Source organism: Pseudomonas sp. R1-7 (assembly GCF_051132105.1).
GTDB lineage: Bacteria > Pseudomonadota > Gammaproteobacteria > Pseudomonadales > Pseudomonadaceae > Aquipseudomonas.
Window position 1 is genome coordinate 3096630 of sequence record NZ_CP071661.1, and the last position, 230686, is coordinate 3327315.

173 protein-coding genes and 3 tRNA genes (2 of these 176 only partly in view) are annotated in these 230686 nt (G+C 61.4%); 97 read left to right on the plus strand and 79 right to left on the minus strand.

The genetic code is table 11. The features are described 5' to 3' along the window. A protein-coding gene (locus J3P79_RS13885; protein ID WP_434603303.1) for a sigma-54-dependent Fis family transcriptional regulator crosses the window boundary here: on the plus strand, positions 1-414 show its 3' end. The gene continues 1452 nt to the left of window position 1, outside the view; the window shows 414 of its 1866 coding nt (coding positions 1453-1866); its start codon lies off the left edge, out of view; the stop codon is at positions 412-414. 4 nt (positions 415-418) lie between these two features. Here the strand turns inward: J3P79_RS13885 and J3P79_RS13890 are convergent, their stop codons facing one another. The 3 genes from J3P79_RS13890 to J3P79_RS13900 form a co-directional block, all read right to left on the minus strand. Beyond that, positions 419-748, minus strand: coding sequence for a hypothetical protein (locus J3P79_RS13890; protein WP_434603305.1), 330 nt, complete (start codon positions 746-748; stop codon positions 419-421). A gap of 198 nt (positions 749-946) precedes the next feature. Continuing rightward, positions 947-2158 carry a cytochrome c biogenesis protein DipZ gene (locus J3P79_RS13895; RefSeq protein ID WP_434603307.1) on the minus strand — a complete coding sequence of 404 codons (1212 nt, stop codon included), beginning with the start codon at positions 2156-2158 and terminating at the stop codon, positions 947-949. Positions 2159-2190: 32 nt separating this feature from the next. Continuing rightward, on the minus strand, positions 2191-2454 hold the full coding sequence (locus tag J3P79_RS13900; protein WP_434603309.1) for a DUF2790 domain-containing protein: 264 nt from the start codon (positions 2452-2454) through the stop codon (positions 2191-2193). 226 nt (positions 2455-2680) lie between these two features. Between J3P79_RS13900 and J3P79_RS13905 the strand changes: the two genes are divergently transcribed. From J3P79_RS13905 to J3P79_RS13935, 7 genes are all read left to right on the plus strand, one after another. Then, on the plus strand, positions 2681-3421 hold the full coding sequence (locus J3P79_RS13905) for a response regulator (RefSeq protein ID WP_434603311.1): 741 nt from the start codon (positions 2681-2683) through the stop codon (positions 3419-3421). Then, positions 3418-4734, plus strand: coding sequence for an ATP-binding protein (locus J3P79_RS13910; RefSeq protein WP_434603313.1), 1317 nt, complete (start codon positions 3418-3420; stop codon positions 4732-4734). Before J3P79_RS13905 ends, J3P79_RS13910 begins: the two co-directional genes overlap by 4 nt. Before the next feature lie 194 nt (positions 4735-4928). Next, positions 4929-5567 carry a hypothetical protein gene (locus J3P79_RS13915; RefSeq protein WP_434603315.1) on the plus strand — a complete coding sequence of 213 codons (639 nt, stop codon included), beginning with the start codon at positions 4929-4931 and terminating at the stop codon, positions 5565-5567. Positions 5568-5583: 16 nt separating this feature from the next. Further along, positions 5584-6102, plus strand: coding sequence for an HvfX family Cu-binding RiPP maturation protein (locus tag J3P79_RS13920; protein ID WP_434603317.1), 519 nt, complete (start codon positions 5584-5586; stop codon positions 6100-6102). Positions 6103-6203: 101 nt separating this feature from the next. Further along, positions 6204-8003, plus strand: coding sequence for a thiamine pyrophosphate-requiring protein (locus J3P79_RS13925; protein WP_434603319.1), 1800 nt, complete (start codon positions 6204-6206; stop codon positions 8001-8003). 2 nt (positions 8004-8005) lie between these two features. Further along, the gene (locus J3P79_RS13930; RefSeq protein ID WP_434603321.1) at positions 8006-8680 is read left to right on the plus strand and encodes a DUF2238 domain-containing protein; all 675 of its coding nucleotides are present in this window, start codon (positions 8006-8008) and stop codon (positions 8678-8680) included. A 127-nt stretch (positions 8681-8807) separates the two neighbouring features. Continuing rightward, entirely contained in the window at positions 8808-11381 is a 2574-nt protein-coding gene (locus tag J3P79_RS13935; RefSeq protein WP_434603323.1) for a bifunctional diguanylate cyclase/phosphodiesterase, read from the plus strand. 63 nt (positions 11382-11444) lie between these two features. Here the strand turns inward: J3P79_RS13935 and J3P79_RS13940 are convergent, their stop codons facing one another. After that, the gene (locus J3P79_RS13940) at positions 11445-11885 is read right to left on the minus strand and encodes a carboxymuconolactone decarboxylase family protein (RefSeq protein WP_434603325.1); all 441 of its coding nucleotides are present in this window, start codon (positions 11883-11885) and stop codon (positions 11445-11447) included. Between the two features lie 165 nt (positions 11886-12050). Between J3P79_RS13940 and J3P79_RS13945 the strand changes: the two genes are divergently transcribed. From J3P79_RS13945 to J3P79_RS13960, 4 genes are all read left to right on the plus strand, one after another. After that, positions 12051-13484 (plus strand): PLP-dependent aminotransferase family protein, encoded by a 1434-nt coding sequence (locus J3P79_RS13945; RefSeq protein ID WP_434603327.1) that lies wholly within the window; start codon positions 12051-12053, stop codon positions 13482-13484. A 112-nt stretch (positions 13485-13596) separates the two neighbouring features. Beyond that, positions 13597-13890, plus strand: a complete 294-nt coding sequence (locus J3P79_RS13950; RefSeq protein ID WP_434603329.1) for a putative quinol monooxygenase — start codon at positions 13597-13599, stop codon at positions 13888-13890. Positions 13891-14014: 124 nt separating this feature from the next. Next, on the plus strand, positions 14015-14419 hold the full coding sequence (locus tag J3P79_RS13955; protein ID WP_434603331.1) for a cupin domain-containing protein: 405 nt from the start codon (positions 14015-14017) through the stop codon (positions 14417-14419). A gap of 111 nt (positions 14420-14530) precedes the next feature. Beyond that, entirely contained in the window at positions 14531-15550 is a 1020-nt protein-coding gene (locus J3P79_RS13960; protein WP_434603333.1) for a GlxA family transcriptional regulator, read from the plus strand. Between the two features lie 19 nt (positions 15551-15569). On the opposite strand, the gene J3P79_RS13965 is transcribed toward J3P79_RS13960, so the two are convergent. Further along, positions 15570-16511, minus strand: coding sequence for a LysR family transcriptional regulator (locus tag J3P79_RS13965; protein WP_434603335.1), 942 nt, complete (start codon positions 16509-16511; stop codon positions 15570-15572). Between the two features lie 391 nt (positions 16512-16902). Between J3P79_RS13965 and J3P79_RS13970 the strand changes: the two genes are divergently transcribed. The 3 genes from J3P79_RS13970 to J3P79_RS13980 all read left to right on the plus strand — a co-directional run bounded on the left by J3P79_RS13970 (position 16903) and on the right by J3P79_RS13980 (position 19121). Beyond that, positions 16903-18036 carry a sensor histidine kinase gene (locus tag J3P79_RS13970; protein ID WP_434603337.1) on the plus strand — a complete coding sequence of 378 codons (1134 nt, stop codon included), beginning with the start codon at positions 16903-16905 and terminating at the stop codon, positions 18034-18036. After that, entirely contained in the window at positions 17996-18646 is a 651-nt protein-coding gene (locus J3P79_RS13975; RefSeq protein ID WP_434603339.1) for a response regulator transcription factor, read from the plus strand. Before J3P79_RS13970 ends, J3P79_RS13975 begins: the two co-directional genes overlap by 41 nt. 100 nt (positions 18647-18746) lie before the next feature. Then, positions 18747-19121, plus strand: a complete 375-nt coding sequence (locus tag J3P79_RS13980; RefSeq protein ID WP_434603341.1) for a response regulator transcription factor — start codon at positions 18747-18749, stop codon at positions 19119-19121. 112 nt (positions 19122-19233) lie between these two features. Here the strand turns inward: J3P79_RS13980 and J3P79_RS13985 are convergent, their stop codons facing one another. After that, positions 19234-19905 (minus strand): Bax inhibitor-1/YccA family protein, encoded by a 672-nt coding sequence (locus J3P79_RS13985; RefSeq protein ID WP_039588756.1) that lies wholly within the window; start codon positions 19903-19905, stop codon positions 19234-19236. A gap of 124 nt (positions 19906-20029) precedes the next feature. On the opposite strand from J3P79_RS13985, the gene J3P79_RS13990 reads away from it, so the two are divergent. The 3 genes from J3P79_RS13990 (at position 20030) to J3P79_RS14000 (ending at position 23027) form a co-directional block, all read left to right on the plus strand. After that, a tRNA-Ser gene (locus J3P79_RS13990) sits at positions 20030-20117 on the plus strand. A gap of 440 nt (positions 20118-20557) precedes the next feature. Then, on the plus strand, positions 20558-21748 hold the full coding sequence (locus J3P79_RS13995; protein ID WP_434603343.1) for a cation:proton antiporter: 1191 nt from the start codon (positions 20558-20560) through the stop codon (positions 21746-21748). Positions 21749-21950: 202 nt separating this feature from the next. After that, on the plus strand, positions 21951-23027 hold the full coding sequence (locus J3P79_RS14000; protein WP_434603345.1) for an AI-2E family transporter: 1077 nt from the start codon (positions 21951-21953) through the stop codon (positions 23025-23027). A gap of 74 nt (positions 23028-23101) precedes the next feature. Here J3P79_RS14000 and J3P79_RS14005 read toward each other — a convergent pair whose 3' ends face one another. Continuing rightward, positions 23102-23446: a potassium channel family protein gene (locus J3P79_RS14005; RefSeq protein ID WP_434603347.1), complete on the minus strand. Its 345-nt coding sequence runs from the start codon at positions 23444-23446 to the stop codon at positions 23102-23104. A 466-nt stretch (positions 23447-23912) separates the two neighbouring features. On the opposite strand from J3P79_RS14005, the gene J3P79_RS14010 reads away from it, so the two are divergent. From J3P79_RS14010 to J3P79_RS14030, 5 genes are all read left to right on the plus strand, one after another. Next, complete coding sequence (locus J3P79_RS14010; protein ID WP_434611469.1) at positions 23913-24026, plus strand: hypothetical protein; 114 nt, start codon at positions 23913-23915, stop codon at positions 24024-24026. 76 nt (positions 24027-24102) lie between these two features. After that, positions 24103-25431 (plus strand): putrescine-ornithine antiporter, encoded by a 1329-nt coding sequence (gene potE, locus J3P79_RS14015; protein ID WP_434603349.1) that lies wholly within the window; start codon positions 24103-24105, stop codon positions 25429-25431. Between the two features lie 51 nt (positions 25432-25482). Then, entirely contained in the window at positions 25483-26391 is a 909-nt protein-coding gene (locus J3P79_RS14020) for an amino acid ABC transporter substrate-binding protein (RefSeq protein ID WP_434603351.1), read from the plus strand. Positions 26392-26722: 331 nt separating this feature from the next. Continuing rightward, positions 26723-27577: an SPFH domain-containing protein gene (locus J3P79_RS14025; protein WP_039588762.1), complete on the plus strand. Its 855-nt coding sequence runs from the start codon at positions 26723-26725 to the stop codon at positions 27575-27577. A 261-nt stretch (positions 27578-27838) separates the two neighbouring features. Further along, complete coding sequence (locus J3P79_RS14030; protein ID WP_434603354.1) at positions 27839-29632, plus strand: DAHL domain-containing protein; 1794 nt, start codon at positions 27839-27841, stop codon at positions 29630-29632. A gap of 52 nt (positions 29633-29684) precedes the next feature. On the opposite strand, the gene J3P79_RS14035 is transcribed toward J3P79_RS14030, so the two are convergent. Then, positions 29685-29876 carry a DUF2188 domain-containing protein gene (locus J3P79_RS14035; protein ID WP_082112044.1) on the minus strand — a complete coding sequence of 64 codons (192 nt, stop codon included), beginning with the start codon at positions 29874-29876 and terminating at the stop codon, positions 29685-29687. 113 nt (positions 29877-29989) lie between these two features. After that, positions 29990-30889, minus strand: coding sequence for a polysaccharide deacetylase family protein (locus J3P79_RS14040; RefSeq protein ID WP_434603357.1), 900 nt, complete (start codon positions 30887-30889; stop codon positions 29990-29992). 226 nt (positions 30890-31115) lie between these two features. Between J3P79_RS14040 and J3P79_RS14045 the strand changes: the two genes are divergently transcribed. The 3 genes from J3P79_RS14045 (at position 31116) to J3P79_RS14055 (ending at position 32332) form a co-directional block, all read left to right on the plus strand. Beyond that, complete coding sequence (locus tag J3P79_RS14045) at positions 31116-31370, plus strand: DUF6555 family protein (RefSeq protein WP_039588765.1); 255 nt, start codon at positions 31116-31118, stop codon at positions 31368-31370. A gap of 152 nt (positions 31371-31522) precedes the next feature. Beyond that, positions 31523-31753: a hypothetical protein gene (locus tag J3P79_RS14050; RefSeq protein WP_039588766.1), complete on the plus strand. Its 231-nt coding sequence runs from the start codon at positions 31523-31525 to the stop codon at positions 31751-31753. 153 nt (positions 31754-31906) lie between these two features. Next, positions 31907-32332 (plus strand): hypothetical protein, encoded by a 426-nt coding sequence (locus tag J3P79_RS14055; RefSeq protein WP_434603359.1) that lies wholly within the window; start codon positions 31907-31909, stop codon positions 32330-32332. Between the two features lie 24 nt (positions 32333-32356). Here J3P79_RS14055 and J3P79_RS14060 read toward each other — a convergent pair whose 3' ends face one another. Then, a complete protein-coding gene (locus tag J3P79_RS14060) occupies positions 32357-32584 on the minus strand; it encodes a PLD nuclease N-terminal domain-containing protein (RefSeq protein WP_434603361.1) in 228 nt (75 codons plus the stop codon). A gap of 94 nt (positions 32585-32678) precedes the next feature. Next, positions 32679-32867, minus strand: a complete 189-nt coding sequence (locus tag J3P79_RS14065; protein WP_434603364.1) for a hypothetical protein — start codon at positions 32865-32867, stop codon at positions 32679-32681. A gap of 261 nt (positions 32868-33128) precedes the next feature. Between J3P79_RS14065 and J3P79_RS14070 the strand changes: the two genes are divergently transcribed. Together J3P79_RS14070 and J3P79_RS14075 are read left to right on the plus strand one after the other, a co-directional pair. Beyond that, positions 33129-33491, plus strand: coding sequence for an NUDIX hydrolase (locus J3P79_RS14070; RefSeq protein ID WP_434603367.1), 363 nt, complete (start codon positions 33129-33131; stop codon positions 33489-33491). Positions 33492-33616: 125 nt separating this feature from the next. Beyond that, complete coding sequence (locus tag J3P79_RS14075; protein WP_434603369.1) at positions 33617-34072, plus strand: hypothetical protein; 456 nt, start codon at positions 33617-33619, stop codon at positions 34070-34072. 50 nt (positions 34073-34122) lie between these two features. On the opposite strand, the gene J3P79_RS14080 is transcribed toward J3P79_RS14075, so the two are convergent. Both J3P79_RS14080 and J3P79_RS14085 read right to left on the minus strand, forming a co-directional pair. Beyond that, positions 34123-34209: transfer RNA gene (locus J3P79_RS14080), tRNA-Leu, on the minus strand. Positions 34210-34403: 194 nt separating this feature from the next. Next, positions 34404-34477, minus strand: a tRNA-Cys gene (locus J3P79_RS14085). 339 nt (positions 34478-34816) lie between these two features. On the opposite strand from J3P79_RS14085, the gene J3P79_RS14090 reads away from it, so the two are divergent. From J3P79_RS14090 to J3P79_RS14135, 10 genes are all read left to right on the plus strand, one after another. After that, entirely contained in the window at positions 34817-35656 is an 840-nt protein-coding gene (locus J3P79_RS14090) for an SRPBCC family protein (RefSeq protein WP_434603371.1), read from the plus strand. After that, entirely contained in the window at positions 35656-36828 is a 1173-nt protein-coding gene (locus tag J3P79_RS14095) for a zinc-dependent alcohol dehydrogenase (protein ID WP_434603374.1), read from the plus strand. Before J3P79_RS14090 ends, J3P79_RS14095 begins: the two co-directional genes overlap by 1 nt. A gap of 138 nt (positions 36829-36966) precedes the next feature. Continuing rightward, positions 36967-38196, plus strand: a complete 1230-nt coding sequence (locus J3P79_RS14100) for an MFS transporter (protein ID WP_434603376.1) — start codon at positions 36967-36969, stop codon at positions 38194-38196. Between the two features lie 105 nt (positions 38197-38301). Next, the gene (locus tag J3P79_RS14105) at positions 38302-38817 is read left to right on the plus strand and encodes a sigma-70 family RNA polymerase sigma factor (protein ID WP_434603378.1); all 516 of its coding nucleotides are present in this window, start codon (positions 38302-38304) and stop codon (positions 38815-38817) included. Next, positions 38818-39783: a FecR domain-containing protein gene (locus tag J3P79_RS14110; protein ID WP_434603380.1), complete on the plus strand. Its 966-nt coding sequence runs from the start codon at positions 38818-38820 to the stop codon at positions 39781-39783. Positions 39784-39898: 115 nt separating this feature from the next. Beyond that, positions 39899-42334, plus strand: coding sequence for a TonB-dependent siderophore receptor (locus tag J3P79_RS14115; RefSeq protein ID WP_434603382.1), 2436 nt, complete (start codon positions 39899-39901; stop codon positions 42332-42334). Positions 42335-42396: 62 nt separating this feature from the next. Next, complete coding sequence (locus tag J3P79_RS14120) at positions 42397-43569, plus strand: ABC transporter substrate-binding protein (RefSeq protein ID WP_434603384.1); 1173 nt, start codon at positions 42397-42399, stop codon at positions 43567-43569. Next, on the plus strand, positions 43566-44624 hold the full coding sequence (locus J3P79_RS14125) for a FecCD family ABC transporter permease (protein WP_434603386.1): 1059 nt from the start codon (positions 43566-43568) through the stop codon (positions 44622-44624). The genes J3P79_RS14120 and J3P79_RS14125 overlap by 4 nt, the downstream gene beginning before the upstream one ends. Then, a complete protein-coding gene (locus tag J3P79_RS14130; protein ID WP_434603388.1) occupies positions 44618-45373 on the plus strand; it encodes an ABC transporter ATP-binding protein in 756 nt (251 codons plus the stop codon). Before J3P79_RS14125 ends, J3P79_RS14130 begins: the two co-directional genes overlap by 7 nt. A gap of 126 nt (positions 45374-45499) precedes the next feature. After that, positions 45500-46279, plus strand: coding sequence for a TSUP family transporter (locus J3P79_RS14135; RefSeq protein WP_434603391.1), 780 nt, complete (start codon positions 45500-45502; stop codon positions 46277-46279). Here J3P79_RS14135 and nudC read toward each other — a convergent pair. The 8 genes from nudC to J3P79_RS14175 all read right to left on the minus strand — a co-directional run bounded on the left by nudC (position 46247) and on the right by J3P79_RS14175 (position 58750). Next, positions 46247-47077, minus strand: coding sequence for an NAD(+) diphosphatase (nudC, locus tag J3P79_RS14140; protein ID WP_434603393.1), 831 nt, complete (start codon positions 47075-47077; stop codon positions 46247-46249). The genes J3P79_RS14135 and nudC overlap by 33 nt on opposite strands. A 6-nt stretch (positions 47078-47083) precedes the next feature. Continuing rightward, positions 47084-47896 carry a crotonase/enoyl-CoA hydratase family protein gene (locus tag J3P79_RS14145; RefSeq protein ID WP_434603395.1) on the minus strand — a complete coding sequence of 271 codons (813 nt, stop codon included), beginning with the start codon at positions 47894-47896 and terminating at the stop codon, positions 47084-47086. Positions 47897-48109: 213 nt separating this feature from the next. Beyond that, positions 48110-49600: an efflux transporter outer membrane subunit gene (locus J3P79_RS14150; protein ID WP_434603397.1), complete on the minus strand. Its 1491-nt coding sequence runs from the start codon at positions 49598-49600 to the stop codon at positions 48110-48112. Continuing rightward, on the minus strand, positions 49597-52701 hold the full coding sequence (locus J3P79_RS14155) for an efflux RND transporter permease subunit (RefSeq protein ID WP_434603399.1): 3105 nt from the start codon (positions 52699-52701) through the stop codon (positions 49597-49599). Before J3P79_RS14155 ends, J3P79_RS14150 begins: the two co-directional genes overlap by 4 nt. A gap of 169 nt (positions 52702-52870) precedes the next feature. Then, entirely contained in the window at positions 52871-55966 is a 3096-nt protein-coding gene (locus J3P79_RS14160) for an MdtB/MuxB family multidrug efflux RND transporter permease subunit (RefSeq protein ID WP_434603401.1), read from the minus strand. Then, positions 55963-57279: an MdtA/MuxA family multidrug efflux RND transporter periplasmic adaptor subunit gene (locus J3P79_RS14165; protein WP_434603403.1), complete on the minus strand. Its 1317-nt coding sequence runs from the start codon at positions 57277-57279 to the stop codon at positions 55963-55965. The genes J3P79_RS14160 and J3P79_RS14165 overlap by 4 nt, the downstream gene beginning before the upstream one ends. Before the next feature lie 190 nt (positions 57280-57469). Further along, on the minus strand, positions 57470-57970 hold the full coding sequence (gene tpx, locus J3P79_RS14170; protein WP_434603405.1) for a thiol peroxidase: 501 nt from the start codon (positions 57968-57970) through the stop codon (positions 57470-57472). 108 nt (positions 57971-58078) lie between these two features. Continuing rightward, positions 58079-58750: a DUF3313 domain-containing protein gene (locus J3P79_RS14175; RefSeq protein WP_434603407.1), complete on the minus strand. Its 672-nt coding sequence runs from the start codon at positions 58748-58750 to the stop codon at positions 58079-58081. A 338-nt stretch (positions 58751-59088) separates the two neighbouring features. Here J3P79_RS14175 and J3P79_RS14180 point away from each other — a divergent pair, with 338 nt between their 5' ends. From J3P79_RS14180 to J3P79_RS14200, 5 genes are all read left to right on the plus strand, one after another. Beyond that, a complete protein-coding gene (locus J3P79_RS14180; protein ID WP_434603409.1) occupies positions 59089-59544 on the plus strand; it encodes a DUF2599 domain-containing protein in 456 nt (151 codons plus the stop codon). Positions 59545-59621: 77 nt separating this feature from the next. Then, the gene (locus tag J3P79_RS14185) at positions 59622-60647 is read left to right on the plus strand and encodes a halovibrin HvnC (protein WP_434603411.1); all 1026 of its coding nucleotides are present in this window, start codon (positions 59622-59624) and stop codon (positions 60645-60647) included. 96 nt (positions 60648-60743) lie between these two features. Further along, complete coding sequence (locus tag J3P79_RS14190) at positions 60744-61670, plus strand: halovibrin HvnC (protein ID WP_434603413.1); 927 nt, start codon at positions 60744-60746, stop codon at positions 61668-61670. A 180-nt stretch (positions 61671-61850) separates the two neighbouring features. Then, positions 61851-63236: a hypothetical protein gene (locus J3P79_RS14195; RefSeq protein ID WP_434603415.1), complete on the plus strand. Its 1386-nt coding sequence runs from the start codon at positions 61851-61853 to the stop codon at positions 63234-63236. 51 nt (positions 63237-63287) lie between these two features. Beyond that, positions 63288-64211 (plus strand): halovibrin HvnC, encoded by a 924-nt coding sequence (locus J3P79_RS14200; RefSeq protein WP_434603416.1) that lies wholly within the window; start codon positions 63288-63290, stop codon positions 64209-64211. A 150-nt stretch (positions 64212-64361) separates the two neighbouring features. Here J3P79_RS14200 and J3P79_RS14205 read toward each other — a convergent pair whose 3' ends face one another. The 6 genes from J3P79_RS14205 to J3P79_RS14230 form a co-directional block, all read right to left on the minus strand. After that, positions 64362-65159, minus strand: coding sequence for a transglutaminase family protein (locus J3P79_RS14205; protein WP_434603418.1), 798 nt, complete (start codon positions 65157-65159; stop codon positions 64362-64364). Beyond that, positions 65156-66106, minus strand: a complete 951-nt coding sequence (locus tag J3P79_RS14210; RefSeq protein ID WP_434603420.1) for an alpha-E domain-containing protein — start codon at positions 66104-66106, stop codon at positions 65156-65158. Before J3P79_RS14210 ends, J3P79_RS14205 begins: the two co-directional genes overlap by 4 nt. A gap of 3 nt (positions 66107-66109) precedes the next feature. After that, on the minus strand, positions 66110-67519 hold the full coding sequence (locus tag J3P79_RS14215) for a circularly permuted type 2 ATP-grasp protein (protein ID WP_434603422.1): 1410 nt from the start codon (positions 67517-67519) through the stop codon (positions 66110-66112). 564 nt (positions 67520-68083) lie between these two features. Then, a complete protein-coding gene (locus J3P79_RS14220) occupies positions 68084-70132 on the minus strand; it encodes a TonB-dependent siderophore receptor (RefSeq protein ID WP_434603424.1) in 2049 nt (682 codons plus the stop codon). A 232-nt stretch (positions 70133-70364) separates the two neighbouring features. Next, positions 70365-72134 (minus strand): sodium:solute symporter family protein, encoded by a 1770-nt coding sequence (locus J3P79_RS14225; protein ID WP_434603426.1) that lies wholly within the window; start codon positions 72132-72134, stop codon positions 70365-70367. 11 nt (positions 72135-72145) lie between these two features. Next, positions 72146-72412, minus strand: coding sequence for a DUF4212 domain-containing protein (locus J3P79_RS14230; RefSeq protein WP_434603428.1), 267 nt, complete (start codon positions 72410-72412; stop codon positions 72146-72148). 243 nt (positions 72413-72655) lie between these two features. Here J3P79_RS14230 and J3P79_RS14235 point away from each other — a divergent pair, with 243 nt between their 5' ends. Next, positions 72656-74452: a methyl-accepting chemotaxis protein gene (locus J3P79_RS14235; protein ID WP_434603430.1), complete on the plus strand. Its 1797-nt coding sequence runs from the start codon at positions 72656-72658 to the stop codon at positions 74450-74452. 100 nt (positions 74453-74552) lie between these two features. Here the strand turns inward: J3P79_RS14235 and J3P79_RS14240 are convergent, their stop codons facing one another. Together J3P79_RS14240 and J3P79_RS14245 are read right to left on the minus strand one after the other, a co-directional pair. After that, positions 74553-74750: a YbdD/YjiX family protein gene (locus tag J3P79_RS14240; RefSeq protein WP_003201656.1), complete on the minus strand. Its 198-nt coding sequence runs from the start codon at positions 74748-74750 to the stop codon at positions 74553-74555. 15 nt (positions 74751-74765) lie between these two features. Then, positions 74766-76826 carry a carbon starvation CstA family protein gene (locus J3P79_RS14245; RefSeq protein ID WP_434603432.1) on the minus strand — a complete coding sequence of 687 codons (2061 nt, stop codon included), beginning with the start codon at positions 76824-76826 and terminating at the stop codon, positions 74766-74768. Positions 76827-77042: 216 nt separating this feature from the next. On the opposite strand from J3P79_RS14245, the gene J3P79_RS14250 reads away from it, so the two are divergent. After that, positions 77043-78404, plus strand: coding sequence for a cache domain-containing protein (locus J3P79_RS14250; RefSeq protein WP_039590027.1), 1362 nt, complete (start codon positions 77043-77045; stop codon positions 78402-78404). A 31-nt stretch (positions 78405-78435) separates the two neighbouring features. Beyond that, positions 78436-79068 (plus strand): response regulator, encoded by a 633-nt coding sequence (locus tag J3P79_RS14255; protein WP_434603434.1) that lies wholly within the window; start codon positions 78436-78438, stop codon positions 79066-79068. Here J3P79_RS14255 and J3P79_RS14260 read toward each other — a convergent pair. After that, on the minus strand, positions 79055-79927 hold the full coding sequence (locus J3P79_RS14260; RefSeq protein WP_434603436.1) for an SDR family oxidoreductase: 873 nt from the start codon (positions 79925-79927) through the stop codon (positions 79055-79057). The two genes, J3P79_RS14255 and J3P79_RS14260, sit on opposite strands and share 14 nt — an antisense overlap. A 46-nt stretch (positions 79928-79973) precedes the next feature. After that, entirely contained in the window at positions 79974-81203 is a 1230-nt protein-coding gene (locus J3P79_RS14265) for an arabinose transporter (protein WP_434603438.1), read from the minus strand. Between the two features lie 143 nt (positions 81204-81346). Between J3P79_RS14265 and J3P79_RS14270 the strand changes: the two genes are divergently transcribed. The 4 genes from J3P79_RS14270 to J3P79_RS14285 all read left to right on the plus strand — a co-directional run bounded on the left by J3P79_RS14270 (position 81347) and on the right by J3P79_RS14285 (position 85566). Then, a complete protein-coding gene (locus J3P79_RS14270) occupies positions 81347-81994 on the plus strand; it encodes a TetR family transcriptional regulator (RefSeq protein ID WP_434603440.1) in 648 nt (215 codons plus the stop codon). A 91-nt stretch (positions 81995-82085) separates the two neighbouring features. Next, on the plus strand, positions 82086-82877 hold the full coding sequence (locus tag J3P79_RS14275) for a transporter substrate-binding domain-containing protein (RefSeq protein ID WP_434603442.1): 792 nt from the start codon (positions 82086-82088) through the stop codon (positions 82875-82877). A gap of 95 nt (positions 82878-82972) precedes the next feature. Then, the gene (locus J3P79_RS14280) at positions 82973-84850 is read left to right on the plus strand and encodes a DUF294 nucleotidyltransferase-like domain-containing protein (protein ID WP_434603444.1); all 1878 of its coding nucleotides are present in this window, start codon (positions 82973-82975) and stop codon (positions 84848-84850) included. Further along, on the plus strand, positions 84847-85566 hold the full coding sequence (locus J3P79_RS14285; protein ID WP_434603446.1) for a 3'-5' exonuclease: 720 nt from the start codon (positions 84847-84849) through the stop codon (positions 85564-85566). The genes J3P79_RS14280 and J3P79_RS14285 overlap by 4 nt, the downstream gene beginning before the upstream one ends. 39 nt (positions 85567-85605) lie before the next feature. Here J3P79_RS14285 and J3P79_RS14290 read toward each other — a convergent pair whose 3' ends face one another. The 4 genes from J3P79_RS14290 to J3P79_RS14305 form a co-directional block, all read right to left on the minus strand. Continuing rightward, positions 85606-87276 carry a BCCT family transporter gene (locus J3P79_RS14290; RefSeq protein WP_434603448.1) on the minus strand — a complete coding sequence of 557 codons (1671 nt, stop codon included), beginning with the start codon at positions 87274-87276 and terminating at the stop codon, positions 85606-85608. 242 nt (positions 87277-87518) lie between these two features. Beyond that, positions 87519-88535, minus strand: coding sequence for a TRAP transporter substrate-binding protein (locus J3P79_RS14295; RefSeq protein WP_434603450.1), 1017 nt, complete (start codon positions 88533-88535; stop codon positions 87519-87521). Between the two features lie 52 nt (positions 88536-88587). Continuing rightward, positions 88588-89868, minus strand: coding sequence for a TRAP transporter large permease subunit (locus tag J3P79_RS14300; protein WP_434603452.1), 1281 nt, complete (start codon positions 89866-89868; stop codon positions 88588-88590). After that, on the minus strand, positions 89865-90410 hold the full coding sequence (locus J3P79_RS14305; RefSeq protein WP_434603454.1) for a TRAP transporter small permease: 546 nt from the start codon (positions 90408-90410) through the stop codon (positions 89865-89867). Before J3P79_RS14305 ends, J3P79_RS14300 begins: the two co-directional genes overlap by 4 nt. A gap of 499 nt (positions 90411-90909) precedes the next feature. On the opposite strand from J3P79_RS14305, the gene J3P79_RS14310 reads away from it, so the two are divergent. After that, positions 90910-91323, plus strand: a complete 414-nt coding sequence (locus J3P79_RS14310) for a hypothetical protein (protein ID WP_434603456.1) — start codon at positions 90910-90912, stop codon at positions 91321-91323. Positions 91324-91451: 128 nt separating this feature from the next. On the opposite strand, the gene J3P79_RS14315 is transcribed toward J3P79_RS14310, so the two are convergent. Further along, entirely contained in the window at positions 91452-96320 is a 4869-nt protein-coding gene (locus tag J3P79_RS14315; protein ID WP_434603458.1) for an NAD-glutamate dehydrogenase, read from the minus strand. A gap of 430 nt (positions 96321-96750) precedes the next feature. On the opposite strand from J3P79_RS14315, the gene J3P79_RS14320 reads away from it, so the two are divergent. Next, complete coding sequence (locus tag J3P79_RS14320; RefSeq protein WP_434603460.1) at positions 96751-97104, plus strand: hypothetical protein; 354 nt, start codon at positions 96751-96753, stop codon at positions 97102-97104. Positions 97105-97183: 79 nt separating this feature from the next. On the opposite strand, the gene J3P79_RS14325 is transcribed toward J3P79_RS14320, so the two are convergent. Beyond that, entirely contained in the window at positions 97184-99328 is a 2145-nt protein-coding gene (locus tag J3P79_RS14325) for a WG repeat-containing protein (protein ID WP_434603462.1), read from the minus strand. Between the two features lie 242 nt (positions 99329-99570). Here J3P79_RS14325 and J3P79_RS14330 point away from each other — a divergent pair, with 242 nt between their 5' ends. The 17 genes from J3P79_RS14330 to J3P79_RS14410 all read left to right on the plus strand — a co-directional run bounded on the left by J3P79_RS14330 (position 99571) and on the right by J3P79_RS14410 (position 119574). Continuing rightward, complete coding sequence (locus tag J3P79_RS14330) at positions 99571-100596, plus strand: LacI family DNA-binding transcriptional regulator (protein WP_434603464.1); 1026 nt, start codon at positions 99571-99573, stop codon at positions 100594-100596. Between the two features lie 85 nt (positions 100597-100681). Beyond that, the gene (locus J3P79_RS14335; protein ID WP_434603466.1) at positions 100682-101464 is read left to right on the plus strand and encodes a sugar phosphate isomerase/epimerase family protein; all 783 of its coding nucleotides are present in this window, start codon (positions 100682-100684) and stop codon (positions 101462-101464) included. After that, positions 101457-102422, plus strand: coding sequence for a sugar kinase (locus J3P79_RS14340; RefSeq protein ID WP_434603468.1), 966 nt, complete (start codon positions 101457-101459; stop codon positions 102420-102422). The genes J3P79_RS14335 and J3P79_RS14340 overlap by 8 nt, the downstream gene beginning before the upstream one ends. Before the next feature lie 52 nt (positions 102423-102474). Continuing rightward, entirely contained in the window at positions 102475-103770 is a 1296-nt protein-coding gene (locus J3P79_RS14345; RefSeq protein WP_434603470.1) for an MFS transporter, read from the plus strand. Positions 103771-103787: 17 nt separating this feature from the next. Then, entirely contained in the window at positions 103788-104765 is a 978-nt protein-coding gene (locus tag J3P79_RS14350) for a 2-hydroxyacid dehydrogenase (RefSeq protein ID WP_434603472.1), read from the plus strand. A 406-nt stretch (positions 104766-105171) separates the two neighbouring features. Next, positions 105172-105642: a hypothetical protein gene (locus J3P79_RS14355; protein WP_434603474.1), complete on the plus strand. Its 471-nt coding sequence runs from the start codon at positions 105172-105174 to the stop codon at positions 105640-105642. 23 nt (positions 105643-105665) lie between these two features. Next, positions 105666-106064, plus strand: coding sequence for a hypothetical protein (locus J3P79_RS14360; protein ID WP_434611471.1), 399 nt, complete (start codon positions 105666-105668; stop codon positions 106062-106064). Next, positions 106061-106885, plus strand: coding sequence for an ATP-binding cassette domain-containing protein (locus J3P79_RS14365; protein WP_434603476.1), 825 nt, complete (start codon positions 106061-106063; stop codon positions 106883-106885). Before J3P79_RS14360 ends, J3P79_RS14365 begins: the two co-directional genes overlap by 4 nt. Positions 106886-107110: 225 nt before the next feature. Further along, a complete protein-coding gene (locus tag J3P79_RS14370; RefSeq protein WP_039589986.1) occupies positions 107111-108070 on the plus strand; it encodes an AAA family ATPase in 960 nt (319 codons plus the stop codon). An 11-nt stretch (positions 108071-108081) separates the two neighbouring features. After that, on the plus strand, positions 108082-109026 hold the full coding sequence (locus J3P79_RS14375) for a DUF58 domain-containing protein (RefSeq protein ID WP_434603478.1): 945 nt from the start codon (positions 108082-108084) through the stop codon (positions 109024-109026). Continuing rightward, positions 109023-109517 carry a DUF4381 domain-containing protein gene (locus J3P79_RS14380; protein WP_434603480.1) on the plus strand — a complete coding sequence of 165 codons (495 nt, stop codon included), beginning with the start codon at positions 109023-109025 and terminating at the stop codon, positions 109515-109517. Before J3P79_RS14375 ends, J3P79_RS14380 begins: the two co-directional genes overlap by 4 nt. After that, positions 109510-110589 (plus strand): vWA domain-containing protein, encoded by a 1080-nt coding sequence (locus J3P79_RS14385; RefSeq protein ID WP_434603482.1) that lies wholly within the window; start codon positions 109510-109512, stop codon positions 110587-110589. Before J3P79_RS14380 ends, J3P79_RS14385 begins: the two co-directional genes overlap by 8 nt. Next, the gene (locus tag J3P79_RS14390; RefSeq protein WP_434603484.1) at positions 110586-112319 is read left to right on the plus strand and encodes a tetratricopeptide repeat protein; all 1734 of its coding nucleotides are present in this window, start codon (positions 110586-110588) and stop codon (positions 112317-112319) included. The genes J3P79_RS14385 and J3P79_RS14390 overlap by 4 nt, the downstream gene beginning before the upstream one ends. Next, positions 112316-113953: a BatD family protein gene (locus J3P79_RS14395; RefSeq protein WP_434603486.1), complete on the plus strand. Its 1638-nt coding sequence runs from the start codon at positions 112316-112318 to the stop codon at positions 113951-113953. Before J3P79_RS14390 ends, J3P79_RS14395 begins: the two co-directional genes overlap by 4 nt. A 139-nt stretch (positions 113954-114092) precedes the next feature. Then, a complete protein-coding gene (locus tag J3P79_RS14400) occupies positions 114093-115337 on the plus strand; it encodes an exonuclease SbcCD subunit D C-terminal domain-containing protein (RefSeq protein WP_434603488.1) in 1245 nt (414 codons plus the stop codon). Beyond that, positions 115334-118975 (plus strand): AAA family ATPase, encoded by a 3642-nt coding sequence (locus tag J3P79_RS14405; RefSeq protein ID WP_434603490.1) that lies wholly within the window; start codon positions 115334-115336, stop codon positions 118973-118975. The genes J3P79_RS14400 and J3P79_RS14405 overlap by 4 nt, the downstream gene beginning before the upstream one ends. Then, positions 118972-119574 (plus strand): glutathione S-transferase, encoded by a 603-nt coding sequence (locus tag J3P79_RS14410; protein WP_434603492.1) that lies wholly within the window; start codon positions 118972-118974, stop codon positions 119572-119574. The genes J3P79_RS14405 and J3P79_RS14410 overlap by 4 nt, the downstream gene beginning before the upstream one ends. Before the next feature lie 60 nt (positions 119575-119634). On the opposite strand, the gene J3P79_RS14415 is transcribed toward J3P79_RS14410, so the two are convergent. From J3P79_RS14415 to J3P79_RS14445, 7 genes are all read right to left on the minus strand, one after another. Continuing rightward, positions 119635-119760: a hypothetical protein gene (locus J3P79_RS14415; RefSeq protein ID WP_434603494.1), complete on the minus strand. Its 126-nt coding sequence runs from the start codon at positions 119758-119760 to the stop codon at positions 119635-119637. A 171-nt stretch (positions 119761-119931) separates the two neighbouring features. Beyond that, positions 119932-120111 (minus strand): hypothetical protein, encoded by a 180-nt coding sequence (locus J3P79_RS14420; RefSeq protein ID WP_018611529.1) that lies wholly within the window; start codon positions 120109-120111, stop codon positions 119932-119934. A 156-nt stretch (positions 120112-120267) separates the two neighbouring features. After that, positions 120268-121443 (minus strand): lactonase family protein, encoded by a 1176-nt coding sequence (locus tag J3P79_RS14425; RefSeq protein ID WP_434603496.1) that lies wholly within the window; start codon positions 121441-121443, stop codon positions 120268-120270. After that, positions 121430-121726, minus strand: coding sequence for a DUF5629 family protein (locus tag J3P79_RS14430; RefSeq protein WP_198726304.1), 297 nt, complete (start codon positions 121724-121726; stop codon positions 121430-121432). The genes J3P79_RS14425 and J3P79_RS14430 overlap by 14 nt, the downstream gene beginning before the upstream one ends. 231 nt (positions 121727-121957) lie before the next feature. Further along, positions 121958-123538 carry an aldehyde dehydrogenase (NADP(+)) gene (locus J3P79_RS14435; RefSeq protein WP_434603499.1) on the minus strand — a complete coding sequence of 527 codons (1581 nt, stop codon included), beginning with the start codon at positions 123536-123538 and terminating at the stop codon, positions 121958-121960. Between the two features lie 13 nt (positions 123539-123551). After that, positions 123552-124544: an AraD1 family protein gene (gene araD1 / locus J3P79_RS14440; RefSeq protein WP_434603501.1), complete on the minus strand. Its 993-nt coding sequence runs from the start codon at positions 124542-124544 to the stop codon at positions 123552-123554. Positions 124545-124750: 206 nt separating this feature from the next. Continuing rightward, positions 124751-126073, minus strand: coding sequence for an MFS transporter (locus J3P79_RS14445; RefSeq protein WP_434603503.1), 1323 nt, complete (start codon positions 126071-126073; stop codon positions 124751-124753). Positions 126074-126266: 193 nt separating this feature from the next. Here J3P79_RS14445 and J3P79_RS14450 point away from each other — a divergent pair, with 193 nt between their 5' ends. The 4 genes from J3P79_RS14450 to J3P79_RS14465 all read left to right on the plus strand — a co-directional run bounded on the left by J3P79_RS14450 (position 126267) and on the right by J3P79_RS14465 (position 138622). Further along, positions 126267-128003, plus strand: coding sequence for an IlvD/Edd family dehydratase (locus tag J3P79_RS14450; protein WP_434603505.1), 1737 nt, complete (start codon positions 126267-126269; stop codon positions 128001-128003). Between the two features lie 205 nt (positions 128004-128208). After that, positions 128209-128934, plus strand: a complete 726-nt coding sequence (locus tag J3P79_RS14455) for a FadR/GntR family transcriptional regulator (RefSeq protein WP_434611473.1) — start codon at positions 128209-128211, stop codon at positions 128932-128934. Positions 128935-129047: 113 nt separating this feature from the next. Continuing rightward, on the plus strand, positions 129048-133733 hold the full coding sequence (locus J3P79_RS14460; protein WP_434603507.1) for a dermonecrotic toxin domain-containing protein: 4686 nt from the start codon (positions 129048-129050) through the stop codon (positions 133731-133733). 167 nt (positions 133734-133900) lie between these two features. Then, on the plus strand, positions 133901-138622 hold the full coding sequence (locus J3P79_RS14465) for a dermonecrotic toxin domain-containing protein (protein WP_434603509.1): 4722 nt from the start codon (positions 133901-133903) through the stop codon (positions 138620-138622). A 61-nt stretch (positions 138623-138683) separates the two neighbouring features. On the opposite strand, the gene J3P79_RS14470 is transcribed toward J3P79_RS14465, so the two are convergent. Beyond that, positions 138684-141059: an efflux RND transporter permease subunit gene (locus J3P79_RS14470; protein WP_434603511.1), complete on the minus strand. Its 2376-nt coding sequence runs from the start codon at positions 141057-141059 to the stop codon at positions 138684-138686. A gap of 43 nt (positions 141060-141102) precedes the next feature. After that, the gene (locus J3P79_RS14475) at positions 141103-142155 is read right to left on the minus strand and encodes a WD40/YVTN/BNR-like repeat-containing protein (protein WP_434603513.1); all 1053 of its coding nucleotides are present in this window, start codon (positions 142153-142155) and stop codon (positions 141103-141105) included. Between the two features lie 420 nt (positions 142156-142575). Between J3P79_RS14475 and J3P79_RS14480 the strand changes: the two genes are divergently transcribed. Then, positions 142576-143052, plus strand: a complete 477-nt coding sequence (locus J3P79_RS14480) for a hypothetical protein (protein WP_434603515.1) — start codon at positions 142576-142578, stop codon at positions 143050-143052. A 183-nt stretch (positions 143053-143235) separates the two neighbouring features. Here J3P79_RS14480 and pepN read toward each other — a convergent pair whose 3' ends face one another. From pepN to J3P79_RS14510, 6 genes are read right to left on the minus strand one after another with little or no spacing between them, the layout of a single operon-like run. After that, a complete protein-coding gene (gene pepN / locus J3P79_RS14485; protein ID WP_434603517.1) occupies positions 143236-145893 on the minus strand; it encodes an aminopeptidase N in 2658 nt (885 codons plus the stop codon). Between the two features lie 13 nt (positions 145894-145906). After that, positions 145907-146737, minus strand: coding sequence for a DUF2797 domain-containing protein (locus tag J3P79_RS14490; protein ID WP_434603519.1), 831 nt, complete (start codon positions 146735-146737; stop codon positions 145907-145909). Further along, entirely contained in the window at positions 146734-146994 is a 261-nt protein-coding gene (locus J3P79_RS14495) for a YeaC family protein (RefSeq protein WP_030142618.1), read from the minus strand. The genes J3P79_RS14490 and J3P79_RS14495 overlap by 4 nt, the downstream gene beginning before the upstream one ends. A 45-nt stretch (positions 146995-147039) precedes the next feature. Then, positions 147040-147912: a rhomboid family intramembrane serine protease gene (locus tag J3P79_RS14500; RefSeq protein WP_434603521.1), complete on the minus strand. Its 873-nt coding sequence runs from the start codon at positions 147910-147912 to the stop codon at positions 147040-147042. Then, positions 147909-148883, minus strand: a complete 975-nt coding sequence (locus J3P79_RS14505; protein ID WP_434611475.1) for a metallophosphoesterase — start codon at positions 148881-148883, stop codon at positions 147909-147911. Before J3P79_RS14505 ends, J3P79_RS14500 begins: the two co-directional genes overlap by 4 nt. Continuing rightward, entirely contained in the window at positions 148880-149770 is an 891-nt protein-coding gene (locus tag J3P79_RS14510) for an NAD(+) kinase (RefSeq protein WP_030142621.1), read from the minus strand. Before J3P79_RS14510 ends, J3P79_RS14505 begins: the two co-directional genes overlap by 4 nt. Positions 149771-149875: 105 nt before the next feature. Here J3P79_RS14510 and J3P79_RS14515 point away from each other — a divergent pair, with 105 nt between their 5' ends. Beyond that, entirely contained in the window at positions 149876-150826 is a 951-nt protein-coding gene (locus J3P79_RS14515; RefSeq protein ID WP_434603524.1) for a DUF1853 family protein, read from the plus strand. A 71-nt stretch (positions 150827-150897) separates the two neighbouring features. Here J3P79_RS14515 and J3P79_RS14520 read toward each other — a convergent pair whose 3' ends face one another. Further along, on the minus strand, positions 150898-152181 hold the full coding sequence (locus J3P79_RS14520) for an arsenic transporter (RefSeq protein WP_434603526.1): 1284 nt from the start codon (positions 152179-152181) through the stop codon (positions 150898-150900). Between the two features lie 187 nt (positions 152182-152368). After that, on the minus strand, positions 152369-152926 hold the full coding sequence (locus J3P79_RS14525; RefSeq protein WP_434603528.1) for an NADPH-dependent FMN reductase: 558 nt from the start codon (positions 152924-152926) through the stop codon (positions 152369-152371). 186 nt (positions 152927-153112) lie between these two features. On the opposite strand from J3P79_RS14525, the gene J3P79_RS14530 reads away from it, so the two are divergent. Both J3P79_RS14530 and J3P79_RS14535 read left to right on the plus strand, forming a co-directional pair. Next, positions 153113-153343 carry a hypothetical protein gene (locus J3P79_RS14530; protein ID WP_434603530.1) on the plus strand — a complete coding sequence of 77 codons (231 nt, stop codon included), beginning with the start codon at positions 153113-153115 and terminating at the stop codon, positions 153341-153343. Positions 153344-153429: 86 nt separating this feature from the next. Beyond that, positions 153430-154323 carry a LysR substrate-binding domain-containing protein gene (locus J3P79_RS14535; protein ID WP_434603532.1) on the plus strand — a complete coding sequence of 298 codons (894 nt, stop codon included), beginning with the start codon at positions 153430-153432 and terminating at the stop codon, positions 154321-154323. Here J3P79_RS14535 and J3P79_RS14540 read toward each other — a convergent pair. The 4 genes from J3P79_RS14540 to J3P79_RS14555 form a co-directional block, all read right to left on the minus strand. Then, positions 154289-154903 (minus strand): GNAT family N-acetyltransferase, encoded by a 615-nt coding sequence (locus tag J3P79_RS14540; RefSeq protein WP_434603534.1) that lies wholly within the window; start codon positions 154901-154903, stop codon positions 154289-154291. The two genes, J3P79_RS14535 and J3P79_RS14540, sit on opposite strands and share 35 nt — an antisense overlap. Before the next feature lie 167 nt (positions 154904-155070). After that, positions 155071-155832 (minus strand): DNA polymerase III subunit epsilon, encoded by a 762-nt coding sequence (dnaQ, locus tag J3P79_RS14545; protein WP_434603536.1) that lies wholly within the window; start codon positions 155830-155832, stop codon positions 155071-155073. A 79-nt stretch (positions 155833-155911) separates the two neighbouring features. Next, positions 155912-156364, minus strand: coding sequence for a ribonuclease HI (gene rnhA / locus J3P79_RS14550; protein ID WP_030142629.1), 453 nt, complete (start codon positions 156362-156364; stop codon positions 155912-155914). An 88-nt stretch (positions 156365-156452) separates the two neighbouring features. After that, entirely contained in the window at positions 156453-157211 is a 759-nt protein-coding gene (locus tag J3P79_RS14555) for a class I SAM-dependent methyltransferase (RefSeq protein WP_434603538.1), read from the minus strand. A 65-nt stretch (positions 157212-157276) separates the two neighbouring features. Between J3P79_RS14555 and gloB the strand changes: the two genes are divergently transcribed. From gloB to fabI, 8 genes are all read left to right on the plus strand, one after another. Beyond that, positions 157277-158044: a hydroxyacylglutathione hydrolase gene (gloB, locus tag J3P79_RS14560; protein ID WP_434603540.1), complete on the plus strand. Its 768-nt coding sequence runs from the start codon at positions 157277-157279 to the stop codon at positions 158042-158044. Between the two features lie 99 nt (positions 158045-158143). Further along, a complete protein-coding gene (locus J3P79_RS14565) occupies positions 158144-159592 on the plus strand; it encodes a transglycosylase SLT domain-containing protein (protein ID WP_434603542.1) in 1449 nt (482 codons plus the stop codon). 165 nt (positions 159593-159757) lie between these two features. Then, the gene (locus tag J3P79_RS14570) at positions 159758-161587 is read left to right on the plus strand and encodes an extracellular solute-binding protein (protein ID WP_434611477.1); all 1830 of its coding nucleotides are present in this window, start codon (positions 159758-159760) and stop codon (positions 161585-161587) included. Further along, on the plus strand, positions 161584-163437 hold the full coding sequence (locus J3P79_RS14575; protein ID WP_434603544.1) for an extracellular solute-binding protein: 1854 nt from the start codon (positions 161584-161586) through the stop codon (positions 163435-163437). The genes J3P79_RS14570 and J3P79_RS14575 overlap by 4 nt, the downstream gene beginning before the upstream one ends. Before the next feature lie 4 nt (positions 163438-163441). After that, positions 163442-164515, plus strand: a complete 1074-nt coding sequence (locus J3P79_RS14580) for a microcin C ABC transporter permease YejB (protein WP_434603546.1) — start codon at positions 163442-163444, stop codon at positions 164513-164515. A gap of 1 nt (position 164516) precedes the next feature. After that, positions 164517-165536 (plus strand): ABC transporter permease, encoded by a 1020-nt coding sequence (locus J3P79_RS14585; RefSeq protein WP_434603548.1) that lies wholly within the window; start codon positions 164517-164519, stop codon positions 165534-165536. Position 165537: 1 nt separating this feature from the next. Beyond that, entirely contained in the window at positions 165538-167148 is a 1611-nt protein-coding gene (locus tag J3P79_RS14590) for an ABC transporter ATP-binding protein (RefSeq protein WP_434603550.1), read from the plus strand. Between the two features lie 19 nt (positions 167149-167167). Continuing rightward, positions 167168-167962, plus strand: coding sequence for an enoyl-ACP reductase FabI (gene fabI / locus J3P79_RS14595; protein ID WP_003202751.1), 795 nt, complete (start codon positions 167168-167170; stop codon positions 167960-167962). Positions 167963-168016: 54 nt separating this feature from the next. Here the strand turns inward: fabI and J3P79_RS14600 are convergent, their stop codons facing one another. Beyond that, on the minus strand, positions 168017-168949 hold the full coding sequence (locus tag J3P79_RS14600) for a LysR substrate-binding domain-containing protein (RefSeq protein WP_434603552.1): 933 nt from the start codon (positions 168947-168949) through the stop codon (positions 168017-168019). Between the two features lie 61 nt (positions 168950-169010). Beyond that, the gene (gene treA, locus J3P79_RS14605; protein ID WP_434603554.1) at positions 169011-170615 is read right to left on the minus strand and encodes an alpha,alpha-trehalase TreA; all 1605 of its coding nucleotides are present in this window, start codon (positions 170613-170615) and stop codon (positions 169011-169013) included. Positions 170616-170762: 147 nt separating this feature from the next. Between treA and J3P79_RS14610 the strand changes: the two genes are divergently transcribed. Beyond that, entirely contained in the window at positions 170763-172064 is a 1302-nt protein-coding gene (locus tag J3P79_RS14610) for an SDR family oxidoreductase (protein ID WP_434603556.1), read from the plus strand. Positions 172065-172081: 17 nt separating this feature from the next. On the opposite strand, the gene J3P79_RS14615 is transcribed toward J3P79_RS14610, so the two are convergent. Further along, positions 172082-174082 carry a sigma-54-dependent Fis family transcriptional regulator gene (locus tag J3P79_RS14615; RefSeq protein ID WP_434603558.1) on the minus strand — a complete coding sequence of 667 codons (2001 nt, stop codon included), beginning with the start codon at positions 174080-174082 and terminating at the stop codon, positions 172082-172084. Between the two features lie 180 nt (positions 174083-174262). Between J3P79_RS14615 and J3P79_RS14620 the strand changes: the two genes are divergently transcribed. From J3P79_RS14620 to J3P79_RS14630, 3 genes are read left to right on the plus strand one after another with little or no spacing between them, the layout of a single operon-like run. After that, positions 174263-175285, plus strand: coding sequence for a Gfo/Idh/MocA family oxidoreductase (locus tag J3P79_RS14620; protein WP_434603560.1), 1023 nt, complete (start codon positions 174263-174265; stop codon positions 175283-175285). Beyond that, positions 175282-176073 (plus strand): TIM barrel protein, encoded by a 792-nt coding sequence (locus J3P79_RS14625; protein WP_434603562.1) that lies wholly within the window; start codon positions 175282-175284, stop codon positions 176071-176073. Before J3P79_RS14620 ends, J3P79_RS14625 begins: the two co-directional genes overlap by 4 nt. A gap of 58 nt (positions 176074-176131) precedes the next feature. Then, positions 176132-177058: a sugar ABC transporter substrate-binding protein gene (locus J3P79_RS14630; RefSeq protein WP_434603564.1), complete on the plus strand. Its 927-nt coding sequence runs from the start codon at positions 176132-176134 to the stop codon at positions 177056-177058. A gap of 44 nt (positions 177059-177102) precedes the next feature. Here the strand turns inward: J3P79_RS14630 and J3P79_RS14635 are convergent, their stop codons facing one another. Further along, positions 177103-178533, minus strand: coding sequence for a diaminobutyrate--2-oxoglutarate transaminase (locus J3P79_RS14635; protein WP_434603566.1), 1431 nt, complete (start codon positions 178531-178533; stop codon positions 177103-177105). Between the two features lie 36 nt (positions 178534-178569). After that, on the minus strand, positions 178570-178785 hold the full coding sequence (locus tag J3P79_RS14640) for an MbtH family protein (protein WP_249874525.1): 216 nt from the start codon (positions 178783-178785) through the stop codon (positions 178570-178572). Between the two features lie 198 nt (positions 178786-178983). On the opposite strand from J3P79_RS14640, the gene fhuF reads away from it, so the two are divergent. Further along, positions 178984-179721, plus strand: a complete 738-nt coding sequence (gene fhuF, locus J3P79_RS14645; RefSeq protein WP_434603568.1) for a siderophore-iron reductase FhuF — start codon at positions 178984-178986, stop codon at positions 179719-179721. A gap of 9 nt (positions 179722-179730) precedes the next feature. Here fhuF and J3P79_RS14650 read toward each other — a convergent pair whose 3' ends face one another. The 10 genes from J3P79_RS14650 to J3P79_RS14695 all read right to left on the minus strand — a co-directional run bounded on the left by J3P79_RS14650 (position 179731) and on the right by J3P79_RS14695 (position 213506). Then, positions 179731-181374: a cyclic peptide export ABC transporter gene (locus tag J3P79_RS14650; RefSeq protein WP_434603570.1), complete on the minus strand. Its 1644-nt coding sequence runs from the start codon at positions 181372-181374 to the stop codon at positions 179731-179733. Next, the gene (locus J3P79_RS14655; protein ID WP_434603572.1) at positions 181371-185153 is read right to left on the minus strand and encodes a non-ribosomal peptide synthetase; all 3783 of its coding nucleotides are present in this window, start codon (positions 185151-185153) and stop codon (positions 181371-181373) included. Before J3P79_RS14655 ends, J3P79_RS14650 begins: the two co-directional genes overlap by 4 nt. Further along, positions 185150-194167 carry an amino acid adenylation domain-containing protein gene (locus tag J3P79_RS14660; protein WP_434603574.1) on the minus strand — a complete coding sequence of 3006 codons (9018 nt, stop codon included), beginning with the start codon at positions 194165-194167 and terminating at the stop codon, positions 185150-185152. The genes J3P79_RS14655 and J3P79_RS14660 overlap by 4 nt, the downstream gene beginning before the upstream one ends. Positions 194168-194178: 11 nt before the next feature. Continuing rightward, positions 194179-203643, minus strand: coding sequence for an amino acid adenylation domain-containing protein (locus J3P79_RS14665; protein WP_434603576.1), 9465 nt, complete (start codon positions 203641-203643; stop codon positions 194179-194181). A 41-nt stretch (positions 203644-203684) separates the two neighbouring features. Then, positions 203685-208499, minus strand: coding sequence for a condensation domain-containing protein (locus J3P79_RS14670; protein WP_434603578.1), 4815 nt, complete (start codon positions 208497-208499; stop codon positions 203685-203687). 72 nt (positions 208500-208571) lie between these two features. Continuing rightward, positions 208572-209525 (minus strand): TauD/TfdA family dioxygenase, encoded by a 954-nt coding sequence (locus tag J3P79_RS14675; RefSeq protein ID WP_434611480.1) that lies wholly within the window; start codon positions 209523-209525, stop codon positions 208572-208574. Between the two features lie 157 nt (positions 209526-209682). Next, positions 209683-210621, minus strand: coding sequence for an iron-siderophore ABC transporter substrate-binding protein (locus J3P79_RS14680; protein WP_434603580.1), 939 nt, complete (start codon positions 210619-210621; stop codon positions 209683-209685). A gap of 55 nt (positions 210622-210676) precedes the next feature. Continuing rightward, complete coding sequence (locus tag J3P79_RS14685) at positions 210677-211726, minus strand: FecCD family ABC transporter permease (RefSeq protein WP_434603582.1); 1050 nt, start codon at positions 211724-211726, stop codon at positions 210677-210679. Beyond that, complete coding sequence (locus J3P79_RS14690; RefSeq protein WP_434603584.1) at positions 211723-212706, minus strand: FecCD family ABC transporter permease; 984 nt, start codon at positions 212704-212706, stop codon at positions 211723-211725. Before J3P79_RS14690 ends, J3P79_RS14685 begins: the two co-directional genes overlap by 4 nt. Continuing rightward, a complete protein-coding gene (locus tag J3P79_RS14695) occupies positions 212703-213506 on the minus strand; it encodes an ABC transporter ATP-binding protein (RefSeq protein WP_434603586.1) in 804 nt (267 codons plus the stop codon). The genes J3P79_RS14690 and J3P79_RS14695 overlap by 4 nt, the downstream gene beginning before the upstream one ends. A 292-nt stretch (positions 213507-213798) precedes the next feature. On the opposite strand from J3P79_RS14695, the gene J3P79_RS14700 reads away from it, so the two are divergent. Both J3P79_RS14700 and J3P79_RS14705 read left to right on the plus strand, forming a co-directional pair. Then, entirely contained in the window at positions 213799-216012 is a 2214-nt protein-coding gene (locus tag J3P79_RS14700) for a TonB-dependent siderophore receptor (protein ID WP_434603588.1), read from the plus strand. 193 nt (positions 216013-216205) lie between these two features. Beyond that, positions 216206-217420, plus strand: coding sequence for a multidrug effflux MFS transporter (locus J3P79_RS14705; protein WP_434603590.1), 1215 nt, complete (start codon positions 216206-216208; stop codon positions 217418-217420). Between the two features lie 7 nt (positions 217421-217427). Here J3P79_RS14705 and fabF read toward each other — a convergent pair whose 3' ends face one another. Genes fabF through J3P79_RS14720 form a run of 3 tightly spaced genes read right to left on the minus strand, consistent with a single transcriptional unit; the run spans position 217428 to position 222879 of the window. After that, positions 217428-218714, minus strand: a complete 1287-nt coding sequence (gene fabF, locus J3P79_RS14710; RefSeq protein WP_434603593.1) for a beta-ketoacyl-ACP synthase II — start codon at positions 218712-218714, stop codon at positions 217428-217430. Beyond that, positions 218711-221773 (minus strand): efflux RND transporter permease subunit, encoded by a 3063-nt coding sequence (locus tag J3P79_RS14715; RefSeq protein WP_434603595.1) that lies wholly within the window; start codon positions 221771-221773, stop codon positions 218711-218713. Before J3P79_RS14715 ends, fabF begins: the two co-directional genes overlap by 4 nt. Then, positions 221770-222879 (minus strand): efflux RND transporter periplasmic adaptor subunit, encoded by a 1110-nt coding sequence (locus J3P79_RS14720; protein WP_434611483.1) that lies wholly within the window; start codon positions 222877-222879, stop codon positions 221770-221772. The genes J3P79_RS14715 and J3P79_RS14720 overlap by 4 nt, the downstream gene beginning before the upstream one ends. A 212-nt stretch (positions 222880-223091) precedes the next feature. Between J3P79_RS14720 and J3P79_RS14725 the strand changes: the two genes are divergently transcribed. Continuing rightward, positions 223092-224552 (plus strand): efflux transporter outer membrane subunit, encoded by a 1461-nt coding sequence (locus J3P79_RS14725; RefSeq protein ID WP_434603597.1) that lies wholly within the window; start codon positions 223092-223094, stop codon positions 224550-224552. 53 nt (positions 224553-224605) lie between these two features. Here J3P79_RS14725 and J3P79_RS14730 read toward each other — a convergent pair whose 3' ends face one another. Beyond that, positions 224606-225226 carry a TetR/AcrR family transcriptional regulator gene (locus J3P79_RS14730; protein ID WP_434603599.1) on the minus strand — a complete coding sequence of 207 codons (621 nt, stop codon included), beginning with the start codon at positions 225224-225226 and terminating at the stop codon, positions 224606-224608. 90 nt (positions 225227-225316) lie between these two features. After that, a complete protein-coding gene (locus tag J3P79_RS14735) occupies positions 225317-226273 on the minus strand; it encodes a threonine dehydratase (RefSeq protein ID WP_434603601.1) in 957 nt (318 codons plus the stop codon). Between the two features lie 103 nt (positions 226274-226376). Here J3P79_RS14735 and J3P79_RS14740 point away from each other — a divergent pair, with 103 nt between their 5' ends. The 3 genes from J3P79_RS14740 to J3P79_RS14750 all read left to right on the plus strand — a co-directional run bounded on the left by J3P79_RS14740 (position 226377) and on the right by J3P79_RS14750 (position 229280). After that, a complete protein-coding gene (locus J3P79_RS14740) occupies positions 226377-227171 on the plus strand; it encodes a helix-turn-helix transcriptional regulator (protein ID WP_434603603.1) in 795 nt (264 codons plus the stop codon). A 144-nt stretch (positions 227172-227315) separates the two neighbouring features. Then, positions 227316-228320 (plus strand): response regulator, encoded by a 1005-nt coding sequence (locus J3P79_RS14745; protein WP_434603605.1) that lies wholly within the window; start codon positions 227316-227318, stop codon positions 228318-228320. A gap of 3 nt (positions 228321-228323) precedes the next feature. Beyond that, positions 228324-229280 (plus strand): diguanylate cyclase, encoded by a 957-nt coding sequence (locus J3P79_RS14750; protein WP_434603607.1) that lies wholly within the window; start codon positions 228324-228326, stop codon positions 229278-229280. Between the two features lie 159 nt (positions 229281-229439). Here J3P79_RS14750 and J3P79_RS14755 read toward each other — a convergent pair whose 3' ends face one another. Then, the gene (locus J3P79_RS14755) at positions 229440-229865 is read right to left on the minus strand and encodes a VOC family protein (protein ID WP_030141599.1); all 426 of its coding nucleotides are present in this window, start codon (positions 229863-229865) and stop codon (positions 229440-229442) included. A 123-nt stretch (positions 229866-229988) separates the two neighbouring features. Here J3P79_RS14755 and J3P79_RS14760 point away from each other — a divergent pair, with 123 nt between their 5' ends. After that, positions 229989-230686, plus strand: partial view of a LysR substrate-binding domain-containing protein gene (locus tag J3P79_RS14760; protein WP_434603610.1) — the 5' portion only. It continues 196 nt past the right edge of the window; 698 of the gene's 894 nt are visible here — the first part of the coding sequence; the start codon lies at positions 229989-229991; the stop codon falls past the right edge of the window.

Sequence of the window (230686 nt, forward strand, 5' to 3'; positions counted from 1 at the left end):
CCGCTGCGTGAACGTACCGACCGGTTGGCGCTGATCAATCGCATCCTGGAAGAAGAGTCGGTGCTGTGCGGGGGGGCGGTGCAACTGAGCGGCGCGGCGCTTGAATGCCTGCTGGGATATCACTGGCCGGGCAACGTCCGGCAACTGCGGCACGTGCTGCGCTATGCCTGCGCGGTCTGCGAAGCGAGCGTGATCCAGCTCGACCATTTGCCGGAATCACTGCACGGCGAACAAACCACCGCGGGCGCCGGCGAACCCAGCGCCAGCCCGGAACGCCAGGCGCTGCTGGATGCCTTGGTGCGGCATCGCTGGAAACCCACCCCCACGGCCCAAGCGCTGGGTATTTCCCGGGCTACGCTGTACCGACGAGTGCATCAGCATGGAATCGAAATGCCCGGCAGGCGCCCTGGCTGAGCGCTTATCGTCGCGCCAGCTCATGCCGCACGCATTGTTCGTAGTAGGTCTGCTTGACGGCGGCGGGCTTGAGCCGCGACGCGCTGTTGTAGGTCTGTTCGGTGATGCCCAGGGCAGTCATGCGCATCCAGGGGCGAGGAAACTTGCGCACCTGCAGCTTCTTGCGTGCGCCATACAGGCTGACCCCGGACAGCTTCGACGCCTGGGCGCCCGCCGCGATGTCCGAACCCCAGCGACACACCGACTGCTGGTTTGCCGTCACGGCCCTGGCCTGGGCTTCAAGCGAAACGGCGGCCATGAGCATGGCCGCCGCGATCCAGATAGAAACACGCATAGGTTTGTCGTCCAACTTTCTGAAATGAAAGAAGTTTGACTTCAACTGGAGGAGCAAGGGGCCAGCATTCTCATGTCCTTTATCAAGGTACATGCTTAGGTAGAAATGCTTGCAGGTATAACGCTCAACTGATTGATACATAACGATTTAAATTAGTCGAAGAACCCCCGGCGAGGGAGCTTGCTCCCTCGCCACGGATCACTGGCTGGCCTTCGACTCCTGCAGCAGTTGCTGGATCACCTGCTCCTGCTCGCCATACCGCCCTTCGCCAAAGTGGCTGTAGCGCACCTGCCCCTTGGCATCGATGAAGTAATGGGCAGGCCAGTACTGGTTGTTGAAGGCGCGCCAGATTGCATATTGATTGTCGATGGCCACCGGATACTGGATGTCCAGTTTGCGCACCTGCTCGCGCACGTTATTGATGATCTTCTCGTAACCGTACTCCGGTGTGTGCACGCCAATGACCACCAGCCCGTCCTTTTCGTACTTCTTCGCCCAATCGTTCACATACGGCAGCGTGCGCTGGCAGTTGATGCAGTCGTAGGTCCAGAAATCCACCAGCACCACCTTGCCCCGCAAGGATTCGCTGCTCAGCGGCGGCGAGTTGAGCCATTGCACTGCACCGTCCAGCGCAGGCATGGCGCCTTGGGCATCGAGGGTCGGCAGGGTGCTCGCGCCCGCCTTGCTCACCACGTAGTCGATGGCCTTGGGAACATTCTCCAGCAGGCTTTTCTCCAGGCTGGCCGACTGTTGCGATGATGTTGCCGCCAATAACCGGTCATCCGCCCCAGTGCCGATCGCCACGGCCGCCAGCAGGACCAGCGTACCGGTGGCCCGACGCAGCCAGGCCGTGATTGGCAGCGAGGGTTTCAGCCGACCGATCAAGCCGCGGCCGGCAAGGATCAACGTCCCCAGCGACAAGGCACTGCCCAGACCGTAGGCGAGCAACAACAGGCTGGTCTGCGCACTGGCACCCTGCAGCATTGCCCCGGTCAGGATGACGCCGAGTATCGGCCCGGCGCACGGTGCCCAGAGCAGCCCGGTGGCGACACCGATCAGCACCGACGCCACAGGCCCGCCCATCCGCCCGGCACCGGCATCGAGACGATTGCCCAGGCTGACCAGCGGCCGGGCGAGCCAGGTACCGACTCGGCTGAACATCAGCGACAAGGCGAACAGCACCATCACCACCAAGGCGACTTGCCGACCGACGCTGCTGGCCCGTATGACCCATTCGCTGCTGGCGACCGCCAGGCTCGACACCAAGGCAAAGGTCAAGACCATGCCTCCCAGCGTCAACAACACCGAGCTGCGCGATTGATTGGCCCGGGCGAACAGGAATGGCACCACGGGAAGAATGCAAGGGCTGAGGATCGTCAGGACCCCGCCGAGAAATGCGATCAGAAGCATGGCAACACCTCAAAATAATGGCTTGGCGAAGGTCAGTTTTGGTTGCTGCAGTTATCGGAAAGCTTGCGGTAGTCCAGTGCTTGCTCATGACCCGCCGAATCCAGGTAGGTCATATGCGCATTCACCACGCCGCAGGCCGGCTGCGGGTCTTCGCTCAGGGACAGTACTTTGCGCACATCCAGGTGGGTGCCATAGGTATAGGTTTGCGCCTGGACGGTGCTTTCGGCCCGGGCCGACAGGGTGCAGATGTTCAGTGCGGCGAACAGGCAGGCGGCATAGACGGCTTTGGTGTTCATGGTGCGGTCCTCGATTCAATGGGTGTTTATCGCTGAGGCCGGTTGGGTTGCCTCGATGGAAGCCATTGAATGCCAGCCAGGTATCGCGCCTGTATCGGACCGGGGGGCTTTTTGCATCGCTGTGTATCCGCCGAGCGCCAGATACACTGCAATACAAACCGTCGCGAGCCAGGCCGGCCGCTGGCTGTAGACTGACCCACATCAAAACGCCAAGGGGCAGAACACCATGGATCATGTCGATCATGTGTTGATCGTGGATGACGATCGCGAGATCAGGGAACTGGTAGGCAACTACCTGAAAAAGAACGGCCTGCGCACCACCGTGGTCGCGGATGGCCGGCAAATGCGCGCTTTTCTGGAAACCACCCCGGTCGACCTGATCGTGCTGGACATCATGATGCCCGGCGATGATGGCCTGGTGTTGTGCCGGGAACTGCGCGCCGGCAAGCACAAGGCCACGCCGGTCTTGATGCTCACCGCTCGCAACGACGAGACCGACCGCATCATCGGCCTGGAAATGGGCGCCGATGATTACCTGGTCAAGCCTTTCGCCGCCCGGGAGCTGCTGGCGCGGATCAACGAGGTGCTGCGGCGCACGCGCATGTTGCCACCCAACCTGGTGGTCACCGAGAGCGGGCGCCTCTTGGCATTCGGCCGCTGGCGGCTGGACACCACGGCTCGGCACCTGCTGGACAGCGACGGCACCATGGTGGCCTTGAGCGGCGCCGAATACCGCCTCCTACGGGTGTTCCTCGACCATCCGCAGCGGGTGCTCAACCGCGACCAACTGCTGAACCTGACCCAGGGCCGTGACGCCGACCTGTTCGACCGTTCCATCGACCTGCTGGTCAGTCGCCTGCGCCAGCGCCTGTTGGACGACGCCCGCGAACCCGCGTACATCAAGACCGTGCGCAGCGAAGGCTATGTGTTCTCGCTGCCGGTGGAAATCCTCGAGGCCCCGGTATGAGACTGCCGCTACGCTGGCCACGCACCCTCGCCTCGCGCTTGTCGCTGATCTTCCTGATCGGCCTGGTCCTGGCCCAGGGTTTGTCGTTCGGCGTCCAGTATTACGAACGCTACGAGAGCGCCAAGAACACCATGCTCGGCAATCTGGAGACCGACGTCTCGACGTCGGTCGCCATTCTCGACCGCCTGCCGGCTGCTGAACGAGAAGCCTGGCTGCCAAAGCTTGCGCGGCGCAACTACGGCTACGTGCTCGACGAAGGCCAGCCAGGCATGCCGATGCTACCGGACAACGCGCCGATATCGGTCAGCTCGATCCAGCAAGCCCTCGGCGAAACCTACGCCCTGACCTACAACCAGATCCCGGGCCCGAAAATGCACTACCAGGCGCACCTGCGCCTCAAGGACGGCAACCCGCTGACCATCGATGTACGCCCGGCCATGGCGCCGCTTTCGCCTTGGCTGCCGATGGTCTTGCTCGGGCAACTTGCGCTGTTGATCGGCTGCACCTGGCTGGCCGTGCGCATCGCCGTCAGCCCCCTCACCCGGCTGGCCCAAGCGGTGGAAACCCTGGACCCCAATGCCCACGGTGTACGCCTGGACGAAAAAGGTCCGACCGAGGTGGTCCACGCGGCCAAGGCCTTCAACGCCATGCAGGACCGCATCGCTGTCTATCTAAAGGAGCGCATGCACCTGTTGGCTGCGATCTCCCATGATTTGCAGACACCCATCACCCGCATGAAGCTGCGGGCCGAATTCATGGACGATGGCATCGAAAAGGACAAACTTTACAGCGACCTGGGCGAAATGGAGCACCTGGTGCGCGAAGGCGTGGCCTACGCCCGCAGCATCCATGGCGCCACCGAAGCCAGTTGCCGGATCAGCCTGGATGCGTTTCTCGACAGCCTGGTGTTCGACTACCAGGACACCGGGCAGGATGTGCAACTGTCCGGCAAGAACGCCGCGATCATCGATACCCGCCCGCACGCGCTGCGTCGGGTGCTGGTCAACCTGGTGGACAACGCATTGAAGTTCGGGGGCTCGGCGCAGATCCAGGTCCAGCCCGCCGCCAACGGACAATTGGCGATCCAGGTATTGGACCAAGGGCCCGGTATCAGCGAGCAGGAACTGGCCGAAGTGCTCAAGCCGTTCTACCGGGTGGAAAGCTCGCGCAACCGGGAAACCGGCGGCACGGGCCTGGGCCTGGCGATCGCCCAGCAACTGGCGAGTGCCATGGGTGGGTCGCTGACCTTGAGCAATCGCGAAGGGGGCGGCTTGTGCGCTGAATTGCGGTTGGGGTGTGATACTTCGGCCTGAAGGCCACCGAATTTCCTGTGGGAGCAAGCTCCCACAGCGGTCAGGTTTGTATATCAGTGTGTCAACCGCAACAGCGCATACACAAACTTGCACATTACCCCCATTCCAGACACACCCCGCTTACACCCACTTGAAAGACTCCTCATGTCCCCGGCCACCACGCTGCCGGGCCCCGATTCCCAAGGAGCTTTCCCATGCCTACCGCCACCGCAACGCTGCCTGCTTTCCGCTACCAGGGTTGGTCGCTGTTCAATTTGCTTGCCGCCCTGGTGCTGCTGATGACCGCGCTTATCCTGATCATCAACCCGGACCTGACCGAAGGCGTGCGCAGCGCCATTCGCGCCACCGCTCGCTCATCCTTCGTCCTCTTCCTGCTCGCCTTCACGGCCTCGGCGTTTGCCGTGCTGGTGCCCTCGCCCCTGAGCAAATCCCTGGTGCGCGAACGGCGCTTCATCGGGTTGGCCTTCGCCTTTTCCCATTTGGTCCACGCCTTGTTGATCTACTGGTACGGCCAGCTCAACACCGAGTTCTGGCCTGGCCGGACCACGCTTGGCAACGTGCCCGGCACCGTGGGCTACGTGTTCATCCTGCTACTGGCCCTGACCTCATTCAAAAGCACCACGCGGCTGATTGGCATCACCGCCTGGAAGCGCCTGCACGCGACCGGCATGTGGGTACTGGCGGCGATATTTGCCTACTCCAACTTCAAGCGCATTCCCATGAGCGACTGGTACGTGTTGCCGTTCGGCCTGATCTGCGCCGCCACGGCGATCCGCCTGGTAGGCAAGCTGGCCCAGGCCAACAAGCGCCAATCCTTGGCACGTGCGGCCTGAGCGAAGGAGAACGATCATGTACGCAACTGTCTCGAAAACGTTGAATGGCCTGCACGACAACCTTAATCACGCCGGATCGTGGCTCGCACCGCTGGGGCTGCGCCTGTTCCTCGCCTGGGAATTCTTCGAATCCGGCCTGGAGAAATGGAACGGCCAGAACTGGTTCGCCGAGATCCAGTCGGCCTTCCCCTTCCCGTTCAACCATGTGCCGGCCAGTTGGAACTGGGAATTGTCGATGTGGGCGGAGCTGATCTGCGCCCTCGCCTTGTTGATCGGCTGGGGCACACGGGCGTCGGCGCTGGTGTTGATGGTCGTTACCGTGGTTGCCACCGCTGCCGTGCATTGGCCCGCCGACTGGTCGAGCCTGAGTGAGCTGGCCCAGGGGTACGCGATTACCAACAAGGGCTACGGGAACTTCAAGCTGCCGTTGATCTACCTGATTGCGCTGCTGCCGTTGCTGTTGCAGGGAGCCGGCAAGTTGAGCGTGGATGCGCTGCTCAAGTCGATGCCTTGGACAAAAAAATCGAAACCTTGAAGGGCTTGCGTCGGTCCAGTCCTGTATGAGCCATGGCGCTGCGTACCGCTGCCACAGCGGGCGCAGCCCCTCAAGACAGCCCATCAGGACGAGGAACAGACATGAGCATGACCGTCGGCGATTTTCTGGTTGAACGCCTTTACGAATGGGGCGTTCGTCGCATCTACGGCTATCCGGGCGATGGCATCAACGGCGTGTTTGGGGCCTTGAACCGGGCCAAGGGAAAAATTCGTTTTATCCAGGCCCGGCACGAAGAAATGGCCGCGTTCATGGCCTGCGCCCATGCCAAGTTCACCGGCGAGCTGGGGGTGTGTGTCGCAACGTCTGGCCCAGGGGCGTCGCACCTGATTACCGGTCTGTATGACGCACGCATGGACCACATGCCCGTGCTGGCGATCAGCGGCCAACAGGCGCGCAACGCGCTTGGCGGTCACTACCAGCAGGAACTTGACCTAGTCAGCCTGTTCAAGGATGTCGCCGGCGCGTTCGTCCAGCAAGCCAGTGCCCCGGCCCAGGTCCGTCACCTGGTCGACCGCGCGGTACGCACGGCGGTGGGTGAACGTCGAGTCACGGCGCTGATCCTGCCCAACGACCTGCAGGATCTGGAATACACGCCACCGCCCCACAAGCACGGCACGCTGCATTCCGGCGTCGGCTACCGCAAACCCAAGGTCGTGCCCTATGAAGAAGACCTGCGCCGGGCCGCCGACGTGCTCAATGCCGGCAAGAAAGTCGCCATCCTCGTGGGCGCGGGGGCGCTGCACGCCACGGACGAAGTCATTGCCATCGCCGACAAACTCGGCGCCGGCGTCGCCAAGGCCCTGCTCGGCAAGGCGGCGGTGCCCGACGAGTTGCCATGGGTCACCGGCTCCATCGGGCTGCTGGGCACCGAGCCCAGCGACAATCTCATGGCCGGTTGCGACACCTTGCTGATGATCGGATCCGGCTTTCCCTACGCCGAATTCCTGCCAGCCGAGGGCCAGGCGCGTGGCGTGCAGATCGATCTTAAGCCAGACATGCTCAGCCTGCGCTATCCCATGGAAGTCAACCTGCAAGGCGACAGTGCCGACACCCTGCGGGCCTTGTTGCCGTTGATCGAAGAAAAAACCGATCGGGCCTGGCGCGAAAAAATCGAACAATGGCGCGCGGACTGGGACAAGACCCTGGAAAAACGCGCCCTGGTCTCGGCCAAGCCGATCAACCCGCAGCGCGTCACGTTCGAACTGTCGCCACGGCTGCCGGACCGCGCCATCATCACTTGCGACTCCGGCTCCTGCGCCAACTGGTACGCACGGGACGTCCAGATCCGTCGCGGTATGATGTGCTCGCTCTCCGGCGGCCTCGCCTCCATGGGCGCCGCCGTGCCCTACGCCATCGCCGCGAAATTCTGCCACCCGGATCGCCCGGTCATCGCGCTGGTGGGCGACGGCGCGATGCAGATGAACAACATGGCCGAGTTGATCACCGTCGCCAAATACTGGCGAACCTGGACCAATACAACCTGGATCTGCGCGGTGTTCAATAACCAGGACCTGAACCAGGTGACCTGGGAGCAACGGGTCATGGAAGGCGACCCGAAATTCGAGGCGTCCCAGAACATACCCGATGTGCCCTACCATCTGTTTGCCGAGTCCATCGGCCTCAAGGGCATCCTCGTGGATCAGGAAAGCGACGTCGCCAGCGCCTGGGAACAGGCATTCGCCGCCGAACGCCCGGTGCTGATCGAGTTCCGCACCGACCCCGACGTTCCACCGCTGCCGCCGCATATCAAGCTCGAGCAGGCGAAGAAGTTCGCATCCACCCTGCTCCAGGGCGACCCGAACGAGCGCGGCATCGTGGTCGAGACGGCCAAGCAGGTGCTCGGCGCGTTGCTGCCGGGTCATCGAAAGGACAAAGATTAAACATGCAGACCCGAGCGAGCCGTTATGAGCTGACCCTGCTGGGAAGCTTCGTCGCCCTATGGACATGGCTAGCCATCGCCCCGGTGAAGCGCAGCGACTGGCTGGCTGAGAACCTGCTGGTCGTTGCCTTGCTGGTGGCTCTGGTGGCGGTCCACCGGCGGTTCAGCCTTTCGCGCCTGTCCGCCACGCTGGTATTCGTGTTTCTCTGTATTCACGAGGTAGGCGCTCACTACACCTATGCGAAAGTCCCCTATAACCAGTGGTGGCAAGCCCTGACCGGTGGGCAGCCGCTCGACGAACTCCTGGGTTTCCAGCGCAACCAGTTCGATCGCCTCGTGCACTTCAGCTATGGATTGCTGCTGGCCTATCCGGTGCGCGAGGCGCTGTTGCGGGTCATCCCGGCCCGGGGTTTCACAGGTTATTTCCTTGCGTGGAACCTGATCCTGTCTTCATCGGCCATCTACGAGTTGATTGAATGGGTCGGCGGCGCGTACATGGGCGGCGACACGGCCAAGGCGTTTGTCGGTGCGCAACAGGACCCATGGGACTCACAAAAAGACATGGCCCTGGCGGCACTGGCCGCGTGGTTGACGCTGATGGTGGCGGCCACCGTCAATTATTTCCAACAGCGGGACTTCGCCCTGGAATGGGCGCTGCGCGGCAAAACCAGCAGCTGAAACCGATCGCCTGGCGAAAATGGAACAACTGGTCAACAATCGCCTACTTTTATTAAGTTAATCAGGCGGTCAGCCGATACAACGCTAGTGCGGGGTATCTCGCGTTCAGCTGATGGCTTTGTTTTTTATGATTGAAGATGCTGGCAATGGCTCCACGGTGATTTCCGTCGAGCGGCCCACCCGAAGTTTCACCCGCCGCACCTTTCCAGCCATCATGCTGTTGCTCTTCGTCATGTCTGCACTGGCGATCGCGGTGCTGCTCAACATCACCCGGACCCAGGACGAACAGGCACGCGAGCAGAGCCTGTTCTTTGCCCAGCGAGCCATCGACGGTATTCGTACAGGCATCGGCCGCGACCTCAGCGACTATTCCAAATGGAGCGATGCCTACCGCCACCTGCACGTAGTGGTCGACAAAGACTGGGCCTATGACCAGGAAAACGTCGGCAGCAGCGTGTTTTCGCTGTATGGCTACCAGGCGGTGTTCGTCATCTCCCCGACCGGCAAGACGGTGTATTCGGTCATCGATGGCCAGATGAGCGAAGTGGCCGCCGACACCTGGCTGACCGGCGACCTGCGGGCGCTCGTCAGGAAGGCCAGCGCTGCGGAGAATCGCGATGAGGTGATCGTCGAAATGCTCCACCATGAAGACGCGCCCGCCTTTGTTGCCGTCTCCGCGATCACCACCGGTACCGACAACAGCGTTGAAGAGATTTCTGGCCCGCCCAGCCTGCTGTTATTCGTCAAAGTCCTCGACAGCGCTGCGTTGCAGGGCCTGTCACGGGACTTTGCCCTGCCCAATGCACATATCGCCCATACGCCAGGCCCGAAAGACACCGCGCAACTGCTGCTCGACGACCGGACCCGCGAAGCCCTGGCCTGGCGTCCCGCAACACCCGGCAAGGACCTGCGCAGGGTACTGCTGCCGCTATTGGCGCTGGCATTGTTGTTCCTGGCGATCATGGCCATGGCGGTGTTGCGTCATGCCTTGATCATGCTTCGGGCCCAGGAACGCCAGTACGCCAGTCTCCTGACTCATCGCAAGGCGTTGGAACGCAGCGAGGAACGCTTTCGCGACATCGCCGAAGTCTCGTCCGACTGGCTGTGGGAAGTCGACTCGGCCGGAACGTTGACCTATCTGTCGGAGCGCTTTGAGCAGGTGACGGGCTTCAGCCCCACGGAATGGGTCGGCAAACCGTTGCACCGCTTGCTTCATCCCCACAGCGGGTCGATCTCCATCGCCCATTGGCTGCTCGGCGGCGCCAACAGCGCTTCGTCTACCCCGTTGTTGTGCGAATACACCGCGCGCAACCAACGCATTCGCACCTGCAAGCTTTCGGTGCGAGCCATCGACGCCGGCAGCCAGGGCTTTCGCGGCACCGCCACCGACATCACTGACGAGTTGCGGGCGCTGGCGCAGATCAAGCATCTTTCCTTGCACGACCCACTCACCGGGCTGGCCAACCGCAACCGCCTGTTCGATTGCCTCAGCGAGCACCTGGACCAGGCGCAAAGCACGCCATTGGCGCTATTGAACCTGGACATGGACCGGTTCAAACCGGTCAACGACTCCCTGGGCCATGCCGTAGGCGACAAGGTCCTCAAGGAAGTGGCCCACATCCTCCAGCAAAACGTGCGCGACACCGACCTGGTGGCACGACTGGGGGGCGACGAATTCGTCATCGTCATGCCCAACCCCGGCAACGCCAACGACCTCGATCAGCTCTGCGAACGCTTGATCGATTGCATGCAACGCCCCATGCACCTGGACGGCAATACGCTGTATTTGGGCGTGAGCATCGGCGTGGCCTGGTCGCAACCCCTCGACCCGCGAGCCGAAGAGTTGTTGCGCCAGGCCGATATCGCCCTGTACGCGGCCAAGGCCGCCGGGCGCAATACCTGGCGCATCTATGAAGAGGCCATGGGCAATATCGCCCGCGACAAACGCCGCTACGAACAGCAACTGCGCGATGCGATGCAACAGGGCCAGCTTGAACTGCGTTACCTGCCCCGATTCGACGTCAGTGCCGAGCAGTTGCATGGGTTCGAAGCCCAGGCGTTCTGGCACCATCCGGAGCGCGGCGAACTGGCTGGGAGCGACTTCATCCCGGTTGCCGAAGCGTCTGGCCAACTGGAGGAACTGGGCACCTGGATGTTGATCAATGCCTGCGAAGAAGCGACGGCCTGGCCCAACGAGCTCAACGTTTCCCTGGCTGTTTCGCCTCGGTGGTTCAGCAGCAGTTTCCTGTTCAACCAGGTGCACAAGGCGCTGGAAACCAGCGGGCTGTCAGCCCAGCGCCTGACGCTTGAAGTGGCCGAAGGGGTACTGCTGACGGATCACAAGACGCTCGCCAAGACCTTGCATGCCCTCAAAGCCTTGGGCGTGCGGATCAATATCGATAAGTTCGGTACCAATATTGCGTCTCTGCGGGAGGTCCTTGACCAGCCGTTCGACGGCATTCGCTTTGATCGCAATATTCTTGCGCAGTTGGGTCTGGAGCAGGATGAGGAAGGTGTGCTGGCGATGATTCGGTTGAGCCGAAGTGTCGGGCTGATGGTCACCGCCGAGGGCATCGAGACTGCCCGGCAGTTCAGTCAGTTGCGCAGTGTGGCGTGTGATCATGTGCAAGGGCCGTACTTTGGCGCGGCGTTGGCTCGGTCGGAGATGGCTTCGTTCTTTACTACGCCGCGGTGGCTCTAATCTCTAGCGCTGACAGGCAGCCTTGTTGTTGACTGGGTACATATCCAAGGCCGTCAGCCCCGCCTACCCCCCCGGACTCTGCCGAAAACTCACGGCCAACCGATTCCAGCTATTGATGGTGCTGATCGCCATAGTCAAATCCACCAGTTCCTCTTCACTGAAACTGCCGCAGGCCAGCGTATAGACGTCATCCGGCACCTGGCTCTCAGCCAACAGCGTGACCGCTTCAGTCCAGGCCAGGGCAGCCCGCTCGCGATCGCTGAAAAAACCACTGTCGCGCCACACCGCCACCGCAAAAAGACGCCGCTCGGTCTCGCCCTGGCGCCGCGCATCCACCGAGTGCATATCGGTGCAGAAGGCGCAGCCGTTGAGTTGCGAAGCGCGGATCCTGATCAACTGCAGCAATGCCGGCTCGATGCTCAGCCGGCTGGTCAGCGCTTCCAGGCCGATCATCGCCCGCATCGCCCCGGGGGATGCACTGTAGTAATCAAGACGCGGGCTCATGGTGGGCTCCGTAGTGGTTGATCGATCCACGGTAGGACGCCGAGACCCTCCGCGACAGATCCAATCCGTCGATAAACGTCCACACAACTTCTCCGGTGCGGCGCATTGCGGGTAATCTTGCGTCACTGGCGCTTGCCGAAAACGATCCCCCAGGAGCCCGCGGGTATGGAACTTCATGTCGTCATCAACGGCCGCAAGGACCTCACGGGCCAGTTGTATCGACAATTGCGCAGCGCCATCGAAAGCGGTCGTCTGGCCGCCGGCACACAACTGCCGCCCAGCCGGCTGCTGGCGGAGCAACTGGGCGTTTCGCGCAAGACCGTTTCCGACACCTACGCCCAACTGACCTATGAAAATCTGCTCACCGGCATCGTCGGCAAGGGCACCTATGTCAATGCGCGCCCGGCCAGCATCGTGCGCAAACAGAGTCACCGTGAGCTTGCCGGGGCGGACGTGGTCGAGACCTGGCGCAACATGCCGGACTTGATGCGCCATCCGCTGCCCGAAAGCGCGCTGCGTTATGACTTCATTGGAGGCGCCACCGGCAAGGGTCAGTTTCCCCTGGATGACTGGCGTCGCTGCACCGCCCACGCCCTGCGCCAGATCGCCAATGCCAAGGGTTTCTACAGCCAGCCCGAAGGCTTGCCGGCGCTGCGCAACGCCATCGCCCAGCACATCGCGTTTTCCCGTGGGGTTAATTGCCAGGACGAGGACGTTGTAGTGTGCAACGGCGCGCAACAGGCCCTGGACTTGATTTCCCGGGTGCTGACCCGTCCCGCAAGCCTGGTCGCCATGGAAGACCCCGGTTATCCGCCGGCACGCCTGCTGTTCGGTTCCCATGGCGCGACGGTGGCCGGGGTGCCGGTGGACGAGCAAGGCATGCGCGTCGACCTGATTCCCGACGGTACGCGGCTGATTTACGTGACGCCGTCCCACCAGTTCCCACTGGGCATGCCCATGAGCCAGCCCCGGCGCGAGGCCCTGCTGGCTCGGGCTTATGAACTCGGCGCGATCATCATCGAGGACGACTATGACAGTGAATTCCGCTACGAAGGCCGCCCCACCGACTCGTTGCAGAGCATGGACGAGCGCGGGATCGTCGCGTACGTCGGGACATTTTCCAAGACCTTGTTGCCGGAGCTGCGGCTCGGCTATACCATCCTGCCACCCGCGATTCTCGAGGCGGTGATTCTTGCAAAGCGCCTGACCGACCAGCACACCTCCACCCTGCCCCAATGGGCGCTCGCCAAGTTCATCGCCGAGGGCTGCCTGCTAAAGCACATCCGCCGTTGTCACGCACTGTATGCCGGCCGGCGCGAGCGAATCCTGGCGCGCATGGCTGATGACCTGTCACCCTGGTTCGAGGCCGTGCCCACTACAGCGGGGTTCCATATGGCGGTGCTGTGCAAGGCGCCGATGGACCTTCCGTTGGTGATCGATCTGGCGAAAAAAGCCGAGGTCGGGCTCTACAGCCTCGACGGTTTCTTTAGCAAGGCGCCGGTGCGCCCTGGCTTGATACTGGGCTTCGGCGCCATAGACCTGCTGGACATCGACATCGCCCTCGACCGCCTGCGAGACATCCTGCAGCAGGTTGCCTGATCGATTGGACTGGGGATTTATCCGCCCATTGGCTGTTTTAGCCTTGTCCTGCCGAGCCTATCCTTTCTGGGTGTCGTCAGATTCCGTTCGACTTGATTCAGGAGCCAGGACAATGTCTCGCCAAGTGATGAACACCGTTCAGGTGCAGGCCGCTGCCGGGCGCTCGGAAGATCTGGGCCGCCAGCTGCAGCAAATCGTCGAAACCCTGCGAGCCTTGCCAGGCTGCGACGCCTACATGGTCGACCGCTGCCCGCAAGACAACGAGCGCTGGAACGTCAGCGCTCACTGGCAATCGGAAGCGGCCATGCAGGCACATTTCAACTGTCCCGAAGTCCAGGGCTTCATCAGCCTGATCGAAAGCCGCCTGGCTCGAAGCGTGGATTTCAACAGTTTCCCGGTGGTCTGACCCTACGCTTACGACCCTTGACATGGGTGGTCTACGCATCTTTCAAAAAATTGGACGTTTTTCCCCGGTACCTTGGGGCTTAGGGTGAACGGGAACTCACTCGACACCCCAGAGGTACCGCCCGATGAAATCGCTCTACTTGATCGCCGCCCTGAGCCTGATTCCCATTGCCACGCTTTACGCCCACGAAACCGCGCCGTCGGAAAACGTCCAGGTGCTCCAGGAAAAACTGTTGAAGAACCTGCCAGGGAAGAAAGCCATGATGCTGACCGTCGACTATGGACCGGGCCAGTCGTCCATCGCCCACAAACATGAAGGCACCGCCATGGCCTATGTGCTCGAAGGCGCGATAACCTCGCAAGTGAAGGGCGAACCGGCCATCACCTACAAGGCTGGCGAGTTCTGGTACGAAGCTGCCGGCTCCGAGCATCTGGTGTCGAAGAACGCCAGCGCCACCCAACCGGCCAAACTCCTGGTGTTCATGGTGATGGGCGAGGACGAAGCCGTGCTGATTCCGCTCAAGAACTGAGCGTGTCGAGGCCGGACAGGCCCGTCAGCTGCCTGCGCCCCCGTGGGCAGTCTCGATCTGCGATGATAATAACCTCCCCCTTCACGACGCTAGAACCGAGCCGACGCGACCATGAACGAGATGACCCATGACATCCGCATCACCACCGAGTCGATGTCCCAGTCGCGCGCATTGGTGTTCCTCGCTTATCCGCAAATGGGCCTGCTCGACCTGACCGGCGCCCAGACCGTGTTCTGGGCAGCGACCAAAGCCATGGCCGAGCGCGGCCGGCCGGGTTATCAGATGCACACCGCGAGCCTGGCCGGCGGACTGATGCAGACCGCCGAAGGGCTGGTTGTGGAAACGGCGTCCCTGCGCCAGTTCGACGGCGTCATCATCGACACGCTGATCGTGCCCGGCGCTCCGGACATCCGTCAGGCAATGATTGATTGTGTCGAACTGGTGGACTGGCTGCGCACGGCCTCCGCCAGGGCCCGGCGCACGGCGTCGGTGTGCAGCGGGACCTTCCTGATGGCCCAGGCCGGCTTGCTCGATGGGCGCCGAGCCGCCACGCATTGGGCCATGTGCGAAATGCTCAAGAGCGGCTTCCCATTGGTCGAAGTGGACCTCGACGCCATCTTCGTCCAACAGGACAAGGTCTGGACCTCGGCGGGTGTAAGCGCCGGCATCGACATGGCCCTGGCGCTGGTGGAGGCAGACTGCGGTCGGGACGTCGCGTTGCAAGTGGCCCGGGAATTGGTGGTATTTCTCAAGCGCCCCGGCGGCCAAGCCCAATTCAGCCAATTGTTGCTGTCGCAGACCCAGGACAGCGCCGGGTTCGATCAATTGCATGCCTGGCTGGCCGAGCACCTGGACGAGGCTGACCTGACCATCGAGCGAATGGCCCGGCAGGCACGGATGAGCCCGCGCAATTTCGCCCGGGTCTACAAGCTTCAGACCGGGCGAACCCCGGCCAAGGCTGTCGAAATGTTCCGCCTCGAAGCCGCGCGCAGATTGCTGGAGGATTCCGAGCGCAACATCGACCAGATTGCCCGGACATGCGGCTTTGGCGATGAAGAGCGGATGCGCAACACCTTCCAGCGCCACCTCTCGATTTCACCTCGTGAGTATCGCAGCCGTTTCTCCCGTTGAAGCGAACGGTGCTATTGCTTCAAGCCACGCGGCGAGCTGGGGCCCGGGAATCGGAGAGCTCGGCAAGGAACGCGCAGCACCGGGAACGCAACCAGCGCTCCCCAGGATCATTATGGGACGCCCCCCGCCAGACCATCGTCAGTTCATGCTCTGGCAGCGGAATCGGCGCCGCCTCAGCACGCAAGTCCGTCGCCATCGCCATGGCCTGCGCCACATAGTCGGGCACGATAGCGATCATGTCGCTGCCGGCCAGCAACCTCGGCAACGCGCTGAACTGCGGCACCGTCAGCACCACCCGCCGATGCCGGCCCGCCTGGCTCAATGCCCGGTCCGAGTCATCGATTACATGTCCCATGGACGAAACCACGGCGTGGGGCCGGCGGCAGAACTCATCCAAGGATAATTCGCCGGGACGCGAATCCGCCCGCAACAGCATGGGCCGGATCGGTCGCAATGTCTTGCGCCGGGCATTGGCGGGCAACTCCAGGGTGTGACTGATCCCCACGGTAATCTCGCCGCACGACAGCAACTGGCACATTTGCCATTGATCGGCGCGGCGTACCACCAGCGTCGTGCCGGGCGCCTCGATGCGCAGGCGGTGCAACAAGTCTGGGAGCAAGGCGTATTCGACATCATCGGACAGGCCGACATGAAATGTGGCGTCGCTGGTGGCGGGGTCGAACGCCTGGCAGCGACTCAAGGCGGCGGCGATTCCGTCCAGCGCGGGAGTCAGGTTGGAAAAGATTTCCTCTGCGCGCGAGGTCGGCTCCATGACCCGCCCCCCGCGGATGAACAAAGGGTCGTCGAACATCAGGCGCAAACGCGCCAGGGCGGCACTGATAGTCGGTTGACCGAGTGACAACTTCTCGCTCACGCGGGTGACGTTTCGCTCATGCATCATGGTTTCGAAGACAACCAGCAGATTGATGTCAGCACGACGCAGGTCATTTCTGTTCATCATGGTAGTCATTCCAGGCACAGGGCCGTTGAATCAAGGAAAGTCGCACCCGGAACGTCTTGCAGGGCCGACGCGATGGAATGTTTGAAGGTTAAGCCAAGGACCGGTGGGAGTCTCTTGTACCGGAGGACGCTCGGCCCACCCTTTGGGTCGAGTCATCGAAACCAGGGTATGGAGGATGACTGCCAGCGTTGGCAGGATTTCAGGGTTTTATGTCCTACCCCGGGCCGAGGGCAACTTTTAAGATCCGGTACCGATGCCCCCCGATTCTTCCTTCACCGGGGGTGGACCAGAAAAACAGAAGGATTGCAGCGTGCCCACACCCGCCAAGATGCTAAGGAACGTCTACCAAAGCCTGCGGCATAACCCTTGCCCAAAGGCGTCGGGGCCTTCAATGGGAGTCAGCACCCACCCGCTGGTCAATGCGTTGGGCTGGGCCGTCGGCCTGGTGGTGGCCTGCGGGATCGTCATTATCAACTCCGAAACCCATTCCGACCTGGCGCCGACGCTGCTCTACATCACGTTGCTGCTGATGGCGGCGAATCTGTTTTCCATCAACCTCGTGATCACCGTTGCCCTGATGTGCATGTTCCTGCTGACGACGACGTTCTTGTACAACGGCGGCTATCACCGATGGGAATCGATCACGGGCTTCTTCCGCTGCCTGACTGCCCTGTCTGCCATCGCGTTCCTGGCGCTGCGCAGCAAGCAGGCCTCGGACAGCCTGCGGCACAACCAGGCGTACCTGATCGAGGCCCAGGCTCATCTGGCCCACGCCACCCGGTTGACCTCCCTGGGGGAAATGGCCGCGTCCATAGCCCATGAAGTCAACCAACCACTGACGGCCATCACTAGCAGCGGCGAGGCATGTCGTCGCTGGCTGGATCGTCCGGTCCCAGACCTCAAGGAAGCCCTCGACTCGCTGGAGCGGATCGCCGCCAACGCGTGTCGCGCCAGTGAAGTGATCAATCGTACCCGAGCGATGGCGCGCAAATGCGATCCGCTGCGCCGGCCTGAAAACCTGGACGAGATCGTCAACGAATCCCTCGACCTGGTGCGCCAGCAATTGGTCCTTCACAGAGTCAGTGTGAAGACGGACCTCGCAGCGACGGCAAGCCGGATCAACGCCGACCGCGTGCAGCTGCAGCAAGTGATCATCAACCTGATCATCAATGCGTGCCACGCCATGGAGGCGATAAAGGTGCGGGACCGAATCCTGCGCATACGCACCTGGACACAAGCGCATGAGGTGCTGCTGGAGATCGCGGACCAGGGGGTCGGCATCGATGAAGAGGTCCTGCCCTCGTTGTTCGTCCCGTTTTTCACCACCAAGGAAAACGGCCTGGGCATCGGGCTTTCCATCTGTCGCTCCATCATGGACTTCCATGAGGGCAGGATCTGGGCCGCCAGCACGGTGGGCCAAGGCACCTCCTTCACGTTTTCGTTACCGCTACTTCCTTCTGCATGCCCCGCCAAGGACGCTGTCGATGAACCCAAGCCACGCCATGAACCCTGCTCTCATCACTGAACCCATCGTCTATGTGGTCGATGACGATCCATCGCTGCGCGAAGCACTTCGCAGCTTGCTACGCTCCATCGGCCTGCGGGTCGAACTGTTCGACTCGGTTGCGGATTTCATGGGCCATCCGCGCGCCGACACACCCAGCTGCCTGTTGCTGGACGTGCGCCTTCGCGGCATCAGCGGCCTGGATTTCCAGCAACAACTGGCGAGTGCCAACGTTCATCTGCCGATCGTATTCATGACCGGACATGGCGACATCGCCATGACGGTGCGCGCCATGAAGGCCGGCGCCGTGGACTTCCTGACCAAGCCCTTTCGCGAACAGGACCTGATCGATGCGGTGTCCACCGCCCACCAGCGCGACCGACTGCGCCGAGAGTCCGAACGCAGCCGGCAGGCGCTCCACGACCGCTACGCCAGTCTTACCGCCCGGGAACGCCAGGTGATGGCATTGGCCGCGTCAGGTCTGATGAACAAGCAGATTGCCGGGCAAATCGGCTTGAGCGAGATCACCGTCAAGATCCATCGTGGCCAGGCCATGCGCAAGATGGGTGCGCGCTCGTTTGCCGAGCTGGTGCGCATGGCCCAGGCACTGGACCTGGATCGCGGTCATTGACGGTTCATACCCACGTATACTAGGCGCGGCTTTTGGACCGCGTATCTTGCAGTGATAGGGGCGCCTTTATGGCGACCTGACATTACTGCCAGGTTTCGAAATGTCCGACACCGCAATTATTTCAGTTATCGATGACGATGAATCGGTTCGAGTTGCATTGGATGGGTTGCTGCGCTCCCACGGTTATCGCGTCAGGACGTACGCCAGCGCCATCGATTTTTTATCTTCAGCTGGATTTGAGAACTCCGCGTGCTTGCTGTCGGACATCCAGATGCCGGGGATGACTGGCACCCAACTGAGCGATGAGCTTTGTCTTCGCGGCATCGAGATTCCGCTTATTTTCATCACCGGTCTTCCCGCTGTACCGCCACGAGCGAGGCCCGGAGGAATGGGGCCGGTAGCGGTTTTTCCCAAGCCGTTCAATTGCGCCGAACTGATTGCTTGTATTGAATCGGTGCTTGGTCGTCTGCCTTGACGTGGTGCTGTGTATACCGTTGGTGCTGACGAAAAAAACGGCGCCCTTCCTGTCCGGAAAAGGCGCCGTCTTCAACTCGACAGCTCACGCCATCAACAGATATCCAGGGATATCAGTCATCGCGTCCCATCAAGCCGAACAGCTGCAACAAGCTGACGAACAGGTTGTAGATCGATACATACAGGCTGATGGTCGCCATGATGTAGTTACGCTCGCCACCATGGATGATCGCGCTGGTCTGATAAAGGATGCAGACCGACGAGAACAGCACGAAGCCGGCGCTGATCGCCAGTTGCAGGCCGCTGATCTGGAAGAAGAAGCTCGCCACTACCGCGCCCAGCAACACGAAGAAACCGGCGGTGATGAAACCGCTCAGGAAGCTCATGTCCTTGCGGGAGATCAGCACGTAGGCCGACAGGCCGCCAAACACCAGGGCGGTCATGGCGAAAGCCGAGCTGACCACTTCTGCGCCGCCCTGCATCCCCAGGTAACGGTTCAGGATAGGGCCGAGCAGGAAGCCCATGAAACCGGTCAGGGCGAAGGCGGAAACCAGGCCCCAGGCCGAATCGCGGAGCTTGTTGGTGAGGAAGAAAAGGCCGTAGAAACCGATCAGCACGACAAAGATGTTCGGATAACCGACACGCATCTGTTGTGCGACGAAGGCCATCACGCCGCTGAAAGCGAGCGTGAGAGCCAGCAGGCCATAAGTGTTGCGCAGGACGCGGCTAACCTCTAGCTGCTCAGCCTGCACGCTGTTGTTCACTGCGTAATCCTGTTCGCGCATGGCGACACTCCTCCGGTTCTGAAACATTCAGTGGCACCGATCATAACAGACGCTCTGTAACAAGCTACGTAGAGAGTTTGACAGTGTGTTTCATTCGGGTATTATGGCGCCCGCAACGCAATACGGAGGTGTGGCCGAGTGGTTTAAGGCAACGGTCTTGAAAACCGTCGACTGTAACAGGTCCATGAGTTCGAATCCCATCGCCTCCGCCATCTTTATACGACAAAGCCCTGATTATTCAGGGCTTTGTCGTTTCCGGGCACAGGGAATTCCCTACAGTCCTCTTGCGTAATCCTTTCCCTTTGGGTCCGCCGGATCGGCTGGATGTTGCGCCTGACTCGCACTTGCTCGTAGCTACCCGTCTTAAGATGACAACGTCCATGCGGGTCAGGATGCATTGAGTGATCCAAGGCAGGGAGATAAAAGAAAATCTTCTAGCTCACGGATTCAATCCTACAATTTCGGTAGCAACGTCACGTCGATTGCGATAAGTACGGCATACCGAGGATTTACACCGCGATCCAGGTATGAAATCGCGGGCTCAAGCAGCCCCGGGCATATCGAATGGTCTCGTTTCAGAATTTCGAGCTGCGCACACCAATGGCCACAGTGCCATTGCCCTAGCGACATCCACTGGACGAGCAGGTCAGCGATGTATCAGAACCTAGCCCTGCTTGCCGCGTTCCTACTGACCTACAGCATATTTGCAGGACGTTTCGAGTCACGCCTGCTCAATGGTCCGCTGATGTTCATGCTTGCCGGTCTGATTCTCGGCCCGGCGTTTCTAGGTATTCTGCAACCTCGAATTGACAAGGACGGCCTACGGATCCTGGCCGAGCTGACATTGGCGATTGTTCTTTTCAGCGACGCCGCCAACGCCAACCTCAAGACTCTAAAAGCATACGAAGGTTTACCGTTACGCTTGTTGCTGCTGGGGTTACCACTGACCATGCTAAGTGGCTGGCTGGTGGGCATTTGGTTGTTTCCACAGGTACCGTCATTGGAGCTGGCAATACTGGCGACCCTCCTGGCGCCCACCGACGCGGCGCTGGGCAAGGCCGTAGTGAGCAATCCCAAGGTTCCCGCGTCCGTACGTGAAGGGTTGAATGTAGAGAGCGGGTTGAATGATGGCATCTGTGTTCCGGTGTTGCTGATGTTCCTGGCGCTGCTGATCGAAGAGCAGACACGTTCTCCCCTCTCGGTGGCCGGGCTGCTGTTTATCGAGGAGCTTGGCATCGGCGCGGTGACCGGTGTCGTCCTGACGCTTATCGCCTGGCAATTGCAGCGTTACTCTGGACAACATCAATGGCAGACGCCCGTGTGGTCACAACTGATGCTGCCCGGCTTAGCCGTTCTTTGCTTTGCCGCAGCGCAAGCAATAGGCGGTAGCGGGTTTATCGCCGCATTTGTCGGCGGGTTGTTCGCCAGCTATCTGTTTACCGAGGAAAAGCATCACCTGCTAAAGGCCAGCGAAGAATTCGCCAGCCTGTTATCGGTCGTTACCTGGGTCGTATTTGGCGCGCTGGTAATTCCTCGGGCCTGGAGCAGCCTTACCTTGGAGGTCTGGCTATACGCGCTGCTCAGCCTGACCGTGATTCGCGTGCTGCCGGTATTGATCAGCCTTGCAGGAAGCCGCTTCGATCTCGAAACCCGGCTGTTCATCGGCTGGTTCGGCCCGCGAGGCCTGGCAAGCATCGTCTTCGCCGTCATGATATTGGAGTACCCCCTTGAAGCCAGCCGTACCTTGGTAGCTGTTGCCGTCTGTACCGTTTTCCTGAGCGTGATACTCCATGGCTTGACGGCCAACCCATGGGTTGCTCGGCTGGCTCGCCGCGATCATTGATTTTTGTCAGGAATCACCCCGCTCGCGAATGCTAGCGTTGTGATCAAAGAACTCTACGCGTTCGTTCAAGCAACCTTTGCGGGGTTGAATCTCAGTTGCACCGCCCGGCCCAAGCACAGGTTGCCCTCCGTCCTCGGTTGCGCATCCATGCGAGGACTAATCAAGTTCGTTCCTTTGCAGCCATCTACCAGGAGGCAATCAATTGGAGCCCACACCGATCGCCGAGAGATCGTTCTCTCACAGTCTGCTGAATGTACTGATTCGCGCCGGGCTGATTGCGGTTCTGGTAATTGTCTGCTTCCAGATCTTCAGTCCGTTCAAGGAACTGTTGCTTTGGTCATTGATCCTGGCGATTACACTTTATCCGTTGCAGCGTCGGCTGAAGGACATGCTGGGGCAAAAGGACGGGTACATTTCAACGCTGATCGTGCTGATCACCATTGGTATCCTCACCGTGCCTATCTATCTGTTAGGCACTTCCATCGCCGACTCAGTGAACAGTGTCATAAGTCTGCTCAAGAGCGGCAATCTGCATGTTCCATCGCCGCCCGATTCAATTGCTGCTTGGCCACTCGTGGGCAAACCACTGCATGACCTCTGGCAACAGGCAGCGTCCGACCTGCCGGACCTGGTGTACAAGTTCGTACCGCAGATCAAAGGGATCAGCCTGGCGCTGTTGAGCAAGCTCGCCGGGGTCAGCATGGGCTTGATCAGCTTCATCTTCGCCCTGGTCATCGCCGGCATAATCATGGCCCATGGAGAAAACGGCAGTCGTAGCGCGGTACAGATCGCTACGCGCTTAAGCGGTCCGATCAGAGGACCGAAGATCGCTGGACTGTGTACTGCCACGATCCGTGCGGTGGCGCTTGGGGTGGTCGGAATCGCCTTCATCCAAATGCTGCTGATTGGTGTCGGTTTCGTGATCATGGGTATCCCTGGCGCGGGTCTACTGGCCCTCGCGGTTCTGCTGATCGGCATCATTCAGCTACCGGCGACACTGATTACCCTCCCGGTGATCGTCTTCGTTTTCGCCACCGAAGGCGCCAGCACGGCGACCATTGTGTTCGCCATCTATATCTTCGTCGCCGGCCTGGTAGACAACGTACTCAAGCCACTATTGTTGGGACGCGGTGTCGATGTACCGATGCCGGTGGTGTTAATCGGGGCCTTGGGGGGCATGGTCACCAGCGGCGTCATCGGGTTGTTCATCGGCCCGGTGGTGCTGGCTGTCGGTTACCAGCTCTTTTGGCAGTGGGTGCGTAGCGCGCCCGACGACTAGCCGAAAACCTGGTTGGGGCCCTGCTTCGCCCCGTCGCAATCTGCGGCCCGCTCGCAAGAGAAGGAACCGGTACGTCAGTGCTTGTCCCGCTCTGCGGCCCGTACTGCAATCTCGATCGCCCGAATACTGATCGACGCAAATATCGCCGTCAGCAGGATGCCATTGAAACCGAGCAGGATCGCAAGCACACGAGTGATGGCCAGCTTTGGTGCGAAATCCCCGTAACCGATGGTCAAGCCCGTCACGAAGGCAAAATAGATGCCCTCAAAAGGACTCCAGGCTTCCAGATAGCTGATGATCAGGCCGATCAGCACGATACTAATGATGATGAGAGACAGAATCGGCCAGACCACATGCAAGTAGAACCACACTGCTTTGTAGAACTCACGACGGATGTGCTTTGCATGGGCGAAGTTCATGTCACGGCTTCCTGAAGTTTACCTTGCCGGCAATTGGTTGCGGCAGCCTTGATTATCATCCTTGAGCTTGGCACACATTTTCGAAACCGACGCCAACGCCAACTAAACCATCGGTTCGATGTGCCTGTAGAGCAGCCATCGAACAAAAATATCAATTGTCAGATGTCGATAATTAAACGATGGATAAAAAGGCAACGATTGTTGATTTTTATCAATAGTCTTTTGTTCAACCGAGGACACGCTGACGGTGACGCAACGCAGTGGACTGCTCAGGGTCGGCACCTGCAAGGTGTCACAGCTTTAATGAAGCAGTATTTTTTACGCTGGGTTTGTGCGAACGAATAAGCGCGCTACTGTATTTGATAGTGAATACGAATAGCCGTTTAAACACGTATATTCTCCAAATTAATTGCAAACGCTCAAAGCCGGCACTGACAACAAGGCCATCATTGACTATTTGTTGGCGATGGAGCGATTCGATGGCCATTTCCCTGGCTTCGAACATGACAATCATGGCGTGGAAATCGAACGCGATAGCCAAGGCCAGCTCATCTACAAGGTGTATGTAATCAAACACTAGGGTTGTAACCCCCTGTCCGACGACCTTTCAAGCGCCGGAACGAGGTCAATGCGTTGAGCAGATCAAGGAGTTCCCGATGGCCGACTCGAGCAAAAAAATGAGCCTTATGGGGCTCACCACACTGGTGACCGTGAACATGATGGGCTCAGGCATCATCATGCTGCCGACGAGCATGGCTCAACTTGGTGCCGTTTCACTCTTGTCATGGATCGTCACCGCCGTCGGCTCCATGGCCATCGCCTACTGCTTTTCCCAGTGCGGCATCTATTGTCCGCGCTCAGGCGGCTTATCTGCCTATACCGAAGAGGCACACGCCAAATCCGGGTTTTTCCTCTGCTCCTATCTGTACTTCCTTTCGCTGGCCATCGCCAACGTCGCGGTCGCCATCTCCGCGGTGGGGTACATGACCTCATTCGTGCCCTGGTTGGGCAGTGGCGCCATTCCGCTTTTCACCGGAACGGTCGGCTTGCTCTGGTTGACTACCGTGGCCAACTTCGGCGGCCCTGGTATCACCGGCAAGATCGGTGCGATTACCGTGTGGGGTGTGATCATCCCGGTCGCAGGCTTGAGCATCATCGGCTGGTTCTGGTTCAAACCCGATTTGCTGGTTGCCGCGTGGAACCCTAACGACCTGCCAATTTCCGAAGCGATCAGCAAGGCAATTCCCCTGACCTTATGGGCTTTCCTCGGCATGGAATCAGCCGCACAGGCCTCCGATGCCGTGGAAGACCCCAAGCGCACGGTACCCTTGGCTTGCCTGTTCGGCACGTTGGGTGCGGCAGTGGTTTACGTTCTGTCGACTACCGTTATTCAGGGCATCATACCCAACGCAGAGCTTGCCAACTCATCGGCGCCTTTTGCGCTGGTCTACGCCCACATGTTCAACCCCACGGTCGGCAACATCATCATGGCGTTGGCGGTAATGGCGTGTGTGGGGTCGCTGCTGGGCTGGCAGTTTACCCTGGCGCAAACAGCCAAGATGACGGCTGACCAGGGAATGTTCCTCAAGCTGTTCGCCAAGGTCAACGCACGAAATGCCCCGATAGTCGGAATGCTGGTCTGTGGCGTGTTGCAGACCTTGTTGGCGCTATCGACCATTTCGCCCAATGCCAGCGCTCAATTCGGAAAACTCGTCAGCCTTGCGGCAGTGACCAATCTGATCCCCTACGTGACGGCCGCGACCGGCCTGCTGGTAATGATGCACAAAGCCAAGGTTGGTGTCGGCATACACGCCCGCAACACAACGCTGTTGCTGGTCGCGGTGGCCTATTCCTTATACGCCCTGTACGCGTGCGGCAGAGATGCCGTGTTCGGCGGCACTCTCGTCCTGGTTTTCGGCTACCTGCTCTACGGTTTCCTGGCCAAACGCTTCGTCGAGGCCGCTCCAACCGCTGGCCAGCCTTGACCGTTGTCTTCAGGACTGCACTCAACACATCTGAATTCAGGGAACCAGAATATGAACGTCAAACCGACCAAGACCCAGAATCTGCTGCTCGTTTGTCTGCTGGCGCTGGTACCGGTACTCGCCGATGCCAATACGCTTGAACGGGTGCGAGCGAGCAATACCTTCACCCTCGGCTATGTGCCGGATTTCGCGCCTTTTAGCGTTCAGGCCGCCGATAAAGCCAGCGGTTATGCCATGGATCTCTGCCTGAAAATCGCCGACAAGGTCAAGTCCGAGCTGGGTTTGCCCGAGCTGGAAATTCGCTACCAGCCCGTCTCGGGCGTCGAACAGGTCAGTGCCGTGAGTTCAGGTAAGGTGGACATCCTCTGTACACCTACCGCCCCCACGCTTGAGCGGCGCAAGACGGTCAGCTACTCAGTTCCGATCTACACAGCCGGCCTCTCGGCAGTGGTGCGCCAAGATGCACCACCGGCGTTGCTCAACGTGCTCAATGGCAAGGTTGCCCATACCGGGCCAACGTGGCGAGCGACTATCAATCGTGGTCTGTCGAACCAAACCTATGCCGCCATCGCAGGCGGAATTACCGACACATGGATTCGTCAACAGCTGCGATTATTAGGCGTGGTAGCCAATCTGGTCACCGTCGAGAATACAGACGCAGGCCTTAAACTGGTTGCCGACGGAAAAGCCGATGCCTTCTTCGCCGAGCGCCTGATGCTCAACAATCTCCTCGCTACGCATTATCCAGACGCCAACCTGGTTTTGCTGGAACGTATTTTTGAGTATGCCCCCACCGTAATGACAGTAGACCGAGACGACGAGGACTTCCGTTTGCTGGTCGACACGACGCTCAGTGAAATGTATCGCTCCGGCGAGGTCGAGCAGGCGTTCGACAAACACCTGGGCGGAGCCAGCGACACGGCCAAAAAATTGTTCAAGGTTTATGCGATACCGGATTGAAACACTCATCATGTTCGGCATGGCTAGCACACGGCGGAACTACGGAGATAACTGATGCGGATGTCCAAAGTCCAAACGCCGACAGACTGATAAACAGGTCGTAGATTGGGCTACGTAGGAGGTTTGACAGTGTGTTTCACTCGGGTATCATGACCGCCGCAACGCAGTACGAAGGGGGCCGAGTGGTTGTAGATCCATCGCATCCGCCTTCTTATTAAGTTAAAGCCCTGACTTGTCAGGGCTTTTTCGTGTCTGGCGTTTGAAAAAACAGTGACGGTCTTCACAAAGGAAACAGTGCATGCCATCTCCTAAACCGCTCAAGGAAAGTAAAGTGACCAGTAAAACCATCGGTTCGATCGGCGCAGCCATTATCGGCGTGGCCCTGTTGTTTGTTTTCTTCGGCAGTTGGTACACGGTTGATGAAACCGAACGCGGCGTGCTTCTGCGCAACGGCGCGCTGGTCGGAGTGGTTGAACCGGGGCTGTCGTTCAAGACGCCATTCATTGAATCGGTGCGCCTGATCAGCACGCAGAGCCAAGTGACTTCCTACGATGACTTGCAGGCCTACAGCAAGGACCAGCAATCGGCCGAGCTGAAGGTGTCCGTGTCCTGGCACATCGCGCCTTCCGACGTGGCGAAAGTCTATACCCAGTTCAAGGACCTGGAAGGCATTCGCGATCGCATGATCAGCCGGCAGGTGCCGACACAGGTGGAGAATGTGTTCGGCAAGTTCAACGCTGTCGCCGCCGTGCAGAATCGCGTCCAACTGGTCAACGATATTTCCGCGGCGATCAAATCGACGATTACCGGGCCGGTGATCATCGACAGCGTCCAGGTTGAGAACATTGATTTCAGTGACGCCTATGAAAAAGCCATCGAAGCACGCATGGCTGCGGAAGTGCAGGTCAAGACTCGCGAGCAGCAGCTCGCAACCGAGCAGGTCCAGGCGCAGATTCGCGTCACCCAGGCCCAGGCGGAAGCCGATTCGCAAGTGGCCCAGGCCAAGGCGGACGCCCTCGCCACTGAACTGCGTGGCAAGGCGGAGGCAGAGGCGATCAAGGCCCGCGCCCAGGCATTGTCCAGCAACCAGAACCTCGTGGAGCTGACCAAGGCCGAGCGCTGGAACGGTCAGTTGCCCACCACCATGCTGCCCAACAGTGCGCTGCCATTCATTGATCTGAAGTAACTTTCCTGGCGCGGTCGATCCTGGCCGCGCCCTTTATTTACCCTGCACCGCGCTGCCGAGCAGTAACGTCGCCCCTCCCGGTTGACGCTACACTTGGGTCACTGACGACCCGATGTTCACCGTTAGCAGGGAGCTCAACGTGTATCCAGGCAAAATACCCGCGCAATTGTTCCGCTATCTTCCTTTCCCCGCCCCTCGTCCCGATAACCGTTTTTCATCGCCAAACCCTGCTTCGGCATTCGTCCTGGACAGGAGAAACATGTGACGATCCTTATGAAGAAGTACAAATGGCCCGCGCTGTTGGCCGCGGCCCTGGTTGTTTTCTCTGCTTTGATCTTCTTTTTAGTCAAATCCTACACGTACGATTCCGCGACCTATTTCGAATCACGGGATTTCATTCGCCAACTCAAACAAGCCGACGCCAACTGGAACGTCAAGATCCTCAGGAAGAAAATCGGCGTCAACAACAATCTGTCGCTCACCCCGCCGCCTGAAGCACAGGCTCGCTGGGAGCAATTGGAGCGCCTGAACAATTCCGGCCCGCTGGCGACCCTCTGGGCGTCGAGACGCCAAGGTTATGTGGACGCAGTCCAGAACAAGGGCTTGCTGGTCGAGCAATTCGAGCAACACAACGCCAAGCTGCGGGCATCCCTGGACGAAATGCCAACGGTAGAGGACGAAATTCAGGCCCTGTTGCAAGAGATGAAGGCGAACGACGAGATTGCGCGCCTGACCGCTGCCTCCAATATCCTCGACCTGGCCTTGACCACCCTGGAGTACGCGCTTTACGTCACGTCCGACAAAGCACAGGAAGTGCAGGACCAATTAAGCGAACTCGAACATCAGATCGAGCAACTGCCCTCCTCTTACCGGCCCACGTTTGTCTCACTGACACAGCACGTCAAGACCATCATTGAGGAGCAACCGCGGGTCAACGATCTGCTGGATCGCATCAGTGTCATCCCGGTCGCCCAGGCGCTGGACAGCATCAACGAGTTGCTGAACGAAACGCAACGCAGGACGGCCGCCACAGACCGCAAATACCATATGTACCTGGCGGTGTGCGCAGGTCTGATGGCGCTCTTGATGATTTATCTTGCCGTTCGGCTAGTGCGCAGTTATTCGGTCATCAACCAGATCAACCGTGAGCTGCAGATCGCCAATGACAACCTGGAAGAACGCGTCCAGGAGCGCACCCGCGAGTTGAAAGCCGCCGAACGCGAACTGGTGGATGCCGCTCGCATGGCAGGTATGGCCGAAATCGCCACGAACGTGTTGCACAACGTCGGCAACGTGCTCAACAGCGTGAATATTTCAGCGGACCTGGTGACCCGCAAGTTGAAAAACAGCAAGACGCAAGGGCTGGGAAAAGCGGTGAAGATGATGAACGAACATGCAATGGACCTGGGCCAGTTCATCACCGAGGACGAAAAAGGCAAGTTGCTGCCCCGCTACTTCAATGAACTGGTGGACTCTGTCGCCGCCGAACAGGCCCTGCTCATCGAGGAACTCGCGCAACTGACCAAAAGCATCGACCACATCAAGGAAATCGTCACCACTCAACAAACCTACGCCGGGGCGGCGAGGCTGATCGAGCCGCTGAACGTCGCCGACCTGTTCGAAGATGCGCTGCGTATGAATTCGGGATCGCTGAGCCGGCACCACGTCACCGTGATCAAGAATTACCAGGACACCCCTGTGATCCTGGGCGACAAGCACCGGTTGCTGCTGATCCTGATCAACCTGATCAGCAACGCCAAATTCGCCATGTCCAATGTCGAGCATCCACGAGAAATGATTCTGGGGATCCGCATCGTCGACCAGACGACATTGAGCATCAGCGTCCAGGACCGTGGAGAAGGCATATCCAGGGAAAACCAGGCCAGGATCTTCAATCATGGATTTACCACCCGCAAGGACGGTCATGGGTTTGGCCTGCACAGCTGCGCCCTGGCGGCGGTCGAGATGAACGGTCACCTCCAGGCTCACAGTGACGGCCCGGGGCAAGGCGCCCTGTTCACCCTGGAAATTCCCCTGGAACTCGCTGGCGCATGAGCCAGGCTGACCACGCGGTGGACATCCGTGTCCACCTAAAGGAACCGCCAGGCTACTTGATGTTCCCGGATGGAGCGCTACGGCGTCTCCTGGCGGGCAGCGCAGCGGCATAGGCCAACGCTTCCTCCCGTGAAGTGAAGGAGCCGAGTCGATCAGCCTGGGTACAGACTCGCCAAGGGCCGCTGTTTACGCTGAGTACGTCATAGCCATTGATGTGCAGTTTCGTCAGCATCGCAGTACTCATGGTTATCACCTCCTGCAAAGTACCGGGTTACGCTGCCTACCTTACTCCCGGTTCGGCGGTCGGTGCGTACCGAGCGTCGAGACATCCGCTGGCACCCTGATCACTCGTGAGGCTCAATGGGAGTCCGAATCCCATAGCCAATCCCACAAACCCGGCAGGCGCACGGGTTGAGAGGTGTCACGAACCGAGCGAGCCAAGGCCGCTCGCTCCAGGGCCCGGCGGTCGTCGTAGAAAGGCTTCGCATCGGTCCTGAGGCCGGTTTCCCTCGCGCTGTCGAGCAGGATCTGCAGATATTCACGGGCATGACGGGCGGTATAACGGTTGAGATCGTGAAACGTCACGACGACGGGTATTACACCGTCCACGGTGGGCAGTTGTCCTCCCGCGATGCGCTCGCGTACTTCGGAAAGCTGGCGGATCAGGTTCATCCGCCGCCTCGGGCTCATCGTAATACCCCAGACCTTGCCATCATTGGCGCTCAAGTCCGTCAGCAATACGTGCATACCGTGTCGCTGATAAGCGGCAAACGTGCGCCTGTCGAAATTCCAGAAAGGTGGTCGTACCAGGCGTGGCGGCGCGCCTGTGATCGCAGCGATATCGTTGGCGCCGTTGCCCAGGGACTGCTCCAGTTCTTCCGGATCCAGGAAGCGATGATTGGTGTGCCAATGGGTCGCGGTATGGAAGCCCAGCACATGGCCCTCCGAATGCTCGCGATACATGATCGAGCGGCCGATTTCGCTGCCGCCGGCTCGCGGCGCTCGCGTCTGGAGGAAAAATACCGCTTTTATACCGGGCTGCACCGGGTTCCGGGCCAAGGCGTCCAGCACGTCCACGCTGGGATTCCAGAATGACGATGCGCTGGGGCCGTCATCGAATGTCAGCAGGAACCGAATGGGGGCCTGGACGCGCAAATGCCGCTCGGTTTGCGGAGTCAATTCGATGGGCGGGCCAATGCAACCCGACAACGGTACGGCGAGCAGCGCCATGACCAGCGCCCTGGCGAAGTTGTTCATGTCTTGCCTTTATTCAGTGCCACGTTACGTCGCCTTTGATCCCTGGCACCGGTGCTTTCAAGCTCACCTTGGAGGAGGTTACCCGGGTTTGGTTCCACACTGTCAGCACGGTTGTTTCGCCACGACAGCGCCCCTCTCTGGGCCCTGATCTTGACCGTCTGGAAATCCGATGGAATTTTCCGAACGCCTCCGTATCCATCCGTATAGGATCAATTAGGGAGGATTTATGGGCGGTCCATCGCTTTACATCATCGACTACATGCTCCATGGCGAGCCCAAGTCTTTCATCATTCGCGCTGAAGTGATGAATAACTCCGAAGCTTGGCATTGGGCCAGTTGCGACGCGGGTGTTGGGCGCATACCCAAATTCGGCAGGGAGAAAGTCAAGCGGGTTTCCAAACCCATGGCAGAAAAATATGGCATTACCGATGTGCGCTGGCGAGCCTCCGTCGCGCCATCATGGGTCAAGGAGTCCGGCTGAACACGATATGACACGTTCCGGTGCACCGACTGTCCAGTCGTGCGCCGGATTTCAACAGAGTCGAAATAATCCAACTACGCTTAATGCAGCATTACCCGTCCTTGTCGACGGGTTTCGTGCTGCCTCATCCGACTATGAAATGGAGGTGTGACATGTCCGAAAAAGAGTCCATCACCACGTTGCTCACCTTACTGGAGTCACGCCAGGCGCGTTTGACAGCAGCCTGCAAGGAAATCGCCGACTGGGTCGACCACCAGGGCGGACACCCCGCCGCAGTCCGCATCCGCGATCGACTCAACGACATCGAGAAGGATGCCCCATCGATCCAGAGCGCTCTGTCGTCACTGAAACCGGTAGACCGTCCGTTGCCCAAGTTTCGTTGATGAAAAGCTCCGTTAATGAAGCGTTTCGTTAACGACCCGCCTCACCGGTTGCCCTGAACTCCACCGGCCGTAAAACCGATGGAACGACGGCGTACTTTTGCACCTCGATATTGATAGGTATCGATGCAAGAGCCGTCATAAGGGAGAACCAACATGAATGCCAGAGTCCTGCTGCTGATCGCCTGCGCCTGCCCCGCCACCGTGATGGCGCAAGGCTGTGAAGTCATAACCCGATCCCAAAGCCAGGCAGTAGCGGAAATCGAAACCCGCAGCTGCTATGAATACAAAGGCGTCCCTTCCGAAGCCATCGGCTGGTCATGCAGCAACGAAAGCAAAGGAACCTTGAGCACCGAAAAGAAACCGGTCGAACGATGTGCGGAGGGCTACGTGGCCACGTGCCAGGCGAGGTTGACCCAGGAAGCGCTGGCCAATCCCCACTCCACCAGCAAGGACCGAAGCGGCGGCTCGGCGAATATCCCGGACGATGCGCAAGTGACTTGGTACTACTACAGTGCCCAACAGGTCCAGCAGGCACAAAAAGACTGCGAAACCACCGGCGGCCAATGGAAAAACCGCTGACCGGGTGGTTCGCATTTCAGGGCGTCAACCCTTGCTGTGCTCTGGGGACGAAGGCGGATTCTTGATGCCCCGCGGCCCGGCCACTCCCCAGATAATCAAGCCCAGCACAGGCAAGATGACCAGCAGCAGCGCCCAGCCGGCCTTGGTACCGGCCGACTTGTCGCTACGAAAGACGCTGACGATCGCCCAAAGGTCCACGAGCAATATCAACACCGCAACGGCAATCCAGAAATAGCTGGCTAGTTCAGACATGGCCTCAATCCTCTTGTCAGTCTATGGATTAGGCATGACCGCGCCAGGTCCGTTCAAAGAATCTACCTTGCCGTTTGTGTTGATGATCACGCAGCTACAAGCGCTCGTTGAGGTAGGCGACCCATTGTTCATAGGCCTCGTGTTGACGCCGAACGGCCTCGTCCCAGGCCGTCCCGGACATTTGATGGACACAGATCAGCGCCATCATTTCTGATGTCGCTGTATCGAGCTCAACCAAGAGCTCGTGGGATTTGACTTTGAAATCTTCAACGGTCGTCATCATTCCTCGCTTCCCCCTTATCGGGGCCGGCTCGTCCACCCAACATTGATGCGTTTTTTCGACGCTGATTCATTTTTGGCGATGATCGGTCGAAGGCGCAGCCCTGCGTCGCAGTTTTTAACCGTTCGCGAAATAAACGAAGCCTTTTCCCTCGGGCGCGATCCGATGGGTATGAGCTAACCATTGGATTTTGAACACTCCAAAGGAGCAAGGCTCAAATATTGCAGTTATATTGCACTTTAATGACAGTCGAGGTTGGTAGGTATGAAGATTCGAGCGACCGTCATCTGCGAAGAAGACCGCCACATTTTGTTGGTACGTAAACCCAAAAGCCGTTGGGCGTTGCCGGGCGGCACCGTTGAGCGCGGCGAGACCCACGCCGACGCAGCCCTTAGGGAACTGGCGGAAGAAACCGGATTGAGCGCCGAGAACCTGCTTTACCTGATGCGCGTCAGCGAAGGCAGCACCGAACATCACGTGTTCGAGGCCGCGGTCAATGATTCAACAGCCGCCCGGCCACTGAATGAAATCAGCGACTGTGTGTGGCACCCGCTGGATGCCATTGCCCAGTTGCAGATGAAGAAAGGGATGCGAGAAATCCTTGAGGCGTTTCGGCGCAGGTTGTGAGCGCTGTTGAGCTTGGAGTAAGCATGGCTGTAGCGTCGGCCTGACAAAAAATGAGAAAGTTTGCAGCCGAAACCGTTGAACTCCCCCGGCCTGATTCGATAGTCGTTTTACAGCAAGGAAAGCTGATGAGATTGCGCCCACTCCGTCTAGAGCTGCGTGACCTTAGCCTGGCCCTCTATGCGTTCAGCCTGATGCTGCCCGCCATCAACAATAGAGACGAAGTATGGGAACGTGAAAGCATCACCTACGGCTATGACATTTTGCTTTTCGGGTTTCTAGCGCTATTCGATGGTAGCGCCGCGTGGCTGGCCAACGTCTTTTTCGTCATCGCATTCTTTTCACAGGAGAGCGCACGGCGCAGTCTCTTGTACTCCTTGTGCGCCATACTTCTGGGCCTCTCGTCGTTCATGTATACGAGCATCTGGAATGATGGTGCCGGAAGAATAACCGTCACTGGCTACAGCTATGGATTCTATGTCTGGATGTCGGCGTTTGTATGGCTGACGTTCTTGACGGGCCGAAAATGCATAAAAGACAGTCGGGTACCTGACAGTACACTCCCCCCAGCAGCCTCCGCCTGAAACGAAAAAGGGTTTGCATCAGCTTTCGCTCGCAAACCCTTGATCTTGGATGGTGCCCGAAGCCGGAATCGAACCGGCACGCCCTTACGAGCGGGGGATTTTAAGTCCCATGCGTCTACCAGTTTCGCCATTCGGGCGGTAGCGCGGTCAAGCCGTGCGACACTGGCAGATAGGCATCTGACAGGATCGTGGCTGGTGCAACAGAGGGGGAAATATATACATCCCTCCCGGGTGAAGCAAGGCGGCCATTGCCCTTTTCAAGACAAAACCTTTCATTGCTCCGTAAATAAAAAAGCTCTGTAGATCATGAATCTACAGAGCTTTTTAAAAGTGGAGGCCGAAGTCGGAATCGAACCGGCGTAGGTGGATTTGCAATCCACTGCATAACCATTTTGCTATTCGGCCTCAATACGCCTGATGCAATACAACCACACCCTGCGAATAAAAACTTATCCGGATAGAGCCGCCAATAGCGAGCTATCTCCTTGAAAACATTGAAGTTTTTTACGCCTCGATGCATTCGATGGGCGCAATTATGTACTCATTTGCCTAGGCTGACAACCCCTTGATTTCAAAAAAAATTTGCCCGGCGCTCAGCCCGAGGGCTGCCTTTGCCTGCGCACCGCAACGAGCCGAAACCTATATTCCTCCGGCTTATCGGGAAACCGGTAATGCCGAGGGAACAACCGCCTTCGCCCTCGGTTCATTCGTTATGTCGTCACTGGATCAGTAAGGAGAACCATCATGACTGAACGCCCACAACTGGTGGCGAGCCGGGCTCCGGCACCCACCGCTTCACACCCCAATCTTGGCACGCCAGAGCGACTGGTCTCGTTGGCGGCCGGCACGTTATTGCTTGCCAACGGCCTGCGCCAGGGAGGGCTCAGGGGTTGGTCGCAAGTGATGCTTGGCGCATGCGCAGCCTGGCGTGCCTATTCCGGCACATGCAGGGTCAAGCAGGCGCTGACCCATAGCCCCTTCGAGCAGACGTTCGAACAGGATCGCGATTGGGATGGTAGCAAGGTGATTTCCCGCAGCATCACGGTGGGCAAGCCGAGGGATGAGGTCTATGGGTTTTGCAGCAACCCGGCCAACCTGGGTGCGCTCATGCCCTGGGTGGATGCCATCGAGCAGATTGGCGAACGAACTTATCGCTGGGTCGCCAATGGGCCGATGGACAAGACGCTGCACTGCGACGTCGAACAGTGCGAACCCAAGGAAGGCCGCAAGCTGCACTGGATAGCCGGCCCTGACAGGCGCTTCAAGCACGACATCCAAATGCATTTCAGCGATGCGCCGGCCGGTCGCGGTACGCAGATCAAAGTCATCGTGGCATGCGAAACGCCCCTCGGCGCAGCCGGCTATGCACTCGCCGCCGCCATCTCGCGGTTCTCCGACAAAGCCCTGCTGAACGTGCTGCGCAGCATCAAGCAGCAGTTGGAAACGGGTGAAATCAGCACCAACAAGATGCGCGATCCGCAGACCAAGGATTTTCTGTTCGTGCACCCGGCGTCCAGCGCGACGCGAGCGTCGGCCAATGACTCATCCCCTGACAAACCCGAACTCAATGGAGGTACCGTCTGATGCGTGCATTGACTTGGCAAGGCCCCAACAAACTGCAAGTCGAGACGGTCGACGATCCTTCCATCCTCAACCCCCGCGATGCCATCGTCCGGGTGATCCTGTCCTCGGTGTGCGGCTCGGATTTGCACCTGCTGGGCGGCTACGTGCCGACGATGCAAGCCGGCGACATCATTGGGCATGAGTTCATGGGCGAAGTCGTGGAAACCGGCTCGGCTGTCACGCAAATCAAAAAAGGCGACCGAGTCGTCACAGTGTCGATCGTCGGCTGCGGCGAATGCGAGCATTGCCGGCGCTCGGACTTTTCCTGCTGCGACAATTCCAATCCGAACCCCACCGCCACCGACATCGCCTACGGACAACCCGCCTGCGGCATCATCGGCTACAGCCATGCATTCGGCGGTTACGCTGGCAGCCATGCCACCTATATCCGGGTGCCTTTCGCCGACGTCAACCTGTTCACCATTCCCGAAGGCGTCAGGGACGAGCAGGCGGTGTTCGTCTCCGATGCGGTGCCCACCGGTTTCTTCGCCGCCGACAACGCCGATATCCAGCGCGGCGATACGGTGGCGGTGTGGGGGTGCGGCGGGGTCGGCCTGATGGCGATGTCCAGTGCCTATTTGCTCGGCGCCGAGCGGGTGATCGCCATTGACCGCTTTACCGATCGCCTGCGCCTGGCCGAGGAAAAGGCCGGTGCCATCGCCCTCAACTACGAAACCACCGATGTGCACGCCGCCCTGCTGGAATTGACTGGCGGCCGCGGACCGGATCGCTGCATCGATTGCGTCGGCATGGAAGCCCACGGCACCGAAGTGGACTATTTCTATGACAAGACCAAGCAGATGCTGCGCTTGCACACCGAGCGCGGGACCGTGCTGCGCCAGTCGATTCGCGCCTGTCGCAAAGGCGGGACCGTCTCGGTGGTCGGGGTGTACGGCGGCTTGCTGGACAAGTTCCCGATGGGGGCGATTGTCAACAAGGCACTGACCCTGCGTTCCGGCCAGCAACCGGGACAGCGCTACGTAAAGCGGCTGTTCGAACACATCCAGAAAGGTGAACTGGACCCCTCCTATCTCCTGACTCATCCCATGGGCCTGGAGCAATCGGTGGAGGGCTATGCGATGTTCAAGGAGAAACGCCAGGATTGCCTGCGGGCGGTGTTTCGGCCGGAGTGAGGATCAGATCCCATGGCGAGGGAACTTGCTCCCTCGCCACGGGGTTAGCCTATACGCATCGGTTGACGCATTTTTTCCTTGCCCGGATCGACGGACTGTCGGATAAGACACAGCCTCAATTGCCTTGCGAGCCTGTCCATGTCCCGTGCCGGTATCCCCCAGGGTTCCAGCGTCCGTTTACTGGTCTACCTGCTGTTTACAATTCAACTGGTTTCCATGGGCGCGATGGAAATGAGCGGGCCCTTCTGGCCGGTTCATCTGCGTCAATTGACCAGCAACGATGCGTTGTTCAGCTTTGCGAGCACGGCGGTGTACGTCGGGCCGATGCTGGGCATCATCCTGACCAGCGCGTTGTGGGGCCGCATTGGCGATCGCCATGGGCACAAGCTGATGATGATCCGGGCGCTGGTCGGGCTGTCGCTGACCCAGCTAGGCTTGGCGCTGAGTGACGATATCTGGGTCATCCTGATCCTGCGTTTCCTGCAAGGCGCCTTCGCCGGCTATATCGCCCCGGCCCAAGCCTACGGGGTCAGCATCGAAGCGCCTTCGCGGCGGGCCAGGCTGTTTGCCATCCTGCAGATATCCACCAACGTTGGCTCGCTGCTGGGTGCGGTGGTGGGCGGATTGATCCTGGACCATGCCACGTTTTTCTGGATCAACCTCGTGGCCTCGGTGCTGTGCGCCGTCTGTGCCATCGTCGCCACGCTGGCTTTGCCCCACGTGCCGCCCACGAAGTCACCGGCCACCGCGCGTAATCAACCCACCCCTCGACGCCCCGGTGTCTTCAACCCGGCGATCGCATCGTTGCTGGGGATCATGGGGCTCCTGCTGCTGGCGCGCATGCTGCCACAGACGTCCTTTTCTCTGTACGTGGTGTCGACTTTCAACGTCAGCAACGCCATGACCGGGCTTTGCTACGGGCTGCTCGCGCTGGGATTCATCCTTTGCGCAACGACTTGGTCGCGCTATTTCGAGCAGCGCAATCCGGTGCAAACGCTGCATGCCATCACCGGCGTAGTGGTCTCCTGCATCATTGTCACTGCCGTGGCCGGCCTGACCCGCCAGCCGCTGATCTTCGCCCTCGCCTATTTCATCTGGGGCCTGCTGTTGGGCGCCACCACGCCCGTGCTGACCGCGCTCATATCCAGAACCGCTGATAACAGCCGGCAAGGCCACGTGCTGGGCCTGGCACAGAGCGTTTCGCAGACCGCGTCCATTATCGGCATCTCTCTCGGCGCATTGCTCAGTCAGGTTTATGGGCTGGAGTACACGTACCTCTACGTCTGCCTCGCCTATGCCATAGCGCTGGTACCCTTGGTCCTGTTGCGCTACAGACCGGCGAAGATGCTCGACGAAGCCTGCGACTAACGATGTTGAACCAAAATGCCATCGCGCCCAAATCGACCTTGCGCGGTGATAAGCGTCTCCACTACTATTGGGAATAATTCTCACTATCATAAAATTCAGACAGCCATGAGCGATCCAGCGTCAGCGGTCAACGATTGTCATCTGCGCACCGTCGCAGACCTCTACAGCGGACACCATGGCTGGTTGTACGCCCGGCTCTATCGAAAACTGGGCAACGCGCTGGACGCCGCCGACCTGGCCCATGATACCTTCATTCGCATCCTCGCCTCGAAAGTGGCGGTGATCGAGGAGCCACGGGCCTACCTGAGCTGCGTTGCCGGAGGCATCCTCGTCAACTGGTTCCAGCGCAAGGCATTGGAACGTGCCTATCTCCAGGCATTGGCGTCATTGCCCGAGCCTGAGGTGCCCTCTCCTGAACGGCGCCTGCTGGTGCTTGAGACACTGCATGAGATCGACGCCATGCTCGATACGCTGCCGACCCAGGTGAAGCGCGCGTTCCTGCTGTCGCAGATCAACGGCCTGAAATACGCCGATATCGCCACGCACCTCGACGTTTCACTGATTACCATCAAGCGCTACATGAAGCAGGCTTTCCTGCATTGCCTGATGTTGGTGGACTGAATGCCTTCATTCGAACGCCATGGCCTCGACCCATCCATCCTCAACGAAGCCGCCGATTGGCTGATGCGCCTGAGCGAAGGCAGCGTCAACGACGCCGAGCGCCAGGAGTGGGAGCGTTGGCGAACCAGCAGCCCGGCACACCGCCAGGCCTGGGCCCGCGCAGAACTGCTGCTGAGCAAGCTGCAGGGCTTGCCCCCAGCCCTGGCAATGCCGTCACTGGATCGCCCGAGCAATCCGGCACGCCGTGCCGCCATGGGCAAACTCACCGCCCTGCTTGCGCTGGCACCGTTGGCCTGGGGAAGTTGGAAGCTCAACGATTGGCAGCAATGGACCGCCGATTATCGCGCGCCTGTGGGCGAACGGCGCGAGCTGACACTGGCCGATGGTACCGGCGTCACGTTGAACACCGATACCGCGATCGACGTGTACTTTGACGAACGCCAACGCCTGCTGCTGTTGCGTCGCGGTGAGATCCTGGTCCGGACGGCGACGGATCCCTCGCCTGCGGCCCGACCGTTCCTGGTGCAGACCCATGAAGGAAGGATACAAGCGCTCGGCACGCGCTTCAGCGTCCGCGAAGAACCTGGGCACACCCGCGTTGCCGTGCTGGAAGGCGCGGTGCGCATCCAGATCAAGGGCATCGGCGAACAAGTGGTCCAGGCCGGGCAACGCAGTGGGTTTACCGCAGTGGGTTTCGACGCACTCAAACCCGTCGACCGTTCGATGATGGCCTGGACCCAGGGCATGTTGATGGCCGACAACATGCGCCTGGTGGATTTCGTCAACGAGCTGAGCCGCTATCGCAACGGCGTCCTGCGTTGCGACCCGGCCATTGCCGAGCTGCGCATATCCGGTGCCTTTCCTATCAATGACACCCGACGAACCCTGAACATGCTCGCCCAGACCTATCCCGTCAGCGTGATCTCTCGCCTGGGCGATTATTGGGTCATGCTGGCGCCGGCCTGAGCGTTACAAGAAGGCCTCTGAAAAAAGCTTCCGAAAAAAATAATCGCGAGAGGGTGATACTTTTTTCAATCCTGGCTGGCTAGAGAACAAACCCTCTGAACAGGATCACCCCGCCATGCCCGTTGCCCGCCCCCTGCGTTCGGATCGCAAGCTGACCCTGGCGATTCGCAGTGCCATGCTCAGCGTCGCACTTTGTACCCTGAGCCCCGTGGTCTGGGCGGCACCGGGCGCGCCGCTGGACAGCGTCGCCAGCCAGTCCTATAACATCCAGCCCGGCCCCTTGGGCGCCACGTTGTCGGCGTTCGCCGTACAGGCCGGTATCGCCTTGTCGTTCGAGCCGTCCCTCACGCAAGGGCTGACCAGCCCCGGCCTGTCCGGCCAGTTCACCGCCCGCGAAGCGTTCAACCGGCTGCTGGCCGGCAGCGGCCTCGGCCTGGTCCCACGGGATGATGGCAGCTATACATTGCAAAAAAGCGCCGGCGACGGCGAGCTGACTCTGGCGCCGACCACCATCAATGCCGCCGAGGTACGCCCCGGAGATTTGCCAGCCGCCTATAGCGGTGGCCAGGTTGCCCGTGGCGGCCGGGTTGGCCTGCTGGGCAACAAGGATGTGATGGACACGCCCTTCAGCGTCAGCAACTACACCGCGGCGCTGATGAAGGACCAGCAAGCCGTCACCGCCGCCGACGTCCTGGAGCGCGACTCCTCGGTGCGCTCCACCGGCCAGACCGGCGGCATCGTCGATTCGTTCTTCATCCGTGGATTCCCGGTGGGCGAAGGCAACCTGGGTGAGCTGGCGTTCGACGGCGTGTATGGCGTGGCACCGAATTATCGCGTGTTCACCGAATACGCCGAGCGCATCGAAGTGATCAAGGGCCCGGCCGCCCTGCTGTACGGCATGTCGCCGAACAGCGGCGTCGGCGGCGTGATCAACATCGTGCCCAAGCGTTCCCTGGAGCAGGACCTGACCCGCGTGACGGCCAGCTACGCGATGGACACCCAGGCAGGCGGGCATGTCGATGTCAGCCGACGCTTCGGCGCGGAACGGCGCTTCGGCGTGCGCGTCAACGGCAGCCTGCAAGGAGGCGACACGGCAATCGACAAGCAGTCCCGGGATGTCGGTACCGGAGCAATCTCGCTGGACTATCAAGGCGACCGGTTCAGGACCAGCCTGGACCTGATCAGCCAGGAGGAACGCTGGGACGCCCCTTCCCGGCCATTCACCATTGCCAGCGGTGTCGAGGTGCCTTCGGCGGCCAACGGGCGCAGCAATGTCACCCAGGAATGGGCCTGGTCCGAGACCCGCGACAAATCGGCCTTGCTCAGTGGTGAATATGACCTGAACGACAGCCTGACGGTGTTTGGCCACGCAGGGGGTGGCAAGTCCGACGTGGCACGGCTGTCGGACCAGACGCCGTCAATATTGAACAGCGCCGGTGACACCCGCTCGACCCCGGGTTACTACAAGTTCGAAGTAGAGCGCTACACCGTCGATGCAGGGGCGCGGGCCCGCTTCGAAACCGGGCTGGTCAGCCACAGCGCGACTTTGCAGGCCAGTCGTTATCGCGATGAACTGCGTCGCGGAATCAACTCGGGCGCCCCGGTCCTTTCCAATATTTACCACCCGGTGGAGCGCGACAAACCGTCCATCGCCTCGCCGGACGTAGCGAAGGTCTCCGACACTGAACTGTCCGGCGTGGCCCTGGCCGATACCTTGTCGATCCTGGATGAACGGGTCCAGGTGACGCTTGGCTTGCGCAAGCAGAGCATCGAATCGAACAACTACAACACCCTCGGAAACGTCACCAGCGCCTATGACGAAAGCGAAACCACGCCCTTGTTCGGCGCGGTCATCAAGCCCTGGGAACATGTATCGTTCTACTACAACTACATCGAGGGCCTGAGCAAGGGCGACACCGCGCCGGCCACTGCAAGCAACTCAGGGGAAATCTTCAAGCCGTACATTTCTCGCCAGCAGGAGGTCGGGGTCAAGGTCGACTACGGCACGTTCACCTCCACCCTGGCGCTGTTCCAGATCAAGAAGCCCGCAGGCGAATTGACCAACGGCGCGGCCGGTGGCGTGTATTCAGTCCAGGGCGAGCAGCGCAACCGCGGCATCGAACTGAACATGTTCGGCGAACTGCGCGAGGGTGTGCGCCTGTTGGGCGGCGTCACCTTGCTCGATGGCGAGCTCACCAAAAGCGGGACCGCCGCCAATCGGGGCAACAAACCGGTGGGCGTGCCCGAAGTCCAGGCCAACCTTTGGGCTGAATGGGACACGCCATGGGTCCAGGGCATGACGCTGACCAGCGGCGCGATCTACACCGGCAGCCAGTACGTCAATCAGGCCAACACCCAAGAGCTCGACCCGTGGACTCGCTTTGATGCGGGGGCGCGCTACAGCACCGTACTCGACGGCCGGCCAACCACTTTCCGCGCCACGGTACAAAACGTGTTCGACCGCGAGTACTGGTCCGGCGTGGCGTCCTACGGCGCGTTCTCCCAAGGCGCGCCACGCACGCTGTTGCTGTCGGCGACCGTCGACTTCTGATCGAGCCCCGCCCCGCCAGCGCGTGCACCGCTGGCGGGGCGATCCCTGACAAGGTTCAAACCATGCTGATTCCACCCTTGACGCGTTCAACGCTCACCGCCTGGCTGCTCGGCGCCGCGACCTTGCTGCTGAGCGGCCTTTGTTTTTCGGACACTTCGCCCGCCACCAAGACCACCGTCACCGACTTGCTCGGCCGCCAAGTCCAGGTACGTATTCCCGTGCGCCGGGTCATCCTCGGCGAAGGCCGCCAGTTGTATTTGGTGGCGGCGCTGGACACCGATAATCCGATCCGCCGCATCGTTGGCTGGCGCAAGGATCTCATCCAGTCCGACCCGGACACCTACGGCGCTTACCTGCGGCGCTATCCGGCCATTGCCAAGGTCCCGACGTTCGGTGGCTTCGAAGACGGCACTTTTGACATCGAACAAGCCATCAGCCAGCAACCGGACGTGATCGTCCTGAACATCGAGGCCCGACACGCCACAGACGACGCGCGCTACATCGAGAAGCTCGATGCCCTTGGCATACCCGTGGTCTATGTGGATTTTCGCAACAACCCGATGCAGAACACTGAACCGACCATGCGTCTGTTCGGGCGATTGTTTGGCGAAGAGGCGCGCGCCGAAGCCTTTATTGCCTTTCGCAACCAGCAGATCCGGCGCGTCACCGACGTCATCCAGGCCAAGCAACCGCCACGCCCCAAAGTGTTCATCGAACGCATCGGCGGCTACACCGACGATTGCTGCCTGAGCTTCGGCAACGAAAACTTCGGCCGCTTCGTCGAGATGGCCGGCGGTCGCAACATCGCCAGTCCGATCATTCCCAACACCTTTGGCCAGTTGAACGCAGAACAGGTGGTCGTTGCCAACCCGGAACACGTGGTGGTCACCAGTGCCAACTGGGAGGCCTTCGCCCCAGGCGGACACTGGGTCGGCGTCGGGCCCGGCGCTGACCTGGTCGAGGCGCGGCGCAAATTGCAGTGGTACACCCAGCGCCCTGCCTATGCCGGGATCAAGGCCCAGCAAACCCAGGGATTCCATGCCATCTGGCACCAGTTCTATAACAGTCCGTACCAGTTCATCGCCATCCAGCAACTGGCCAAGTGGTTCCACCCGGATCTGTTCAGCGAACTCGACCCCGACGCCACATTCCGGGAGTTTCACCAGCGCTTCCTGCCCGTGCCCTACGAGCCCGGCTACTTCGTCAGCCTCAAGCCAGCGCAGGCCCAACCATGAATGGCCATATCGAAGACATCGCCCTGGGTACGATTTACCGCGAGCAGGTCTGGCGTAAACGCCTGATCCTGGTCGGCCTGGCGGTGTTGCTGCTGTTCAGCGTGTTGTTGGACCTGGCCCTCGGCCCTGCCAGCTACGGCCTGGATGAGGTGTTGGGGGCGCTGTTCTCCCCTGATGCGGCGGCGCCCCAGGTGCGGGTGGTGATGTGGGACATCCGGTTGCCGGTGGCACTGATGGCCGTGGCCGTCGGCGCCGCGTTGTCCCTGGCCGGCGCGCAGATGCAGACCATCCTCAACAATCCGCTGGCGAGCCCCTTCACCTTGGGCATCTCGGCGGCGGCCAGTTTCGGCGCGGCGTTGGGACTGGCATTCGGCGTGGCCCTGGTGCCGGTGATCGCCCAGTACATGGTGCCGCTCAATGCTTTTGTCATGGCGATGCTTTCGGCGTTGCTGATCCACGTGCTGAGCTTGCGTCGCGGCATGACCAGCGAAACCATCGTGCTGCTGGGCATCGCGCTGGTGTTCACGTTCAATGCCCTGCTGGCATTGGTGCAGTTCTTCGCCACCGAGCAAGCCGTGGCCGCGGTGGTGTTCTGGACGATGGGCAGCCTGACCAAGGCCACGTGGCCAAAACTCGGGGTGATCTGCCTGGTAATCCTGGTCACCCTGCCGATTTTCGCCCGCCGCGCCTGGGCCATGACCGCCCTGCGGCTGGGGGACGAGAAAGCCGCGAGCTTCGGCGTGAACGTGCGCAAGTTGCGCTTGCAGACGCTGGTCATGGTCAGCCTGCTGGCGGCATTTCCCGTGGCGTTTGTTGGCACTATCGGCTTCATCGGCCTGGTGGGCCCGCACATCGCGCGAATGCTCATCGGCGAAGACCAACGCTTCTTCCTCCCCGCCTCGCTGCTGACCGGCGCGCTGATCCTGTCGGCGAGTTCGGTGGTGAGCAAGACCTTGATTCCGGGGGCAATTTTCCCCATCGGCGTGGTCACCTCACTGATCGGCGTGCCGTTTTTCATCTCACTGATTCTGGGCAGCAGGAAACAGTCATGGTAACGATCGAACTGGCAGGGGTCGGTGCGCGGTATGGTCAACGGTCGATACTCGAAGGGATCAGTACGCCGGTGCTCAGCGGCGGTGAAGTGGTAGCGGTGGTTGGCCCGAACGCGGCTGGGAAATCCACCTTGTTCAAACGCATCGCCGGCTTGATCGACGGCCCCGGCCAGGTCCGCCTGGAAGGCTCGCGCCGTGGGCCGGGCGGCATCTGCTACATGCCGCAGAATCTCAACGCCAGTGCGCGGCTGACCGTCTACGAATCAGTGCTGCTGGCGCGCAAGCAGCAAGCACCCGGCTGGGCCGTGCAGGCCGACGAGTTGGAAGTGGTGGACCGCATCCTCGAATCCCTGGGCATCGGCGAACTGTCCTTTCGCAACCTCGGCGAATTGAGCGGTGGGCAACAGCAACTGGTGTCCATCGCCCAGACGCTGGTGCGCGAACCCGAAGTGCTGTTGATGGACGAACCCACCAGCGCCCTGGACATGCATCGCCAGGTCCAGGTCTTGAGTTTCATGCGCACCCTCGCCCGCCAGCACTCGGTCATTGTGTTCATCGCCATTCACGACCTGAACCAGGCGTTGCGCTTTGCCGACCAGGTGCTGGTCATCGCCCACGGAACGTCGCAAGGCTGCGGCCGGACTGAGGAGGTAATCACCGAGCAAATGCTGCGGGACGTGTACCGGGTCCAGGCGCGGATCGAGCGCTGCTCTCGGGCGCAGCGGCACATTATTGTCGATGATGTGGTTTGAAAGGACTGAGCGTCAGTGTTGAGGAGACTTGCAGGGACTTAAGGACAGTCGCGGTGCGCCGTCATAATCGGTAACATACCGGCCTTTCCCGCAGCCCTTCTGCGCCCTGCCAAATAAGCCCATTCCATGCCTTTTGAACTCAGCGTTGACCTCTCCACCCTCGCTATCCTGGCCGTTGTGGCGTTCATCGCCGGCTTCATCGACGCCATCGCCGGCGGTGGCGGCCTGCTCACCACGCCGGCCCTGTTGACCGCCGGCCTGCCGCCGCATTTGGTGTTGGGCACCAACAAGCTCAGTTCGACCTTTGGCTCGGCCACGGCCAGCTTTACCTTCTACAAGCGCAAGCTGTTTCACCCGCGACAGTGGACCCACGCACTCGTCGGCACGCTGATCGGCGCCTTGGCCGGCGCCGTCGTCGCCCATTACCTGCCCGCCGAGTGGCTGAACAAAATGCTGCCGGTCATCGTTTTTGCCTGCGGCCTGTACCTGCTGTTCGGCGGCACGCCCAAGGCACCGCTGGACAGCAATGCGCCGATCAAGAAGACCTGGCAGTCGCCGCAGGGCTTTACCCTTGGCTTCTATGACGGCGTCGCCGGTCCGGGCACGGGCGCGTTCTGGACCGTCAGCAGCCTGCTGCTCTACCCCATCGACCTGGTCAAGGCCAGCGGCGTGGCCCGCAGCATGAACTTTGTCAGCAACATCGCGGCGCTGTCGGTGTTCATCTTCTCGGGCCAGGTGGATTGGATCATCGGGCTGAGCATGGGCCTGTCGGTGATGGTCGGCGCGTTCTTCGGCGCGCGCACCGCCATCAGCGGCGGTGCGAAGTTCATCCGCCCGGTATTCATCACCGTGGTGCTGGCCCTGACCGTGCGCCTAGCCTGGCAACACTGGTTCAGCATGGCCTAAGCGACGGGCCACGTAGAGGTCGATCAAATACCGGGCGATCGAGCGTGAGGCAGGAAGCGGTGGCAGGTCGTGGACGTTGAACCATTGTGCGTCTTCGATCTCGTCTTCCTGGGGCACGATGTCGCCGCTGGCGTATTCGGCGTGGAAGCCCAGCATCATCGAGTGCGGAAACGGCCAACACTGGCTACCCACATATTGGATGTTCTTCACTTCGATGCTGACTTCCTCGCGGACCTCGCGAACAAGGCAGTCCTCGGCCGACTCGCCCGGCTCGGCAAAGCCCGCCAAGGTGCTGTAGACGCCCGTGACGAAACGGGGCGACCGCGCCAACAGGACTTCATCGCCACGAGTGATCAACACGATCATGCTGGGTGAGATCCGCGGATAATGCCGTAGCTCGCAGGCATCGCAATACATCGCCCGCTCCCGCGGGACCTGGCCCATGCGCTGGCCGCAACTGCCGCAAAAACGATGTTCGCGAGCCCAGGTGCCGATCTGCGCCGCGTAGCCCAACACCTTGAACAGCGCGTGGTCGTCTTCGAGCATGAACGCCCGCAAGCCTTTCCAATTACAGCCGGGAATGTCCAGGGCGCTGTGCAGTTCCAGCAGGTAGACCGGCTCGCCATCGAGATGGCCGATTCCATGCTCGGCAAGGATCGACAGGTCCTGGCGCTTGAGCCAGTCGCGTGGAAACAGCGCGCCGTTGTCGTCGTACAAAAAACCTTCCGGGCTTCGGGCCACGGCCCAGCCGCCGGGAAGGTCGGTGTCGAGTACTGCGGTGGTCCAGCGTGAAATCATGATCGATCAATCCAGAAATTCAGGTTTCTGTTTGCTCATATGGGCGGCCATGGCCACGCGCAGGTCATTGGATTGCAGCATGGCGGCGTTCCACGTGGCGACGTATTCCAGCCCGTCGTCGATGCGGTGGTCGCGCATGTAGCTGATCATTTCCTTGGTGCCGGTAACGGCGATCGGCGACTTGGCGGCGATGTCCCGGGCAATGCCCATCACACCGTCGAGCAAGTTGGCGGTATCGCGGTAGACACGATTGACCAGGCCAATGCTGCGCGCTTCGTCGGCACCGAAGGTGCGCCCCGTATAAGCGAGTTCACGCAGCATGCCGTCCCCGATGATCCGGGGCAAGCGTTGCAATGTGCCAACATCGGCCGCCATGCCGATGTCGATTTCCTTGATCGAGAACTGCGCGTCCTCGGCGGCGTAGCGCATGTCGCAGGCGGAAATAAGGTCGATGGCGCCACCCAGGCAATAGCCCTGGACCGCCGCGAGTACCGGTTTGCGACAGTTGTCCACGGCATTGAACGAGGCTTGCAGCTGTAGGATCTTGCGCCGCAGTACCCGGGCGTTACGGCCCACATCCTTGCCCAATTCGTTGGCCACGCCGGCCAGCATCATCAGGTCGATGCCTGAAGAGAAATGCTTGCCGGCACCGCTCAAGACCACCACCCGTACTTCATCGGTATCGTCGACCCATTGAAAAATGTCGACGATTTCGCTCCAGAACGCCGCGTTCATGGCGTTGATCTTGTCCGGTCGATTGATTTGCACATGGGCGATGTTGTCTGCAAGTTCGACGTTGAACGCTTGGTATTGCGACATGGCAGTGTCCTTTGACCGGTTGGAAGAGGCCTGAACTATAACAAGCGATCACGATTGGACGTAGGCAGTGCATCGGCCAAAAGCGGGACTGACCCCACCGCAACCCCTGTGGGAGCGAGCTTGCTCGCGATGGCGGTGGTTCAGTTAGTGGAAATGTTGCCTGGGCTGGCGTCATCGCGAGCAAGCTCGCTCCCACAGGAACTGCGGTGCATATCAGTCCGCTGCCGCCTGATCGTTCGCCTCCAACTGGCCATCCCAACCACCGCCCAACGCGGCAATCAACTGCACACTGGCAATCAACCGGCTCTGTTGCAGGCTCAGCACGCTGCGTTCGTTGCTCAGGGCAGTAGCCTGGACGGTGACCACGTCGAGGTAGCCGATCAGGCCTGCCCTGTATTGGTTCTGCGTCAGGCGCAAAGACTCGCGGGCCGCGTCCAGCGCCTCCTGGCGGACGCGGGCTTCGTCCTCGAGCACCTTGAGCTGGATCAGGTAGTTTTCGACTTCGCGGAAGCCGTCGAGCACGGTCTGGCGATAGGTGGCGACGGTCTGGTCATAGGCCGCGACGCTGCGGTCGACCTCCGCCGAGCGCTGGCCGCCGTCGAACAAGGTCATCGCCAGTTGCGGGCCGACCGACCAGAAACGGTTCGGCACGCTCACCCAATTATCGTAGGTGCTGCTGCTGTAGCCACCGCTCAGGCTCAGGGTCAGGTCCGGGTAATAAGCGGCCTTCGCCACGCCGATGTTGGCATTGGCCGCCATGACCGAGCGCTCCGCCGACGCGATGTCCGGACGCCGTTCGAGCAATTGCGACGGTAGTGCCACCGGGACCTGCGGCAGCGCCGGGATGTCCTGGGTCTCGGCCAGGCTGAATTCGGCAGGCGGCAGGCCGATCAGCACGGCGATGGCGTTTTCGAACTGCGCACGCTGCCAGATAAGGTCGATCAGGTCGCCCTGGGTGGTCTTGAGCTGGTTCTGCGCCTGGGCCACCGCGTCCTTGCCGGATACGCCGGCACGGTACTGGTTTTCGGTCATTTTCAGCGAGCGTTGATAGTTGTCGACAGTGGTCTGCAACAAGCGCTTCTGCTGGTCGATCACCCGCAACTGCAGGTAGTTCTGCACCAGCTCCGATTGCTGGCTCAGGCGCATCGCCGCCAGGTCGGCAAAACTGGCCTGCGCGCTGGCTTCGTCGGCTTCAAGGGTGCGGCGCAACTTGCCCCACACGTCCGCTTCCCAGCTCACGCCGGCCTGGGCGCTGTAGGTGTCGCGGATGCCGCTGGAAGAACTGCTCAGGCTCGAACTGCTGCTGCCGGTGCCTTGGCTGGAACGGGTCTTGCCAACCGTGAGATCGACCGTCGGAAAGAATGCCCCGCGAGCACTTCGCGCCAAGGCCTGTGCCTGACGGTACTGGGCTTCGGCCTGGGCCACTGTCTGGTTGGAGGTGTTGAGTTTTTCCACCAGTTCGTTGAGACGGGTGTCAGCGTAGAGCTCCCACCAGGCGCCACGGGACAGGGCATCGCTGGGGTTGGCCTGGCGCCAACCTTGGGCTTCCTTGTATTGCACGGGTGCGGCGGCCGACGGGCGCTGGTAATCCGGACCGATCGCGCAGGCACTGAGCAGTGCCACGCACAGCGCCAGGCTCAGGACACGCGAGCCACGGGCGGTCGCCAGCGGTGCGACGAGGTTGAAAAGCGAACGATCGGTCATAGCGGAGTTTCCAGGGCAGCATCAGTGCGCACCCCGCGCCAGCGGTTGAAGCGATGGCGCAGGTTATCGAGATAGAGGTAGACCACCGGCGTGGTGTAGAGCGTCAGGACCTGGCTGAACACCAGCCCGCCGATGATGGTCAGGCCCAGCGGCTGGCGCATTTCCGAGCCTTCGGCGGCGCCGAGCAACAGCGGCAAGGCACCGAGGATCGCCGCCAGGGTGGTCATGAGGATCGGCCGCAGCCGTAGCAGGCAAGCGCTGCGAATCGACTCCAGGGGCGTTTGGCCGGCGCGCTCCAGTTGCAGCGCAAGGTCGATCATCAGGATGGCGTTTTTCTTCACCACGCCGATAAGCAGGAACAACCCGAGCAAAGAGATCAGGCTGAACTCGCTACCTAGCACGTAGATCGACAGCAACGCGCCCACCCCCGCCGAGGGCAAGGTGGAAAGGATGGTCAGCGGATGTATGTAGCTCTCGTAGAGCACACCCAGCACCAGGTACACCGCCAGCAACGCCCCGAGGATCATGAACGGCTGGCTTTTCTGGGTCGCGGCGAATGCATCGGCGGTGCCGGCCATCTTCGCGATGACGTCCTCGGGCATCCCGAGCTTGGCAATCGCCCGCTCGATCGCCGCGGTGCCCTGCTCCACCGTGACGCCTTCGGCCATGTCGAACGAAATGCCTTCGGAGGCGAACTGGCCTTCATGGCTGACCCGGTCGTCTTCCAGGCTGTTTTCATAATGGGCAATCGTCGACAGCGGCACTCGTGCGCCGTCGGCGGTGATCACCTGGACCTGCTCGAGCGTATTGGGGTCCTGGGCATATTTGGGATTGACCTCCATGACCACCTGATACTGGTTGAGGCTGTCGTAGATGGTCGAGATCTGTCGCTGGCTGTAGGCGTTGTTCAGCACCGAAGTGACCATGTTCATGTCGATGCCCAAGCGCTTGGCCTGGTCGCGGTCCACGATCAGCGTCACCTGCTGCGCCCCGCCACCGTCGCGGGCGTCGATGGCGGTCAGCTCCGGCAAGGCGCGAAAAGCGGCGACGACCTTGGGGTACCAGGTGCGCAGCGACGCCAGGTCCGCGCTTTGCAGGATGTAGGAATACTGCGACGTGGTCTGCTCACGACCGCCACCGAATTGCAGGTCCTGGTCGGCCATCAGCATCAATTGGGCGCCAGGCACCTTGGGCATTTCCTTGCGCAAGCGCTCGATGACCTTTTGCGCGGAAATCCTGCGTTCCTTGATAGGCTTGAGGCGCACCAGCATGAAGGCGTTGTTGGTGCCGTTGTTGCCACCGATGAACCCCGCCACGCTCTGCACCGCTTCGTCCTTGAGCACCGCGCGACGGAAGATTTCCATCTTCGGCTGCATCACGTTGAACGACAGCCCGTCGTCGCCGCGCACAAAGCCGATCAACTGGCCGGTGTCCTGCTGCGGCATGAAGGTTTTCGGCACCACCACGTACAGCGCGATGTTCACACCGATGGTCACCAACAGGCTGAGCAAGGTCAGGCGTCTATGACGCAGCACCCAGTCCAGGCTGCGGGCGTAACCCCGGACCATGCGCTCGTTGAGGCCGTGGCTCCAGCGCTGCAGGCGGTTTTCCTGCCCTGGCACATGAGGCTTGAGCCATCGCGCACAGAGCATCGGCGTAAGCGTCAGGGACACCACCAGCGAGACCACGATGGCAGCCGCCAGGGTGATGGAAAATTCACGAAACAGACTCTCGACGATGCCGCCCATGAACAGGATCGACAGGAACACTGCCACCAGCGAGGCGTTCATCGACAACAAGGTGAAGCCCACTTCCTCGGCGCCGAGGTAGGCCGCTTTCATCGGCGGCACGCCTTCATCGATGTGCCGTGAAATGTTTTCCAGCACCACGATGGCATCGTCCACCACCAGCCCCGTGGCGAGGATCAACGCCATCAGCGACAGGTTGTTCAGCGAGAATCCATAGACATACATCACCGCGAACGTGCCCACCAGCGACACCGGCACCGCCAGCGTCGGGATCAGCGAAGCGCGGAAACTGCCGAGGAACAGGAACACCACCAGCACCACCAGGGCCACGGCAATCAGCAGGGTCATTTCCGCTTCGTGCAGAGTGGCCTTGATTACCGGGGAGCGGTCCATGGCCAGGTTCAGCTTGACGCTGGCGGGCAGTACCGCTTGCAGGGCCGGCAGTTGGTTCTTGATCTCGTTGACGGTCTCGATGATGTTGGCGCCGGCCTGGCGATTGATCACCAACAGCACGGCGGCGTCATCGTTGAAGAACCCGCTGTTATAGCGGTCCTCGACGCCATCGCTGACCTTTGCCACGTCCTTGAGCCGCAATACCGAGCCGTCCTGATAGCGGATGACCAGCGTTTCGTAGTCCTTGGCCTTCTCCAACTGGTCGTTCGCCTGGACTTGCCACATGCGCTCGTCGTCTTCGACCGATCCCTTGGGCCGGCGCACATTGCTATTGGCGATCGCGGTGCGTACGTCGTCCAGCGCCACGCCGTACTGGTTGAGCAGTTGCGGCTCCAACTCGATGCGCACCGCCGGCAGGGAACTGCCGCCAATCTGCACTTCGCCGACACCGGCCACCTGGGACAGGCTCTGGGACAGGATCGTCGAGGCAAGATCATAGAGCTGGCCTTTCTCCAACACATCGGAGGTCAGCGAAAGCACCATGACGGGCGCCTGGGACGGGTTGACCTTCTTGTAGGTGGGCATGCTGCGCATGCCGCTGGGCAGCAAGTTCCGCGAGGCGTTGATGGCCGCTTGCACTTCCCGGGCCGCGCCGTTGATGTCGCGGTCCAGGTCGAATTGCAGGATCACCCGGGTCGAGCCCTGGCTCGAGCGGCTGCTCATGGTGTTGACCCCGGCGATGGCGCCAAACGAGCGTTCCAGCGGCGTCGCCACCGTGGAAGCCATCACCTCGGGGCTCGCCCCCGGCAGGTTGGCCTGGACCACGATCACCGGAAAATCCATTTGCGGCAGCGGCGAAACCGGCAGCAAGCCAAAGCACACGCCGCCGAGCAGCATGATGGCGAAGCTCAGCAGCATCGTCGCCACAGGACGACGGATGAAGGGGCCGGAGAGGTTCATTCGCAGCGGCTCCAGACGTCAGGCGACTGGCCGCGAGAAATGGCTGGTTCTTCGTGGCGAGGGGATTTATCCCCGCTTGAGTGCTCAGCGCTCACAAAAAGGGCCGCTGCGCAGCCCAGCGGGGATAAATCCCCTCGCCACAAAAGCTCCTTGTGGTTCAGGGATTGCGTCATATCTGCACCTCTTTCTCCTCAGGCCTGGCAAACCGGCGCCCCAGGCGATCGAAGTAAAGGTAGATCACCGGCGTGGTAAACAGCGTCAACACCTGGCTCACCAGCAACCCGCCCACCATCACCAGGCCCAACGGCTGGCGCAACTCGGCACCGGAGCCGGTGGCGAGCATCAATGGCACAGCGCCAAACAGCGCCGCCAGGGTGGTCATCAGGATCGGCCGGAAGCGCAACAGCGCGGCCTGATAGATCGCGGTATGCGGGTCCATGCCCTGATTGCGCTCGGCGTCGAGGGCAAAGTCGATCATCATGATCGCGTTCTTCTTGACGATGCCGATCAGCAGGATGATGCCGATGATCGCGATCATGCCCAGGTCATTACCGGTCAGCATCAACGCCAGCAATGCGCCGATGGCCGCAGAGGGCAAGGTGGAAAGAATCGTGATTGGATGAATGTAGCTCTCGTAGAGCACGCCCAGCACGATGTACATGGTCACCACCGCCGCCAGGATCAGCAGCAGGGTGCTCGACAGCGACGCCTGGAACGCCTGGGCCGCGCCCTGGAACTCGGTCTGCACGCCGACCGGCATACCGATGTCCTTCTGCACCTTCTCGATGACATCCACGGCGTGCCCGAGGGCTACACCCGGCGCCAGGTTGAACGACATCATCACCGCCGGGAACTGGCCGATATGGGCAATTGCCAGCTGCGCCTGGCGCTCTTCGACGCGGGCCAGGCTCGACAGGCGAACTTGCCCGCCGTCAGTGGTCTTGACGTGGATCTGGTCCAGCGCCTGCGGGCCGATCTTTTCCCCGGCCTGGGCTTGAAGCACCACGCGGTACTGACTGGCCTGGGTGTAGATGGTGGAAATCTGCCGCTGGCCGAAGGCGTCGTAGAGCGCATCTGTGATATTCGATACGGACACGCCCAGTCTCGATGCCGCGTCGCGGTCGATCACCAAGTAGACCTGCAAGCCCTTGTCCTGCAAATCACTGGCGACGTCGGTGAGTTCCGGTTGTTGGACCAGGGCTTCGACGAGCCGCCCGCTCCAGAGGCTGAGCAACTCGGCATCCGGCGACGACAGGCTGAACTGGTACTGGGTGCGGCTGACCCGATCTTCGATGGTCAGGTCCTGCACCGGTTGCATGAACAGCCGGATGCCCACCAGCCGGTCCAGCTGCGGTTGCAGGCGGGCGATGATCTCGCTGGCGCTGTCGTCCCGTTCGCTGTGGGGCTTGAGGTTGATCAGCAGCCGTCCGCTGTTGAGCGTTGCGTTGTCGCCGTCCACGCCGATGTAGGAAGACAGGCTCTGCACCGCAGGATCGGCGAGGATGACCTTGGCCAATTGCTGCTGGCGCTCGCCCATCGCGGCAAAGGAAATCGATTGCGGCGCCTCGGAAATGCCTTGGATCACGCCCGTATCCTGCACAGGGAAAAATCCCTTGGGCACGGCCAGGTACAACACTACCGTCAATACAAGACTGCCCACCGCCACCAACAGCGTCAGCGGCTGGTGCTTGAGCACCCATTGCAACTTGCGCCCGTAGGCGGCGATCAACCAATCGATCCAGGCGCCGCTCGCGCGGTAGAAACGGCCCTGCTCCTCTTCCTTAGGCTCACGCTTGAGTAGTCGGGCGCACATCATCGGCGTCAGGGTCAGGGACACCACCAGCGAAATCAGGATCGCGACCGCCAGGGTAATGGCAAATTCGCGGAACAGGCGACCGACCACGTCCGCCATGAACAACAGCGGGATCAGCACCGCAATCAACGACAGTGTCAGGGAAATCAGGGTGAAGCCGATCTGCCTCGCGCCCTTGAGCGCGGCCTGCATCGGGCTGTCGCCCTTCTCGATGTAGCGGGCGATGTTCTCCAGCATGACGATGGCATCGTCCACCACGAAACCGGTGGCGATGGTCAGGGCCATCAGTGTCAGGTTGTTGATGGAGAAACCGGCTAGGTACATGACGCCGAACGTACCGACCAGCGACAACGGCACGGCCACCGATGGAATGATCGTGGCGCTGACCCTGCGCAGGAACAGGAACGTGACCATGACCACCAGGGCGATGGCGATGAGCAATTCATGCTGAACGTCGGTAACCGAGGCACGGATGGTCTGGGTGCGGTCGGTCAGCACGGTAACGTCCAGGCCGGCCGGCAGGTTGTCGGTGATGCTCGGCAACATGGCCTTGATCCGGTCCACCACTTCGATGACGTTGGCTCCGGGCTGGCGCTGGATATTCAGGAGCACGGCCTGGTTTTCATTGGCCCAGGCGGCGAGACGCTCGTTCTCTGCGCCATCGATGATCTCGGCGACGTCCTTGAGTCGCAACGGCGCGCCGTTGGCGTAGGCCAGGATCAGTTCGGCGTAGTCCTTGGGCGAGGTCAGCTGGTCGTTGGCATCGAGCATCGAGACCCGGGTCGGACCATCGAAATTGCCCTTGGGCTGGTTGACGTTGGAGGCGCCGATCAAGGTGCGCACATCCGCCAGGTTCAAGCCCGCGGATGCCAGCGCTTCGGGGTTGACCTTGATCCGCACGGCCTGGCGCTGGCCGCCGGCGATGGTCACCATGCCGACGCCGCTGATCTGGGCGATTTTCTGCGCCATGCGCGTGTCCACAAGGTCGTTGAGCTTGGGCAACAGCATGGTCTTGGAAGTGATTGCCAGGGTCAGGACCGGAGTGTCGGCGGGGTTGACCTTGTTGTACACCGGGGGCGCCGGCAAATCGTCGGGCAGCAGATTGCTCGCCGCGTTGATCGCGGCCTGCACCTGCTGCTCGGCAACGTCCATGTTGATGTCCAGGTTGAAGCGCAGGGTAATCACCGAGGCGCCGCCGGAGCTGGTGGACGCCATCTGTGTCAGGCCGGGCATTTGTCCGAACTGGCGCTCCAACGGCGCGGTCACGGCGCTGGTCATCACGTCAGGGCTCGCGCCCGGGTACAGCGTCATGACGCGGATGGTCGGGTAGTCGACCTGGGGCAACGCCGACACCGGCAGCAACCGATAGGCAATCAGGCCGGCCAGGACAATGGCCAGCATGCTCAGCGTGGTGGCGACCGGGCGAAGGATGAACAGCCGCGAGAGATTCATGCGCCGCCCTTTTTCGCCTTGTCGGCCACGGCCGGCTCAGTCGGGGCCGCAGCGGTCTTGCCTTGCAGGTGCTCGGTCGGCGTGGTGGGCACTTCCTGGCTGTCGTTGACCACTTCCACCTCGCTGCCCTCCTTCAAGCGGTCAGTGCCTTCGAGCACCACCCGGTCGCCGGCGGCGAGGCCCTCGATGACCACGGTCTTGTCGCCATCGCTGGCGCCGATCTTGAGCTTTTTGATGGTGACTTTCCTGTCGCCGTCCAATGCATAGACGAACGTGCCGTTGGTGCCGAACTGAATCGCAGCGGTCGGCGCCAGGACCACACCTTTCAACGTGTCCGCGAGCAGGCGCACGTTGACAAACTGGTTAGGGAACAGCGACTGGTCGCGGTTCTCATAGCGTGCCTTGAATTTCAAGGTGCCGGTGGTGACATCAATCTGGTTGTCCAGGCTTTGCAACACGCCGCTGGCCTGGAGCTTGACATCGCCACGGTCCCAGGCCTCGACGGGCAGTTTCGCCCCGCTGCGATAGCGGGCGAGTACGGTTTCAAGGTTGCTTTCCGGCAGCGTGAAAGCAACGCTGATGGGTTGGGTCTGGGTAATGACGGCCAAGGCCGTGGTGTCGTTGGCCGCCACCAGGTTGCCAACATCCAGTTGACGCAAACCTACGCGGCCGCCGATCGGCGCGCGGATCTTGGTGAATTCCAGGTTGAGCTTGGCGTCGTTGACCGCCGCCTGGTTGGTCTTGACCGTGCCCTGGTATTGGCCCACCAGCGCAGCGGCGGTGTCGAGGGTCTGCTTGGCGATGCTGTCTTCAGCGTACAGGCCGCGATAACGCTCGAGGTCGACCTGGGCGTTCTTCAACTGGGCCTGGTTTTGCAACAAGGTGCCTTCGGCCTGGAGCAAAGCGTTCTGGTACGGACGAGGATCGATCTCTGCCAGCAAATCCCCGGCCTTGACCATCTGCCCTTCTTCGAACGCGATCTTCACCAACTCGCCGCCCACGCGGCTGCGTACGTTGATGGTATTGAGCGCCGTGACCGTGCCCAGCGCCTTGTAATACAGCGGGAAATCCCCGGTGACCGCCGGTGCCACCCGAACCGGAATCGGTCCCGTCGCACCGCCGAAGCCCGGTCGCATGCCGCCCGAGCGCCCCATCTGTCCGGCCGCGCCCTTCTGCCCTGCTTCATTTTTCGAGTCGATGCCGGCAGGCCAGAACTTCCAAGCCAGCAAGGCAACGGCCAGCAGGATGAGCAGGCCGAACAGCCAGCGACGTGATTTGCGGGAAACGGAGGATTGCATTGAATGGTCAACCATTGGGCGCGTGGGGTTCTTCTACAGGAGGCTGAACGATAAGCACTGGCGGATATTTAGCAAAGCGCCTTTACCGGCAATTTACCTTGCGCTTACCTTTCGCCTACTCGGCTAAGGCTTTGAAACACAAATGAAAACGGCCTGGGCAGGCCAGGCCGTTAACAATTGTAATAAATACTTTGTTTCGGAACAGTTATTTCAGGATTGCGAGCGCCGCATCGTAGTTCGGCTCTTCAGCGATTTCCTTGACCAGCTCGCTGTGCAGTACGGTGTCGTTTTCGTCCAGAACCACCACGGCGCGGGCAGTCAGGCCTTTGAGCGGGCCGTCGGCAATGGCAACACCGTAGTTCTCGATGAACTCGGCACCGCGCAGGGTGGACAGGTTCTGTACGTTCTCAAGGCCTTCTGCACCACAGAAACGGGCCTGGGCAAACGGCAGGTCGGCGGAAATGCACAGCACCACGGTGTTATCCAGGTCGTTGGCCTGGGCGTTGAACTTGCGTACGGAAGTGGCGCAGGTCGGCGTGTCGACGCTCGGGAAAATATTCAGCACCTTGCGCTTGCCGGCGAAGTCCTTCAGGGAAACGTCCGACAGATTGCCGGCGACCAGGGAAAAGGCTGGCGCCTTGGAACCGGCTTGTGGCAGTTGGCCGTTGACTTGGACAGGGTTGCCTTTGAGGGTGACTTGAGCCATGAACGGATTCCTTCTGACAGGTTTGAAAATAGTGAGGCCGGAGTTAACCATGAAATGGTGCTCCGACCTATGGCCGCACACAAAAAGTCACGGATCCGGTTCGACGCGTTATCTGGCCTTGAGCTGCGTAAACGCTTTATTCAAATCCGATGCCCAGCCATCGATGACGCCTTTGACGTCATCTGGCTTCATGACTTGAGAATCGTTTGACAAGGGTTTCCCCGTGCCCTTGCGCACGACCTGGGCGACGACGGCATGGCTCTCGCCATCAATAAACACCGCCTCGGTACCCAGCGTGGTTTCCTGGTCCCGGATGCCGCTCGCGGTACTGACAGCAGCGGCCACCAACGCGATCGGAATCACCTCATAGGGCTTCAAGCCCTCGGTCTTGCTGCTGACAGCGGTGATCGCGGCCCGCATCACCAAAGTCCCCGGCCCGGGACTGGTCGCCAGGGGCAAGGTCTTGCTCGCTTCGCGCTTGAGTGCCTGGTCGTAATAGCTGGTGATACCGGACAACGTGCCCGCGGGGATCTTCACTGTCGGTTGCGGCTTGGGGTACAGCTGCGTCGGCTCGATATACACGCTGGTGTATTTGCTCAGATCGATTTTTGGATCGACCCAACGCATCACCGCAGCACCGGATGGTGACTTTTCTTCCTTGAGCCGGCTGTAGTCTCCCAGGAATCCAGAGTACTCGTCCGGTTGGGTGACTTTGCTGGAGCAACCCATCAACGCGAGCGAAGCGATGCAAACAGTGCCGATCATGGAGGCGAATTTCATGCTGTTACTCCTGTGGGCCACACCCCGACGGGGGCGGCACTACAGGTATAGCCAACGATGTGAAAAAGATAAAACCAGGCTCCAGATAACCGTCTCGCCAAGGATTACGACGAACGGAATGGAAATCCCCCTTTTTCAGCAAACCACCTGTCAGAACTGACAGTAGTCAAAGCCCGACACCAGCGGTTAGATGGAAGCAATTGCAAGGTGGAGAAACGATGCGCGTGGCAGCGGTTACTTAAGAAACATCGCCCCCCCATAGTCGCCCGCCCTGACGTTTACTTACCAGCGCCAGCGGTGCCACCTCAAGTGACGTCCAACAGCCCCAGTGGTGTCCCATGAACACTTCATTGCATTACGCTATTCATTCGACGATGCGCGCGTGCCTCACCGCGCTGCTGAGTATCGCCCTGATACTCCATATCGGATCGGCCTCCTCCGCACCCGCCGACAGTTTTATGCAAACCGTGGAGCGTTGCACCAAGTACATCGAAAGCGCGCAATGGATGTATCGAAACTATGAGTGGTCGCTTTCCATCACGCCCACAGCCTGCGCAAGACGAACGCCGCCGGAAGGAACCGCCTACTTATGGGACGAACTCAGTCGCGATTATTCCAACCATCGCCTCTGGAGCAACACTCACGGACTTCGGCATCAGCTGATCTGCCATATCGTCATCGCTAAGGACAAGCCAGAGTGGAACCTTGAGCCATGGAGACCCGACGTGGGTTACAGACTAACCGAGGCCGCAGGCTGTAACCACAGCGCACCCTTGCCTGAAATTGCCCCTTGATTCCTAGTTAGAAAAACGACCATGCACGCATCTTAAAATGCTCGTTCTGCCGGGATATCTTCAAGCTTTCCGTCGATATGAATACAGTTTCCAGCGGGACTTTCAAGCTGCTCGACGCGCTTTTCCGCGAGGAATCCGTCATGTACAAATCAAATATTTTTACCGCCTGCTTTATTATTACACTCATGCTTGACTGCGCGCATATCATGGCGCAACCACCTCGCCTGAGCTTCAACAATGGCGTGCAAACAGTCAATGGGCCTGACACCGCCGCTTATCTGACAACGCTCTACAATCGCAAATTTGACAACTGCAACAAACTCGATTCCAGACCCGCATTCCTTTGCTCAGGCGTGACGCTCAGGCTCACGATAAAAGCCCCCAACAATGATTATAAAGCCTGGGAACCGAGCCCCACCGCAACAGCCAAGGATGGAGTGTCCTTTTCCTACCTTAGAGCAGACACCAACTTCAGTCATTTTGGAGGCATCTATCAAAACGGCTTTTTCATCTATCCTGTTCTCGAGACTCCGGCGGACAAGCGCCAATTGCTTTATATGTGTTCGTACCCCATGGACGGCTGGACGCAAAGTCGAACTAAACTTTGCGGCCCCCACCAGGACTGGCCTGACCATAGCAACTTATGCCATACCTACGCACCGGACTATGATGCGCGGGCGTGGGTGTACGTATGGACATACCCTTTCGGCGGCGATAATAAAGAAGCCATCCGGCAATGTGGGTTCGACGTCACCGACGAGCGCGACGCACTGAGCGGGCCTGCGTTCAGAGAATCCCTACGGGCAAGGGAGTTGCTAGCGGCAAAGTCTCCCGGCTATGCCGACAAGGTATTTCACGATCACAATGAACTCATTATCAAGGCTTGGCCTAAGGGACAACCCAATGCCTTGCCCATTCTGGCTTTTTTCTATGTCAACGGGTTTAGCGATGGGCTGGCCGATGCTCGTTACAACCAACGCGATTACTGCAATTCGACCAACCCAAAAATCCTGATTCCGATTATCCGCCTGACGCCCGCCCTCGATCTCAACGGCAACACGTACTTCACTTATTACGCAGCGGACCAGGTTGGCTGCGGTTAACTCGGAAAGAACCAAGAAACCGTCGGCGAACTATATTCATGGCGCGGTGCAACGTCAATCCTGTGCCATTTATTTCCCCACTTGGGAGCATGGATCATGGACAAGATATTCACCGCGCTATTATTCATCTTTATGTTCAGCAGCACCCAGGCCGAGCCCATCATCAAAGACCTCGGCCATACTCAAGTCATCATGGGCTCAAGCACCGCCGAGTTTTTGAATACGCTATACAACCGACGGTTTCCAAATTGCCACAATTCCGAATCCATGCCCGCATTTCTCTGCTCTGGAGTCGTACTCAGGGTGACGACAAAAGATCCTGACAACACATATAAAGTCTGGGATCCAAGTCCAACATCACAAGCAACGGGGGGCGTTTCGTTTTCTTATCTACGAGCGGATTCCAATTTCGGAATACTGGCTTGGGGGAACACTAATGGTTATATTCTTTACCCTGCGTTCAGCGCTCCGGCTGGAAAAATCAAGCTGGAATATTTATGTTCCTACCCGATGGACGCGCATGGTTGGCGTCGAAGCCTGAAAGAGGTGTGTGGACCTCATCCGGAATACCCAACCCAAAGCGTGTCGTGCCAAGTCGCTGGAGTCTCGACTGCGCAGCAATGGCTGGCCGTCTGGAAAAGCCCAGGAGTAAATCCAAACATCCGTCAATGCGGATTCGACGTCCGTGATGAGCGAAATCAACTGGCCGGCCCTGCGTTTTACAGCTCATTGCAGGCCAAAACCTTGCTCGGCGCGGAGGGCTTCAATCAATGGAATGAAGTCATCATTAAACGCTGGGGGCCAGGCCAACCCAACACTTATCCCATCATGGCTTTCTTCTATATTCCTGGAAACTCCAGTGTGGCGCTGGCCGATGCTCAATACAACCAGCTCGATTTCTATAATTCGACCCAACCTAAAATTTCGGCCCCTATCATCCGCCTGAGGCCCGGGGTCAGTCCGACGGACATGGCTAAGTTCTACTTTGACCCCGCCGATCAGGCTGTGCAATTGCCAGATTGAATACGCGCACGGGGTGGTATCGAAGGCTGGCGGTGCTTCATTTGCTGATGAAACTTTTTGCCCTGGCGTTCCTGGCCCCTGTCAGAGTTGACAGTAGCCAAAGCTATTTGCAGGAGATTTGATAGGACAACCCGCCAAGACGATAAACCTGATCATGCTTGGCAAATAGGAGCAGGCGAAATGACTAGCCGGAACGAAGACAACGATATCTTGGACATTGACCGCGTCATCATCACGGGGATGGTGTCAGTTGTGCACCCAGAGAGCCCACACGGAGGCGTTCCGCTTCGTTTGCTGCCAAATGGGACGCTACCATTGCTGGTCCAGCCCTGGCTCGGGCAGGCCCCTTATGATGACGCCCGTCTATTGCTGGGCAATTCCGACACCCCAGTCCTGAACAAGACCCTTCAGGTGGGGGAAGAAAATCGGGACTTCACGCTGCAACTGCCGGGTGCCCTGCTGAGCAATGGTATCAACCATATCCGCTTGAGCGTACTCCGTGCAGGCAATACGGAGCCTGAAACATCACTGCCTTTGACCGTCCTGTTCCACCGTCCACAGCCGGGCGGAGAGGTCTCTACGCCCGGCGACAACCCTAACTTGTCCCTGAACCTGCCACCCGATGTCATCGCCAATGGCGTGAACGCGGCTATGGCCGCCCAAGGAGTGATCGTTACCCTCAGCTACCCCTACATGAGGGATAGAGACGTCATCACATTGGATCGCGACAGCCAGGAAATGTCTTACCCTGTCAGTGCCAACGAGGCGGCGGCCGGCAAAGTCGACATCATCCTGCGGACCGCCGACTTCTGGCAAGACAACCCCAGGTTCGCCTTGCGCTTCAGGATCACGGACCAGTTGGGCAACACCAGCGGCCCGCAAGCGATCTGGTCGAGAACCACTTACATCGATGTGCATATTCGGCAACCGGCACTCGACCTCACAAAACCGAGGGTATTGGAGGCCAAGGAGCTCAACGGCGAGCGCCTGAACTTCGAAAGGGACTTTTACGATGTGCAATTCGCCACTGTCGAAGTGAAATACATCGGGTCGGCTCCCGGGCAGACGGTAAAGGTGAGTTGGCGAGGGCGTAACGCGACCTACGGCAGCGAGATCCAGACCGTATCGTTTGCCGGGCAGACCCTGAACTTCCAAGTGCCCCGCAACGAAGTGGTCGACTGCATCGGTACCGGTGCAGAGATCAGCTATACCGTCAGGCTGCCCGGCACGACGACGGATATCCCTTCGAAAAACCTGGACATTACGGTCACCGCACAAATGCACCTGCTACGGGAACCAACGTTGAACGACAGTAAGACCAACCTCAGGGCATATCATCCGACGCTGGGCATGCCCCATACCGCACGAGCGGCCCTGTTCGGCGTGACGACCCACTACGGCGAAGAAATTCGTATCACACCCGGTACCAGTCAAACCGACCTGGCCATCCCCCCATCCTGGATAGCCGAAAACCGGGGGCGCCTCATCATGGTCAACTGGACGCTCAGAGAAACCGGCACCAACACGCCGATTATTTTTTCGTGGTTTCTAAGACTGACTGCCTGACGCGATCATTTCACCTGGCAAACGCTGATGTCTCTGGACTTGAGGTGGACCGTGCGTAAATTCATGACTGTGCTGGTCATTGGACTAATGGTCGGCTGCGGGCAGGTCGCGACACGGCCGCCTGAAGCAATCGACATCAACGGCGTCCATGTTCTTGACGGCCCGGGGGTCGCCACTTTCCTCACCACGCTTTATGCGCGCACGTTTCCCAATTGCAACAACTCCAACTCCCAACCCTCGTTTCTTTGTTCAGGGGTGACAATCAGAGTGACGGTAAAAGACCCGGCCTACAAAGTCTGGGACCCAAGCCCGATCTCAGTCAAAAGTGGCGGGGTATCGTTTTCATACTTACGCAAAGACAGCAATTTCGGCCGATTGGCATGGGGGGCTGGTAATGGCTACATCCTGTACCCGATTTTCGAGGCACCTCAAGACAAGATTGATCTGGATTACCTGTGCTCTTATCCAATGGATGCGTGGAGCTGGCACCGGAGCCTGACCGAGGTATGCGGCCCTCACAACGATTATCCCGTTGAAAGCAAATTGTGCCAGGACGCTGGCGTAACCACCGCCCAGCAGTGGTCGGCCGTCTGGAACAGACCCGGAGGTAATCCTAATTTGCGCCAATGCGGTTTTGATATAAGTGATGACCGAAATCATCTCGCCGGGCCTGCGTTCTACCAGTCATTATTGGCCAAAGGTTTGATAGGTGCGACCGGATTCAATGGGCACAACGAAGTGGTCCTCAAGACATGGGTATCAGGGCGGCCGAACACTTTTCCCCTCATGGCGTTCTTCTTTATTGCGGGAGGCGCCAACGCAGGGTTGGCCGATGCTCAATACAACCAACGTGACTTCTACAACTCCACCAACCCGAAAATTATCGTGCCGATCATTCGTGTCACGCCGGCGAACAGTGCCACCGAAAGCGCAACATTCACCTACGTTGCCGCAGATCAGGTAGTCACTCAATGAAGGAGCGCTATTTCAGGAATGGGGCGATGGCAATATTCAAGATGGACAGTCGAACGTGACGTCCTCGTCGTGCAAGCTCGCTCCTACATGGTCCACTGTCGGAGCGAGCTTGCTCGCGATGAAGACCTTCAAGGCTTCGACGAATTTTAGCTATTGATGCTGCACCTGCACCATCGAACTCACCTGAACTCTCGCCTGCATCTGCTCCGCCCCGCCTCCCCGGCGCATGCCGCGTACCGGGCAGGCGTCTAGATAGTCCAGGCCAACCGCCAGTTTCAAGTGACGGTCGGGACGGGTCAGGCGGTTGGTCACGTCGAAGCTGTACCAGCCGTCATCCAGCCAAGCCTCGGCCCAGGCGTGGCTTGCCAGATGGTTCTCGTCCTCGGTACACAGATAGCCGGACACATAACGCGTCGGCACGCCGAGGCTGCGGGCGCAGGCCACGAACGCATGGGCGTGGTCTTGGCAGACACCGGCCCCACCGGCGAACGCTTCTGCCGCCGTGCTGCTGACGGCCGTGGTTCCGGGGCTGTAGGGCATTCGATCGGCGAGGCCGTTCATCAAATCGGTCAAGGCAGCACGATCACGTCGCGTTCCGCATTGCGCCGCGGCGAACGCGCTGAGGCCGTCGTCGGCCAGGGTAAGGCGACTGGTGCGCAGAAACGGCAGCGGTGACTGGTCATCGGGCTCCATTTCGACCGTCTGGTTGATCTGCACCTCGCCATATGCCGTCAATATCAGCGCGCCGTGGGGCTCATCCATGGTCATGACGTGCAGAATGTTGCCGTACGGGTCGAGCTGGCTGCGCACCAGGCGCGGTAATTCCAGGTGCCATTGCAGGATGCGCTGGCGCGGGGTGTCCTTGGGCGTCAGGCGCAGGAACTGGATACTGGTGCAGACCTCGTCGGCATAGCTATAGGTCGTGTCGTGGCGTATGGACAGTTTCATACCACCTCCAGATAGGACTCGTGGACGGTCTGGCCCAGATGCCGGATCTGGCCAATCAGCTCGGTCAGCCACTGGTGCAGGCCCGAGGCAAGGATCTCGTCAATCCCGGAATACCGCAGCCGCGCATTCAATTCCGCAGCCAGGCGCTGGGCAGGTCGGCCGTTGTTGCCCGGCAGGCTGGCGAGGATAAGGTCCAGTTCTTCAATGCAGGCGTGCAGCGAGCGCGGTACGTCGGCCCGCAGCAGCAACATTTCCGACACCTGCTCGGCGTTGGGTGCGTTGCGGTAGATCTCGTTGAAGGCCTCGAACGAAGACAACGCACGCAGCAATGCGCTCCATTGATAATAGCCGCGCGCCGAGTTGTCGCTGACCTCCTCCGATTCCTCGCCGAACATTTCGTAGCGCGCGTCCAGCAACCGCAAGGTGTTGTCGGCCCGCTCGATGAACGTCCCCAGGCGAATGAAACAGTAGGCATCGTTGCGCATGATCGTGCCCGACGTCGCGCCACGGAACAGGTGGGAGCGCTCCTTCACCCACTCGCAGAAATGGCTGATGCCGTAGCGCCCCAGGCCGTTGCTGGCGATGTTGCGCATTTCCAGCCAGGTGGCGTTGATGTTCTCCCACATGTCCGCGGTGATGCGTCCGCGCACCGCATGGGCATTGGTCCGCGCCGCCCGAAGGCAGCTGTAGATGCTGCCCGGATTGGTTTCATCCAAGGCGAAAAAATGCAGCATGCGCTCGGTGTTGAGCGCGTCATAACGGGCGTTGTAATCGTCCAGCGTACCGGCCGCCAGCAGCGACATCGCCAGCTCGGCCTGGCCGTCGCCGCGTCCGGCCTGGGGCATCAGCGACAGCGAATAGCTGACTTCGAGCATGCGCGCCAGGTTTTCGGCGCGCTCCAGGTAGCGGGACATCCAATAGAGGTCCGAAGCGGTTCTTGAAAGCATGTCTTAGTCCTCCACTACCCAAGTGTCTTTGGTGCCGCCGCCCTGGGACGAGTTCACCACCAGCGAGCCTTCGCGCAGCGCCACGCGGGTCAGTCCACCGGGCACCAGGCGGGTTTCCTTGCCGGACAACACGAAAGGTCGCAAGTCGATGTGACGAGGGGCGATACCGCTTTCGACAAAGGTCGGACAGGTGGAAAGACTCAAGGTCGGCTGGGCGATATAGGCCTCCGGACGTGCCTTGAGGCGGGCGCGGAAATCTTCGATCTCCGCTGCGGTGGCCGCCGGCCCGACCAGCATGCCGTAGCCGCCGGAGCCCTGTGTTTCCTTGACCACCAGGTCCGGCAGGTTCGCCAGCACGTGGGACAGATCCTGGGGCTTGCGGCACTGCCAGGTCGGCACGTTCTTCAGGATCGGCTCCTCGGTCAGGTAGAAACGAATCATGTCGTCGACGTAAGGGTAGATCGACTTGTCATCCGCCACGCCCGTGCCGACGGCGTTTGCCAACACTACATTGCCTGCACGGTAAACCGAGATCAGCCCCGGAACGCCGAGCATGGAATCTGGATTGAAGGACAGTGGATCGAGGTAGGCATCGTCCAGGCGGCGATAGATCACATCGACCTGCTTCGGTCCGGCGGTGGTGCGCATATAGACGTGGTCGTCACGCACGAACAGATCCGCGCCCTCCACCAGTTCCACGCCCATTTCACGAGCCAGGAAGGCATGTTCGAAATAGGCGCTGTTGAACCGTCCGGGAGTCAGGACCACGGCAGTCGGGTTGTCCAACGGGCTCGAGCTCTTGAGGGTGTCGAGCAACAGGTTAGGATAATGATCGATGGGCGCCACGCGCTGGGCGGCGAAGAGTTCAGGGAAGAGCCGCATCATCATCTTGCGGTCTTCGAGCATGTAGCTCACGCCACTGGGCGTGCGCAGGTTGTCTTCCAGCACGTAGTAGCTGCCATCGCCATCACGAACCAGGTCTACGCCCGCAATGTGGGCGTAGATGCCCCGGTGCAGGTCCAGGCCCTGCATCGCAATCTGATAGCCCTCGTTGGCGAGCACTTGCTCGGCCGGGATGATGCCTTCCTTGAGAATGCGCTGGCCGTGGTAAATGTCGGCCAGGAACATGTTCAGGGCCCGGACCCGCTGGATGCAGCCACGCTCGACCATTTGCCATTCGCTGGCCTTGATGCTGCGGGGGATGATATCGAATGGGATCAAACGCTCGGTGCCCTGCTCGTCCCCATAAAGCGTGAAGGTAATGCCCGCCCGGTGAAACAGCAGGTCGGCTTCACGGCGGCGTTGTTCCAGCAGCTCCAGCGGCGTGTCCGCCAACCAGCGCGAGAAGGCTTGGTAATGCGGGCGGCAGTCACCCTTCGCGTCGTACATTTCATTGAAAAAAGCGTGGGGCATAGCCTACTCCCAGCCGTGTCGTACACGGCATTTCTTATTACGTCGTCATTCCACCAATGCGGCCTTGCCTTGTTTATGAGCCCTGGTTCTTCGAGTACCTCGTCAGGCATGGGTCTCTGATCAGGCCTTTGCGTCTGGATGACGTGCGCCTCCCTTTTGTGTCTACGTATCGAAATTCCTGTCTGCTGGGTTGTCGTGGAGTCGTAGCAAGGGCTGTGCCTAATTACGGCGGATCGGGACATTGCTGGAAAAACCGGCTCGAAACGCTGAAAAAGCGAAATTTCTTTTCGATTTTGCGACGCAGACAGGTTTGCAGGCTGAAACGTTTACCCCAGTTTCGGGCGCCAGCCCCACAAACGGGTCGAATCGGTGCAGGCAGGCGGAAAGTCGAGGCCGAACGCCCCGAAAAGGGGAAATTAATACTCACCGCTGAAACGCTTCGCTTGGTTCAACCATAGCTCACGCGCGCAGACTTCACAGGAAGAACGGCACGGTAGGACGAAAGTGCAGCCGAAAAAAATGCCCGGACTTTGCTGCCCGGGCATTTTTATTGGAGCACCGTGATTAGAACGTCACGCTGGCACTCAACCTGGCGGTACGCGGCTCGCCCACGTTGACTTGCAACTGGCTGCCGGTGGAGGACGGGTAGTACTGCTTGTCGAAAAGGTTGTCCACGTTCAACTGCAGCGAGGTCTTTTGCCCGAACATCGGCGATTCCCAGCGCAGGAACGCGTCGGCGACGGTGTAGCTGCTGAGCCAGAAATCGTTGGCGGCGTTGGCGGCGCGCTCACCGACATAACGCGCACCGGCCCCGGCGTGCCAGGCACCGAATTCGGCCGGGACGTTCAAGTGGTGCGTCAGGTACAGGCTGGCGGTGTGTTTGGGAGCGTCGGGCAGGCGGTGGCCTTCGTTTCGCGGGTCGTCGAGAATTTCGGTGTGGGTGTAGGCGTAGGTGCCGATCAGGTCCCAACGTTCGGCGAGGCGACCGGTAATGTCCAGCTCCAGGCCTTGGGAGCCAACCTTGCCCGCGGCTTCTGCCAGCGTGACGCCGTTGACCGTCGAAGACGTCACGACATTTTTCTTCTCGATATCGAACAGCGCGAGATTGATGTTCAAGCCTGGCAGCGGATCGTATTTGGCGCCGATTTCGTAGCTGCGGCCCTCTTCCGGCTTGAAGGTGCTGAGGTTGTCATCAACGGTATCGTTGGGTTTGAACGAACGACTGTAGTTGCCGTACAGCGACAATTCTTCGGTGGCTTTGTAGACCAGGCCCAGGAACGGGACGAAGGCATCGCCGTTGTCGTCGCGAACAGGCACGCTGGTGACCAACCCTTGCTTGGCGAACTGATCGTAATGCTGGTAGCGGCCACCAAGGACCAGGATCCAGCGGTCATCCAGGTGCCAGTTGTCTTTCAGGTACACCGAACTGGACGTCAACTGGTTGCTCAGGTTGCTTTGGGTCGGGCTGATGACGCTGGGTTCTCCCAGGCCGCCGTACACCGGCGCAGTGATATCGAAGCCCCCTCTTACAGGCCCACGGTAAGTCTTGCCACGGTATTGGTCCGACACCTGGTTATCGACGCCGACCAACACGTCATGGCGTTGGCCGAACAGCTCCTGCCTGCCGATGAAATCCCAACTGGCGTAACGGGTTTCATCATCGTAATGGGCGCCATTGGCGGCTCGACGCAGGTTGTTGCCCACCAGCGAGTTGGGCTGCGCAATCGAAAGACTGTACCGGTCATTGTTCCAGCCATACGTCACCCGCGTCTTCCACGCATCGCTCAGCTCATATTCGAACCGAGCGGTGGCCGTCTCGCGAATCCCTACGCTCTTGGCCCAAGGCTCATCCAGGCGCTTGTCATAGTCGATATCGGCCGGATGCCCGTTTTTGAACACGGTGCCCCGGTCAAACGGATTGGAATATTCGTTGTACTCATAGCTCAAATTCAACGAAGCCCGCTCGCCGGTCCAGGCCAGCGACGGCGCCACCAGTGTGCTCTCGTTGATCCCATAGTTGCGCCAGTAATCCTCGTGGCCGCGTTCGGCGATCAGGCGATAGGCCAGGCCGGTGTCGCCCAAAGGCCCAGTGGTGTCCAGGGCCATGGTGCCGCCGCCCTCGCTGTAGGCGGAGCCGCTCAACGTGGTGCTCTGGGTGTATTCGGGTTTCTTGCTGATGACGTTGACCAACCCGCCGGGCTCCAGCGCGCCGTACAGCATCGAGGCCGGGCCCTTGAGCACTTCGACCCGGTCGGTGGTGGCGCTGAAGTTATGGCCCAGGTTCGAGCGTACGCCGTCGCGCAGGATCGAGCCGTCGTCGTTGGTGCCGAAACCGCGCTTGACCAGCGAGTCCCGCGAGCCACCCAGGGTGTTGCCCTGGCTGACGCCGCTGACGAATTTCATCGCGTCCGCCAGCGAGCGCACCTGATAGTCCGCCAGGGTCTGCTGGGTCACCACGTTGATCGATTGCGCTTCTTCCTTGATCGGTACATCGCTCTTGCTCGCCGTGCTGGCTTGCGTCGCCGTGTAGCCTTCGTCCTGAATGATCCGACTGCCTTGCACGTCCGTAGTGGGCAGTTCGAGAGTGTCCTGTGCCTTCACGGGGCTTGCCATGAAGCAGCAGGACAGCGCGGGTAAAACACATTTGACGAGGGCATTGCGGTAGGCGAAAGGGGTGGAACGATTCAAGACGCGCACTCACAGAGGGTTGGAAATGAGAGCGAATATACTTTGAGAATGATTCCCAGTAAATCTTTCTGACATTTCCACTCTTGACTCTGAATGCGATCAAGGGCGCCGGATGATGAGTCCGGCGCCCTTGAGGATTGCCCTTCCCGTCTGAAGATCAGTGATCGATGGCGGCGCCGGCCCCCCTCGGTACGCGGATGTCCTCGACCAGGTGCTGGATGTGCTCCGGCGGCGGCGCGGTGAAGCGCGACACGACCAAGGCTGCCAGGAAGTTGAAGACCATGCCCAATGTACCGATCCCTTCGGGAGACACACCGAGCCACCAGTGTTCCGCCGTGTTCATCGTCGGGTTGACGAATTTGAAGTAGACGATGTAGGTGAACGTGAAGGTCAGCCCGACGATCATCCCGGCAATCGCGCCTTCGCGGTTCATGCGCTTGGAGAAGATCCCCATGACGATGACCGGGAAGAAGGACGACGCCGCCAGCCCGAAGGCGAACGCCACCACCTGGGCGACGAACGCGGGTGGATAGATGCCGAACAAGCCGGCAATCAGCACCGCCACGCCGGCCGCGATCCGTGCCGCGAGCAACTCCTGCTTCTCGTTGATCCTTGGCATGATGTTGCTTTTGAGCAGGTCATGGGAGATCGACGTAGAGATCACCAGCAATAGCCCCGCAGCCGTGGAAAGCGCGGCCGCCAAGCCACCCGCGGCGATCAAGGCGATTACCCATCCTGGCAGGCCGGCGATCTCGGGGTTGGCCAACACCATGATGTCGTTGTCGACATAAAGCTCGTTGGGCACCGGCGAGAGCTGGTTCTTGAGCAACCGCTGCTCATGCGCCCCGCGCTCGCCGGTAAAGCTCGGCGCGCCCACCAGCGCTGCGCCCGGGCTGTACTGGATGATGCCGTCGTTGTTCTTGTCCGCCCAGGCAATGAGCCCGGAATTTTCCCAGGCCTTGAACCAGGCCGGCGCGGTTGAATAACTGACGTTGGGAATGGAGGTCAGCAGGTTGGTCCGGGCAAAGGCCGCCACAGCCGGTGCGGTGGTATAGAGAATCGCGATGAACAGCAATGCGTAGCCGGCTGACTTGCGTGCATCCCGCACAGTGGGTGTGGTGAAGAACCGCACGATCACGTGGGGCAAGCCCGCAGTGCCGACCATCAGCGCCATGGTGATGAAAAACACATCCATGGTCGATTTGGTGCCATTGGTATAAGCGGTAAAGCCCAGCTCGGCGCCCAGTCCGTTGAGTCGCTCGATCACGCTCTGCCCCGAGCCTGCAGCTTCGCTGATAAAGCCCAACTGCGGGATCGGATTGCCCGTGATCATCATCGAGATGAAGATCGCCGGCACCATGTAGGCGAAAATCATCACGCAATACTGCGCTACCTGGGTGTAGGTGATGCCCTTCATGCCGCCCAGCACAGAATAGAAGAACACGATGGCCATGCCGATCATGACGCCGGTATTGATGTCCACTTCCAGGTAACGGGAAAAGACGATCCCGACACCGCGCATCTGCCCCGCCACATAGGTAAAGGAGATGAAAATCACGCAAATCACCGCCACCACCCGCGCCGTCTGCGAGTAATAACGCGCCCCGACGAACTCGGGCACGGTGAACTTGCCGAACTTGCGCAGGTACGGCGCCAGGCACATCGCCAGGAGCACGTAGCCGCCGGTCCAGCCCATCAGGTAGACCGAGCCGTCGTACCCGGCGAAAGCGATGATTCCGGCCATGGAAATGAACGACGCCGCCGACATCCAGTCGGCACCGGTGGCCATGCCGTTGAGTACGGGGTGTACGCCTTTACTGGCAATATAGTATTCGCTGGTGGAACCGGCCCGCGTCCATATGGCAATGCCAATGTACAGGGCAAACGAGGCGCCGACGAACAGGTAGATCAGGGTTTGGGTATCCATGCTCGTCGGCCTCAGTCTTCGTGGACGTCATATTTGCGATCGAGCTGATTCATCTTCCAGACATAGAAGAAGATCTCGAGCACAAAGACGTAGATGGACCCTTGCTGGGCAAACCAGAACCCCAGGGGCGCGCCGAAGAAACTGATGGTGTTGAGTGAGTCGACCAGCAAGATGCCGAACCCGAACGACACCAGGAACCAGATGGCCAGTAAGACCAGCATCCAGCGTAGGTTTTCCGTCCAGTAGGCACGCGCAGCCTGTTGCTTTTCAGTGGACATGAAGCCGCCCTCTTGTTTGTTGTTATTGTTTTGCACTTGAAACCGTAGCAGTCGCCGGGCAAGGCGCTAGTACGACTTTCGTCTAATTCGTAACAGCAGGTATTGACATCCCTTTCGCAGCGAAAAGACCGGGCCAGCCCGCACTGGCGTTTCAGGGTGATATCAAATCGCCCAAACTGCCTAAAGCTTTGCCGTTATCGGTCGAATGTATGCCATCGAATCTTTTTTTTCCCTGGAGCTGTGATGCAGACGTTAAAGGCCTTGTACGAGTCTATCGAGATGCAATTTTTCGATACCCTCACAAAAAAGCTTTCAAGCCTTTTCCTGTTGGTTGCGGTCAGCGCCTTGCTTTATTGGGTTGCCCTCAGCGCCCGCGCCGACATCGTCCTGCAGTTGCGCACTGCCCAGCTTGACGCCGCGCTGCTGGGACAGATCGAAGCGCGCCTCGACAGCCTCACCCATGCCCTGTTCTTCGGCGCGCTGCTGACGCTGGGCATGGTCAGTTTCATGGTCTGGTACTTCCGCCACCTGATCGTGCGTCCCGTCACCGTCATGACCAAGGCCCTGGAAGAGATCGCCAACGGCGAAGGCGACTTGTCCAAGGACCTGCCGCTGGTCACCCACGACGAGATCCGCACGCTGGCCGCGACCTGCAACCGTTTCCTGGCCAAGCAGCGCGAGATCATCAGCAACGTTCAGGCATTGACGGTGCACATCGCCGTCGAATCGGCCCGCTCGCTGAAGAACATCAGCGATTCCAGCGACAGCGCGACCCACCAGGCGCGCTTCGCCAAGGAAGTGATGGAGCAAAGCAATACTGCCGTTGGCCGTATCGAAGAGGTGTCGCGCCAGACCCAGGGCATTTCCGGCACCACCGCGCAGAACCTGAGCATGGCCCGTGACTCCTACGCCGAACTGCTGGAAGTGACCGGTAACATCAGCGAAATCTCGAGCAGCCTCGGCGAGTTCGCCGGGCTGGTGGATGCCCTGAACCAGCGTTCTTCGAGCATCAAGTCGATCGTCGGCCTGATCCAGCAGATTTCCGCCCAGACCAACCTGCTGGCCCTCAACGCCGCCATCGAAGCAGCGCGTGCCGGGGAAAGTGGCCGTGGCTTTGCGGTGGTGGCCGATGAAGTGCGCACCCTGGCGCAGAACGTCAGCCGGGCCACCGACGACATCTCGCGCAACATCGACGCCATGCTCCAGGAGGTCAGTTCGACCCACGAACAGACCACCCAGATCAGCCACAGCGCCCGGGAAACCCAGAAAGTGGTGGAGCGCGCATCCGGCCATTTCGAAAGCATGATCGTCGACTTCGAATCCACCAACGGCAAGCTCGCCGACATCGCCGACCATATCCAGCAGTTCGCCGACACCAACACCGGCATCAATGAACGCGTCACCCAGATCCACGCCGACAGTCAGTCGATCGACCAGCGCATGCAGCAATCGGCGACCGCCACCCGCGACCTGTCCGGCGTGGCTGAGAAGGTCCAGACACTGTTGGGCCGCTTCGTGCTCGGCCACGGCAAGCTGGACGCCGCCATCACCCGCGCCAGCGAATGCCGCGACACGCTGCAGGTTCATCTGCAGGCTTTGCAGGACGAAGGCGTCAACTTGTTCGACCAGAATTACCAGTTGATTCCCGGCACCGATCCCAAGCAGTACATGACCAGCTATACCGAACGTTTTGCCCGGGTCTGCCAGGAGGAATGCGACAAGCTCACCCGCAGCACGCCGGGCGGCAAGGTCTCGTTCATTGTCGATACGAAGGGTTATTGCCCGGTCAACAACAGCTGGGTCTCCAAGCAACCCACCGGCGACCGCGCGGTCGACCTGCCGGTGTGCCGCAACAAGCGGATCTTCAACGACCCGATCGGCCTGCGCGCTGCTGGCAACGTCCAGCGCTTCCTGCTCCAGACCTACCTGCGCGACACCGGGGAAATCATGACCGAGATCGACGTGCCGTTCTTCTTCGGCGGCCGTCACTGGGGCAACTTGCGGGTAGGCTTCGACGCAGCGGTGTTGCTGGCGGACTGATCAAAGGATCAAGCCAGACAATTGTGGCTCATGCAAATCCTGAAACCACCCCAAAAACAACTGTGGGAGCGAATTCGCTCCCACAGGAATTGACCTCAGTTCAACAACACTTCGGCCCACCCTTGCCGCCGTAACGGGCCTCCTGGCGCTCTCGGAAGAACGCCTCGTAGTCCATCAGCGGCTTGTCCGGGTGTTTGGTTTGCATGTGCTCGACGTAGTTGTCGTAGTCGGGCATGCCGACCATCAGGCGGGCGGCCTGACCGAGGTATTTACCGAGGCGACTCAAGTCATTGAACATCGTTGCAATCCTCTCTCAAGCGTCCGGCAGGGCCTGGAATGGCGCTTCTTTGTCCGTGCGCTCTTTCGTGCCCCAGGCGGCGATGCCGACCTTGAGCGCGTAGAACAGGATGCTGAAGACCACGAACAGGAACAACACCGTCAGCGTTGCGTTGGTGTAGGCGTTGAACACCACATGCTGCATCTGCTCGACGCTCTTGGCCGGGGCCAGGATCTGGCCGGCGGCCAGGGCATCGTTGTATTTGCGCGCCAGGGCCAGGAAGCCGATCGCCGGGTTGGCGTCGAACAGCTTGATCAGGCCCGCGGTGGTGGTGCAGATCAGCAGCCAGCTCGCCGGCAGCAGCGTGACCCAGACGTAGCGCTGGCGCTTCATCTTGATCAGCACCACGGTGGCGAGCATCAGGGCGATACCGGCCAGCATCTGGTTGGAAATGCCGAACAGCGGCCACAAGGTGTTGATGCCGCCCAGCGGATCGATCACGCCCTGGTACAGCAAGTAGCCCCACAGCGCGACGCAGCCGGCGGTGGCGATCAGGTTGGCGGTCCAGGATTCGGTGCGCTTGAGGGCCGGCACGAACGAGCCGAGCAGGTCCTGCAGCATGAACCGCCCGGCACGGGTGCCGGCATCCACCGCGGTGAGGATGAACAGCGCTTCGAACAGGATCGCGAAGTGGTACCAGAACGCCATCGTGTTCTCACCCGGCAGCACCGAGTGCAGGATCTGCGCGATACCGACCGCCAGGGTCGGCGCACCGCCGGCACGGGCCAGGATGGTGGTCTCGCCGATGTCCTTGGCCACCGCTTGCAGCGCCTCGGGGGTGATTGCAAAGCCCCAACTGCTGACGGTCTGGGCCACGGCCACCACGTCGGTGCCGACGATGGCGCCCGGGCTGTTCATGGCGAAGTACACGCCCGGCTCGATCACCGAGGCCGCGACCATCGCCATGATCGCCACGAAGGATTCCATCAGCATGCCGCCGTAACCGATGTAGCGGGCGTTGGTTTCGTTATCCAGCAGCTTGGGCGTGGTACCCGAGGAAATCAGTGCGTGGAAACCCGAGACCGCGCCGCAGGCGATGGTGATGAACAGGAACGGGAACAGTCCGCCCTTCCACACCGGCCCGGTGCCGTCGGTGAACTGGGTCAGCGCCGGCATTTTCAGCTCGGGCATGGTGACCAGGATGCCGATCGCCAGGGCGACGATGGTGCCGATCTTGAGGAAGGTGGACAGGTAGTCCCGTGGCGCGAGGATCAGCCACACCGGCAACACCGCCGCGACAAAACCGTAGCCGATCAGCATCCAGGTGATCTGGATCCCGGTGAAGGTGAAGGCCTTGGCCCACACCGGATCGGCGGCGATCTGCCCGCCCAGCCAGATCGAGCCCAGCAGCAACAGCACGCCGATGATCGAGATCTCGCCGATGCGGCCCGGACGGATGTAGCGCATGTAGATGCCCATGAACATCGCGATCGGGATGGTCGCCATCACCGTGAAGATGCCCCACGGGCTCTCGGCCAGGGCCTTGACCACGATCAGCGCCAGCACCGCGAGGATGATGATCATGATCAGGAAGCAGCCGAACAGCGCGATGGTGCCGGGAATGCGGCCCATTTCCTCGCGCACCATGTCGCCCAGGGAGCGACCGTTGCGGCGGGTGGAGAGGAACAGGACCATGAAGTCCTGCACCGCACCGGCCAGCACCACGCCGGCGATCAGCCAGAGCGTGCCGGGCAAATAGCCCATCTGCGCCGCCAGCACCGGCCCGACCAACGGCCCCGCGCCGGCAATGGCCGCGAAGTGGTGGCCGAAAAGGATGTGTTTGTTGGTCGGGACGTAGTCCAGGCCATCGTTGTTGAGCACGGCAGGCGTGGCCCGGCGCGCATCGAGTTGCATCACGTTGTTGGCGATGAAGAGGCTGTAGTAGCGGTAGGCGACCAGGTAAATGGCCACGGCTGCGACGACGATCCAGAGGGCGTTGATCGGCTCTCCGCGGCGCAAGGCCACGACGCTTAGCGCACATGCTCCCAGAACAGCCACGGCAAACCAGGCGAGGTGTTTAACCAGACGGGTTGTCATTGCGTGTCTCCTGCCGATATCCAGTGGATTGCGGCGATTGTTTTTATAGTGTGCCCCGGCTATTCGGAGCCGGCCCAATATCCCTGCTAGTGGTCAATAAATAAATCCGTAGTACTACGTAGACGCACCCGCCCCCACAGGTCTTATGTTTCATCCATTGGTTTGACATATGATGCCCGCCATCCACCTCCCCGCCGAATCCGGACTGGAGTCACGATGCTGCTCAAACACAAGATTGTCGCTCTCGGGATCCTGCCGCTGGTCCTGGCGATTGCCGTCATCGGCGCCTTGGTGATCTCACTCAACCGCCAGTTGGGCGACCAACAGGCGCAACTGATCGAAGACAGCATCCTGGCGAGCAAGCGAGCCGAGTTGAAAAACTATGTCGAGATGGCGCAGAGCCTGATCGCCCCGCTGTACGACGACGGCAAAGGCGACGCGCGGGCGCAACAACAAGTGCTGGAAGAGCTGCGCAAGCTGAGTTTCGGCATCAACGGGTACTTCTTTGTGTACGACCGCCAGGGTCGCAGCCTGATGCACGCCCGCCAGTCGGAACTGGTAGGGCAATACCTCTGGGACATGAAGGATCCGCAAGGCTTGCCGGTCATCCAGGCATTGCTCAAGAGCGCCGAATCGGGTGAAGGCTTCCAGCGTTATGCCTGGAACAAGCCGTCCTCCGGCCAGGTGACCGACAAGCTGGCCTATGTCGTGATGCTCGATCGCTGGGGCTGGATGCTCGGCACCGGAATCTATCTGGAAGACGTCGAGCGCGCCACCCAACAGGCCCGCGACGAAGTGGCCCAAGGCATCCACACCACGATGCAGGCGATCGCGGCCATCGCACTGATCGCGGTGCTGCTGGTGTTTGCAGGCGGCATCACCCTCAATGTCAGCGAGCATCGCCTGGCCGACAAGAAGCTGCAGCGCCTGAACCAGCGCATTGTCAGCCTGCAAGAAGAAGAGCGCTCCCGGGTATCGCGCGAACTGCATGACGGCATCAGCCAACTGTTGGTGTCGATCAAGTTTCAGTTCGAACTGGCTAGCCACGTCATCGAGAACGGCCAGGAAAACGGCCTGGGCATCCTGAAGAACGCCACGGACCGGCTGGGCGAAGCCATCGGTGAAATCCGCAGCATCTCCCACGACCTGCGCTCCTCTTTGCTCGACACCCTGGGCCTGCCGGCGGCCATCGGCCAGCTTGCGGCCGAGTTCGAGCAACGCAGCGGACTGGAAGTGTCCTACCGAAGCAACGAGTTCGACTGTCGCCTGGAAAACGGCGCGCCGGTCTCGCTATTCCGCATTGCCCAGGAGGCGCTGACCAACATCGAGCGTCATGCCGGGGCGAAACGTGTCGCCATCACCCTGTTCGGCTCCGGCCAGTCCTTGCGCCTGACTGTGGTAGATGACGGGATGGGCTTCAACGTCCCGCAGGTCGAACGTGGCCATACTGGCATTGGCCTGCGTAATATCCGCGAACGTGTCGAGCATTTCGGCGGGCGGCTGGACATGACATCGGTGCCGGGACGAAGCGAACTGGATATCCTGCTACCCATGACCATGCCAGCCACGGAAAGCTGATCCGCGCCCCTTTCAATAAGAGCACCTGCCGATGAACCGCCCCACCACCATACGCGTCGCGTTGGTCGATGATCACGCCTTGGTCCGCGACGGCATCCGCGCCCTGCTGTCCGTCATGCCCCGGCTCGAGGTGGTCGGCGAGGCGGAGAGCGGTGTCCAAGCGATTGAGATGGTCGGGCGCTGCCAACCGGACTTGCTGCTGATGGACATCGGTCTCAAGGACATGAACGGCCTCGAGCTGACCCGGCAGTTGGGCAAGCAATACCCCGGGCTCAAGATCCTGATCCTGAGCATGTACGACAATCATGAGTACGTCAGCGAATCCGTACGCGCCGGTGCCAGCGGCTATGTGCTGAAGAATTCACCGTCCAAGGAAATCATCGCCGCCATCGAGGCCATTATCCGCGGCGGCACCTTCTACAGCGCCGAAATTGCCCAGCGCCTGGCCACCGACTCGACCACCGACAGCGAGCTGACACCACGCGAGAGCCAGGTGCTGGCCAAGATGGTCCAGGGACTCAACAACAAGGAAATGGCCCGCGAACTGGACATCAGCGTACGCACCGTCGAAACCCACCGCTTGAGCATCCGCCGCAAGCTCAACATCGACAAACCCGCGGCCCTGGCGAAATACGCGATCGACCACGGGATCATTCCCCGCTGATGTAGTAATCAGGGTGTTCAAGATTTTCCAACAACCCCAGCCCGCTCGGCACCCAACCCAACAAGCTACGGGTGTACTCGCTGGAGACCGCCATGCTCGCGCCCGCCATATGAGCGAACCAGCCAAAATGCTCGCGCTCGCGAGATTCGACCGGGACCCCCAGGCCACGCCCGATCGCCTGGGCAATCTCCTTGAAGGGCACGGCTTCGTCGGCAACGGCGTGGTAGACGGACTGGGTCACGCCCTGCTCCAGCGCCAATCGATAAACCCGCGCAGCATCCAGCCGATGCACGCCGGACCAGCAATGGCTGCCATCGCCCAGGTAAGCCGACACACCTCTCTCCCGCGCCAAACGAATCAGGATCGGCACGAACCCATGGTCGCCGACACCATGAACCGAGGGCGCCAGCCGCACCGTCGCCACACGCACGCCGCGCTCGGCCAGTTCCCTGGCGGCGGCTTCGGACTTGCGTGGCGAAGCCGGACTTGGAACCTCCAATTCGCTTGCGCCCCGCGTCAATCCGAACAAGCCCGACGTCACCAGTAAAGGCCGATCAGATCCCTGCAAGGTCCCTCCCAATGCCTCGATGGCCCGGCGGTCCTGCTCGGCATTCTCGGCGAACCGCGAAAAGTCATGGTTGAATGCCGTGTGAATCACCGCGTCCGCCTTCGAGGCCGCGTTGCGCAGGACCTCGAGATCGTCCAACGTTCCATGGATAACTTGCGCGCCGATGGCGGCCAGCGCGGCGCCCTTTTCCTGGCAACGGGCCAGGCCGGTGACCTGATGCCCGGCGCCGAGCAGATCCTGCACCACGGCCGACCCAACCCAGCCCGTGGCTCCGGTAATGAATACTTGCATGTGCAACACTCCTGCCTGAAAAAGCCTTCTATAACCTGAATAAGGCTCAGGATTTGTACTGAACTTGTATTTCCCGGCCCCTGAGCAGCATCAAGGCCACCCCGAACGACAACGCAACGGCGATGGCGCCGGCCAGGTAAACCGCCTCGATACCCCAACCACTGGCCAACACACCGGCCAGCGGGCTGGTGATGCCCAGGGAAATATCCAGGAACGCAACATAGGCGCCCATGGCGAGGCCGCGAGCCTGTGGCGGCGCACGGCGCACTGCTTCGACGCCAAAACCGGGGAATGCCAAGGAATACCCAAAGCCGGTTAACGCCGCACCGAGATAGGCAATGATTGCCGTATCGGCGCTCCAGATGAGCAGCAGCCCAACGGCCTCGATCACCACGCAAACCAATGCGACGCGTGCGCCACCGATCTTGTCCGGAAGGTGCCCGAACAACAGCCTCGCGCCGATGAAGGCCAAGCCGAACGCCGTGAACGCCAGCGAAGCGTTACCCCAATCCCTGGCCGCGAATAACAAGGCAATGAACGCTGTGACGACGCCAAAGCCGACGCTGCAAAACGCCAGACCCATGCCGGGAACCCATACGGCGCCGAACATCTTGTAGAACGGTGTACGTCGGGTCGCCGTAGGGGCTGCGCCGCGGACACCGGCGACAACCGCCAAGGCCAACAGCGGAATGAACGCCGACGCCACAACGATGCCCATGAACCCCCAGCCCGAATTGAGCGCCACGCCAAGCGGAGCGCCCAAGGCGTATGCGCCGTACATGGCAATGCCATTCCAGGCCATGACCTTGCCAGCATGCTGCGGCCCAACCCGGCCAATGCCCCACCCCAACGCGCCGGTGACGACGAGGCTTTCGCCAACCGCCAGCAACACGCGGCCCACCAACAACAGCCAGACCGACAACACCGGCGTGGACACGAACGCCAGGGACAGCAGATAAACCAACGCGCCGAACGCCGCCGTCACCAGCCCGACCGTGACCGCGCGCTTGCCCCCGCGCATGTCAGCGAAGTTGCCGGCCCAGGCCCGCGATAGCAGCGCCGCGGCAAACTGGGCGCCGACCACCAGGCCAATCACCAGCGTGCCCATCCCCAGCGTGTCATGCAGGTGAAGCGGCAAGACCGGCAGTTGCAGGCCGATGGTGAGGAACCCGATAAACACGGTCAACGTGAGCGGCAACAACTTGAGCGCCGGATTGGCCTCGAGGGTTGCACGGGGCGCCACAGAGGCGCCCAGATGAATATTTTCTTGAGTCATGACCCTACCCATGGAAAGCGACGCGAAGTGAGGTTGAACGCTGTTTGTGGAGACGACTAGAATGCGATCAATTCGTCGCATTCAAGATACGAATAATCCGTCGCATTTCCTATTCGCATTCCTTTTCCGAGGTCTATGGCTTTATGTCCGAACGCCCAAGCCCGCAGATTTCCTCGCGCAAACAGCCAAAACAGGCCCGCTCCACCGAACTCGTGGCAGCGGTCCTGGAAGCGGCTGTTCAGGTTTTGGCGAGCCACGGTGCTCAACGCTTTACCGTTGCCCGCGTAGCCGAGCGTGCGGGTGTGAGCGTCGGGTCGGTGTATCAATACTTTCCAAACAAGGCTGCGATCCTGTTCCGGCTGCAGAGTGATGAGTGGCGGCAGACCAGCGATATGTTGCGAGACATTCTGGAGGACTCCGCCAAGCCGCCCCTCGCCCGGTTACGAACCCTTGTGCAGGCGTTCATCCAGTCCGAGTGCGACGAAGCGCAGATTCGCATCGCGCTCAACGATGCCGCGCCGCTCTATCGGGACGCTCCCGAGCACCAGGCGGCACGCATGTCGGTGCAGGCATCAGTGGACGCGTTCATGCAGCAAGTGCTGCCGGATGCCGACGTGCACACCCGCGCCCTTGCCGGTGAGCTGATCATCGCCACCCTCAGTTCCGTGGGTAAACGGTTTTCGGCAACGCCTCGTACTCGGCAGGAGGTCCAGACGTATGCCGATGCCATGGCCGATATGTTCTGCGCCTACCTGGAAAACCTGCGGGCGGTCGATCGCACTTCGGGCTGATCGATCGTCTCGACGTCCAAGTGACAGCCCGTTGGCAGTTTTACTACACTCCCCCGTCTGGTCCCCTTCCCTTGCGAGACGTCCCATCCTTATGAAAACCATAACAAGCACGATGACGTTCTGTGGCCTGCTGGCGTTCTGCGGCAATGCATTGGCCGAGCCAGCGCCTTCGCACCTGGACAAAGTGATCCAGCAAGGTGAACTGCGGGTGTGCACCACCGGCGACTACAAGCCCTACACCTACAAGGCCGAATCGGGGGAATATGAAGGCATCGACATCGACATGGCGCGCTCACTCGCCACCAGCCTGGGCGTCAAGGTGCAATGGGTCCAGACGACTTGGAAAACGTTGATGCCAGACATGCAGGCCGGCAAATGCGACATCGGGATGGGCGGGATTTCGGTCACCCTGGAACGGCAGAAGAAAGCCTATTTCAGCAGCACCCTGGACGTCGACGGCAAGATCCCGCTGGTGCGCTGCGAAGACCAGTCGCGCTATCAGACCATCGAGCAGATGAACCAGCCTTCGGTGCGCCTCGTCGAGCCGGCCGGCGGCACCAACGAAGCGTTCGTGCGGGCGTTCCTGCCCAAGGGACAGCTGGCCTTCCACGACAACGTGACGATTTTCCAGGAGCTGCTGGACAAACGCGCCGACGTGATGATCACCGATGCCTCGGAAGCGCTCTACCAGCAGAAACTCAAGCCGGGCCTGTGCGCCGTCAACCCGACCCGCTACCTGCAATATGGCGAGAAAGCCTACTTGCTGCCCCGTGACGACAACACCTGGAAGATGTACGTCGACCAGTGGCTGCACCTGAGTAAGGCCAATGGCAGCTATCAGAAGGTGATTGGGCAATGGCTGGCGGTGCCTGAAGCCCAATAACGAACCGGTGGCCGTACACGCTCGCGTTCCGGGGTTTGTGTGCGGCGCCATGGTCTGGCATGTTGGGCCTTCCAACAGAACTGTCACGAGGCCCCATGCAGATCGAATTACTGGAAATCAGTGAGCACCTTCATCGTTTTCCGCCATTCGATGCGCTTCCCCAGGAGACCTTGGAGGATATTGCCCGGCGCGTCGAGGTCGCCTATTTCAAGGCCGGAAGTCCGATCCTCGAAGCGGGGGCGGACATCCATGAGCTGCACTATGTACGCAGCGGCGCCGTCGAGATTTATCGGCGAAGCGGCGAACTGTATAACCGGCTGGTCGAGGGCGATATCTTCGGTCAGGCGGGCTTGCTGCGCAGCAACCGGGTACGCTTCCCGGCCAAGGCCCTGGAAGACAGCCTGATCTATTTCATTCCGGCGGATGTATTCGCCCGGTTATGCGAGCGGCACGACAGTTTTGCCGATTTTGTCGAGGCCGAAGGACATTCCAGACTCAAGTCAGCTGTCGAGGCCCAGGGGCGTGCGAGCGAGCTGATCCAGCTCAAATCCCGCGCATTGATTTCTCGAGATCTGGTCTGGGTAACGCCGCAAACCAGCGTCCGCGAGGCCGCACAGTTGATGACCGAACGAAGCGTCTCCTGTGTCGTGGTCCTTGAGCCTGCCGGGAAAAACCCCGAGCAGATGCTCGGCATCGTGACCGACCGGGACCTGCGGACTCGCGTCGTGGCCACCAACCGCAGCGGCGACACCACGATTGGCGAAGTCATGTCGATCGATCCGGTAGCCATCCAGGCAGATGACTCGTTGTTCGAGGCGATGCTGTGCATGCTCAGGAGCAACATCCACCACCTTCCGGTAATGGACAAGGGCCGTACACTCGGCTTGATCAATCTGTCGGATATCATCCGGCACGAGTCCCAGAGCAGCCTGTACCTGGTAAACAGCATCTCCAACCAGACCAGCGTCGAAGGTCTTCGCTCACTGCTGCGCGATTTACGCGGTACCTACATTCGCATGGTCCGCGACGGCGCGACCGCACACATGATCGGCAGCGCCATCTCGGGCATCGGTCGTGCCTTCACACAGCGGCTGCTTGAACTGGCCGAACGCGAATTGGGACCACCACCGGTTCCGTATTGCTTCATGGTGCTGGGCTCGATGGCCCGTGACGAACAACTGCTCGTGACGGACCAGGACAACGCCCTGGTGCTGGATGATCGTTTCGACCCAGCCCTGCATGACGATTACTTCCGCAAGTTGGCCGCGTTCGTCAGCGACGGGCTCGCCCAATGCGGCTACAGCTACTGCAAGGGCGGGATCATGGCGACCAACGTCCAGTGGCGTCAGCCACTGCGGGTGTGGCGTGGCTATTTCAGCCAGTGGATCGAGAAACCTAACGCCGCCACCCTGCTCAACAGCTGCATCTTTTTTGACCTGGACGGGGTTTATGGTGCGCTGGACATGGTCGAATCGCTCAAGACGCTGTGTGCGCAGAAGTCCAGGGATACTCCGGCTTTCCTGGCAGCGATGGCGCGCAACGCATTGAATCGCACGCCGCCGCTGGGTTTCTTTCGCACATTTGTCATGGAAACGGACGGGGAACAAAAACAGATTATCAACCTCAAGGGCCGTGGCACGGCGCCCCTCACCGACCTGATCCGCATCCACGCGCTGGCGTGTGGCACTACGGCGCAGAACTCCTTCGATCGGCTGGATGCCATCGGCCATACGCGGTGGGTGCAGCCCGAGGCCATCGAGCACCTGCGCTACGCATTGGAGTTCCTGTCGATGGTGCGCATTCGGCACCAGGCCGATGCCATCGAACACGGGCGCAAACCGAACAATTACATCGAGCCCGAGCGTTTCTCCACCACTGAGCGGCACAACCTCAAGGAAGCGTTCCAAGTGTTGAGCAATGCCCAGAAATTCCTGCGTTTCCGCTATCCCGGTCACGCCCGGCCATCCCGATGAACGCCCCACGAGTGCCCACTGAACGGACGATGCCGGACTGGACGACGCGCTTCGAGCAACTGGCGCGACAAGCACAGCATCCCCTGCTGCGGCGTTTCTACGCGGCCGGGGTGATCAGCGGCCAGACTGCGCTGGACCAGGTCGAATTGCTGGCAATGGACCTTGAAACCACCGGTTTGAATGCCCGCAGCGACAGCATCGTCAGCATCGGCCTGGTGCCTTTCACCCTGAAGCGAATACGGTGCGGAGAAGCCCTGTACTGGGTCATCAAACCCTCCACGCTGACCCATGAGTCGGTGGCATTTCACCGCATCACCCACGCAGACATCCGTCATGCCCCCCGCCTGCCAGACATCATGGACAACCTGCTGCAAGCTATGGAGGGACGAATCATGGTGGTGCACTACCGGGCCATCGAACGCAACTTTCTGGACGAAGCGTTTCGGCGTCACCTTGGAGAGGGGTTACAGTTTCCGGTCATCGACACGATGCAGCTGGAGGCATGGCGAGTCAGGGGGCGTCGCCGCTGGTTGGACAGATTGTTGCGCCGGCCGCCGGCCTCCATCCGGTTGGCCGATACTCGCCAACGTTATCGACTGCCGACCTATCACGCCCACCATGCATTGACCGACGCACTGGCCACGGCCGAGCTGCTCCAAGCGCAGGTGGCCACTCATTACAGCCCGTGCGTCGCGGTCGGGCAGCTCTGGGATTGAACGCTGGGGCGTGCCTCGCCCCAGACAACTTTCAGGCGATCAGGATCGCGGTTCCGACATCAATCCCTTCACCAGGGAAATGCAGCCCAGCAGCAGCACGATGGCAAAGGGCAGTCCGGTAGAAACCGCCATGGCCTGCAAGGCGATCAGCCCACCGCCCAACAGCAGCGCGATGGCAATCACACCCTCGATGACTGCCCAGAAAACCCGTTGAGGAACGGGCGCATCGACCTTGCCGCCGGCGGTGATGGTGTCGATCACCAGCGAGCCGGAGTCCGACGAAGTGATGAAGAAGACGATCACCAGCACGATGCCCAGCAGCGATGAGATTTCCTTGAGGGGCAGCGCTTCCAGCATCGCGAACAGTTTGAGTTCCAGCACCGCATCCTTGACCCCGCTCAATCCCTGCAAGGTGGCCTGATCGATGGCGGTCCCGCCAAAGGTGGTCATCCAGAGCACCGACACCAGCGAGGGCACCAGCAAGACAGAAATCAGAAACTCGCGGACAGTCCGGCCACGGCTGACCCGCGCAATGAACATGCCTACAAATGGCGACCAGCTGATCCACCAGGCCCAGTAGAACGCTGTCCAGCCCTGGGTGAACTCGGCGTCGGTACGACCGAAAGGATTGGACAATGCCGGCAGATACTCGGCGTAGGTCACCACGTTCTTGAAGAAGCCGGTAAGAATGGCCAAGGTGGGACCGACGACAATGATGAAGAGCAGCAACAGGAGCGCCAGGCCCATGTTGATTTCGGAGAGCAGCTTGACGCCCTTCTCCAGCCCGGCCAGTACCGACCACAGTGCGATCAGCGTGATGCCGATGATCAGTACCACCTTGCTGACGTTGGTGGATGGGATGCCGAACAGGTGTTCAATCCCCGCCGCGGCCTGCTCGGCACCGATACCCAGCGACGTCGCAAGCCCGAACAGCGTAGCGAACACCGCCAGGATGTCGATGATGTGCCCTGGCCACCCCCAGACACGCTCCCCCAGCAATGGATAGAAAATCGAGCGAATCGACAGCGGCAAGCCTTTGTTGAACGAGAACAGCGCCAAGGATAACGCCACGATCGCGTAGATAGCCCAGGGATGCAGTCCCCAGTGAAAAATCGTCGCAGCCATCGCCAGATCCGCAGCGCCCTGCATGTCGCCCGCTGCACCATCGAGGGGGGCCCAGTCCGTGCGTACCCCGCTAGGATCGAGCGTCACGCCCCCCAACGCGGCGGCGTAATGCGACATGGGCTCCGCCACGCCGTAGAACATCAGCCCGATACCCATCCCGGCGGCGAACAACATGGAGAACCAACCCAAATAGGTATGATCCGGCGTGGCGTCGCGGCCGCCCAATCGCACCTTTCCCAGTGGCGAAACGATCAACGCCAGGCACAACAATACGAAAATATTCCCTGCGCTCATGAAGAACCAGGCCAGGTTTCGGGTCAACCAACCGCGCATGGCGCTGAAAAGCGGCTCGACTTCATTTTGCAGAGCCAGCGTCACGATGACGAACAACAGAACGGTGGCAGCGGAGATCAGAAAGACCTTGCCATGGATATCCAGGGAGAAAGAAAACTCGCCGCGGAAATTGTCCTGTCCGATGACATAGTCTGTTTCGATGAGATTTGCCTCGCCGCTGGGGGCAGGTATCCCCTCCGTACCGGGCGCCTGGGATTTTCCTGATAGATCGTCTACAGGATCTTTACCCACGTGAACCTCCTTTGATTTTGCAGCACGCACACACGCGTGATGGTCTGAAAAGCCCCGCTGTTCAAAGTGAAAACGAGATGTAAGTGCCATAGCCTAACAAGTCTGGAGGCATGCCTGTGACATCGACCGGCCATGACTGTTCCACAAACGACTTCAGGTTGGCATATAGCGAGGCAAAACGAAGGGCGCCGGGACAGTGTCCGGGCGCCCTTCATATGGACCGTTCGCGGGTTTGCTTCAACTCACTGTGCACGCACCTTGCTGATTTCGTCGTACATCATCTTCACCAGTTCCCCATCCAACGATTTGGCGAACTTATCGATCACCGGCTGCACGCGCTCGCGGAAGCGGTCTTTCTCGGCCGGGGTGATTTCGTTGACAGTCATAGAACCGGCCAGCGTGGCCTTGGCCTTGTCCATGCTTGTCGCGGTGACTTCGCGCTGGAAGGTCTGCGCCTCGGCTGCGGCGGCGCGGATCATCGCCTTTTCATCATCGTTGAGACGGTTCCAGGTTTTCTGGCTGATGATCAACGACTGCGGATTGAAGATGTGGCCGGTGACGGAAAGATACTTCTGTACCTCGTAGAACTTGTTGCCTTCAATCACTGTGAAAGGATTTTCCTGGCCATCGATGGTGTGCTGCTCCAGACCCGTGTAAACCTCGGGGAACGCCATCGGCACCGGGTTGGCGCCCAGGGCCGTGAAGGTCTCCAGGTAGATCGGCGACTGGATGACGCGCAGTTTCAAGCCCTGCAGGTCTTCGAGCTTGTTCACCGGGTGCTTGCTGTTGGTCAGGTTACGGAACCCCAGGTCCCAATAGCCCAACCCCACCAGCCCTTTGCTGTCCAGTTGCGCCGCCAGTTTCTGCCCGACCGGGCCATCGATGACCGCGTGCGCTTCCTCGACGTTGTTGAACAGGAATGGGAAATCGAGCATGGCGTAATCCGGAGCCTGGGCGGCCAGGATGCCGGAGTTGAGCACGGTGATGTCCAAGGTCCCGCCCTGCAATGCCGACACCGTTTGCACGTCGCCGCCCAGGGTTCCGCCAGGGAACAGGCGGACCTTGATCTTGCCGCCGCTCTTTTCGCTGAGCAGGTCGGCGAACTTCTGCGCGCCCTGGCCCTGGGGATGTTCCTTGACGTTCTGGAACGCGAATCGCAACGTCCGCTCGCGGATCTCATCCGCATGGCTGGCTACGCTGGTCAGCAGCAAGCCCGTCGCGCACGCTCCGGCCAGCAAGGTTTTCATAAGTTTTCCCATGTCACTCTCCGATCGTTATTGTTTTTAAAGGTCGAGCCAGCGAGCACCGGTGTCATCCGGTGAAGAATTTCAACGGCCCCATGACCAGTTGCGGAAACAGGACCAAGAGCACCAGAACCACAAACTGCGCAATCATGAACGGCCAGACCCCGCGGACGATTTCCTCGAAGTCCAGCTTTGCCACTCCGCACACCACGTTGAGCACCGTGCCCACCGGGGGCGTGATCAGGCCGATGGCCGTGTTGATCAGGAACAACACGCCGAAGTACACGGGATCGATACCGGCCTGGATGACGGCCGGCATCAGCACCGGGGTGAGGATGAGAATGGTCGGGGTCATGTCCATGACCGTGCCCACCAGAATGATCAGCGCCATCATCACCAACAGCAGCAGGGTCTGGTTGTCCATGAATGGCGCGAGCAGCTCCGCCAATTGGCCCGGCAGATCGGCGATCGTCACCAGCCACGATGAGACCATGGCCGCCGCCACCAGCAGCATCACCACCGACGTGGTCCTCGCCGAGGACAGGATCACTTCGTACAACTGGCTGATCTTCATCTCCCGGTAGATCACCAGGGACACGAACAGTGAATAGACCGCCGCGACCACCGCCGCTTCCGTCGGGGTGAAGATGCCGAACTTGAGCCCCAGGATGATGATCAAGGGCAGGCCCATCGCCCAACTGCCGTCGAGCAGTGTGCGCATCACTTCGGCACGGGAACGCTTGGGCGCCGTCTCGACGTTCTCGCGCCGGGAGATCAGCCACCAGGCAATGGCCAGTCCGACACCCAGCATCACCCCAGGCACGATACCGGCCAGGAACAACTTGGAAATCGACACACCAGAGGCCACGCCGAAGACGATGAAGCCGATGCTCGGCGGAATCACTGGCGCAATGGTGCTGCCGGCGGCGATCAGCCCGGCCGAGCGCCCGCGGTTGTGTCCGGCCAGTACCATCATCGGCACCAGCAACGCCGCCAGAGCCGCCGCATCGGCCACGGCCGAACCGGACAACGAAGCCAGCAGGCACGAGGCGATGATCGCCACGTAACCCAGGCCGCCGCGCTTGTGTCCCACCAGCGCCATGGCAATGTTGACGATGCGCTTGGACAGGCCGCCGACGTTCATGACCTCGCCGGCCAGCATGAAGAACGGCACGGCCATCAGCGGGAAACTGTCGGCGCCATTGAGCAGGTTTTGCGCGATGATCTGTGCGTCGAACAGGTCCAGGTAGACCATCAACGCCACGCTGACCACCAGCAAGGCAAAGGCAATCGGGATGCCCAGCGCCATGCTGCCCATCAGCGAGCCGAGGAAAATAGCCAGCGTCATGGGCGGGTACTCTTGAAGGTGTCAGGGTTGAAGCTGGCGGCGTCGCTTTCCTCGACTAACAAAGGGTCGTCATCGCGCAGCTTGCCGAACAACGCCAGGTACAGTTCGTACAGCAGGATGGCCGTTGCGCTGACACCGAATACCAGCCCGGCGGCGTAGAACAACGCCATCGACAGGCCGGACGCCGGCGCGACCACATTCAGGTTGATCACTGCCTGCTGCCAACTGCCGCTGACGATCAACCCGCAAATGTAGAGCATCAGCAAATGCCCGATGACCAGGCAGGCACGCTTGCCTGCTGGTGGCAAGCGCTTGACCAGGCTGTTCATGCCCAGGTGAGCGCGGTCCTTGAGTGCCACCAGGGCACCGAGAAAGATCATCCAGACAAAGAACCAGCGCGACAGCTCCTCGGACACGCTGATGCCCGAGTTGAAGGCATAGCGCAGCACCACATTGCCGAACACCAGGACGATCATTGCGATCATGCACAGCACGATCAGCAACTTGAGCAGCTTGAAATACAGATCGACGACTTTTGTCATCTTGAACACCTCACAGATTGATCCAGACGCAGGCCCGCTGCCGACGCGACAGGGCGGGCGCTATCGGATCGCTGGAATATCCCGGAGGGACCCGGATCTGAAGGTAATTAATGAGGGCAAGTTCTGTTGACGGGCACGCATGAGGGGATCCTCTGTTTTTATTATGGCCTCGCCTGGACATGGCAAGGCTGGGTGACCGCTAAAATGTACTACCCAGTTAATTCGGTCAATAACCTTGCGCGACGGGATGCCCCGAACCGATCGAACTTGCGTGCGATTATCGGCCACCGCTTAGCGGCACCTGCGGACTGCCGGCCCGATGTGAAATTATTTGAAGGCGTTTTGTATCGCTGTGTATATGAGCAGCCCATTGATACGAATCCGCTGATTTCGCGCCTTTGCGGCACACACCCTCGATACACCTGCGCGTTTAACTGCACACACCGGACAGCAGCACACCGCTGCACTGGCCCACTCAATCAAGCGCAGGAGAAACACCATGTTCAATTTCTCGAAACTCTCGTCCCTGGCAATCGCCCTGACCTTGGTTGGCGGCGCCACGCTGTCGAACATCGCCGCGGCCCAAAGCGCATCGTCGTCTTATGACCAGGCTGCACATCAACTGGTTGAAGGTGGTTCCGATCGTTTGATCCAGAATCGCGTGGCTGAAGGCGGCTCTGACCGCCTGATCCAGAATCGTGTGGCTGAAGGCGGCTCTGATCGCCTGATCCAGAATCGTGTGGCTGAAGGCGGCTCTGATCGCCTGATCCAGAATCGCGTAGCCGAAGGCGGCTCTGATCGCCTGATCCAGAATCGCGTAGCCGAAGGCGGCTCTGATCGCCTGATCCAGAATCGCGTGGCTGAAGGCGGAGCTGATCGGTTGCAGGAGCTGCGCGAACGCAGCCCTGTCTGATAGCGGTTTTCTGTGGCGAGGGGATTTATCCCCTCGCCACAAGAGCTTTCTGGCCTTCATGGGCTGAAACATTACCTATAAAAAAACCCCGCATCTCTCAATGCGGGGCTTTTTTATTCAACGGCGGATCAGTTGGCCGTAACGACCGCCTGCCCACTCAACGCCAAGTCCAGCAGTTCGCGGTTGGCGACTGCGTACATGGCATAGTCAGTGCCGCTGGCGGCACGGATGTCCACCAGCATGGCGCGCCAGCGCTCGACCATTTCATGATGCTGCTCGAGCCACAACGCCAGGCGGGTTTCCACGTCCTGGGTACCATCGCCTTCCTGCAGGACCGAGATGGTGATCGCCCGTTGCTGCCAGTCGATATCATCGCGGAACGCTTCACGGGCCAAGGCCTGCCAGTTGTTTTCCACCGGCAGTGCGCTGATCTGTTGCAGGTACCAGGTAATGTCCAGGGCGCTGCCCACGGCGAAGTAAGCCTTGGCCACATCAGCGGCGTTCTGACCAGTAACGTCGGAAGCCTCGATGATTGGCAACAAGGTGTACAGGTGCGTGGTGCCGGCAACCATGCGCGCCAGCAGCTCCGGCACGCCAGCGGCCACGTAGGCCTGGTAGCGGGTCTGCCAGCCTTCGCGCGTCGGGCCTTCCAGCAATTCGTCGAGCTTGAGGCCCAACGCCGCCAGGTGCGGACCGAAGTGAGCGACGTCACGGGCAGCGTTCTGCTCGTTGCGGCGGCTACGCAGGAACCAGCGCGTGGCGCGACGGCCCAGGCGCATCAGCTCGTCCATCAGTTCCAGTTGCACGTCGGCCGAAACCTGGTGGTCCAAGGCTTCTATTTGGCGGAACCAGTGCGGAAGGTGAAAGATATCTCTTACGATCACATAAGCACCGGCCACGTTCGCCGGGCTCATGCCCGTCGACTCTTTCAACCGTTGGACGAAGGTAATGCCCATGTGGTTGACCAGGTCGTTGGCGATCTGGGTGCTGACGATCTCGCGTTTCAGGCGATGGCGACGCATGGCTTCGGAGAACTTGCTCACCAGGGTTGGCGGGAAAGCCGTCTCCATGTCGCGGGTCAGGTAATCGTCGTCCGGCACCAGGGAGTTGAGCAGCGCTTCCTTGAGGTCGATCTTGCTGTAGGAGATCAGCACCGACAGTTCGGCACGGGTCAGGCCATGGCCCGCCGCGACACGTTCGGCCAGCTGTTCTTCGGTCGGCAGGAACTCGATGGCGCGGTCCAGCTTGCCACGGGCTTCCAGGTCATTCATCAGGCGCTTGTATTCGGCGATCCGCACGAAGGCGCGACGGGCCGCCAGGGACAAGGCCTGGGTCTGCTTGTAGTTGTTGCCCAACACCAGGCCACCGACTTCGTCGGTCATGCTCGCCAGCAACTGGTTGCGCTGCTTGTCGGTCATGTCGCCGGCCTGCACCACTTCGTTGAGCAGGATCTTGATGTTCACTTCGTGGTCGGAGCAGTCCACACCGCCAGCGTTATCGATGAAGTCGGTGTTGGAGCCGCCGCCATGGAGGCCGAACTCGACGCGACCCAATTGGGTCATGCCCAGGTTGCCGCCCTCGCCCACGACTTTGCAGCGCAGTTCGTTGCCGTTTACGCGCAGCGCGTCGTTGGCCTTGTCGCCGACATCGGCATGGCTTTCGGTGCTCGCCTTGACGTAAGTACCGATACCGCCGTTCCACAACAGGTCCACCGGTGCCTTGAGCAAGGCGTTCAGCAGTTCGGTCGGGGTCAGCTTGTCAGCCTTGATGTCGAAGCGCTCTTTCATCTGCGGCGAAATCGCGATGCTCTTCGCGCTGCGCGAGAAGATACCACCGCCTTCGGACATGATGCTGGTGTCGTAGTCCGTCCAGGCTGAACGCGGCAGGTCGAACAGGCGCTTGCGCTCGGCGAAGCTGCTGGCCGGCTCCGGGTTCGGGTCGATGAAGATGTGCAAGTGGTTGAAGGCCGCGACCAGTTGCAGCTTGTCGGACATCAACAAGCCGTTGCCGAACACGTCGCCGGCCATGTCGCCGACGCCCACCACGGTGATGCTGTCTTCCTGGACGTCGATGCCACGTTCGCGGAAGTGACGCTGAACGCCAACCCACGCACCCTTGGCGGTGATGCCCATCTTCTTGTGATCGTAACCGGCAGAACCGCCGGAGGCGAACGCATCGCCCAACCAGAAGCCGTAGTCGATGGCGATGCCGTTGGCGATGTCGGAGAAGGTCGCGGTGCCCTTGTCCGCCGCGACCACCAGGTACGGGTCATCGTCGTCATGACGCACGACATTGGCCGGCGGTACCAGCGCGCCGTCCTTCAGGTTGTCGGTGATGTCCAACAGGCCCGAGATGAAGATGCGGTAGCAGGCGATGCCCTCGGCGGCGATCTCGTCCCGGCTGCCGCCCAGTGGCAGGCGACGCGGCAGGAAACCGCCCTTGGCGCCCACCGGCACGATCACCGAGTTCTTCACTTGCTGGGCTTTTACCAGGCCCAGCACTTCGGTGCGGTAGTCTTCTTCACGGTCGGACCAGCGCAGGCCACCACGGGCAACGTTGCCGAAGCGCAGGTGCACGCCTTCGACCCGTGGCGAGTAGACGAAGATTTCGAACTTCGGCACCGGCTTCGGCAGTTCCGGAATCAGGTGCGGGTTGAACTTGAAGCTGAAGTAGGACTTGTTCTGGCCGTTGGCGTCGGTCTGGTAGAAGTTGGTCCGCAGGGTCGCCTTGATCAGGTCAAGGTAGCGACGCAGGATGCGGTCTTCGTTGAGCACCTGCACCTCGTCGAGGGCCGACAGGATCGCCTGCTCCAGACGCAGTTGCTTGTCTTCCAGATCGTCGCCGGTCAACTTGCGCGCCAGGTAGAAGCGGGTCTTGAACAACCGGGTCAACTCGCGAGCGATGTCGGTGTGGTTGTTCAGGGTGCTGGCGATATAGCCGAGATCGAAGCCCAGGCGGATCTGCTTCAGGTAACGGGCGTAGGCACGCAGCAGCGCCACGTCGCGCCATGGCAGGCCGGCAGTCAGCACCAGGCGGTTGAACGCATCGTTCTCGGCATCGCCGCGCACGATGTGGACGAACGCGTCCTGCAAGGTGTCGTTGAGTTGCTGGATGTCGAGGTCCAGGCCTTCGGCGGCGGTGAAGGCAAAGTCATGAATCCAGAATTCGCGACCATTGGTGTGGCGCAGACGGTACGGGAATTCACCCAGCACGCGCAGGCCGAGGTTTTCCAGGATCGGCAGCACGTCGGACAGCGCCAGCGGCGTGTCGGCGTGATACAGCTTGCAATGGAGCTCGCGCTGGCCGGACACCTGGCCCAGCGGCTGGTAGAAGCTCATCACCAGCGGGTTCTTTTCGTTCAGGCTCAACAGATGCTGCATATCGACCACGGCCGAGTGCGCGGCAAAGCGCTCGCGGTAGCCGGCCGGGAAGCCTTTCGGGAAGTCCGACAGCACGTTGGTGCCCTGGGCTTCGCCGAAGCTCTCGATGACCAGGCTGGCGTAGTCGTCCTTCCAGCTGCGGCAAGCCTGTACGACTTCTTTTTCCAGCAGCAGCGGGTCGATGTCGATGCGGTTCTTCGGGTCCACCCGCAGGATCAATTGCACGCGGGCCAGTACGGATTCGGAGAAGAAGGTCCAGAACTCGCAATCCGACGCTTTCAGGCGCTCCATCAGCACTTGCTGGATCTTCTGGCGCACTTCGGTGGAATAGATATCGCGCGGCACGTAGGCCAGGCAGTAGCAGAAACGGCCGTACGGGTCTTTGCGCAGGAATACGCGGATCTTGTTGCGTTCCTGAATCTGCACGATGGACATGACGGTGCTGAACAGCTCGTCCACCGGAGTCTGGAACAAGTCGTCGCGAGGCAGCACTTCGACCACCTGAGCCAGTTCCTTGCCCAGGTGCGCCTTGGCCTGGAAGCCGGAGCGACGTTCGATTTCCGCGACCTTGCGACGGATGTACGGGATGACCCGCACGCTCTCGCCATACACCGAAGAGGTGTACAGGCCCATGAAACGGCATTCCTTGATGACGTTGCCGTCGGCGTCGATTTGACGGATCGAGACATAATCCGGATAGGCCGGACGGTGGACACGGCTCGGATGCGCGGCCTTGGCGAACGACAACACAGTCGGTTCGCGCAGGTAATTGACGGCGTAGTCTTCGATGCGCAGGTCTTCGGCGGTCAGGCCGGCGCGCAGCAACTTGGTCAGGCCGAGGAAGGACTCGGAGTCGTACTCGATGTGACCGCCATCGGCTTCATCACGGACCACGAACTCTTCGTAGCCCAGGAACGTGAAGTGGTTACCCACCAGCCATTCCAGGAAACTCTTGATTTCGGCTTTTTCATCGGCGTCGGTGGCATAGGCGCTGTTGTCCAGGCTCGCGAGGATTTCCTGGACCTTGGCCTTCATCGGCTCGAAATCGGCCACGGCCACGCGCACTTCGCCCAGCACTTGCTCAAGTTCCTTGCTCAGGACATTGAGTTCGGCGGCGTTGGCGCAGCGGTCGATTTCCAGATACATCAGCGACTCTTGCAGCACATCGTCGCCCTGGGTGCCCTTCGGCAGGATCTCCAGCAACTCGCCCTTGCTGCCGCGACGCACGCTCAGGACGGTGGTTTGCAGGGTATGGATGCTGTAGCCGCGACGGTTCAGCTCGGTGCGGACCGAATCCACCAGGAACGGCAAGTCATGGTGCAGCACTTCGACGGCGGTGTGGGTCGACTGCCAGCCGTGGCGTTCGTAATCGGGGTTGTAGACGCGCACCTGCGGTTGCGCGTGGTCAAAGCGCTCAAGCAGGCGCCAGGCGGACAGGGTGCAGCCGGCGAGGTCGGACAACCGGCGCTGGGTAAGTTCATCGAGGGAAATGATGCCGAAGAATTGTTCAGCGAACAGCGCCACTTGTGGCAGTGCCTGTTCACTGATGTGCTGCGCCAGTGCCGCTTGCAGTTGATGCTGGAAGTCGGCTTTGCTGGCTGCGGTGAAGAACGCCATCTGTGGTACTCCGCTTGGGCTTGTTATTGATGAAAGCGTCGCGTGCAGCCCCTTTCGGGGCCGTCGGCCATCCCGTTCCTGATTCTCGGGCAGAGGAAACAGGATGACAGGTGGGTGAAGCTGGACGCGACCCGCAGGTCACATCCTTTTCCAGGTAATTTCAAACGAATGACCACCTGCAAAAAACACTCCGCGATGCCCTTTGCAGGTGCACATCCGTTGCGCAGCTTAACGAGTGCGACAACGTGCCTGCTTGCAGCGCTGCGACATATTCGGTCATCGGCTAGCGTTATAGCCCTCATGCACCGAACAACCCTAGCAGCCTTGGGGCCAAACGGCACCCCGTGGCGGTAATCCAGCAGAAATTCGCCGGGGCTGGCAGAATTCCGCTTTGCCTCCCGCAAGGCTCACCGGAGCCAGGACCCCTCACATGAAAATGACCACCGCCCTGCTGATTGCCAATCCATGCGATGACGAAGAAGACAACATGGCCATGCTCTGTTGCCATAGCGCGCAGGGCGAGATGTTCCTGATGACCCGCTACCCGGACGAAGACGAGCTGGAGATCACCCTGGACGGCGAGCCCTCGACGCTGGACGGCGTCAAGGTCACCCTCGGCCCGACCCTGCTGAAGATCGAGATCGCCGCGGCGGATGCCGATGTGCTCAATGGCGATGATGTGTTGGAGATTACCTACGACCCCAACGTGACGGACGTGGCCGAAGTGGAGTTGACCTTGCAGAACATCCTCAAGGGCACGGGAACCTACGTAAGCCAGCTCTAAGCTGCAGAGACGAACGCGCTCCTGTGGCGAGGGAGCTTGCTCACTCGCCACTTGATCAGTGACCCAGCCGTTATTCGTCTTACTTCACGAGACTGCCATCGGCGTCATACACCAGGTATTCGTCACTGTTACTCGGATCCCTCACGTAGTAACGGGCCTCATTGCCGTTATCCGGCACTTTCATACTGGTGTACGACCCCAGGTCCTTGATCACCTTGTTGTCCTGACTGATCAAGACCAACGAGGTCCCCCCACCCGCCCGGATGGCCGCCGCGTAACGGGTCTGGAACGCGTTGATCTGCTGGTAATCCAGGGGCACTTGCAACCGGCCCGCCAAATCGATGGCACCGTAGCTGTCATCGCGCCCGACCACTGCCATGCCGTTGGAAAACGGCGTCACTTCGTCATAAGGCAACTTGATCGGTAGTCGCGCGCCCTGGCGATCGATAAAAACGAATTTCTTGCTTTTAGCGTCCTGCACCAGCAGCGGTTGCTGGCCCACAAACCGGCCGATCACGTTGTAGCCCTGAAGGTTGATGCGTCTACCTTGCAGGTCGAAAACGTCCTGTCGGCTACGATCGGCGGAGCTGGCGTAGAGCAAGCCTTCGCTGTGCTCGATGCCGGAGAACTGCGTCGCCAGGATTTGCTTGCCGTCCAGCGTATAGGCGCCATACAAGCCTTCCATGAGATCGGTTCGGTTGCCGATACGGGCGATGAACAGGTTGTCAGCCACGGTGGGGTTGACGAATTTCATCGGCAAGACGAAGCGATGATTCCTCGCATCGTAGAGCCCATAAGGTCCGTTGGTCTCACGCTCCACCAGCAGCAGGCCATCACGCAACTTTTCGGTGATGTGTTCGAACGGCAGGTCTATGAGCGTGTTGCTACCGTTGGAAAAATAGGCGAGCTGGCTGCGCAACCCTTGCCACTCGGACTCAGGGTCGCTGGACTTCTCCGGGGAAAAAAACGTGTAGGTATCGGCCATCGGGGTATCTTGCACCTGCACCCAACGGGGCTTGATCAACCACTGACCGGCGTGGTCGATGAAGCCATAGCGCTCGGCGTTCCGATCCAGGGCGATGTACCGCGCTTGTTGCGCAAGGACGTTGCCGACCTGAGTGAACTCAACGGTGCTGTCTTCCATCGGGTCGAGCACATGAATGACGATACGCTGCGGGGTGGCCTCGAACTGATAGTCGACCTCGGTGTTCTGCAACGGCCCCACCTGGGCGGCCAGCACCTCGGTCAAGCGCTCCAACTGCTGCTGCACCGCCTGGCCGGTCTTGAGCTGCTTGAGATCGTCCTTGGTCTGTAGCAGCGCTTGGTAAAAGTCATGCAACGCCGCGATATCGCCCTCGGAAGGGAACGCCCGGGAGCTGTTTCCGTTGCTGTAGAGCGCCCTGCCCGCACCGTCCAGCCCCTGCACCACGAAGGTCGCCAGTTTCGACGTACTCAAGCGCACGGAGGCGCTGCCATCGCCCAGGGCCATTAGCTGGAAGGACTGGCCGTCGTCCAGGGTGACTTTCGGGCGATCCTTGTCCAGCACCACTTTCCTGAATCCCGGGTAGCTGCGGTAAGCGACCGTCAGGCCGAGACTCGCCAGCGGCTTGTTCACCGGCAGTGCGAAAGCGTCATGGGACGAAACCATCTCATCGGACTCAACCGTGGGCGGCGCCTTGAGGTCGGCGAAGTTTTTTTCGCTGCCATCGCGAAAACGCAGGCGCTGCGGCAGGTACTGCTCGGTCGTCGCCTGATCCGGCATGGCGGCGCGCTTCCAGAGCGGATCAAGAGCACCGGTATCGAGCCGCACTTCGGAACCGTCAGCGAACAGCTTCTGGGCAAACCGCAGGTATTGGATCGACGCCAATTCGGCTTTCAACTGCGCGCTGGTGAACGGGACAAACAGCTGCTCGTATTGCAACGGCTGCTCGCCGGCTGGTTCGGTCGTCTCGACGGTCAGGCTCAATTCGACATCACTGAGCAACTCCAGGGACCTGAGGGTCTCACCGGTGTCTTGAATCAGGTAATTGAGGCGCTTCTCCACCTCAGGCAGTGCTAACGTGCCGATATCTTCCATACCCCCTTCGTTCAATTGCGCGGCGGCGAAGCCTTCATCGGCTGGCGCGCCGCTGTGGCGAAACAGGATGTAGGACGCGCAGCCCACCACCAACAGGGCCACACTCAGTATCGACAGCAATCTCAAACGAGGCTGGGTAAAGTTCATGGTGGCTTCGGTAGTCCAAGGGCTGGAGAAGGCAGGCAGCTAAGCACACGCCGTCGCCTGCTGCAAATCGCCCGATTGGCCCGGTTCTGCCAAGGGCCTGCTGGATCGCCGCCGCTGTCCGACTGAAGCGAACCACCGTCGGTCGTATCTCTGAACCATCGCCCTTGACGAACGAATGAATCCTGGTGTTTCCTGAAACCGGTTTCAGAACCTCAATAAATCCAATAAGCAGGTTTCAATCCGTGAATTCTTTCTCCGCCGCCCAGCGCAACCGCGTGACCATGCTGGATGTCGCTGAACGCGCCGGGGTCTCCAAGGCCAGTGTCTCGCGTTTCATCGGCGAAGACCGCGCCCTGCTCTCCGAGGCCATCGCCCGGCGCATCGAGCAGGCGATCAGCGAGCTGGGCTACCGGCCGAACCAGATGGCCCGTGGCCTCAAGCGCGGGCGCACGCGGCTGATCGGCATGCTGGTGGCCGATATCCGCAACCCTTATTCAATTGCCGTGATGCATGGCGTGGAAACCGCCTGCCGTCGCCATGGCTACAGCCTGGTGGTCTGCAACACCGACCGTGACGACGAACAGGAACGCCAGCACCTGGCGCTGCTGCGTGCCTACAACATCGAAGGGCTGATCGTGAACACGCTGGGGCATCACCGTGATGAACTGTTCGAGCTGCGCAGCGAGATGCCGATGGTGCTGGTGGATCGCAAGGTCGATCGGCTCGAAACCGATCTGGTCGGACTGGACAATCCGGCGGCCATCGAGATGGCCCTCGATCACCTCGAACAGCGCGGCTACCGCGACTTGCTGCTGGTGACCGAGCCGTTCGATGGCACCAGTTCGCGGATCGAGCGGGTCGAGAGTTTCAAGGCCGGCATCGAACGACGCCCTGCCCTGGCCGGCGCCGTGGTGGAAACTTGCGAACAGCTGCTCCCACGCATCAAGACCTTTCTCGCCCAGCCGGACCGTGGCCCCAAGGCGCTGTTCTGTGCCAACGGCATCGCCGCGCTGGCGGCGACCCGCGTACTTCGCGATTTGGGTTGCCACTTGTTCAATGATATCGGCCTGATCGCCCTCGACGACCTGGACTGGTACCCCTTGGTGGGCAGCGGCATTACTGCCCTCGCCCAGCCCACCGCCGAAATCGGCGCCAGCGCCTTCGAATGCTTGCTCAAGCGTTTGCGGGGCGACAACGGGCCGGTGCAGACCCTGGATTTTTCGGCGCGGTTGATTGAGCGTGGGTCGACGCGTGGAGTTTTGCGGTAATTGGCCTGGCCTGCTCGCGAAAGGGACCTGAAGCACAACCTTTTTTTTGACCAAAACTGAAACCGGTTTCAGAGGTACAACAACAATGACCAAACCACCCGTTTCCATCAGTCTCTCCAGCTACGGCGCCGACCTCGTACGCCAGCGCGGACAAGACAGCTTCATCGACTTGCTGGCCGCCGCCGGCGCCTCGCGCATCGAATGGCGCGAAGAGTTGCTGACCACCGAACAGCCCGCCGAACTGGCCGCTGGCGCGCGGGCCCAGGGGTTGGAAAGCATCTACTCCTCACCTCTGGAGCTCTGGCTCCCCGGCCAGCCCAGGCCCAATCCCGCCCTGACCTCCACCCTGCAACGTTGCGAGGCATTCGGCTCGGCGTGGTTGAAGGTTTCCCTCGGCCAATTCACCGACTCCCACAACGTATCGGCCCTGGCAGACGTCCTCGCGGCAACCCCGGTGCAACTGCTGGTGGAAAACGACCAGACCTTGCAAGGCGGACGGATCGAACCCCTGCAACGCTTCTTCGCTGCGGTCGAAGCACACGGTCTACCCATCGCAATGACTTTCGACATCGGCAATTGGCAATGGCAGGACCAATCAGCCACTGCGGCCGCCCGCCAGCTCGGAAGGCATGTGGCGTATGTGCATTGCAAGGCCGTGGCCCGGCGCGCCGATGGCAAGTTGGTCGCCGTGCCACCAGCCGCGACCGACATGCACCTTTGGGAACAATTGCTCAAGCACATGCCGGTCGGCGTGATGCGCGCCGCCGAGTACCCGCTACAAGGCGATGACCTGCTGCAATTGACTGCCGAACACGTTGCCCTTCTGTCCCGTCTCGGGCAATCGCGCCGGGAGATTGCCCATGCCTGAGTTCGATGTGCTGTCGTTCGGCGAAACCATGGCCATGCTGGTCGCCGACGAAACCGGCGAACTGGCCGGCGTCAACCAGTTTCACAAACGCATCGCCGGCGCCGACAGCAATGTGGCCATCGGTTTGTCGCGGCTGGGGTTCCAAGTGGCGTGGCTCAGTCGGGTAGGCGCCGACTCCCTGGGACGCTTCGTGGTGCAGGCGCTGGAGAAGGAAGGACTGGATTGCCGACACGTGGCCGTCGACCCGGCGCACCCCACTGGCTTCCAGCTCAAGTCCCGCACCGACGACGGCAGCGACCCGCAAGTCGAATATTTCCGTCGTGGTTCGGCGGCCAGTCACTTGTCGATCGACGCCATCGCCCCGGCGCTGCTCGCCGCTCATCATCTCCATGCCACCGGCATCGTGCCCGCGCTGTCGACCACTGCACGGAAGATGTCCTTCGAACTGATGACCCGCATGCGCGAGGCCGGACGCAGCCTGTCGTTCGACCCCAACCTGCGCCCGAGCCTTTGGGCCAGCGAAGCGATGATGATCCGCGAGATCAACCGCCATGCCGCCCTCGCCCACTGGGTCTTGCCGGGCCTCAGTGAAGGCCGACTGCTGACCGGCTTCGATGACCCTGCCGACATCGCGGCGTTCTACCTGGACCAAGGCGCCGAGGTCGTGGTGATCAAACTCGGCCCGGACGGTGCTTACTACCGCACGCCGCTGGACCAGGGATTCGTCGCCGGCGTGCCGGTGACCCGAGTGGTGGACACCGTGGGCGCTGGCGATGGCTTCGCCGTGGGCCTGATCAGCGCATTGCTCGAAGGCCTCGACGTCACCGAGGCGGTACGGCGCGCGAACTGGATCGGCAGCCGCGCGGTGCAGAACCGTGGGGACATGGAAGGACTGCCAACGCGCCTTGAATTGTCGGCTGAATTTGAATCCGCGCTTCGCGAGCCTGCTCGCCAATGAGGCAACCGCAAACACCTGCTGCATAAAAACAACAAGCTCAGGAGTCATAGACATGCAAACGATCAACCTCGCCAGCCGCCGCTGGTGGTACATCATGCCCATCGTCTTCATCACCTACAGCCTCGCCTACCTCGATCGGGCCAACTACGGCTTCGCCGCGGCCTCGGGCATGGCCGAAGACTTGATGATCACGCCGGGGCTGTCCTCGTTGCTCGGCGCGCTGTTTTTCCTCGGTTACTTTTTCTTCCAGGTGCCCGGGGCGATCTACGCGCAGAAGCACAGCGTGAAGAAACTGATATTCGTCAGCCTGATCCTCTGGGGCTCGCTGGCGACCCTCACCGGCGTGGTCTCCAACGCGTATTGGTTGATCGTGATCCGCTTCATGCTCGGCGTAGTGGAAGCGGCCGTGATGCCGGCGATGCTGGTCTACCTCTGCCACTGGTTCACCCGGGCCGAACGCTCGCGCGCCAACACCTTCCTGATCCTTGGCAACCCGGTCACCATGCTGTGGATGTCGGTGGTCTCGGGGTACCTCGTCGAGCAATTCGACTGGCGCTGGATGTTCATCATCGAGGGCCTGCCGGCGGTGCTCTGGGCCTTTGTCTGGTGGCGCCTGGCCGACGATCGTCCAGCCCAGGCCAAGTGGCTCAGCGACCAGGAAAAACACGACCTTGAAACGGCGCTGGCAGCCGAGCAGGTCGGCATCAAGGCCGTGAAGAACTATGCCGAGGCCTTCCGCTCGCCCAAGGTGATCATCCTGGCGCTGCAGTTCTTTTGCTGGAGCATCGGCGTCTACGGTTTTGTGCTGTGGTTGCCGTCGATCCTCAAGGCGGGCCTGAAGATGAACATGGTCGAGGCCGGCTGGCTGTCATCGCTGCCGTACCTGGCGGCCGTGATCGCCATGCTGATCGTGTCCTGGGCGTCGGACAAGGTGCAGAAACGCAAGCGTTTCGTCTGGCCGCCGCTGCTGATTGCCTCTATCGCGTTCTATGCCTCCTACCTGCTCGGCGCTGAGCATTTCTGGTGGTCCTACGCCTTGCTGGTGATTGCGGGCGCCTGCATGTACGCGCCCTACGGGCCGTTTTTCGCCATCGTCCCGGAAATCCTCCCGGCCAACGTGGCTGGCGGCGCCATGGCGCTGATCAACAGCATGGGCGCCCTGGGATCGTTCGGCGGCTCGTACCTGGTGGGTTACCTCAACGGTTCTACCGGCTCCACCGGCATGTCCTTCCTGTTGATGAGCGGCGCGCTGCTGTTGTCGGTGATGTTGACCCTCGCCCTCAAGCCCGGCGCCAGCGACCGGGTTGTGTCCAAGACTGCGACGCCCCACCCGGCGCCTGTCCGTTAACGAATCGGAAAAATCCTATGAAAAAGCATGTGGTGTTGTACAAGAAACTGTCAGCGCAACTGATGGAACGCCTGCAAGCGCAGTTCCAGGTCACCCTCATCGAACGTCTCGACGCCCAGGGCCTGAGACAACTGCGCGACGCTCTGCCCAGCGCCCATGCTCTACTGGGCGCGAGCATCAAGCTGGATCCGTCGCTGCTGGACCTGGCGCCTAACTTGGAAGCGATCGCCAGCGTCTCGGTGGGCGTCGACAATTACGATATCGACTACCTGACCCAACGCCGCATCCTACTCACCAACACGCCGAATGTGCTGACCGAAACCACCGCCGACACCGGCTTCGCCTTGATCCTGGCAACCGCCCGGCGCGTGGTGGAACTGGCCAACCTCGTTCGCGCAGGCGGTTGGCAACAAAGCATCGGCCCGCGACATTTCGGTAGCGACGTCCATGGCAAGACCTTGGGCATCGTCGGCATGGGCCGCATCGGCGAAGCCTTGGCCCAACGCGGCCACTTCGGTTTCGGCATGCCGGTGCTCTACCACAGCCACTCGCCGAAACCCGCTGTCGAGCAACGTTTCAACGCGCGCTACTGCGACCTCGATACGCTGCTGCAACAAGCGGATTTCATCTGCCTGACCTTGCCCTTGACCGCTGAGACCGAAGGCCTCATCAATGCAAGGGCATTTGCGCAGATGCGCCCCGAAAGCATCTTCATCAATATCGCCCGGGGCAAGGTCGTCGACGAAACCGCGCTGATAGAGGCCCTGCGCAGCGGACAGATCCGTGGCGCCGGGCTGGACGTTTTCGAGCGCGAGCCCCTCGATGCGGATTCGCCGCTGTTGCAGATGGACAACGTGGTGGCGACGCCGCACATCGGCTCGGCGACCCATGAGACCCGGGAGGCGATGGCGCGTTGTGCCGTGGAGAACCTGTTGGCCGCATTGGCGGGTGAGCGACCGAAGAATCTGGTAAATGCGGGGGGTTGGAAAGGCTGAGTCGTCTACCCCAGGGATAAACCCGGCCGCGGCGCGTGTGGCGAGATGGATTGTCCCCTCGCCCCTGTTCCGTTGACCCTGGCTAATGGATACCTGACTGATTCAGCACACACGAATCCTGCTCTCTGCCCTCATGGCATTTCATCCAGAGGTGATTAAACCTTTCAAACTATTGAAATCTATAACTGAAAAAGCGAATTCCAGGGAAAGCGCTTTTTCCTACACCGGCGTCTTACCGATCGCCAAGACCAAACCTACGCTATCATCGGAAGTTGCGCTCTATTCCGCCTAGATGCCTGCTGCTATTAATTATGCACTTGCGAAAAAACACGCAAGTTAGGTGATTCGCCACGCGACTGAATATTAAATCGCAAACCATGACCCTATAAAAATCACAGAGGGTCACATGCATCCTATGCAAACATTCATTAGAGCTGCGTGCAAAAAATATACGACGATTCTGATATCAACCGTTGCAACAATTATTGCTCTCAAACTTATCGCCCTGGCCCCACCCTTGCTTTTGGGTAGTATTGTCGACACCTTACACGGCGAAAAAATCTCAACACCCAACACGCTACTGATACTTACAGCAGGTCTTATTTTCGCCGGTTGCGCACAAGCCATTATCAGCCCGCTCCACATTCATTTTTTGGCCAAGCTCGTGCAGCAAATCGTCATGGATGCGTCTGTGGAGTGGCTGGCAAACCTCATGCGCAAGGAGTTTGTGCATTTCAATTCATGGAGAGTCGGGCAGTTCATAAAATCCGTTGAGCGCGGAATCACTGCTCATGAGCAACTGCTGACTTTTTTGTCACCGTCGGGCTACCGTTATGCCTGGAGTTCCTTATCGTCGGAGGCGCTTTTTTCTACATAGGCGGTAGTGATGTTTTTTTGAGCATGACCGGCTTGGGAACTATCTATTTGCTGGTCACCCATAAGATCATCCGATGGCGCCGCAAGCACATCGAAGCGGTCAACGACCAGGAAGATGAATTGAGTGCGCGGCTATACAACACCCTCAGCGCTGGCAAAGCGATAAAACTTGAAAACGCCGAGCTTACCGCAACGCAACCGTTGAACGAGGCCTTCAAGGGCTACGCCAATGAAGCGTTGATCGCGGCAAGCTCCGGGGGTTTTCTGAGCGCCGCCAAGATTCTGTTCGTCAGCCTCTCGACGGGCGGATTACTGGCATGGGGGGTTGTTGATCAGCTATCGAGCCAGCCCAGCATCAGCGTCGGGCAGCTGGTTGCCATTTTTTCAATCGCGGGAGTTATCTGCTCAGTATTTCAACCTTGACTGAAGGGTATCGTGTTCTTGATCAGTTCCTGGCGGACCAGCGTCAATTTCAGGGTCTGCTATCACTCCCGAACTTCGATCGCAGCAATCGGCTGGCCTTGGTTGATTCCCAGCGTGCCTCAGTTCTGGAACTCGGACCCTGCGAAGTGGAGGGAACGGGACCGCTTCGCCTGTCGATCAAACGCTCCCTGGCATTTGCTCAAGGGCAGTCAGTGGCCGTTACGGGCCCTAGCGGCGCAGGCAAAACCACTTTTCTGGAAGTCCTCGCAGGGCTTGATGTATCAAAGCGAGACCTACTGAGCATCGACTCGGTACCGGTCTCACTTTTGACCGGCCAAGCTCACTTGGACGCCTTGAGGTACTGCCCCCAACAACCACGGTTTCTGGAAGGCTCTTTTGAACAATCAGTTCTGTTCGGAAGCAGCGCATCGCCAATTTTGTCTAGGGCCATACGGCAATTGGAATTGGATGAGATCGTGACTACACGGCAAGTCAGCGAAAATGCCTCGAATATCTCCGGAGGCGAAGCCAAACGCCTATCGCTATTGCGCCTGATCAACAAGCCTGGAAAATTCAATATGTTCGACGAGCCAAGCGCGTCCATCGAACCTAGGCTGACCACGCCTCTATGGGACCTGTTATTCGACGTTTTTGCCGGGCAGGGGTTGATATGTGTCACCCATGACATTGACCACCTGCATCGGTTTGACCGGGTGATTGTGATGCATGACGGGGCAATCGTGGAGGACGGTCCGTGGCTGGATCTTATCGACAGGCCAGCAATCAAGCTGCTGGTGGATGAGATTCGGATGCAAAACTAGCGAAGATTGGAGTTGAATGTGCCGCCGTCATCGCGAGCAAGCTCGGCTCCCACAACACTACGCCTTCGCGAGCAAGCCCGCCCCCACGCCAGGTCCAAACCGATCACAAATCCACACACCCATCAAAATCCCGTTAGTCGCCACCCCCTGCCATGCATTAAAGTAACGCCCCCAGCCCCGGCGTTATCCAATCGCCTGGGCCACCCTTTCCAGGAACAGTCATCGATGGAACATCGTGAAGCGCTGCTGGCGCTGCGAACCTTTCTTTCTACGCAGATTCTCGGCCAGGAAAAACTCATCGAGCGCCTGCTCATCGCCCTGCTTGCCGACGGGCACATGTTGGTGGAAGGCGCGCCAGGGCTGGCCAAGACCAAGGCGATCAAGGAGCTGGCCGAAGGGATCGAAGCGCAGTTCCATCGTATCCAGTTCACCCCCGACCTGTTGCCGGCCGACATCACCGGCACCGAAATCTACCGTCCGGAAACCGGCAGTTTCGTGTTCCAGCAAGGGCCGATATTCCACAACCTGGTGCTGGCGGACGAGATCAACCGGGCTCCGGCCAAGGTTCAGTCAGCCTTGCTCGAAGCGATGGCCGAACGGCAAGTCAGTGTCGGACGCAGCACTTATGAGCTGTCGCCGCTGTTCCTGGTGATGGCGACACAGAACCCGATCGAGCAGGAAGGCACGTACCCCCTGCCCGAGGCCCAGCTCGACCGATTCCTGATGCACGTGAAAATCGGCTTCCCGGACGCAGCTGTGGAGCGCCGCATCCTGCAACAGGCCCGGGGCGAGGCACTGAACGGCGAGACCAAGCCCGAGCGGCGCGTCAGCCAGCAGGCGATCTTCTCGGCGCGCAAGGAAATCCTCGGGCTGTACATGGCCGACGCCGTGGAGGAATACTTGGTGCAACTGATCATGGCTACCCGCAACCCAGCCAAGTTCGACCCGGAAATGGCCGAGTGGATCGCCTACGGCGCCAGCCCACGCGGCTCGATTGCCCTGGATCGCTGCGCCCGTGCCCACGCCTGGCTGGCCGGGCGCGACTTCGTCAGCCCGGAAGATATCCAGGCCGTGCTGTTCGACGTGCTGCGCCATCGCATCATCCTGTCGTTCGAAGCCGAGGCCGCCGGCATTGACCAGGACCGGGTCGTGCAGCGAATTCTCGACGTCGTCGCCGTCGCTTGAGTATCGACGTCGTGAACAACCCACTCGCGCCGGTCCCGGGCATCCGCGTCAGCCTTTCGGAGCTGATCGAGATGCGCCATCGCGTGCGTGAAGTGCAGTTGTTCTCCACGCCTGGCCAGCGCAGCCCGCTGATCGGCCTGCACCACTCCAAGCTGCGCGGGCGCGGGGTGGATTTCGACCAGGTGCGGGTCTACCAGGCCGGCGATGATGTGCGCACCATCGACTGGCGCGTCACCGCACGTACCCAAGAGCCCCACACCAAACTGTTCCATGAAGAGCGCGAGCGACCGATCTTCATCATGATCGAGCAAAGCCATCGCCTGTTTTTCGGCTCAGGACTGATTTTCAAGTCGGTGCTGGCCGCCCGCGCCGCGAGCCTGATCGGCTGGGCCGCGCTGGGGCACAACGACCGGGTCGGCGGACTGGTGTTCGGCAACAATACCCACTACGAAGTCAAACCACGGCGCAGCAAACAGAGCCTGTTGCAACTGCTCAACCGTCTGGTGCGGGTCAATCAGTCACTGCAGCCCGACGGCGAATCCGACCGCGACTCATTCGGCGTTGCCTTGCGCCGGGCCCGGGAAGTGCTGCGTCCGGGCAGCCTGGCGATCGTGATTTGCGACGAGCGCGCCTTGTCCGACAGCGCCGAGCAGCAACTGAGCCTGTTGTCGCGTCATTGCGACCTGCTGCTTTTGCCGCTATCCGACCCGTTGGATCACGCCCTGCCCGCCGCCGGATTGCTTCGCTTTGCCCAGCGTGGCGAGCAATTGGAGCTCGACACACTGAATCTCGAGTTGCGCCAGACCTATCGCGCCCAGGCCGAAGCACGGCTGGAGCGCTGGGAGATGTTGGCCCAGAAGCTGCGGATCCTGATGCTGCCCTTGAGCACCCAGGGCGACATGGTCGAACAATTGCGCGAGTACCTGAACCCCAAGCGGCCGGGGAAAGCCCGATGAGCAGCCTGGACCAGTTGCAGCCACTCATGACCCCGCCGCCCATCGAATTCTGGCCGCCCGCGCCGGGCTGGTGGCTATTGCTGGTGTTGCTGCCCCTCCTGGGAGTGGGTGCGTGGCAATTGCGCCGGTTCATTCCCGTCAAGCGCAACAACGCACGGGCCGAGCAGCCGCTGGATCCGGTGCGACTGGCCGCGCTGGCCGAGCTCGCCCTACTGGCCAAGCCCTACGACGGCGCGCCGGCCGGCGCCTGGTTGCAACAGCTCAATGGGCTGCTCAAGCGGTTGTGCCGCAACCACTATCCCTACAGCCAGAGCCACACGCTCAACGGGCGCAAATGGCTGGCCTTCCTGGATAACCGCTGCCCGGCCGCGGGCCTGACCCGGTGGATGATCCTCGTGGAGGGCGCCTACAAGCCTGAATGCAAGCTCGATGACAAAGCCATCGCCGGCCTGACCCAGGCCGTCGAGATCTGGATTCGCAAACATGTTTGAGTTCGCCTGGCCGTGGATCTTCGTCCTGTTGCCGTTGCCCTGGCTAATGCGCCTGGTACTGCCGGTTGCGGACAGTGGCGAGCCGGCGCTCAAGGTCAGCTTCCTGGACGAGCTCGAAGGGTTGGTGGGCCGGCGGGCCCGGGCCAATCTACCGACATGGCGCCAGCAGGCCCCCTTCATCCTGCTTTGGCTTTTGCTGTTGATCGCCGCCGCCCGCCCGCAGTGGCTGGGCGAGCCGCTGCCGATCGCCGCGAGCGGTCGCGACCTACTGGTGGCGGTGGACGTGTCGGGATCGATGGATTTTCCCGACATGCAATGGCACGACGAAGACGTCAGCCGTCTGGCGCTGGTCCAGCGCATGCTCGGCGACTTCCTCGAAAGCCGCGAAGGTGATCGGGTCGGCCTGATTCTGTTTGGTACCCAGGCGTATCTGCAGGCGCCGCTGACGTTCGACCGCCACACCGTGCGGGGCTGGCTCGACGAAGCGCGCGTAGGCATCGCCGGCAAGAACACTGCCATCGGCGACGCCATCGGCTTGGCCCTCAAGCGCCTGCGTCAACGTCCGGCGCAGAGCCGCGTGCTGATCCTGGTGACCGATGGTGCCAATAATGGTGGCCAGATCGATCCCCTGACCGCGGCGCGGCTGGCTGCCGATGAAAGCGTGAAGATCTACCCGATCGGCGTAGGCGCCGACCCGGAACAAAGTGGCACCGCCGGTTTCCTGGGCGTCAACCCGAGCCTGGACCTCGACGAAGCGACGCTCAGGGAAATCGCTCAAGTCACCGGCGGCCAGTATTTCCGGGCCGAGGATGGCGAGCAACTGTTGGCGATCAAGGCGAGCCTTGACCAACTCGAACCAGTGACCCAGCAACCAACTCAAGCCCGCCCAGCCCATGCCTTGTATCAGTGGCCCCTGGCCGTTGCGCTGGTATTGAGCATGTTGCTGGTGGCCCGGGAACGTTGGCCGGACAATCCGTTGCAACGCCTGTTCACCCAGCCGCTGTTCCAACCCTCGCACCCCTCCGAATGGCGCCAGCGGCTCAAACGCCTGCGACTGCGGAGGCGCCGATGATCGCGCTCTGGCCGCATTGGCTGCGCCCCGGCTTCATCCTGCTGCTGCCGTTGCTGGGCTGGCTGCTCTGGCAGCTCTGGCATCGGCAAAAACGCGTGGGCCGCTGGCAGATGATCCTGCCTGCGGCGTTCCATGGAGTGTTGCTCAGCGGTGGCAGCGGTCGCGAAAGCAAGCTGCCCTGGATTGCCCTGGGCCTGGGCTGGCTGTTGATGGTGCTGGCCTTGCTTGGTCCCAGCTGGACACGCGTCGAACAGACCAGCCAGAAACCCGCCGATCCGTTGGTGATCATCCTCGAACTGACGCCAGAGATGCTCGCCACCGACGTCCCGCCCACCCGCTTGGAACAAGCCCGGCGAAAAGTGCTGGACGTGCTGCACAACCGCAGTGACGCCCAGACCGCGATCATCGTGTATTCCGGCAGCGCCCACACCTTGGTGCCGCTGTCCGATGACTTGGCCACCAGCGCCAACCTGCTCGAAGCGCTGGCGCCATCGATCATGCCCCAAGGCGGCCATCGCGCCGACCTGGCCGTGAACAAGGCCATGGCCCTGCTGGACCAGGCCGGGCTCGGCCACGGCCGGATCCTGCTGATCGCTTCGTCCCTGAACGAGCAGGAGCGCCAAGGCATCCGCCAGGTCATGGACGGCTCCGCCACCCGCTTGCTGATGCTCGGCATTGGCACCCGTGAAGGCGCGCCGGTGGCCCAGGACGATGGCAGTTACCTGAAGGACGCCCAGGGCGCGATCCTGGTGCCGCGCCTGGACAGTCCGAGCCTCAAGTCCTTCGTCAATGAGCTGGACGGCCGATATCGCCCGGCGCGTCTGGACGACAGCGACCTGCGCGGCCTGGGCCTGCTGGACGGGCCGCGTCAACTGCGCAGCGATGGCCAGACATTGCGCCTCGACACCTGGGCCGACCAGGGTTATTGGCTGCTTTTGCCGTTGTTGCTGCTGGCAGCGTGCGCCGGGCGACGCGGTTGGCTTTTCTGCCTGCCGTTGTTGTTCGTATTGCCGCAAACCGGCCACGCTTTTGAGTTCGAGGATTTGTGGTTGCGTCCCGACCAGCAGGGCCAGCATCTGCTCAAGCAAAAACGCCCGGCCGAGGCCGCTGCCCGTTTCGAGGACAGCCAATGGCAAGGCGTCGCCCTGTACGAAGCCGGCGAGTACGGCGAAGCGGCCCGACGATTTGCAGAAGGCAACGACGCCCGTTCCCACTACAATCGCGGCAATGCCCTGGCCCGCAGCGGTGAGCTGGAGGCTGCGATCGATGCCTATGAGCAGGCCTTGGAATTGCAACCGGACCTGCGCCCGGCGCAGACCAACAAAGCCCTGGTGGAAAGCCTGCTGAAGGAACAGACTCCGCCCCCGGACGAGCCCAAGCCTGCCGAAAACCAGGAACAGCCTGCCACGGAGCAACCGCAGGAGGCCGACAGGCCGAGCCAGTCATCCGAGCAGGGCCATCCCTCCTCCGAAGCGACAGCCACGCCGGACGACGACCAGGCGCCCGAAGCACCACCACCCGGCGCCCAGGATGTACCGGGCAGCGAGTTGCCCGACGAGCAGACCACCACCCCGCCGCTTCGCCCGGCGGCGGGTCAACGCAACGAAGAAGAACAACGCCAGGCGCTGGAACAATGGCTGCGCCAGATCCCGGACAACCCGGGTGAGCTGCTCAGGCGCAAATTCTGGTACGAACAGCAAAGCCACCAGGCCCAGGAAAAAAACCGATGACCCGCTTCACCGCCTACCTCCTCGTCTTGCTGTTCTGGGCTGCCGGGTCCCAGGCTGCGCAGTTGACTGCCAGCGTGGATCGCAGCCGGCTGAATTCCGGGGAAACCGTGGAGCTGACGCTGGAATCCAACGACGCCACGCTGTTCGGCAAGCCTGACCTGAGCCCGCTCCAGGCCTTATTCGACGTACGAGGCACCCGCCAGGTCAACCAACTGACCACCCTCGACGGCGAGAACCGCGCTACCACCCGCTGGATCGTCACGTTGCTTCCCCGCCAGAGCGGCACTGTGGTGATTCCGGCGCTGCAATTGGGCGAAGTGGCCAGCCAGCCGATCACGTTGCAGGTGATCGAAAGCGAGACCCGCAACGCCTCCGGCACCCTCGCGCCGGTGTTCATCGAAGCCAGCCTCGACCAGGCCGAAGTGTATGTACAGGCCCAGGCTATCCTGACCTTGCGCATCTACCATTCAGTGTCGCTTTACGACGACAGCAGCCTGACCCCCCTGCACATTCCCGACGCACGCACCGAGCAACTGGGGGAATCGCGCACTTACGAGAAAGTCATCAACGACGTGCGCCACGGCGTGATCGAACTGCGCTACGGCATCTATCCGCAGCGTAGCGGCGAGCTGGCGGTCCCGGCCCAGACCTTCAGCGCCACGCTGGTCGAGCCGGCGGCCCAGGGCAACGCGACGCCCGGCGCCAAGCCCGGCCAACTGATGCGTGTGAGTTCCACGCAACTGCAGCTGGCCGTCAAGCCAAAACCCGCCAGCTATCCGGCCGACCTTCCCTGGCTACCGGCCCGCAGCCTTTCCTTGAGTGAAAGCTGGAGCCCGGAACCGACCCACAGCCAGGTCGGTGATTCACTGACCCGCAGCCTGACCCTTGAAGCCGAAGGCTTGACCAGTGCCCAATTGCCGCCGCTGCCTGCCACTGAGATCAACGGCCTGCGCCGTTATCCAGACCAGCCGGTGCTCAGCAGTCGCAGCAGCGAACGCGGCCTGGTGGGCAGTCGCGAAGACCGCGAGGCGTTGGTGCCCAACCGCAGCGGCACCATTGAGCTGCCACCGGTTGAAGTGGTCTGGTGGAACACCCTGGAAGATCACCTGGACCGCACCAGCCTCCCCGCGCGGACCCTGCAAGTGGCGAACAATCCAAGCCTGATGGTCGACACGCCAGCGGGCACGACGCAGATCGTCACGACCGTCGACAGCGAGACGCTTTGGTACTGGCAGTTGAGCACGCTCATCCTGACGTGTACGACGCTGCTCGGTTTCGGCCTGTGGTGGCGCGCCCGCCGGCAACCCGCCGTCCTGCGTTCGACCCAGGCCGGACCTAGCCCACGCACCCTGCTCGATGACCTCAAGCGCGCCTGCCTGGCCAACGACCCGCACGCCACTCGCCAGGCCTTGGACGCCTGGGCCCGGCAGCAACCGGAAACCCTGGCCGACATGGCAGCGCGCTTCGTGCCACTGTCCGACGCCCTCGACGGCTTGAACGGCGCCCTGTACAGCGAGACCGGCCAGCTTTGGCAAGGCGAAGACCTCTGGCGCGCCATTCGCGCCATTCCACCCTTGGAGGGAGCACCGGACGCTGCCAGTGATTCCAGCCTGCCGCCGCTTTATCCCAAATAGCGGGGCTCCAATGAGCTTCAGTGGCTATAACGGCCCGCCCGACAAAGTTGAGCAGCCCCTCGCCAGCGTTTCCCAGTAAACTCTGCATTTTTGCGCCGCCTCTCTTCCTGCGGCCATCGTCTGTTTTCTGGAGTCTGCCTTGCGTCTGTTTCACACCTCCGATTGGCACCTGGGGCAAAACCTCCACGGCCAGGATCGCGACTTCGAACACGCCTGTTTCCTTGATTGGCTGCTGCGTCAGTTGGCCAGCGAAAAGCCCGACGCGCTGCTGATCGCCGGCGATATCTTCGACACCGTCAACCCACCGGTCAAAGCTCAGGAGCGCCTGTACGATTTCATCGTCAGCGCCCACGAACAGAACGCCAACCTGACCATCGTCATGATCGCCGGCAACCACGACTCTGGCTCGCGCATCGAATTGCCGGCGCCGTTGATGCGCCGCTTGCGCACCCATGCCCTGGGCCGCGTCCTGTGGCTGGACGATGGACTGCTCGACGTCGAGCGTCTGCTGCTGCCATTGCCTGATGCCAAGGGTAAGGTCCGGGCCTGGTGCCTGGCCCTGCCGTTCCTGCGACCGGCCGAGGTCACGGGCGCACAACTGGGAGATGATTATTTGCGGGGCATCGGCCAGGTACATGAATGGCTGATTGCAGCCGCCAACGCCAAGCGCAAGAAGGGCCAGGCGCTGATCGCCGTCAGTCATGCGCACATGGCCGGCGGCTCGGTATCGGAAGATTCCGAGCGCAGCCTGATCATCGGCAACGCCGAAGCCCTCCCGGCCAGCCTGTTCGGCCCGAGCATCACTTATGTCGCCCTCGGCCACTTGCACAAGCCGCAGAAGGTCAACGGCGAGGAACGCATTCGCTACAGCGGATCGCCGATTCCATTGTCGTTTTCCGAGATCGGCTACCGACACCAGATCCTCGACATCACCTTGGACGGCGAAACCCTGGTGAACGTCGAGCCACGGCTGATTCCCCGCGCCGTCAACTTGCAACGCCTGGGCCCGGCCCCGCTGGCCGATATCCTGGTGCAACTGAACGATTTGCCGGACATCGACCTGCTGGCAGACATTCATCGCCAGCCCTGGCTGGAAGTCCGGGTGCGCCTCGATGAACCGCAGCCGGACCTGCGACATCAGGTGGAAACCGCGCTGCAAGGCAAAGCCGTGCGGCTGGTACGGATCGCCGCCGAGTACGCCGGAAGCGGCAGCTCCAGCGATGCCGACGAGAGTGCGGGGCTGATCGAACTGGACCAGCTCAGCCCGCAGGAACTGTTCAGCCGCGCCTGGCAGGACACCTACGGCAGCGCGGTCGATGAACAGACCCTCAAGGATTTCGCCGTGCTGTTACAGGATGTGCAGATGGAGAGCGAACAGCCATGAAAATCCTCGCGATCCGCCTCAAGAACCTCGCCTCCCTGGCTGGGCCATTCGAAATCGATTTCACCGTCGACCCCTTGGCCAGCGCCGGCCTGTTTGCCATCACCGGCCCTACGGGCGCGGGCAAGAGCACTTTGCTCGATGCCTTGTGCCTGGCGTTGTTTGGCGCGGTACCGCGCCTGAACAACACCGGTCGTGACGCCAAGGTGCCCGATGCCGACGGCGAAATCGCCACGGGCGATCCACGCACGCTGCTGCGCCGGGGTACCGGCGATGGGTATGCCGAAGTGGATTTCCGCGGCATCGACGGTCGCCGCTACCGAGCCCGCTGGGAGGCCAATCGTGCCCGGGAAAAAGCCGCCGGCAAGCTGCAAGCCAGCCGCCAGAGCCTGCGGGACCTGGATAATGACCAACTGCTTGCCAGCCAGAAAGGCGAATACAAAGCGCAACTGGAAGCTGTCCTCGGCCTTAACTTCGAACAGTTCACCCGTGCCGTGCTGCTGGCCCAGAGCGAGTTCAGCGCCTTCCTCAAGGCCGACGACAACGACCGCAGCGAATTGCTGGAAAAGCTCACCGACACCGCCCTGTATACGCGCCTCGGCCGCCGCGCCTTCGACAAGGCCAAGCAGGCCAAGGAAACCCACAAGCAGCTGCAAGACCAAGCCAGCGGTGTCACGCCACTGCCTCCCGAAGCCCGCGCCGAGCTGGACCAGCGTTTCAATGAAGCCCAGCAGCAACTCAAGACCCAACAGGCGCAGCTCAAGCAACTGGAGCAACAACAAGCCTGGCTCAAGGACCTGCGCCAGTTGCAGGATGAACAGGCCAGCGCCGTCGAACAACTGCAACAGGCCCAGGCCGATTGGGACTCGCAGGCCGACGGACGCCTGAAGCTGATCCGCCTGGAACAACTGGCGCCCCAGCGGCATCAATTCATCCGCCAAGCGGAACTGACCCGACAGCTCGACCCGCTGGCGGCCAGGATCCAGCAGTTGACCCAGCAGCACGTCGAGCTGCATGAACGGCAGGCCGAGCTGGAAAAAAACCTGGGCGTCGCGCAACTGGCCCTGGCCGCCGCTCGCCAGCAAAGCGTCGACTGCACGCCACTGCTACGCCAGGCCTTCGATGAACAAAGCAGCCTCGCCCGCCTGACCAAGGAGGTCGAACAAGGCGCCGAGCAGTTGCGGCAGGCCCAACAGGCTGCCATCGACGGCCAGCGCACCCACGACACCTTGCTGGAACAACAAAAACAGGTTGGCGAGCGCCTTGGGCAGATCGCGGCCGAACTGGAACAAAGCACTGACCTCGCACCGCTGGGCGATGCCTGGAGCGCCTATCGCGATCGGCTCCAGCAATTGATGCAGGTCGGCAATCGGTTGAACCAGGGCCAGGACGAACTCGTGCTGCTGGAGCAAAACGCCGCTCGCGCCGCCGAGGACCTGGCAATCCGTCGGCAGAGCCTCGAAGTGCTCTACAAGGAGGCCGGCGCCGAACCGCAGGCGGTGGCCGAACAGATCCAGTTGCTTGGCAATCTGCTGCAGGACAACCGCAAGCAGTTGCGCGCGTTCGAAGACCTTGCCCGGCTTTGGGCCAGTCAGCAGGACCTGGACAAACGTGTCGCCGAACTGGAACAACGCCAGCAACGCGCCTTGCAGGAACGCGACCGACTGGTGCGCGAAGGCAGCGAAGCCAAGGCCGAGCTGGCAATCGCCGAACAGACTTGGACCGTGACCCGCGAACTGCTGGAACGCCAGCGCCTGGCCCGCAGCGAAAGCGTCGAGCAACTGCGCGAACAGCTGCAGGATAACCACCCTTGCCCGGTGTGTGGCAGCGTTGAACATCCCTACCACCAACCCGAAGCGCTGCTGGAAAGCCTTGGGCGCTTCGATGAAAGCGAACAGGCCAACGCCCGCAAGGCGGTGGACGTCCTCAACGAAAAAGTCATTGACCTGCGGGCCCGATACAGCGGAGTCATCGCCCAGCTCAAGGAGTTCAAACAGCAACAGGAACAACTCGCCGCGCAGCAACAAAGCCTCGCGCCAAGCCTCGAAGCCCATCCATTGTCGGAACAGTTGCTGGCTCAGGATCCAGACAAGCGCGACGCCTGGCTGACCCAGCAAACCGGACAGCTGAACCAACTCATCAGCCAGGACGAACAACGCCAAGCCGCCTTGCTCACGCTGCAACAGGACGCCGCGCGCCTGACACAGCAACTGCGCGATGCAGAGACAGCCAGCCAGCAAGCCGCGCAACACTTGAATAATCAGCTACAGGCACTGGCCCGAGACCGCCAGCGCCTGGATGAGGAGCTTGAGCACTTCAGCGCGCTCTTGCCGGCCGACACATTGCAGGCCCTGCGCAGTGAACCGGCCGCCACGTTCATGCAGCTCGATCAGCGTATCACCCAGCGCCTGGCGCAACTGGAACAGCAACGCGAAGAGCTCGCCGAGCAACTTCAGCGTCAGCAAGTCCTGGAGAAAGAACAGGACCGCCAGCATGTCCGCGTGCAGCATTTGGAATCGGCGCAGCGCCAGTCCAGTGCCCTGGACGAGCAACACCAGGCCTGCCAGGAAAAACTTCGCCAACTGCTCGGCGAACACAGCAGCGCCGAACAGTGGCAGCAGCAACTCGACCTGGCGCTGGAGCAGGCGCGCCACGCCGAGGCAACCGCCAATCAACAGTTGCAGGATCTGCGCAACAGCCTTGTGCAATTGGCTGCCGAACTCAAGGCCCGGCATGAACAGGCCCAGGCCCTTGAGACTGAACAACAGACCTTGGCCGCGAGCATCGCCCAATGGCGCAGCGCCCACCCTGAACTTGACGATGCAGCGCTCGATGCCCTGATCAGCCTTGATGAGCAGCACGTCGTCCAATTGCGACAACGCCTGATCAACAGCGAAAAAGCCATCGAGCAGGCCCGTGTATTGCTCACCGAGCGCGAGCAGCGGCTGCAAAACCACCAGTCGCAACACAACGGCAACCTGCAGGCCGATCAGTTGGCCGAAGCCCTGGCCACGCTTCAGGGACTGTTCGCCGCCAGTGAACAACGTTGTGCTGAGCTGCGTGCCGAACAGGCCGAGGACCAGCGCCGACAAAGCGCCAACCAGGCTCTCGCCCAGCAGATCGAGCAAGCCTATGCCGAGTACCAACGCTGGGCGCGCCTGGACGCATTGATCGGCTCGGCGACCGGCGACCGTTTCCGCAAACTGGCCCAGGCGTATAACCTCGACTTGCTGGTCCACCACGCCAACGCCCAGTTGCGACAATTGGTTCGCCGCTACCGACTCAAGCGCGGCGGCAGCATGCTCGGCCTGCTGGTGATGGACACGGAAATGGGCGATGAATTGCGCTCGGTGCATTCGTTGTCCGGCGGCGAAACCTTCCTTGTCTCCCTGGCCTTGGCGCTGGGCCTGGCCTCGATGGCGTCCAACACACTGAGAATCGAATCGCTGTTCATCGACGAAGGCTTCGGCAGTCTCGATCCCGAGTCGCTGCAACTGGCAATGGACGCTCTCGACGGTTTGCAGGCCCAGGGCCGCAAGGTCGCGGTCATCTCCCACGTGCAGGAAATGCATGAGCGGATCCCGGTGCAGATCCAGGTTCGGCGTCAAGGAAACGGTTTGAGCACGGTGGAGGTGAAATGAGCCACGTCACGCTGTACTCCTTCCGCCGCTGCCCCTACGCGATGCGCGCCCGCATGGCGCTGCGCTACAGCGGTATCGCGCTGGACATCGTCGAAGTCAGCCTCAAGGCCAAGCCAGCCGAAATGCTCGCGCTGTCGAGCAAAGGCACCGTGCCGGTGTTGCATGCCGACGGGCAAGTCATCGATGAAAGCCTGGAGATCATGCGCTGGGCCCTGGACCAGCATGACCCGCAGGATTGGAGGCTGGCGGACGACCCCGAGAGGCGTGCGCTGACGGCAACCTTGATCGAAGAAAACGACCAGGTCTTCAAGCTCAATCTGAACCGCTACAAATACCCGGAGCGTCATCCCGAACACTCAGCAGTCCATTATCGGAGCGAAGGCGAAGTCTTTCTGCGAAAGCTGGAAGGACTGCTCGGAACCCGGAAATACCTCGCCTCGGGTCACCTGAGCCTGGCGGATGTGGCGCTGATGCCGTTCGTGCGCCAATTCGCCCATGTCGACCGCCACTGGTTCACCCAGGCGCCCTACCCTCGGCTGCAGGAATGGTTGCAGGGCCTGCTCGATTCAGAGCTGTTCGTGGCAATCATGGCCAAGTAAATCCTGGTCCGCCGAGTGCGCTTTTGTGGCGAGGGAGTTCGACGAGCTGACCTGAACCTATCAGTCGTGAATCAGACTCAATAATCGCTCGCGAGCCACTTCCAGTTCACCGGAAACGGGCTGGGCAGCCGAAACAATCGGGGTGGAGTAGAGAAACAGCAGCATCATTGCCAGACGCATCGCCATGGTGTCGATCCTTATCAGTAAGGAGTCAATTAACTAGCGTCAAATTTAAACACATGGCCATGTGATATCACAACGGGATTTTCTTCCCGGAACGACGAAGCCTGCGATCTTTTCTCTCCCTGGCATTCACCAGGAAACGAAAAGATCGCAGGCTTCAGTGGTCAGCGTGTTTCAGTGTTGAGTCTTGTGATCCAGCGCGGCGTAGAAATTGGCGCTTTGTTGCAGGTATTTCTCGGTGTAACTCTGGGTGCGGTTTTTCTTGTCGCTGATCTCGATACTGGCACTGGCGGGCAATGCCACAGTGGCGGAGATGGCGGAAGCGGCGATCACGGAAAAAAGATTCAGGTTCATGGCGGTAGTCCTCGGATTCAGTTGGCTGCTTTGCCCGGTGGGGCCGTGAAGCAAACTTACGCGCCGAGGCGTCTCGTCTTGAAATGCTTTGTAATACTAGCGACTATCAGCCCCGTTGATACAACGGCGAAGGTCCCGAAAGTCGGGGCCTCCACGTCATTGACGAACCATGAATTTCACGTCGCTCGGTGCATCCATCGGAAGTTTCTGGACCGTTTTTCCCAGCAGGCCCGTCTTGGGATCGCGTTCGATGACGACAATCTGATTGCTCTTCTGATTGGCGACCAAGACGAATCTTTCGCTCGGATCGAGGCTGAACTCGCGGGGATGATCACCCTCGACGGAGCGTCGCTGCAGCTCCTTCAAGGTGCCGGAGGCCGGGTCGACGGCGAACACCAACATTTCGTTGGTGATGCCACGGTTGCTGACGTACAGGAACTTGCCGTCCCTGGAGGCATGCAGCGCTGCTGCCGCTTTACCTGGCTGGGGCTTTCCGTCGGCCAGATCGACCAGCTGACGCTGAGTCAGGCGACCGTCCTGGTAATCGAATACCGCGACCTGGGCGGTCATCTCCATGGTCAGCCAGGCGTGCTTGCCGTCGCCACTGAACAACAGATGGCGCGGCCCGCTACCCGGTGGCAGCTGCACGAACGGCGGATCGGCAGGCGTCAGCGGCAGCTCGGGGTTGGCCTTGGGGTCGTAGCGATAGACGAACACCTTGTCCGCCCCAAGGTCATTGGCGAACACATACTGGCCATCGGGTGACGGCACCGCGGAATGCACATGACCGGACTTCTGCCGCTCGGGATTGACCCCACTCGGCTGATGGCTGCCCGACTGCACCACCGGCGCCAGCTTGCCGTCCGCGCCCACGGGCAGCACCACCAGCGTGCCGCCCGGGTTTTCCAGGACGGAATAGTTGCTGACCAGCAAATGCTGGCCATCGTGACTCAAACTGGAATGGGTCGGCTCGTTGCCCAGGGATTGCACCTGATTGATCAGGCTCAACTCATGGGTCTTCGGGTCGATGGCGTAGCTGCTGACCTTGCCCACCGGGTCTTTCTGGCCCGGCCCGTTTTCGTTGACGACGAACAACCGGGTCATGTCCTTGGAAAAGGTCAGCCAGGAAGGATTATGGGTCTTGATCACTTGCAGCGGGTTGGCATCGAGCTGGCCGGTGCGGCTGTCGAACTGCAGCCGGTAGATGCCCTGGCTCTGGCCCGCCGTGTAGGAACCCACCAGCACTTGGTAATGCTCGGTAGTCTGCGCCTGGACGCCCATGGCGCCGACGCTACCGGCCATCAACAAGGGCCAGAAGCTACGCATCTTCATGGTCGGAGTCCTCATCGTCGTGGCCGCTGGTGGCTTCCACGCATTCCAGGTGGTGATCGCCCGAATCGCTGGTGATGATCCAATGCTTCAGGGCTTTGTCGAAGGTCGCGGCCTGCATCTGCGTCGGGGTAAAACGCCAATGCTCAAGGGTGCGGCCGTTCATGCACTCGACGTGCAACTGATCCTGCTCGTCGAGGGAGAAATCGAATGCATGCAGCCCGTCGATAATCAGCATGTCGCAGTGTTCGAGGGCGTGCAGCAGGGTGTCGTTCAAGGCAGTCATGTCGATCAGTCGTTCATTGGGAAAGGCGGCATGATAACCCAATGTCAGAGTGGGGCTTGGGCCATAAGGTTCGAAGGCACTTTCGATTGGAAGATCGCCATCGCGAGCAAGCTCGCTCCCACAATTGGATCTTCCGCGAACACAACTTTTGCATTCACAAAAAATCCCCTGTGGGAGCGAGCTTGCTCGCGATGACGGCAGTCCATCAACCTCAATGGAACTGCCTGACTCTTAAAGCGCCTCGCGCCCCGGCACTCCATCCACCAACCGCAGGATACCCAGCGGGTTGGCGTTCTTCAGCGGTTCCGGCAGCAGATTGTCCGGATAGTTCTGGAAGCACACCGGGCGCAGGAAGCGATCGATCGCCAGCGTGCCCACCGAGGTGCCGCGGGCATCGGACGTCGCTGGGTAAGGCCCACCGTGCACCATCGAATCGCACACCTCAACGCCAGTTGGATAACCGTTGAGCAAGATGCGCCCCACCTTCTGCTCCAGCAGCGGGGTCAGTTCGCCGAACTGTTCGAAATCCGCCGGTTCGCCAATCATCGTGGCGGTGAGTTGGCCGTGCAGGCCGTTCAGCGCGGCGGTCAGTTGCGCCTGGTCGGCGACTTCGACGAACACCGTGGTCGGGCCGAAGACCTCTTCCTGCAACGCCTCGTCGCCGTTGATCAACAGGCTGGCGTCGGCCTTGAACAACTGCGGCTGGGCCTGGTTGCCTTGCTGATCGCGACCGGCCAGGTGTTCGATGCCTGGGTGAGCCAGGAGTTTTTGCAGACCCTTGCCGTAGCTTTGCAGCGTACCGGCATTGAGCATGGTCTGCGGCGCCTGGTCGCCGATCAGCGTAGCCACCTGCTGGGTGAAGGCAGTAAATTGCGGCGAGCGAATGCCGATCACCAGGCCGGGGTTGGTGCAGAACTGGCCGCAGCCTTGTACCACCGAGGCGGTCAGGTCGCGGGCAACGCTCTCGGCACGGTTTTTCAAGGCTTGTGGCAAAACGATCACCGGGTTGATGCTCGACATTTCGGCGAATACCGGGATCGGCTGGGGACGCGCCGCCGCCATGTCGCACAGCGCACGGCCGCCCTTGAGGGAACCGGTGAAACCGACCGCCTGGATCGACGGATGCTTGACCAGCCATTCGCCGACGCCACCGCCGTAGATCATGTTGAATACGCCAGCGGGCATCGAGGTTTTCTCCGCTGCGCGAATGATCGCATCGGCCACGTGTTCGGCGGTTGCCATGTGGCCGCTGTGGGCCTTGAACACGACCGGGCAACCGGCTGCCAGGGCGGCGGCGGTATCACCACCGGCAGTGGAAAACGCCAGCGGGAAGTTGCTGGCGCCGAACACCGCCACCGGCCCCAGGCCGATGCGGTATTGACGCAGGTCCGGGCGCGGCAGTGGCGTGCGTTCCGGCAAGGCCCGGTCGATGCGGGCGCCGTAGAAATCGCCACGACGCAGGACCTTGGCGAACAGGCGCATCTGGCCACTGGTGCGGCCGCGCTCGCCCTGGATCCGGGCGGCTGGCAGTGCGGTTTCACGGCAGACCACGGCGACGAATTCATCGCCCAGGGCATCCAGCTCATCGGCGATGGCGTCGAGGAACTCGGCCCGACGCGCAGCGCTCAGGCTGCGATAGGCTGGATACGCCGCCGCAGCGGCCTTGGCGGCGGCGTCGACTTCTTCTGCCGTGGCTTGGACAAATTCATGGGGCAAGGCCTCGCCGGTGCTGGCGTCGACGCTCTGCAGGCGAGTCTGGCCGGCTGCGCTACGCGCACCGCCGATGTAGTTGTGGCCAAGGATCTGGTTCATCGCAAGTCTCCTCTCAAAGTGTGCCGATAGTACCCGGATTGAACGCCGCGTCCACCGGGGCAATGCCATTGACCAGCGGCGCGCCAAACTCGGCCTGGCTGATCTCGAACACATCCCCCGGCTGGGTGCGAATGCCGTCGGCGAACGACAGCGTCGCGGTGCCGAAGAAATGAACGTGCACATCGCCGGGGCGCAGGAACTGGCTGTACTTGAAGTGGTGGAACTCCAGGTTTTCGAGGCTGTGGCACATGTTCGCCTCGCCGCTGAGGAATTCGTTTTGCCACAGCACTTCACCGTTGCGCAGGATACGACTGGTCCCGGACAGATGTTGAGGCAATTCACCCACGCGAAGTTCCGGGCCAAAGCTGCAACTGCGCAGTTTCGAATGGGCCAGGTAAAGGTAGTTCTTGCGCTCCATGACATGATCGGAGAATTCATTGCCTACCGCGAAGCCCAGGCGATAAGGCTTGCCGTCGTGGCCGATGACGTAAAGGCCGCTGATCTCCGGCTCTTCGCCAGCGTCTTCGGCAAACGGTGGCAGTGGGAACGGATGCCCCGGACGGACCACGATGCTGCCGTCACCTTTGTAGAACCATTCCGGTTGCACGCCGGCCTGCCCGGCCTGGGGTTTGCCGCCCTCCACGCCCCATTTGAAGATGCGCATGGTGTCGGTCATGGCGCTTTCATCGCCTGCCTGCTGGTGCATCTTGTCCCGGGCCGAAGCACTGCCGAGGTGGGTGAGGCCGGTGCCGCTGACCAACAGGTGCGCCGGGTCCGGGTGATCCAGCGGCGGCAGGATGCGTAGTTCGCCCAGCAATTGCGCGTAATCATGGCTCGCCCCAAGGCCCAGGCCGTTGACCTGCTGCTCGAGCTTCACGCCTGCTTCGATGGCGGCCAGCGCCAGGTCGCGCACCGTGTTCGCACCCCGTACTTCGCGCACCTGCTCGCCATCGACGACACCGACGCGGCGTTCGCCATTACTCAATTCGAACTGAACTAAACGCATGGGTTTTCTCCCTATAAACAAAAACATGAATAGGCGTAGCAGGCTTTTGTGGCGAGGGAGCTTGCTCCCGCTGGGGGGCGAAGCCCCCCAACTCCAGGCACCGCATTTATTCAGGCAAAACACAGCGCGTGTTTTGCGACTGCTGCGCAGTCGAGCGGGAGCAAGCTCCCTCGCCACAAAAGCTCTCTTTCACAACTGCAATAAGTTCAGCTACGCGTCGCCCCGCGGGCGCTTGCCGCAAACTGGTCCGCCGGCAGCACATGCTTGCGCTCCAACAGGCGATAGACCACGCCCGTCAGCACCAGGCCAAACACCATCACGCAAGCCAGGAAATACAACCCTGAAGCCAGGTTACCGGTGTACTCCTTCAGCGCACCGATCACGAACGGCCCGATATAGCCACCGAGGTTACCCACCGAGTTGATCAACGCAATGCCCGCCGCCGCACTCGCGCCGGCAAAGAACCGTCCCGGCAAGGTCCAGAACACCGCCGTGCAGGAAAACAGCGCGAACGCCACCAGGCACAATGCCGCCAGTTGCAACACCGGCACCGACAGCCAGGCACTGAGGAACAGGCCGATGGCACCGAGCACGTACAACACGGCCAGGTGACCGTAGCGGTCATTCAAGCGGTCGGAGCTGCGTGGAATGATCAGCAGGCCGACGATCCCGAAGATATACGGCACGGAAGAGACGAAACCGGTGACCAGATCACTGCCACCGAACTGCTTGATAAGCGTCGGCAACCACAAGCCCAGGCCATAGATGCTCAAGGTCACGGGCAAGTAGAACAGCGCCAGCAGCAAGACACGCTTGTCCTTGAGGGCATGGAGCGGATTGCCGTGGCGGGTCTGTCCGTACTCCTGCAGGTCTTTTTGCAGCTCACCGGTGAGCCAGTCCTTCTCGGACTGGTCCATCCATTTCACCTGTTGCGGGCCGTCCGGCAGGTAACGCAGCACCGGCCAGGTCAACAGCACCGCCGGCAGGCCGATGACGATGAACAGCCATTGCCAGCCGTGCAGGCCAAGGATGCCGTCCATGCCCAGCAAACCACCGGACACCGGCCCGGTGATCATCATCGCGATGGGTTGGGAAAGAATGAACAGCCCGAGGATCTTGCCGCGATGGCGTACCGGGAACCATTGGGTGATGTAGTACAGCACGCCCGGGAAGAACCCGGCTTCGGCCGCGCCCAGCAAGAAGCGCATCACATAGAAGCTATAGGGCCCTTGCACGAACGCCATGCCGATGGTGATCGCGCCCCAGGTGATCATGATCCGGGCGAACCAACGCCGGGCACCGAAGCGTTCGAGCATCAGGTTGCTGGGGATCTCCAGCAGGAAATAACCGATGAAAAACAGCCCTGCACCCAAGCCATAGGCGGCGTCGCCAATGCCGATGTCGGCGCCCATGTGCAGTTTGGCAAAGCCCACCGCCGAGCGGTCCACGTAGGCGATCAGATACAGCAGGATCAGGAAGGGAATCAGTTTGAGAGTGATGCGACGGATAAGCCGCAATTCCTGGCTCATGGGACCGGTCTCCGATTGTTGTTGTTATAGAACCTCGGGGGATTTCTCTCGCGAATGACCGCCAGGACAATCCCTCCGTTGAATCGGACTATATAGTAATACTATTTGCCCAACAACACTTCCAAACCGCGCAAATTGCGCTTATGTTACGCTTCAGCTCGAACAATATAGTCATACAATAAGAGAATCGATCATGTCTGATAAGAAACCCTCCCTGCGCTCGGCCCAATGGTTTGGCACTGCCGACAAGAACGGCTTCATGTACCGCAGCTGGATGAAAAATCAGGGCATCGCCGACCATCAGTTCCACGGCAAGCCGATCATCGGCATCTGCAACACCTGGTCGGAGCTGACGCCGTGCAACGCGCACTTCCGGCAGATCGCCGAGCACGTCAAGCGCGGCGTGATCGAGGCCGGGGGCTTCCCGGTGGAATTCCCGGTGTTCTCCAACGGCGAATCGAACCTGCGCCCCACCGCCATGCTGACCCGCAACCTGGCAAGCATGGACGTGGAAGAGGCCATTCGCGGCAACCCGATTGACGGCGTGGTGCTGCTCACCGGTTGCGACAAGACCACCCCAGCCTTGCTGATGGGCGCCGCCAGTTGCGACGTGCCGGCCATCGTCGTCACCGGCGGGCCGATGCTCAACGGCAAGCACAAGGGCCAGGACATCGGCTCCGGCACGGTGGTCTGGCAATTGAGCGAACAGGTCAAGGCCGGCACCATCACCATCGACGATTTCCTCGCGGCCGAGGGCGGCATGTCCCGCTCGGCCGGTACCTGCAACACCATGGGCACGGCCTCGACCATGGCTTGCATGGCTGAAGCCCTTGGCACTTCCCTGCCCCACAACGCCGCGATACCGGCCGTGGATGCCCGTCGTTATGTGCTGGCCCACATGTCCGGCATGCGTGCCGTGGAAATGGTCCGTGAAGATCTGAAACTGTCGAAGATCCTGACCAAGGAAGCCTTCGAAAACGCGATCCGTGTCAACGCGGCCATCGGCGGCTCGACCAACGCGGTGATCCACCTCAAGGCCATCGCCGGACGCATCGGCGTGCAACTGGACCTGGACGACTGGACCCGTATCGGGCGCGGCATGCCGACCATCGTCGACCTGCAGCCGTCCGGGCGTTTCCTGATGGAAGAGTTCTACTACGCCGGCGGCCTGCCCGCCGTGCTGCGGCGCCTCGGCGAAGCCAACTTGATCCCGCACCCGAACGCCTTGACCGTCAACGGCAAGAGCCTTGGCGACAACACCAAGGACGCACCGATTTACGGCCAGGACGAAGTCATCCGCACCCTGGACAATCCGATCCGCGCCGACGGCGGCATCTGCGTGCTGCGCGGCAACCTGGCGCCGTTGGGCGCAGTGCTCAAGCCATCCGCCGCCACGGCGGAGCTGATGCAGCATCGTGGCCGCGCGGTGGTGTTCGAGAACTTCGACGAGTACAAGGCGCGTATCAATGACCCGGAACTGGACGTCGACGCCGACTCGATCCTGGTCATGAAGAATTGCGGGCCGAAGGGTTATCCGGGCATGGCTGAAGTGGGAAACATGGGCTTGCCGGCCAAGCTGTTGGCCCAGGGCGTTACGGACATGGTGCGTATTTCCGACGCACGCATGAGCGGCACCGCCTACGGCACCGTGGTTCTGCACGTAGCACCGGAAGCCGCTGCCGGCGGTCCTTTGGCCGCCGTGAAAGAAGGCGACTGGATCGAACTCGACTGTGCCAGCGGCCGCCTGCACCTGGACATCCCGGATGCCGAACTCGCCGCGCGCCTGGCTGACCTGGCGCCACCCCAGCAATTGCTCGTAGGCGGCTACCGCCAGCTGTACATCGACCATGTGCTGCAAGCGGACCAGGGTTGCGATTTCGATTTCCTGGTGGGCTGCCGCGGTGCCGAAGTGCCGCGTCACTCTCACTGACCCCGTCACCTCCCTGTGGGAGCGAGCTTGCTCGCGATGGCGTCGGATCAGCCGGATCATTGCTGACTGACCCACCGCTATGGCGAGCAAGCTCGCTCCCACAAGGGATCTGCATCTATCCGAAAACTCGGACTAGCGACCCGCCATCGCCGCGCCTGCTATCATGCGCAGCACTTCCCTCGCCGACAGGATCGCGCCGCGTCCCATGGATTACCGCAAACCCTCCGACCGCAAAAGCATGCACGCGCGCATCGTCCAGGAACTGGGCATGCAGATCGTTTCCGGGCGCTTCAAGCCGGACGATAAATTGCCCGCCGAGGCCTCGCTGTGCGAAGAGTATGCGGTCAGCCGCCCGGTGTTGCGTGAAGCCACGCGAGTGCTGGTCGCCAAGGGCCTGGTGTATTCGCGCCCGCGCGTGGGCACGGTGGTCAAGGCCCGTCGGGAATGGCACATGCTCGACCCGGACGTGCTGCACTGGTTGATGCAAAGCAGCCCGCAAAACGAGTTCTTTGGCCTGCTCACCAGCGTGCGCAGCATCATCGAGCCAGCCGCAGCAGCCCTGGCCGCCCAGTTCGCCACCGACGAAGACATCGCCGCCATCAACGAAGCCTACCAGCGCATGGAGGCCGCCCCGACCCCCGAGGCGCTGCTGCAACCGGACCTGGATTTCCACAGTCGTATCGCCGAAGCCACCCACAACGACCTGCTCGCTAACCTCTGCAATATGTTGTCGGTGGCGATCGCCGAAGCCCTGAAGCACTCCAACCAGCGGCCCAACCTGCATGAACTGGCGATGCCGCGACACAAAGCCATTCTCACCGCCATCGAGAATCGTGATGCCCTCGGCGCGCGCCATGCCACGCTGGTGCAACTGGACGATGCCCGCAGCGCACTGAACGTGGTGCTAGGCAGCGATTCCACCCAGGCCTGACTCAACGCCCGCGTCACCAGTGGTATTTATATACCGCACGCGGGGGAAGGGAATCCCGACACTTGACTCTCGTCGTCATCCCGACGGCCGTGAGTTTTGGAAAAGGATTTCTTATGACCTCGCCCTCACAAGCTGAAAGCGTCTGCATCTTCGAAGAGAACGTCAGCCGGCAATTCAGCGATCGCCCGACCTTCGAGCGGCTGACGCAACAGATGCTCGAACAAGCCATCAAGGCAAGATACCCCTCGCTGGTCATCGACCTGGCGCGCACTCACCTGGCAATGCCGGATGCGGTCGGTCAGGGCTGGAGCTTCAAGCCGTTCATGCCTCTGGTACTCGACTACCTGGCCCTCGGCACCCCCATAAACTTCAGTTCCAACGGCAATTTCGGCTGTTATCTCTCCGACACGATCCCACGCCGCCTCCGGCCCGATGTCGGCAACCTGGACATGAAGGTGATTGAAAAGCTGGTGCTCGAGCTGCCTTGGACAGTGCCCATCGGCTTTGACGACGCACTGGCTCGCTATTGGAATACCGACATCGCCAGCAGCCCCAGAGCTGACTCCGGCGTTCGCAACAGCCACTGGCTATGGCTCAGCGACTCACTCAAGAACAAGCTGCACATCCAGGGACTGGAACAGCCGGGACTGTCTGAACCGGCACGCGAAGCCCTGGATCAGATCGTCCGTTGGCCAGACCGTGGGCAACGCTTCAGCCACAACCTTCCCCCCGTCTATGCCTACAGCCTGGCAAGCACCCTCATCGAGGGCACGTCCAAGACCGTGCTGCCCAGCAGCGATATCCTGCTGCTCCACTACACCCAAAGCGGCCTGGTCATCTTGCTGTGCAGCGCCGGCGGCGCCGTTCAGTCCTTCGACTCGATCGAATCCTTTAACAACCACTGGCGTGCCCGGATCGTCGACCGCTATGTCGTCGACACCATTACCTGCAATCGCTACGAGATTGACGGCAACGTCTTCGATACCCAGGCTGCCAGGGTATTGGAGCAGCAATTGGCGGACTTGAAGGCGGTCAAGCTACCTTCGGGCATTGGCGTGCAGGATCTCAAGGCGCTCTACCGCGAGCTGAGTGATCCGGCTCGATACTTGCGCGACACCCCCAATCTCAGCGCAGACACCGCGGCACAACTCAGGCAGTTACTTCCCGAATGGCTGAAGAACGCATCCCTTGCCGACCGGATGAGTTTCCAACGCTACAGCCTGGCACTGGCCAGCGCGAAAAAACGCGATCAAGGCCGAGCCCGTCTCAACGACATCCGGACCTTCACCGCTGACGCCCTGCTTGCGCGGATGCAGCAAACCAACCGCAGCAGTCCAGCCAAGGTCCCGTCCCGCTCGTTTCATCCCGACGATATTGAACTGACGTTCACGGTCTCGGCGGGGTACCCGGGGACCGTGGGTATCAGCGAGAAAAGGACCATGAACCTGACCCAGTTGGCCATCGACAATCTGGTCTCGCGGCCCAGTGGCCAGCTGAAGCTCAGTCATCGCCTTGGCCAGGCATTGCCGGCGTGGTTGACGCCAGACTTCATTACCCGCACCGACGGATTGATCCAGCAGGTGGACATCGGTAGGACCTATCCTCGCTACCTGCAACAGGAACTGCTGGACGAATCGTCCCAAGCGCAGGGACACCAACGGATATTTGCCGAACAGATCTCGGCGCACCTGCCGCTTGAAGCACTGCAAAACACGCTGAATCACGAAAACGGCATGACTCGCCAAGGGTTGCGCCGGGTAGAGGCGGTCCTGCAACTCAACGCCGAGGACCGCCGGATTGACGGAGATCTCGTGGTCATCCGGCACTTGGCCTTTCTGCGCGAGCCCCATGCCCGGCCCGACATCGTGAGCAACATGTTCCTCATCGAGGCGCAAGACGTCACAGCCGGTCCGCACGTTTTGTATCGCCCGCTCTATGCGCCTGCCCTACTGGAGTTCCCGACACGCCAGGCACTGTTGCAAGCGGTCGCCAGCGCCGGGGACTTGCAACACAGCGTCCTGACCTGGCTGTCCGATACCGCCCGCCCTATATACGCCAACGGTGGCTTCGCCGAGCCGCACATCGTGCGGTTCTTCCAGGGCGACGAATTCAGCGCGCCCGAGAAACCCGACCCGGCCACGCTCGCCACCGATGGGGCCAATGATGAATTATTTCAGTACCTGGGCAACGGAAAATTGCTGGAGTACCTCTACGGCTGCAATGCCCAAGCCCTGATCACCCAGGCTGACCGCAATTCGGTGTCCAACAGTGAAAGCCGCTGGGCAGTGCTGCTCAAAGGCGGCAGCCTGCTGTTCAATACGCTCCTGTTTCCGCTGCTGCGCGGCCCGGCCCTCGCCAGCGTCTGGCTGTGGAGCCTGATGGCCAGCGCCAGCCAGGATATCCCAGCGCTGCTCAGCGACGATTCGGCGACACGGGAGCTGGCCGCCGTCGATTTGCTGGTCAACCTGGCCATGCTGGTGACCCAGCTGTCGTCGATCCGTGCGCCTTCGCCTGTCACCGTGTCCGTACCCATCAAGAACCAGGCAATGCGCGCGCCCGCCAGTCGCGTCATCCCTGAGCAATGGCCCGCCGCAGCCCTGCCAGACATGCTGGAAGGCCCCGTGACCTTGCCAGGCGCCGACACTCCAGGCGCAACCCTGGATTTCAATTTCACCAATGCTCGCGCCCGCCTGACGCCAGAGCAACGCACGCAATTGCGGCGCATGGAAGTGCCACGGCCCACAAGACTACCGGAACCCATAAGACAGGGTCCGTTCACCGGTCTGTACGTGATCGATAACGCCTGGAATGCGCTGGTTGAGGGTCACCTGTATCGAGTCGACACGGAATCGGACGGCAGCGTCACGATCATCGACCCGACCACCCACTCACGCCAGGGACCACTGCTGCAATCGGACGGGCAAGGTACCTGGTCGTTGGACTTGCGCCTGCGCTTGCGAGGAGGAATGCCGCCCAAGCGCATCGCCGAGCAACGTCGTCTCAATGCGCAAGAAAAGGTCGACTTGATCAACAAGCTGGGGTCGTTGACGGTGCGGGAAGCCGACCAACGAAGAGCCTTGGACGTTGCCGAACAAGTGATGACGATATTCGAGCGAGGAAACACGTTCAGCCCGGAGCAGCGCGCGCTCAAACGCAAGGTCGTTTATGACGTACTTAACGATCACATTCAGTTCTATATGGAACTACTCGACAGCGCGCCCAAACGCGCCAGCTTAGGTATCGAGCTGCATCCAGATATCATCTACGGTTGTATCGAGCATATAGTCAATAAGGCCAGCCGGGCGTATAGCGTCGCAAAAATGGACTTTATCGCCATCAAAACGGCGCTTCGCCGATTCGATGATCACCCTATGCCAGCCGATGCCATCCTCGCGGATTTTGAAGGCTACTTGAAGCTTTACGATGCGCTGGCAGACGTCAATGATCGCAAGATCTATTGCCTGGAACTCGAGGATCGATACCTGGACATGTTATTGAACATGGGTACAAGGGGCGCCCAGCTATACGAACGTCTGTCCCAAGAGCATCCAGTAAGCAAAATAGACGCGACAAGCATCAAAACCGTGCAGTTGCCTGTGCTTGCGATGCTGGCGATCAAACGAAGCAAAACAGACCTGCCTGAGAGCTTGGGTCGTATCGTCCTACCGTTGCGCGAGCATGTGCTCACGTACGCCAGCATGCGTTCCTACGATGTACCTGCATCGGAACACGTTCAAGTGTTGGAAAGTTTGACGGAGCACTTTGGTCAGGCGCTGGATGCGCTGGAAGGGACGAAAGCCATGTACGCTGAGAACATCCATGAATCCTATTTCAACAGGCTGGTCGAGCTGGTCAAAGGGCTCTATGAAGAGGCTTCAGCGAAGCTCGCGGCAGAAGTCAAACCGGACCCAAAACCGAGCAGGCGCCAGCCAAGACGTCAGCAGCCACCGTCAGCGCACCCCGGCAAACAACTGATCAACACCCGAAACAGCGGCGTGCTGATCGGCGATCTGAAGCCGGCCGGCACCTCGTTGCCGATCGAAGTCGTCGAGCTGCGCTCCGAAGTCGATAACCAGGTGATCGCGACCTATTCACGCCACGATGACGTATGGGACGTTGTCGAGGTCAAGCGACCGGTTACCGTACCAAGAACCCGAGCCATCAAGACGATCAAGGACGATGCGCAAAAACTGCTCGAACAGCTCGATACGCGTTTACGCAGGGCTGAGGGCTATAAAACACGTTGCCGTCACCCCCAGGAAATCGAAGAGATCCTGGACAACGAGGCGAGTCGCTACCGCACGCTCTCAGCGGAACTCGACAGGGCTTTCACGGTTTCAGGAACATCCCCCACGCCAGCGGATCAAGCCTTGAGCCAGCAATTGTCCCTGGCCATTGCCAGCCTGGCCACCAAGGGCACCGCCCTGCGCACCGAATTGAGCCTGAAATTGCCGCCCACCGATGGCAACCTTCGATACCTGTTTGAAAAAAAGCTGATACACGTCGCGCGCCTTGGCGAGCGCAAGGCCTTGAAAGGAACCCGCAAGGATTTCCTTCAGGAATACGCCATCAACGACGTTGACGGTTTTCCCCTCTGGTATGCGCACTTTCACTACGAAACGGCCGAGACGCCGAAAGCCGGCTACAGCGTCGCGCATCTGAAAACCAAGGCGCAACGCCGGGAGCACTATCACTCTCTGCTGGCCAAGGCTGATAGCCCCTATGCGGTGGTAAATGTGCACCGTGGTCAGATTGGCAAATTCCTGGCCCGCGACAAATTCTTGCCACTGGCGCCTTGATCAGGACCAAAAGCCGCCGTTCCAGGACGGCGGCTTTTGCCTTCGATCATCTATCACTATTGGACCTCTGCGAGGTGATAACTATGTACCACCCGTACAGGAGATGTGCATCGATACTCGTATCGTCGTCAATGCCGGCGACATGAACTTCAGGAAAAGGATTTCCCATGACTTCGCCCAATCCGGCTGAGAACCCCGCTACGTTTACCCAAACCATCAGCCAACAGTTTGCCGATCGCCCGACCTTAGAAAAGGTGACCCGGCGAATGCTCCAGGATGCGCTAAATGCTCGCTATCCAAGTCTGATAATCGACCTTTCCACCCTTCAATTGGCAATGCCGCAGGACTCCGGTGGTTGGGGCGCCCGGCCGTTCATGGCGCTTGTGCTTGAATACTCGGCCCTCGGCACGCCCGTCGACTTCAGCACAAAAGGCAATCATGCCTGCTACCTCACTGCGGACTTTCCAAAACGCCTTCGTGACGTCGATGGCAACACGCCGGACATGAAGGTCGTCGAAACGCTGTTGCTGGAGCTGCCCTGGACTCTGCCGATCGGCCTGGAAGACGCGCTCACCGGCTATTGGAATGCAAAGGTCGATGCCAAGAGCCACACCAGCCGCTGGCAATGGCTCAGCGATACGTTCAGGCACATCCTGCACATTCGCGGCCTGCAACAACCGGGGCTCTCCGAGCCGGAGCGCAACGCCCTGGACCAGCTCGCCCGCTGGCCGGACCGCGAACACCGTTTCAGCCACAATGCATCGCCCGTCTATGCCTACAGCCTGGAAAGTACAATTACCCGAGGCGAGGTCAGCACTGTACTGCCTGCTCAAGACCTGCTGCTGCTTCACTACACGATCAATGGGATCGCGATCTTGCTGTGCAGTCCAGGCAGCGCCGTGAGGTCTTTTTCAACGATGGATGAATTCCACGTCTACTGGACCCAACGCATCGCCGACCGGTATCTGGTCGATACCGTGACCTGCCAGCGCTACGAAATCAGTGGCAATGCCTTCGACACCCAGGCCGGCATGTTACTGGAACAACAACTGGCCGACCTGCGGGCGATGCGCGTTCCCGCGGAGATCGGTGTGCTGGAACTTAAAAAACTCTACGACGAACTGAGCGATCCAACGCGTTTCCTGAGCGACATTCCACACCTCTCGGCGGAAGACTCGAAGCGATTGACGCCCTTGCTTCCCGAATGGTTGAAGCGCGCCCCGCTCCTCGACCAGACACGCTTCCAGCGTCACAGCCTGGCGTTGGCGGGCGCCAAGCAACGCAGCAATGGCCAGACCTTTCTCAGCGATATCCAGGACATCCGCGCCTTTACGGTCGACACCTTGTCCAGCCGCATGCAGCAAATGAATGACAACAGTCGGGCGAAGGTCCCGGCCAGCCATTTTCAACCCGACGACGTCACACTCACCTATACCGTCTCGGCAGGGTTTCCAGGCGGCGCAGGCATCAGCGAAAAAAGATCGATGAGCCTGACCGACCTGGCCATCAACAACCTGGTCGCCCGACCCAGTGGGCATGTTGAACTCAGCCACCGCCAAGGTCTGGCACTGCCCCAATGGCTGACGGACGCGTACATCACCGGCAAGAACGGACTGGTCGAGCAGATCGATATCGGCACGACGTATCCTGAGTTCCTGGAACAAGCACTGCTGCTCGATGCGGACCAGCGTAAGGACCGGGAGCGGCGGTTCGCCGAACAGATCCCGCCACAACTGGTGCTGGAGGCACTCAAGCAGGTGCACAGCGATGACCACGGCATGACCCGTGAAGGCCTCGACCTGCTCGAAGCGGTACTCGCCCCCTCCCCCGAGGAACGGCAAGCCAAGGGTCGGCCCGTAGTCATCCGGAACCTGGCCTTGCTGCGCAAGCCCAACGCCAAACCCGACACCGTGCTCAACATGTTCATTATCGAGCCAAAGAGTGCGACACCAGGCCCGCACCTGCTCTATCGGCCGTTGTATGCGCCATCCTTGCAACAGTTCTCTTCGCGCCAGGCGCTGCTGAACGCCATCGCCACGGCCGGCGAGCTGCAGGACAGTGTCCTGACCTGGCTGTCCGATGACGCTCGAACGGTGTATGCCAACGGCGGGATCAAGCAACCGCATATCTTGCAGTTCTACCAGGGCGATGAGTTTGCCAACTACGAACCGCCCGCTCCGGCAACGCTCGCCATCGACGAGGCCAGCCGGGATCTGCTGCATGACTTGAATGAGGGGCAACTGATGCGCCACCTCTATGGCTGCAACGCCCGCGCGCTGGTCACCCAGGCCGACCGGGACTCGGTGTCCAACAGCGAGAGCCGCTGGGCATTGCTGCTCAAAGGCGGCAGCCTATTGTTCAACACGCTCCTGTTCCCACTTTTACGCGGCCCCGTCATGACCTGCGTCTGGCTCTATAACCTGATGCTCAGCGCTGAACACGACATCCCGGCCCTGACCAGCAACGATCCGGTAACCCGCGAACTTGCCGCCGTCGACCTGCTGCTCAACCTGGCCTTGCTGGCAGTCCAGCTCCCTTCCGTCCGCCCCCCCGCCCGTGTGCCCGTCGTTGAATCAATCATCAAGCAAGCGATGCGCGACCCAGCACCACGCGCCATCGCGGAACAATGGCCCGTGCCGGCAGCGCCAACATACCTGGAAAACATTATTGCCTCGCCTGACCAACAGTCCCCGGCGCCCGGCACGGCCCTGGACTTCAGCTTCGCCAGCGCCCGTCATCGCCTGACGTCACGGCAGCGAGCCCAACTACAACGAATGCAGGTGGCGCAGCCTTCCAAGCTACCGGAGCCGATTCCACACGGCCCCCTCAAGGGCCTGTACGTCATCGCCAAACAATGGCACGCAATAGTTGAAAACGTGTTGTACCAGGTCGATGTGACATCGGAGGGCGGCGTACGGATCATCGACGCGCGTGACTCGACCATCATCGGCCCCATGTTGAAGTCCGACAGCCAAGGCAACTGGATCATGAACCTGGACCTGCGCCTGCGGGGCGGCATGGAGGAAACGCGTCTGGCCGACCTGCGGGCGAAAAATCGCAAGAGAAGGGAAAAGTTCGACAGGGAACGCGTCGACTATCTCAATAGCCGCCTCCCCGAACTGGCCAGGGCACAAGCGGCTTATCAAAAGGTGCTGGACAACATAGATGGCATCGATACTACGACGGGTACGAAATTTGACCTGGGGATCGATCCCAAGCGCTTTGCCAAGCAGCGTACGGAAAACATCGAAGCCTTATATAAGGTGCTGAAAGAACAAACCGTCAAGATCCGGAAAATGTTGGGCAGCATGCCCGAACGCAAGGCACTGAACGTCCCTTTCGAGCGAGCGCTCGTTGCGGAACTGCTCATCAACGCCATTCAAAAGGCAGACACCGCCTATGTGCTCGTCTCCCTGAATCACGCGGACCTCATGGACGCGTACCCCGAATTCCCACATGGAGAACCCACTGGCGAGATCCATGGAGACTATTCGCGCTTCGAGACGTACTCCAGGAAATCTGCCCAGATACGGGAGAACGGGATCTACTGGTTGAAACTGAGAGACAAATATCAGGAGGAGTTGTTGGACCTCGATGCCGCCGGCACCCAAGACTACAAACGCATCATCCCGGCGCTCAAGAACAATGATCGAAGCACCATGGCTGAACAGGGCGGGCTGTTGGCCGCGGTGTCGGCGTTGGCCATCAAGGACGGCGCGCAGGATCTGTACCAGATCCTGTACAGGACCATGAAACCTTTGGCGAAACAGATGCGCGCCCATTCCGATATCCAGCGGTACACCCTGTCCCGCTCGGATCACCTCTCCGTGTTGGAAAGCCTGACCGAGCAATACGGCAAGATACTGGACTCCTTTGAAGTGACAAGGATCCTTTATGCCGAGGACATCAACGAGACCTACTTCGACAAGATGTACGAGGTGGTCAAGAGCCTGTACGAAGACGTTTCAAGCAGGCTGATGGCCGAGGCCAAGCCCGAATCCAAGCCCAAGGCCAAGTCCCATCAGCGACCGAAAAAACCATCGCTGAAAGAGTCCAACAGGAAGGTCATCAAGACCCGCAACGGCGACGTCCTGATTGGCGAAATCAGGACGGTGGAGGCGAACCCACCGTTCGAGCTCGTCGAGGTGCGCTCGGAAGATACGCAACAAGTCATCGAGACCTACTCGCAAAAGCAACCGGACGTCTGGGACGTGGTCGTGGAGGAGCGGCCTGGGCCCGCCCCCAAGACGAGGTCGTTCAACGCAATCAAGGGTGATACGCAGAAGCTGCTCAAGCAACTGGACCAATACCTGGGCCGTGCCGAGGGCTACAAGAAACGCTGCCGTCATCCTCAGGAAATCGAGGAGATCATGAACAACGAAGCAGATCGCTATCGAAAGCTTTCAATCGACCTCGACAGAACCCTGTCGAACAAACAGGCCACGCCGGAAGAAGAGGCATTGCGTGCCGATCTGTCGAATGCCATCTCCCGCCTGACACAAAAAGGCAGTGCGCTTCGTACTCAATTGAGCTGGGACCTGCCACCCACCGACGGCAACCTTCGTTACTTGTTTGAAAAAAAATTGGTTCAGGTCGCACGGATCAACCAACGCATCGCCTCGAAAGGCGCGAGGAAGGACTTCTACCAGGAATACACCGTCAGCGACCGCGACGGCAGGATTGTCTGGTATGCCCACTTTCACTATGAAAAGGTCGACTCTCCAAAAGCCGATTACACCGTCGCCCACCTGAAACGCTTTGCGGACCAGAAAAAAAACTATTACTCCGAGCTTGCCAAGGCCGACAACCCCCACGCCGTGGTTGAGGTTTACCGAGGCGGCATCAGCAAGTCCCTTGCCCAGGAAAAATTCCTGGTATTGGCGCCGTGACCAAAACGACATGGGCCGCAACCCCGGGGTTGCGGCCCATGTCGTTCAATCGCTCGCCTCATCAATGGGCGAACAACGAATTACCCTTCTGCCCCGCCAGTTTCTCAGGCTTGATCAGGAACCGCGCCAACGCCGGCAGCAGCCACAGCGCCCCGAACATGTTCCACAACAGCATGAACGTCAACATCAAGCCCATGTCGGCCTGGAACTTGATGGCCGAGAAGATCCAGGTGCATACGCCGATCGCCAGGCAGAGGCCGGTAAACAACACCGCTTTACCGGTGGACTTCAACGTCTGGTAATAAGCCTCCTGCAACGGCAAGCCGGCGCGCAGGAAACTCTCCAGGCGGCTGTAGATATAGATGCCGTAGTCCACGCCAATCCCCACGCCCAACGCCACCACCGGCAGGGTCGCGACCTTCACGCCGATGCCCATGAACGCCATCAGGGCGTTGCCCAGCACCGACGTCAGCACCAGCGGCAGCACGATGCACAGCGTCGCCGCCCAGGAACGGAAGGTGATCATGCACATGGTCGCCACGCAGATGTACACCAGGATCAGGATGATCAGTTCCGATTCCTTGATCACTTCGTTGGTAGCCGCCTCGATGCCGGCGTTACCGGCGGCCAGGATGAACTCCAGGCCATCGCGGTTGTTGTCCTTGGCAAAATCCTGCACCGCCTTCACCGCACGATCCAGGGTCTCGGCCTTATGGTCGTTGAGGAACACCAGCACCGGAGCCAGGGAACAACTGTTGTTGTACAGGCCATCGGCCCGGGCAATGGAGCTGTTGAGCACATCAGGGTTGCGCGACAGCGTTTCCCATTTCAGGTTGCCCTCGTTCATGCCCTTGATCATTTGCTTGGATACGGTCACCAGGGAGATCGCCGACTGCACGCCCTCGGTGTTCTGCATCTTCCACATCAGCTCGTCGATCGGCGCCATGGCTTCGTAGCGCGAACAGCCCTCGGACTTGGTCTTGACCATCACCACCAGCACATCGGAACTGGTGGAGTAATTGCTGATGATGAAATTGTTGTCCTGGTTGTAGCGCGAATCCGGACGCAGCTCCGGCGCGCCCTGGTCCAGGTCGCCGATCTTCAGATTCTGGCTGTACCAGAGGCCGCCGCCAAACGCGATCACGGCCAGGACGATCGATACCGGAGCCACCTTGGCGCTGGCGAAGTTCGACAATGTGCGCCAGAACGGGTGTTCGCGGGTCGCGTCTTTTTTGCTGCGTTCCACGGCGCGTTTGCTGATGCCGACGTAGGAGATCGCCACCGGCAACAGGATCAGGTTGGTGAACACGATGACCGCAACGCCGATGGAGGCACCGATGGCGAGTTCGCGAATTACGCCGATGTCGATGATCAACAGGGTGATAAAGCCGACGGCGTCCGCCAGGATCGCGATCATCCCCGGCAAGAACAACTGCCGGAAGGTGCGCCGCGCTGCGGTCAGGGCGTTGTCCGCTTCGCTGGATTGCAAGGCGATGCCGTTGATTTTCTGCACGCCATGGGAAATACCGATGGCAAAGATCAGGAACGGCACCAGCATTGAGTAAGGGTCCAGGCCAAACCCCACCGCGTGCATCAGCCCCAACTGCCAGACCACCGCCACCAGGGTGGTGCTCAGTACTGCAATGGTGCTGCGCATGCAGTTCGTGAACCAGTACAACAGGATCAGGGTAATGACGAAGGCCACGCCGAAGAACATCACCACCATGACCAGGCCATCGATCAAGTCGCCGACTTTCTTGGCGAAACCGACGATGTGGATCTGCACATTGGGGTTCTGGGCTTCGAACTTGTTGCGGATCTTGTCTTCAAGTTCATGGGAGAACTTGCGGTAGTCCAGGGCGAGCAATTTTCCCTGGTCCTGCGGGTCCGGGTAGGACTCCAGCAACGGAATATCGATGATGCTCGATTTGAAATCGTTCGCCACAAGCCGCCCGACCTGACCGGACTTGAGCACGTTGTTGCGCAACAGGTCGAGGCTGTCGGCCGAGCCGTCGTAACTCTGGGGAATCACCTCACCACCGGCGAAGCCCTCTTCCGTCACTTCGGTCCAGCGCACACTCGGGCTCCACAGCGACTTGAGCCCGGAACGGTCGACACCGGAAATGTAAAAGACTTCGTCGTGGATCTGGCGCAGGGTCTCCATGTATTCCTTGGAGAAAATGTCGCCATCGGTGGCCTCCACGGAGATCCGCACCGTGTTACCCAGGTTCGCCAGGTCGTTGCGGTGCTCGAGCATCTTCTCGATGAAGGGGTGCTCGAGGGGGATCATTTTTTCGAAACTGGTGGACGGCCGGATCAGCGTGGCCTGCCAGAACAGGAAGATACTGACCAGCAGGCAAATGACGATCACTGCCGGGCGGTTGTTGAAAATCAGGCGCTCGAGGAACGTCGCCTTGTCTTGGTGATGACTGCTCATGGGGTCCGCCTTGTTGTTATTGTGCCCGTCTGACAGGTCCGGCTCATTTGCTCAGTTCGGCGCCAGTGGACGTGGTGGCGCGAACGCCGCCCTGTCCCGCCAGGATCAGGTTGCCGTTGCCTGCCGCCGTGACGGCCGCCACGGAGATTCGGTCCGGGCGGTTGAACACGCTGAAGGTTTCGCCGTCGTCGGTACTGCGCACCACGCTGCCGCCGTTGCCGACAATCACGATGGAACCGTCCGGCAACAGCGTGGCGCCCGACAGGCCGAACTCCAGCGCGCCACGGGCAGCCTTGAGTTCGACCTGCTCCCAGGTCGTGCCAAAGTCGGCGGAACGATAAAGATTGCCACGAAGACCGTAGGCCAACAGCGTCGAAGACTGGGCGGTGCCGATGACGCCGAACAGCGAGCCTTCGTACGGCCCTTGGAGTTTTTCCCAGGTCTGCCCCCAATCGGCGGAACGGAACATGCTGCCGGCCTCGCCAACGACGAACAGACCGGCATCCTTCACGGCGGCGATGGCATTGAGGTGGTATTGATCTTCATTGTCGAGGCGATCACTGGCGTCTTCCCAGTGTTTGCCGCCGTCGGTGGTCTCGTACAGCGCGCCATACGCACCCACGGCAATACCATTGCTAGCATCCTTGAACCAGACATCCAACAGCGGCGCTTCACGGGAGAGGTCTTCGAATTGCTTGGTCCAGGTGCTGCCGCCGTCCACGCTGGCGAGGATCTGCGCGTCGTGCCCCACCGCCCAGCCGTGCTTGTCGTCGACGAAAAAGACTGCGGTGAGCAGTTGGCGGGTCGGCACCTTGGCCTGGGTCCAGGAGGTGCCCTGGTCATCGGAATAGACGATATGCCCACGGTCACCGACCGCCACCAGGCGTTGGCCAGCGTGGACCACATCGAGCATCAGGGTTTTGCTGGCCTTGGCCGATTCGACGGAATAGATGACATCGGACGTCGACGCCGCAACGGCCATCACCGGTGCCGACAACACCGCAGAGCCCAGCAGCGAGAGCGCCGAAGCCAGCAGCGCAACTCGGCGCAGCATCGGCGGCCGGCAGCGGCCCACAGCCATGACAGGCTCATTCATAGACCTTTCCCCCATTATTATTGTTAGGTCATCCAAACTTTCAGGGCGCCGTAAGCGGGCTGTCCCAGGCTGCGAGCCCTTGAGCATAGCCCTGAAACCTGCAATCTAGAGCCACTTCGGAAGCTGACCTATCCTATCGGGCTTTCGAAAGGTCTGACAATCGACGTCGCGTTATCTTTTGTTAACCGTGGGGTTGGCGTTGGAGAATGAATGGAGGGGTATTCGGTGGGGTGATGGCGAGGGCTGGTGTAGCCCAGGGCTTACGTTGGCGATATTGCGTACACCCGTCCCCGGCACAATCCAGCCATTACAATGACGTTCATTAGTTAAATTCATTATAAAACCCTGTTATTTCTGACAGTGGCGCCGTTCCTCATTCTTAATCGACACTAGCCATCGTATTAAGTCGACTTGCAAACCATGCGCCACATCACCTCAACCATTGCAAGAGGAACGGTCATCATGGAAACCCCAAAAAAACCAGCAAAGAAGAGGATGCCAGAGGGAAAGAACTTCGATGTGGAGCCCTATACTAGTTACAACATGAGTTCTTTGACTGTGCGCGATTTACTTGCAAAAACTGGACACAGCTGGGGCATGAATCTGCCATCATTCCTATTCACCGAAAAAAATGTCGGCCCGGACTTTATAAGCTACACGATGATCGGAAGCATTGGACACAGCAATAAATATTCCGCTCTCGTTGTTTTCCATAACGATTACAGATTCACATGCCCCGATGGCTTCATTAAAATAACAAATTTTACAGCCCCCGAAAACGAACAAGCCTTAGTGGTTCAACTTAACATGAACATTCGATTTGCTCATCACTATACGAGGAATGAATATCTGCGCGCTTTAAAACTCAAAGGCGGAGAAGTACAACTTGACTTCTAGCTTGCGCCCATATGTTCTCGCCAATAAAGCCAATAAGGCGCCGAAATAATCATTGATCACACCAAGAATTTCGTATGCCAGCTCGTGGTTTTTTCCCAGCTGGCGGAAATTGGGAATGTGGTTTCGTAAGCTCGCTTGCGATAAAGGCACCGCGGTCCGCCAGGCAGACCGCGGCACCACAGGTCACGCCAAGCTCTTGCTCACCACCTCGAACACATCGGCCGAAAGCCCGCCGGACGCCAGGATGCGTTCCAGCTCGGCTTTCATCAGCGACTGGCGGGCGCTGTCGTATTTACGCCAGCGGGTCAGCGGGGCCAGTTGCCGCGAGGCGATTTGTGGGTTGAAGCCGTTGAGCTGGATCACCAGGTCCGCCAGGAAGCGGTAGCCCGAACCGTCGGCGGCATGGAAGTTGATCAGGTTCTGCCCGGCGAAGGCGCCGATCAACGCCCGCACCTTGTTCGGGTTCTTGATGGTGAACGCCGGGTGTTCCATCAATGCCTTGACCCGCGCCAGGCCATCCGGCAACGGGCTGCCGGCCTGGACGCTGAACCATTGATCCATGACCAGCGGGTTGCCCTTGAAGTTTTCCGCGAACACTTCCAGTGCGTGGGCCTTCTCGGTTTCGAACGGCGAGTTGACCAGCACCGCCAGCGCTGTCAGGCGCTCGGTCATGTTGTCGGCGGTGTCGAATTGATCCAGGGTCGCACTCAGCACTTCAGGCTTGCCGGTGAGCATCAGGTACGACAGCGCAATGTTTTGCAGCGCGCGGCGGGCGAAATGCTCGGCCTCGGCCACGTATGGCGTGCGTTTGGACAGGTCGCGGTTGGCTTCATATCGCAGCCACAGGGCTTCGAAAAGGTTTTCGGCCAACTGCTGGCGGGCGAACTCACGGGCGGCATGGATCGCCTCGACGTCGGCCACTTCGCTGATTTCCGTCAGGTAGGCTTCGCTTGGCAGCGAGAGCATTTCGGCGACCATGGCCTGATCCAGGGACTCGTCCGAGAGCACGCTGCGCAGCGCACTGACCAAGCGTGGATCCAGCGTCAGCGTCGCGCCCTGCTGATGCTGGGCGATCAGCTCCTGCAACACCTGCACCGACAACTGCTGGCCGGCATCCCAGCGGTTGAACCCGTCGCTGTCATGCTGCATCAGGAACATCAGTTGGTCGCGGTCGTAAGGGAAGCTCAGTTTCACCGGTGCCGAGAAACCGCGCAGCAGAGAAGGCAGGGGCTTTTCAGCGACATCGACGAACGTGAAGGTCTGCTCGGCTTCGGTCACCGAGATCACCCGGGTGGTGCCGCTGGCGGCCGATTCGCCGCTCAGGCGCAGAGGAATCTCACCGCCCTGACTGTTCAACAGCCCCAGCTCGACGGGAATCACGAACGGCAGTTTTTCCGCCTTGTCCGGCGTCGGCGGGCAGCTCTGGCGGAACGTCAAGCTGTAGGTCTTGGCCGCCGCGTCGTAGGACTCGCTGACCGCCAGCCGTGGCGTACCGGCCTGGCTGTACCAGCGCTTGAACTGGCTCAGGTCGACGCCGTTGGCATCTTCCATGGCCTTGATGAAATCGTCGCAGGTCACGGCCTGACCGTCGTGACGCTCGAAATACAGGTCGCTGCCCTTGCGGAAGCCATCGGCACCCAACAGGGTGTGGATCATGCCAACCACTTCCGAGCCCTTTTCGTACACGGTCAGGGTGTAGAAGTTGGAGATTTCGATGAAGCTGTCCGGGCGAACCGGGTGGGCCATCGGGCCGGCGTCTTCGGCGAACTGGTGGGTACGCAGGTACGCGACATCCTGGATGCGCTTGACGGTGGCCGAGTTCATGTCGGCCGAGAAGCAGGCGTCGCGGAATACGGTGAAGCCTTCCTTGAGCGACAACTGGAACCAGTCGCGGCAGGTCACGCGATTGCCCGACCAGTTATGGAAGTATTCGTGGGCAACGATCGCCTCGACCCGCTGGTGCGCGGCGTCGGTGGCGGTTTCGGCACGGGCCAGCACGGCGCTGGAGTTGAAGATGTTGAGGCCCTTGTTCTCCATGGCGCCCATGTTGAAGTCGTTGACCGCGACAATCATGAAGATGTCGAGGTCGTATTCACGGCCATACACTTCTTCGTCCCAGCGCATGGACTTCTTCAGACTGGTCATCGCGTGCTGGCATTTGTCGATGTTTTCCGGCTCGACGTAGATGCGCAGCGCCACGGTGCGCTCGGTCATGGTGGTGAAAGTGTCTTCGACGCACCACAAGTCACCGGCCACCAGGGCAAACAGGTAGGCGGGTTTCTTGAACGGGTCTTCCCAGGTCGCCCAGTGCCGCCCGTCTTCGCCAGGGCCGCTGGCAATCGGGTTGCCGTTGGACAACAGCACCGGATAGCTGTGCTGCTCGGCCACCACGGTGGTGGTGAACTTGCTCATCACGTCCGGGCGGTCGAGGTAATAAGTGATCTTGCGGAACCCTTCGGCCTCGCACTGGGTGCAGAACATGCTGCCGGATTTGTACAGGCCTTCCAGGGCAGTATTGGTTTCCGGGTGGATACGCACCGTGGTGTCGACCGTGAACGCCTGGGCCTTGGGTTGCAAGGTCAGGTGGCTGTCATCCAGTTGAAACTCGCCCTGCCCCAGGTCGGCGTCGTCAAGCTTGATCGACAGCAACTCCAACTGCTGGCCATCGAGCACCAGCGGCGGCAGACCGGCGCCGCGCTCGGGGTTACGGCGCATCACCAGTTGCGCATGGACCAGGCTGTGGTCCTCGAACAACTCGAAGGTCAGGTGCGTCTCGTCGATCAGGTATTCGGGGGCCTGATAGTCCTTCAGGTAGATCATCTTCGGTTGTTCGGTGCGCATGGGTCGAATCCTTCTACTGATGCACGGCGAGCTGGTAAGCCGTGTATTTACGAATATTGATCACGCCAGTGTCGAAAATCAGGTATTGGCCCTTGATTCCCAGCAGCGTGCCTTCGGCGATCGGGTTCTTGTCCAGGTTGAAACTGACGATCTTGGCCGGGTATTGCTCCACCGGATAACGGATCTCGATGGGTTCGACGTCCGCTATGGTCTGGATCGCTTGCAGGCCGAATCGTTCCTGAAGCCCCTGCAAGCCCTGGGCGCAGCTTTCGAAGAGCGAATCACGGATGGCGGGCAAGTCCACCGCCGCTGCGTCGCCCTTGAGCAAGGCGCGCCAGTTGGTCTTGTCGGCCACCTGGCTGCGGAACAGGTCTTCGACGAAGCCCGATTGCTGGCGGGTCGCGACGCGCAGGATCGGCAGCGCCTGGCTGGCGCCCTGGTCCAGCCAGCGGGTCGGCAGTTGCGTGGCGCGGGTGATGCCGACTTTCACGCCTGAGGAATTGGCCAGGTAGACCACGTGATCGGTCATGCAGAACTGCTCGCCCCAGGCCGGATCACGGCAGGTTCCGGCGTCGAAGTGGCAACGCTCGGGGCTCATGATGCACAGGTCGCATTGGGCCAGCTTGGTCATGCACGGGTAGCAATAGCCCTGGCTGAAGCTGGTCTTGGTCCGGCGTCCGCAATGGGTGCAATGGATCGCACCGAGGTATTCCAGGCGAATCGTGCTGCCGATCAACGGGTTGACCGGCACCTCGACGTCGCCCAGGCGAAAGGCGTATTGAACGGTCGGCCCGTCCAGGCGTGCCGACATCTTGCTGATTGCACCGCGGCCAATCTCGATCAATGGATGGCGTCCGACTTGAACAGGATATTCGGCACTTCGGTGGCTTTCGACTGGCACTCTTGCGGGCCCATGTAACCGGTGCGCTCTTCTTCGGGCAGGTTCTGGATTTCCCAGGCGATCATCGCCTGCAAGGACAGCTCACGCTGCTCGGCGGTGAGTTTGTTGCCATCGGCCCATTTACCGATTTCCACGGCCAGCTTCAGGCTGCGGTAGATGTCGGGGGTGATGTTCTGGATCATTTCGTTGAAGGAAGACATGGGTTCTCCGCGCAGTCGCGCATTCTCAAAAGACACAGGCGCCGGTCAGGGGGCCATTTTACGGCGAGCGAACAGCCCGCCCAACAACCCCGTGAAGCAGCCGACGAGCAGCCCGCCGACGTGGGCCGCGTTGGCGATTTCACCAAAACCGATCAGCGAAACCAGGCCGGACAGGCACAGCAGCAACCACACCAGCATCATCACCAGCACCCCTCGGGGCAGATGATAGGCCGGGTTCGGTGCGAGCAGTTGGTAGATCCAGCAATGGCCCAGCAGGCCGTACAACACCCCCGACAACCCGCCGAACAGCGTCGGGCCACTGAAAAAATACTGGGCGAAATTGGAAACGAGGCTGAACAGCAGCGTCAGCCCCAACAGATTGATGCCGCCCTGGCGCGCTTCGATTCGCCGCCCCAGCTCCCAATACCACATGCCATTCATGGCGATGTGCAGGAAGCCGAAGTGAATCAGCATCGGCGTCACCAGGCGCCACCACTGCCCCGCCCCCAGGCTATCGGCCAGCGGGGTGAACTGGATGTATTCGCCGACCACGCGAAATTCGAGGAAGGTCAACCAGCGCAGGGTTTCAAGATTATCCCCGAGCAGAGTCACGGCGCTGACGACCAGGCTCAGCAACAGCACCAGGGCCGTCACCGGGCTGCGGGTCAGTTGCTGGACAAAACCGGGACGCCGGGCGGTCCTGCCGATTTCCGGCAATTCCAGCTGCTGTTCAGGATCGCCAGCGGGGAACCGCGCGTACAGCGAGCGCACGTCCTCGCTGATGTCATTCGGCACCCAGAGCACCTGCTCGCCCGCCTCCTCGCTGACACGATGGGGAACCTGCATGCGTTGCAGCAGCTTGACGAAACCGCTCAGGTCCACCGCCAGGGGCAGGCGCAGAACCGCGACGACGCTCATTTCACCACCTCCGGCCGCTCGACATCGACCCAGACGAACTTGTGCGGATCCAGGCGGGTTTCCTGGTCGAGGCGATACGCAACGAGCTTGCCATAGAGCACCGCGCTGTAGTCCAGGCACGCCAGGTTCGAGCGAATCGGCGCGGGCTTGCCGCTGCGCCAATAGTGACCGACGAACAGCATCGGTTCATCGACGCCGTAACGCAGGAGGTTGTTTTTCTCACCCGGCGTCAATGGCGTGCGTGCCACCGGCTCCGGCAACGCATCGGGCTGGAAGACGATATCGCCGTAGGTCTGCGGGTTGTCTTCCCAGAACTTGGTGCGAAAGAACGCCCGCGTCAGGCCATCGCCGCCCGTCAGCGTCATGCCATGGGGCAAGCGCATGTCCGTGCCGCGCAGCAGGCGGTCGAAAACCGTACAGGCGAAACTGCCGGATTCGGCCGACGCCTGGAGAAAATGCTCATCGACGCAGCCATTCGGGAACAAGCCCCGTAGCGGCTCGATCAGGCCGGCGTCCCAGCAGGCATGCACGACCCGGAAGCGACCGGCGTCGACAAACAGCGGCAGCTCATAGAACCACTTGAGGAAATCATGCCAGTCGCCAGGGTGCTGGTCGAACTGGGTCAGGGTCTCGTGGAGCAGGCGAGCATGGCGCGGCGTGTGTTCACGCACGTAGCGCTGGCCGCTGCCGGGCAATGCCGGTGTGCTCCAGCCCAAGGCGTTGAATTCGTGGTTGCCCATGATGCACAGCGCCTGACCGGCTACGACCATGTCATGGACGATGTGCAGCGCCTCGCGGATCCGCGGGCCACGGTCGATGATGTCCCCCAGGAACACGGCCATGCGCGACGGATGCCGCCAGACCCCGCCCTGCTTGTGGTAACCGAGTCGGTCCAGCAGGTGTTCCAGGGTCAGGGCGCATCCGTGCACGTCACCGATCAGATCGTAACTGCGCGCAGGATCGAGCATCAGTCGCCTCCACCCCCCAGACGACTGCCCCAGCCGAGCTTGGTCCGGCAGACTTCGTAGTAATTGTGATCCAGCGGATGGATCAGGCGCAGCTTTTGCGCTTTTTTGCTGACGGTGATGGTGTCACCCGGCGCGCAGGTGAAATGGTTCTGGCCGTCACACGACACTTGCGGGTAGATCTGCATATCCTTGGACACGACGATTTTCAGCTCGCTGTTGCCATCGACCACGATGGGTCGCCCAGACAAGGTATGGGGGTACATGGGCACAATCACAATAGCGTCGAGCTTGGGGTGCATGATCGGGCCGCCGGCCGACAGCGCATAGGCAGTGGAACCGGTGGGCGTGGCGACGATCAGGCCGTCGGCCTTCTGGCTGCAGACAAACTGGCCGTCGATGTACAACTCGAATTCGATCATGCGCGTGGACTTGCCAGGGTGCAGCACCACGTCGTTGAGGGCATCGCCCTGGCCGATGGCCTCGGCGTGACGGCGAACCTCGGCTTGCAGCAGGAAGCGGTTTTCCACCAAATAATGGCCGTCCAGCACCTCGGCGACCTTGACCTCCAGCTCGTCGGGGCGGATATCCGTCAGGAAACCGAGGCTGCCCCGGTTGATCCCCAAAACCGGGATGTTGTGGCGCGCCAAGGCCCGGGCGGCGCCCAGCAGGCTGCCGTCACCGCCGACCACGATCACCATGTCGCAGACTTCGCCGAGCATCTTGCGCGACGACGTCTGCAGCCCATGGCCCGGCAACACTTCGGCGATGGTGTCTTCGAGAATGACATGCAGGTGCCGCTCCAGGAGGAAGCGCTTGAGGCGGCGAACGGTGTCCAGTACCTGTGAACTGCCCAGGCGACCGATGATGCCGATATTGCGAAATTGCTCCATGGGGCTCCTGCGAGGGTCTGCGACGGGCGAAAAACCCGATTATGGGCGAAAGCGCGCCGTAGACAAAATTCTTTAAGCCTCCAGCGCAGCGGCTATGCTCGCAAGATGATCCTGTTTCCTGAATTGCTGGACCTGCCCCGCCGCCTGCGCCATCCCGAAGTGCGGGACCTGGCGTGGGCGATCGTCGCCCCGCCGATGCTCATCGACACGCCCTGGCCCCAGCGTCACCCGCTGGCGGGCAGCGACTGGGTGCAGCAGCCCCATCGGTTGGAACACTGGCTGCGCCAGCTCGACCATGACAGCTACCCGCTGCTGCACTGCCTGTCCCAAGGACGGACGCGGCGCCTGGGCCTGTATTACGAAAGGTTGTGGCAGTTTGCCGTGGAACACGCACCGGGCATCGAATTGATGGCGGCGAACCTGCCAATCCGTCGCGAGGGTCATACGCTGGGGGAACTGGACCTGCTGCTGCGTGATGGTGAAGGTGTTCATCACTTGGAACTGGCGATCAAGCTGTACCTCGGCCCGCAACAGGGCAATGGGCACGACACCGCGCAATGGCTCGGCCCTGGCTGCCATGACCGGCTCGATCGAAAGCTGGCGCACCTTCGCGAACACCAACTGCCGATTTCAGCACGCCCGGAAAGTCGCGAGGCCCTGGCGGCGCTGGGGATCGCATCGTTTCGCTCACACCTTTGGCTCGGCGGCTACTTGCTCTACCCCTGGCCGGGCGAAGCCGAACCGCCGAGCGGCGCCCACCCCAAGCATCTGCGCGGCCGTTGGCTGCACCAGCGGGACTGGCCTGGATTCGTCGCCCAGCGCCCACCGGGCCGTTGGCAGCCCCTGCCCCGCGCCGCCTGGCTGGCCCCGGCCCATTACCCGCCGGACCAGGTCTGGGCTGCCGCGCAACTGGACGCCTGGCGAACCGCCCTCGACCCGACGGCGCCGGCGCAACTGATGGTGCGCCTGACGGAGAATGCCGAGGGCCAATGGGAGGAAGCCGAGCGCGCATTCCTGGTGGCGGATCTTTGGCCAGATGTGCCGGGCAGTGATTGAGTCGTGCTGTGTCTGGACTCTGTCTTCGCGAGCAGGCCCACAGCGCCTGCTCGCGAAGGGGTCGCTCCGATCTAGATGGACAAGCGAACAGCCAACGCCGCCAACGTCACCAGCAACACCGGCACCGTCAAGACGATCCCGACCTTGAAGTAATAGCCCCAGCCGATGCGAATATCCTTGCGTGCCAGCACATGCAACCAGAGCAAGGTTGCCAGGCTGCCGATCGGGGTAATTTTCGGGCCCAGGTCGCTGCCGATGACGTTGGCGTAGATCATCGCCTCCTTCACCACCCCGGCAGCCTGGCTGGCGTCGATGGACAAGGCGCCGACCAACACCGTTGGCAGGTTGTTCATCAATGAGGACAGCAGCGCAGTCAACAGCCCCGTGCCCATGGCCGCGCCCCACACACCATAACCGGCGAAACCGTCAAGCCAATGGGCCAAGTAGCCTGTCATGCCGGCATTGCGCAGGCCATAGACCACCAAATACATCCCGAGGGAAAAAATCACGATCTGCCAGGGCGCTTCCTTCATCGCCTTGCGGGTGGAGATCTTGTGGCCGCGGGCCGCCACGGCCAGCAGCAGCGCAGCGCAGGCCGCCGAGATCAAGCTGATGGGAATCCCCAGCGGCTCCAGGGCAAAGCAGCCCAACAAGAGGATCGCCAACACTGCCCAGCCGGCATAAAACGTCGCCTTGTCGTGGACTGCGGCTGCCGGATCGTCCAGTTGCCCGGGGTTGTAGTCCCGCGGAATGTCGCGACGAAACACCCACATCAGTATCGCCAGGCTGGCCGCCACGCTGACCAGGTTCACCGGCACCATGACCGACGCGTAGCGGTTGAAACCAATGCCGAAGAAATCCGCCGAGACGATGTTTACCAGGTTGGACACCACCAATGGCAGGCTGGCGGTATCGGCGATGAAACCGGCGCCCATCACGAACGCCAAGGTCGCCGCGGGCGAGAACCGCAGGGCCAGCAGCATCGAAATCACAATGGGCGTCAAGATCAGCGCCGCCCCATCATTGGCGAACAGCGCCGACACCAGGGCGCCAAGCAACACCATAAAGGCGAACAGCTTGCGCCCGCTGCCCCGTCCCCAACGGGCCACATGCAGGGCCGCCCAGGCGAAGAAACCGGCCTCGTCCAGCAGCAGGCTGATGATGATCAGCGCGACAAACGTGCCGGTGGCATTCCAGATGATCTGCCAGACCACCGCAATGTCACTGACGTGCACCGCCCCGCTCAGCAACGCCAGCACCGCGCCGAGCGTGGCGCTCCAGCCGACGCCCAAGCCTTTGGGTTGCCAGATCACCAGGATGATGGTCAGCAGGAAAATCAACGAAGCGACGAGCATGCGTAACAGCCTGGAAAAGAGAGGGTTGAAAACAAGAAACAACGGCCACGCAATAATTTGTGGCGAGAGAGATTGCTCCCACTGAACTGCGCAGCAGGTCCGATTTCTGGGCTGCGACGCAGATTGTGGGGGGCCGCTTAGCGGCCCAAGGGGAGCAAGCTCCCTCGCCACGGGATCTGCGGTGGTGTCAGACTTTCTTGTGCTGCTCCACCCATTTGCCATAGGCATCGATGAATTTCTGCAAGAAAGGCCTGACCGAATCCGCCAGGTTGCCCGCCTCGTCGAACGCGGTCCCGGCACCGCTCAGATAGGCCTCCGGTTGCTGCATGCACGGCACGTCGAGAAACACCAGTGACTGGCGCAGATGATGGTTGGCGCCGAAACCACCCATCGCACCCGGCGATGCGCTGATCACCCCACCCGGTTTGCCGCTCAGGCAACTTTGGCCGTAAGGGCGCGAGCCGACGTCGATGGCGTTTTTCAGGGGTGCCGGCACCGAGCGGTTGTATTCAGGGGTCACGAACAGCAGCGCGTCGGCGGCGCCTACTTTCTGGCGAAACGCCGTGTAGGCGGCGGGTGGCGAGACGTCGATGTCCTCGTTATAAAGGGGCAAATCACCAATTTCGACAATTTCAAGTTTCAGGTTGGACGCGGCCAGGTCAGCCAGCGCAAGGGCGATCTTGCGGTTGATCGACGCCTTGCGAAGGCTGCCCACTAAAACCGCAACGTTGTACACATCACTCATGAGGGGGTTCTCGACTGTCGGCTCAAAGGAAGCCTGTAGTTATAGATGATCGGCACGACAATTGGACCAATGGAATGTCGAAAACCGGCCAACCGGACTATTTTTTTCTTGTAGGAAAACTTACCGCGCTCGACCAAGGTCTACAGCACCGCAAATCGAGTGATCTATTTCCAGAGGTTCTAAGCAATGGCAGCAGTACTTGTCGGACAGTTTCATGCACGAGACGCTGAAGGTCGCGTCTATTCAGTGCATGAATTCCAAGAATCAGACCCGTCCCTGGACGGCAGTGGCAAGGATGTCATCACCTATAAGCTGGCCATTGGCGACCGAGTCAGCAAACTGGACGAGGAAAAATTCCTCTTGGTGCAGTCCGGCATCGAACTGATCCGCGAACCCGAACCGCAAATAGCGCTGTAACCTGGTTTCATGAGCAGAAGTCGTACCCGTAATTGGGTTAGGATTCAGCCACTCAATGGCTTACCTGCCTAATACGGACTTCTTGCATGCGTTTACGCCACATCGAAGTGATCCAGGCGCTGCTGCAGACCGGCCACCTTGGCACCGCGGCCGAATGGCTGCAATTATCGGTCGCCGAGGTCGAGTCGATCCTGCGGGATGCGGAGGCCCAGCTCGGCTTCATGCTGTTCGCCAGCGTGCGCGGACGGCTGCAGGCCACCCGCGAGACCCTGGAGTTGCGCGATGGCATCACGCGGCTTTACGACACCCTCGAACCGATCCAGCGGCTGGCCAGCAGCCTGAAACATCATCATGCCCCGCCCCTGCGCATCATCTGTACCCCGCCGCTGGCGCAACAGCTTTTGCCCCTGGGCATCGCCGCCCTGCGTCGGCGCCACCCGGACGCGCCTTGCACCCTGCTCAGCGAGCCGACCCGCAATATCGTCAAGAGCCTGTTGCTGCGTGAAAGCGACCTGGGCCTGAGCTTGCACGATCCGGAACACCCGGACATCCGCTGCCAGACGATCGCCCAAGGCAAACTGCAATTGCTGGCACCCCATGGCTGGCTGCAACCGCGACAAAAATACATTTCGCTTCAAGACCTGGCAGGCCAGTCGCTGGTGGGGCTTGATGGTCACGACCCGCTGAGCCCGGTATTCGATCACAAGCTTGCGGCGCTGCGCCCCGCGCCGGTGATCCAGATCCGCGTGCAGACGCACCAGATGATGCGCGCGATGGTCGAAGCCGGCGAAGGCCTTGCCATTGTCGACCCGTTCACCGCCTCGGGCGCCAAGGGCAGCGGCCTGGACATCTGCCCCGTGTCGCCGGCCGTTCCCATCTGCCTCTACGCGCTGAGCCTGAACGGTGCAGAGCCTTCGCCGACGGTCCAAGCACTGCTGGAACGGATCAAGGAACAAGCCGAGGCGTTGCTGAACCACTGATCGTCATGCCCAGCGGATCATCGAATAACCGGTACCAGAACAGCGCCACCTCGGCGGTGTGCCGATCGATGCCGCGATAGCGCAAGTGGTCGACCCCGCCGAGTACATAGCCGCAACGTTCATAGAGCCGGCACGCACCCAGGTTGTTGTTCTGGGTTTCCAGCATGATGCCGGGCAGTTTTTTCTTGCGACTCCAGAACTGGGCCACATCGAGCAACGCCTTGGCCACACCATGACGACGCGCCGGGGCATGCACCGCCAACTCGTCGATATGGGCATAGCCATTCCAATTGGTACTGACCACCAAATGTCCCACCGGCTGGTCGTCCAGGTAGGCCATGAAGATTTCGCTGTCGGGAGCATCGCGGAAACTGCTGAATTCTTCAGGATCGATGCCGTAGCATTTGCGGTAGGGAACGATCGGCGTGACTGGCCATTGGCTCACCGGTCGACCGATCTGCGGCGTACCGTAGGCGCTGACCTCAAAACTGAAATCGCTGCCCCAGACGTACGCGGCGAAACCGTCGTCGACGACGCGTACCGACAGGCCGGGATGCTTGGGATTCGTGACCGGTTGCATACTGGGAAAGGTCCTCATTCCTTGAGGCAATCAACGGCACAGTGCCATCCATTGCCCTTGCCTCTCGAATCTTCACACATCAAGCGGGTATCCATGGCCTGCCTTACTTCAGGTTAGAAGGTACTGGCGATTGTCGCGAGAAATGATCGCTCCCACAGGGTTATGTTTCAGTTCGCGGCAGCCTGCGCCTCAACCAGTTGCGTCCACAATGCCGGGGCACCGGCGGACTTGGCGATCGCTTCCAGACGCGCGGCATGCTCGGCCAGGTCGTTCTCGCTGGCGCGGATGATCCGTGCAGGTTTGCGGTCCGCCGGCAAGCGACGAATTTCCGTAGCCTGGTTGCCCGAGCCTTCACCGGTCCCGTTGCCGTCCGAGGCATTGCCGGCCAGTGACAGGCTGGTTTGCCCGCCGGTCATGGTCAGGTAGACGTCGGCGAGGATCTCGGAGTCGAGCAAGGCGCCGTGCAATTCACGACCGGAGTTGTCGACGCCGTATCGCTTGCACAAGGCGTCGAGGCTGTTGCGCTGCCCAGGATGCCGTTCCCGGGCCATCATCAAGGTGTCGAGAATGGTGCAATGCCGAGTGATATCGGCGCGATCCTGCTGGCCCAGCAGGGCGAACTCATTGTTGATGAACCCGACGTCGAACGCAGCGTTGTGAATAATCAGCTGCGCGCCCTGGATGAATTCGAAGAATTCATCGGCCACCTCGGCGAAACGCGGCTTGCCCACCAGGAATTCATTGGTGATGCCGTGCACGCCGATGGCGCCCTCGTCACTTTCGCGGTCCGGTTGCAGATAAACGTGGAAATGACGACCGGTCAGGCGCCGGCCGATCAGTTCGACACAGCCGATTTCAATAATCCGGTGACCGTCGGTCACCGGCATGCCGGTGGTTTCGGTATCCAGTACTACAGATCTGTTGGCCATCAGTGTTCAGCTCTCAACGGGCAGTCTTGCAAAAGCGCGGATGGTAACACGCCCATACCGCATCCTGACGAGGTCAGGATCAAGCCTGCTTATATCCGCGCACCTCATCCACGCCCCGGTTGGCCAACTGGTCGGCCCGTTCGTTGCCATGGTGGCCGATGTGCCCACGCACCCATTTCCAGGTGACGTTGTGGCGATTGACCTGCTCGTCCAGCAGTTTCCAAAGGTCGGCATTCTTGACCGGTTCCTTTGCAGCCGTCTTCCAGCCGCGCTTCTTCCAGTTCGCCATCCACTCGTTGATGCCTTTCATCACATACTGCGAGTCGGTCACCAGCAGCACATCGCAAGGGCGCTTGAGCTCTTCCAGGCCGCGAATGGCCCCCATCAGCTCCATGCGGTTATTGGTGGTATTGGCTTCACCGCCCCAGAGCTCCTTTTCCACGCCCTTGCACACCAGCAACGCACCCCAACCACCCGGGCCAGGGTTGCCCTTGCAGGCGCCATCAGTGAAGAGTTCTACGCTATCGCTCATGCCAATCAATCCAAAAAAAAACAAAGGCCGCCGTCCGGGACCGATCAGCGCCCGGAGCCAGATACGGCCAGAACCATCAGAAAAAGGCTTACGGCTCGATGTGACGTCGATTGACCTTGGCCATCGGCAAGGGAATCAGCTTGCCCATCGGCTCGCGTCGCACCTGACGCACCGGGCGCAGCCCGACAGCGATCTTGCGCGCCACCAATAAATAGAAGCCGCCGCCGGACAATTGCCAGGCACCCGCCTTGCGCTCCCAGCCGGCCAATCGGGCCTGCCACTTGGGCGACGCAAGCGGCGGACGATAGCACCCGAAGCGGCGTTTCTCCAGCGCGAAGCCCAGCAGGTTGAGCCAGTCGCCGACCCGCGAAGCCGAAATGCAACGGGCCTGACGCAATGCGTCGCTGGCGAACACATGACGCAACCCCCAACTGCTCCAGGGATTGATGCCGATGATCAACAGATGCCCGCCGGGCCGCACACTGCTGGCGGCCTCACGGAGCAACCCATGGGGCGACAGGCAGAAATCCAGCCCGTGCTGCATCACCACCACATCCGCGGCATGCTCGCTCAACGGCCAGGCCTGCTCCTCGCAAACGATTTCGACGCCCGGCAATGGCGCCCCCAGGCGCACATTGCGCTGGACCTGGAGAGCCGACGGCGGTGTTTGCGCCGACGGACCGTAATGCACCAGGTAGCCGCCAAAGAACCGGCCCAGCTCCTCTTCGAGCATGCGCCGCTCTTCTTCCAGCAGAAATTGCCCTACAGGGCCGGACAGCCACTCTCGGGCGGAGCTGATCAATGCCAGCCAGTCAGGATCGGCCTGAGCGAACGCTTCATCGGTCATTGCATTCTCCAACGCGCCAGGAAGTTCTAAGATGCGCCTTTGTTTTGAGCTTGGCGAATTCCACGATGATACAGATCACTGCCCTGCCCGCGTTTACCGATAACTACATCTGGTTGTTACAAGATCACTCGACGCAGCGCTGCGCCGTGGTCGACCCAGGCGACGCCGCGCCGGTGCAGCACTGGCTCGATGCCCATCCGGGCTGGGTCTTGACCGACATCCTCGTCACTCACCATCACAATGACCATGTCGGCGGTGTCGCCGCGCTGAAAAGCGCGACCCGCGCCACCGTCTACGGCCCGGCCAGCGAAAACATCCCGGCGCGTGACATCGCCCTGGGCGACAATGCGAAAGTCAACGTGCTGGGCCTGGATTTCGATGTCCATGCCGTCCCCGGTCATACGCTGGGGCATATCGCCTACTACCACCGTGGCCTGTTGTTCTGCGGCGACACGTTGTTCGCTGCCGGTTGCGGCCGGCTCTTCGAGGGCACGCCCGAACAGATGCACCATTCGCTGGGCCGACTCGCCGCGCTTCCCGAAGATACGCTTGTCTACTGCACCCATGAATATACTTTGAGCAATCTGAAATTCGCCGCCGCCGTCGAGCCGACCAATCCGGACGTTGTCGCCCGCCTGGAGAAAGTCACCCAGCAGCGCAGCCAGGGAGTCATCACGCTGCCTTCGACCCTGGCGCTGGAAAAACTCACCAATCCATTTTTGCGCACGACTGAAACATCCGTTAAACAAAAAGCAGACGAACGGAACGGCCAGCGAAACCAGACGCCGAGTGAGGTTTTTGCGGCCTTGAGGGCCTGGAAAGATAAGTTCTAAGGCGGCTACCGATTGATACAAAAATTCTGAATGGTTGACCTGTTGGGGTGCGCTTCCTAGAATCGGCCGACATTTTTGCCCGGAACTTACTTCCAGCCAATGTCGTCATCTACTCGCAGGTCCGTCCAGTCAGACACACTGACCCGCTTGGCCCAGGCCATCGCGGTGGCTGTGTCCGCCACGCTGGCGGGCTGTCAGAGCACCGGCCATGTGCCACAGAACGATGCTGCGCATAAGCCGAATGTCGCTGCGCGAGCCAAGCAAAAGCCCGTATGGCTCACGGAAAAGCCCGCCCCCCAAGTGCCCCAGGACGTGTGGGAACGCATGCGCCAGGGCTTCCAGCTCCAGGAAACCGCCGGCGTAAACCCGCGCATCGAGCAGCAGCGCCTGTGGTTCGCCAGCAACCCATCGTTCCTGGAGAACGCCGGCGAGCGCGGCAGCTTATATATCCATTACATCGTCGAGCGCCTGGAAGAACGCAACATGCCGCTTGAGCTGGCGCTGTTGCCGGTAATCGAAAGCGCCTACAACCCGATGGCCTATTCCCGGGCCAACGCGGTGGGATTGTGGCAGTTCATCCCCTCCACCGGGCGCTATTTCAACCTGCGCCAGACCCGTTTCTACGACGGCCGTCGAGACATTACCGCGTCCACCACGGCCGCGATGGATTACCTGACGCGCCTGCATGACATGTTCAACGGCGACTGGCTGCTGGCGCTGGCGGCCTATAACGCCGGTGAAGGCACGGTCAGCCGCGCCATCGAACGCAACGAGAAGCTTGGCCTGCCCACCGACTACTGGAACCTGCCGCTGCCCAGCGAAACCCAGGCCTATGTGCCGAAACTGCTGGCGCTTTCCCAGGTCGTCCTGGCTCCCGAGGCCTATGGCGTGAACCTCAACCCGATCGCCAACGAACCGTACTTCCAGGTTGTCGAAATCAACCAGCGCATGGACCTGTCGAAGGTTGCGGCGGTGGCGAACATCGACGAGGACGAGCTGTTCCAGCTCAACCCGGCATTCAAGCAGCGCACCACCATCGATGGCCCGCAGCACTTGCTGGTCCCGACGTCCAAGGCTCAGCTGCTGACCGCCAGCCTCTCGACCATGCGCCCGGAAGAACTGATCAGTCCCCGCTCGCTCAAGCCGGTTTTCGAAACCGCCGACGACGGCGAAGTGGAAGGGGCCAGGCGCACCTACCGTGTCAAGCGCGGCGACAACCTGGCCCGGATAGCCAAGGCCAACAATGTCCAGACCAAGGACCTGCAACGCTGGAACAAACTCAGCGGCAACAAGCTCAAGGTTGGTCAGACCCTGGTGATGCGGGACGTCAAGGCCAGCAAGGCGAGCGGCAAGCGAATCAACACCGTCGTGGCCGCCAAGGGCAAGGAGCAAAAGAAGCAGACCCAATACAAGGTCAAGCAGGGCGACTCGCTGTACGTCGTCGCCAAGCGCTTCAATGTTGAAATGCAACACCTCAAGCGCTGGAATCCGCGCATGGGCAAGGCGCTCAAGCCTGGGCAGATGCTGACGGTCTATTCCCCCCATTGACAGATGGGTTCCATGTGGCGAGGGAGCAAGCTCCCTCGCCACAAAAGCGCTCTTGCCCCAGTTCAACTAATCCAACAGCTTCGCCCCCGCCTTTTTCCCGTCGATACAAGCTGTTACTGTACAGGCCATAAAAGCCCAAGCCGCCTGGATCGGATCCCAGACTTGATACGTCCCCTCCTCCTGCTCCTGATCAGCCTGGCATCGAGCCCTGCCGCCAACGCCACCATCAGCGAAAGCCATGGCTATGCCCAGTTCGGCACGCTCAAGTACCCGGCCCGATTCACCCACTTCGACTGGGTCAACCCGCAAGCGCCCAAGGGCGGTACCTTGCGGGTCATGGCATTCGGCACGTTCGACACACTGAACCCCTACACCTTCAAGGGCAGCAGCCCGGTTTCCACGGCGAATTTCCTGCAATACGGCATCAATGAGCTGAACGAGCCGCTGATGGTCGGCACGGGTCAATACGCGCCGTCCGGGGATGAGCCCACCTCAAGCTACGGCCTGATCGCCCAGTCGGTGGAGTACAGCGAGGACCGCAGTTGGGTGGTGTTCAACCTGCGGCCCGAAGCGCGCTTCCATGATGGCGTGCCGATCACCGCCTATGACGTCGCGTTCTCCTACCGGACTTTACTCAAGGATGGCCACCCGCAATACCGGACCAACCTGCAGGAAGTGCTGCGGGTCGACGTCCTCAGCCCGCTGAAGATCCGTTTCGTGTTCAAGCGCTCCGGCAACCCCTTGCTGATCCTGCGCTTGGGCGAACTGCCAGTTTTGCCGCAGCATTACTGGAAAGACCGCGATTTCAAGGCCACCACCTTCGAACCGCCACTGGGCAGCGGCCCTTACCGCATCACCAAAGTGCAGCCAGGTCGCCAGTTGGTGTTCGAGCGAGTCAATGATTACTGGGGCAAGGACCTGCCAGTCAATCGCGGCAGGTACAACGTCGACCGAATGAACGTGGAGTTCTACCGTGACAGCGACGTCGCCTTCGAAGCCTTCAAGGCCGGCGAGTTCGATATCTACATCGAGCATCAGGCCAAGAACTGGGCCAACGGCTATAACTTCCCGGCGGTGAACCGTGGCGATGTGATCAAGGCGCAGATTCCCCACCGGATTCCGACCCAGACCCAGGGCCTGTTCATGAATACCCGGCGTGCCACGTTCGCCGAGATCAAGGTTCGTGAAGCCCTGGGGTTGATGTTCGATTTCGAGTGGACCAACCGCACGCTGTTCAGCGGTGCCTACAAACGAACCCTCAGTTATTACCCCAACAGCGAATTCTCTGCCACTGGCCTGCCTGTCGGCCACGAATGGCTGCTGCTTAAACCTTATCGCGAACAACTGCCGCCCCGATTGCTGACCGAGCCCTTCAGCCTGCCCGAAACCGACGGTCGCGGCGTTCCACGGGAAACCCTGCGCAGAACCTTGGGCCTGCTGAAGGAAGCCGGCTGGACCCTCCATGGCCAGCACCTGCTGAACGCCGACGGTCAACCCTTGCGCTTCGAGATCCTGCTGGTGAATCCGAACCTGGAGCGCATCCTGCAGCCCTATGTCGAAAACCTCGCCAGCATCGGCGTCCAGGCCCGTCTGCGCACGGTGGACCGCGCCCAGTACAAACAGCGCCTGGACCAGTTCGACTTCGACATGATCCTGCTGACCCTGAGCCAGACGCTCAGCCCAGGCCTTGAGCAATGGCAGTATTTTCACTCCAGCCAGGTCGGGATCAAGGGCAGCAAGAATTACGCAGGGATCGCCAACCCGGTGGTCGACCATCTGCTGGAAAAACTGCTCGCCGCCCAGACCCGCGATGAACAGGTCGCCGCTGGCAAAGCCCTGGACCGTGTGTTGCTATGGCAGCATTACTGCATTCCCAACTGGTATATCAATTATCATCGCCTGGCGTACCGCAACCGGTTCGCCTTTGTCACTACGCCGCCCTATACCCTGGGCTTGAGCGCCTGGTGGCTGAAATCTTCGGAGAAGGATCAATGAAGCCTATACGCGCCCTGCTCCTGCAGGCCGGCAGCCTGTTGTTCGCCGGGCTGGCCTGCGCCGCGCCGCAGCATGCCGTGACCCTGTACAACGAGCCGCCGAAATACCCGGCCGATTTCAAGCATTTCGATTATGTGAACCCCGAGGCCCCCAAGGGAGGGGTATTTCGCCAAGGCGGGTTTGGCGGCTTCGACAGCCTCAACCCGTTCATCAGCAAAGGCGTGCCGGCCGACGACATCGGCCTGATCTACGACACGTTGGCCAAGCAAGGCCTGGACGAGCCCTTCACCGAATATGGCCTGGTCGCGGAGAAAATCGAGAAAGCCCCGGACAATGGCTGGGTGCGCTTCTATCTGCGCCCCGAAGCCCGCTTCAACGACGGCCACCCGGTCCGCGCCGAAGACGTGGTGTTCAGCTTCCAGACGCTGACCAAGGACGGCGCACCGATGTTTCGCGGCTATTACAATGACGTCGCTGAAGTCATCGCCGAAGACCCGCTCAAGGTCCTGTTCAAATTCAAGCACACCCATAACCGTGAATTGCCGTTGATTCTCGGCCAACTGCCGGTATTGCCCAAGCATTGGTGGGCCAGCCGGGACTTCAGCAAGGGCAACCTTGAAATTCCCTTGGGCAGTGGCCCGTACGAGGTCGCCGAAGTGAAGGCCGGTCGCTCGATCCGCTACGAGCGGGTGAAGGATTATTGGGGCAAGGATTTGCCGGTCAATCGCGGCTTCTACAACTTCGATGTGCTGGTCACCGACTACTACCGCGACAACACTGTGGCCGTCGAAGCGTTGAAAGCCGGACAGTTCGATTACTGGCTGGAAATGACAGCGAAAAACTGGGCCAACGCCTATAACGTCCCTGCCGTGACCGAAGGCCGGTTGATCAAGGAGCAGATCCCCAACGGCAACCCTACCGGTATGCAAGGCTTTATCTACAACCTGCGCCGGCCGGTCTTCCAGGATATACGGGTGCGCAAGGCCCTGAGCCTGCTGTTCGATTTCGAATGGACAAACAAGCAACTCTTCAACGGGGCCTACGCCCGTACCCGCAGCTATTTCGAGAATTCGGAAATGGCCGCCACCGGCCTGCCTGGCGAAGATGAACTGAAGATTCTCGAACCCCTGCGCGGCAAGATTCCCGAGCAGGTCTTCACTGAAGCCTTCCAGGCTCCGATGTGCGACGGCAGCGGTATGATCCGCGACCAACAGCGCAAGGCCTATCAATTGCTGCAAGAAGCCGGCTGGCGCATCGTCGACGACAGGATGGTCGATGCCCAGGGCAAACCGGTAGTGCTCGAGTTCCTGCTGGCCCAAACCGACTTCGAGCGGGTCTTGCTGCCGTTCAAGCGCAACCTGAGTGATTTGGGCATCGAACTGGTGATCCGCCGCGTCGACGTATCCCAGTACATCAACCGAGTACGCTCCCGGGATTTCGACCTGGTGGTGGGCAGCTTTCCGCAATCCAGTTCGCCGGGTAATGAACAGCGCGAATTCTGGATGTCCGCCGCGGCGGACAAGCCTGGCAGCCGCAACACCATGGGCCTGAAGGACCCGGCCGTCGACCAGTTGGTAGAACAGTTGATCAACGCCGATTCGCGAAAGAGCCTGGTGGCACATGCCCGGGCGCTCGACCGAGTGTTGCAGTGGGGCTACTACGTGATTCCCAACTGGCACATCAAGACCTGGCGCGTCGCCTATTGGAACCACATCGGCCATCCGAAAGTCACGCCAACCTATGACATCGGCACCACCACCTGGTGGGTCAAGCCGGAGATCAAGCCATCCGATGAAGTAGAGAAGCAGGTCATCGAGCAGAAAGTCGCCGCCCCTGCGAGCGTGGAGTAACCAGATGCTGGCCTATATTTTTCGGCGATTGCTGCTGATCATCCCGACCCTGTTCGGCATCTTGCTGATCAACTTCGTCATCATCCAGGCCGCGCCCGGCGGGCCGGTGGAGCAGATGATCGCCAAGCTCGAAGGCTTCGAAGGCGCTACCAGCCGCATTGCCGGCGGCGGAGCCGAGGTGTCGGTGGCCGGTTCCTCCTACCGCGGCGCCCAGGGCCTGGACCCGGCGCTGGTCAAGGAAATCGAGCGCATGTACGGCTTCGACAAGTCGGCCCCGGAACGCCTGTGGATCATGATCAAGAACTATGCGCGGCTCGACTTCGGCGACAGCTTTTTCCGTGACGCCAAGGTCATCGACCTGATCAAGGAAAAGATGCCCGTCTCCATCTCGTTGGGGCTGTGGAGCACCCTGATCATGTACCTGGTCTCGATCCCCCTGGGGATCGCCAAGGCCACGCGGCACGGCAGTCATTTCGATGTCTGGACCAGCTCGGCCATCATCGTCGGCTACGCGATCCCGTCTTTCCTGTTCGCCATCCTGCTGATCGTGGTGTTTGCCGGCGGCAGTTATTTCGATTGGTTTCCACTGCGGGGGCTGACGTCCAACAATTTCGACGAGCTGACCCTGGGCGGCAAGATACTCGATTATTTCTGGCACCTGGCTTTGCCCGTGACCGCCCTGGTGATCGGCAACTTCGCCACCATGACCCTGCTGACCAAGAACAGCTTCCTGGACGAAATCAACAAGCAATACGTGGTCACCGCCAAGGCCAAGGGTCTGACCCGCAGCCGCGTGCTGTATGGCCACGTGTTTCGCAACGCGATGTTGTTGGTGATTGCCGGTTTTCCTTCGGCGTTCATCGGGATCTTCTTCACCGGCTCGCTGCTGGTGGAAGTGATCTTTTCCCTCGACGGCCTCGGGCTGATGAGTTTCGAAGCCGCCATCAACCGCGACTATCCCGTGGTGTTCGGCACCCTGTTCATCTTCACCCTGCTGGGATTGGTGGTAAAACTGATCGGCGACCTGACCTACACCTTCGTCGATCCGCGCATCGATTTCGAAAGCCGGGAGCATTGAGATGAACCTGTCCCCTCTCAATCGCCGTCGTTTCGAACTGTTCAAGGCCAACAAGCGTGGCTGGTGGTCGCTGTGGCTGTTCCTGGTGCTGTTCGTGCTGAGCCTGGGCGCCGAGCTGATTGCCAACGATAAGCCGCTTGTCGTGCATTACGACAACGGCTGGTACTTCCCGGCCCTCAAGCGCTACCCGGAAACCACCTTCGGCGGCGAGTTCCCGCTGGAGGCCAACTACAAGAGCCCGTACATCCGCGAGTTGCTGGCGGCCAAGGACGCCTGGGTGTTGTGGGCGCCTATTCCGTTCAGCTACCAGAGCATCAACTACGACTTGAAAGTCCCGGCCCCGGCACCGCCCTCCTCGGTGAACTGGCTCGGCACCGACGACCAGGGCCGCGATGTGCTGGCCCGGGTCATCTATGGCTTTCGCATCTCGGTGCTGTTCGCGTTGACGTTGACGATACTCAGCTCGATCATCGGCGTGATCGCCGGTGCCCTGCAGGGTTTCTATGGCGGCTGGGTGGATCTCGCCGGCCAGCGTTTCCTGGAGATCTGGTCCGGGTTGCCGGTGCTGTACCTGCTGATCATCCTCGCCAGTTTTGTTCAACCGAACTTCTGGTGGCTGCTGGGCATCATGCTGTTGTTTTCCTGGATGAGCCTGGTCGACGTCGTGCGCGCCGAGTTCCTGCGCGGGCGCAACCTGGAATACGTGCGCGCCGCACGGGCGCTGGGCATGCAGAACGGCGCGATCATGTTCCGCCACATCCTGCCCAATGCCATGGTCTCGACCATGACGTTCATGCCGTTCATCCTCACGGGCGCCATCGGCACCCTCACCGCCCTGGATTTCCTCGGCTTCGGCCTGCCGGCGGGCGCGCCGTCCCTGGGCGAATTGGTGGCCCAGGGCAAATCCAACCTCCAGGCACCCTGGCTGGGCATCAGCGCTTTCGCGGTGCTGGCGATCATGCTGAGCCTGCTGGTATTCATCGGCGAGTCCGCTCGCGATGCCTTCGATCCGAGGAAGTGATATGAACCAGGACAACCTGATCGAAGTACGCGACCTGGCGGTGGAGTTCATTGTCGGCGAACGCCGCCAGCGGGTGGTCGAGAGCGTCAGTTTCGACATCAAGCGTGGCGAAACCCTGGCCCTGGTGGGCGAAAGCGGCTCGGGCAAATCAGTCACCGCCCACTCGATCCTGCGCCTGCTGCCCTACCCGCTGGCCCATCACCCCACCGGGACCATCCAGTACGCGGGCCAGGACATGCTGGGCCTGAAGGAAAAAACCATCCGCCACATCCGCGGCAACCGGATCGCCATGATCTTCCAGGAACCGATGACGTCCCTGAACCCGCTGCACTCCATTGAAAAGCAGATCAATGAAGTGCTCGGCATCCATAAAGGCCTGACCGGCAAAGTCGCTACCCGCCGCTCCCTCGAACTGTTGGAGCTGGTCGGCATCCCCGAACCGCACAAGCGCCTCAAGGCCTTGCCCCATGAGTTGTCCGGCGGCCAGCGCCAGCGGGTGATGATCGCCATGGCCCTGGCCAACGAGCCGGAACTGTTGATCGCCGACGAACCGACGACCGCGCTGGACGTCACCGTACAGCTGAAAATCCTCGATCTACTCAAGGATTTGCAGGCGCGCCTGGGCATGTCGCTGCTGCTGATCAGCCATGATTTGAACCTGGTGCGAAGAATTGCGCATCGCGTATGTGTCATGCAGCGCGGTTGCATCGTCGAACAGGCATCGTGCGCAGAGTTGTTCCGCGCGCCGCAACATCCGTACACTCGGGAATTGCTGGCCGCCGAGCCCAGCGGCAACCCGGCCAACAACGTCGTCGGTCCGCCATTGTTGGAGGTCGAGGACTTGAAAGTCTGGTTTCCGATCAAGAAAGGCCTGTTCAAGCGCACGGTGGATTACATCAAGGCCGTGGACGGGATCCGCTTCAAGCTGCCCCAGGGCCAGACGCTGGGCATCGTTGGCGAGAGCGGTTCCGGCAAGTCGACATTGGGGCTGGCGATCTTGCGGTTGATCGGCAGCCAGGGCGGGATCCGCTTCGAAGGCAACGATCTGGACAGCCTGACACAGCAGCAAGTCAGGCCGCTGCGCCGGGAGATGCAAGTGGTGTTTCAGGACCCGTTCGGCAGCCTGAGCCCGCGCATGTGTGTCAGCCAGATCGTCGGCGAAGGGTTGCGGATCCACAAGATCGGCACCCCGGCCGAACAGGAACAAGCGATAATCGCGGCATTGAAGGAGGTAGGCCTGGACCCGGAAACCCGGAACCGCTACCCCCATGAATTTTCCGGAGGGCAACGGCAGCGTATCGCCATTGCCCGGGCCCTGGTGCTCAAGCCGGCGTTGATTCTGCTGGATGAACCGACGTCGGCCCTGGACCGTACCGTGCAACGCCAAGTGGTGGAGCTGTTGCGGTCGCTGCAAACCAAGTACAACCTGACGTACCTGTTTATCAGCCATGACCTGGCTGTCGTCAAAGCGCTGAGCCACCAGCTGATGGTGGTCAAGCATGGCCAAGTGGTCGAACAAGGTGATGCCCGCAGCATATTCGCCGCGCCGCAACACCCCTATACACAGCAGTTGCTGGAGGCCGCCTTCCTGGCCCCAACAATTGCCGAATAACCTGAAAGAGGAGCAACACATGGGTTTTCTCGCCGGTAAGCGCGTACTGATCGTCGGTGTCGCCAGCAAGCTGTCCATCGCATCCGGCATCGCTGCCGCCATGCATCGCGAGGGCGCTGAGCTTGCCTTCACTTATCAGAACGACAAACTCAAGGGTCGCGTCGAAGAGTTCGCGCAAGGCTGGGGTTCGAGCCCTGAGCTGTGCTTCCCATGCGACGTGGCCAGCGACGAAGAAATCGCCAAGGTCTTCGAAGAATTGAGCAAGAAGTGGGACGGCCTGGACTGCATCGTGCACTCCGTGGGCTTCGCCCCGGGCGACCAGCTGGACGGCGACTTCACCGAAGCCACCACCCGTGAAGGCTTCCGCATTGCCCACGACATCAGCGCCTACAGCTTCGTGGCCCTGGCCAAGGCCGGTCGCGAAATGATGAAAGGCCGCAACGGCAGCCTGCTGACCCTGTCGTACCTGGGCGCCGAGCGCACCATGCCGAACTACAACGTCATGGGCATGGCCAAGGCTTCCCTGGAAGCTGGCGTTCGCTACCTGGCCGGCTCCCTGGGCCCGGACGGCACCCGCGTGAACTGCGTATCGGCCGGCCCGATCCGCACCCTCGCTGCTTCCGGCATCAAGAACTTCCGCAAGATGCTGGCCGCCAACGAAGCGCAAACCCCGCTGCGTCGCAACGTCACCATCGAAGAAGTCGGCAATGCCGGCGCCTTCCTGTGCTCGGACCTGGCGTCGGGCATCAGCGGTGAAATCATGTACGTGGACGGCGGTTTCAACACCACTGCCATGGGCAACATCGAAGAGTAAATCTTCACGCTGCGCCCAAAACGCCGCTTGGCCTGCAAAGGCCAAGCGGTTTTTTTATGCCTGCACCGGCTGCCCAACCGACAGATCCTGAAAACACGCCTCAAGAAATTCGACGCACACCCGCAGCTTCGCCGACTGACTGAGCCGCGTCGGATAGACCGCCCAGACATTGGCACTCTGCGAATAAGCCGGCAGGACCTGAACCAGCCGCCCCTGCTCCAACAGCGGCCCAGCGTCCCACATCGAGCGTAACAGGATCCCGCCGCCACTCAACGCCCACTCAAGGACAATCTCACCACTGTTGGAGGACAACGGGCCGCCGACGCGCACCGTCTCCGACTGCCCATCCTTGCTCAAGGTCCAGATGCCGAAGGCGTTATCGCGCTCCTTGAGCACCAGGCAATCGTGGTCCTTGAGGTCATCCAGGGAGTGCGGCGTGCCCCGTCGTCGCAAGTACTCAGGGGATGCGCAGAGCACTCGCCGGTTGCTCACCAGCTTGCGACCCAGATGCTGGCCCGGCAGGTCATCACCTACGCGGATCTCCAGGTCGAACCCTTCGCCGACGATATCGACGACGCGGTCGAACACGTCCAGGCGGATGTCGAGCCCTGGATACGTCTGCGATAGCTTGCCGATGGCCGGCGCGACATGATTGCGGCCGAACCCGAAGCTGCTGCAGATGTGCAATGAGCCGGTGGGCTGATGCCGAGCCCGAGCGATTTCGCCGACAAACTCCTCGAAATCACCCAACAATTTTTCCGCCCAGACCCGCACGCGCTCGCCGTCGTCGGTCAACGCGATGCGTCGGGTCGTGCGGTGCAGCAGCCGGGTCGACAGCGTCGACTCCAATACCGAGATGCGCTTGCTGATATAGGCCGGCGAGTAACCCAACGCCTCGGCGGCACTGGCAAAGCCGTTTTTTCGGACAACGGCCAGGAACACCTTGAGGTCTTCCGGCAACGGTAATTGATCACGACTTGTGTTCATGGACGCTACTACAGCCCTATTCTTCGCAATTTTGCGAAGAATAGCACTGAAGTGGCCCGGCTCAATCGCCGTATTTGCCCAGCAATTTAAGCGTCACGCCGTTGGTCCAGCCGAAGCCGTCCTGCAATTCATATTCGCCGCCTCCTCCGCCGCTGCCTTGTCCGGACACGTCGTATTTCTCCACCAGCTTGTCTTCCTTGCCATAGAGGTCCTGGACCTGTTGCAAGAAGCGGCTGCCGATTTCCCGTGCCAGGCCCGTTTGTCCGTAGCGCTCCAAGCCTTCGACCGCGACCCACTGCAGCGGCGCCCAGCCATTGGGCTCGTCCCATTGCTGGCCGTTATTCACCTGGGTAGTGGCGATGCCGCCAGGACGCAACAAGCCTTGGCGCACCGCGTCGGCGGTACGGGTGGCGCGTTCGCTGGAAGCCAGGCCTGTATAAAGCGGGAACAGCGTCGCGGCAGTGAGCGCCGGGCGCTGGCGGTTCTGCTGCCAATCGTAGTCGACGTAGTAGCCGCCATCGGCGTTCCACAGGTGCGTCTCGATGGCTCGCTGGCGTTGTTCGGCGCGTTGCCCGTAGGCCCGGGTGCACGGCGTGTTCCGCACCGTTTCACAAGCCTTGGCGATGGTGCGCTCCAAGTGATACATCAGGCTGTTCAAGTCCACCGGCGCGATGGAGGTGGTGCGGATGGTCGCCAGGGTCTTGCCATCCCCCAACCAACGGGAGCTGAAGTCCCAGCCGCTTTCGGCACCTGCGCGCAAGTCTCGCCAGACGTCCTCCTTGGGTCTGTCGGGCGCCTGTTCAGCAGTCTTGACGTCCTGTAACCACGACTCCTGGCGAGGCGTGGGGCTGTCATCCCAATAGCGGTTGAGCACACTGCCGTCGGCAAGCTTGACGACATGGCGCCCGGCCTCACCCGGCTTGAGCGTTTGCGCGCCTTCCATCCAGTAGGCGTATTCCTTCTGCAATTGCCCAAGGTAGCGTCCGTACGCCTGCTCGCCCTCGATGTGCGCCTGAAGCTCGACCATGTAGGCGAAGAAAGGTGGCTGCGACCGACTCAAGTAGTAGGTGCGATTGCCGTTGGGAATGTGCCCGTAGGTGTCGATCATGTAGGCAAAATTTTCGGTCATCTGGCGAACCTGCGGCCGGTCACCGCTTTGCTCCAGACCCAGCATGGTGAAATACGAGTCCCAGTAATACATTTCCCGGAAACGACCGCCGGGCACCACATACGGCTGCGGCAAGGGCAGCAGGCTGCTGTAGGGCGGGACTTGAGTGAAGGTTCGGCTGAGCACCGGCCAGAGGTTGTCGATGTGTTCCTTGATCGGCGCACCGGGTTTCGGCGCCGGACTTTCAGCCTGGCCGGATTCGATGAAGTTGTCCTTTACGAAGGCGTTGAGATCAAAATCTGCACTGTCGCGACGTGCCAGGTAATCGGCATGAATCTGCGCGGGATCGCGCTTGGGCAGCGCGTCGACGAAATGTTTCTGGTCAGTGAACAGCTGTTTGCCTTGCACCGCTTCAAACAACTCGGGGTACGCCTGGTCGGGCGGCACCGGGGGGCGACTTTGCGCGTCCTCGTAGCTCCAGATCGCGGGAGGTTGGCTTGAACACGCGGCGCAGAGCAGCGCGGTGAAGGACAGGCTGGCGAGATAAACAGAACGCATCTGAGGCTCCTTGATGTGGACACTTCCTACAGAAATGACTGACGGAAATGAGCCACGGTTCACTCGGACTTCCTTTCCTCACTTCAATGGAACCCCTGTTTCACCCCAGCTCTCTATCGCAGAACCAACAGAGCGGAGGTGTTGATCATGATTTCCCCGGCAACCGGCATGAGGGCAGGCGAACGCTACGCCGTCGAGAGCGTCGAGCGAGCGCCGCATTTCCCCGGCTTCTTCCTCGATGGAAAGTATTACCTGGGCCCTGAACTGAACACGGCAGTGGGCTGGCTGGAGGGCGTGAAGTTTCTCTATGACCAGCTCGATCCCGAGGGCGAGCCGGTGTACCCCGACAGGGTCGCCGGCACCATCGAAGACCTGACGCTGATCATGGCGGACGGCGTGCGCCTGAAGCTGACGCCCATGCGACTCGAGATCGACCATCCCGGGGAAAGATCCGCTTCCAGCCATGACACCCAGTCGTCTCCCTTGGCGGAAAAACTTGTCGTCATCACTGGCGCTTCCAGCGGAATCGGCCGTGCCACCGCGCAGGCATTCGCCCGGCAGCGTGCACGCCTGGTGCTGGCGGCACGCGACCGTGCGGCACTCGATGAGGTCGTCGCAGAATGCGAGGCTGAGGGAGCCAGCGCGCTGGCGGTGTGCACCGACGTTACCAGCAGCGAGCAGATGCAGGCGCTAGCCGCCGAAGCCGCGACGTTCGGTGACGGTCGCATCGACATCTGGATCAACAATGCAGGCGTGGGCGCCGTGGGCGATTTCGAACAAACGCCGCTGGAAGCCCATGAGCAGGTCTTGCAAACCGATTTGCTCGGTTACCTGCGTGGCGCGTACGTGGCCTGGCCGTATTTCAAGAAGCAAAAGCGCGGCATCCTGATCAATACGCTGTCGCTGGGAAGTTGGGTTGCCCAGCCCTATGCGGCGGCTTATTCCGCGAGTAAATACGGATTGCGGGGCTTGTCCGAGGCCTTGCGCGGTGAATTGGGGGAATACCGGGACATCCACGTCTGCGACATCTATCCCGCCGTCATCGATACGCCGGGCTTTCGCGATGGCGCCAACTTCACCGGCCACGCGCTCAAGCCACCGCCTCCGGTCTACGACCCACATCGCGTCGCCGAGGCAATGGTCAGTTGCGCCCTCGACCCCAAGCCCACCACCACCGTGGGCAGTGCGGCGTTACTGGCAAGAGCGGCGCACTTTCTGTTGCCAGGATTCGCGCAACTTTCCGGCTGGCTGACGCGCCGGGGCCTGAACCGCAGCCCGGCATCGGCCACCTCTCCAGGCAATCTGTTCGCCCCACCCAGCGGCCAGCGACGCGTCGATGGCGGTTGGCGCAAGCCGACTCGACGCCCCACGCCCTTGCTGGTGGCGGGTGCAGCGTTGTTGATTGGCGGATGCCTGGTGGCGTTGGGTCGCGAGCGTGGTCGAGGCTGATGCGGCTTGGGGTTGGGTCAGCCCAAACCCGAACGGAACGCTTCGACCTTGAGCCCGAATCGACTCATCTTGTTGTACAAACCGCCACGGGATACGTTCAACTGCCGGGCGGCCAGGCGGATATTGCCCCGCGTGTCCCTGAGCGCTGCGATGATCGCGTTCATTTCATGGGTGCCAAGATCCGCGGCCGCTCGGAGCGCGGGAGCAGCGTGACGGACCGACGGCTGCCCTCCCTGCCTGATTTCCAGCGCAAGGTCGTTCGGCTGGATCAGCTCGGTGGCCGCCAGGTTGGTCGCCCGCTCGATGACATTTTCCAGCTCGCGAACATTCCCCGGCCAGTGGTAGGCGCCTAAAAGCTCCAGCGCCTCGGGTGACAGATCGCGCATGGGTTTTCGCAGCGACCGGGCGCAACGCGCCAGAAAATGCCGCGCCAGCATCGGCACATCTTCAAGGCGCATCCGCAGCGGCGGCACCGTCAGGCCCAACACGTTGAGTCGATAATAGAGGTCCTCGCGAAAAGCGCCTTCGGCCACCGCCTGGCTCAGGTTGCGGTGGGTAGCGGCAATGATGCGAACGTTGACCCGCAACGACTTTTTCGCCCCCACGCGGGTCACTTCGCCTTCTTGCAGGACGCGCAGCAAGCTGACTTGGGCATCGAAGGACATGTCGCCGATTTCGTCGAGGAAAATCGTCCCGCCATCGGCCAGCTCGAACCTGCCCGCCGAGCCGCCGCGCGCAGATCCGGTGAACGCGCCTTCGACGTGGCCGAACAGTTCGCTCTGCACCAGGTCCCGAGGAATGGCCCCGCAGTTCACCGCCACGAAAGGCCCGCCGCGACGCTCGCTGGCATTATGGATGGCCTGGGCGAACAGCTCCTTCCCTGTGCCGCTTTCTCCGAGGATCAGGGTCGTCGAGTCGCTGCGGCTGGCGATTCGGCCCAAGTGCAAAGCGTCCTGGATGGCACGGGAACGGCCCTGGATGGTTTCGAAGGTGTAGCTGGCCTGGGTGCCGATGATGCGCCGGGTGATTTCGCGGATGCGCCGGTTCTCACGCAACGAAACAATACGACCGCCCTGCTCCAGGGGACAGACCGACACCAGGCAGGCCAGGTGGCTGCGATCGTGCAGCTCGAACGTGCAGTCCAGGTCCCGCACCCCTTCCCCGGTGCTGCGCAGGATTTCACCGCTCAGATCGGTCTGTCCCAGGCTCTGGAACGGCTTGCCCAGCCAGGCAGGGTCGACACGAAACAACTGCCGGGCGTAATGGTTGAGGGCCTTGATGTCACCGTTTTCGTCCAGCACCACCAAACCCTCGTTGAGCACTTCAAGGACCGTTTGTTGTTCTTCGAGCAACGCATGCAGCGTCATTTGCCGGGAGACGGCTTCGGCCGCAGCCTGGACGGTGCCCAAGGTGTGGAAGTGAAACCAGCCGGGTTCGGCGGTCAAAGTCAACATCGCCAGCGTTCGACCGTGGGAATCGCGGATGGGCGCGGCGGCGCAATGCATATGCCGCTGACGCAAACCGACGCCGAAGTTCTCGCCGGCCAGCACATACACCAGACGGTCTTCAACCAGCGCCAGCCCGGTGCAATTGGTGCCCTGTACCGACTCCAGCAATCGGCTGCCGATGGGCGTGAGGTCCAGGCCGCAGAAATACAACGTGGTGCCTGCGGCATCGGTCAGGTTGATGTGCCCGTTGGGGTTGTAGGCCAGCAAGCCGCGCATGACCTGCGCAGCGGCGGCTATCAACAATCGGTTCGCCGCCAACGTCGCGGTCAACTCAGCGGGCGTGACGAAACGGTATTCGCCGTCGTCCGGGTCGAGGCCGGCACCGACGCTGCGCCGCCAGGAATTCCAGATCACCTGCCTGACACCGGGAGGACGCTCGGTGACGCCCTTCAAGCAGGCTCGCCAAGCCTCATCCAGCGCCGGGCCCGAACCGCCATTCAACGACGCGGGGCCGAGGGCGGTCAGGTAGTCACGGTCTTCAACATCCAAGGCCATCGGCTGGGCATTCATGACGGGCTCCATGTTCATATTTTCGACATGTCAGTATAGACATGTCATCCAAATGCACACTTCCAGGATCACTCAGCCGATAAAACCCAGTATTTTCAAGACGTTATAAACTGGCACAGCGCTTGCTCCCTACGGTGTACCGACAACGAGTCGCGAACAACAATAAAAGGGAGTCATTCCATGAGCACGTCAAACACCCTCCGCCTGGGTCTTATCGGTGCCGGTCGCATGGGCAGCTTTCACGGCCTGACCGCCGCTCGCCACATCCCTGGCGCATGCCTTGCCGCCATTGCCGACCCCACGCCTGGCCAGGCCGCGAAACTGGCCGCGGAATTGGGCGTCGAGAAGGTCTACACCGATCCAAAGCACTTGCTGGACGACCCGGATATCGACGCCGTGCTGATCGCCGCGCCAGCCCGCAGCCACGCCGAACTGGTGATCAGCGCGGCGCAGGCGGGAAAAAGCGTGTTCTGCGAAAAACCCATGGCCATTACCCTGGAGGAAGCTGATCGCGCCATTGCCGCCGCTGCCGATGCGAGGGTGACGCTGCAAGTGGGCTTCAACCGCCGCTTCGCCAAGAGCTTCCGCACCGCGCACCTGGACGTCGCTGCAGGTCGAATCGGTACGCCACAACTACTGCGCTCGTTGACCCGCGATCCAGCGCTGAACAATCCCGCCGCCTCGCCACAATGGGTGATTTTCCTGGAGACACTGATTCACGATTTCGACACGTTGCGCTATCTCAATCCGGGTGCCGAAGCGGTCGAGGTGTTCGTCATGGCCGACGCGTTGATTGCGCCAGACTTCAAACACAAGGGGTTCCTCGACACGGCGGTGGTCACGATCCGATTCGACAACGGCGCCATTGCCACCGCCGAGGCCAACTTCCAGGCTGTGTACGGCTACGATGTCCGCGGCGAGGTGTTCGGCAGCGCCGGCATGCTGACCATGGGCAACGTCAACGACTCCGATTTGCTACGTTACCTGGCCAGTGGCATCCAGGCCGATACCCAGCGCATGGACACCGACTTGCTGCGTGACGCCTACGTGGCCGAACTCAACCACTTTGTCAGTTGCGTGCGCAGCGGCGAAAAGCCCCTTGCCAGTGGTGAAGACGCGCGCGCTGCGCTGGCGATTGCCCGTGCCTGCATCGAGTCTTTCCAGCAAGGCAAGGCGGTGCGTGTGCAAGGAGCGCTTTCATGAGCGTCATACCGTTCAAACTGGCCGTCAGCGCCGAGATGGTCTTCCTCGATCTGCCCTTTGTCGAACGCGTCAAACGCATCCATGCACTGGGCTTCAGCGTCGAGATCTGGAACTGGACGACCAAGGACATCCAGGCCCTCGCTGCCACTGGCGCTGACTTCACGTCGATGACCGGCTACATCGCGGGCAACCTGACCGACCCCGAAGACATCCGGCAACTGCTCGACAGCGCCCAGGAATCCTTAGGCATAGCGGCTCAATTGAACTGCCCGAGCCTGAACCTGCACGGCACCGGCCTGGGTGACCAGGGTTTGCCGGTCAAGCCCGTTGCCCAGGCCACCGGTCGCATGTGGCTGAGCGCCTGCAAGACCCTGGAAAAAATCGCCCGCCTGGGGGAAGACGCCGGCCGGGTGTTCTTGCTGGAGAACCTCAACACTGAAGTCGACCATCCGGGCACGCCTTTCGCCCGCGCCGACGATACCCTGGCGCTGATCGAAGCCGTCGGCAGCCCGCACCTGAAAATGAACCTGGACCTTTACCACGCGCAAATCGGCGAAGGAAACCTGATCGAGTTGATCCAGCGTGCCGGCGATGCCATCGGTGAAATCCAGGTCGCCGATGTGCCTGGCCGCATGGAACCCGGCACCGGCGAAATCAACTATCCGGCGATTGCCAGGGCCTTGTCCGGCATGGGATACAGCGGTGTCGTCGGTCTCGAAGGTTGGGCCAGCGGCGACAGCGAGCCGGCGCTTGAGCGCTTCAGGCAGGCCTTCACGCTGGATGGGTGAGGCCCGTGCAAGCATTTTTCGATGACGTTCACTTCATAACAACAAAAGGAAAACCATCATGCGTCGTTGCACACTGCTGTTCGCCACGCTGCTCCTGCTCGTCAGCCAATGGGCCGCCGCCGACTATCGCATCGGCGTCAGCATCGCCAGGGTCGACGATAACTTCATGACCTATGTGCGTAATGGCCTGGACGAGGCCGCCAAGAAGGACGGCGTCCAGATCCAGTTCGAGGACGCCCAGGGCGACGTGGTTCGCCAGCTCAACCAGGTCCAGGGTTTCATCAACCAGAAAGTGGATGCCGTGATCGTCCTGCCAGTCGATACCTCAGCCACGGCCAATATCACCCGTGCGGCGGTCGAGGCGAAGACGCCGCTGGTCTACGTCAACCGTCATCCGGACGAACGCACCCTGCCCAAAGGCGTGGTCACGGTGGCGTCCAATGATATCGAGGCTGGCCAATTGCAGATGCGTTACCTGGCCGAAAAAATGGGTGGCAAGGGCAATCTCGCGATCATCATGGGCGACCTTGCGCAAAACGCCACCCATGACCGCACCGAAGGGGTCAAGCAGGTGCTCAAGGACTTTCCCGGCATCAAGGTTGTCGAGCAGCAGAGTGCCGAGTGGCAGCGCAACAAAGGCATGGACCTGACCAGCAACTGGCTGCTCGCCGGCAGCCGTTTCGATGCCATCGTCGCCAACAATGACGAGATGGCCATCGGTGCGGCCATGGCATTGCAACAGGCCGGCAAGGCCAAGGGGGAGATCGCCATTGTCGGTATCGACGGCTTGCCTGATGGCTTGGCGGCGATCAAGCGTGGGATGCTGGTCGCCTCGGTGTTCCAGGATCCCAAGGCCCAGGCGACCAGCGCGGTGCAGGCAGCCCTGAAGATGATCAAGGGCGAGCCGGTGGAAGCCGAGGTGTGGGTGCCCTTCCAGTTGATCAAACCTGAACAACTGGCGGTGTTCGAGCAGCGTTACAAGTAGCAACCACCACGACAGCGCTGGCCGGTTTGAGGGCCAGCGCTTGCTCAAGCGATGTGCAACGCCCTGCCCTTGGTCTCGGCAAGGGCATTGTTCAATGCCACCCGGAACAGCTCGGCCAGCACATCGATCTCTTCGGCCTGGATGATCAGCGGCGGTAGGAATCGCACCACGGCGCCGTGACGCCCGCCCAGTTCCAGAATGACGCCCAGACGCAGGCATTGGCGTTGGATGGCCTGGGCCAATGCAGTGTCCGCAGCGGGAACACGGCTGTCGCTCGGCGTGTCGCTGACAACTTCCACGCCCACCATCAACCCACGACCGCGTACCTGGCCCAGGCAAGGGTAATCGCCTTGCAACTGGCGCAGTTGCTCCATCAGGCGCTGCCCCATGACCTCGGCGTGTCCTGGCAGGTTTTCGCTGATGATATGGCGCAACGTCGCAGCGCCCGCGGCCATCGCCATCTGGTTGCCACGGAACGTGCCGGCATGGGAGCCGGGTTTCCAGGTGTCCAGCTCCTCGCGATAGACCATCACGGCCAATGGCAGGCCGCCGCCGATGGCCTTGGAAAGCACCAGGATGTCCGGCTCGATGTCGGCATGCTGGAAAGCAAACAACTTGCCGGTACGACCCAGGCCGGTCTGCACTTCATCGATGATCAGCGCCACGCCATATTTACGCGTCAATTGACGCAAGCCCTGGAGCCAGCGTACCGGTGCCGGGATCACCCCGCCCTCGCCCTGCACCACTTCCACGACCACCGCCGCCGGTGGCAACACGCCCGATTCCGGATCGCTCAACAGCTGTTCGATGAAGTGCAGCCCGGCATCGATGCCGGCTTCACCGCCGATGCCGAACGGGCAACGGTAGTCATACGGGTATGGCAGGAACTGCACGTCCGCCATCAGCGAACCCAGCGCCTGCTTCGGCCCCAGGTTGCCCATCAGGCTCAACGTGCCCAGGGTCATGCCATGGTAGCCGCCGGAGAACGTCAGGATCGGCTTGCGCCCGGTGGCGATCCGCGCCAGTTTCAGGGCTGCTTCGATGCCATCGGCACCGGTCGGGCCGCAGAACTGGATGCGCGCGTGACGGGCGAAGGTTTCCGGCAAGGCATTGAACAAGTCTTCGACGAAGCGATCCTTGACCGGCGTCGTCAGGTCCAGGGTGTGCAAGGGCAAGCCGGAATCCAGCGTCTGGCGCATGGCCGCAATCGCCACCGGGTGGTTATGACCCAGCGCCAAGGTGCCCGCGCCAGCGAGACAATCCATGAACAATTGGCCCTGGGTGTCGCGCACATAAAGACCATGAGCTTCCTGCAGGGCCAGCGGGATGCGTCGCGGATAGGAACGCGCATTCGATTCCCGGGCCGCCTGGCGTTGCAGGTAGGGATTGGTATTCAGTTCGCGAGGCGCCTCGTGGCGGAACTGCTCCAGCGTGAAGGTGGCGCTGGAGGATGAACGGGGCTGGACACTTTCCATTTTGACTCCCTGAAATGAGAACGCGGTCGTGGGCGATCAGCCCTGTCCTTGTGCCTGCATGGCCTGGCGCAGGCTCAGCGGCCGCATGTCGGTCCAGACTTTCTCGATGTAGGCCAGGCACTCTTCCTTGCTGCCCTGCATGTCCACGGTGCGCCAGCCATCGGGCACGCTGCGGTAGTCCGGCCAGATCGAGTACTGCTCCTCTTCGTTGACGACAACCAGAAACCGCGTATCCGGGCTATCCAAACTCATTGCTTGCTCCTTGACTGGCATGACGGGAAAGGTCGCTACGATACAATACTAATGGTAGCGATTCTCATTAATATTTTAAAAACTTATGTTGCTCGCCTGTTTCAGCGTCGGCGAACAGTCGCAAGACGCTGGTGCGCTGTTTATACTTCGCCCCCTCTGAACGATAACCCCTCTCAATTCGCGGTCACGGATGAGTCAATGATTCCCAGCCTTGCTCCGCTGTTCACCGGGCCGCTCGTGGCCTTCGAAGAAAAGCTGCAACTGCGCAGCCAGCCCCGCAGCGATCTGCCGGCGGAGCTGTTCTTCCAGCGCGAGACGTTCAACGTCTTCGTCGACGAGATGCTGGCGCGCTACAAGACCGATGAACGCCTGGCCCTGGTGTCACTGTGGTCCAAGTGGTATTTCAGCACCTTCCTTGCGCCGGTGATGGCCGCCAACCTGCTGCTGCAACGGGACCTGCCGCTCGCCCTGAACGACGTCGGCTTGAAACTCGGCGACGACGCCCGGCCACAGGCCTTGCATCTGCGCGACGCCGGGCAACCCCTGCCTGAATGCACGGCCTTCGAACGATTCCAGACGCTGATCGAACAGCATCTGGAACCGGTCATCGACACGCTGGCCAGCGTCAGCCGCGCTTCGCCCCGCTTGTTCTGGAGCAATGCCGGCAACACCTTCGAGTTCGTTTCCACGCGGATCGACCTGCATCCCCTGGCCAAACCCGACAGCACCCTGCCCGCCCGGAAAATCCTCACGGCCCGCCTGCGCCCCGATGGCCGGCGCAACCCGCTGTTCGCCCCCGTGCGCTACCACGACATCGGCGAGGACGAGCCGCAACGCCTGCGGCGAATCTGCTGCATCCGCTACCGCCTTCCCGGCGTCGGCTACTGCAGCAGTTGCCCCCTCGATGAATGCAAACGGCAGGACGCGGACGCCTGAGCGCGCTGATCATTGCGCCAGTTGAAAGGGGTTCTCCGTCGCCCGGTCATAGTCGACAAGGTGGCCGTAGTCGAGACGGTAGACCCGGTCCGCCACATCGAAATAGCGGTCGTCATGGGTGATCGCGATGACTGTCTTGCCGGCCGCTTTCAGCTCAGGCAGCAACTCGTTGTAGAACACATGGCGGAACACCGGATCCTGGTCCGCCGCCCATTCGTCCAGCAAGAAGACTTCACGGCCCTCCATCATCAGTAGCAGCAAGGCCAGGCGTTTGCGCTGGCCTTGGGACAACGCAGTGGTGGACAGGCGCCCGGCGGCGAATTCGACCTTGTGGGCGAGCCCCAGGCGCTCGAGATAGTGGTCCACCCGAGCCTCCAATCCTTCATGGTCGCCTGCCTCGCCCAGCACGTCGGCGAACAGATAGAAGTCGGCGAAGATCGCGGCGAAGTGCTCGCGGTGCCATTCGCTGGTGCCAGCATCGAGCACCACCCCATTGAGCGACACTTCGCCCGCAGCGGGCACGTAGAGCCCGGTCAACAGCTTGGCCAGGGTCGACTTGCCGCTGCCATTGCCACCGACGATGAAAATCAACTCGCCCCGCCGGATCGTTAGGTCGATCGGCCCCAGTTCAAAGGCGAATTCCTCGTTCTTGCCGGCATACCGGTAATGCACATCCGACAGGCGCAGCTCGCGAAACGGCTGCGCCGCTTGCGCGGGCGTCTTGAACTCCACCGTCTCGCCCAATGCCAAGGCGTCGATGGCCTGCAAGGCGACATGGCCGCGAATAACCGCGGGAATGGCATCGAGGATCATCGAGATCGGCGTACGCAGGAACATGATTGCCAGGACGTAGCCAACCACCACCTGCTGGCTGAGCAACCCCAGCCCCTGGCCGAGGAAAAACAGCGTGCCGATCAGCACGAACACCAGCAACGTCGTCCAGTTCAGGTTCACCGCCCACAAGGTGTCGGCGCGTACCGATGCGTCCAGCGACGCTCGGGCAATAGGTTCGAGCTTGCGTTGATAAAGCAAATGCCGGCGTTCCCGGCTCAGGCCCAGTTCGCAACGCCCCTGGATCGCCGCTTCGAACTGCTCGGTAAGTTGATCATCCTGTTGCCGGACAGCCTGCATCAAGGTCTTGACCTTGCGCCCCAACAACACATCGAGACCGACACCGATAACAATCACCGCCAGCGTCAGGCCGAAGAATGGCAGGCTCAACCACGCCATGTAGGCCAGCCCCGCCAACAACAGCAAGCCGTTGTACAAGGAAATCGGCAGTTGCTTGAATGCCGTGGCGACGGTGGTCACGTCCTTGGTCAGGGCGTTGTAGATGCGTGGGCTGCCCAACCGCTCGATGCGTTCCAGTGCCGTCCCCAGCACCTTGCCCACCAGCCGCAAGCGCAGCTGGTACACCAGGCGATGGCCGATCTGCACCAGCAACCATTGCGAGGTGACCCCGCTGATGAACAACAGCACCAGCAGGCCACCGAACAGCAGCAAGCCCTGGCCGAGGTCGTCCAGACCTTGTTCCAGGCAGCGGTTGATGTAGCCGATCAGGCCGATGCTGGTGGCCGCGCTCAAGGCACTGCTCAGCACCGCGAGGAAAATGCGCCACCGCGCGTTGTGCAGCAATTCTTTCAATAACATCATGGGACCGACACCACCTTGGCAGAGGGTTGCAACAGTAAAGGCAGCAGGTTTTCGACCAGGCGCGGCTCGCCGAGCATCTCATGATGCCCCACGTCCAGCGTCCACTGGCTGACGGGTTGTCGCGCATGAGCTTGCCATTGCGCGCGCAAGTCGCCATGGGCATTGCCGCGCCACAGCCAGACCGGCACCTCGACGGTGGGCAAGGCCTGCTCGTACAAACGGGTCTTGATCGCCCGATATTGCGTCATCAGCGCCAGCAGTCCAGCATCCGCCGCTTCCCATCGCAGATCCCCGCGCACCTGCTCATCGTCGAGCAGCCGAGCGACACCTTCGGCATAGTCAAGGCCGGCCAACAGCCCCGTCAATCGCTCCCGTAGCGATTCTCCGATCGGCTGGCCATGACTGCGGCAATAAAACGCGAAATCGGCAATCAGCTGGCCCGCTTCGTCGCCCTCGCCGGCCAGGCTGCGCTGGGCATCGTGATCGAGCACCACCAGGCCTTCGACGCTGAAGCCGCTGGCTTGCAGATGCGGCACCAGCAACAAGGCCAGGCGCGCGGCGAGGCTCCAGCCCAACAGCACCAGCGGACGCTCTTTGAGCTGCACCGGGATGCTCGCCACGTATTGGCGCAACAGCGTGTCCATATCGTCGCTGGCCCAGCCGTTTTCCAGGGCGGCAAGACCGAAGACGGCTACTGCGCCGCGCAGGTTTTCCAGCAACGGCTGGTACGCCTGCAAGTGCCCTTGTGCGCCATGCACCAGCAGCAAGGCCGGTGCCTGCGGATCGGCCTCGTTCAGGACTTTCCAGGGACCGTTGCCCGTTTCGCCCAGGCCACGCACGAGATCACGCACCGTATGCCGCTCGAACAGCAGGTTGGTCGGCAGGCTGACGCCCAACCGTTCACGGATCAGCGACACCACCTTGATCGCGGCCAATGAATGCCCGCCGACACTGAAGAAGTTGTCGGTCACGCCCAGTTCATCGACACCCAGCACGTCGCACCAGATCGCGAGCACGGCGGTCTCCAGTTCGCCCTCCGGTTCCACGCGCGTATGTTGCAAGCGCTGCCGGGCGCGCTCGAGCAAGTGCTTGCGATCGAGCTTGCCGTTGCTGTTCAGCGGCATGGCCTTCAGCGCAAAGATACCGCTGGGCAGCATGTAGTCCGGCAATTGCCGAGCCAGGCTGGCGCGCAACGGGTCCGCGCCTTGGAATTGAATCTCGTCCGTGACCACAAAGGCCAACAACCGAGCGTGATCGCCTTCGCCATCCAGCAGCACAGCCGCCTGCAAGACGCCCGGCTGGGCCAGCATCGCCTGCTCGACCTCCGCCAGTTCAAGGCGAAACCCGCGGATTTTCACTTGCTGGTCGTTGCGCCCCAGAATGCGCAGGGCTCCGTCGGCCTGGCGCAACGCCAAGTCACCGGTGCGGTACAAGCGTTGACCGCTGGCAGGATCGACACCGAAGGCACCGCCGCCGACATTGCCGACGTAACCCCTGCCGACACTGGCGCCACTGATGCACAACTCGCCGGCCTGGCCGGAGGGTACCGATCGTTGCTGCTCGTCGAGCAAATGAACGCGGTTGTCCCCCAGCACTTGGTTCAAGGCGCAGCCATTGACGCCAAGCGCCAGATCGATGGCCCGCCACAGTACGCCGACGGTGGTCTCGGTCGGGCCATAGTGGTTATACAGCCGGCAGGTTGGTTCGGCCTGGGCCAGGCGGGCAAGCAACGCCTCGCCAATCGGTTCTCCACCCAATACCAGCACTTGCCGTGGCAATACGTCGGCGGCCTGCTCGCCCATCAAGGCTTCGAGGTGCGACGGGACGATTTTCAGGACGTCGAGGGGATGACGCCGAAGCTCTTCAGCAAAGGCCTGTGCGTCGGTCACGGTCGACTGCGCCAGCACATGAACGCAACCGCCCTGCAGCCACGCTGGGAACAGCACGGTGTTGCCCAAATCCGCGAGCAGCGACGACACCAGCCCGTAATGCCCGCCCTCGGGCAGTCGCAGCGCGCGGGTGACTTGGGTGACGTAATGACGCAATTGCCCTTGCTCGATCTGCACCCCCTTGGGCTTGCCGCTGGTGCCCGAGGTATAGAGCACGTAGGCCAGGTCCTGCGCGGTGCCGGAGCTAGGTATAGCGAGCAGCGGCCCGTTGCTCGCCTGTGACCAGCACAGCGTGCGCAACGACGTGTCCGGCAACAGGCCCTCCAGGTGCAGCAGCAATGCCGGTTGCGCATCGTCGAGTATCCCGGCCAGGCGCAGCGGCGGCTGCTGGGGATCCAATGGCAGGTACGCGGCGCCGACCTTGAAACAGGCGAGCATCGCCACCAGCATCTGCGCGCCGCGCGGCAGGTACAGCCCCACCACGTCTTCACGACCCACGCCCGCCTGGTCCAGGCTGCCGGCGATGCGGTCACTCAGGGCATCGAGTTCAGCGTATGAAAACAGTTGGTCGGCGTAACGCAGCGCCGGGCGATCCGGCTGTGCCTGGGCATGCCGGCGCAGGGCCGCGACGATGTCCAGGTCCGCTCCGAGGTCAGGATTCGGCGGCGGCGCGAGGGACTCCTCGGGCAGGCGCGCATCGATGCCATCGATCAGCCCGTTGGGCGATTGCACCACTTGGCCGAGCCAATGTTCGAAACGCCTGAGCAACGATTGCATTTGCTCGCCGCGATACACCCCGCGATCATAAGCCAGCGCCAGTTCGCAGTTGCCTTGGGCGTCGAGGATCAACTGCAGTTGCAGCTCGACCGGCGTGTCAAACGACAGCAATTGCAACGCGTCCGGTTGCGGCACGCGCAGTACCTGCAATCCGGCCTGGAAACTGGCACGCCACTCCGGCAACAACTGCGCCTGGCCGACGTACTCCTGCCAGTCGACGGCGCTCTCCAATTGCCGGGCCAGTTGCCGGGCCAAGTTGACCAGGGTGCTGTGCTCGGACATCTGCACCACCATCGGCAACGTCTGTTCAAACACCCCAAGCGCGCCGGTCAGCTCCTCGTAGTTGTCGCGGGGGTCGTGCTGCAAACCAAGTTGGCCCTGGCGTTGGCCATTAAGCCTGCCAAGCAGCGATCCCCAAGCGGCGAGCACCAGTTGTTCGACGGCCACGCCTTCGCGATCGGCCAGTGCCGTGAACAGCGCCGGCAAGGTCGGCGCCAGTGGCTGGCGGACCACCGCGTGACGGCCATCGGCGATACCGTAGCGCTCGACGAGGCGCATGCCCGGAACGTCTTGCAAGGCCAGGTTGCGCCAGAACTGCGCGCCCTGCTCGGCGTCTTCATCCAGTTGCAGGCCATTGATCCATTCGACGTAGTCCGCGTACTGCATGGGCTCGTCATCCAGCCGCGCCGCGCGGCCGAGCAAGTGCTCGCGCAACTGGACCAGGCTGCGGGCGTCCAGCGAGTACACAGGGACCGCCAGCAATAGCTGATCATCGAGCAGCCAGGCCAACACGTCGGGCTGTTCGGCCTGGCAATGACGCTGGGCCTCTTCCAGCCACCCCTGCGCTTCGTACCCGTCGGCTGCGCGCCCCTGGCGCCAGTCCAGGCGCAATGCCTGGGGTTCGATCACCCGCTGGCGCAACCCGGTGGCGCCCAGCGGACGCTCGTAGCGCAGGCACAGCGCCTGGTGCTGCGCCAGGCTGTCGCGCAAGCGTTGCTCCACGGTGCCTGCGGCAACGCCCGTCAATGACATGCGCACCCAGCGCCAGGCGTGCGGATTGGCCTGGGCCAGTTGTTTCTGCTGGGGTGAAAGCGTGAGTCCAAGGTCCATCATGGGGTCAACTCTTCAAGTGTCTCTTCAGCCTGCGCCGGGGCGGCCATAACTTGGTGGCGGGCGTAGATTTCACCCATGGCCACGACGATTTTGCGCTCGCCCTCGAACGGATCCCGGGCGTGAGCCGCCAGCATGTTATCGAGCATCACCACGTCGCCCTGCTGCCAGTCGAAGCGCACCGCACACCGGTCGTAGGCGGCATTGATGGCGTCGATGGCTGCCGGTTCGAGTTCCGAGCCGTCACCGTAGAACACTTGTCTCGGCATGGCCGACTCGCCGTCACGCAGGAACTGCTCGCGGATATCCGCATCGAGAAACGCCGGGTGGTACAACTGGATCTGGTTGAAGAAGCTCTCTTCGCCGGTCAACGGGTGCAGGATCACTGCCGGGCACACCTGGCGGGTGTGCAGGTCGTTGGCGCCGCGCCACTGGAACTCGATGTTGCTCTCACGGCAGATCCGCTCGACCTCGGCTCGATCCTCGGTCTGGAAGAAGTGCTGCCAACTGACGTCCAGGCTGGTGCTGAAATTGCGCACATACATCAGTTGTTTGCGCCGCAGGTTCGCCTGCAGCCAGGCCGGCAGTTCACGGTAGACCTGGCGGCTGTCGACAATCGGCGTCGCGCCACCGGACGTCGCCGGCGTCTCGCAGTAGAACCACTGCCGACGTGGCCAACGGTGCTGGTGCGCACTTTCGTTGTGGAACAGGATCATCCGATCCTTGGGGTATGGCGTGGACTTGTAGATGTTCTTGCCGCCCTCTTTCTTCGGCAGGTCACCGTATTGCCCGTACAACTGCGGACACAGGGCCTGGCAGAACGCCTCGAAATCCGCCGGGGTCGGCAGGTCGAAGCCACGGAACAGGATGCCGCCGTGCTCACGCAACCAGTTCTCGACCTTGTCGCGGTTGGCTTCGGCCCAGATGGCCGGGGCCAACTCGCGGTCCCGCAAGGAAACCAGCAACGGAAATTTCGAGTCCTCTCGCAGCGGCCGGGCTTCGATGGGCTCACGGGTCGCCGCCGATCCGCTCTGGCGCATCTTGCCCAATTTGCTCATTTTGCGTTGCAGCGGATTGTCCGTGGACATTGCAGCAGCTCCCTTTACAGTTGCAATCAAAGTATCGATTGGTGTGTCCGGCGCGCCGAGCGCCAGCTCCAGCAGCGACTCGAAGGCACCGCGCAAGCGCTCGACGGTGGCCGGGCGGAACAGGCTGGTGCGGTACACCCAGCGCAGGCTGATCGCATCACCGTCTTCGCTGGCGAACAGGGCCATGTCGAACTTGGAGTGGTGCTGCTCGCCCGTCAGCGGCTCGACCTGCAGGTCGCCCAGTTGGCGCTGCTGGCGCGGCGTGTTGTCGAGCACGAACAGGGTCTGCAAGAGCGGGTGGACATTGGCCACGCGCGGCAGCTCCAGGCATTCGACGACCCGCTCGAACGGCGTGTCCTGCCAGGCGAACGCCTGCAGGCAAACCTCACGGACTTGCAAGGCCTGCTCACGCAAGCTCAGTTCCGGTTGTAGGCGGATACGCAAGGCCAGCAGGTTGACGAAGAAGCCGATCAGCGATTCGGTGGCCGGATGGTCACGGTTCGCCACGTCCGTTCCGATCACCAGGTCGCGGCCCTGCGTCTCGCGTTGCAGCACGGCGGCGTAGCATGTCAGCAGGACCATGAACGGCGATGTGCCGCTGTCCTGGGCGAAGGTTTTCAAGCGACCCACCGTAGCGGGCGACAGTTGGAAATCCACCGCCGCCCCGGCGCCGCTGTCACGCTCCGGACGTGGAAAGTCGAACGGCAACGGCACCTGCGCGGGGATGCCCGCCAGGTTCCGTCGCCAGAAATCCAGGCCTTCGCGCTGACGCAACTGGACCGCGGCCGAGCCTTGCCAAACGGCGTAGTCGACATACTGGATCGGCAATGCTTGCTCGGTGGGCAGCGCGCCGCAGCTGTAGGCCTCGTAGCCTTCGATCAGCTCATCGACCAGCACCGCGCCGGACCAGCCGTCGGAGGCGATGTGGTGCATGACCATCTGCAGCACATGATCCTCTTCGCAGAGGCGATACAGGACCACTCGCAGCGGCGCCTCGCTGCCGAGATCGAACGGACGCAGCGCCATGTCCCGGGCTTCAACTGTCCACTGTGTTTCAGTCGAGGCAAGGGTTTGCAGTACCACCGCCGACTGCGGGTGAATGCGCTGGCGCAGTTCGCCGCCACGGGAGTGATAGGTGGTGCGCAGGATGGCGTGTCGGCTCACCAATCGCTGCAATGAACGCTCCAAAGCCTGGGCATCAAGCCGCCCGCGCAAACGGACGATGCTGCCCATGTTGAAGCTGCTGTCGGCCAGATCCAGTTGCTGCATCAACCAGACCCGTTGTTGCGCAGAGGACAGTGGCTGCTCGATGCCTTGGTCCACCGCTGGGACCGTCAGCGAAGCCAGATCCTGCTCGGCGGCAAGGTCCTGGATTCGCTCGGCCAGTTGCGCCAGCACAGGCGTTTCGAACAACCAGCGCAAGGGCACCTCGAAGCCCTGCTCACGCAGGCGGCCACGGACCTGGGCGGCCATCAGCGAATGCCCGCCCAGTTGGAAGAAATGTCCACCGGCCGGGACGTCTTGCACGTTCAGCACCGAGGCCCAGATCTGCGCCAGCAAGGCCTCGCTGGCCGACAGCGTACGTCCGGTCGCCGGCGCGCTGCCGACAGTCGATTGCAAGCGCGGCAGTTGTTTGCGATCGACCTTGCCGTTGCTGTTGAGCGGCAACCGATCCAGTGCTTGCAGGTGCGTCGGCACCATGTAGATCGGCAAGCGCGCCTGCAAATACTCGCGCACAGCCGATTCATCAGGTGCAGCGTTCGATTCTGCAACCCAGAACGCGACGAGGTGCTCGCCTTGCACGGCCACGACGGCTTGCAGCAATTGCGGATGGCTCAGCAAGACGGCCTCGATCTCCCCCAGTTCAATGCGATAGCCGCGCAACTTGATCTGGTCGTCGGTACGTCCGAGGTAGTACAGCTGGCCGTCGGCCTGCCACCGCGCCAGATCACCAGTGCGGTACAAACGACCGCCGTGACCGAACGGGTCGGCAATGAAGCGTTCGGCGGTCAGCCCCGGCTGCCCGGCGTAACCCCGGGCCAGGCCGTCCCCGGCGATATAGAGTTCGCCGACGCAGCCTGGAGGCACTTCGCACAGGTGTTCATCGAGGACATGGCAGCGGGTGTTGAGCAACGGCCGGCCTATCGGCGCCACAGGCAATTGCAGCGTGTCGATGGGCGTCTGGGTCGACCACACCGTGGTCTCGGTCGGGCCGTAGACGTTGATCAATCGAGCCACGTGCTGCTTGAGTTCGCTGGCCAGTTCCGCCGACACCGCCTCGCCGCCGGCCAGGGCCACTCGTCCTTCCAGCACCTGGCGATCACCTTGCAACAGCATCGCCCAGGTGGCGGGCGTGGCCTGGATCAGGTCGACCGATTGTTCCTTGATCAAGCGTGCGAGCAACAGCGGATCCTGGCGCTCGTCCTCGTCCGCCAGGACCACCGCGCCGCCACGCACCAGCGGCAGGCACAGTTCCAGGCCGCAAATGTCGAAGGTAACGGTGGTCAAGGCCAGGTAACGCTGCACATTGTCCAGTGGCAACGCCTGCTCCATGGCCAGCAGGAAGTTGGCGAAGTTGCCACGACTGATCTGCACGCCCTTGGGTTGCCCGGTCGATCCCGAGGTGTAGAGCGTGTAGGCCAATTGCCCGAGGTGCCTAGGCAATCCCGGCGCCTGCGCGGGCAATTGCGCCAACGACAGGTCTGCCCACAGGCAAATGCGCAGCTCGGCAGGCCAATCCGCAGTTGTCGAATCGCAGAGCAATAAATGCGGCTGCGCTCGGTTGAGCACCTGCGCCTGGCGAGCCGGCGGATGAGCGCGGTCGAGGGGCAGATAGGCGGCACCGGCCTTCTGGATCCCCAACATGCACACTAGCAGGCGCTCATCCCGAGGCAGGCAGAAAGCAACCAACGATTCGGGCCCGACGCCCTGGGCCAGCAGCCAATGTGCCAAGCGGTTGGCTTGGGCCTCCAGCGCGGCATAGCTCAGTTGACGATCCGCGCAATGCACGGCAATACGCTCGGGATGCACCGCGGCCTGTACTTCGAAACGCGTCACCCAATCCGCTTCGTCGTGCAACGGCAGCGACTGCCCGGCAGTCGCCAGGGTCGCAACCGAGCGCAGCGGAAGCTCCAGCAAGCGCGCATCAAGGTCCAGGCCCGCCAGGCTGGCGAGCAACGCCTGGTAATCCTCAACCAGCCGCTGGGCGATGTCAGGACGCAGCAATGCCGTGGCATATTCGACGATCAAACCGGTGTTCGCCTCGGCACCGCGACCTTGGGTGAACAGGTTGAACGTCAGGTCGAACTTGGCGCTCACCACGCCACCCGGCAGCGCCAGCGCCTGGGCACTGATGCCGGGCAGGTTCAGGCTGCGGGAATCCTGATGGTCGACCTGATAGTTGAACATCGTCTGGAACAGCGGTGTGCGATCCAGGCTGCGCTCGACATCCAGCACGTCCAACAACTGCTCGAACGGCAGCGATTGATGGGCCAGGTCCTCGGTCAACTGGCGGCTCAGGGCCTGGACGAACGCTTGCAGGCTCTGGCGGCCATCTATCTGCACACGGTGGGCCAATGTGTTGACGAACAACCCGACCAACGCTTGGCTCTCGACGGACTCACGTCCCGCCACCGGCAAGCCGACGGCGAAATCATTGCGCCCACCATGGCGCCAGAGCAACAACTGGTACGCGGCGAAATACAGCACGAACGGCGTGACGCCAAGCGCCCTCGCCCGGGTCTCGACCGCCGTGCTCAGCGAGCCGGGCAGGACATATTCGTCTCGCGCGCCGCTGAACGTCTGCACCGCCGGCCGTGTGGATTGCTCGGGCAGTTCCAGCGGCTCGCTGCCGAGGCCTTCCAGGCGTTGTTGCCAATAGGCCAGCAAATCCTTGCCGTGCGCGCCGTCCAAGCGCTGCCGCTGTGTCTTGAGCAGCGGCAGCAAAGCACTTGCCGCCGGCAGGGTCCGGTCTTGATAAAGCGCTGCAAGGTCTTGGACCAGCAAGCCCATCGACCAGCCGTCCACAGCGATGTGGTGCACGTTGAACAGCAGGCGATAGTCACCGGGCGCAACATAAAACACATCGGTGGCCAGTAGCGGTCCTTGCGTGAGGTCGAATACGCGCCTGGCCGCGCTGGCAATAGCCGCGTCCTGTTCCGAGTCACTCAGGCCGCCGATGTCATGGACGTTGAAGATTGGCACAGCTGTGTCGTCCAGACGTTGCCAGACTTGCCCGCGCTCTTCGAAGAAACGACAGCGCAACGCGTCATGACGGGCCGCCAGCGCCTGACAGGCGCGTTGCAGGCGGGGCACGTCCAGCTCGCCGCGCAAGGCCAGCAGTTGGGTGACGTTGTAGGCGGTTTCAGCCGGATCGAACTGTTGCATGAACCACACCCGTTGCTGGGCATGGGACAGCGGTTGCGGTTGCCCCGCGTCCTCGCTCGGCGGCACGGCCTCAGCGACCGGCGCGACAACCGGCGCGAGCACCTTGGCCAGTTGCCGAGGGGTCGGGTTTTCCAACAGTTGCCGGGGCATCAGGCGCAAGTCGGCCTGACGCAAGCGCGCGATCAACTGCAAGCTGAGGATCGAGTCGCCGCCCATGGCAAAGAAGTCGGCATCCGGCCCGAGGGCAGGTTGCCCGAGCAGCTCACGAAAAGCCGTCAGCACGGCAAGCAATGCTGGCTCGGCGCGGCAGTCGATGCACAGGGCCATGGCCGCCAACGTCGGATGCTGCAGTACGTCCCGTGGTTGCAGCTTGAGCCCTTCCCGGGACGCCAGGCCGATCAATTGCAGGCTGAGAATCGAGTCCCCGCCGAGGGCGAAGAAATCGTCCTCACGGCCAACTTGCGCGCACCCGAGGATCTGGCACCACAGTTGCGCCAGGCGTCGTTCGGTGTCGCTGTTGGGTTGCTCGGCGGCTTCGGCGACCGGTTCATCGGTGGCCGGCTCCGGCAATGCACGCCGATCCAGCTTGCCATTGGCCGTCAATGGCAGCGTGTCCAGTGCCAACCAATGGGCCGGCACCATGTGTTCCGGCAGTTGCCGCCTGGCCTCGGCTTGCAGCGTGGCGAGGGCTTCGGTGGTCACCGCAGGGCTGAGATACGCCACCAGTTGCGTCCGCCCTTTTATCTCCCAGGCCAGCACCGCGGCCTCGCGAACCTGGGGCTGGGCGTTGAGCCAGGCACTGACCTCGCCCGGTTCGACGCGGAAACCGCGAATTTTCACCTGATCGTCCTGGCGCCCGAGAAATACCAGGCGCCCTTGGCGGTCCAGGCGCACCCGGTCACCGCTGCGATAAAAACGCTGGCCTTGGGCGGAGGAGCCGAACGCACGCGCGGTCAATTCAGGCTGACCGAGGTAGCCTTGGGCGACCTGCGGACCACCGATCAGCAGCTCACCGGCGACACCCAGCGGCACCGAGCAGTCGTGGTTATCGACGATGCGCAAGTCACAGCCGGACAGTGGCTGGCCCAACGGCAGGTACTGACCCGCTTCGAACGCATCGGCGTCGAGCATTTCTCCGCAGGCCACGCCGACCGTGGTTTCCGACGGGCCATAGTGATTGAAGATCCGCAGTTGCGGCGCCAGTTCACGAAGCTTGGCCAATAACGCCTGGTCAAAGCCCTCGCCCCCAAGGATCAACAAATCCTTGGGCAGGACACGACCGGCATCATCCAGTGCCAGCAAGCCACGCAGGTGCGAAGGGGCGATCTTCAGGCAGTCCACCGGATGCTGGTCGAGAAAATCGGCCCAGCCGGGCGGATCGAAGGCCAACGATGCCGGCGGCAAGACCAGCACGTCGCCCGCATTGAGGGCAGCGAAGACAGAGGTCAAGCCGAGGTCGGCGGCGACGGTTGCCAAGGTCGCCCATCGGCTGCCCGGTTTGGCTTGCAAGCGTTGGCCGACGGCATTGGCGTAATGCGCGAGGTTGGCATGAGTGACCTGCACGCCTTTCGGCTGGCCGGTCGAGCCCGAGGTGTAGATCAGGTACGCAGGCAATTGCGGCTGGCTGAGGCTTTCGTCCTGGCCGATGTTCACGTTAATCGACCAGTCGGCGGCGCTCAACACTAGACACGGGATGCCCATGTCGGTTTCAGGCGCTTGCGCCAATGTCAGCCACAGGCTCGCGCCGCTGTCTTGCAGCAGTTGCGCGAGTCGCCGGGCCGGTTGTGCCGGGTCAAGGAACAGGCAGGTGGCGCCACGCTGCCAACACGCCAGGGTTGCCAGCAGTTGTTCAGAGCAGCGCGGCATGCACAGTGCGACCACCTGCCCCGGCCCAACACCCTGCCCGGCCAGCCGTGCGGCCATCTGGCGACTGGCCGCGCCGAGCGTGGCGTAATCAATGCGCTGGTCCACACTGCACAACGCCACCGCATTCGGCGTGTGCGTGGCCCAGTGCAGCACTTGCTGGTCCAAGGGCAACGCAGTCGCTTCCAAGACAGGGCCGCGCAGTTCGCTCGGCGGGGAGACCAGTTGCAGGTCCGACAGGCGCCGCTGCGGATGAACCGAGCCCTCGTGGAAAATCGCCAGCAAGTCGTCGAGCATTTGCTCGACCGTGGCAGCGTCGAACAATTCGTCGCTGTATTCCAGTTCGCAGCGCAGCTGTGCGTCAGCGGTACGCACCATGCGCAACGTCAGGTCGAAACGTGCGTGGCGTTGCGGCGGGTCGAGCACTTCGACCGCCACGCCGGGCAAGGCCAGGGTGCGGCTTTCGGGCAGATCGACCTGGACGAACATGACCTGGAACAACGGGCTCGAACGCGGGCGCTCAAGGCTTGCGAGGATGTTTTCGAAGGGCAACTGCTGATGGTCGAACGCCGCCGCGACGGTGTCGCGGGTGCGCAGCAACGCGCTACCGAAGTCCGGGTTGTCTTGCAGGCGCTGGCGAATCACCAGGGTATTGAGCAACGGACCGATCAACGGCGCCAGTTCCGGACGGTCACGTTGGGCGGCCGATGTGCCCAGGCACAGGTCCGTCTCGCCGCTGTAGCGCGACAGCAGGCAGCTGAACGCCGTCAGACCATAGATGTACAACGTCACGCCATGATTGCGGATGGCCGTCTCGACCGCGGTCGTCAGTTGCGGCGGGAGTTTCCGAGCCAGGACCGCGCCACTGTGGCGGCGTTGTGTGGGCGCCGGGCGCGGGCGATCCAGCGGCAATGCCATCGGCGCAGGCGCATCGGCCAGTTGGTCGCGCCAGAAATCGATGTGCTGCTGGCAGCTGTCGCTGTCCAGCCATTCATGCTCCCACGCAGCGAAATCGGCGTATTGGATGGGCAATTCGGGTAGCGCGACAGGCTGGTTCGAGGCGAGCGCCCGGTAAGCCTCGGCCAGTTCGAGGGTGAGTTGCTGGGCCGACCAGGCGTCATAGGCAACGTGGTGAATAGTGAAAAACAGCCAGGTGGAATGCTCCTGGGCGTCGCTGAATGCTTGCCAGCGCCAAGGCATAGACTGCGCCAGGTCGAAGGGCTCGGCCAATTGGCGGGCGTATTCATCGGCGCACCATTGCTCGAGTTCGGAGGCGGCGATGGCCAACCGTTCGACGCCTGGCAATTGAACCTGTTGTGGTTCGCAATGGGGCTGCAACTGTCCGCCGGCGTCTGGGCTGTAGCGCGTGCGCAGGATCTGGTGACGATCGACCACCTGCTGCATCGCCTGCTGCAAACGCGCGCCGTCCAGGCGCCCATCGAAACGCAGCACCGAGCACAGGTTGTACAGCGCGCGACTGCTCAGGGCTTCGGCCGACAGGAAGCGCCGCTGCGCCTGCGCCAACGGCCTGGGTTCGCCTTCGCCGAGCACGGCGGGGACGATCGGCAGGCGCCAACTGTCGATGCCCTTCTCGGTCAGGCGCTGGCGAAAGACCTTTTTCTTGTCCGCGGGCAAGGATGCCAGCCGCTGCGCAATCTCCAGGAAAGCTTGTTGCGTCATCGTACTCATCCTTACATTTCCATCTCGGCCAACAGGCGCTGCATTTCGTCCAGAGCTTCGTCGGTCGACGGCCCCTGGGGTTTTTCTATCTGTTCGGCGAGCGCGGCGATCGTCGGGTTCTGGAACAGGCTGCGCAGTTCGAGCTTGACGCCGAAACGGCTCTCGACTTGCGTCATCAAGCGCATGGCCAACAACGAATGACCGCCCAGCTCGAAGAAGCTGTTGAACACCCCGACCTGCGGCAGCGCCAGCAGCTCCTGCCAGATGTCCGCCAGTTGCTGCTCCAGTTCGTTGCGCGGCGCCACACCCTGGATCGCCAACGGCTGCGGTGCCGGCAAGGCTTTGCGATCGATCTTGCCGTTGGCATTGAGGGCAAAGCGTGGCTGTTCGATGAAGCCGGCCGGAATCATGTAGCCGGGCAACACGCCTTCCAGATACCGACGCAGCGCCGCCTGATCGACCGGGTTCGGTGCCTGCAACCAGGCGAACAGGCCCAGGCTGCGGGAATCGATCATCACCACCGCTTCTTCCACGCCGGGGTAACGGCGCAGCAGCGATTCGATTTCGCCGGGCTCGATGCGGAAACCGCGCACCTTGACCTGGAAGTCACCGCGCCCGACATAGGCCAGCCGCCCGTCGTCGCGGCGGCGCACCAGGTCACCGGTGCGGTACATGCGGCTGCCCGGTTCGTCGGCATAAGGGTCAGGCAAATACGCGGCCGCCGTGGTGGCCGGTGCGTGCTGGTAACCCCGGGTGACGCCGGAGCCGGCGATATACAGCTCACCCGTCGCGCCCAGCGGCACCGGGCGCAGCATGTCGTCGAGCACGTAGCAGCGGGTGTTGAGCAACGGCGCACCGATGTCGGCGACGCCGGACGGCACGTCCTGCAATGCCTGGGTGGTCGACCAGACGGTGGTTTCCGTCGGGCCGTAGGCGTTGATCAGCGCCACGCCACGGCTACGCAGTTCATTCACCAGCTCACCGGGCACCGCTTCGCCACCGATCAGGCCACGCAGCGGCGGCCAATCGGCCTGGCCGGTTTCCAGCAGGATCTGCCAACCAGCGGGGGTGGCCTGGAACACCGTGGCCCGGCGCAGCAGCTCGAACAGCTGATGCCCATCGACTACCTGCTCGCGACGAGCCAGCAGAATGGCCGCGCCGTTGACCAGCGGCAGGAACAGCTCCGGCTTGCACATATCGAAGGCGTACGTGGTACTGGCGAGCCAGACATCCTCGGCACCGAGCGGCAGCAAGCGATCGAGGCCGGCCAGCAAATTGCTCAGGTTGCCCCGGCTGACCTGCACGCCTTTCGGTGTACCGGTGGAGCCCGAGGTGTAGATCACATAGGCGCGCTGCTGCGGATCAATCGGCAACGCGAGGTTGGTGTCGCTGCGGGTGTCCAGCGCCAACCCGTCGAGCTTAACCTGGTCGACGCCGCCCAAGGCCTCGGCGCAAAGGCTTTCAGTGAGCACCAAGGCCGGACGCGCATGCTCGATGATGAAACCCAGGCGCTCGCTCGGGTGCTGCGGATCCAGTGGCAGGTACGCCGCGCCGGCCTTGTGGATCCCTAGCAGGCTCGGCAGCAGCCATGGGCCACGGCTCAGGCAGACCGCAATCAGATCATCCGTGCCGACACCTTGCGCCCGCAACCAATGGGCCAGGCGATTGCTGATGGCATTGAGTTGCGCGTAGGTCAGTTGTTGATCCTGGCAATCTACCGCCAGCGCATCGGGCGTCAGGATGGCCTGCTCTTCGAAGCGGATGATGACGTCCACTGCCGGCGTCACGGATTGCGCCGGACGATTCCATGGACGCTGGGCCAAGGCATGGTCGGCGTTGGCCAGGTCGATGTCCCAGAGACGCGCATCCGGTTGTTGCAACATGCCTTCGAGCAGATAGCGGAACTCATCGGCATACCGTTGCGCGGTCTGTGCCAGGAACAGATCGGTGTTGTATTCCAGCACGCATTGCCACTCCTCGCCCTGCTGCTCGATGTGCAGGCCGATGTCCACCAGGGCACTGTCGCTTTCGACATTGAGCCGTTGCGCCGGCAAGCCGGCGAAGCGTTGTTCGAGCCCGGCGTTGGCATCGCGCTGGATCAGGTTGAACAACGCCTGAAACAGCGGCGTGTGGCTGAGATCGCGGCGCACCTGCAAGGCTTCCACCAAGCGCTCGAACGGCACGTCGGCATGCTGTTGCGCCGCCAGGTGCGCGGCTTGCAACTGCTGCCAGAACTGCAAGACCGATTGCTGGGGATCGAGGTGGCTGCGCAAGACCTGGGTGGTGGCGAAATAGCCGATCAGGTTGTCGGTGTGGGCCTGATGACGATGAGCGACCGGCAGGCCGATCCAGATTTCCCGTTGGCCCGAGTGCCTGGCCAACAAGGTTTTCCAGGCGGCCAGCAACGGTGCGAAAGCCGTCAGGCCATGGCGCTGCGCCGTCTCGCGCAGGTGCTTGACCAGGGTCGCCGGCAGGTTGAAGCGCAGGCGCTGGCCCTTATAGCCCTGCTCGGCGGGCCGCGGCATGTCGGTTGGCAGGTTCAGCACCGGCGGTTCGCCCGCCAGGGTGGCTCGCCAGTAATCAAGCTGCGACTCGATCCGCGCCTGCCCCGCCGGGCTTTGCCAACTGGCCGCGATGTCGGAAAACTGCAGCGGCAAGGCTGGCAGGCAAGCCTCGCGTTCTTCCAGCAGGGCCTGGTAGATCCGTTGCAGTTCGTCGAAGAGAATCTCCAACGAGCGCGCATCGGCAATGATGTGATGCAAGGTCACCTGCAGCACGCTTCGGCCCGAACCTTGGTAGACCCGCACCCGCCATAGCGGCGGCGCGGTGAGGTCGAATGGGCGCTGCGCCTCCTGGCTGAGTTTCTGGTTGAAGCCGCTCGAGTGTTCATCGATTTCCAGCGGTTCGAAGCTCAGCGGCAGAGTGCCGAGGTCTTCGACGTGTTGGCGTGCGCCGTCGGCGGTATCGCTGAAAACCGTCCGCAGGCTGTGTTGGCGCACCACCAGTTGCGCCAGCGCCTGTTCCAGCAAAGCCGGCTGCAGGAGGCCGTCCAGACGCAAGGCCAGGGACAGGTGATAGGCCTGGGTATCGCCCTGCAGACGATCGAGAAACCACAAGCGTTGCTGAGTGAAATGCAACGGCGAAAAGGGTTCTTCGAACGGACGCAGGATGCCGTCGGCCTCGGTGCTGGCCTCGGCCAAGGTGGCGGCGAGGTCGCGCAGCACCGGTTGTTCGAACACGCTGCGCAATGGCAGGCGCCGGCCATGCTGTTCGGCGATGCGTGCCACCAGCCGCGCCGCCAACAGCGAGTGTCCGCCGAGGGCAAAGAAGTTATCGTCGGCACCAATGTCGGTGCATCCCAGCAACTCTTCCCAGAGCCCGGCCAGGGTCCGCTCCCACTCGCTCGACAGCGCGCCCTGCTGGCCGTCACGCTGCTGCGGTTCCGGCAGAGCCTTGCGGTCGACCTTGCCGCTGGGGCTCAACGGCAGGGTGTCGAGGCGAACGAACTGGCTGGGCAGCATGTAGTCCGGCAACTGCGCGCCGAGGCTGGCGCGTAGCGTCGTTTCGTCCAGCGCATCGCCAGCGTAGTAACCCACCAACCGCGCCGAATCCCCAGTGCCGAGCAGCACCACAGCCGCCTCGCGAACCCCGGGGACGCGGGACAGCAACGCTTCGATTTCGCCCAGCTCGATACGGAAGCCCCGCAGCTTGACCTGGAAATCCAGGCGCCCTAGGTAATCCAGGCTGCCATTGCTATTGCGTCGCACTCGGTCACCGGTACGGTACATGCGCGCGCCGGCCACGAAAGGATCCGGCAGGAACGCCGCGGCAGTCAGCCGCGCGGCAGCATAATAGCCGCGCCCCAGGTTGGCCCCGGCCAGGTACAGCTCACCGGGCACACCGGCGGCGACCGGTTGCAGGTCGGCATCGAGCACGTAGGCGGCGGTATTGGGCACCGGTTGCCCAATCGGCACCTCGACCGCGCTTTTGTTGCCACTGCGCACTTCGAAGGTGCTATAGACGGTCGCTTCCGTCGGGCCGTAGCCGTTGATGACCTTGGCCCCCCTGCCCTCGATGGCTTCGGCCAGCGCGCACGGCAAGGCTTCGCCACCGGAGATGGCACGCACGCCTTGCCAACTGCGCGAGGTGTGCGCCACGAGCATGCGCCAGGTGGCCGGCGTGGCCTGCATGACGGTGGGTCGTCCGGTCATCAGCAACTGATCGATCGCTTGCGGATCCCGCGCCTGTTCCCGATCGGCCAGGAGGATGCTGGCGCCATGGGTCAGGGGCAGGAGCAACTCGACGATGGCAATGTCGAACGTCGCGGTGGTCAAGGCCAGCACCCGGTCACTGGCCGTCATCGGCAAGACCTGCTCGACAGCCAGCATCAGGTTCATCAAATTGCCACGGCTGATCGCCACGCCTTTGGGCTGGCCGGTGGAACCCGAGGTGTACAGCACGTAGGCGAGTTGACCGGGGATGCAGTCCACAGGCTTGCGCGTGCCGGTCGAGCCGCCGGTGTCGATGTCCAGCAACGGCAGCCCGGTGTTCCACTGCGCCAATACACTAAGGCTCGCGGCGGTGCCCAGGCATAACGTGGGCTGCGCCGCTTCGAGAATGTAGCGGCCGCGCTCCGGCGGCGTGTCCTCGGCCAACGGCACGTACGCCGCCCCGGCCTTGAGCACCGCCAGCATGGCCATGGGCAGGCGTGCGTCGCGGGGCAGGCTCAACGCCACGCGATCTTCGACACCGACGCCATGGGCCTGCAACGTCGCTGCGAGCGCCTCGGCGGCCTGGTCCAGTTCGGCGTAAGTCAGGTGCTGATTGCCTGCAACGACGGCAATCGCCTCGGGCTGGCGGGCAACCTGGAGCGCGAAGGCTTCGAGCATGTCCTGCTGACCAGCCACCACCCGGCCATCAATCCGCGCCAGCGCCCGTTCGGCGCTCTGCCAGGCCAGCTCACCCAGCGGCTGGGCGGCTTGTTCGATCAGCGCATCGAGCAAGGCCAGGTATTGCTCGGCCATGCCTTGCACGGTCCGCTCGCGGAACAGATCGCGGCTGTATTGCAGGCTCAGGCTGATGCCATGCTCGCTGTCGCGCACGTCCAGGTGCAGGTCACACAAGGCGCTGTCGGGGCGGTTGTCCAGCGGTTCGGCGATGACGTCGGTGAGTTCGAAACGCTCCAGTGCGTTGCCCGGGAAGTAGTTGAACATTACTTGGAACAGCGGGTTGTAACTCACCTGCCGGACCACGCCCAACTGTTCGATCAAGTAGTCGAACGGCAAGTCCTGGTGAGACTGGACCGACACGGACAAGGCCTGCAATTCGCTCATCAGTTGCAGCGGGCTGCGCTCGCCAGAGATTCTCTTGCGGTACACCAAAGTGTTGACGAAGCAACCCACCAGCGGCTGCAAGGCCGCGTGGTGCCGGTTGGCCGCCGGGACGCCGACGAGGATGTCGTCTTCGCCGCTGCGGCTGCGCAGCAGCAACTGAAAAGCGGTCAGCATCGCAATGAAGTTGCTCCAGCCCTGGCGAGCGCTGAAGGCCCTGAGCCGTGCCGCCAGGTCATCAGGCAAGCGACGCTCGACACGTCCACCGGCCTGGCCGGCCTGGGCGGGACGAGGGAAATCGGCTGCCAGGTCGAGCACCGGCAACTCGCCGGCCAGTTGCTCTCGCCAGTAGGCGAGCTCTTGCTCGCACGCCTTGCTGCTCATCCACTGGCGCTGCCACACGGCGTAGTCGGCGTATTGCATCGCCGGAGCGGGCCGTGGGGCCGCCAAGCCTTGGCGGCGGTTGCGGTACTGCTCGCAGAGGCCGTCGATGATCAGTTGCAGGGACCAGCCATCGGCAACGATGTGGTGGCAATTCAACGACAGGACAAACGCCTCCGGCGCCAGGCGATACAGCCTGGCGCGCAGCAGCGGTGCCGCGTCGAGGGCGAACGGCGTCATGGCGTCCCGGCGCAGTCGTTCGTGCAGCGCGTCTTCGCTCGCCACATCGATGACCGGCAAATCAAGTTCGCTGTGCGCCAGGACAACCTGGCTCGGCCCTTGAGCCGCGCCGATGAACCCGGTGCGCAGCACCTCGTGCTGGTCGAGGACCGCTTGCAAGGCAGCGCGCAGGTCAGCGACGTGCAGCTCGCCCGTCAGGCGCACGGCGCCGGCCAGGTTGTACGCCGGGCTGTCGGGGTCGAGTTGTTGCAGGAACCACAGGCGTTGCTGGGCAAACGAGAGCGGCAGCGTTTCCGGGCGCGGCAGCAAGGTCGGCGACGGTTTTACTGCGCCTGCCTGGTTCTCCAGCCAATCGGCCATGGCGGTGATGGTCGGTCGTTCGAACACGACCCGCAACGGCAGGTCCTTGCCGCTGAGCTTGCCGATCAGGCCGATCAATTGGGTTGCCAGCAACGAATGGCCGCCCAGCTCAAAGAAATTGTCCTCGACACCCACCTGGCCCAGGCCAAGCACGCTCTGCCACGCTTCCACCAACTGGCCTTGCAACTCGCTGCTCGGCGCCACATAGCGGGCCTGGCTTTGCGCGGCGAAATCCGGCGCAGGCAACGACTTGCGGTCGATCTTGCCGTTGCCGTTGAGCGGGAAACGCTCCAGGAACACGAATGCGCTCGGGATCATGTAGGCCGGGAGATTGCCCAGTACATGCTCGCGCAACGTCTCGATGCTGCAGGCGCCATCGGCCACGATGTAAGCCACCAGCACTTTGGCGCGTTGCTGGTCGTCACGGGCGACGACCACGGCTTCGCGCACGCCGGGGTAACGGGTCAGGCAAGCCTCGATCTCGTCCAGCTCGATGCGGTGGCCACGAATCTTGACTTGGTGGTCGGTGCGCCCGACGTATTCCAGATCGCCGTTGGGCAGGAAGCGCGCCAAGTCGCCGGTGCGATACAAGCGAGAACCGTCGTTGGCGATCGGATCCGGCAGGAAGACTGCCGCCGTGCGTGCCGGGTCGGCCATGTAGCCGCGCCCGACGCCGATGCCGGCGACGAAGATTTCCCCGACCGCGCCCACCGGTATCGGCTGCAAATCAGCGTTGAGCAGGTACAAGCGATTGTTCAGCGTGGCGCGGCCGATCGGTACATTAATGCGGTGTTCCGGCAAGCGTTCGAGCAGCGGATGAAAGGCCACGTCATCCGAGCATTCCGCCGGCCCGTAGGCGTTCATCAGCGGAATCGCCGGATAGCGCTCGAACCACCGACGCGCCAAGGCTGGCGGCAAGGCCTCGCCCGTGGCAAGAACCCAGCGCAGGGGCGAGGTTTCCAAGCCGGCGTCCAGCAGGCTTTGCATCAAGGACGGGACCGTTTCGAGGATGCTGATGCCGTGACGTCCGATGGCCGAGGCCAATGCATCGGGGTCCTGCACCACGCAGTCGCCGAGGATCACCGTGCGCGCACCCAGCACCAGGCCGGCGAGGGTTTGCCAGACTGAAATATCGAAGCACTGCGGTGCTGTCTGGGCGATCACGTCGTCCGCATCGAGCCCCAGCCCCGGCAGTTTGCCGAGGATGTTATTGAGCATGCCCACCTGCGCCACCATCGCACCCTTCGGCGTGCCGGTGGAACCCGAGGTGAAGATGCAATAGGCCAACGATGTGTCCTGCACGGTGATGTTCAGGTTTTCGTCGCTGTAGCTGCCCAGTATCGAAGGGTCGTAGCGCACGGCCTTGGGGCGCTGTTCGAGCAGGTCGAGGGCCTGCATCGCCAACTCGCCCTGCCCCGCGCTATGGATCAGCAATGGCGTGCGGCTCTGGCGCAGCACCTGGGCCAGGCGCTGGGCCGGGTTGCGCGGATCGAGCGGCAGCCAACCGGCACCGGCCTTGAGCGTGGCGACAATCATCACCACCAGGTCCAGGCCCCGCTCGTCGAACACCGCGATCAAGTCGTCACTGCCCACACCCTGGGCGCGCAAGTGCCGGGCCAACCGGTTGGCGGCGCGGTTCAACTGATCGAACGTCAGGCTTTGCTCGCCATGGACGATTGCGACGCGCTCTGGGGTCTGGCGAACCTGTTGCTGGAAACGCTCGACGTACAACGGCTGCAACAGTTGTTCGTCGGGCTCCAGCCCGCCACCGGCCCAAACCTCGTGCTGATGGGTGATTTCACGTTCATCGAGCATCGCCAGTTGATGCAACGGCGTGCCGGCGTTTGCGCCGAGGGCTTCACCCATGTTCAGCAGCAAGGTGCGGAAATGCCGCAGCATCTGCTGGACTTCCTCGCGCAGGAACCAGTCGGTTTGATAGGTCAATTGCAGGTGCAGACGCTCACCCGGCACGATCACCACGGTGATCGGGTAGTTGGTGTGGGTGCGGTTGGCCATGTCGCTGATCAGGTAGTCCAACTGCCCCTGGCGCAAGTCGGCGGCAATGGGCGCGTTCTCGAAGACGAACAGGCTCTGGAACAGATCCTGGCGCTGCACATCGCTCCAACGCTGGATATCCGCCAAGGAAACACTCTCATGCTCGCGCAGGCCCAGGTTCTCGGTCTGCAAGGCTTTCAGCCACGGCCCGAGCCCGTCCTCCGGGCCATAGTGCCAGCGCAGCGGCAGGCTGTTGATGAACAGGCCGACGATGCTTTCCATGCCTTGCAGGTGCACCGGACGACCAGCGACGGTGATGCCGAATACCAAGTCGCGATCGCCGCTGTAGCGCGCCAGCAACAAAGCCCAGGCGCCTTGCACCAGGGTGTTGAGGGTAAGGCCATGCTGGGCCGCTACGCTCTGCAACGCCTGGGTCTGCCCGGACTCCAGGAATTCGACACAGTCCTCGACCGGTTCGGCAGCGCCTTGGATGCGGCCAACATGACCGAAGCCAAACTCGTTGGGCGTGTCGAAGCCCGCCAGCCGCTGTTGCCAGAAGGCTTGGTGATCTTCCGGTTTCTGGGTTTCCAGCCAGCGGATGAAATCGCGATAAGGGCGCGGTGTCGGCAGGCTCAGTCGACGACCTTCGCGGGCGGCGCGGTAGCCGTTGAGGAAGTCCATCATGATGATCGAGAAGCACCAGGCATCCATGAGGATGTGGTGATAGCTGCGCACGAACTGGTAGGTGTCGGGTGCCAGTTTGTAAAGCCTGACCCGCATCAGTGGCGCCTTGGTGAAGTCGAGCCCTTCGGCGCGTTCTTCGCTGAGCAACTGCTCAAGGCGATCCTGCTGCTCGCCTTCGCCCAGGTGCGACCAATCCTCGTAGGTGATCGGCAGTTCGACCTGCTTGTGCACCACCTGCATCGGGCGCTTCTGCTGCTTCCAGACGAAGGACGTGCGCAACAGTTCGTGGCGTTCCACCACCTGCGCCCAGGCCTGGCGGAAGGCCGCGAGGTCGAGGTCCGGCATGACCATGACATGGCGATACTGGAGCAGGTACATGCCCTTGCCAGGATGCATCAGGCTGTGGAACAGCAATCCTTGCTGCATGGGAGCCAGCGGGTAGATCGCTTCGATGTTGCGCGAAAGAGCCTTGACCTTGTCGTTCATGCTGACGGTATCCGAACCTGTAATGTTTGGGACGCGGGGGCTCATTGCTCAAGTTGCTCGAGCAGCCCCAGGAATTCATCGTCGGACAGGCCGGAGTCGGCGAAGTCCGAAGCCGTGGCGCGGCCCACCGACGGGGCCTGGCAGTGTTCCAGCAGCGCGGTGATCCGCTGCTGGAACTGGCGCGCCAGTTCGTTCACCAACACCGGGTCGTGGACCTTCGGCGCATAACGCCATTCAACGTGTAGCTGGCCTTCGTTGACCAGCGCCGTCACGTCAAGCCAATGGGTGCGGCGGGTGCTTTCGGCACGCATGCCGGGGCACATCGGCCGCGCCAGGCGCCAGAGGCTCGATGCGCCGATCCATTGGTCGACCCGCCCCAGGTAATTGAAGGTCAGCAGCGAGGCTGCTCCCAGTCCATGGGCAGGTTCCTGGCGCAACAGGCCGTAGCCGATGCCTTGTTCAGGGACGCGGCGCAGGGCTTCCTTGGCCGCGATGATCGAGGACTCCAAGTCCCACGAAGTGTCGACCGCCAGCGGATAACGGCTGGTGTGCCAACCGATCGAGCGCGACAACTCGGGGCCTTGTTCCCAGCCGCTGCGCCCGTGGCTTTCCAGCTCAAGGGTGACGCGCTCGCGGCCCTGCCATTGGCCGATGACACCGGCCAATGCGGCCACCAGCAGATCCTGGACCTGGGTGCCGTAGGCCGCGTGGCAATCGCCCAGCAGCAGTTGCGTTTGCTCGACCGACAGTGGCATGTCCAGCGTGCGGCTTTCGCCGTACATATTGGGCTGTTGAGAAACGCTCTGTTCGGCGGCCAACTGCTCATGCCAGTAGTCAACCTGGGCCAGGACGGCAGGCTCGCGACGATGCTCCTGCAAGGCCTCGCTCCACGCATGGAAACCCGCCGACACGGCAGGCAACGCCACGTTCGGTTGCAGGTAGAGACTTTCCAGCTCTTCCAGCAGCACCTGCCAGGACACCGCGTCGACAAGCAAGTGATGCGCCGTGCACAACAACGCCTGGCTCTGTGAGAAGTACACCCAGCGGATCAAAGGCGCCTTGCCCAAATCGAAGCCTCGTTGCCAGCGCTGCAACAGCGCGTCATCCAACGGTCCGTCCTCGACCTGGAACAACCCGTCGAGCTGGCTTGGGGAAAACGCCTGGTAGCACTGCTGCCAACCTTGCGCCGACGCTTCGAAGACCAGGCGCAAGCTGGCATGACGCTGCAGCAGCGCGCCGACGGCCTGGGCAAATCGCGCCTGTTCCAACGGCGCGTTCAACGCCAGCAGTAACGATTGGTTCCAGTGCCCGGGCTCGGTTTGCTCCTGGGCGAAAAACCATTGCTGGATCGGCGTCAGTGGAAACGCTGTGGCAGGTTCGAGCACGGCCGCTGCAGCGCCCTCCTTCACCGCGCCGAGATCGTCCACCTGCCCGGCCCAACCGCGCACGGTCGGGAACTCGAAAATCTGCTTGGGCTTGAGTTGCAGCCCCTGCTGCTTGGCTCGGGCGATGATCTGCAGACTCAGGATCGAGTCGCCACCGACACTGAAGAAGTTGTCATCGACGCGCAGGTCCGGGTTATTGAGGATCTCGCGAGCGATGTCGAGCAGACGTTGTTCAAGACTGCGCTGTGGTGTCTGTACCACTCGGGCCAAGGCGCGCACGGTCTGTTCGGAGAACAACTGCTTGGGCGTCATCCGGATATTTTGCTGGCGCGCCAAGGCAATGATCTGCAGGCCGAGGATCGAGTCGCCGCCCAAGGCAAAGAAGTTGTCATCGGGCCCCAGGTCGGGGTTGCCGAGCAGCCCGCGCCAGATGTCGAGCAACGCGCTTTCGACCGCATCCAAGGGTTGCTCGATAGGAGCCGGCGCCAGGGCTGTGGCCGGCGCTTGCTCGGCCAACTGCAGCAATGCCTTGCGATCGACCTTGCCGTTGGGCAACAAGGCAAACCCATCGAGACAGTGCCACTGGGCCGGTTGCATATAGTCGGGCACCTGCGCTTGCAGGGCGGCTTGAATATCAGCCAACGCGCCCGACGGCGCGATCACGAACGCCACCAGGCGGTTGCCCGTCAACGGCGAAGGGCTATTCATCACCTGCACATCGCTGACCTGCGGTATCGCCCGCAGTCGTGCCGCGACTTCCGCCGGCTCGACCCGATAACCGCGGATCTTGACCTGCTCATCGAGCCGGCCGAGAAACTCCACCTGCCCCTGATGATTGAGCCGCACCCGATCGCCGGTGCGATAGCCATGTTCACCAAATCGGGCGCGGTCTGCATCGCTGGCGCCGAGATAACCCAGCGCAACCGTCTTGCCCTGCACGCAGAGTTCGCCACTCACGCCTATCGGCAGCAGGCGGCCCTCAGGCGAACGCACGCTGACCTGGACATTGGGCAATGGTCGACCCAGCGGTGCCGCGCCATCGATATCGACGTCGTGGGTCAACACCCCGACGGTGGTTTCACTGGGGCCGTAGTGGTTGACGATACGCAGGCCAGGCTTCAATGCGCGCAAGCGCGAAACCAGTTCATGGCCCAGGGCTTCGCCACCGGTTACCAGGCATTGGCGCGGCAATAAGCGTTGCGGATCGTTGGCGACCAGCAAGGCGTTGAGGTGCGACGGCACGATTTTCAGCAGGTCCACGGGCTCGCGCTCAAGCACAGCCGCCAGTTCCTCGGCGTCGAAGGCCAGTTCCTCGGCCAACAGCCGCAGGCGACGGCCGCTGAGCAAGGCACCGAACAAGGCCGTGTGCCCCAAGTCCGTGGCGCAACTGGCAAGGCTCGCCAGGCAGGCATCGGCTGGCAGGCCCAGGCGTTCCAGGCAGCCAGTCACGTAATGGATCAGGTTGCCCTGGCTGACCGCCACGCCTTTCGGCCGGCCGGTGGAGCCGGAGGTGTAGACGACATAGGCCGGCACGTCAGCAGCCAGTGATGTGCGCAACGGCGATTCAGCCGACAACTCGGCAACGGGCAACGACAGCCAGCGCACCGAATCCGGCAGCCAGTCGGGACGCAGGCCCTCGCCGACCCAGGCCTTGGGCATCGCATCCTCGCAGATGTCCTGCAAACGCGACTGCGGCCACTGCGGATCGAGGGCCAGGTAGGTGGCGCCGCAGTGCCAGGCCGCGAGCATGTGCATCACCAGTTCGCGGCTGCGGGGCAGGCACAAGGCGATGCGTGCACCTTCCAGGTTCGCGCCGGCCTGCAAGCGCTCGCCACGGGCCACCACCGCGCGGCCGAGTTCGGCATAGCTGAGCGTGCCTTGTTCGTCGTGCAGGGCGATCGACTCAGACTGTTGGGCGCACTGCTGGACGAACGCCTGCCAGGCGTTGCTGACCGGGACCGGCAGGTCCTCGCCACTGAGCAACGATTGTTGCGCGGGCGCCAGCCAGTCGAGCTGGGCAAAAGGTACATCCGGCCGTTCGATGACCGCGTGGACCAACGCAACGAACTGGTCGCAATAACGCTGGACTGTTTCGTGACGGTACAAGGCCTTGCTGTAGCGCCACCGACAGAGGAAACCCTGCTCATCATCCACCACGACCATGTTCAGTTCATGGGCCGCTCCACGCTGTTCCGACAACACGGGATCCACGTACCGGTGAAAAGGCGCGGCACGTTCCTTGTTGAGCGTGAACATGTGCTGGAACAGCGGCGCCTTGCCCGCCTGACGCTCGAGGTTCAACTGCTTGACCAGGCGCGAGAACGGGTAGTGTCGGTGCGCGAGGGCCTGCTTGACGGTGGCGTCCACCTCACGCGCCCAGTCACGACTTGAAAGGTCTGGCTGCAAGCGACAGCGAACCGGCAGCGAGTTGACCAGATAGCCCGGCAAATTGAGGTGTTCGCGTCGCAAGCGCAGACCGCCGGCCGTACCCAGGACAAAATCGTCTTGCCCGGACAACACCCCGAGAAACTGTTGAAACAGCGAGAACCACCAGACGTAAGGCGTCACGCCCCACTCGCGAGCCCGGGCCCGGACCCTCGCCGTGGTGGCGGGATCGAAGCGAACCGGCAGCTCCATCCCTTCGAATGAGCGGTTACCGCCAAAGGCGAAATCCGTCGGCAAATGCAGCGTCGGGACTTCGGTCAGTTGCGCCTGCCACCATGCCAGCTCCGCAGCTTCAGTCGACTCGCTACGCACGTGCAGCTCACTGTTGTAGGTGCGATAGGCATCAGGATTGATCGCAGGCAACGGCTGACCATCGACCTGTGCAAACAGCTCATTGAGCACGATATGGAACGTGGCCGGATCGGCAGCGATGTGATGGATAACCAGCAGCAGCGTGAGCTCGGCATGACCATCCCGGGTGTTGCTCAGCACCACACCTCGGCTGACTTCCCCGGCCTGGAGATTGAAAGGCCGGTCGGCCAATTCGGCGATGCGTTGCTGCAAGGTATCGGTGTCCGCCGCCTGCAAGGTAACCCACTGCAACGGCTGGATATTTTCGCCACGACTCCACTGCACCAGGTCGCCGTTGCGTTCACCGTAGGCCGTGCTCAACACAGGGTAACGCCGCTGGATTGTGGCCCAGGCGTCTTGCAGGCGCCGAGGCAAATCATCCGTTACGAACTGCGGCTTGATTCGTCCTGCGTAAGCAAGGTTATAGGCGCAACTGTCGGGTTCCAGTCGCTGTAGAAACCAGAGAGCCTGCTCATTGTCGGTCAGTGGCCGCGCATCAAAATAATCGGGATGCAGAACCAGCCATTGCAACACCTGGTGCTCTTGCGAACGGAGTTCAGCTTCAAGTTCATCCGTCAAAGCACCTTGCGATCCGGGCACAATGTCCAGTTGACCGTCGGCTTCCGACAGGCGAATTCCACGCAGCCAGCAGCGATGCATCAGGCGATCGAGCATTTGATGTCCTTCATTTTTTTGCTTGTTTGGATAAGCCGCTCAGTGCAGCGGCTTAATGCAAGAGCGTCGGGCTCAACCCGCCGGAGCAGGCTCGGCCATGGCGACCACGACCTTTCGTGCGCCCTGGAATGTCGAGCGGCCGTGGGCGACCAGCATGTTGTCGAGCATCAGCACGTCACCCGCCTGCCAGGGGAAGCTCACCTGGCAGCGCTGCAATACCGCACGAATATGCTCCAGGGCATCCAGCTCGATCGGCGAGCCATCGCCATAGAAGACGTTACGCGGCACGCCCTCTTCGCCCACGATGGAAATCAGCGTCTCACGCACGGGCGCGGCAAGGTTGGAGATATGGAACAGATGCGCCTGGTTGAACCACACCCACTCCCCGGTCACCGGATGTTGGGCCACGGCCTGGCAGACCTGGCGGGTGGAGAGCTCGCCGTCATCGCTCCACTGGAACTGGATCTGGTTGGCGCGGCAGAAATGTTCGACTTGCGCACGGTCTTCGGTGCTGAACGCCTGTTGCCAGGGCAAGTCGAGACCGTTGCCGTAGTTGCGCACGTACATCAGGCGCTTCTCGGCGAAACGCTGGCGGATCGCCGGATCGAGTTGCTGGTAGACCTGGCGGCTGTCGGCGATGGGAGTTTCGCCGCCCACCGCAGAGGCCTGTACGCAGTGGAACCAGATTTTCATCGGCCAGTTGAGCGAGTAGGACTGCTCGTTGTGCAGTGGAATCACCTGGTGGGCCGGGTATTCGGTGGAGGTGTAGACCCGGTTGTTGAGCTTGGTACGCGGCGTCGAGGCGTAGTCGTAGGTCAGCAACTCGTGACCGAAACTGCGGGCGAATGCTTCGAAGTCCGCCTCACCATTGAACGCAAAACCGCGAAAAAGGATGCCGCCGACGCGCGGCAACTCGGCCTCGACCGCCTGCAGGATTTCCGCTCGGCTGTCCTGCCAGGCGGCACCAGTGATTGGCGCCTGGAAGATGAACGGCAAGGTCTGCTCGTTGCCCGGTACGCCTTCCATGGATTGAACCTGTGCACGCGCCAAACCAGTTTCCATTTGTGATCCCTCGCCATTCCGATGAGCGTGTTTTTTCGAGAGCACAAACTAATACAAACGAGTAACAACCGCAATAGAGAATCATTGTCATTAATGACGTTTGTATGACAATCGACACAAATCATTTGGCCTGGAGCACGCTCTCCCGCTCAGCGATATGGGACATCAGGAGGTAGGCGGAACCCAGCAATCCCTGCATCGTATCGGCGTAGCGGCTGCGGTTCAGGTAGAGAAACTGGCGGTTCTTCACCGCAAACAGGTTTTGCCATTGAGGCGACTGGCGAAACGCCGCCGTGCTGGTTTCCGAATCGAGCAATTCTTCGTATGTGTCGATAATGAAATCACTGTCGAAGTCACCGATTCGCTCCAGGCTGTACGGCACATTCTGGCGTGCTTCACGATAGGCGGCGACACGGCCGAGGCCGAAATCAGTGATGACGTCATCCATTCCGCCACGGCCGATCAGTTGGAAACCATCGGTATAGACCTCAAGGGTCGTGACCGTGATGCGCGACGGGTCCTTCACTCGCTTCTTGAATTCATTGACGACCCACTCGTACTCGCGAAGCATTTCTTCATAGCGCTGCTGCTTGCCTACCAGCTCGGCGAGCTGTTTGGCATAGGTCTTGATGTCGCTTTCGCGCGAAGGCAACAGCACGACCGGTGCGATTTTGCTGAGCTTTTCCTTGAGATCGGCGTGATAGGACAGGCCGACGATCAGGTCAGGCTTCAGGGCGGCAATGGCTTCCAGGTCAGGCGACTGGTGCGAGCCGATGTATTGGATGCCGGTCACATCGAAGCGCTCCTGGGCTCCGCGAAACAGTACGTCCGAAAACAGCTTCTTGCGCCCTGTCGAGCCGCAGGGCTTGATCCCCAACTCCAACAGCTGAGTAGTCAGGCTGAAGTCATGCAGGGAGACGATGCAACGAGGCGAAACGGGCACTTCGACCCGGCCGAAGCTGTTCTCGAACACCTTGGTTTCAGCCGCGCCGGCGTGCATGGACATCAATGCCAACGGCACGCACAGCATGCCCAGCAACCCTTGGAATATTGCTTTCACCCTTCCCCGCACGCGTTTGCCTCCGATAATTTCAAGATAAGCGTCGCTGTGTTTCTCAGCGACTGCGTTGGCGCGCCAACAATATGATCAGGTAAGGCGCGCCAATGATTGCGACCACCAGCCCCGCCGGTAACTGCAACGGTGGAAAAATCCCTCTGCCCAGCGTATCGCCCGCCAGTACCAGCAACGCTCCCACCAACGCCGACAACGGCATCAGCGCACCGTGGCGATCGCCTGCCAATTGCCGCGCCAGATGCGGAGCCACCAGCCCGACAAACGTCATGGTGCCGACATTCGCCACAGCCGCCGCGGTCAACATGACGCTGCACAGCAACAGGAAAATCATCACGCCGGTGACATTCAGGCCGCGGCTGAGCGCGACTTTTTCCCCCAGTTGCAACAGGTTCAACTGGCGATGGAAAAACAACAACGGAACACCTGCCAGCAACAGCCAGATGCCAAGGCTGTGCACCTGTGCCCAGCCAGCGCGATGCAAGCTGCCGCCCAGCCACATGAGGGCCGACTCCACCTGGTCGATGTTGCCGTAAGTGATCAGCAGGTCAGCCACCGCGCTGAGCATGGCGGTAAGCCCGACGCCGACGAGGATCAGGCGCAGCGGCGAAATGCCCTGGCGCCACGACAACAGCGCGACGAAAAATGCCACGGCCAACCCGCCCGCCAATGCCGCCAGCGGATAGAGTTCAAGGGGCAGCAGCGAGGGCCAGAGCACGATGATCAGCAGCATCGTCACACTGGCGCCCGACTCCACGCCCACCAGGCCCGGCGCCGCCAGCGGGTTACGCGTCAGCGACTGCATCAACAAGCCGGCCAGCGACATGGCCATGCCCGCAAGGATCGCCAGCGCGACACGCGGCAGTCGCAACTCCCAGAGCAGATTGCGCGTCGTCGAGTCGACCTGGCCAGGGGACCACAAGGCTTGCCAGGCCTGGACGACACCCAGTGAATAGCTACCGACAGTCAAGGCGTACAACGACGCGGCAACCAATGCAAACGTCAACACCAGCACCCAGATCACATCGATCGGCCGGGCCACCCAAGGCAACAATGGCAGCGCCCTGGGCAACGTCAGTCCCAGGCGCGTCATTTGACTTTCCTCAGCACCAGCGCGACAAAAATCGGCCCGCCGATCAGCGCCGTGACAATCCCGGTGTTGAGCTCGAAGGGCCGCACCACGGTGCGTGCGGCGATGTCCGCGAGGATCAGCAGCAGCGCGCCGAGCAAAGGTGCGGCCAGCAAGAGTCGTCGATAGTCATCACCAAACAACAGCCGCGCAGCGTGGGGCACCACCAGCCCGACAAAACCGATCGGTCCCGCCAGCGCCACCGCGCATCCAGAAAGCAGCACCACGGAAGCCAGGCCGAACAGGCGCATTTTCAACAGATTGACGCCCATGCCGGCCGCGGCTTGCGGACCCAGCCGATGAGCGTTCAAGGCCCGAACGTTGACCAGGCACAAGCACATGCCCAACACGACGTAAGGCCAGACCCAGGCCTGCATCGCGCCTCCGGTCACGCCGATCGAGCCGGTCAGCCAGCGACGCAGGCTGTCGAGCCCTTGCTGGTCGAGCAGCAAGAGGATCGAAGTAATGGCGCTGAACAACGCCGCAATCATGGCCCCGGACAAGGTCAGGCGGATCGGGTTATGGCCCCTGCCCGCCAGCAGCAGCACGCCGATGGCTGCCACCAGGGCACCGCTGAACGCGAACAGCGGGATCATCGACAGGTTGTTCCCCGGCAACACCAGCAAGCCGAACACCACGAACAGTGCCGCGCCGCTGTTGATGCCGAGGATGCCCGGGTCGGCCAATGGATTGTCGCCCACGGCCTGCATGATCACCCCGGCCAGGCCAAGGCTGGCCCCCACCAGCATCGCGACCAACAGGCGCGGCAGGCGGCTGCCGCGGATAACGCTCTGGTCGGCGTTGTCCGGCGCATAAGCCACCAGCGCCTGCCAGGCTTCGCTCCAGGGAATACTCTTCGCGCCTACCGCCAGGTGCAGCAGCGCGGCCAAGCCGATGGCGAGCAACAGGCCCAGCCACACCGGCAATCGCAATCCGTGACTCACATCGCCTCCCGCACGGCCGACGGCTGGCTACGGGTGGTTTGCGGGACGCACAGGGGATCACCCGAATAGGGGTCGGTGATGATGTGCGCGTCCAGGTCAAAGACTGCCTTGAGGTTCTCGCGGGTGAAGACTTCGGCGGGCGCGCCCTGGGCCAGCAGACGTCCGTCGCGCATCATCACCAGGTGATCGGCATAACGCGCGGCCTGGTTCAGATCGTGGAGCACGGCGACAACCGTCTTGCCTTGCTCGCGCAGATCCACCAGCAGTTCGAGCAAGGTGATCTGGTGCGCGATGTCGAGAAACGTCGTGGGCTCGTCCAACAGGATCACCGGGGTGTCCTGGGCCAGGGTCATGGCAATCCAGCAGCGCTGCAATTGTCCGCCCGACAGGGTGGCCAGTGAACGATCGAGCAACGGCCCGATGCCCGCCAGGTCGATGGCGCGGTCAATGGCCTGCTGGTCCTGCTCGGACCACTGCCGCCACCAGCTCTGCCAGGGAAAACGCCCCTGCATCACCAACTCCCGGACGCTCATGCCGGCCGGCGAGGTGGTGCGCTGGGGCAACAGCGCCATGCGTTGCGCCAGCGCCCGGCGCGAATACTGCCCCAGGGCCTTGCCGGACAGGTGCACCTCGCCAGCGCTCGGGCGCAGCATATGCGCCAGCACATTCAATAGCGTGGTCTTGCCGCAGCCGTTGGCCCCGATCAACGCCGTGAAGCAGCCTTCGGGAATGTCCAGGCTGACACCGTTGAGAATCTGTTGCTCGCCATAGCTCAGCCGCACATTGCTGGCTTTCAGCATGACCGTCCCTCCACCGCCCTAGAGGGCTTGATCGAATCGTCCATCGTACCGATCCCGCGCAATCGTTTCCCGGTGATAACACCGGAAAACCCATCGAGGGCCAAAAAGTGGGCCACAGAATATGTCGAAACTAAAATAATTTCCCTACAAGACTGACAATATTAATGCAAACCCTTATCATTCACAGTCAGATTATGGCCAGTAGACACTAACCTCGCTCGCCCGCCTGTTCCCGCCGGACCGGGATGGCAGGCCTGCGAAGATCAATAACGACCCCCCAAGGACTTCCTCGATGCTCGTAAGAAAAACAACAGTTGGCACCGATAAACGTTACGTCTCGCGTCACCCAGCGTTTCACCTGAGCACTCTGGCCCTGGCTTTGGGGAGCATTTTTTCAGCACAGGCGATCGCCGCACAGGAAGAAGCTGGCGCCAACGCCCCTCTTCAACTCGGCGAAATCAACATCAACGCCGCCGCCGTGGAAAACCCTACGGCACCGCTGGCCGGCAAAGTCGCCCTGCGCAACGGCAGCGCCACCAAATCCAACGCGGCCATTACCGAAACGCCCCAGTCGGTGTCCGTGGTCACCGCCGACGAAATGCGCGATCGCAAGTCGGACACCCTGGCGGACGCCCTGAGCTACACCCCGGGTTTCACCAGCCAGCCAAGCAGCTTCAACCGCACCTCCGACCGGTTCCGCATGCGCGGCTTCGACGTTGAATCCGCCACCGGCGGCTCGCTGCGCGACGGCATGCGCCTGCAGTACAACTCCTACGACGGTGTCCAGGAACCCTATGGCCTGGAACGCGTGGAAGTCGTACGCGGCGCGGCCTCGGTGCTGTACGGTCAATTGTCGCCCGGCGGCTTCGTCAACGGCGTCAGCAAACGCCCGACCGAAACCGCGCAGCATGAGCTGGGGATGCAATACGGCAACCATGATCGCAAGCAACTGACCGCCGACTTCAGCGGCCCGCTCGGCGACAGCGAAGTCCTCAGCTACCGCCTGACCATGCTCAAGCGCGACAGCGACACCCAGCAGGACTACATCAACGACGACAAGCTCTACATCGCCCCAGCCCTGACCTGGCGCCCCAATGAAGACACCTCGCTGACCCTGCTTTCGTTCTATCAGAAGAGCGACACCCGCTTCTCCGCCCCGCTGCCCTACCAATTGGTCAAGGGCGTGGGCAACGGGCCGGTCACCATCGGCCGCCACGATTTCATTGGCGAACCCGACTACGACGACATGAATGGCGAGATGTCCGCCATCGGCTACGAATTCGAACACCGCTTCGATGAACACACCCGCATCAGCAACAAGCTGCGTTACTACGAAGCGGATGTGAAGTGGAAGTATCTGCAGGCGCAGACCAGCGCGGCTGCCATCAACGGAGCTGCCAATACCGGCGTCCTTCGTCGCCAGTACAGTGACCGGCGCGAGCGCTCCCGGGCGTTGGCCAGCGACACCAACATCGAGACACGCTGGAACATCGGCGGCATCGAGAACACCTTCCTGGTGGGCGCAGATACCTACGATGCCTCGTATGATTCGCATAACTTCCGCGCCAACACGTCCTCAATCAATATCGGCGACTACAACTACGGCCAACCGGTGGTCGTGAACAAGGATCCCAGTCGTGACCGCGGTTCGCAGATCGATACCTTCCAGACCGGCATCTACCTGCAAGACCAGATCAAATTCGACGATCACTGGCTGCTGCTGTTGGGCGGTCGCCATGACTGGGCCGACCAGGACCAGGAAGGCTTCGCCACCGGCCAGAAGCTGAGCCAGGACGACGAATCCACCACCTGGCGCGCCGGCCTCGTGTACGAAGCAGACAACGGTCTGGCCCCTTACATTAGCTACAGCGAATCGTTCTTCCCGGTCGCGGTAGCCGACGCGCCAGGGCAGACGTTCGAGCCGACCGAAGGCAAGCAGTACGAAATCGGTATTCGCTATCAACCTCCAGGCAGCAATACGCTGTTGAGCGCAGCGGTGTATGAGCTGACGCAGGAAAACGTCGTCAAGCGCGACCTGGCCGGCAACAATCCCCAGCAGATCGGCGAACAGCGCTCCCGTGGCCTGGAGCTGGAAGCCAAGAGCGACGTCACGCCTCAACTGACGGTCATCGCGACCTACGCCTACACCGATTCACGCATCACCAAAAGCGTAATCCAGAGCGAAGTGGGCCAGCGCAGCGAAGACACGCCTTACCACCAAGCCGCGCTGTGGGCTGACTACAACTTCGCCCTGTTCGGCGTACCACAACTGAAGGTGGGCGGCGGCGCGCGCTACAAGGGCACCACCCAGGCGTCGGGCATCGATTCACAATTGCCGGCCTACACCCTGTTCGATGCCATGGCCAGCTACCAGATCGACAAGAACTGGGACGTTTCCCTCAACGCGAACAACGTGACAAACAAAAAATACGTCTACTGTGAAGCCGCCATCTGCCGCTACGGCGACGAGCGTGAGCTGGTGACCTCCGTCAACTTCCGCTGGTAACCCGCCTGGCTCGGTCGACGCCGACAAGCGTCGACCGAGTCATTTAACGCCCTGCCAACGCTTCTGGCGCCCCGCTCGCCTCCCCTTCCTCACCCATCCTCCCGAATCCTCTTTTGACCTTGACGCATCAGATGACGACCGTCATATTACGATCATCATAAGCCAGCCAAAAACCGGCCAAGAGGGTTGTTCCATGGAAACCGGAAATGCATCAGTGATTGCAGACGCGCAGCCACAGGCATCGAGCCCCGCCCTGACCGGCCGAGTCGTGGCGCTGCTCGCAGGCCTCGCAGCCATCGGCATGCTCTCCACCAATATCATCCTCCCGGCGTTCCCGGTCATCGGCGATGAGCTCGGCGTGACCGCCCGCGAACTGGGCCTGACGTTCTCCAGTTATTTCGTCACCTTTGCCCTGGGCCAGTTGGTGGTGGGGCCGTTGGCTGATCGCTATGGACGTCAGAAGCTGGTGCTGGGCGGCCTCTCGGTGTTCATCGTCGGCACCGTCATCGCAGGGCTCGCCACCACGCTCGATGTCATGATCGCCGGACGCATCGTCCAGGCGTTGGGCGTGTGCGCGGCCTCGGTGCTGTCGCGCGCCATCGCACGGGATCTGTTCGAAGGCGAGACACTGGCCCGCGCCCTGTCGTTGACGATGGTCGCCACCGCCGCCGCGCCAGGTTTCTCACCCTTGGCGGGCAGCGTGCTGTCCGTCACGCTTGGATGGCGCGCCATCTTCATCCTGGTGGGATTGGCCGCCGTTGTGCTGGCGTTCTTCTATGTCCGCGACCTTGGAGAAACGCATCCCGCCGATCGCCGCGCGCCACACTCCACCGGCAGCGTCGTGCGCGCCTACGCAAGGCTGGCGGTGGACAAGCGCTTTATTTTCCCCGCCCTGTCGATGAGCCTGTTGCTCAGCGGCCTGTTCGCCTCTTTCGCCGCCGCCCCGGCCATCCTCATGAAAGGCATCGGTCTGACGTCGGTGCAGGCCGGCCTGTATTTCGCATCCACAGTGTTCGTTGTGTTCGCCGCCGGCATGGCCGCACCGCGCCTGGCCCACCGCTACGGCCCACGGCACATTGCCTTGCTGGGGATCGCCTGCGCCATGGTTGGCGGGGGGCTGCTCATCGTCGGGCCGGCCTATCCAGGCCTCGGCTGGTATGCCGTGTCGATGGTGACGTTCCTCTGGGGCATGGGGCTGGCGAATCCGTTGGGTACGGCGATCACCATGGGGCCTTTCGGCAAAGAGGCCGGGATGGCCTCGGCGCTGCTGGGTTTTCTCTCCATGGGTGCCGCAGCCTTGACGACCTGGCTGGCCTCGGTCTTGAGCTTTTCCCCCATCCTGACCGTGGGCGCGATCCAGGCATTGACCTGCCTGGTCGCGCTGGTGCTGTTCTTCCTGCGCCGGTGACGCGACGTTAATCTTCCCAGCGACGGAACAATACGCTCGCGTTGACGCCACCAAAACCGAAGCCATTGGACAGCGCATGGGTGATCGGCATCTGCCGCGCCTTCAGGCCGACCAGATCGAGCCCGTTCGCCGCCTCATCGGGATAGTTGAGGTTCAGCGTCGGTGGCACGACCTGATCGCGCAGCGCCAAGACCGTGAAGATCGCTTCGATGCCGCCCGCCGCCCCCAGCAGGTGCCCGGTGGCGGATTTGGTGGAGGTGATCGCCACGCCGGAATCCGTACCGAACACTGCACGAATCGCCGCCAACTCACCGGCATCGCCGACCTGGGTGGACGTCGCATGGGCGTTGATGTGCTGCACCTCGCCGGGGTTGATGCCCGCCTGGCGCAGCGCCTGCTCCATGGCGCGGCGGGCGCCGTTGCCGTCTTCCGGCCCTGCGGTCAGGTGATAGGCATCGGCGCTGGTGCCATATCCCACCAGCTCTGCCAACGGCCTGGCGCCGCGGGCCAGGGCGTGTTCCAGCGACTCGATCACCAGCAACCCGGCGCCTTCGGCCATGACGAAGCCGTCGCGATCCCGGTCGAACGGTCGCGAGGCCTCTTGTGGACGCTCGGCGAATCCCGTGGACAGCGCCCGCGCCGCCGCGAAACAACCCAGGGTCACGCGGTCGATCGCCGCCTCGGTGCCACCGCAGAGGGCAATGTCCGCCTCGCCAGTCCTGATCAGCCGCGCCGCATCGCCAATGGCCTGTACGCCGGCGGCGCACGCCGTGACAGGCGCACCGAGCGGCCCCTTGAAACCGTGCCGGATCGAGACCTGTCCGGCCGCCATGTTGGCCAGGAAGGCCGGCGCGGTGAACGGCGACAATCGACGCGGGCCGCGAGCATCCGTGGTGCGCACCGCATCGGCAATCGTGGCAAAACCACCCACGCCCGAGGAGATGATCGTGGCGGTCCGCTCCTGATCGACGGCTTCGATGGGATGCCAGCCAGCCTGCTCCAGCGCTTCGTGGGCCGCCACCAGGGCGAACTCGATGAAGCGGTCCATCTTCTTGCGATCCTTGGGCGCAATGAGGCGCTCCGGGTCGTAACCGGCGATGCCATCCTCTTCCAAGGTCGGCACCTGCCCGCCCACGGCAACGCCAGTGCCGTCGGTCACGTCGGCGGACAGGTTGCGAATGCCGGAATGCCCGGCCAACAAGCGCTTCCAGACCTCTTCCACCGCGCACCCCAGCGGTCCAACCATACCAACGCCGGTGACGACGATTCGTTTTTGACCTTCGCGATTTTTCATGAAGCCCTCTTCGTATCAGGACGGATCTTGAACCAGATGGAGTACATCGCCGGCAGGAACACCAGCGTCATGATGGTGCCCACGAACGTGCCGCCGATCAGCGTATAGGCCAGCGTGCCCCAGAACACCGAGTGTGTCAGGGGAATGAATGCCAGGATCGCCGCCAGCGCCGTGAGTAGCACCGGCCGCGCCCGTTGAACCGTTGCTTCGATGACCGCGTGGAACGGGTCGAGACCTTCGTTGGCGTTATGATGGATTTGCCCGATCAGGATCAGCGTATTGCGCATCAGGATCCCCGACAAAGCGATCAGGCCGACCAGCGCGTTGATGCCAAATGGCTGGTTGAAGATCAGCAGCGTCGGCACCACCCCGATCAGGCCCAGCGGCGCGGTCATGAACACCATGATCATCGCCGAGATCGAACGGACCTGCAGGATGATGATCAGCAACGTCATGGCGACCATGATCGGCACCAGCGGCACGATGGCCTTGCCGGCCTTGCCCGATTCCTCGATGGCGCCGGCCTGCTCGATCCGGTAGCCGGCGGGCAGCGTGTCGACGACCGGTTGCAACTGCTTGATGATCGCGCTGGAAACGTCTGGCGGTTGCAAGCCTTCCGCGATGTCGCCGCGCACGGTCATGGTCGGCGTGCGATCACGACGCCGCAGGATCGGGTCTTCCATGCGCACATCGACTTCGCCCACCTGGGACAGCGGTATACGCTGGCCGGTCGCGCCCACCAAGGTGAAACCTTCGATCCTGGCGGGGTCGAGGCGGATATCCCCGGCAGCGCGGCCCACCAGCTGCACCGAGCGGATGTCCTCGCGCACTGCGGTGATCGGCGCGCCACTGAGCAGGAATTGCAGTTGCTGGGCGACCGCGTTGGAGGTCAGTCCCACGGCTTGCAAGCGGTCCTGGTCGAGGTTGAAATGCAGGGTCGGCACCAGCGGTCCCCAATCGGTGTTGACGGTCCTCATCATCGGGCTCGCCTGCATGATGTCCTGGACCTGACCGGCGATCTCGCGCAGTTTCGCCGGATCAGGCCCCATCACCCGATAGGCCACGGGGAACGGTGAATACGGGCCAAACACCAGTTGCGTCACCCGCACCCGTGCCCCTGGGGCGAGCCCTTCGGCGACCGCTTCGCGAAGCCGGAACTTAAGGGCTTCGCGCGCTTCCTGGCTGTCCGTCAGCACGACAATCTTCGCAAAAGACGGATCGGGCAGCTCCGGCGCCATCGCCAGATAGAAACGCGGCGCGCCTTGACCGATGTAAGCGGTGACGATCCGGGCCTCTTCCTGCTGTTGCAGCCAGGCTTCGACCTTGGCGGTGGTGACGCTGGTCTGCTCGATGGAGGTGCCGTACGGCATCTGCACTTCCACCAGCACCTCGGGCCGGTCCGAGGTCGGGAAAAACTGTTTCTTGACCAGGCTCATACCAAGGATCGCCACCACGAATGTCGCGATCACCGTACCGGCCACCCACCATTTGCGCGCAATGACCCGCGTCAGCACCTGGCGGAAGCGGTTGTAGTGGCGGGTGTTGTAGATGGCTGCGTGGCCGCCTTCGACCTGCTTGATATCGGGCAACAGTTTCACGCCCAGGTACGGCGTGAAGGCCACCGCGACCACCCAGGAAGCGATCAGGGCAATGCCGACGATCCAGAACATGTTGCTGGTGTACTCGCCGGCGGTCGATTGCGCGAAACCGTTGGGCATGAAGCCGATGGCGGTTACCAGCGTACCGGAGAGCATCGGCGCGGCCGTGTGGCTCCAGGCATACGCGGAGGCCTTGATGCGGTCGTAGCCCTCCTCCATTTTCACCACCATCATTTCGATGGCGATGATTGCGTCGTCCACCAGCAACCCGAGCGCAAGGATCAGCGAACCGAGGGTGATGCGGTCGAAATTCTTGCCGGTGGCGGCCATGACCACGAACACCACGGCCAACGTCAACGGCACCGCCGCCGCCACAACGACGCCGACGCGCCAACCCATGCTGAGGAAACAGACAACCATGACCACCAGCAGCGCGACGAAGAACTTGACCATGAACTCGCCGACCGCCGAGTCGATGTTCACCGATTGATCGGTGACTTTGGTGAGCGTCATGCCCAGCGGCATGTCCTGGTTGATCTGGCCGATCCGAGCGTCCAGTGCCTTGCCCAGGTCCAGGCCGTTCCAGCCCTCGCGCATGATGACGCCCAGTAGCAGCGCCTCTTCGCCGCCGTTGCGCACCATGAACGTGGCCGGGTCTTCGTAGCCGCGCTCGACCGTCGCCACGTCCGATAATTTCAACGAACGCCCCTGCACGACCACCGGCGTGTCACGAATCTTCTGCAGTTTGTCGAAGGCGCCATCCAGGCGCAGGAACACCTGCGGCCCTACGGTTTCGATGGAGCCGGCGGGCGTGAGCATGTTCTGGCTGTTGAGGGCGGCAAAAATATCCTGGGGCAACACGCCAAGGGTCGCCAAGCGATCATGGGAAAACGAGACGAAGATCCGTTCGGCCTGCTCGCCGATGATATTGACCTTCTTCACGCCCGGCACATGCAGCAGTTGCTGGCGCAGCGCCTCGGCATCGCGGACCAACAGTCGTTGCGGCTCGCCCTTGGCTTTCAGGGCGAACAAGGCGAAGGTCACGTCGGAGAACTCGTCGTTGACCATCGGCCCGATGACACCCGCCGGCAGCTTGATCGCCTCGTCAGCGAGCTTCTTGCGTGCCTGGTAGAACTCTTCCTGCACTTGCGACGGCGGCGTGCGATCAACCAGCGACACCATCGTGAACGCAAGGCCGGGACGGGTATAGGTTTCGGTGCGATCGTACCACTTCAGTTCTTGCAGGCGTTTTTCCAGAGGCTCGGCGATCTGGTCCTGCATTTCCTGGGCTGTCGCGCCTGGCCAGGCCGTGATGACCGTCAGTTGCTTGACCGTGAACGGAGGATCTTCTGCGCGGCCCAGTTGGAAAAACGCCAGGACGCCCGCGACGGCGATCAGCAACAGCAGGAATACCGTGATGGAACGCTCGCGGACGGCGAGCGCGGAAAGGTTGAAGCTCATGGGTGATTCCCCGCAACCTTCGCGTCTAACGGTTGACCCAGCCTCACCGCCTCCCCTTCGCGCAGCAGATGGGCGCCCAGCGCAACAATCCGGTCGCCCCTTTTCAGCTCACCCGAGACGTGCGCGGCGTCGTCGCTCAAGCCGAGTACCTGGACGGGACGCCAGGTGACTGTCGCCGGTTCCCCGCTGATCAACCAGACACCGCTGCCCTTGCCCGCGTCGTGCAGGGCCGCGATCGGCACCTGCAGCGCCTGTTCCGAGCGAGTGCCCGCGGCGATCCGAAGCGTGACGGTAGAACCCAGGGGCGCGTTGGCGAGCGCACCCTCCAACACATACCGCGCCTCGAAGGTGCGCGTCAGACGGTCAGCGGAATCCGACAGCAGCCGCAGCTTCGCAGTAACGGCCTCGCTGGCATTGCCGTAGAGCGTCGCCTGGGCAACGGAGCCTGCCGTCGGCCGCAGGGTCTCGGGCAGTTGCACCACGGCTTCACGCTGGCCGGCCCGCGCCAGCCGCACCACGATTTGCCCCGGAGCGACGACCTGTCCAGGCTCGGCCAGCGTCTCCATCACCACGCCATCGGCGTCGGCCAGCAGTGCGGCATAGCCGGAGGCATTGCGGGCGACGTCCGCCTGCGCCTGGGCCGCGCTGAGCTGCGCCCTTGCAGTATCGGCAGCAGCCTTGATCTGGTCGTAGCCCGAGGCGGAGATGGCGCCGGCTTCGACGAGATCCCGGTAACGCGCCTCGTCATCGGCGGTCTGCTTCGCCCTGGCCCGAGCGGCGGCAACCGCTTCCTGTTGCGCTCGCGCTTGCAGGCCCAGGTCGATGGGGTCCAGGCGCATAAGCGGCTGACCACGCTTGACGGTCTGGCCGGTATCGACCAGCCGTTCCAGTACCTTGCCCGACACCCGGAAGCCCAGGTCACTCTGGACCCTGGCTGTGACCACGCCGGTAAACGAGCGCGACGGTTCGGGCGAACCCAGCACCTGCGCAACCCTCACCAGGGGCGCAAGCGTGCGCGGATCTTTCTCGGTGGATGACTCGCCACACGCCGTCAGGACGAGAGGCAACAGGCAAGCGGCAAGGGTGACAGGTCGACGCCGAAGCATAAGGTCCCTTTTCTTGAACGGACAGGATGGAAAGCGCATTCTCATTCCAGTGACTATTTCTGTCAATCGTCACTCTGAGGCGGCCTTCCCACTTACGCTTAATAACCCTTACCTCCAGGAAGCTTCTTCCGGTTCACGGCGTGACGCAAATTGACAGAGCGTGACCACCACGTGATATGGTCACAACCTGCACAACCCCAAGGAATTTTTCCATGCCACCCCTTCGCCCCCTGGCTTTTCTCCTGAGCACCAGCTTGATGGCAGGTTGCGCGGTCGGTCCGGACTACCATCGTCCCTCCGCCCCGCTTTCGAGTCGTTACGTCGGCCAGCCTCCGGTCGAACAAAGGTCCGCCAGTGCCCAAGCCGACTTGATCCGTTGGTGGGAAGCGTTTGGTGATCCAACCCTCACGGCGTTTATCACCAAGGCCCTCGAGCAGAACCTGGACCTGGCGCAGGCATCGGCACGTGTCGCCCAAGCCCGAGCGGGCCTGGGTGCCGCGAATGCCGCTTTGCTGCCCTCGGGAAACATCAACGGGCAGGCGGCACGCGCCTATCAATCGGTCGAGACCCCGCTCGGCCAGGTGTTGGATTCGACACCCAGCTATGACCGCTACGGCAACCTGTACGAACTCAACCTCGGCGCCAGTTGGGAAATAGACGCCTTCGGCGGCCTGCGACGCGGACGCGAAGCGGCGATGGCCGAATACCAGGCGTCAGAAGCCGGGGTCGTTGCCACGCGACTGGCCGTCGCCGCGCAAGTCGCGGATATCTACATCACCGCGCGCGGCCTGCAGACCCGGCTGGATATTGCAAAGCGCCAGGTCACCACGCAGCAGGACTTGCTGGAGAAAGTCCGGCTGCTCTACAGCAAAGGCCTGGCCGCCAGTTACCAAGTCCACCAGACCGAGGGGCAATTGTCACAGGTGCAGGCCACCGTGCCGGTGCTGCAAACGGGCCTGGACGCCGCGATGAATGCGCTGGATGTCATGCTCGGCACGCCTCCCGGCACTCATCGGTTACAACTGGCAGAGCAGCGCGCTATTCCCCTGGCTCCGCAAATAACCACAACCGGAACGCCGGCGGACCTGCTACGCCGCCGGCCAGACCTGATCATCGCCGAACGACGCTTGGCGGCGTCCAATGCGCGTATCGGCGAGGCCGTCGCCGAGTACTACCCGAAATTTTCCCTCAGTGCCTTGCTTGGCAGCGCCACGGCAGTATCCGGCGGCAATCTCTTCAGCGGCGGCGCGAGCCAATCGGCGGGTGTGCTGGGGCTGCGCTGGAGGCTCTTCGATTTCGGCCGCATCAACGCCCAGATCGATCAGGCCAAGGGCCAGGAAGCCGAAGCGCTGGCTGCTTATCGCCAGTCCGTGCTGCGCGCCACCGAAGAAGTCGAAAATGCCTTTAGCGCCCTGGTCAATCGCGAAGCCCAGGCGACCACCCTTACCCAAGGCGAAATGTCGCTGACGCAAGCCCGCCAATCCTCCTTCATCGCTTACCAGAAAGGCACCGCCAGCCTGATCGACGTGCTCAATGCCGACGAGACATTGCTGCAAGCATCCGATGCCCGAGCGCAAGCGCGAACCGAATCGGCCCGGGCAGCGGTCGCGGCATTTCGGGCGCTTGGCGGAGGGTGGCAATCACCTGAAGAGGGGCCTGTGGCGACAAGGTGAACATTCTTACAAATGGTCACCAAATAGCGGCAAGTGCTGCCCTCCAGCCGAAGCTAGGGCATCAAGCTGCGCAGGATAAGATTTGAAGTGAGCGCGGGGGCTTCCTCGACGAAGTCGAGGTTGTATTGCAACAGCAACGGATTGACGAACGGCCGCAAGGCCAGGTGAATGGCTTCCACCGTTTCGTCCAATGGCGTGCGACGTTCAAACTCGCCGAGCTCACGCCCCTCACGCACGATCTGCAACACGAAACCCTTGATCCGTCCGTTGTACACCTGGGAACTGGGCCAGCGCTCCGAAGCCGAAAATGCGGCGATGTCATAGAGCTTGCGGTCGTTGAAGAACAAGTCCACGCCCGTGACCACCAGCGTCTTGACCAGCCTGCGCAAGCGCTCTGTCGCCGTGAGTCCCTCTACATTGATCGCCTCTTCCACAGCCTCGACGATCGTCGACAGGCAATTGGAGCAGATGGCTTCGCCGATGGCCTGCTTGGAATCGAAGAACTTGTAGATGTACGCCTTGGAGAAACCGATGGCCTTGGCCAAGTCGGAAACCGTGGTCTTGCCAAAGCCGTACTGGCTGAAATGTTCATGGGCGGCCGCGATGATCTGGTCACGAATTTCGTGATCGGCGGGTCCACGGACGCTGGGGGATGCAATGGATGGCTGGTTCATGGGGGCAGCTTACGCACCCAGAGGATCATTGACAACTTATGACCATCTGAAGATAACGTCACTAAATAACCGCTCAGCAGCCCCACCCCACTAACCAATCACGCGGGCATACACCGACCTGTCGACATTACCGCCGGACAGAATAACCCCAACCTTTTTCCCCTCCATTTTCCCGCGCTCCTGGATAAGCGCCGCCAACGCCGCCGCGCCGGCACCTTCGGCCAGATTATGGGTGTCGGTGTAATAGACGCACATGGCCTCGGCGATCTCTTGATCGCTGACCGCCACGATCCGCGCCGCTCCCGCGCCGTAGACGGCTAAGGCCTCTGGAATCGGCTTGCGCACGGCGAGGCCGTCGGCGAAGGTGTTGGCCGAGGCGGTTTCGCAGATTTTGCCCGTTTCAAATGAGCGCTTCGCCGCCGTTGCCTCGGTGGACACCACACCCACGACCTGGGTTTGCAAGCCCAGGGCGTCGCGGGCCGCGATGACCGCGCAGATTCCTGAGCCGCAACCCATGGGCACGTAGACGGTATCCAGATCCGGCACGGCCGTGAACAGTTCCAAGGCATAGGTGGCGACACCCCTGACCAATTCGGTATGAAACGGCGGAACGAGATAGAGCCCCTGGGCCTGCGCCAGGCGAGCCGCCTCTTCCCGGGCCTCATCGAAATCGCGGCCGTACTCGATCACTTCGCCACCAAAGGCACGCATGGCGTCGTTCTTCTCCACCGAGTTCCCCTCCGGCACCACGATCAATGCCCGCAGCCCCGCCGCGCTCGCCGCCAGTGCCTGACTCTGGCCATGGTTGCCTCGGGTCGCGGTGACAATCCCTTTCGCTTGCGGATGCTCGCGCTTGAGCCAATGCATGAAGGTGATGCCGCCGCGCACCTTGAACGCGCCCGTGGGGGTGTGGTTTTCGTGCTTGACCCAGACCGTGCAACCGAGGCGTTGCGCCAGTAACGGCCAGGCGTACTGAGCCGTGGCGGGCATGACCTGGTAAACCTGCCGAGCCGCTTGTTCGATATCGTCGAGCGTCAGTGGGTGCATGATGAGCCTCCTTGAGTTTCGACCAGTCTAGCCAGAGGCACCGAACCCTGGCTTTCAGAAAACTGACCTGACTTTTATCCCGTCGCTTCACTACTATGGGCTCATGAGCCATCGAAACCGCCCGCAGCCGCCGCGCCCGACCGAAGCGATCCGTCGCATCGAGGCCGGCCCGTGGCTGATTGAATTGCTCCCCGGCTGCGCCTACGCGGCCCGATATGTCGCGACCCAGGCCGCCGTCGGTTTTGCTTTCGATAGCCAGCGTGGCCTGCACGCCATCGGGAGCGACCGCGTACAACCGTTCTACGCCAAGCCCAACGGCCTGGCGTTCGTGCCGGCCCAATGCGACGTGTACTCGGAGTCCCCCGCGGGCGGCGAATACCTGCGCTTGGTACGTACCGACGGCGTTGTGCTGGCGGGGGATCACGCCTTCAATAATCGCCTCGACCCACGCGCCAGCATCCTTGCGCAACGCATGCGCCGGGCGCTGCTGCACGGCTCGATCGAAGACGACTGGGAAGCCTGGGCCCTGGGATTGGCCGAACGCGTGGCGCCGGGCAAATCCCTGACGACGCGCACCCAGGGCTCGATGACCGACAGCCGGATGCGCCTGCTCGATGAGTTCATCGATGCCGCCCTCGATCAGCCGCTGGGCGTGTCGGCGATGGCGCAGTTGCTGGGATTGTCCGAAGGTTATTTCATCCGCGCATTCAAGATTGCCACGGGCAAAAGTCCCCATGGCTACCTGATCGACCGGCGCCTGGCGAAAGCCCGGGCACTGATACGCGACTCCTCGGCGACGCTGGCGCAGATCGCCCACGCCTGCGGTTTCAGTTCACAGGCGCACATGACAACAACGTTCAAGCAGCGGCTCGGCGTGAGCCCGGCACGATTGCGTTAAATGACGAAGTGCATTTGACGCCTTTGACTTAATGGTCCAGTTTTTAAAGAAGCTACAGATTGCACTCCGTTCGTTAGTCAGAGGGCTACTGCCGCCTATGAGTGATGTAGGAAAGACCTTCCCCGCAGTTGAACGTCGTTGGGCATGCCAGTGCCATTGATTCCCCTGGTTGTGTGCGACGACTCCACCATGGCGCGCAAGCAAGTGTTGCGCGCCCTGCCGCAAGACTGGCCGGTTTCAGTCACCGAGGCGGTCAATGGCCGCCAGGCCATGGATGCCATACGCCAGGGCCTGGGCCACGTGGTACTGCTCGACCTGACCATGCCGGAGATGGACGGTTACCAGGTGTTGAGCGCCTTGCGCGCCGAAGGCCTGACGGCGCAAGTCATCGTGATTTCCGGGGACGTGCAGGATGAGGCCGTGCGCCGCGTCCATGAGCTGGGCGCCCTGGCCTTCCTGAAAAAACCGTTCGACGAGAATGAACTGCGCCAGACGCTCAACCGGGTGGGACTGCTGACCCAACCCGGCCAGGCGCCGTTGCAGGACCGACCGGCATCGGACGCGGCCATCAGCTTCCAGGACGCGTTTCGCGAAACGGTCAACGTTGCCATCGGCCAGGCAGCGGCGTTGATCGCCAAGGTGCTGGGGGTCTTCGTGCAACTGCCGGTGCCGAACGTCAACGTGCTCGAAGTCGGCGAGTTGCACATGGCCTTGAACGACGTCGGCAGTTCCCAGCAACTCACCGCCATCTGCCAGGGTTTTATCGGCAGCGGCATTGCCGGCGAAGCCCTGCTGATCTTCCATGACTCGGAAATCGCTGACATCGCGCAATTGATGCAGCGCGAAAGCGCCGACTACTCGGACCTGGAAATGCTGGTGGACCTTTCCAGCATCCTGATCGGCGCGTGCCTGAGCAGCATCGCCGAGCAGATCGACGTGGTCTTCTCCCAAGGTCATCCGCAGATCCTCGGCCAGCATGCGGCCATCGAGGAACTGATCCGGGCAAACCGCGTCCACTGGAAAAAGACCCTGGCGGTGGAAATCAGCTACGGCCTGGAGGGCCAGGATATCCGCTTCGATCTGTTGCTGCTGTTCACGGAGGACTCCATCGAGCGGCTGACCCACAAACTCGCCTACCTGATGAGCTGAGCCATGACCGAAACCATTGATCTGAACGAATTCCACTGGCTGCTGGCGATCGTTCAGAGCATCGACGTCGGCGTCGTGGTGCTCGACCGCGAATATCGCGTGCAGGTCTGGAACACCTTCATGGAGAACCGCTCCGGGGTCCAGCCCAAGGACGCTCAGAACCGGAACTTCTTCAGCCTGTTCCCGGAAATCGACCGCCAATGGTTCAGCCGCAAGGTCGAAAGCGTCGCCACCCTGGGCACCCCCGCGTTCACGGTCTGGGAGCAGCGCCCCTACTTGATGCGCTTCAAGAGCTACCAGCCGATCACCGGCCAGGAAGAGTTCATGTACCAGAACACCACGCTGCTGCCACTGCGCTCGCCCGACAACCGCATCAATCACATCTGCCTGGTGATCTATGACGTCACGGACGTCGCGACCAATCGCCATCAGATCCAGGCCGCCAATGCCCAACTGCAACTGCTTTCCAGCACCGATCGACTGACGGGCCTGTACAACCGAGGCCATTGGGAGGGCAGTCTGAAAACGGCATACGCCCGGCACCAGCGCTACGGCAACGCGCTGAGCCTGGTGATGCTGGATATCGACCACTTCAAGCAGGTCAACGACACCTACGGCCACCAAGCCGGCGACCAGGTGATCGTACAGGTCGCCGCGCTGTTGCATGAGCATGTGCGCGAGTCCGACGTGGCCGGGCGTTACGGCGGCGAGGAATTCGGCGTAGTGCTGTCGGACACCGACCAGGCCGGCGCACGGATTTTCGCTGAACGTCTGCGCCAGGCAGTCGAGGCCCTATTGGTGCAGTACAACGGCCAGGACATCCGTTTCACCATCAGCCTGGGCGTGGCCGACCTGAGCACGCCGGCGAACGATCATGCCGAACTGATCGCCAGGGCCGACCAGGCGTTGTACACGTCAAAGAAAACCGGGCGCAATCGCGTGACGGTTCACGATCATTGACCCATAGAACTTGTGGGAGCGAGCTTGCTCGCGAAGTCGTCGGCACAGCCAGCATCATTGCAAGCTGATCCACCGCTTTCGCGAGCAGGCTCGCTCCCACAGGGATAGCGTGTGTTCAGCGCTGCTTCAGCTTGCTCCCACAGTGTTGAACACCCGCCGTTATTTCGCGAACAACTGGCTCATGTCCTTGAACGCCTTGAACTCCAGCGCATTGCCGCAAGGATCGAACAGGAACATCGTCGCCTGCTCGCCCACCTGGCCCTTGAAGCGCACGTAGGGCTCGATCACGAATTGGGTACCGAAGGACTTCAATCGCTCGGCCAGCGCTTCCCATTCAGCCCAGCCCAACACCACGCCAAAATGCGGCACCGGCACATCGTGGCCGTCCACCGCATTGCTATGCACGCTTTCCTGGGAGGCGGTCTTGGGGTGTTCGTGAATCACCAGTTGGTGACCGTAGAAGTTGAAGTCGACCCATTGCTCGCTGGAACGACCCTCCTCCAGCCCGAACACTTGGCCATAAAAAGTGCGGGCTGCCGCCAGGTCATAAACCGGAATCGCAAGGTGGAAAGGTGAAAGGCTCATCGGAACTCCAGGAACGTTTTTTGTTTATCGGGATACGCAACGGCGCGTGCATCACATCGTAGGCGTGCGAGCACAACAAAAAAATCAATATAAATTTCTCAGAAACACAATTAATGTTGATCAATGATCAAAGAACTCAAGACCCTCATCGCCGTGGCGCGCGAAGGCACCTTCGCCGCCGCAGGGCAAAAGATCGGCCTCACCCAGGCGGCGGTCAGTGCGCAGATCCAGCGCCTCGAAGCCGAACTGGGCTTCGAAGTATTCGACCGCAAAGGACGCTCGGCCCACCTCAACAGACGAGGCCACCAGATACTCCTGCAAGCCCAAGAGTTGATTCGCCTTTACGAGAATCTCGGCTCCACGACGCCCGGGCTTCCTCCCAGCGTACTGGTGAACATCGGCGCAATCGCCTCCGTCCAGCGCTCCTATCTCCCGGACGCTCTCGCCACGTTCCACCAACAATGCCCGCAGTGCCGCACGCGCATCGTGCCGGGCCTGTCGGTGGAACTGATCAATCTGGTGGATGCCGGCGAAATCGACATGGCGGTGATGATCCGGCCGCCGTTCTCGCTGCAAGGCGACCTGCGCTGGACCACCCTGGCGCTTGAGCCCTACCGCTTGATCGTCCCCCGTGGAATGCCCGGCGAGGATTGGTCGGCGCTGCTGTCCAGCCAACCCTTCATCCGTTATGACCGCTCTTCCTTCGGTGGCAGGCAGGTCGACCGTTTCCTGCGGCAGATGCACTTCACCTTGCGCGAAGTGTGCGAGCTGGATGAACTGGACGCGATCATCAAGCTCGTTGAAAAAGGCGTCGGGGTCGC

What these genes read in the sequence shown, in the direction of transcription:
- J3P79_RS13890 (WP_434603305.1), bottom strand. Translation starts at nt 748, where the DNA reads ATGCGTGTTTCTATCTGGATCGCGGCGGCCATGCTCATGGCCGCCGTT.
- J3P79_RS13895 (WP_434603307.1), bottom strand. Translation starts at nt 2,158, where the DNA reads ATGCTTCTGATCGCATTTCTCGGCGGGGTCCTGACGATCCTCAGCCCT.
- J3P79_RS13900 (WP_434603309.1), bottom strand. Translation starts at nt 2,454, where the DNA reads ATGAACACCAAAGCCGTCTATGCCGCCTGCCTGTTCGCCGCACTGAAC.
- J3P79_RS13905 (WP_434603311.1), top strand. Translation starts at nt 2,681, where the DNA reads ATGGATCATGTCGATCATGTGTTGATCGTGGATGACGATCGCGAGATC.
- J3P79_RS13910 (WP_434603313.1), top strand. Translation starts at nt 3,418, where the DNA reads ATGAGACTGCCGCTACGCTGGCCACGCACCCTCGCCTCGCGCTTGTCG.
- J3P79_RS13915 (WP_434603315.1), top strand. Translation starts at nt 4,929, where the DNA reads ATGCCTACCGCCACCGCAACGCTGCCTGCTTTCCGCTACCAGGGTTGG.
- J3P79_RS13920 (WP_434603317.1), top strand. Translation starts at nt 5,584, where the DNA reads ATGTACGCAACTGTCTCGAAAACGTTGAATGGCCTGCACGACAACCTT.
- J3P79_RS13925 (WP_434603319.1), top strand. Translation starts at nt 6,204, where the DNA reads ATGAGCATGACCGTCGGCGATTTTCTGGTTGAACGCCTTTACGAATGG.
- J3P79_RS13930 (WP_434603321.1), top strand. Translation starts at nt 8,006, where the DNA reads ATGCAGACCCGAGCGAGCCGTTATGAGCTGACCCTGCTGGGAAGCTTC.
- J3P79_RS13935 (WP_434603323.1), top strand. Translation starts at nt 8,808, where the DNA reads ATGATTGAAGATGCTGGCAATGGCTCCACGGTGATTTCCGTCGAGCGG.
- J3P79_RS13940 (WP_434603325.1), bottom strand. Translation starts at nt 11,885, where the DNA reads ATGAGCCCGCGTCTTGATTACTACAGTGCATCCCCCGGGGCGATGCGG.
- J3P79_RS13945 (WP_434603327.1), top strand. Translation starts at nt 12,051, where the DNA reads ATGGAACTTCATGTCGTCATCAACGGCCGCAAGGACCTCACGGGCCAG.
- J3P79_RS13950 (WP_434603329.1), top strand. Translation starts at nt 13,597, where the DNA reads ATGTCTCGCCAAGTGATGAACACCGTTCAGGTGCAGGCCGCTGCCGGG.
- J3P79_RS13955 (WP_434603331.1), top strand. Translation starts at nt 14,015, where the DNA reads ATGAAATCGCTCTACTTGATCGCCGCCCTGAGCCTGATTCCCATTGCC.
- J3P79_RS13960 (WP_434603333.1), top strand. Translation starts at nt 14,531, where the DNA reads ATGAACGAGATGACCCATGACATCCGCATCACCACCGAGTCGATGTCC.
- J3P79_RS13965 (WP_434603335.1), bottom strand. Translation starts at nt 16,511, where the DNA reads ATGATGAACAGAAATGACCTGCGTCGTGCTGACATCAATCTGCTGGTT.
- J3P79_RS13970 (WP_434603337.1), top strand. Translation starts at nt 16,903, where the DNA reads ATGGGAGTCAGCACCCACCCGCTGGTCAATGCGTTGGGCTGGGCCGTC.
- J3P79_RS13975 (WP_434603339.1), top strand. Translation starts at nt 17,996, where the DNA reads ATGAACCCAAGCCACGCCATGAACCCTGCTCTCATCACTGAACCCATC.
- J3P79_RS13980 (WP_434603341.1), top strand. Translation starts at nt 18,747, where the DNA reads ATGTCCGACACCGCAATTATTTCAGTTATCGATGACGATGAATCGGTT.
- J3P79_RS13985 (WP_039588756.1), bottom strand. Translation starts at nt 19,905, where the DNA reads ATGCGCGAACAGGATTACGCAGTGAACAACAGCGTGCAGGCTGAGCAG.
- J3P79_RS13995 (WP_434603343.1), top strand. Translation starts at nt 20,558, where the DNA reads ATGTATCAGAACCTAGCCCTGCTTGCCGCGTTCCTACTGACCTACAGC.
- J3P79_RS14005 (WP_434603347.1), bottom strand. Translation starts at nt 23,446, where the DNA reads ATGAACTTCGCCCATGCAAAGCACATCCGTCGTGAGTTCTACAAAGCA.
- J3P79_RS14010 (WP_434611469.1), top strand. Translation starts at nt 23,913, where the DNA reads ATGGAGCGATTCGATGGCCATTTCCCTGGCTTCGAACATGACAATCAT.
- potE (WP_434603349.1), top strand. Translation starts at nt 24,103, where the DNA reads ATGGCCGACTCGAGCAAAAAAATGAGCCTTATGGGGCTCACCACACTG.
- J3P79_RS14020 (WP_434603351.1), top strand. Translation starts at nt 25,483, where the DNA reads ATGAACGTCAAACCGACCAAGACCCAGAATCTGCTGCTCGTTTGTCTG.
- J3P79_RS14035 (WP_082112044.1), bottom strand. Translation starts at nt 29,876, where the DNA reads ATGAGTACTGCGATGCTGACGAAACTGCACATCAATGGCTATGACGTA.
- J3P79_RS14040 (WP_434603357.1), bottom strand. Translation starts at nt 30,889, where the DNA reads ATGAACAACTTCGCCAGGGCGCTGGTCATGGCGCTGCTCGCCGTACCG.
- J3P79_RS14045 (WP_039588765.1), top strand. Translation starts at nt 31,116, where the DNA reads ATGGGCGGTCCATCGCTTTACATCATCGACTACATGCTCCATGGCGAG.
- J3P79_RS14050 (WP_039588766.1), top strand. Translation starts at nt 31,523, where the DNA reads ATGTCCGAAAAAGAGTCCATCACCACGTTGCTCACCTTACTGGAGTCA.
- J3P79_RS14055 (WP_434603359.1), top strand. Translation starts at nt 31,907, where the DNA reads ATGAATGCCAGAGTCCTGCTGCTGATCGCCTGCGCCTGCCCCGCCACC.
- J3P79_RS14060 (WP_434603361.1), bottom strand. Translation starts at nt 32,584, where the DNA reads ATGTCTGAACTAGCCAGCTATTTCTGGATTGCCGTTGCGGTGTTGATA.
- J3P79_RS14065 (WP_434603364.1), bottom strand. Translation starts at nt 32,867, where the DNA reads ATGATGACGACCGTTGAAGATTTCAAAGTCAAATCCCACGAGCTCTTG.
- J3P79_RS14070 (WP_434603367.1), top strand. Translation starts at nt 33,129, where the DNA reads ATGAAGATTCGAGCGACCGTCATCTGCGAAGAAGACCGCCACATTTTG.
- J3P79_RS14075 (WP_434603369.1), top strand. Translation starts at nt 33,617, where the DNA reads ATGAGATTGCGCCCACTCCGTCTAGAGCTGCGTGACCTTAGCCTGGCC.
- J3P79_RS14090 (WP_434603371.1), top strand. Translation starts at nt 34,817, where the DNA reads ATGACTGAACGCCCACAACTGGTGGCGAGCCGGGCTCCGGCACCCACC.
- J3P79_RS14095 (WP_434603374.1), top strand. Translation starts at nt 35,656, where the DNA reads ATGCGTGCATTGACTTGGCAAGGCCCCAACAAACTGCAAGTCGAGACG.
- J3P79_RS14100 (WP_434603376.1), top strand. Translation starts at nt 36,967, where the DNA reads ATGTCCCGTGCCGGTATCCCCCAGGGTTCCAGCGTCCGTTTACTGGTC.
- J3P79_RS14105 (WP_434603378.1), top strand. Translation starts at nt 38,302, where the DNA reads ATGAGCGATCCAGCGTCAGCGGTCAACGATTGTCATCTGCGCACCGTC.
- J3P79_RS14110 (WP_434603380.1), top strand. Translation starts at nt 38,818, where the DNA reads ATGCCTTCATTCGAACGCCATGGCCTCGACCCATCCATCCTCAACGAA.
- J3P79_RS14115 (WP_434603382.1), top strand. Translation starts at nt 39,899, where the DNA reads ATGCCCGTTGCCCGCCCCCTGCGTTCGGATCGCAAGCTGACCCTGGCG.
- J3P79_RS14120 (WP_434603384.1), top strand. Translation starts at nt 42,397, where the DNA reads ATGCTGATTCCACCCTTGACGCGTTCAACGCTCACCGCCTGGCTGCTC.
- J3P79_RS14125 (WP_434603386.1), top strand. Translation starts at nt 43,566, where the DNA reads ATGAATGGCCATATCGAAGACATCGCCCTGGGTACGATTTACCGCGAG.
- J3P79_RS14130 (WP_434603388.1), top strand. Translation starts at nt 44,618, where the DNA reads ATGGTAACGATCGAACTGGCAGGGGTCGGTGCGCGGTATGGTCAACGG.
- J3P79_RS14135 (WP_434603391.1), top strand. Translation starts at nt 45,500, where the DNA reads ATGCCTTTTGAACTCAGCGTTGACCTCTCCACCCTCGCTATCCTGGCC.
- nudC (WP_434603393.1), bottom strand. Translation starts at nt 47,077, where the DNA reads ATGATTTCACGCTGGACCACCGCAGTACTCGACACCGACCTTCCCGGC.
- J3P79_RS14145 (WP_434603395.1), bottom strand. Translation starts at nt 47,896, where the DNA reads ATGTCGCAATACCAAGCGTTCAACGTCGAACTTGCAGACAACATCGCC.
- J3P79_RS14150 (WP_434603397.1), bottom strand. Translation starts at nt 49,600, where the DNA reads ATGACCGATCGTTCGCTTTTCAACCTCGTCGCACCGCTGGCGACCGCC.
- J3P79_RS14155 (WP_434603399.1), bottom strand. Translation starts at nt 52,701, where the DNA reads ATGAACCTCTCCGGCCCCTTCATCCGTCGTCCTGTGGCGACGATGCTG.
- J3P79_RS14160 (WP_434603401.1), bottom strand. Translation starts at nt 55,966, where the DNA reads ATGAATCTCTCGCGGCTGTTCATCCTTCGCCCGGTCGCCACCACGCTG.
- J3P79_RS14165 (WP_434603403.1), bottom strand. Translation starts at nt 57,279, where the DNA reads ATGGTTGACCATTCAATGCAATCCTCCGTTTCCCGCAAATCACGTCGC.
- tpx (WP_434603405.1), bottom strand. Translation starts at nt 57,970, where the DNA reads ATGGCTCAAGTCACCCTCAAAGGCAACCCTGTCCAAGTCAACGGCCAA.
- J3P79_RS14175 (WP_434603407.1), bottom strand. Translation starts at nt 58,750, where the DNA reads ATGAAATTCGCCTCCATGATCGGCACTGTTTGCATCGCTTCGCTCGCG.
- J3P79_RS14180 (WP_434603409.1), top strand. Translation starts at nt 59,089, where the DNA reads ATGAACACTTCATTGCATTACGCTATTCATTCGACGATGCGCGCGTGC.
- J3P79_RS14185 (WP_434603411.1), top strand. Translation starts at nt 59,622, where the DNA reads ATGAATACAGTTTCCAGCGGGACTTTCAAGCTGCTCGACGCGCTTTTC.
- J3P79_RS14190 (WP_434603413.1), top strand. Translation starts at nt 60,744, where the DNA reads ATGGACAAGATATTCACCGCGCTATTATTCATCTTTATGTTCAGCAGC.
- J3P79_RS14195 (WP_434603415.1), top strand. Translation starts at nt 61,851, where the DNA reads ATGACTAGCCGGAACGAAGACAACGATATCTTGGACATTGACCGCGTC.
- J3P79_RS14205 (WP_434603418.1), bottom strand. Translation starts at nt 65,159, where the DNA reads ATGAAACTGTCCATACGCCACGACACGACCTATAGCTATGCCGACGAG.
- J3P79_RS14210 (WP_434603420.1), bottom strand. Translation starts at nt 66,106, where the DNA reads ATGCTTTCAAGAACCGCTTCGGACCTCTATTGGATGTCCCGCTACCTG.
- J3P79_RS14215 (WP_434603422.1), bottom strand. Translation starts at nt 67,519, where the DNA reads ATGCCCCACGCTTTTTTCAATGAAATGTACGACGCGAAGGGTGACTGC.
- J3P79_RS14220 (WP_434603424.1), bottom strand. Translation starts at nt 70,132, where the DNA reads ATGGCAAGCCCCGTGAAGGCACAGGACACTCTCGAACTGCCCACTACG.
- J3P79_RS14225 (WP_434603426.1), bottom strand. Translation starts at nt 72,134, where the DNA reads ATGGATACCCAAACCCTGATCTACCTGTTCGTCGGCGCCTCGTTTGCC.
- J3P79_RS14230 (WP_434603428.1), bottom strand. Translation starts at nt 72,412, where the DNA reads ATGTCCACTGAAAAGCAACAGGCTGCGCGTGCCTACTGGACGGAAAAC.
- J3P79_RS14235 (WP_434603430.1), top strand. Translation starts at nt 72,656, where the DNA reads ATGCAGACGTTAAAGGCCTTGTACGAGTCTATCGAGATGCAATTTTTC.
- J3P79_RS14240 (WP_003201656.1), bottom strand. Translation starts at nt 74,750, where the DNA reads ATGTTCAATGACTTGAGTCGCCTCGGTAAATACCTCGGTCAGGCCGCC.
- J3P79_RS14245 (WP_434603432.1), bottom strand. Translation starts at nt 76,826, where the DNA reads ATGACAACCCGTCTGGTTAAACACCTCGCCTGGTTTGCCGTGGCTGTT.
- J3P79_RS14250 (WP_039590027.1), top strand. Translation starts at nt 77,043, where the DNA reads ATGCTGCTCAAACACAAGATTGTCGCTCTCGGGATCCTGCCGCTGGTC.
- J3P79_RS14255 (WP_434603434.1), top strand. Translation starts at nt 78,436, where the DNA reads ATGAACCGCCCCACCACCATACGCGTCGCGTTGGTCGATGATCACGCC.
- J3P79_RS14260 (WP_434603436.1), bottom strand. Translation starts at nt 79,927, where the DNA reads ATGCAAGTATTCATTACCGGAGCCACGGGCTGGGTTGGGTCGGCCGTG.
- J3P79_RS14265 (WP_434603438.1), bottom strand. Translation starts at nt 81,203, where the DNA reads ATGACTCAAGAAAATATTCATCTGGGCGCCTCTGTGGCGCCCCGTGCA.
- J3P79_RS14270 (WP_434603440.1), top strand. Translation starts at nt 81,347, where the DNA reads ATGTCCGAACGCCCAAGCCCGCAGATTTCCTCGCGCAAACAGCCAAAA.
- J3P79_RS14275 (WP_434603442.1), top strand. Translation starts at nt 82,086, where the DNA reads ATGAAAACCATAACAAGCACGATGACGTTCTGTGGCCTGCTGGCGTTC.
- J3P79_RS14280 (WP_434603444.1), top strand. Translation starts at nt 82,973, where the DNA reads ATGCAGATCGAATTACTGGAAATCAGTGAGCACCTTCATCGTTTTCCG.
- J3P79_RS14285 (WP_434603446.1), top strand. Translation starts at nt 84,847, where the DNA reads ATGAACGCCCCACGAGTGCCCACTGAACGGACGATGCCGGACTGGACG.
- J3P79_RS14295 (WP_434603450.1), bottom strand. Translation starts at nt 88,535, where the DNA reads ATGGGAAAACTTATGAAAACCTTGCTGGCCGGAGCGTGCGCGACGGGC.
- J3P79_RS14300 (WP_434603452.1), bottom strand. Translation starts at nt 89,868, where the DNA reads ATGACGCTGGCTATTTTCCTCGGCTCGCTGATGGGCAGCATGGCGCTG.
- J3P79_RS14305 (WP_434603454.1), bottom strand. Translation starts at nt 90,410, where the DNA reads ATGACAAAAGTCGTCGATCTGTATTTCAAGCTGCTCAAGTTGCTGATC.
- J3P79_RS14310 (WP_434603456.1), top strand. Translation starts at nt 90,910, where the DNA reads ATGTTCAATTTCTCGAAACTCTCGTCCCTGGCAATCGCCCTGACCTTG.
- J3P79_RS14315 (WP_434603458.1), bottom strand. Translation starts at nt 96,320, where the DNA reads ATGGCGTTCTTCACCGCAGCCAGCAAAGCCGACTTCCAGCATCAACTG.
- J3P79_RS14320 (WP_434603460.1), top strand. Translation starts at nt 96,751, where the DNA reads ATGAAAATGACCACCGCCCTGCTGATTGCCAATCCATGCGATGACGAA.
- J3P79_RS14325 (WP_434603462.1), bottom strand. Translation starts at nt 99,328, where the DNA reads ATGAACTTTACCCAGCCTCGTTTGAGATTGCTGTCGATACTGAGTGTG.
- J3P79_RS14335 (WP_434603466.1), top strand. Translation starts at nt 100,682, where the DNA reads ATGACCAAACCACCCGTTTCCATCAGTCTCTCCAGCTACGGCGCCGAC.
- J3P79_RS14340 (WP_434603468.1), top strand. Translation starts at nt 101,457, where the DNA reads ATGCCTGAGTTCGATGTGCTGTCGTTCGGCGAAACCATGGCCATGCTG.
- J3P79_RS14345 (WP_434603470.1), top strand. Translation starts at nt 102,475, where the DNA reads ATGCAAACGATCAACCTCGCCAGCCGCCGCTGGTGGTACATCATGCCC.
- J3P79_RS14350 (WP_434603472.1), top strand. Translation starts at nt 103,788, where the DNA reads ATGAAAAAGCATGTGGTGTTGTACAAGAAACTGTCAGCGCAACTGATG.
- J3P79_RS14355 (WP_434603474.1), top strand. Translation starts at nt 105,172, where the DNA reads ATGCATCCTATGCAAACATTCATTAGAGCTGCGTGCAAAAAATATACG.
- J3P79_RS14360 (WP_434611471.1), top strand. Translation starts at nt 105,666, where the DNA reads ATGACCGGCTTGGGAACTATCTATTTGCTGGTCACCCATAAGATCATC.
- J3P79_RS14370 (WP_039589986.1), top strand. Translation starts at nt 107,111, where the DNA reads ATGGAACATCGTGAAGCGCTGCTGGCGCTGCGAACCTTTCTTTCTACG.
- J3P79_RS14380 (WP_434603480.1), top strand. Translation starts at nt 109,023, where the DNA reads ATGAGCAGCCTGGACCAGTTGCAGCCACTCATGACCCCGCCGCCCATC.
- J3P79_RS14385 (WP_434603482.1), top strand. Translation starts at nt 109,510, where the DNA reads ATGTTTGAGTTCGCCTGGCCGTGGATCTTCGTCCTGTTGCCGTTGCCC.
- J3P79_RS14390 (WP_434603484.1), top strand. Translation starts at nt 110,586, where the DNA reads ATGATCGCGCTCTGGCCGCATTGGCTGCGCCCCGGCTTCATCCTGCTG.
- J3P79_RS14395 (WP_434603486.1), top strand. Translation starts at nt 112,316, where the DNA reads ATGACCCGCTTCACCGCCTACCTCCTCGTCTTGCTGTTCTGGGCTGCC.
- J3P79_RS14405 (WP_434603490.1), top strand. Translation starts at nt 115,334, where the DNA reads ATGAAAATCCTCGCGATCCGCCTCAAGAACCTCGCCTCCCTGGCTGGG.
- J3P79_RS14410 (WP_434603492.1), top strand. Translation starts at nt 118,972, where the DNA reads ATGAGCCACGTCACGCTGTACTCCTTCCGCCGCTGCCCCTACGCGATG.
- J3P79_RS14415 (WP_434603494.1), bottom strand. Translation starts at nt 119,760, where the DNA reads ATGGCGATGCGTCTGGCAATGATGCTGCTGTTTCTCTACTCCACCCCG.
- J3P79_RS14420 (WP_018611529.1), bottom strand. Translation starts at nt 120,111, where the DNA reads ATGAACCTGAATCTTTTTTCCGTGATCGCCGCTTCCGCCATCTCCGCC.
- J3P79_RS14425 (WP_434603496.1), bottom strand. Translation starts at nt 121,443, where the DNA reads ATGAAGATGCGTAGCTTCTGGCCCTTGTTGATGGCCGGTAGCGTCGGC.
- J3P79_RS14430 (WP_198726304.1), bottom strand. Translation starts at nt 121,726, where the DNA reads ATGACTGCCTTGAACGACACCCTGCTGCACGCCCTCGAACACTGCGAC.
- J3P79_RS14435 (WP_434603499.1), bottom strand. Translation starts at nt 123,538, where the DNA reads ATGAACCAGATCCTTGGCCACAACTACATCGGCGGTGCGCGTAGCGCA.
- araD1 (WP_434603501.1), bottom strand. Translation starts at nt 124,544, where the DNA reads ATGCGTTTAGTTCAGTTCGAATTGAGTAATGGCGAACGCCGCGTCGGT.
- J3P79_RS14445 (WP_434603503.1), bottom strand. Translation starts at nt 126,073, where the DNA reads ATGAGCCAGGAATTGCGGCTTATCCGTCGCATCACTCTCAAACTGATT.
- J3P79_RS14450 (WP_434603505.1), top strand. Translation starts at nt 126,267, where the DNA reads ATGTCTGATAAGAAACCCTCCCTGCGCTCGGCCCAATGGTTTGGCACT.
- J3P79_RS14455 (WP_434611473.1), top strand. Translation starts at nt 128,209, where the DNA reads ATGGATTACCGCAAACCCTCCGACCGCAAAAGCATGCACGCGCGCATC.
- J3P79_RS14460 (WP_434603507.1), top strand. Translation starts at nt 129,048, where the DNA reads ATGACCTCGCCCTCACAAGCTGAAAGCGTCTGCATCTTCGAAGAGAAC.
- J3P79_RS14465 (WP_434603509.1), top strand. Translation starts at nt 133,901, where the DNA reads ATGACTTCGCCCAATCCGGCTGAGAACCCCGCTACGTTTACCCAAACC.
- J3P79_RS14470 (WP_434603511.1), bottom strand. Translation starts at nt 141,059, where the DNA reads ATGAGCAGTCATCACCAAGACAAGGCGACGTTCCTCGAGCGCCTGATT.
- J3P79_RS14475 (WP_434603513.1), bottom strand. Translation starts at nt 142,155, where the DNA reads ATGAATGAGCCTGTCATGGCTGTGGGCCGCTGCCGGCCGCCGATGCTG.
- J3P79_RS14480 (WP_434603515.1), top strand. Translation starts at nt 142,576, where the DNA reads ATGCGCCACATCACCTCAACCATTGCAAGAGGAACGGTCATCATGGAA.
- pepN (WP_434603517.1), bottom strand. Translation starts at nt 145,893, where the DNA reads ATGCGCACCGAACAACCGAAGATGATCTACCTGAAGGACTATCAGGCC.
- J3P79_RS14495 (WP_030142618.1), bottom strand. Translation starts at nt 146,994, where the DNA reads ATGTCTTCCTTCAACGAAATGATCCAGAACATCACCCCCGACATCTAC.
- J3P79_RS14500 (WP_434603521.1), bottom strand. Translation starts at nt 147,912, where the DNA reads ATGAGCGTCGTCGCGGTTCTGCGCCTGCCCCTGGCGGTGGACCTGAGC.
- J3P79_RS14510 (WP_030142621.1), bottom strand. Translation starts at nt 149,770, where the DNA reads ATGGAGCAATTTCGCAATATCGGCATCATCGGTCGCCTGGGCAGTTCA.
- J3P79_RS14515 (WP_434603524.1), top strand. Translation starts at nt 149,876, where the DNA reads ATGATCCTGTTTCCTGAATTGCTGGACCTGCCCCGCCGCCTGCGCCAT.
- J3P79_RS14520 (WP_434603526.1), bottom strand. Translation starts at nt 152,181, where the DNA reads ATGCTCGTCGCTTCGTTGATTTTCCTGCTGACCATCATCCTGGTGATC.
- J3P79_RS14525 (WP_434603528.1), bottom strand. Translation starts at nt 152,926, where the DNA reads ATGAGTGATGTGTACAACGTTGCGGTTTTAGTGGGCAGCCTTCGCAAG.
- J3P79_RS14530 (WP_434603530.1), top strand. Translation starts at nt 153,113, where the DNA reads ATGGCAGCAGTACTTGTCGGACAGTTTCATGCACGAGACGCTGAAGGT.
- J3P79_RS14535 (WP_434603532.1), top strand. Translation starts at nt 153,430, where the DNA reads ATGCGTTTACGCCACATCGAAGTGATCCAGGCGCTGCTGCAGACCGGC.
- J3P79_RS14540 (WP_434603534.1), bottom strand. Translation starts at nt 154,903, where the DNA reads ATGCAACCGGTCACGAATCCCAAGCATCCCGGCCTGTCGGTACGCGTC.
- dnaQ (WP_434603536.1), bottom strand. Translation starts at nt 155,832, where the DNA reads ATGGCCAACAGATCTGTAGTACTGGATACCGAAACCACCGGCATGCCG.
- rnhA (WP_030142629.1), bottom strand. Translation starts at nt 156,364, where the DNA reads ATGAGCGATAGCGTAGAACTCTTCACTGATGGCGCCTGCAAGGGCAAC.
- J3P79_RS14555 (WP_434603538.1), bottom strand. Translation starts at nt 157,211, where the DNA reads ATGACCGATGAAGCGTTCGCTCAGGCCGATCCTGACTGGCTGGCATTG.
- gloB (WP_434603540.1), top strand. Translation starts at nt 157,277, where the DNA reads ATGATACAGATCACTGCCCTGCCCGCGTTTACCGATAACTACATCTGG.
- J3P79_RS14565 (WP_434603542.1), top strand. Translation starts at nt 158,144, where the DNA reads ATGTCGTCATCTACTCGCAGGTCCGTCCAGTCAGACACACTGACCCGC.
- J3P79_RS14575 (WP_434603544.1), top strand. Translation starts at nt 161,584, where the DNA reads ATGAAGCCTATACGCGCCCTGCTCCTGCAGGCCGGCAGCCTGTTGTTC.
- J3P79_RS14580 (WP_434603546.1), top strand. Translation starts at nt 163,442, where the DNA reads ATGCTGGCCTATATTTTTCGGCGATTGCTGCTGATCATCCCGACCCTG.
- J3P79_RS14585 (WP_434603548.1), top strand. Translation starts at nt 164,517, where the DNA reads ATGAACCTGTCCCCTCTCAATCGCCGTCGTTTCGAACTGTTCAAGGCC.
- J3P79_RS14590 (WP_434603550.1), top strand. Translation starts at nt 165,538, where the DNA reads ATGAACCAGGACAACCTGATCGAAGTACGCGACCTGGCGGTGGAGTTC.
- fabI (WP_003202751.1), top strand. Translation starts at nt 167,168, where the DNA reads ATGGGTTTTCTCGCCGGTAAGCGCGTACTGATCGTCGGTGTCGCCAGC.
- J3P79_RS14600 (WP_434603552.1), bottom strand. Translation starts at nt 168,949, where the DNA reads ATGAACACAAGTCGTGATCAATTACCGTTGCCGGAAGACCTCAAGGTG.
- treA (WP_434603554.1), bottom strand. Translation starts at nt 170,615, where the DNA reads ATGCGTTCTGTTTATCTCGCCAGCCTGTCCTTCACCGCGCTGCTCTGC.
- J3P79_RS14610 (WP_434603556.1), top strand. Translation starts at nt 170,763, where the DNA reads ATGATTTCCCCGGCAACCGGCATGAGGGCAGGCGAACGCTACGCCGTC.
- J3P79_RS14615 (WP_434603558.1), bottom strand. Translation starts at nt 174,082, where the DNA reads ATGAATGCCCAGCCGATGGCCTTGGATGTTGAAGACCGTGACTACCTG.
- J3P79_RS14620 (WP_434603560.1), top strand. Translation starts at nt 174,263, where the DNA reads ATGAGCACGTCAAACACCCTCCGCCTGGGTCTTATCGGTGCCGGTCGC.
- J3P79_RS14625 (WP_434603562.1), top strand. Translation starts at nt 175,282, where the DNA reads ATGAGCGTCATACCGTTCAAACTGGCCGTCAGCGCCGAGATGGTCTTC.
- J3P79_RS14630 (WP_434603564.1), top strand. Translation starts at nt 176,132, where the DNA reads ATGCGTCGTTGCACACTGCTGTTCGCCACGCTGCTCCTGCTCGTCAGC.
- J3P79_RS14635 (WP_434603566.1), bottom strand. Translation starts at nt 178,533, where the DNA reads ATGGAAAGTGTCCAGCCCCGTTCATCCTCCAGCGCCACCTTCACGCTG.
- J3P79_RS14640 (WP_249874525.1), bottom strand. Translation starts at nt 178,785, where the DNA reads ATGAGTTTGGATAGCCCGGATACGCGGTTTCTGGTTGTCGTCAACGAA.
- fhuF (WP_434603568.1), top strand. Translation starts at nt 178,984, where the DNA reads ATGATTCCCAGCCTTGCTCCGCTGTTCACCGGGCCGCTCGTGGCCTTC.
- J3P79_RS14650 (WP_434603570.1), bottom strand. Translation starts at nt 181,374, where the DNA reads ATGATGTTATTGAAAGAATTGCTGCACAACGCGCGGTGGCGCATTTTC.
- J3P79_RS14655 (WP_434603572.1), bottom strand. Translation starts at nt 185,153, where the DNA reads ATGATGGACCTTGGACTCACGCTTTCACCCCAGCAGAAACAACTGGCC.
- J3P79_RS14660 (WP_434603574.1), bottom strand. Translation starts at nt 194,167, where the DNA reads ATGACGCAACAAGCTTTCCTGGAGATTGCGCAGCGGCTGGCATCCTTG.
- J3P79_RS14665 (WP_434603576.1), bottom strand. Translation starts at nt 203,643, where the DNA reads ATGAACGACAAGGTCAAGGCTCTTTCGCGCAACATCGAAGCGATCTAC.
- J3P79_RS14670 (WP_434603578.1), bottom strand. Translation starts at nt 208,499, where the DNA reads ATGCTCGATCGCCTGATGCATCGCTGCTGGCTGCGTGGAATTCGCCTG.
- J3P79_RS14675 (WP_434611480.1), bottom strand. Translation starts at nt 209,525, where the DNA reads ATGGAAGGCGTACCGGGCAACGAGCAGACCTTGCCGTTCATCTTCCAG.
- J3P79_RS14685 (WP_434603582.1), bottom strand. Translation starts at nt 211,726, where the DNA reads ATGACGCGCCTGGGACTGACGTTGCCCAGGGCGCTGCCATTGTTGCCT.
- J3P79_RS14695 (WP_434603586.1), bottom strand. Translation starts at nt 213,506, where the DNA reads ATGCTGAAAGCCAGCAATGTGCGGCTGAGCTATGGCGAGCAACAGATT.
- J3P79_RS14700 (WP_434603588.1), top strand. Translation starts at nt 213,799, where the DNA reads ATGCTCGTAAGAAAAACAACAGTTGGCACCGATAAACGTTACGTCTCG.
- J3P79_RS14705 (WP_434603590.1), top strand. Translation starts at nt 216,206, where the DNA reads ATGGAAACCGGAAATGCATCAGTGATTGCAGACGCGCAGCCACAGGCA.
- fabF (WP_434603593.1), bottom strand. Translation starts at nt 218,714, where the DNA reads ATGAAAAATCGCGAAGGTCAAAAACGAATCGTCGTCACCGGCGTTGGT.
- J3P79_RS14715 (WP_434603595.1), bottom strand. Translation starts at nt 221,773, where the DNA reads ATGAGCTTCAACCTTTCCGCGCTCGCCGTCCGCGAGCGTTCCATCACG.
- J3P79_RS14720 (WP_434611483.1), bottom strand. Translation starts at nt 222,879, where the DNA reads ATGCTTCGGCGTCGACCTGTCACCCTTGCCGCTTGCCTGTTGCCTCTC.
- J3P79_RS14725 (WP_434603597.1), top strand. Translation starts at nt 223,092, where the DNA reads ATGCCACCCCTTCGCCCCCTGGCTTTTCTCCTGAGCACCAGCTTGATG.
- J3P79_RS14730 (WP_434603599.1), bottom strand. Translation starts at nt 225,226, where the DNA reads ATGAACCAGCCATCCATTGCATCCCCCAGCGTCCGTGGACCCGCCGAT.
- J3P79_RS14735 (WP_434603601.1), bottom strand. Translation starts at nt 226,273, where the DNA reads ATGCACCCACTGACGCTCGACGATATCGAACAAGCGGCTCGGCAGGTT.
- J3P79_RS14740 (WP_434603603.1), top strand. Translation starts at nt 226,377, where the DNA reads ATGAGCCATCGAAACCGCCCGCAGCCGCCGCGCCCGACCGAAGCGATC.
- J3P79_RS14745 (WP_434603605.1), top strand. Translation starts at nt 227,316, where the DNA reads ATGCCAGTGCCATTGATTCCCCTGGTTGTGTGCGACGACTCCACCATG.
- J3P79_RS14750 (WP_434603607.1), top strand. Translation starts at nt 228,324, where the DNA reads ATGACCGAAACCATTGATCTGAACGAATTCCACTGGCTGCTGGCGATC.
- J3P79_RS14755 (WP_030141599.1), bottom strand. Translation starts at nt 229,865, where the DNA reads ATGAGCCTTTCACCTTTCCACCTTGCGATTCCGGTTTATGACCTGGCG.